Here is a 230686-nt window from a genome sequence, read left to right as displayed (position 1 = left end):
CTATAGCCATGGCCGAGCCAAGCCCTAATGGCTTGTTGATGCCCAACCAGTCTTTTTTATACACTGGTCGTGTTCATGCCTGTAGTCAACTGCCAGCCATGATGCATATTGCGCGTGAATTGTGTGGTGGGCAAATTTGTGTCACCCCTAGTGCAGCAGATTTTGCTAACCCTGATACCCAGCCTTGGTTAGAAAAATTCTATTCTGTTAATGAACGCTGGAGTTCAGGTGACCGCCGCCGGTTATTGGCGTTTGGTCGTGACTTACTTAATTCTGATTATGCAGGCCATAAGGTGACCTTCCAATTATTTGCACAGTCGCCACCTTTTGCCCATTTAAACACGGTTTACAATAATTTTGATTTCGAAGGTCCATTGAGTTTTGTTAAGAAAGCAGCGGGCTTGTCTGACCGAGTTATGGATTAACAAGGTTAACGGTTAATAGTAGGAGAATCCTATGCGTGATGAATTTTTAAGTGCCCTGAGTAATGCGGCGTCTTCCGTTGCTGTTGTTACCACCTCTGGCGATGCTGGTATGGCGGGATTAACCATTAGTTCATTTTGCTCTGTATCGGCAGACCCACCCACTCTTTTGGCTTGTGTACACAAACTAAGCCCCTTGGCAGAGACAATTAAGTCTAACGGGCGCTTTTGTTTAAACCTATTGAGCCAGCAGCAAGCACGGGAATCTGATATATTTGCTGGCCGAATTAAGCCTCAGGAGGGCGATAAGTTTAGCCTAGTGGATTGGATCAAGAGCGAATCAGGCCAGCCGATGATAAACCACAGCTTAGCTAGTTTTGATTGTGAAGTGAGCCAAATTATTGACGGTGCTAGCCACTGGGTAGTATTTGGTTTAGTTACCGACGTTCATGCCAATGGTGATTCAGATACAGACGCAAGCCTCGTTTACTGCAAGCAGGCCTACGCTGGTACCACACGTCTCAACTCATGTGCAGCGGCCTAAACTGCGACAATCATTCACTTAACCAAAAAACGAGAAATTAACCTATGGCACACCAACGAATTAGAAAGTTTAACACCGCCAAAATGTACCCAGGTAAAGGCATGGATAATGACCTGTGTATGGCAGTAAGAGCGGGTAATCGGGTTTTTTTGCGTGGCCAAACAGGTTTCGACTTAGACGGCAATATGGTGGGTATCGGTGATCCTGCTGCACAAGCGGAAATGGCTATGCAGTGTGTAAAAACACTGCTAGAAGAGTCTGGAGCCAAATTGGAACACATCTGTAAAACCACCATTTACATTACTGACCGTGCCTACCGTGAAGAAGTCTATACGGTTATTGGTCGTTGGCTAAAAGGTATCCATCCCTGTTCTACAGGGCTAATAGTACAAGGCTTAGCGAGGCCAGAAATGGTCATGGAAATTGACGTAGAAGCCATTATCCCTGAAGCAGACGCTTGACGATTGAATAAACCATGTGGAGTTGCAGACGATGTTAACAGCAGCACAAAAACAAACGTATTTAGACCAAGGATTCGTGTTAATCCCCCAAGCTATCAGTGCAAATAAGATTGCTGCCATGGCAGAAGAGTTACAAGGCTGGATAGAAGAAAGCCGTGACCACAACAAAAATTATGGTGCCACACTTAATGGAAAATCTAGGTTTGATCTTGAACCTGGCCACAGTAAACAACATCCCAAATTAAGACGTATCAATAATCCAGTGGACATATCCCAAGCCTATAGGGATGTGTTGTTTGAAGGCCCTGCAGTGGAAGCTGCTGTCGATGTGTTAGGGCCCAATGTTAAGTTTCATCACTGTAAACTCAATATCAAACTGCCGGGTATGGTGACACGGGTAGATTACCATCAAGACCACCCCTTTGATGTGCACACTAACGATGATCATGTCACGCTACTGGTCTTATTGGATGACATGACTGAAGCAAATGGGTGTTTAAGAATAGTGGCCGGGTCTCACTTATGGCCGCAATATAGCCATTACAAGGACGACCAATTTGTTGGTAAAGTAAATGAAGAAGCGCAGGCCATGTGTGAGGCCACGGCAACTAAATTAGAAGGTAAAGCGGGGGATATATGCCTAATGAACACCTGGTGCCTTCATGGTGGCACCTCAAATTTGTCACAAAACTCACGAAGGTTATTGATTTGTGACCTCACAGCAGCAGATAATTACCCACTGATGGAACCGCAAGTTCCTTCTGAACATACAGGGAGAATTATCGCAGGTAAGTCCAGCCGTATTGCACGATTTAGGTCTGGCGAAGTAGAAATGCCATACCATTATGAATCAGATTCATTTTTTGGAGCGCAAGGCCAAGATTCACCCTATTAATTAACAATGAGATTCAATTATGACATTTTCGATATCTGGGTTTTGTAAACGCACTGGCATGGTGGGTGTGGCCATCACTACTTCAAGTATCAGTGTGGCTAGCCGTTGCCCGTGGATTAGAGCGGGGGTAGGGGCTGCTGCCACCCAAAATATAACGGACCCAAGCTTGGGGAACCTAATGTTGGATGGTCTGGAGCAAGGGAAAACCCCTGATCAAGTTATTAGTGACTTGGTGAATGGGCGTGACTTTATTGAATATCGGCAATTAGCTTTGATTGATGCCAAAGGCCAAAGTGCCAGTTTTACTGGTAATCAAACCCTAGGCACTAACGCTGTAGTACAGGGTAATGATTGCATTGCGGCTGGTAATATACTCATTACCACTGCCGTACCCCAAGCCATGGCAGACACTTTTGCGCAACACAGTCAGTTGCACTTGGCACAGCGATTACTATTAGCGTTACAGGCTGGAGTGGATGCGGGGGGTGAAGAAGGTCCTGTGCATTCAGCGGGCCTTAAAGTTGCCCACATTCACCCTTGGCCATTGGTCGACCTGCGGGTTGATTGGGCGGATGATGGCCCTATTGCTCAGCTAATGGATCTGTGGAAAGCATACCAACCACAAATGATGGACTACAATTCTCGTGCTATAGATCCGAGTTCTGCGCCAAGTTATGGCGTTCCTGGGGATTTGTAACAATGTCCTTGAATGTCACGGCTCAGCAGATTTTGAAACAATTGGTGAGTTTTGATACTACCAGCTACAAGTCTAATTTAGCATTAGTAGAGTTTGTTCAAAATTACCTCAGAGACTATGGCATAAACAGCCAGCTAGTGCCTGATGCCAGTGGTAAAAAAGCTAATCTTTACGCCACCATAGGCGCTAATTCAGAACGGCCAGATAAAGGCGGTATTATGTTGTCTGGCCATACAGACGTGGTGCCAGTGGCTGGACAAGACTGGGTTACCGACCCGTTTACCTTAGTGGAACAAGATGGCAAATTGTTTGCCCGTGGCAGTGCCGATATGAAGGGCTTTATTGCCTTGGTATTAAGCCGTGTGCCAGCAATGCTTGCCCAACCGTTACAATTGCCTTTTCATTTGGCTTTTTCTTATGATGAAGAAATTGGTTGTGTTGGGGTACGAGGGTTACTTACTTTATTGGAACAGCTGCCGGTTCGTCCAGCTATGTGTATAGTAGGAGAACCCACCAGTATGCAGGTGGTGATCGGGCACAAAGGCAAAGCTAGTTATCGTGTGCAAGTGACCGGCCACGCTTGCCATTCAGGCCAAGCTCCTTTAGGCGTTAATGCGGTGGATTATGGGGCTCAGTTGGTGGTCTATATCAATAACATGGCTCAGCAGTCTGCTCTAAACGGACCTTTCGACTATGATTACAAGGTGCCTTACACCACCTTGCATACAGGCACTATACAGGGTGGTACTGCCCTCAATATAGTGCCTAACCATTGTGAATTTGAATTTGAAATTCGCTATCTAGCACAACAAGACCCTGCCCCTTTGGTACAGAAAATTGCTGATTATGCCAAGTTTGAGCTGGAGCCTAAGATGAAAAATGTGGCCTCTGAGTCCGGTATCAACATAGTACAAACTGCTAGCTATCCAGGGTTGTTAATAGAACCAGAAGCTGAGTTAGTGACCTATGTTAAGGGACTGCTTAACAATGACGCCCATAGCAAGGTGATTTTTGGCACGGAAGGTGGCTTGTTTCAACAACAGCTTGGTATTCCAACCTTAGTCTGTGGTCCTGGCAACATAGACCAAGCCCATAAAGCGAATGAGTACATTAGCCTAGAGCAGTTTACTTTGGGCGGTCAACTTTTAGACCGCCTCATTGCAGATATGGCTAATTAGCCGTATGTATCAAGTCACACAATACTAATTGTGGGCGGCTTAAACAGCTAGATACTCTTCACGTAAGGCTTGGTTTTCGAGTACTTCTTGGGCGGTGCCAGTAAATACTATTTCACCCGAATCAATAATAATAGCGTGGTCAGCTAACTTCAGTGCTGCCACAGCATTTTGTTCAACAATAATGGTTGTGATGCCCATTGATTTAACTTCCCGCAGCATACGTTCAATTTCTTGAACAATCACTGGTGCTAAACCTTCATAAGGCTCATCCAATAACAATAGCTTAACGTCACGAGCCAGAGCGCGTGCGAGGGCAAGCATTTGTTGTTCACCCCCCGACAGGGAAGACGCTTCTTGCTTACGCCTTTCCTCTAACTTTGGAAAATGGCTGTATATCTTTTCTAAAGTCCAGCCGATAGGCTCGGCTATTTGGGCTAATATGAGGTTCTCTTCTACGGTCACGCCTGGGATAATGCGACGATCTTCGCACACTATTTGAACGCCGGAACGAGCGGCTTCAAAAGCTTTCATCTCGTGCAATGCTTGGCCATTTAGCCAAATTTCACCGCTAGTTAGGCCTGGCTCACTGGCCCTTGCTATAGCACGCAGGGTCGAAGTTTTACCTGCACCATTGCGGCCCAGTAAAGCCACAATTTCACCTTCTGGAATATCAAAAGATACACCCTGTACCACGTAACTTTCACCATAAAAGGCGTTCAACTCGCGGCAAGAGAAGAAGGTCTGAGGCGCGTCTACTTTACTTTCATTCATAGTCTGCTTCCTTATGGCCTTATTAAACTTGAGCTTCGCCAAGATAGGCTTCAATAACTTTGGGATGACCTTTAATTTCATCAGGCGAGCCTTCAGCAATAATCTGTCCTTGCGCTAGTACAGAAATTTTCTCAGCTAAGGAAAATACCACATTCATATCATGTTCAACGATCACTTTGGTAATGCCATCATTCATACTTTTTAGTAATTCGATGGTTTTTTCAGTTTCATGACGCGCCATACCTGCTGTGGGTTCATCAAGCAACAATAAACGCGGTTTATTAGCCAGACAAATAGCCATTTCTAAGCGTCGTTTATCACCCCGCGATAGGCTACCAGCTAAGGAATGCATATGATTTTCTAAGCCCAGTTCACAAATTTGTTGCTCAGCAAACTCAATAAGAGGGCGCTGTCTACTGCGACCCTCAAACATATTTAGGTTAAAGGATCCGTCTCTGGCAGCAAATACTGGAATGGTGACGTTTTGTAATACGGTCATTTCTGGGAAAATTGCCGGTGTCTGAAACACTTTAGCAATGCCCAACTGGTTAATGTCGAAGGAGTTAACATTAAGTAACGGTTTACCATCGAACATCACTGAACCATCATCGGGCTTAAGCATGCCCGTTAACACGTTGAGTAAGGTCGATTTTCCAGCGCCGTTGGGCCCTATAAGGGCGTGGGTGGACCCTTTTTCGATTTTTAAATTAACGTTTTGTAAGGCTTTTAAACCACCAAAACTTAAGGACACTTGATGTATGTCTAATATGGCCATGGTTTAGTCTCCTATTCGCCGTCAATGGTCGTGAAAAAACGTTTCTTGAGGCGAGCTACAGCCTCCATAAAACCACCTGGCATAAAGATAACCACCACCATAAAGATGACACCAAGCACTAGCAGCCACTGCTCACCAAGACTAACGGATAAGACGTTTTCAAAGTACAGCATGAAACCTGCGCCTAACATGGGCCCAACCAAAGTACCTACGCCACCGATTACAGACATGATGACAATTTCCCCTGATTGGTGCCAACCAAGGAATTCGTGACCTACAAAGGGCTCATAAACCACCATTAAAGAACCTGCAACAGCGGCATACATAGCGCTCAATACAAAGGCCAATAGTTTGTATTTACGGGCGTTAATACCAGTGTATTCTAAACGGGTTTGATTGCACTTGATGGCTTTCATCATTAAGCCTACAGGCGAACGCTCAATGCGTTTGGCGAGGTAATACAGAAGAATTGCCATGAGTGCGCAAAAGTAAAATACAGTATCACCCTGCATTTTTAGATCGAACAGCATAGGCGTTGGCATGCCTGTTAAACCATTTTCACCCCCTGTCCATTTTTGCAACATGGACATGGCCATAGAATCAAACATCTCTGCAAACGCCAAGGTGAGAATAGAGAAATAGATACCTGTTCTCTTTAATGTGAGTAAACCAATAATTAAAGCCACCAACGTTGCTGCAGCGACCGCTACTATAATGGCTGGGATAATATTGTCGGAGAAGTTTTTTAACATTATGCCGGTTGTGTAGGCCGAAATACCGAAGAAGGCCGCATGTCCAAAAGATAAGTAGCCAGTAAAACCTAGCAAGATGTCAAAACCCACCACAAAGATACAGAAGATCATAATTTTTGTATCTAGGCCAGAGTAACCACCGATTAGAGGAAACCATAAGGGCATGGTTAGTGCCACCAAAGCGAACATCAACACGGCTTTATTGTGTTGCCAAAAGTTCTGTTGAGTGATCATTATTCAAATACTCCCTTGGCACCCAATAAGCCACGGGGGCGGACTAATAAAATGATAACAGTGATTAGGTAAATGATAATGGTATTAATATAGATGTAAGGCGCAGTAAAGCTTTGGGCCATGCCGATTAAAATACCCGCTAACACGGCTCCACCAAGGGAGCCCATACCGCCAATAACCACAATAAGAAAGGAAGGCACAAGGAGTTGCATGCCTACTTCTGGTGATACCTGAGTTACTGGGCCACCAAACACACCAGCAATACCGGCAATCATGGCCCCTAGACCAAATACAATCATAAAGCGGCGGTTGATGTTAACACCCATGAACTGCAGCATCTCAGCATCGCGCATACCAGCTCGTATTACTAAGCCGAAGCGGGTTAGATGTAAAAGAGCAAATACAGCTGCTACCGTGACAATAGACACCACAACTAAGATCAAGCGCCACTTGGGATAGACTACAAAACCTTCTAAGAAGGGCAGGTAATCATGCAGCATTATGATACCGTTACCCCAGCTAGGGATGGCAAAAGGAATATTATTCGCACCAAAAATCCATTTTAAAAGTTCCTGTAACACAATGGCTAAACCAAAGGTTACCAAGATTTGGTCGGTGTGAGGCCGGTTATAGAAGCGCTGGATTAAACCGCGCTCCAAAAGTATCCCTATGACAAATAGAATAGGGGGCACAAGAATCAGCGCTAGGCCAAAACCTAGGGCGTTGTTGATACTCACTGCTAGGTATATAGCAATAAGGTACAAAGCTCCATGGGCGAAGTTAACTACGCCCAAAGTGCCAAAAATAAGAGTGAGGCCCAGAGCAATGAGCACGTATATGGAACCCAGCTGTAAGCCAGTTAATAAAGATAGGGTAAAAGCGTTGAGCGTCATATCCATTTTGGAGATACTCCCATTGGTTGCTGTGGCAAAATCATGGTATTTTTTTTAGTATTATATGGGTAAATAAAAAACGGGCCAGCGTTAAACTTGGCCCGTGCAGTTCGCTACATACAGCTTATGCCGGTACGTATGGACCTAACTCACCACCAAAGATGGCTGGATCATAATCAACGGTCTTCGCAGCCACTTGATCAACGATCTGTAAATAGTCAAAGTCGCTGGTACGTGCAGAAGGTGATTTACCCTGCATAACCAAGATGTCTTTGATGCACTGGTGATCAGAACCACGGTACAAGGTTGGGCCGTTGCCAGCACCAGTGAATTCGAAGTCTTCAAGCGCTTTAATCACTTCTGGTGGGTAAAAAGTGCCGGCCATTTCGCATGCGTTGGCATATAAAAGGGTCTGCACATAACAAGTATGCGCTGCCTGTGAAGGTGGGAAGCCGTATTCATCACTAAAGGCCTTTACAAACACTTTAGAACCTTCATCTTCCAATGCCCAGTTCCAGCCCGAGGTACCTAATACACCATCGATGTTAGCTGAACCTGCGCCTTTAGCCATTAAACGGCTATATAGAGGCACTACGACTTCCAAGTTTTTACCATTCTTTTGCATGTCTCGCATGCCAAAGTTTACGGCGTTGGTTAAAGAGTTAACCATGTTGGCGCCGTAGTGGTTCAATATCAGAACGTCTGCATCTGAGTTCAGTACCTGAGATAGATACTGAGAGAAGTCAGTAGTCTTCAAAGGCGTCATGATGTTGCCTTCAGTTGACCAGCCTTCTTTCTCTGTGAATTCCTGCATAGACTCTTGCTGGGTGTGGCCCCAAGAGTAGTCAGCAGTTAAGTGGAAGGCGCGACGGTCTTTGCCGTATTCGTTGCTCAATACGGGAGATAGTGCTTTACCTGTCATGTGAGCGTTGAAGAAATGACGGAAACCATAACGTTGCTTGTCCTTACCCGTGGTGTCGTTTGAGTGAGTCAAACCACACATAAAGATAATACCTAGCTCGTTACAAAGGTACTGTTGGGCAATGGCGATGCCAGAAGAAGAACCACCAGTAACCATAATTACTTTGTCACGCTCAATCATACGACGGGCAGAAGTACGTGACGCATCGGCGTTAGTTTGAGTGTCGCCTGTTACGTAAGTAACTTTTTTACCCAAAATGCCGTTGCCGGTTAATTTGCTTGGTTTAAGGGTGTCGAGCATGCCACCACCGTTGTTCAAGTGTTTAACGGCTAGCTTATAGGCACGTAATTCATCAGCACCCTCATCAGCGTATGCACCTGTTTGAGGTACATTAAAACCTAATACTACTTCACTACCCTTAACTGGATAGTTGCCAATGGCTTCTTCTGCCCAAGCATTTTGGGTAAAAAACATTGGTGTAGCGGCGCTTACAGCACCAACTGATGTGGCTTTCAATACATCGCGGCGGGACCAACCAGCAGCAGTGTGATTTGTTTTTTCAGATTTTACATCTGTCATGGCAAACTCCAATTTATTGTTGTTAAACCGAGATGAGCACAACCAGCAATTCAACGCAGAGGTGCTTCTAGGTTGGGGACTAGTCTAGCGAGTTGGTGGCCATTGAAAATTAGACCTTAGTGAATGAAACTAAAGTCTTTAAAACTAAAGTCTTTAAAACTAATGTCTTTAAAACTAATGTCGTAAGGCTAAGGTCGAATAGAGTTAGCTAAGGTGCAGTGTCTATCAAAAATACAATCTAGGGCAAACAGCCTGTATACTGCCTGTGTTATTTTTTACTCTTGAGCCGCAGATAAGAGAAACGACCTATGAAGAGCGCCAACACCGAGCAGAAACCCATTAACATTGCTGTATTAACCGTGTCAGATACCCGTACCGTAGCAACTGATAAATCGGGCGCAACACTGATTGAACGGTTACAAGGTGCCGGGCACAGCTTAGCGCAGCACTCCATTGTTAAAGATGATGTATACCAAATACGTGCCGCCGTAAGTCTGTGGATTGCCGACAACAATGTACATGCTGTGTTGGTGACTGGTGGTACTGGTTTTACTGCTAGAGACACTACTCCCGATGCGTTATTACCCTTGTTTGATCAAGTGATTGAAGGCTTTGGTGAGTTATTTCGAAGCCTGTCTTATGCTGAAATTGGCACCTCCACTATTCAGTCTCGCACCGTCGCTGGCGTAGCTAATCGCACCGTGATTTTCAGTATGCCCGGTTCTACTGGTGCCTGTCGTACAGCCTGGGATGGCATTATTAAAGATCAGTTAGACAGCCAGCATAGGCCCTGTAATTTTGTGGAAATGGTGACGTTTAACTCTGCGTCCCGCCACCTGTCATAACGCCTCGTATGTTTACAAAAACGAGCCTTACCAGTGTACCTGCCGCGCAGCAACAAATTATGGCAACCGCAAAATGTGTTCTGACGTCGGAGTGTGTGTCGCTATTTCATTCCAGAGGACGGGTACTAAGTGGGCCTGTGGTTTCTACCGTGGCTGTGCCACCTGCGGACAATAGTGCTATGGATGGCTATGCCTTGCGAGTAGAGGACTTATACCTAAACGTCATTCCTGTAAGTCAACGGGTAGCTGCAGGGCAGGTGCCAAGTGCACTAAAACTCCATACTTGCGCGCGGATTTTTACCGGTGCGGAAGTTCCAAATAATGCCCAATTGGTCGTGATCCAAGAAGACGTTGAAATTGTGGAAGGTGGTATCTGTATACTGCCTAGGGCTTTAGAGCAGGGCCAAAAGTCAGGTCAGTTCATCCGTCTCAAAGGCCAAGATGTGGTGGCAGGGCAGGTGGTTTGTAAAACTGGCACTAAGTTAGAAGCACGGCATCTAGGTGTATTGGCATCCATGGGTATAGAACACGTAGACGTGTACCGACCTTTAAAAGTTGCCATCGCATCTACGGGAAGTGAATTAGTTAATCCTGGCCAAGACCTGCAAGCAGGTCAAATCTATAATTCAAACCGATTTTTGATGGCTGGTTTAGTGGATCAGTTGGGTATGGAATTAGTCGACATAGGCATTATCACAGACGAACGCTCAACTACAGAATCAGCCCTGGCCTTGGCAGCAGACCAGGCTGATATTATTATTACCAGTGGCGGCGTTTCCGAAGGTGAAGAAGACCATGTTAAAGGTGCAGTCGAAACTCTAGGCCAATTGGATGTATGGAAACTGGCTATTAAACCGGGGAAACCATTGGCATTTGGTCGCGTGAAACAAACCCCATTTTTTGGTTTGCCTGGCAATCCAGCTAGTGTTTTGGTGACCTTTATGGTGATAGCACGGCCGTTTTTATTGGCGCTTCAAGGCTGCACCAGTACACAAGGGCACAGCCTAAGCGCACGTTTGGTTAATCCACCCACAAGGCCAAGTATAAGGCAGGAATACCTCCGTGTTCGATTAGTTTCGAACGCACAATCAGGCTTAGCTGTAGAAGCCATGACCAATCAAAATTCTGGTGTACTTACTACTGCAATGACAGGTGACGGGTTAGCTGTAGTGAAAGCCAATACTTGTGGTAAAGACGCGCAAGAGGTTGAATTTTTGCCTTACGCTAGTTACGGCGTTTGAGGAAGATAATCATGGGACCAAACTGACCGGTGTAATTGTAATATCTGTACAAAAACCACTTGAGAGTCAGAGGCTTTTTGCCTATACTTCTCACCTCGCAATCGCTCGATTGTGATCGTTATGGTAGCCCTATTGGTCCCCACGCAACGATAAACCGTAAACCTGGTCAGGCCTGGAAGGGAGCAGCCACAGCGGTGGATTTGTGTGCCGAGGTGTGGCTGATAGGGGTACCACCATTCTCATGATTTATATCGCAATTTAGCTGATTTTAGGCACTTATTGAAGCAAGTGGACCACATGGTGGAACACATGGCTAATCCTTTAGCTTACAATTAGTCTTTACATTATCGCGTGTGGTTCTTTCGCATTCGCGTACCATACATCTTCAACCTCATTTCAGGCACACTTGGGGTCTTATGTTTACTGCAAACAAAATGCAGGGGGCAGGCGGTTATCAGGTACTCCAAATTAATTCAACAAACTGTTTAACTGTTATTAGCAGTCAACAAGAAGTTGAATGCTAATTAGGTTATCTAAGCCATTATTTAATACAGAACTGTTTACAAAGCATCTTGAAGATGGTTATAAACAAGCATATCAGCGTTATTTTTCAGGGGATAACCCAAAAGATATTTTTGTTTCAAAATAAAGACCAGTTTAATTGGTAATTTATTATTTTTGCTGAAGCTATGATGCTTTAATAAGGCATTCGAAACACCATATTTGGTGGCGTATTACATTTTATTTGACCAAGGAAGCAGCGCAAAATGGTGACCATTAATCAAAGTAATAATAAAATGGGTGCGCTTCACCTGATTGGCGAACTCGCCATGTCATTTGTTTTGGCAAGTATGGTAAAAGTCTTGCAACCAGATTTTTCTGTGTTTTTGATTTTGTTTTTTCGCTACCTATTTTGCCTCCCACTATTAGTCGCTTATGCAATTTATTCTAGGGGTCCTAAGTTCCTTAGTATTACTAATATTCCGGGCCTTGCATTAAGAACTGTGTTCGGTTTTTTGGGACTAACCACGTGGTTTTTAGCAATCACCAACATCGATATCAGCCTTGCTACAGCGCTAACACAGACCATGCCGATTTTTATAACGGGCTTCTCCGTTGTAATTGCTGGAGAACAAGTGGGCTTGAAGCGCTTAGTGTCAGTTTTAGTTGGCTTCTTGGGCGTTCTGGTTCTTATATTTCCAATAACACCAGCACTGAATCTCTGGGGTGTTCTATACGCTCTACTTGCCGCCGTGTTTTCAGCCCTTATGTTTGTGTACTTGCGAGTACTAGGCCGAACAGATCCTGCAGTTTCAACGTCTATTTGGTATAACTTCACCGGACTAATTCTTGCTGGGTTGTTAACCTACAGCCTAGACAGTTTTGAAGCCGTTACTAGTCTTTCAACTCCAGACTCCCTGTATCTCCTTATCGCTTTAGGTTTTTTGGCAAGTTTTCAGCAATATTTCCTTGCTCAGAGTCATATGTATGCCCAGGCTTCTATACTTGCCCCCTTGCACTTTCTTGCTATTCCTTTTGGGATAGGTGTGGGCATACTGCTATTTGATGAAATCATAACGCTAAAATTCTTAGCGGGTACGGCAATTATTATAGCCTCTACATATTATATTGTTCTGCGACAACAGGCTAACCAATAACCAGTATTATGCTGTTGGGGCATTACCTATGACAACTCAAAGCCTAGCTTATGTAAATGGTGAAATAGTGCCCATTAGTGAGGCTAAAATATCGCTATTAGATTGGGGTTTTTTACATTCTGATGCCACTTATGATGTGGCTCATGTGTGGGAAGGGCATTTTTTCCATTTGAACGAACATTTGGATCGTTACTATGCTGGCATGGAAAAGTTGCGCATGTCGATCCCCTATAATAAAGCCCAGCTGACGGCATTGTTATTGCAGCTTGTGGCGCAAAGTGGTTTGCGCCATGCCTATGTGGAAATGATTACTACCCGTGGCCAGCCTGAGCCCGGGTCTCGAGATCCGCGCACTTGTACTAATCAATTTTTTGCATTTGTAGTGCCCTTTGTGTGGATTAGTCAGCCAGACCAAGGCTTACACATAGCTATAAGTCAACAGCAACGTATACCTACCGAATCTGTTGATCCTACAATTAAAAACTACCATTGGTTAGACTTGGTAATGGGGCAGTTTGAAGCCTATGACCGAGGCGCGCAAACTGCCGCCGTGGTGGATGCCAATGGCAACATAAAAGAGGGGCCAGGGTTTAATATTTTTATTATTAAAGATAGCCAATTATTCACAACAGCAGAAGGCGTGCTGCTGGGCATTACCCGTCAAACTGCCATACAATTGGCTCAACAACTAGGCATGCAAGTAGTGTTTGGCGAAGTGTCTGCAGACGCTTTTCGAAATGCAGATGAAACCTTTGCTACGAGCACGGCTGGCGGCATCATGGCCATCACACAGGTAGATGATAATGTGATTGGAGATGGCCAAATAGGCCCCTTAACCCAGCAATTAAAAGACGCCTACTGGGCCATGCACAAACAACCCAATTATGCCACTGAAGTGGTTTATGAGTCAGAGCCTTAGTTCAAAAAGACATGTGCCTAGCACAGAAAAACTATGCATTAAAAAGCCGATATTCTAAACGCTGACATTGACATTACTGTGCCCGTGCCACTAGTAAAGAGCTTGATGTCAGTTGGTGCTGCAATCGCCCTGATATATTTAAGTTGGAAGTGGATAGGCGGCCGCTCGCTCTAGCTAGTTTTATTACTTGAACCGATGGAGAATCACACTGCTGTAATTGAAGTGGCTGGTGGCAGGTTAGTTGGTAGCTTTAATTGTGCGTGGCTCATATAATGTCTGTCTCTAGGTTGTCTTTTTAATGAGAGAGTGCACGCTGCATGTCATATCAGGTTTTAGCCCGTAAATGGCGGCCCCAAAATTTCCACACCATGGTGGGTCAAGAGCATGTTTTACGCGCCTTGGTTCATGCCTTAGACGAACAGCGTTTACATCATGCTTATTTGTTTGCGGGTACCCGTGGTGTTGGCAAAACAACCATTGCGCGAATATTGGCGAGATGCCTTAATTGTGAAGAAGGTGTCAGTTCCACACCCTGTGGCGTGTGTTCTAGTTGCGTTGAGATTACTGAAGGCCGCTTCGTTGATTTAATTGAAGTGGATGCGGCATCACGTACCAAAGTAGAAGATACCCGAGAACTGCTAGATAACGTTCAATACGCACCTACACGAGGTCGTTTTAAGGTTTATCTGATTGACGAAGTACACATGCTCTCTACCAGCAGTTTTAATGCGCTGCTTAAAACTTTGGAAGAACCACCACCACACGTAAAATTCCTATTAGCCACTACAGATCCACAAAAACTACCTATTACTGTACTTTCTAGGTGTTTACAATTTAATCTAAAGAACATGCCGGCCGAACAGGTGGCAGGACATTTGCGCAACGTTCTTACAAGCGAAACCATACCCTTTGCAGAAGCTTCATTGTGGCAGCTTGGCCGGGCAGCCAAAGGCAGCATGCGTGATGCCTTGAGCCTTACGGATCAGGCCATTGCCTTTTGTGGTGGCGACTTAACCGAAACTGCCGTTAACCAAATGTTGGGCAGTATTGATCAGGGTAAAGTTGTTGCCATTGTTAGCCAGTTACAACAGGGTAACGCTGGTGAATTGCTTAAGCTCATTGGAGAACTGGCAGAGCAGGGGCAAGATTTTGCTGTAGCCTTAGAAGATCTGCTGAGTTTGTTACATCAAGTGGCTATTTGTCAGGTATTGCCCGATGCGCCTGTTTCGGTCCAATTTGATAAAACTAAGGTGTTAGATTTAGCTCAAAATACCAGTCCTGCAGACCTACAGCTATTCTATCAAATGGGTATTATGGCCCGTAAAGACTTAGAGGCAGCGCCAGACTTGCAAGCTGGCTTTGAGATGGCCTTGTTGCGTATGCTCGCCTTTAGGCCGCAGCAACATGCTGGCCAAATGCGCACCACGGCGACTCCGTCTCAGGCACAAGTATTAATGGCGCCACCTGAAGCAGAGCCAGCGCTAGCAACAGTGTCACAAGAGGTACCACAAGACGCGCCGCAAAAAATACTAGACCCTGAAACTATAGTCGCGCCTGCCAATGAGTTGCCACCTTGGGAAGAAGTGTCTGCGCCGCTAGTGCAGCAACAAGCCCCAGAACAAGTACAGCAAGATGTGCCAGAAGAAGCACCTGAGATAGTAGCGGCTTCAAGCCCAGAAAAACCCTGTAACGATTGGACATTAGCCGACCTCAATGAAAATAACTGGACTCAGGTATTTAATGACCTTAATTTATCGGGCATGACTCACGCTATTGCAGCCAATATGGTGTTTGCTAAACGACAAGGCACACAATTACAATTCACCTTGGAGCAAGGCCAAAGCAGCATGCTTAATGTAACCCATCAGGGCCGTATTCGGCAGGCCTTGGAAGAAATGTTTGGTTGTGACCTGCAGTTGGCCATAGACATTGGACAAACTCAAACTGAAACGCCGTTTGCGAGCCGCCAAAGACAAGAAACAGAAAGCCAAGACCAAGCTATAGCATCATTACAAAATGATCCTAATGTAGCCAGTTTAACCACTGCTTTTAATGGCCAGCTAGACGCTAATAGTGTTTTGCCTGTTAACCCTACTAAAACTTAGACTAATTATAGAGAAAAAAATATGTTAAAAGGTGGCATGGGCAATATCATGAAACAAGCCCAAAAAATGCAAGAACAAATGCAACAAGCGCAGGCAGATTTAGCCAAAGCGGAGTTTACCGGTGCCGCTGGTGCTGGTTTAGTGCAGGTAGTAATGACAGGGCGTCATGATGTGAAGCGCGTCAAACTGGATGATTCACTGTTGTCGGAAGACAAAGAAATGTTAGAAGACTTACTGGCGGCTGCGGTCAATGATGCGGTCCGTAAAGTAGAGCAGGCTAGTCAGAATAACATGGCTGATATGACCGCCGGCATGGGTATGCCTGCCGGTTTTAAAATGCCGTTTTAAGTAAATTATAGGTTCAACGTTCATGTCATTTAGCCCCCTTATTGATGATCTTATTGAGTCTCTCCGATGCCTACCTGGCGTAGGCCGTAAGTCAGCCCAACGGATGGCGTTACACATATTAGAGCGTAACCGTGAAGGCGGTGCGGTGCTAGCGCATAGCTTGAACCTTGCGCTTGATAAAGTGGGCCGCTGTGATCAATGCAGAACCCATAGTGAAACACCTGTGTGCCGTATATGTAGACAGTTAGACCGTGACGCTAATACCTTGTGTATTGTAGAAACCCCAGCAGATGTATTGGCTATCGAACAGGGAGCAGGTTTTCGGGGGTTGTATTTTGTACTTATGGGCCACCTTTCACCCATGGATGGCATTGGGCCCAATGAGCTTGGGTTGGACGCGTTAATTTCGCGCCTTAGTGACGAACATGTAACGGAAGTTATTATCGCCACTAATCCCACTATAGAGGGCGACGCAACTGCCCATTTTATTCACCAATTAATTCGTCAGCAGCTAGAGACCCAGGCTATTAATGTCACTCGTATAGCCCATGGAGTTCCCATAGGCGGGGAACTAGAGTATGTCGATAGCGGCACTTTGGCCCACGCCTTTGCCGGACGTAAGAGTTACACCTAACTATGTCACTTGTTTACCAATATATTGATACCAATGAAGGCCTCAAACTTGCTTGCCAACAACTCATTCAAGCCCCGGCTATTGCAGTAGATACCGAGTTTGTAAGGGTAGATACCTTTTATCCTATCCCAGGCCTCTTGCAACTGGCCGCTGCTGGGGAAACCTTTTTAGTCGATCCGTTAACCATTGACGATTGGCAGCCGTTGCAAACGTTATTAACAGATCCAGACACCCTTAAAGTCATGCACGCCTGCAGTGAAGATTTAGAGCTGTTCCAACATTGGCTTGAATTGCGACCTACACCCATAGCAGATACACAAATTGCTGCCGCTTTTGTAGATATGGGGTTGTCGCCGGGTTATCAAAGTTTGGTATTAGATTTGTTGGGAGAAACTGTAGACAAGGGAGAGACACGCTCCGACTGGCTACAGCGCCCATTGCGAGATTCCCAATGTCACTATGCAGCAATGGACGTGGCCCACTTAATGCAGTGTTACGACATTTTAGCGCAACGCTTAAAAGACAAAGGCGTGTGGCAGTGGTTTTTGGAAGATATGCAGCGCTTGGCTCAGCCTAAAGTACCCATTGCCCCGGACATGGCCTATACCCAAATGAAGAACGCATGGCGTTTACAGGGCAACTCTGTAGGCCGCTTGCGCGCCTTAGCCGCTTGGCGAGAAAGCGTGGCTCGCAGTGAGAACAGGCCAAAGAATTTTGTGGTCAAAGACACCAGTTTAATTGAAATGGCGCGCACAAATCCTGCTGACCTAAATGAAATTGGCCAGTGCCAAGATGTGCGTCCAAGTAGTTTAAGGCGTTATGGAAAACAATGGCTATCTATTATGGCGGTATCATCAGAAGTGTTGCCAGGGGTGCAGCAGCCGTTGTCTAAAAATGAAAATAGAGACTACAAGCGGTTGCATAAAGTGGTTATAGACCAAGCCGAAAATGCAGCCATACAAGTGCAATTGATGGGCCGTAAAAAAGAACTGCTTGAGTTATTTGAAGGCTTGCGGAAAAAACAACCGTTTAGCTTACCCAGCAACTGGAAGGGGTGGAGAGAAGAGTTCCTTGCAGAACCTATTGCTAGCGAATATAAACATATCCAAGAGACACATTGATGAGCCAGAAACGTATTATTTGTTCTATTTACCGAAGCAAAAAGAAAGATGAAATGTATCTTTACGTGGATAAAACTAAAGCCCTAAGCCTAGTGCCAGAATCTTTGCTGTCTATGTTTGGGGAACCCGAGCACCGTATGGATATGCTGCTTACGGCTGACAAAAAGTTAGCCAAAGCCAATGCAGAAGATATATTGTCTAACATTGATGAGAAGGGTTACTATTTACAAATGCCTCCAGTGCGTGAAAAATACATGCTAGATATGTATAAAACGCCTGTTAACCCTACCTACTAATCACTACTGATAAGCTAGACCATATGACAGATTCAAAACAAACAGGGTTTTGGAAAACAACAGCACCCAAAGAGATGACGAGCCAGCAATGGGAATCCCTTTGTGATGGCTGTGGGCGTTGTTGTTTACAAAAATTAATCGATGACGACGTACCTTTGATGTATCACACCAGTGTGGCGTGCCGATATCTGGACCTTAAGTCTTGCCAGTGTAGCGTTTACGAAACCCGACAAGATAAAGTGTCGGACTGTACTTTGGTTACAGCTGATACCGTGGCAGATTACAACTGGTTACCCGAAACTTGTGGTTATAGACGAGTGTCTGCAGGTAAAGACTTACCTGATTGGCATCCATTAGTGACAGGTGATCCAAAGTCCACCGTAAAAGCCGGTATGACAGTGCGTAAATGGGCCATATCAGAGGACAAAGTGTCAGAGAGTCGTTGGGGTGAACACATCATTGAAATCCAACAACTTGGTGAATAAAGGGAGCTAGTGCCACTTAGTGCAGTACCCTTAGATTGTGTTAAAGTAAGTGGAATAAAAATAATAATTGGGTTTGAATCTATGTTCAAGTTTCATATTATACGCAGTATAAGTGCGGCACTTTTCATCATTGTTATGGCCGTCAGTCAACCCGCTCTGAGCCAAACACTATCTAACCAGATGGATATTCGAGTGTTGATCGATGTGTCTGGCAGTATGAAGAACACAGACCCAAATGACTTGCGTATTCCAGCTTTACAAGTATTAACTCAGTTGATACCCACAGGCAGTAAAGCGGGTATTTGGCAGTTTGCTGACAGTCCTACAGTTATCGTCCCACACGGTGTTGTTAATACCCAATGGCAGCAGCAAGCTGCTGTCGCAGCGCAACAAATTTCCTCCACTGGCCAATTTACTGATATTGGGGCAGCCCTTAAAGCAGCGTCATTTAACGCTCAAGACCAAGCACAAGGCAGGCAGTTACATGTAATATTGTTAACTGATGGTATGGTTGATGTGAGCAAAGATGTGGCCGAGAATAAACGTGCCCGCAGAGCACTACTAGAAACTATATTACAACAATACATCGATATGGGTGCCCGCGTGCACACCGTTGGTTTATCCCACAAGGCAGATGTGTCTACACTAGTCGCAATGGCCCAACGTACCGATGGGTTGTTTGAGGTGGCAGTTGATGCCGATCAGCTGCTAGATATATTCTTAAGGGCGCTGGACAATACGGTGATCACCCAACAAGTTCCAGTGCAGCAGCTTGAGCAATCCTTCCAGGTGCAGTTGGGCGTTGAATACATGACCATTGTAGTGGAGAAAAATGGCGATGAGCAGGTAGAGTTTAAGGATGGCAAGCAGCGTATTTTTGGACGACAACAAACCCTAGCTAACCAACAATGGCAATCTTCATCAACCCATGATGTGATTAGGGTTCAAAACCCCACGCCTGGTACCTGGACCTTAATCAGTGATACAGCCACCCTGAAACGTGTAAACGTGGTGGGCCAGTTACAAATTCTGCTGGAACAAAGTCATCAAAATATAAAAGTAGGCCAGCGCAGTTACATCGATGTTCAGCTTGCCAATGAACAAAGTGACCTGTTATCCGCAGAGCAGCTTCAAGGTTTTAATCTTAAGGTGGTCATGGACCAGGGTGGTAAAGAGGTGTTTAATCAGCAGCAAGCATTTGTAGCTGATACAAAAACCCGCATGAACTTACCCGCCCTCGATCAACCCGGTATGTATAACCTAACTATATCGGTAGTTAATGGCCAGCTAATTCGTACCATTAACCGTAGCCTTAGAGTGCATCCTATAGTAGCGATCCAACAAAACACCACCAGCGTTCCAGTTGCAGAAGAAGTGATTGTGGTTTCTGAAACTTCGTCTAACACGGCAAGCCAAACTGAGGAGCTGGTGGTAAGTAACGAGACCGCATCACTAGAACTACAGGCACTTATGGAAGAGCAGGCAACTGTCGTGGTAGCAGCCGAAATTGCCGAACCAGAGACTACCACTAGCCAGGTCGAAACGACTCAATCTAATTACTGGCGTTGGCTAATTGGTGGTGGGGCAGGCCTTGTGTTGTTGCTTTTATTGGTTATGTTACGTCGAACATATAAATCGCCTAAATAAATGCAAAATAATACTTGAGCATATGGGGTGGCTTCCAAGATAATGATGGTTAAATTTAGCTAATTAAGTCAGGCTCGGAGCCAACCCTATGTGTGAACTTTTAGGCATGAGTGCCAATGTGCCTACGGATATCTGTTTTAGCTTCACCGGGCTTATGCAACGGGGTGGTGGCAGTGGGCCCCATCGTGATGGTTGGGGTATTACCTTTTATGTCGGTAAAGGCTGCCGTTCTTTTCACGACCCACAGCCTAGTTCCAATTCTGAAGTTGCACGCTTGGTTCAACGTCATTCCATGAAGTCTCACATTGTTATTAGTCATATACGCCAAGCCAATGTGGGTAATACCTGTTTAGAGAATACTCACCCTTTCCAAAGAGAGCTCTGGGGCCAGCATTGGACCTTTGCTCATAATGGGCAACTGACCGATACCTCTAGTTTACCTCTAAGCCACTACTTACCCGTGGGAGATACGGATAGCGAACATGTGTTTTGTTGGTTGCTGGGTGAATTGCGTACGGCTTTTCCTAAACCGCCGTCAGACAGTTCTGTAGTGCGATATTTCTTGCAACAGCGTTGTCAGTTTTTAAAGACCTTAGGGGTGTTTAATATGCTGCTTTCTGACGGCGACCATCTTTATTGTTTCTGCTCAACTAAGCTAAGCTGGATTACCCGTAGAGCGCCATTTGGTGAAGCCTGCTTAAGCGACGCCGATGTTAACGTAGACTTTGGCCAAGAGACTACACCCAATGACATCGTTTCCGTTGTGGCGACAGAGCCTTTAACGGACAACGAGACATGGCATACCCTGCATCCTGGTAATATGTTGGTACTGCACAAAGGTGTGGCGTTAAGTTAGCTTTTGGTTTAATTTTTTGGTTTAACTTTTTTAACTCAGACGCTTAGAGAAATGACTTGAAAGTTTTACTGGTTTTCAAACACATGTTTGATTAGCATGGGTATTAATAACCATAACAATAATTAAAGGTCTATTATGATTCAAATCGCTGGTGTAGAACTTGGCCAATACCAATCTGTAACTGATGTTTTTTTAGAAGCCTGTGATAAACATGCACAAAAGCCCGCCTATAGCTGCATGGGGCAAACTTTGTCATTTGAAGATGTTGAGCGTCTAACCGCTAACTTTGCATCCTATTTGCAAAACCACACAGACCTTGAGGTTGGTGACCGTATAGCTATCCAGCTGCCTAACGTGTTGCAATTCCCTATTGCTATATTTGGCGCCATGCGCGCAGGCATGGTGGTGGTGAATACCAACCCGCTGTATACCGCCCGAGAAATGGAGCACCAATTTAATGACTCGGGTGCCAAGGCCTTACTCATTCTTGCCAACATGGCGCATCTTGCTGAACAAGTGGTGCCAAAAACAGGCATTAAACATGTCATAGTTACCGAATTGGCAGACATGCATCCGTTTGCAAAGCGTTTATTAATTAACACTGTGGTGAAACGTGTTAAAAAAATGGTGCCGGCCTATGCTTTACCCCAGGCCCTAAGTTTTCGTGACGCATTGGCACTTGGTGCTAAAAAAGCTCCAACAGCTGTTGCTTTAAGTCTAGACGATACGGCCGTATTACAATACACCGGGGGCACCACAGGGGTTTCTAAGGGCGCCCAGTTACTCCAAAAAAACCTTGTATCTAACATGATGCAGGTGCGTGAACTGATTGTGAACATTTTGGACACTGACACAGAAGTAGTAATAGCTCCATTACCCCTGTATCACATCTATGCCTTTACGGTGAGTTTAGTTATGTCAGATATGGGCCATGAACTTGTACTGATTCCTAACCCCCGTGATATTCCAGGTTTTGTTAAAGAGCTAAGTAGGCACAAGTTCACCTCCTTTATCGGTCTTAATACTTTATTTGTTGCTTTATGCAATAACAAAGACTTTACCGAGCTCGATTTTTCTCATCTAAAACATACTCTTTCTGGTGGTATGGCGCTAACAGAAGCAGCAGCAGCGACTTGGAAAAAAGTAACTGCCTGTGAAGTACAAGAAGCCTATGGGCTTACAGAAACCTCACCTGCAGTCTCATTTAACCCTTACCATGACATTCGTTTAGGTACTATTGGTAAAGCCCTGCCGGGCACTCAAGTGAAGGTGATTGGAACAGATGGCAGTGATCTAGGGTTTAATCAAGAAGGTGAACTCTGTGTCAAGGGCCCTCAGGTCATGGCGGGTTACTGGCAGCTTCCAGAGGCCACAGCAGCGGTTTTGGGAGCCGATGGTTGGTTTAAAACTGGCGACGTTGCTATTCTTGCTGAAGATGGTTTTATTCGATTAGTTGACCGTATGAAAGACATGATTATTGTGTCTGGTTTTAATGTGTACCCTAACGAAATTGATGATATTGCCAGTCAACACTCAGGCATTTTAGAATGTGCTGCCGTAGGTATTCCCAACGAAGTGAGTGGTGAAACGGTGAAGCTGTTTGTGGTTAAGTCTGACCCTGGTTTGACAGAAGCTGATGTGATCGCCCATTGTCGTGAAAACTTAACAGCATATAAAGTACCTAAAGAAGTTGAGTTTAAAGACGAGCTGCCTAAAACGAACGTAGGTAAGATCTTACGCCGTGCCTTAAGAGACTAGCAGAATCAGTGGTTTGCGGTTAGCTCTAGAGCGCAGACCACAGATCTATACCATGCTAAACTGCGCACTTTAAAATCATCCCCTTTTTATATGTCTTCTGCATTCTCTAATTGCATGGTCAAAGACCAAGCCGAACTCACACTATTGTTCCAGCGCATTGCCCAACGTCAAAAGCGTGGCCAGCCTTGCGACAAGTTATTGCAACAGCTAGAGACCAAAGCATTATCAAGCCAAACCACCTATCAAAAACGTAAACACGCCTTACCCACGTTAGATTACCCACCCCAACTCCCCGTAACTGGGCAACGGGAAAAGCTAGTCCAATTGATTCGTCAACACCAAGTGGTTGTTTTAGCGGGCGAAACTGGCTCCGGTAAAACCACCCAATTGCCTAAAATCTGCTTAGAAGCAGGGCGTGGTGTTGGTGGCATGATAGGTCATACCCAGCCGCGGCGTTTAGCGGCCAGAACCGTGGGCCAGCGTATCGCTGATGAATTAAACGTACCTCTGGGGCAGCAGGTCGGATTTCAGGTGCGTTTCACAGAACAAGTAAGCGACATTAGCCACATTAAGTTAATGACAGACGGCATCTTGTTAGCGGAAACACGCCAAGATCCTGATTTACTGCGTTACGACACCATTATTGTGGATGAAGCCCACGAGCGTAGTTTAAATATCGACTTTTTGTTGGGTTATCTAAAGCAGCTATTAGCCCGTCGAGATGACCTAAAGCTCATCATTACATCTGCCACTATCGACCTTGAACGGTTTAGCACTCACTTTAGTAACGCGCCAGTGGTTGAGGTGAGTGGACGAACATTCCCTGTAGATTTGTGGTACCGGCCTTTGTTTGCGTCTAAATCAGACCAAGATCAGGACGTACAAACGGGCATTCAGCATGCACTAGAAGAAATAGACCAGCATGAGCGCCAAAGTAAGCAGCACAACGGTGACGTGCTTATTTTCCTCCCGGGCGAACGAGACATAAGAGACATCGCTTTGTTCTTGCGCAAACAGGAGCAAAAGCATTGGCATATTTTGCCTCTTTACGGGCGGTTAAGTTTTAGTGAGCAACAAAAGGTGTTTCAACCGTCTGGTAAAACTGTGGGGCGGCGTATTGTCTTAGCCACCAACGTGGCAGAAACCTCTGTCACTGTGCCTGGCATTCGATATGTTATAGATCCTGGCACGGCTCGCATGAGTCGTTATAGTTATCGTTCTAAAGTGCAGCGCTTGCCTATCGAAGCTATTTCCCAAGCCAGTGCCAATCAACGTAAAGGACGCTGTGGTCGCCTCTCAGCTGGCATTTGTATTCGTCTATATGATGAAGCAGATTTTATTAGCCGGCCAGAGTTTACCGAAGCAGAAATTTTACGTACCAACCTGGCGTCGGTCATCCTGCAAATGCATGACTTAAAGCTGGGCCCGGTTGAAGAGTTCCCTTTTATTGATGCACCGGACAGCCGTTTTGTCAACGATGGCGTTAAATTATTACAAGAGTTAGGTGGTTTGGACCAAAGTCGTCGACTAACAACCTTAGGCAAACAGTTGGCAAGGTTGCCCGTTGATCCTCGCATTGGACGGATGGTGGTGGCGGCCAATGATTGGCATGCATTAAATGAAGTGTTGCTTATTGCCAGTGCACTTACCATTCAAGACCCAAGGGAAAGGCCACAAGACAAACAGCAAGCGGCAGATCAGCAGCATTTGCTGTGGCGCGAAAAAGATTCAGACTTTTTAAGTCTGGTAAACCTGTGGCAAGAATACGAACATCAGCGCCAACAACTTACTCAAAACCAATTGCGCAACTGGTGTAGCAAGCACTTTGTGTCATACCTGCGTATGCGTGAGTGGCGAGAGGTGCATCGACAGCTGTTGTTGATGTGTCAACAGATGGGTTTTAAAACCAATACCGAGCTGGCAAGCTACGAAGCCGTGCACAGGGCGTTGTTAACTGGCTTGTTGGGCCATATTGGCTGTAAGGATGAAGATGGTCAATTTGCTGGGCCCAGGCAACGTAAGTTCTTACTGTTTCCTGGATCTGCACTTGCCAAAAAACCACCCCCTTGGATTATGGCAGCTGAACTGGTAGAAACGTCACGTTTATTTGCTCGCTGCGTTGCCAAAATAGAACCCCAGTGGGTAGAGCAGAGTGCGGGTGGGTTGTTGAAATATAATTATAGCGAGCCGGCTTGGCATAAACGCCAAGGCCAAGTAATGGCGTTTGAACAAGTGAGCTTGTATGGCCTGGTATTGGCCAGTAAGCGCAGAGTGGGTTATGGAAAAATAGACCCAGAAGTGTGCCAACAACTTTTGGTTATGGAAGGTTTGGTGCAGAATAATCTGCTTACCAAAGGCAAGTTTTTGGCCCATAACCAAGCCTTAGTCGAAGGCGTTGAAGCACTAGAAGCCAAGTCTAGAAGACGCGATATTTTAGTGGATGATCAAGTTCTGTTTGATTTCTACAATGGAAAAATGGAAAGTGTTAAGGCACCTATCGTCAGTGCGGCCAGTTTTGAGTCTTGGCGTAAGCATCAAGAAAAGTCGCAGCCTGAGTATTTGTTCTTAGGCCAAGAAGACCTCATGCAGCATGGCGCCGAAGGCATTAACAACAACAGCTTCCCGGATCGCTTAGTCTGGAATGCCATGAGTTGGCCTTTAAGCTATCATTTTGAACCTAACCATGAGCAAGACGGTGTAACTATTGAAGTGCCTGCTAGCCAACTTAAGCGCCTGCCGCTTAAACGTTTGCAGTGGCTAGTGCCTGGTTTATTAAAAGACAAGTTGGCAGCCTTACTAAAAGGCCTACCAAAAGCCCAGCGAAAAGCCTTTGTGCCCGTGCCTCAATACGCTCAAGCGTTATTTGAGGCGCTATCGCCAGACGACGTAGATTTACCCGAGGCCATAGCAAAACATTTACAGCGTATGAGTGGTCGGCCGTTTGATGTGCAGCTGCTGCAGCAAGTGGATGTGGAAACGCATTTGTTAATGAATGTGCAGGTAATGGACGAAGCCGGCCAGCCTATTGCCCAGGGTCGAGACCCATTACGGTTACTAGGGGACTATGCCACCGGCACTACGATCAGCCAAAAATCCAGCGTGGTTCACTCAGTGTTAAAGCAGGGGCTCACTCAATGGGATTTTATGGCGCTGCCAGAAACCATGACCATAGAACAGGGCGCCATGAAACTTCCTGTTTGGCCTGCTATTAAAGACCAAGGTAAGTCAGTAGATATTGTATTTACAGATTCAGCGCAAGAAGCCGAAGCCACAACCCACGATGGCTTAGTGCGCCTTTATCGGCTTGCGGTGAATGAACAAACTAAACACCTAACCAGATCCTTAGCCGCCTTTGGCCAGGCAGAGCTTTTATATGGCGCCCTAGGTACAGCCCAAGAGCTACGAGAACAAATCTTTGACCAGGCGGCAGAGTTAGTGTTTTTGCCAAGTAGCTTAGCCGTCGCAGCCCGGCCTTCTAACGAGGCAGAGTTCAAAGCGTCATTAGAGCAGCGTGGTCACTATCCAGAGGCCGTGGAGCAGGTGCTAACGCTCAGCATAGCATTGCTTAAGCGTAACCATGCAATTAAAAAGTCCCTAAAAGGGCAGTTAAACCTAGCCTGGGCGAATGTGTATCAGGATGTAGGTGGGCAACTTGATCGTATTATGAACAAACAGTTCATAGCCCAAACCCAGTGGCAGTACTTAGAGCAGATGCCACGCTATCTAAAAGCCATAGAAGCAAGGCTAGAGCGATTCAAAAGCCAGTTGCCCAAAGAGAACGCAGCTGTGCAAGAACTCCGTGGCTGGCAGCAGAAGATTGACACAGCCAAGACCCAGTGCCTGTCCTATACGCCAGCGCACAAAGCGCTCAATGATTTTGCCTGGTCCATGGAGGAGTATCGGGTTTCTCTGTTTGCCCAGCAGCTTGGAACCCAAAAACCAATTTCTGCCAAACGTCTACAAAAGCAGTGGGATATGATGAATACTTGACCTCTTTAACAAGAAGCCACGATCCGTGCCCTGAGCCCATTGTAAAAATAATTTTCCCTTATTAAACAATAGGGCACTTACGGCTTGTTACCTACCCTTTTTTAATGGTAACATTGCTTCGCTTTATGAAATATTTGACTAATTGTTTGTTTTTTCAGGCAATTAAAAAAAGTATTACCGTGCATGGCCAAGCCAATAATTTTAATAAATATTAGTTTGGCGGTGTAAAGTAATTGTTTAACTAGCTAGTTAAATTTTATAATTATTATTGAAGGGGAATTTCAATGAACATGAACAAAACTCTAATCGCTCTTGCGATCGCCGCTGCGCTTCCAGTAGCTGCACAAGCTGACGCTACCTTATCTGGTTACGTTGTTAGTAAGTACAAAAGTGGTAACGATACTTTAGTTAACCGTATGGATACAGACTCTAGGTTGGTTATAGATTCTTCTGAAGTGTTGGCTAACGGTATGACAGCTACTGCTAATTTCCGTATCACGGCTGATGCCGCTGATGATACTGATAACTCAGGCACAGGTACTTTGTCTGGTGACTTCGGTACATTGACTATGGGTTCTATCGATGCTGATAATGCTTTCCAAGCTGGTGATGTTGGTGCGGTCGTGGGCAACACCACCGAAGCTACTGCTTCAACAGCTTCATCAGTATATGGTATTCACTTTGCAGGTTCTGTAGCAAATCTTTCTTTTGAAGCTCAGATAAATGCTGATACTGGCCCTACTGGTGCTGGTACTGCTGCTGCCGTAACGAACAGTTCTCAATTTGGTGTTTCTATGGATCTTGCTGAAGGCTTAACTGTTGGTTATGCTTATGCATCTGATTTAGCTGATGATGTCTCAACTGCGAGCCATTCTGGTATTCATGAAGGTCAAACTGCAGTTGGTGTTTCTTATACGATGGGTGATCTAGTTCTTACTGCTGGTAAGGTAAACTATAAAGCCGAATCTACTACTGCCAAAACAGACGCTGTTGTTTCCGCAACTTACACTGTAAATGCTGATGCGTTAACTATTGTTGCGCAAACTGATAACAGCCCATCAGGCGACTTTCAAGTTGACATTAGTTATGCTGTAAATGACGCTCTTACTGTTTCTTCTGAAGTAGATAAAGATAAAACCACCTCTATGACAGCGACTTACACAGATGGTGATATGACTACTATTGTATCTAGAACTGACGATGGTTCTACTGACGCGTCTGTTGGCTTAGATTATGGCAACGCTGCACTAACTATTGGTCGTGTTGGTGCTGTAACTGCAACTGCTGTTGGCCCAGCAGTTGCTGCTGCGCACAGTTACGTGTCTTACAAGGTTTCATTCTAATTTAATTAGAAGCTAACTTTTAGTCTAAAAGGCTCCTTAGGGAGTCTTTTTTTTGCCTTTTAAAAACTAACTCGAGTAAAATTAGTCAGTCATTTATACAGGATTACTTTTTGTCATGAAAAACGTGAATCAAACATTGCAGCAAGCCATTGCGCTACATCAGCAGGGCAATTTATCTGTTGCAGCTCAGTTGTATCAACAAATATTGGTTATTGATAACAAACAATCTGATGCCCATAACTTACTGGGTGCGGTATATGTGGCAACAAAAAAATATAAATTGGCAGAAAAGCATTTATTAAAAGCAACCAAGTATGCAAGCAACTATGCACCAGCCCATTATAATTTAGGCCAGGCTTACCTAGATCAACAAAAATATCACCTGGCACTAGCTGCTTTTTCTAAGGCGGTAAAGTTGCGGCCTGAATATGCGGATGCAGTGTTCTTGTTGGCTAATACTCGGGTTCGGTTGGGTTCTTTGGCAGAAGCTAAACTGGGTTATGAGCTGGTTATTAAGTTGGCGCCAAATAATTTTGAGGCACATAATAATCTTGGCAGTGCACTACAAGAACTGGGAAGCGTAGAGGAGTCTATAGCTCACCATCAGCGCGCCATAGCATTGACCCCTAATTTTGAATTAGGGTATATAAATTTAGCTCATGCGTTGGTTAAATTAGAGCGTAACCAAGAGGCGCTCGAAGTATACCAAGATTGCCTGAAGCACTGCTCTAGTGCAAAATTGTATCAAAACCTTGGCGTTACTTTACAGCAGCTCGGGCGCATGGGTGATGCGCAACAAGCCAACTTGCAGGCTATTCAATTAGATCCTGCAATGGGTACTGCTTATCGCCATCTTGCTGAAATTTCCAAAGTAGATAGCAATGATGGCATTGATATTAGCATGATTGTGAAAGCCGGCTTTGAAGTGCAGACTATGGATGAAAACTCCACCATGCACTTATTTTTTGCTTGGGCTAAGATAAATGACGAACAAAAAAATTACCCTGTTGCTTTTGCTGCTTATAAGCAAGGCAATGATATTAAAAGAAAAGAACATAAGTACAATAAAAGCACTAGTAATGAGTTATTTGGCCATATCACATCGAGCTATAATCAAAAATTTCTCTCGGAAGCATCTAATAGTGGTCTAAATGAAGATAAGCCTATCTTTATATTAGGTATGCCTCGATCAGGTACCACCTTGGTAGAGCAAATCATATCCAGCCATAGTGATGTCACTGGTGCTGGGGAACTTACCTATATGGCAGACCAAGCCAGTGCATTTAAAGGTGGCATTTTGGCCTTCCACAAACGTTTCCCGAGCATGAATGAAGGTCAGTGGCGAGAAGTAGCAGAGGCGTATTTAACAGGCCTCCATGGGTATGATGAGGGTAAGGCCCACATTACCGATAAAATGCCCCATAACTTTCTTAATATTGGCATGATTAGCAAGTTGTTGCCTAATGCCAAGATTATCCATTGCAAACGTAACCCGGTAGCAAATTGCTTATCTATTTATAAGGCTTACTTTGGTGGCAAGAATTCCCACCCTTACGCCTATAACTTAAAAGAGTTGGCCCATTACCACAATCTGTACGAAAACCTTATGGCACATTGGCGTCAGGCTTTGCCTGGGCGTCTTTACGAAGTCTCTTATGAGCAATTGACCTCTAACCAAGAACAAGAGAGCCGTCAATTGATTGAATACTGTGGTTTGGAGTGGCAGGATGCGTGTTTAGACTTTTATAAAACAGACCGTAAGGTGAAGACTGCCAGCGCCTTTCAGGTACGCCAACCCATGCATAACCAGTCTGTTGATTTGTGGAAGCGCTACGGTGATGCGTTACAGCCCTTGTTGGATGATTTGTACATTCCTGACGAGTATCTAAACTAGGCTGAGAAATGGTTATAGAATGGTTTGCCATTGCCATTGCCATTGCCATTGCCATTGCCAAGTCTGAAGGCCTGTGGCAGTCCATAGACCTCACTTTGGTTTTTCTTTTCTGTGCCCACGATGACAGTTTGAGCTAAACCTTAAGGCTTCTTTTTACCAAACGGCATGGTGCCGTCGCCCCATAGGCTGGCGGCATTGGTTTGGGCTTTGCGCTCTTGTGCTGCTTCTTTTTTGCTGAGCGTAGTAGTTTTCTTGGGTTTTGTTTTGGTGGTTTGTTTGGCTAAGCTTACTGTGTCTCGGTGCTCTTTGGCCTCGTGACCTTTAATCACTATGCGCTCTAGGGTCTTGCCTTGGGCTTTCTCTACGCTTAACAGTAATCCACGCTCGGTTATATTCACCAAATTAATTGCTTTGCCTTGTGCCCCTGCTCGACCTGTGCGGCCTGTGCGATGCAAATAGTCGTCTAGATTGCGAGCCATATCAAAGTTAATCACCAGCTCTACGCCCTCGATGTCTAACCCTCTGGCTGCTACTTCTGTGGCCACCAAGGTATTGAAGCTGTGCTGGCGGTATTGGCGCGTGATGTCGTTGCGTAAATCTTGTGGTAGTTCTCCGTGCAGGGCTACAGCATTGATGTTATGGCTTTTTAAAAAATTGGCAAGCTCTTCACTGAGTTTGCGACTGTTACAAAATATCAGGTGCTTCTTTGCAGGCTCATGGGCAAGCAACCATGCTAATACCCGTTTTTTGTGTTCTATTTCATCACACACCACAACCATTTGCTTAATGTTTGCTTGCACCTGTGTAGCATCATTAAGGCGGATATCTACTGGGTTGTTAAGTAACACTTGGGCCATTTCTTGAACTTTAGGGCTGTGTAAGGTGGCGGAATAAAACAACGTTTGCCTGTTAGGATTGCAGGCCGCGGCGATGGTTTCTACATCTTCACAAAAACCCAGTTCTAGCATGCGGTCGGCTTCGTCAATCACCAAAAGCTCTAAGTGTTTAGTGTCTGTTTGGTTTTTGCGCTGGTGCTCCATAAAACGTCCAGGTGTTGCAACCACTAAGTCAGGATTCTTACGTAATAGGGCCTGTTGGTAGTGGTAGTCTTCACCGCCCAGTATTAAAGCCGCTTGCAGCTTTGTGCCTTTGATAAGCTTGTTGGTAAGGCTGAGTACTTGATGAGCCAATTCCCGTGTTGGCACTAGGATTAAGCAGCGGGTACTAAAGCCTACAGCTTTGGTATTGAGTATTTGATTAAGGGCAGGGATGACATAGGCCAAGGTTTTGCCACTGCCCGTGTCGGCGCTCATTAATAGATCTTTGCCAGCCAGGGCAACGGGAAGCCCATGACACTGGGCATCAGTGGCTTGTTCAAAACCTTGTTGGGCTATGTTGATTTGTAAGCGAGGGTTGTAGGCTTGATCCGCAAAAGTAATGGCGGGTGCTGCTGGGGTGGCTGTAGTCACGGAGGCTCCTTAATTGAGGCGGCATTCTAGCACCTCTGACTTGTCATTACGAGGAACGACGTGAGGTGTTAGACCATAGGTTTGGATCTGAATATCTTCGCTGTGCTCGCTAAAAATGGCGCAGGGCAGCTAACAAGGACGGGGAGGGTTAGTGCTGGATAGATTTCCTCGTAACCACTAAGGTTGTGCTATAATATGCCACCGCTTTGAGCGGAGCTATAACTGATTAAAAGGTCCGCCAATGTCCAACCCCAATACTGCTTCTGATATGTCTTCATACTTGGCGCCAGAAAAACGTATCTTCGAATACCCTAAGTATTGGGCGGAGTGTTTTGGGGCGGCCCCGTTTTTACCCACTACCCGCGAAGAGATGGACCAACTGGGTTGGGATTCTTGTGACGTGATTGTGGTTACCGGCGATGCTTATGTAGATCATCCTAGCTTTGGTATGGCTATTATCGGCCGCTTGTTAGAGTCTCAAGGATTTCGCGTGGGTATCATTGCCCAACCAGATTGGAGCAGTGCAGAGGCTTTTAAGGTTTTGGGCAAGCCCAATTTATATTTTGGTGTAGCGGCTGGCAACATGGACTCCATGATTAACCGCTATACAGCAGATAGGCGCCTGCGCCATGACGATGCCTATACCCCCGGCAACGTTGGCGGAAAGCGGCCAGACCGTGCAACCTTACACTACACCCAGCGCTGCAAAGAGGCTTTTAAAGGTGTGCCGGTTATTATTGGTGGTATCGAAGCTAGCCTACGACGTATTGCCCACTATGACTATTGGTCAGAAAAAGTGCGCCGCTCTATGTTGATTGACTCAAAGGCTGATATGCTTATTTATGGCAACGCCGAACGGCCGTTAGTAGAAGTGACTCATCGTATTGCCAATGGTGAAACCCTCGAGCAGATGCAAGATATTCGTGGTACGGCCATTATGGTGAAGCAACCACTGGTAGGCTGGCGTGGTAAAGACTCAACCACACTCGATGCGCCAGGCGTGATCGACGCAATCACCAGCCCCTATATTGATACCACCACAACTAGCCAGTGTGAGGCGAGCAATGACGCCGAACTGGGTGTTGTGGCAGATAAGGATGCGGTGCAAACCTTGTCCATTAAACCAATGGCAGCTTACGAACCGGTTAAGGGCCAGCCTTGGTTTAAGACCTATGCCAAGTTGCCAAGTTATGACGTGGTAAAGTCAGACCCTATTATGTATGCCCACGCAAGCCGTGTAATGCACCACGAAACTAACCCGGGTAGTGCAAGGGCCTTGTATCAAGAACATGGAAATAAGGCCTTGTGGGTTAACCCTCCTGCCATGCCACTGGACACAGAGGAAATGGATTACGTGTTTGCTGCACCCTTTGCGCGCGTGCCTCACCCTATGTATGGCGATGAAAAAATTCCAGCCTATGACATGATTCGTTTCTCGGTCAATATTATGCGAGGCTGTTTTGGTGGCTGTAGCTTCTGCTCCATTACTGAGCACGAAGGCCGTATTATTCAAAACCGTTCCGAAGATTCTATTATTCGTGAAGTGGAAGACATGCGCGACAAAGTGCCTGGTTTTACTGGCGTGGTGTCTGATCTTGGTGGCCCCACAGCGAACATGTACCGTTTACACTGTAAAGACCCAAAAGTAGAGGCAACGTGCCGCTTACCTTCCTGTGTGCACCCTACAATATGTGACTACATGGGCACAGATCATAAGCCGCTTATCAATTTGTACCGTCGTGCCCGCGCTCTGCCTGGCATCAAAAAAGTATTAATTGCATCGGGTTTACGCTATGACTTAGCCATACGTGACCCTGAATATGTGAAAGAATTGGTGACTCATCATGTGGGTGGCTATTTAAAAATTGCCCCAGAGCACACTGAAGATGAGCCTTTACGGCACATGCTCAAACCTAACATGAGCAGCTATAACAAGTTTAAGCGCATGTTCGAGAAGTATTCTAAAGAAGCGGGCAAAGAACAGTACCTGATTCCATATTTTATTAGTGCCCACCCAGGCACTCGTGATGTAGATATGGTGAATTTAGCCATGTGGTTAAAAACCAATAAGTTCCGCCTAGATCAAGTGCAAAACTTCTATCCGTCGCCGATGTGTAATGCCACTACCATGTATTACACAGAGGTTAACCCCTTGAAAAAGGTGACTCGTGAAAGTGAGCGAGTGAGTATTCCAAGGGGTATTCGTCAGCGCCGCTTGCATAAGGCCATATTGCGTTATCACGACCCTAAAAACTGGGCACAAATACGTGAAGCCTTAATAGACATGGGCATGAGAAAGCTTATTGGTAAAGGCCCTCAATGTTTGGTGCCTGCAGAAAGTCATGCTGAAGCTAGCAGGTCTGCACCCAAGGCTGCTAAGGGTAAGCAGGGTTTGACCAAGCATACATCGCCTCGAGCACAGAAGATGAGACGTTCTAGATAGGCTGTAAGCTCGGCAAAAGGGGGGCAAAGTTCCGTTTGCTGGTCTATAGTGAGTACTTCTTTAATTATTAAGGAAGTACATATGCACCTCATTATTGGTAATCAAAACTATTCTTCTTGGTCCATGCGGCCCTGGGTGGCCATGACATATTTTGGTATCCCCTTTAAAGAAACCAAGCTTGAACTGGATACTGCCGCCTTTGTGGAGGAAATTAGCCAACACTCTAGCGCTGGAACAGTGCCGGTACTAATTACTGAAAACGGCACTGCCACAGATAGTTTATCCATTCTAGAAACCTTAGCAGACAGCTACCCAACTATGTGGCCCAGTGATCCTGCGCTTAAAATTATGGCCCGTAACGCAGTGTCGTATATGCACAGTGGGTTTTTTGCTTTGCGTGGTGAAATGTCGATGAATTGCCGTGCCAACCAACGGTTATTAGTGATTACACTGGCGTGTAGAAGTGATATCGATAAAGTTGAGGCCTTATGGGCTGAGTGTATGTCTACAGCGGCCAAGGCGGGCCAAAATCAAGGCTACTTATTGGGTGAATTTTCCATTGCCGATGCCTTTTTTGCCCCTGTTGTTGTGCGTTTACGTGGCTACAAGGTGGCTGTCAATGCTGCTACTCAGAGTTATATGGACACCATACTAGGTACCCCCGCGGTAATGGCTTGGATTGCCGCAGGTTTAGCAGAAACCACCATTTTGCAAGAAGATGAAGTGGGCTATGATTAACCGTAAACCCGCTTAGCTTCTTGGCGACGTCTGTGCAGCACAGGTTCGGTGTAACCACTGGGCTGAACTGTGCCTTCAAACACTAACTCACAGGCGGCCTGGAAGCCGACGCTAGAGTCAAAATCTGGCGCCATGTTGCGATAGGTTGGGTCGCCTGCATTTTGCTCGTCAACTAAAGCAGCCATGCGCTTTAAGCTGTCCATGACCATTTTTTTAGTTACAAAACCATGCTCTAACCAGTTAGCTAATGACTGTGAAGAAATTCGCAAGGTAGCCCGGTCTTCCATCAAACCTACCTGGTTAATATCGGCTACTTTAGAGCAACCAATACCGCTCTCTACCCAACGAATCACGTAACCCAATAAACCTTGACAGTTGTTATCTAGTTCACGGGTAATGTCGTCTGCACTTAAGCTGTGTTCACCTAATAAAGGAATGGCGAGTAAATCATCTTGTTCCACCTTTACCGTATAGGCTATATCGGTGAGTTCGTTTTGACGATCCTGCACCAAAACCTGATGATAATGTAAGGCGTGCAATACCGCTGCATTAGGCGATGGTACCCATGCAGTAGTGGCGCCAGACATGGGGTGTTCTAACTTGGTGGCCATCATTTCTGCCATACAATCTGGCTTGGCCCACATGCCTTTACCTATTTGAGCGCGACCTTGCAGGCCACAGGCTAAGCCAGTTTCAACATTGTTGTCTTCGTATGCAGCGATCCATGCCTGTTGTTTCATAATGCCTTTAGGCAACATGATGCCAGCCTGCATAGAGGTATGGATTTCATCACCAGTACGGTCTAAGAAGCCGGTATTAATAAACGCTACACGTTCACTAGCAGCAGCAATACAAGCTTTTAAGTTGATGCTGGTACGGCGCTCTTCATCCATAATGCCCACTTTTAGGGTGTTCTTCGGGAGATCTAGTAACTCTTCTATGCGGCTAAATAAGTCGCAAGTGAAGGTCACTTCTTCTGGACCGTGCATCTTGGGTTTTACGATATAAATACTGCCAGTGCGGCTGTTGCCTTTAACCGATGCGCCACGTATGTCGTGCAAGGCGCAGAGGCTAGTGATAAAGCCATCCATTATACCTTCCGGTGTTTCTGCACCTTGGCTATTCAAAATGGCATTATTGGTCATTAAGTGGCCAACATTACGTATGAACAATAAACTGCGGCCATGCAAACTGAAGTCGTTGCCTTTTGGGTCCAGGTAATGTCGATCACCGTTTAACTTGCGGGTGATGGTGTTGCCATTTTTTTGTAGTTCAATAGACAAGTCACCTTTCATAAGGCCTAACCAATTGCGATACACAATTACTTTGTCTTCTGCATCTACTGCCGTAACTGAGTCTTCACAGTCCATAATAGTAGACACGGCCGCTTCCATTACAATGTCTTTAATGCCAGCTAGGTCGCTAGAGCCAATAATATGTTGGCGGTCTACGTGAAGCTCAAGGTGAAGGTTGTTATGCTTTAGCAAGATGGTTTTAGGCGCAGCAGCATCGCCTTGGTAGCCAATAAATTGAGCTGAATCTGCCAGTAGGGCGAAGTGGCCATTTTCTAAGCTACACACCAATTGTCCATCGTTAATTGCATAGTTTATCACTTGGCTATGGCCAGCTTTAACTAGGGGTAGGTGTGTGTCAAGTAGTTGTTTCGCAAAAGAAATAACCTTTTCTCCACGTTTGGCATCGTACCCTTTTAAGACCTTTTCACTTGTTAACGCATCTGTGCCGTAAAGGGCATCGTACAGGCTGCCCCAGCGTGCATTGGCTGCGTTGAGGGCGTAACGAGCATTGTTGATAGGCACCACTAACTGAGGGCCAGCCACAGTGCTGATTTCGATATCCACATTACTGGTAGTCACTTGGACTTTTTCAGGAGCAGGTAACAGGTAACCGATATCCTGCAGCATGCTCTTATATTTGGAAGGGTCTGCCGAGGGATTGTTGCGGTGCCATTGGTCTAGCGTGGTTTGTAACTCTTCGCGCGTGTTTAGCAAATCTTGGTTGCGGCTTTGAAACTCATCAAGCAAGGTAGCCATGGCTTGCCAGACTTGATCGCTGCTGAGGTTTAAACCTGGCAGAATTTCTCGCTCAACCAAAGTATATAGCTGTGTATCAATAGACAGATTAGCGTTACCAATTCTGGCGTCTATGTGCGCGTTCATACCAAAGCTCCTATGATGCATAATAATGCCAAATATTTCCTATAGTGTACAAAATCATTATATAGGAAACAATAGGAATGACTGATAAGTCTTTAGTCGTATGGGAATATGTTGGTTATTTGGAATGGAAATAGTTGGTGTCTTCGTTGCGAGGACACTGGTATTTATTTTAACCCTGCTCATGACATTGCAAGGGCAGTGAAGCAACCCAAGCGTGCAGTTTATGGATTGCTGTGGGCCACAGGTTTTTGCAGTGGCACGAGAGTTTAAGCCTCGTCGATTTTTCGTGCTACTTCGGTGATGAGTCCACGAATCCAGCGGTGAGCAGGGTTATGCTGCAACAAAGGGCTCCAGGCCATGGTTAAGGTCATTTCAGGTATGGGGAAGGGCGGGTCTAACATGACTACGTCATCGTTATGCATGGTTTGTAAGGTGGCTTTGCGTGGTAGTGTCACAATAAGGTCTTTTTGGTTGGCCAATTGCACCGCTGCTTGGTAATGGCGAGTAAAGACGCGAATGTTACGTGTCTTGCCAAGCTCAGATAAAGCGTTATCTACCCAGCCTCGGCGCTGCACATCTTTAGGGTTCATACCGACTCCAGCACCCATGCCGGTCTTGTTTACCCATATATGGTGGGCCTTTAAGTAGCTATCTAAGGTGAAATTTTGGGCCATTGGGTTGTTACGATTCATCAGGCAGATAAACTGGTCTCGCCAGAGGATTTTTTGGTGAAAAGATTGTGGCATAGAATCGAAGCGGTTAATGACTAAATCTACCTTGCCTTGCTCTACATCGTAAAAATCCACATCAGACGGCGTCATAATGTCTAGGCTGACGCCTGGCGCTTCTTTACGTAAACGTTCTACCAAAGGAGGAATGAGAGTTGGTTCCGAATAATCGCTGGCCATAATACGAAATACGCGGGTAGAAGTAAGTGCATCAAATGCCGCTTGAGGCTGCACAGCCTTGTCGATGGTGGCCAATACTTCGCGGATAGTCGCTTGGAGACCAAGGGCTCGTTCCGTTGGCGTCATGCCGTCACTGGTGCGAATGAGTAAAGGGTCTTCAAACACTTCTCGCAAGCGTCTTAAACCATTACTCATGGCCGGTTGACTTAGGCCGAGTTGATTGGCAGCTTTTGTGACGTTGCGCTCTTTTAAAAGGGCGTCTAAATAAACCAATAAGTTAAGGTCAACGCGATCAATGCTCATGTTCAACTCCAGAAAGGTCAAGTCCACCAATAGGTGGATGCTCAGGGCGTTATTCATTTGCACAATACTAAAGTCTTATGCAATAGCTTGTGTAAATTATGCCATGGGAAACACAGGCTGTCGAGGCTTTTACTTTTATAGCGAATGTGTTTTATTTTGCTATTTGTTTTGTGAATAGTAGGCATAACTATTGATGGCTGTTATAACCCTTAAGACCGCTCTAAACTGGCCCCATTACTGAGAGGATACAGCCCCAATGTATTGACTCATTCTATAGTCTAATAATAGTCACACAAACCAAGGAAATGTCATGTCTCAATACCAAGACGATATTCACGCCGTTGCTAACCTTAAGGCTGCCCAGGGCAGCGCTTGGGATGCCATCAACCCAGAATCTGCAGCTCGTATGAAAGCTCAAAACCGCTTTCAATCTGGTCTAGATATCGCCCGTTATACAGCTGGCATTATGCGTGCAGACATGGATGCCTATGACCAAGACAGTTCCAAGTACACTCAATCCTTAGGCTGTTGGCATGGTTTTATCGGTCAGCAGAAGATGATTTCTATTAAGAAACATTTTGATAATACGGATCGTCGTTATTTGTACCTTTCTGGTTGGATGGTTGCGGCATTACGTTCAGATTTTGGTCCATTGCCAGACCAGTCTATGCATGAAAAAACATCTGTATCCGCTTTGATTGAAGAGCTATACACCTTCTTACGTCAAGCTGATGCCCGCGAATTGGGCGGTCTGTTCCGTGCTTTGGACACGGCTCGTGACAATAACGATACTGCTGAAGAAAAAAAAATCCAAGACAAAATTGATGGTTTTGTGACTCACGTGGTCCCTATCATCGCTGATATTGACGCAGGTTTTGGTAACGCAGAAGCAACTTATCTGCTAGCTAAGCGTATGATCGAAGCAGGTGCATGCTGTATTCAGTTAGAAAATCAAGTGTCTGATGAAAAACAATGTGGCCACCAAGACGGTAAAGTAACCGTGCCACACGAAGACTTCTTAGGTAAGATTCGTGCCGTACGTTATGCCTTCCTTGAGTTAGGGGTAGACGATGGTGTAATCGTTGCTCGGACAGACTCACTAGGTGCAGGCTTGACCAAGCAAATTGCTGTCACCAACACACCGGGTGATTTGGGTGATCAATATAACTCGTTCCTAGATTGCGATGAAGTTACAGCTGCAGACTTAAATAACGGCGACGTTGTGCTTAACCGAGACGGCACACTAGTGCGTCCTAAGCGCCTACCTTCTAACTTGTTCCAGTTCCGCCAGGGCACTGGTGAAGACCGTTGTGTGTTAGACAGCATTACGTCTTTGCAAAATGGAGCGGACCTTTTGTGGATAGAAACAGAAAAGCCTCATGTGTCGCAAATTGGTGGCATGGTAAACCGTATTCGTGAAGTGATTCCGAATGCTAAGTTGGTTTACAACAACTCTCCATCATTTAACTGGACTTTGAACTTCCGTCAGCAAATTTTTGACTCCATGGCTGCTGCAGGAGACGATGTTTCTGCTTACAAGCGCGCTGAACTAATGAGCGAATCTTATGATGGTTCTGCCTTGGCTATATCAGCTGATGAAAAGATTCGCACCTTCCAAGCTGATTCGGCTCGTGAAGCTGGGATCTTCCATCACTTAATTACCTTGCCTACATACCACACTGCAGCTTTGTCTACGGACAACTTGGCTAAAGAGTACTTTGGTGACCAAGGCATGTTGGGTTATGTAGCCGGTGTACAGCGTAAGGAAATCCGTCAAGGGATTGCCTGTGTTAAGCACCAAAACATGGCTGGTTCCGACATGGGTGATGATCACAAAGAGTACTTCTCTGGCGATGCAGCCCTTAAGGCTTCAGGTAAAGACAACACCATGAACCAGTTTGGTTAAGTCATACAACTACTTTTATAAGTAGTTAAAGTAAAGTCGAGGTAAATACCTCGGCTTTTTTTTTAACAGGGTCAGAGCCACTTGACGATCATGTGCTCTAGTCCTCTTGAAAAATAGCCTTGTTCACGGAAGAGTAACAAGGTACCCTTTTGTTTTTGCTGTCGTATTGTCCGGAGACCATCTGATGATGCAGGAACAAGGTCAAAGCTTAGATGAAGCTTTTGATGCCATTATTGATGCATGGTTAATAGAGCGACAGGCGTTATTAACTCAATTTGTAGCTCTGCCTCAATTAAGTGTCACAGATAACGTGATCCAGGAGCTACACAGTTTTTGTGAGGCGATGGTGGATTACAGTTCCCGTGGTCACTTTAATGTTTATGAGCAGTTATTAAAGCATATAGCCGAACACAATGGTCAACACGCAGACAATGCGCGTATCGTACTAGGTAAAATCCACGATACAACAGACAAAATTGTCATTTTTGATGATGAATATGGTGCTGTCGAAAAACTTTCTATTCAAGATGTTGGGCACTTTAGTGGCCGCTTGTCGCGTTTAGGTGAAGTGCTTACCGAGCGTTTTAATCATGAGGATGAACTCATGGGTTTGGTGCAAGAAACCTTATCTTAGTTAGCCACTTGCCTCAATTTAAAAGAGGGATTTTGTGACACAATTCAAACAAGTTGGTCTTATTGGAAGGCTTCACAGCCCTGCAGTAATCGAAACCTTACACCGGGTTATAACGTGCCTTAGTAGGTGCCAATGCAAAGTGTGGGTAGATGAACGCATTGCTGATTCTCTAAATAGTGATCAGCTCACTAGTGCCGCTTATGGTACTGGCGATCGTCATTTTTTGGGACAACGATGTGACCTAGTAATCGTGGTAGGGGGAGACGGCAGCATGCTCTCTGCTGCACGTATTATGGCTACCTATGGTGTAGCGGTAATTGGTATCAACCGTGGCAAATTGGGGTTTTTAACAGACATAGCACCAGACCAGGTGGAAGTTTCTCTTGAGGCTGTACTAGCTGGACGGTTTGAAACTAGCAATCGGTTTATGTTGTCTGCCCATGTCTTGCGTAATGGTCAGGAAATAGGCCGTGGTAGTGGTCTCAATGACATCGTATTACACCCTGGTAAATCGGCCCGAATGCTGGCTTATGATCTATCAATTGATGGCACTGCTGTTTATATTGATCGAGCTGATGGTTTGATTATAGCTACTCCCACAGGATCGACCGCCTACGCACTTTCAGCTGGAGGGCCAATTATGCACCCTGGCTTAGATGCAATTGCTCTGGTGCCCATGAACCCCCACAATCTAAGTAGTCGGCCCTTAGTGGTGGCGGCAGATGCAGAACTGGAGATTCTTATTGGTGAAGACAACAGTACACAACCGATTATTAGTTGTGATGGGCAAGTGCACATTGCCTGTGAACCCGGTGATAGGGTGCATATACAGCGCCATGAAGCACGACTCAAAGTGTTACATCCCTTAGGCCATCATTTTTACGACCGTTGCCGCAGTAAGTTAGGGTGGCATGCTCGTGCTAGTGAAGATGGCCAATGATTCTTCTGCAAAGGTTCCCCGCTAACGTAGATCTCACACCGATCACGCAAGCTCTGTGGCAACATAAGATGCCTCATCGTGTCCGTTTTGTAGAAAGTGAACAGCAATTGTGGCTACAAGATTCTGCGCAACACGGTGCTGCTCAGACGCTAATGCAGCAGGTGTTGCAGGGTAACGCTGGAGAAGAGCCTGCCCACTCCATTTTATCAGACCAAGTTAACTCGTCTTTTATGGGCGCTGCGTTACTCTCATTGGCTCATGCTAAGGCTTGGTTTAGGTTAACCCCTATAACGCTTTTGGTTTTTTTAGTTGCCGTATTGGTGGCGCTATTTTCTCAACTCGGTACCGACTTACAAGCAGTTGCCTGGTTAAGCTTCTTTCCTCTTGTGTTGGATACTCAAGCATACCTTGTCAACGGGTTTGAGCACTTATGGCAACAACCGTGGCGCTTAATTAGCCCAATGCTGTTGCATTTTGGTTGGTTGCATATGGTTTTTAATTTGTTGTGGTGGCTGGATTTGGGCCGGCGTATAGAACATCAATCAAAGCTGCTTTTAGTGGCTTTGTTATTGGTCACTAGCCTTGCGGCTAATGTAGCTCAAGCATGGCAAGAAGCGAGTTTGTTTGGTGGCCTATCAGGAGTTATTTACGGTTTGTTGGGCTATATATGGGTGATAGATCGTTATAATGCTCCACGATATCACCTACCACAAAGCATCCTCATATTCATGTTGTTATGGTTGCTGTTGGGTGTCAGTGGTTTGTTTTCAGCGCTTGGGTTTGGGGCCATGGCTAATATGGCTCACTTAGGTGGCCTAGTGGCGGGAGTTGTATGGGCTTTTTTGCACACCTTGTTATGGCGTATTCGATCTAACAATAGGTAAAAAAGAGTCGGTGGGTATGGTGATTTATGCTATTATTTTGCTCCAAGTTTTTATCTAAGAGGTGTGGCTGATGGAATATAATCAACTCATTGCCCAACTAACACCCGCAGTCTACCTGCGTTTGAAGACTGCTGTTGAGACTGGCAAATGGCCAGATGGTAGGGTGCTCAGTGAAGATCAAAAAGCCTCCTGTATGGAAGCTGTTTTGCGTTACCAATCTATGAAGCTTGATGCCAAACAGCACTCAGGGCATATGCCTGACAAGTGTGCGTCTAGCTCTGGCTCGACGCTTAAAAAAACCGACGAACAAGTCATTAAAATACACTAATTATGCAAACACCTCACGTGCTTACTGGGCACCTAGCTAAGCTGACTACCCACATTGATGCCGTGCCTCACGCCCAAGTGCAATATACTCTCACTGTGGGAGATCAAGAGTTGCACCTTAATCCGCTAATAGGCCAAACTATTCGGTTAGAACATTTGGGGCAGATTAACTGTAGTCATTGCGGTCGTAAAACGAAAAAGAGTTACAGCCAAGGTTATTGTTTCCCTTGTATGCAAAAATTACCCCAATGTGACCTGTGTATTATGAGCCCGGAGCGGTGTCATTTTGATGCTGGAACCTGCCGTGATGAAGCTTGGGGGAAAGCATTTTGTATGCAACCACATATTGTCTATTTGGCCAATTCTTCTGGCCTTAAGGTAGGTATCACTCGGATCAATCAAATGCCTACCCGTTGGCTCGATCAAGGTGCGTCCCAAGCTATGCCTATCATGCAGGTAGCTACCCGCAAATTGTCTGGAGATGTGGAGACCGTCCTTAAGCAATATGTAGCCGATAAAACCAATTGGAGAAAACTGCTACAAAGTGATGTGCAAGCCATTGACATGGCTCAAGCAGCAAATCTATTGTTGAATGAATCGGAAGATGATCTAGAAGCCTTGTTAGGTGGGCTAAGCCACCAAGATTATCAATGGTTAGATACGGCGGCCATCAGTATGCGCTACCCAGTATTAGAGTATCCAACCAAAATCAATTCCCATAATCTTGATAAAGAACCTGTATTAGAAGGCAAATTGATGGGTATTAAGGGCCAATACCTTATTTTTGATACCGCGGTGATTAACGTCCGCAAATACTCATCCTATTTGGTGCAATTCAGCTCATGACTAAAAACTCTCAAGTAATCTACTTAAAAGATTATCAGGTTCCAGCATTTATTATCGAAGCCACAGACCTAGATATTCGCATTGGTAATGAATACACCTCTGTTGTCGCCTGCCTAAAAATATGTCGTAATCCGGCGTCTAATCAATCTTCGTCAGAACTCGTATTGCAAGGCGGTAAAGACATTAAGCTGCAAGAAGTGATGATGGATGGACTTATTTTAGATGACTCACTCTACGACCTAGAGGATACTGTGCTATCTATCCATCAGTGTCCAGAAGCCTTTGAATTAACTACGGAATGCCTGATTCAGCCGCAGTTGAATACGAGCTTAGAGGGGTTGTACAAGTCTGGTGGTATGTATTGCACCCAGTGCGAAGCGGAGGGTTTTCGGAATATTACCTATTACCTAGACCGCCCAGATGCCTTGTCTGTATTCACTACTCGTATCAGTGCAGATAAAGCCAGCTATCCTATATTATTGGCTAATGGTAATCCTATGGGACAGGGTGACTTAGATAATGGCGGGCATTTTGCTGTGTGGCATGACCCATTCCCTAAACCGGCATATTTGTTTGCTATGGTAGCTGGCGATTTGGTGCGCCAAGACGAAGAATTTACTACCCGGTCTGGCCGCAAAGTGGATTTACAAATATTTGTAGAAGCTCATAACAGCCATAAGTGTGACCACGCACTGGCATCTCTTAAACGTTCTATGTTGTGGGACGAGCAGACTTATGGCCGAGAGTATGATCTAGACTTGTTCATGATTGTTGCGGTGGATGATTTCAACATGGGGGCCATGGAAAACAAAGGCCTCAATATTTTTAATTCTGATTGTGTATTAGCAGACCCAGCCACTAGCAGTGATGCGATGTTCGAGCGTATAGAGGGCATCGTGGCCCATGAATACTTCCATAACTGGTCTGGTAACCGTGTCACTTGTCGTGATTGGTTTCAGCTTAGTTTAAAGGAAGGCTTTACTGTTTACCGTGATGCGCAATATACAGCAGATACATACTCTGCCGCTGTAAAGCGTATTGATGACGTTACCCTATTGCGCACCCATCAGTTTGCGGAAGATGCTGGCCCAATGGCTCACCCAATACGGCCTGCATCCTATATTGAAATTAATAATTTCTATTCAGTGACTGTGTATGAGAAAGGTGCAGAAGTGGTAGGTATGATTCACACTTTACTTGGAGATGAACTATTCCGTAAGGGTAGCGATCTGTATTTTGATCGTCACGACGGCCAAGCCGTGACTACAGATGATTTTGTTGCTGCCATGAGTGACGCCAGTGGTATCGATTTGAGTCAATTCAAACACTGGTATAGTCAGGCTGGCACTCCTACCTTGGCCGTGACCGATATCTACGACGCTTCAAACAAAGAATATAGCCTTACTGTAGGACAAGCCACACCAGCAACAGCAGAGTGTCAGCAAAAGCTACCGTTCCATTTGCCGTTGCGTATGGCCTTGTTAGATACCAAGGGTAGGGAGATAGCTTTGCAGTTGCAGGGTTCTGAGTCTGTGCAAGGCAATAATTGTGTCCTAAACATTACTCAGGCACAGCAAACTTTCGTTTTTGAAGGCGTGGCAGAACACCCCGTACCATCGCTGTTGCGGGGCTTTTCTGCACCAGTTAAATTGGACTATGCCTATACTCAAGAGCAGTTGTTGTTTCTCGCTAGCAAAGACCAAGATGGTTTTTGCCGCTGGGAGGCGTGCCAACGTTTGTTGATTGAAGCGACGGAGCAGGCCATGTCCCAATCTGCTAGCTATCAACTGGCTGATGAATTGGTGACCATGTTACGTAGTAGTTTGGTGGATGAAACCTTAGACCCAGCGATGGTTGCCAAGCTTGTACAATTACCCAGTGAAGCTTATTTGGCGGAAACCCAAACCACTGTTGATGTGGATCTAATTCACGCAGGTCGTGAAGCCATGCGCCTTGCTATTGCTTCGGCTTTAGAAAGTGAACTGCTGGCCTGTTACCAGCGTTGTCATGATACTGGGCTGTTTAGCCAAACAGGCAAGGCCATAGGCCAGCGGGCCCTTAAGAATACCTGCCTGGCCTACCTCAATGCGTTAGCTAAAGATCAGTATCAAACCATGGCCCAAGATCAGTATGCGTTACAGGCCAATATGACAGATGTGGGGGCGGCCTTACATATTTTAATTGGCCAAGATAATTTAGACTTAGCCACGCCGTTGTTGGCAGAATTTTACCAGCGTTGGCAGGGTGATGCGCAGGTGGTTGCCCAGTGGTTTGCTATGCAAGCTGGAGCCAACTTAGCGGGTCGGTTGCCTCTCGTAAAAGCGCTGCTGCAACATACGGCGTTTGATATTCGCAACCCCAATAAGGTGCGTAGTGTGGTTGGCAGCTTTATCCGTAGTGCCATTAACTTCCATTCAGCTGATGGCAGTGGCTATGAATTTGTCGCGGATATGGTGTTACTTTTGGATCCTATCAACCCTATGATAGCTGCAAATCTAGCCAAACCCTTAGGCCGTTTTAAGCGCCACACACTTGGTCGTCAACAATTAATGCAGGCACAACTGCAACGTCTAAGCCAAGCTGAGCTTAGTAAAGATGTATTTGAAGTGGTCACTAAGGCTTTGGCAGTAAATTAACTAATCAAAATCAGTTTCCAAAGGTGGGTGTCTTATTTTACGTAAGTGCCTAACTTGGCTCTGCCACCATGTCTTAAAAAACATGGCCTATATATCCTTGGGAGAACGCAGGAGAGTATGAATGAAATTTGTAGGTGAAAAAGACTATGAACACGGTATGGAAGCTAAAGTAGGCGTACTAATAACAAACTTAGGAACACCTGACGCTCCAACTAAAAAAGCACTACGTCCGTATCTTAAAGAGTTTTTAAGCGACCCTAGGGTTATCGAAACTCCAAAGCTGATTTGGCAAATCATTTTAAACGGGATTATTCTCAATACTCGGCCAGCAAAAAGTGCCAAATCATATAAAACCGTATGGACAGACAATGGCAGCCCGCTTTATGACATTGCTAAGAAACAACAGGCAGAGCTTGCTAGAGCATTACCTAACCTAGTAGTCGGGCTAGCAATGCGTTATGGCAATCCAAGTATCGAAAGCCAACTTATTAACATGCGTGACCAAGGTGTACGTAAGATCTTAATTTTTCCGATGTATCCACAATACTGTGCTGCGACTACGGCAAGTACATTTGACAAGGTAGCAGAAGTGCTAGCAAAGTGGCGTTGGATTCCTGAAGTGCGATTTATTAACGAATATTATCAAGATGAGCTTTACGTTAAAGCCCTAGCAAACAGCATTAAGGCATTTCGTAAAGAGCACGGTAAGCCTGACTTAACATTGTTTAGCTATCACGGAATTCCTAAAGCGTACCTTGATAAAGGTGATCCGTATCATTGTTTCTGTCGTGCAACTACGCGCCTTGTAAAGGAGCATATGCAATTAAAAGAGGAAGACGTTATGACTACATTCCAGAGTCGTTTCGGTCCTGCTGAATGGTTGCAGCCCTACACAGACGAAGTGCTCAAAGGGTTACCTGGTAAAGGTGTTAAAAATGTTCATATTATTGCTCCAGCGTTTAGTGCGGATTGCCTAGAAACAATTGAAGAAATTGGTGAGGAGAATAGAGGCTATTTCATGGAGAATGGTGGTGAGAATTATAACTATATCCCATGTTTAAATGATAGTGAAGATCATATTAAACTCTTCACTAAACTCATTAAACAGCATACACAGGGATGGGATTATTGACCTATGCAGGCGTATATCATCGCCTTAGGGGGTGTGTCTTAGCCATAGTAATGCTAGCTTTGGGAGGCTAGTACGCGCTCCACGGTTGCAACAATAGTCTGTGTTTGGTGATCAATTTCCATATTCACCTGAGTGCCTATGCTGGCTTTGCCAAAACCTGTGGCACGTAATGTTTCTGGGATAAGGAACACGCAAAATTCAGACTCGGTGACCGCGCCTACAGTCAGGCTGCAACCATCAAGGCCGATAAAACCTTGGGGCAATACATGTTTTTTGTGGGCATGGGGTAAGGCAAACCAAATGCTTGTATTGTCGCCTTGGTATTCGATTCGGCTAATGGTCACTGCCACAGAAACATGCCCAGAAATGATATGGCCACCTATTTCATCACCATATTTTAATGAACGTTCTACGTTGACCCAATCGCCTTGTTGCAGCAGCCCTAAGTTGGTCAGCTTTAGAGTTTGGCCGATGACGTCAAAACTAAAATGGTTGCTATTTTGGGTGGTCACCGTTAGACAGGCACCATTGATAGCAATACTGGCACCAATGTCTACATTGAGACTAATGGCATTGGGAAGAGTAATAACAAAGCTGCGTTGGTTTTTACCTTCAGCAATGGATTTAATTTGGCCTTGGCCTTGGACGATACCAGTGAACATGATTTACCTGATAGTAACTAGAACGGCAATTAGAAAAGCTATAGCCCGCTATATTAGCCGAGCGAGAAGCGGCTGTGAAGTAGAGTTTAAGTTGTGAGCCGCATCATTTTGGCGCCTATGGAAGGTTTGGCCGACGATATTTTGCGTGATTGCCTCACTCGTATAGGGGGTATTGATCTATGTGTCACGGAATTTATTCGAGTAACTACTCAACTATTACCACCGAAAGTATTTAAGCGTTTGTGCCCAGAGCTCGCTAACGGCTGTAAAACACCTGCGGGTATACCCGTACGTATTCAATTGCTTGGTAGTGACCCTGCAGCGCTTGCCGCCAATGCTGTGCGGGCCTTAGAGCTGGGTTCTCCTGGTATAGATTTAAATTTTGGTTGCCCAGCAAAAACTGTTAATCGCAGCCAGGGTGGGGCGATATTGTTGCAAGAGCCTCAAAGGGTTGCCCATATTGTAGCTACGGTAAGGCAAGCGATTGGTGATGACGCTTGGTTAAGTGCCAAAATGCGTTTGGGATTTGCCACTAAAGACTTAGCTATAGAAAATGCGAAGGGAATTGAAGGTGCTGGCGCTAATGAGCTTACTGTTCATGCAAGAACCAAGGTAGAGGGCTACCGTCCGCCTGCCCATTGGCAGTGGATAGAAAAAATCCGTCGGCAGGTGTCTATTCCTGTCATTGCCAACGGTGAAGTGTGGACTCCAGAGGACTACACGACATGTCAACAGGTGAGCGGCTGTGATGATGTCATGATTGGCCGTGGGTTGGTATGGAAGCCAGATTTGGCGTTACAAATTTGTCATCTGCAAATAGGCCACCCGGCACAAGAATGGGATTGGAGTGCGTTAGTGCCTACTGTGCTCTATTTTATCGATTTGGTAGCGGCGCAAGTTGAAGTCAGGTTTCAACATGCACGCATAAAGCAATGGCTTAAGTTGTTGGGCCGTATTTACCCTCAAGCAGACGCTTGTTTTGAACAAGGAAAGCGCCTAAAAACGCTCAATGAGTTGCGCTCCTTGGTTACCCATAGCCGATGACGCCTAGTCGTTCATATGCATTTTTCTTATGTATGAAAATGTATCCTTTTGATGGCATACGGTATACTACTTATTGAATATGTATTTGTTGTTAAATTTATGAGGTGTGTCTTTGTATTCTGTTGTTCGTAGCATATTGTTCCAATTGTCGGCAGAAACTGCCCATGAGTTAACACTAGAAAGTCTGGCGGCAGGAGCGCGGTTAGGCTTGTTACCGGCGTTAGCCCCCAAAGTGCCTAATTTACCAGTGACTGTGATGGGTATCGAGTTTCCAAACCCCGTAGGGCTTGCCGCAGGTTTGGACAAAAATGGCAGCGCTATCGATGGCCTTGCTGCATTGGGTTTTGGTTTTTTGGAGGTGGGCACTACCACCCCAAAACCTCAAGCAGGAAGCCCCAAGCCTCGTCTATTTAGACTGCCTAAAGCTAACGCTATGATTAATCGTATGGGCTTTAATAACAAGGGTGTAGATCATTTAGTTGAAAACGTTAAAAAAGCTAAATTCAAGGGCGTACTAGGTATCAATATTGGGAAAAATTTCGATACGCCCATATCAGATGCCGCACTTGACTATGTCATTTGTATGCAAAAAGTCTATGCTCATGCGACCTATATAACTGTTAATATTTCTTCCCCAAATACCCAAGGTTTGCGCGATTTACAGTATGGTGAGTCGTTAAGACAGTTGCTAGCAGCTCTAAAGAGAGAGCAGGCATTGCTAACAAAGATTCATGGCCGATATGTACCCCTAGCTGTAAAAGTTTCGCCAGACATGGATGACGAGCAGCTACAGGACTTAGCCCGTTGTGTATTAGAACAAGAAATGGATGCAGTGATTGCCACTAATACTACCTTAAGCCGAGATGGTGTGGCTGATCTTGAATTTGCTAATGAAGCGGGTGGTTTGAGTGGTGCGCCAGTAAAAGAGAAATCAACGCAAACTATCGCTGATTTGTTCGCTATTCTAGGTGAACAAGTACCTATTATTGGCGTGGGTGGCATTGCTAGTGGCGATGATGCTGTAGAAAAGCTCGCTGCAGGCGCAAAGTTAGTGCAGGTATACAGCGGTTTAATCTATCAAGGTCCCGGTTTGGTTAAACAATGTGTGAACGCCTGCTGAAGTGTTATTAAATGTTAAAGCCAAAACCTAAAGAGAGAGCTATGAGCGAACAAAAATCAATCCTCCGCACGCTGTTAAGCTACGGTCAAAGCGTGCTTGCGGGTTTAGTAGGCATACAATCAAATCAGAAACGTGAAGAAGACCTTAATGAAGGTGGTTTAGAGCGGATGATCTATGTAGGCCTAGGTACCCTGGTAGTATTCGTAATCATTGTGGTTACTGCGGTCAATAGTGTCCTTCCCAGTTGATAACACGGGCAAATATTCAATATAATACCAAAATAATACTTGCTAAATACCCCCTTAATTGACGATAATCACCGCGGCTCAAATTAAGTCTTGTTTGGGCACTAATTAATATCCACGATCTAAAAGATCAATTGGAGGGTAGGTATGTTTTCTAGAGCTTGGCAACGCCTGAGTTCTGTAGTCTTGGGTTTGGTATCAGCTCCCGCCGCAATGGCAGATTGGGAACTGAACATGCCTCGAGGCATCACAGAAGTAAGTCAATCTATTTACGAACTACACATGCTTATTTTTTGGATTTGCGTATGGATTGGTGTCGTCGTTTTTGGCGTCATGTTTTACTCCATTTTCAAGCATCGAAAGTCCAAAGGTGCTGTTGCTTCTCAGTTTCACGAAAGCCTTGGTTTAGAATTATTATGGACTGCTGTGCCAACGGTCATCCTGATAGCTATGGCTGTGCCAGCTACAACTGTGTTGATACAAATGTATGACACTACAAATTCTGCCGTGGATATTAAGATTACCGGTCATCAATGGAAGTGGCAGTATGACTACCTTGGCGAAGATGTGGGCTTCTTTAGTAACCTATCCACTACAACAGACGAAATTTATAACCGTACTGAAAAAGGTGAAAACTACCTGCTTGAAGTTGATAAGCATGTTGTCGTACCTACGGGCCAAAAGCTACGCTTCCTCATTACCTCTAACGATGTGATTCATGCCTGGTGGGTACCAGAGATCGCAGTTAAAAAAGATGCGATTCCAGGTTACATCAACGAATCTTGGGCGTTGATCCCAGAAGGTCAGGAAGGTCTATATAGAGGTCAGTGTGCCGAACTTTGTGGTGTGCAACACGGTTTTATGCCCATTGTGCTAGAAGCAGTGACCGCAGACGAGTATCAAGCATGGTTGGACGATCAACGTGCCGGTAAAATCGCAGAAGCCGCCGCTGCACTAGGTGACTTTAGCTATGACGAACTCATGGTTGAGGGTGCTGAAGTATACGCTCGCAGTTGTGCGGGTTGTCATGGTACTGAAGGTCAGGGTATGGGTAGTGTGTTCCCAGCATTGGCGGGTAGCCCAATTGCTATTAACGATATGGCTGGTCACATCGATATTGTACTCAATGGTAAGGCTGGTACGGCTATGCAGTCATTTAGTGCTCAGCTTAGTGACGTTGAGATCGCCGCTGTTATTACCTATGAGCGAAATGCTTGGGGTAACGATACGGGCGAAACAGTGACTCCACAAATGATAATTGACGCGAAAAAATAGAAGGCTAAATTATGACAACTGCGACTGCTAGTCACGATGATCATGGCCATCACGGCCCTGCGAAGGGCATCATGCGATGGGTATTAACAACTAACCACAAAGACATCGGTACCTTGTACCTTTGGTTTGCCTTCACCATGCTTCTTACTGGTGGTGTTATGGCGCTTATTGTTCGCACTGAATTATTTCAGCCGGGTATGCAGCTTATAGAACCTGAGTTCTATAACCAAATGACTACCATGCACGGTTTAATTATGGTGTTCGGTGCTATTATGCCAGCCTTCGTTGGCCTTGCTAACTGGATGGTTCCACTCATGATTGGGGCGCCAGATATGGCTTTGCCACGCATGAATAACTGGAGCTTTTGGATATTGCCGTTTGCTTTTGGCATGCTGCTGTTCACGTTATTCACTGAAGCGGGTGCGCCAAACTTTGGTTGGACTTTTTATGCACCCCTGTCTACTACATACGCACCCAGTAGTGTGACCTACTTCATCTTTGGTGTGCACATGATGGGCATTTCCTCCATCATGGGAGCCATCAACATTATTGTTACTATCTTAAACCTTCGGGCGCCAGGCATGACTTTGATGAAAATGCCACTATTTGTGTGGACTTGGTTCATTACGGCTTATTTGCTCGTTGCGGTAATGCCTGTTTTGGCAGGCGTAGTAACCATGATGTTGATGGATATTCACTTTGGTACTAGCTTCTTTGATGCAGCTGGTGGTGGTGATCCTGTGTTGTTCCAGCACGTATTTTGGTTCTTCGGACACCCAGAAGTGTATATTATGATTTTGCCAGCCTTTGGTATTGTGTCGCAAATCATTCCTACCTTTGCTCGTAAGCCGCTGTTTGGTTACGCTTCAATGGTATATGCCACTTCGTCCATAGCCTTCTTGTCATTTATTGTATGGGCTCACCACATGTTTACTGTGGGTATGCCGCTGCAGACTGAACTCTTCTTTATGTACGCTACCATGTTGATAGCTATACCCACGGGAGTGAAAGTTTTTAACTGGGTGTCGACCATGTTTAGAGGCTCTATGACCTTCGAAACTCCCATGTTATTTGCCTTGGCCTTTGTGGTGCTATTTACCATTGGCGGTTTCTCCGGTTTAATGCTTGCTATTGCTCCTGCAGACTTCCAGTACCATGACACCTATTTCGTAGTGGCTCACTTCCACTATGTGCTAGTACCGGGTGCACTGTTTGGTATTATTGCAGGTGTTTATTACTGGCTACCTAAATGGACAGGCAATTACTACAATGAGAAGTTGGGTAAATTCCATTTTTGGATGTCCTTCATCGGCGTTAACGTGACCTTCTTCCCGATGCATTTTGTTGGTTTAGCAGGCATGCCGCGTCGTATCCCTGATTACGCGCTGCAGTTTGCGGACTTTAATGCAATTGCTACTGTTGGTGCCTTCATCTTTGGTTTCTCTCAGCTTATTTTCTTGTTCATATTGATCAAGACTATCCGCGGTGGCGAAAAAGCTACAGATCAAGTGTGGGAAGGTGCAGAAGGCTTGGAGTGGACTATTCCGTCACCAGCCCCCTATCACACTTTTGCTGAGGCACCTCACGTTAAGTAAGGTTAAATTTAAAGCTATATGAAATCTGATTCATCAAAGCCAGATAACCAATCTGGCATTAAGCCGAAAAACACGGCATTAAAGTTAGTACTAGCCGCTGTAGCTATGTTTGGTTTTGGTTTTGCTTTAGTACCTTTGTATGACGTATTTTGTGAGATTACCGGTATCAACGGCAAAACCGCAGGTCCGGTGGAAAGAGTTGAGCAGTGGGTTGATACAAGTCGCACTATAACGGTGCAGTTTATAACAACTAATAACGCGGGTATGCCCTGGGAATTTGAAGCTTTGCAAGAAGAAGTGGAAATGCATCCAGGCGCATGGACTCAGGTAGAGTTTTGGGCGCTAAACCCAACCACAGAAGACATGGTAGGGCAGGCGGTGCCAAGTGTATCTCCATCTGAGGTAGCCCAATACGTGCAAAAGACAGAATGTTTCTGTTTTGATCAGCAGAAGTTAAAGGCTGGGGAAGGGCGTAAGATGCCGCTCATTTTCTCCTTAGACCCAGAACTTCCGGCTCATGTTCGTAAGGTGACTATGTCTTATACGTTATTTGATGCAGGCGCTTTTGCTGAATAGCAACAGTGTATATATAATTTAAGTCGTATAATACGGCCCGATAACAAGTCTTCGACGAAGGAGCGATACATGACAACATCCAGTTATTACGTACCAGAGAGTAGTTACTTTCCAATTGTGGCAAGCTTTGGCCTCATAGGCATGGCTGCCGGTGCGGGTGGTATGATTAACCACATGAGTTCTGGTGGGGTAGGTTATGCCTTTCCTCATTTAGTCTTTTTAGTGGGCACTTTGTTACTAGCCTTCATACTCTTCAATTGGTTTAGTAAAGTAATCATAGAAAGTAGGGCTGGCATGTACAGCCCACAAATGGACATGTCTTACCGGTGGGGTATGGGTTGGTTCATATTTTCAGAAGTCATGTTCTTTGCTGCTTTCTTTGGTGTATTACTCTATGTACGCCAGTGGGCAGGCCCTTGGTTAGATGGCCAAGGTGATAAAGGGTCCTCACATATGTTGTGGCCTGATTTTGATTACGCTTGGCCTATGTTTAACAACCCAGCAGGTGCAGACCTTCCTGGCCCTAAAGCTGTGATCGACCCTTGGCATATTCCATTATTGAATACAGTGTTGTTGATGTCTTCTAGCGTAACCTTAACCATTGCTCATCATGCTCTTAGGGCAATGCACCGTGGTAAGACCATTTTTTGGTTAGCTGTTACGGTTATTTTAGGTGCCATCTTCGTCTATTATCAGGTGTTGGAGTACATTGAAGCCTATACTGAATTAGGCCTTACGTTAGACTCAGGCATTTATGGTTCTACCTTCTTTATGTTGACAGGCTTTCACGGTGTGCACGTAACCATTGGTGCGTTTATTCTGTTCATTATGTGGATCCGTATCTGCAAAGGACACTTTACACCAGATCAGCATTTTGGGTTTGAAGCCGCTGCTTGGTATTGGCACTTCGTAGATATGGTCTGGGTAGGCTTGTTCTTATTCGTCTATATCTTATAAGCTTTATTGTAATACCCATAAAGGCAGCTTAATGGCTGCCTTTTCTGTTTTTAGTGATGGTTTTTAGAATTAATGAATAGCAGCCCATGGCGAGCTAGTCACAAGTTGACCGCTCCAAAATCCGTAGGTAACTAGTAAAATCAGCAGTATAATTAAGGAAATACGGTACGTTAATGACGTTAATAACCGGGTTGATTTTGTACCGTCCTTCATTAAGAAAAAGAATCCACTTGCTAGGCTAATTAGGGCTAAGAGTAACACTATGACGATGACGATTTTGAACATATAAAGGGTCTCATTAAATACGTTAATTAGGTGTAGCTAAAATAATGATTAAACGAATGCAGCACTATTGGGCAATCTCGGTGTTCACGCTTTTCTTTTTGCCATTAACTATTAGCTTAGGATTTTGGCAACTAGATAGAGCCGATCAAAAGCAACAGCTGCAGGCAAGTTTGGCTTCCTTAGAGCAACCTATTACGCTTGCTCAAGGACAAGAGCTCCAGTTAGGTGCCCTAGAGAACTTCCAAAGAGTGACACTGAATAGTCGCTTTATCAAGCCCTTTATTTGGTTAAAAGATAATCAAGTTGTAAACGGTAAAGTGGGTTATGACGCCGTTGGCCTGATTGGGTTAGGCACTGATTTATTGCTTGTTAATCGTGGCTGGTTTGCGTCATATGGCCAAAGAAATCCCTTGCCTGCCACTGACTGGGTTGATGGTGAGGTGTCTCTGACAGGGCGCCTGGTTATGGTTCAAGCTAATCCTTACCAACTAGGCACAGATGTTTATACTGACCAATATCCGCAGCTCGTGCAGGCCATTTTGCCGCCTGAATTAGCTGTTCATTTAAAAGCTTCGTTACAAGGCACACTGTTGCCCTGGGTGCTTATGCTTGATCAACCAGGTGATGCAACCTTAACGCCACATTGGCGGGCTAGCACTATGACTGATGCAAAACATTTGGCTTATGCGTGGCAATGGTTTGGCCTTGCCTTAACCCTTATCATTTTATATATTTATCGCGTATTTTATTCACCCTTAGATGCTAAAAAGGTAGATTAATGAGTACTAAAAAGACTAACCGTTTGACCTTGTACGCTGTGTTTTGTGTTACTGCTGTGCCATTAGCTATCGCTATGGTGATGTACTTCAATCTATGGGGAGTGCCAGATGGGCGCACCAATTTTGGCCAGTTACTGCTACCACCTAATCAACTCAAACAAACTCAATTAGTTAACGAAAAAGCTGTACCTTGGTCTCAGGAAGATGCAGATAAGCGATGGCTGGTAATTTATTTAACGCCCCAAGAGTGTGATAAGGCGTGCAAAGAGGCGACCTATTTACTGCGTCAAATTAATGTTGCTCTGGGCAAAGAGGCGCACCGTGTTACGCGCTTTCTAGTGAATCAAAAGGGTGCATATAACGAGCAGTTAAAAAAAGACTATCCTGCGCTGATTCAGCTCACGAGCCAAGCAACAGAATTTTTTGCAATGGGTGAAGGTATTTATCTGGTCGATCCTTTAGGTAATATCATGATGTATTACGCTAAAGATTTTGTGGGCAAACAATTGTTAAAAGACCTTAAGAAATTACTCAAAAACTCAAATATAGGGTAACAAAGATTATGGATACTAGTACTGCTGCACCCAAGTGGAGTTTGTTGCTAACTTATATGTGCCTTGCTATTGTGGCCTGTGTCATCGTTTTAGGGTCTTGGACACGCTTGGCTGATGCTGGCTTAGGCTGTCCTGATTGGCCTGGCTGTTATGGCTCTCTTGTTGTGCCCCAAACCGCCCTAGAAATTGCTAACGCTGAAGCCTTATACCCAGAAGCTCCAGTAGAGATACAAAAAGGGTGGTTAGAGATGATCCACCGCTACTTTGCAACCATGCTAGGTTTTGTTATTTTGGTGTTAGCCGTCGGATCTTGGTCGCAACGAAGACGTTTGAATTATCCTTTTGTTTTGACCCAAGGTTTATTAGCTATGGTCATTCTGCAAGGTACTTTTGGTGCATGGACAGTGACCTGGAAGTTGTGGCCGCAAGTGGTTACATCGCACTTGATGGGTGGCTTTATTACTGCTAGCTTGCTTGCCGTTTTATTGATAAAACTGCATCGCATGGGGCAGCAGGTTAAATTGCTAGCGCTGACCAACTTAAGCCCAAGCAGGTTGCGTCTTTGGGCAATTGTGACTTTAATTTTAATTGCTAGCCAAGTTTTTCTTGGTGGCTGGATGAGTTCCAATTATGCTGCCTTAGCCTGTACTGATTTGCCAACTTGTAATGGTTCTTGGTGGCCCACAATGGACTTTTCGGAAGGTTTTAATGTAACTCAGTCCATTGGTCCAAATTATTTGGGTGGTTTGATGAATAGCGAAGCCCGTCAGGCTATTCATGTACTACATCGATATGGTGCGCTTATTTTAGGCCTATTTTTGCTTTTTATGAGCTATCGTCTTATCGCGCAAGAGGATCGTCGTTTACGTAAGTTTGGTTTAGGTTTTTTAGTGTTGTTTACAGTGCAGTTTTGTTTAGGCGTAGCTAATATTTATTACTTCCTACCCTTGCCAGTTGCTGTTGCACATAACTTTGGTGGCGCATCCTTGTTTGCACTTACTTTTAGTCTTATTTATATAGTTTTTTCAGACCGAGGTCGCCTCAATGAGCTTTGAAGCCACAGCAACGCCAGGTACTATTAACTGGCGTGATTATTATGAGATGTGTAAACCCAATGTGGTCTTACTCATGTTGCTGACGTCCTTAGTAGGCATGTTCATGGCAACTCCTGGTATGGTGCCATGGCCAGTATTAATTTGGGGTAACTTGGGTATCGCCATGACGGCTGGTTCTTCAGCCGCCATTAATCATGTCATTGATCGCCGCATTGACGGTCAAATGGGCCGTACCCATAACCGACCAGTAGCGAAGGGCAAAGTAAAACCAATCCATGCGCTTTTTTTTGCGGCTGTAATGGCAGTTATCGGCCTTGCTATATTGTATATATTGGTTAATCCGATGACCGCATGGCTAACCTTAGCGTCTTCAATCGGCTATGCCTTTATTTACACTGGCTACCTAAAGCGTGCCACGCCCCAGAACATTGTCATTGGCGGTCTTGCAGGGGCCATGCCGCCACTCTTGGGTTGGGTTGCAGTGACTGGGACTGTCGACCCCAATGCGCTGCTTTTAGTACTCATTATATATGCCTGGACGCCGCCTCATTTTTGGGCCTTGGCTATCCACAAGCGTGATGAATACGCTAAGGTTGAGATTCCGATGCTGCCTGTGACCCATGGTTTAGAGTTCACTGGCTTACAAATTCTCTTGTATACCGTGTTGATGATTATTTCTACCATGCTGCCTTATATTGTGGGTATGAGTGGATTTATCTACTTAGTAGGTGTGACCTTATTGAATATTCGGTTCCTATATTGGGCCCTGTGTTTGTATCGAGGAGCCTATGACAAGGCGGCCATGAAGACGTTTTGGTATTCTATTATTTACCTTATGCTATTGTTCGTGTTGTTGTTGGTAGATCACTATTTTCCTATCTAGTTGTGGCTGAATATAGGTCTCCCCTAAAACCCTCATTCATGTCATTTTTTATTGGCATTACTCAGATAGGTTGGAACTATGGTGTTAGCGTGTTTAACACTCAACTGTTGCTAATGGAAAAATCTTGAGCACTGTGGTAATGCATTTTCTGCATTGACACGGTGCACTTACCAAGTCCCTCCTTAATTTCTGCTGGAACCATTTTCCCCTCTGCATTGTCAATGGTGCTATACTGCGCGCCCTTTTGATTGCTGCAGTATTTACCTATGACCTACGCCTTTTTTGCCACCTGTCCCAAAGCCATGGAACCTATACTGGCAGATGAACTTGGCCCTTTGGGGGCGGAAGACATTAAGCTAACCCAAGGTGGTGTTTATTTTAATGGAGACTTAAAGGTAGGCTACAGCGCATGTTTGTGGAGCCGGTTGGCTAACCGCGTGCTACTGCTATTACACAGTGAAGCCGTTGATAGTGTTGACGAACTCTATGACGCCGTAAGTAAAGTTGAGTGGACTGAGCATTTTGACAGCGATCAAACCTTTTTAGTGGACTATGCTGGCCGTATGCGTGGCATCGACAACACTCACTTTGGTGCTCTTAAAGTAAAGGACGCCATAGTTGATCAATTTCGCAGTAAAGGTGAAATACGTCCCAACATAGCTAAACAAGAGCCTGATGTGCGGATCAACGTATTCATCACTAAAGGCCGTGTACGTATTAGCTTAGATTTGTCTGGTGAGAGCTTACATAAGCGTGGGTATCGTCGTGAAGGTGGTATGGCGCCGCTAAAAGAAAACCTAGCTGCAGCTCTTTTGATTCGTGCAGGCTGGCCGGCGATGGCTGCGGCTGGTAAGCCACTACTGGACCCTATGTGTGGTTCTGGCACCTTTTTAATTGAAGCGGCAATGATGGCGTCTGATACTGCGCCAGGCTTATTACGTTGGCGTTTTGGTTTGCAAATGTGGAAGCAGCACAATGTAGACTTGTGGCGTGAAGTTTGGGACGCTGCTGAGTTACGCAGAGAAGCGGGTGAAGCTGCTGCCACCAGCGAAATCCATGGTTACGATGGTCAACCAAAAGCAGTGTCTAAATGCCGTGAAAACTTAAAACAAGCAGGCATGACCGACCGCATCCGTGTGAGTCACAGAGAGCTCAAAGACCTAAAGCCACTAACACACAACGCTGAACAACAAACGGGTTTGGTGATTACTAATCCTCCATATGGGGAGCGATTAAGTGAAGTAGCAGACATCCAGTATTTGTATCAACATTTGGGAGAGCGTCTGAGCCAAGACTTTATTGGCTGGGAATTAGGCGTGTTTACCGGCAATACTGAATTAGGTAAGGCGGTGGGTTTACGTTCCCACAAGCAGTATTCTTTTTATAATGGTGCCATTAAAAGCCAGCTGTTAATGTACACTCTAGAAACCACTAACCGCTTCGCAGATCGACGCCAAGCCAGTGGTGAAATTCCATTACAAGCCCTCAGTGAAGGTGCCCAAATGTTTGCAAACCGCGTTGCGAAGAATCGCAAGCAGTTAAGCAAATGGGTAAAGCAGGAAAGCATTGAGTGTTACCGTTTATATGATGCTGATATGCCAGAGTATGCTGTAGCGATCGACATTTATGGTGATTGGCTGCATGTGCAGGAATATGCAGCGCCTAAGACTGTTGATGCCGAAAAAGCTCAGCGCCGTTTAGAAGAAGTGATGCTGGCATTGCCGCAAGCTATGCAAATTCCAGAGGAACGCATTGTATTAAAGCAGCGCCGCCAGCAAACGGGCAAGGATCAGTATCAAACCCATGATGAAAAAGGTGAATACATTCAGGTTCAAGAGGGTGGTTGTAAACTGCTAGTGAACCTTAACGATTATTTAGACACTGGATTGTTCTTAGATCACCGACCTGTCCGTCAAAAAATTCAATATCTAGCTCATGGTAAACGCTTCTTAAACCTATTTTGTTATACCGGCACCGCGACCATGCATGCGGTACACGGTGGGGCACATAAGTCATTGAGTGTAGACATGTCGGCTACCTATTTGTCTTGGGGTAAAAAGAACCTTGCTTTGAATGGTTTTAGCGACCAGGTACACCGTTTTGAACAGCACGACTGCATGGAATTCATCAAGAGCCACAAGGGTGAATATGACCTGATCTTCCTTGATCCTCCTACTTTTTCTAATTCTAAGAAGATGGTAGGTGTGTTAGATGTACAGCGTGACCATGCGTGGATGATTCATAAAGTAATGGACTTGTTAACAGAAGATGGCTTGTTAATATTCTCTACTAACTATCGCCGTTTTGAATTAGACGAAAAGGTACTGCAACACAATCATGTAGTTGACATCAGTGACGAGACCTTAGATAAAGACTTTAATCGCAATAAGAAGATTCATCGCTGTTGGGAAATCCGTAAGTACAAGCCTGAAGTGGCCATCACTTCAGAGTTTTATGACGCAGACTATGCAGAATCTAAACCTGTATCTAAACCTACAACCAAGGATCAGGCAGACTTTAATCCTTGGTTGAAAAAAGACTAATTCGTTTTAGTCTAACGACGTAGCGCCGATTTTATGAATACTTAGGTCGGCGCCGTTAAACTCTTCTTCTTCCGTGAGTCTTAGCCCAATAAACTTCTTCACACCACCATACACAATAAATCCACCGATTAAGGCAATGCTTAATCCGAGTAGGGTGCCAAGCAGCTGAGACATAAAGCTTACACCACCTAAACCACCAAAGGCCTCTAAACCAAAGATGCCTGCAGCGATACCCCCCCATACTCCACACAGTCCGTGTAGTGGCCACACCCCTAACACGTCATCAATCTTCCAGCGATTTTGGGTCATCATGAAAGTGTAAACAAAAAGGCCACCTGCAATCAGGCCTACGGCTAGAGCACCAATAGGGTGCATTAAATCGGAACCAGCACACACAGCCACTAAGCCAGCTAATGGTCCATTGTGGACAAACCCTGGGTCATTTTTACCAATGACCAATGCAGCAATAGTACCGCCAGCCATGGCCATTAGCGTGTTGACGGCCACTAAACCACTGATGCCATCTAGGGTTTGAGCTGACATCACGTTAAAACCAAACCAGCCAATCGTTAGAATCCATGATCCTAAGGCTAAAAAGGGAATGCTTGAAGGCGCAAATGCCACTAATTTCCCTTTACGATAACGTCCCTTGCGAGTGCCTAGGAGCAATACTGCTGCAAGTGCGAGCCAACCACCCATGCCATGCACTACTACGGAGCCTGCAAAGTCATGAAAGCCTGCGCCAAAGGTTTGTTCTAGCCATGATTGGAAGCCATAGTTGCCATTCCAGGCGATACCTTCGAATAAGGGATAGACAATACCTACGATTAACGCAGCGGCAACAAGCAATGGCCAAAAGCGCGCTCGTTCAGCAATACCTCCAGAAATTATGGCAGGAATAGCTGCAGCAAAGGTCATTAAGAAGAAAAATTTCACCAGCTGGTAGCCATTATTAGCGCTTAAAGCCTCGGCGCTGGTAAAAAAGTGTTGATCGTAGGCGATCCAGTAGCCTACAAAAAAATACGCAAGGCAGGAGAAACCAAAATCCGTCATAATTTTAACTAAGGCGTTAACTTGGTTTTTATGCCTAACTGTACCCACCTCTAAAAAGGCAAAACCAGCATGCATGGCAAGCACCATAATGGCTCCCATAAGAATGAACAGGGTATTAGAACTTTGCACCAAGGTGGCGACTGCGCTCATTGTGGATTCCACTACAACTCCTTAAATTTATCTTTGCACTGTTTTGAGGCGGTTTGAAAACGAACTGCTTATTAGTGGTGCAATATGCACTAATAGATTGCATTTGAGCCCCTATAATCCCGCTGTTAGTTATAAAGCAAAGAGTGTGCCAGCACATAAGTTCAGGCAAGAAAAAACCACCCTTGGGTGGTTTTTATCAATGCCAAAATTGTGGTGCTTTATTTAGCAGGGTAAGGGCGTTTAGTTTCACCAGTATATAATTGGCGGGGACGACCGATACGGTAAGGGCTATTAAGCATTTCATGCCAGTGAGAAATCCAACCTACCGTACGTGCTACGGCAAAAATGACCGTAAACATAGAGGTTGGAATGCCAATGGCTTTAAGGATGATGCCAGAGTAAAAATCCACATTTGGGTATAGCTTACGCTGGATAAAGTATTCGTCTTCTAGGGCGATTTGCTCTAAACGTTTAGCTATTTGCAATAGTGGATCATTCTCTACACCGAGTAAGGCTAATACTTCGTCGCATGTTTCACGCATTACCGTGGCGCGAGGGTCAAAATTCTTATACACACGGTGACCAAAGCCCATAAGGCGAAAAGGGTCGTTCTTGTCTTTAGCTCTGGCAACAAATGCATCAATATTAGAAACATCGCCAATTTCCTCAAGCATATCAAGTACGGCTTCATTGGCACCGCCATGGGCTGGGCCCCATAGGGCAGCAATACCCGAAGCAATACAAGCAAAGGGGTTGGCACCAGAGGAGCCAGCTAAACGCACTGTAGAAGTTGATGCATTTTGCTCATGATCTGCATGCAACAAGAAGATTTTATCCATGGCGCGAGATAAAACTGGGTCTATTTTACTTTCTGCAGTAGGTTTGCCAAACATCATGTGTAAGAAGTTTTCGGCGTAATTAAGGTCGTCACGTGGAAAAATAAATGGCTGGCCAATAGAGTATTTGAAACACATAGCTGCAAGGGTAGGCATTTTAGAGATTAAGCGGTGAATCGCTTTTTCTCGGTGATGAGGATTGTCGTTATCAAGTTGATCGTGATAGAACGCAGATAGTGCGCCTACTACACCACACATGATCGCCATTGGATGGGCGTCTCGGCGGAAACCATTGAAAAAATGCGTAAGCTGTTCATGCACCATGGTGTTATGGGTGATATGGTTTTCAAACTCATCCATCTGTTCGGTGGTTGGAAGTTCGCCGTGGATTAAAAGGTAACAGGTTTCTAGATAGGATGAGTTAGCAGCTAGATCTTCAATCGCATAACCACGGTGTAATAAAATGCCATTATCACCATCGATGTAGGTGATTTTAGATTCACATGAAGCCGTAGACACAAAGCCTGGGTCGTAGGTAAAAAGGCCTTTGCTCACTAATTGACGTACGTCAATAACATCGGGGCCAGTGCTGCCTGAGTATATCGGCAGTTCTATTGGGTCCATACCTTCTACGTGAAGAGTGGCTTTTCTTTCGGACATGTATTGGCTCCTAAAAATTGTGATGGGAGGGATGGCTTATAAAGCGGCAATATAACGTTAGTGCACCATTTAAAACAGCGGGCATAAGTCAGACACCTCCAAAAACTGGACCCTATCTTACCTTAGACTTACCCTCGAAAGGGCATAGAAAAGATTCGGCATATAGATTGTAGGTATAATTACAAGTGATATGGAGGGGGGTTGCTATAACGCTAGGTTTATATCATCCTCTTGTCGTGGGCGTTTGTAAAGAGCTCGTGTTAAGTCTAAGCCACGCGCTGGGTGCTTCTTGATGCATGTCTATGCAAAATAAAAGAACACATATACTACAAAAGTTGCGTTGTTTTCTGCTGTTCAAATCACTATACTTGCGACCTGCGTGACGCTTACAGCTAAGTGAGTGTCGATTTGGCGTAGTGTTCCAAGCCTTAATTCAACTCATTTTTTAGCCAAGAGTAGGTAACCGTGAGCGATAAAAGACCCGTTAATCTCGACCTAGGCACATTCAAGCACCCTTTAATTTCTGTGGTTTCTATCAGCCACCGCATTTCTGGCGTTATTTTGTTTGTGGGCCTGGTATTTTTATTTAATTTATTCGATACCTCATTAAAAAATGCGGCAGAATTCGCTTCTGCACAAACCTTACTACAAGAGAACTTTTTTGCCCAGTTTGTGACTTGGGGATTGTTGTCTGCCTTAGGATTTCACTTTAGCGCTGGTATGAAGCATCTCGTCATGGACTTAGGTCATGGTGAAGAGCTAGAAACAGCCAACAAAGCAGCAAAATTTGTTATTGGCTTAACGGTTATATTAGCCGTATTGGCAGGAGTTTGGATATGGTAACCACAGTTACAAGTTTTGGGCGTAGTGGGCTTTCTGATTGGCTAGTGCAGCGAGTGAGTGCATTAATATTAGCAGTCTATTCCGTATTTATGGTGGTTTACCTTTTGGTAAACCCTCAGTTAGATTTTGCTCAATGGCACGCCTTATTCAGTATGACCAGTATGCGTATCTTCAGTTTAATGGCACTTTTGTCTTTGGGTGCACATTGCTGGATTGGCCTCTGGTCTATTTCCACCGATTACCTTAAGCCGTTTACACTGCGTTTTGTATTCCAAATGGTAGTTGGTTTATTAATGTTCATTTACACCGTTTGGGGTGTTCAGTTGCTGTGGGGCCTATAAGTCATGTCAAACACCTTACGTAAAATGTCCTATGAAGCTATCGTCATTGGTGGCGGTGGTGCCGGAATGCGAGCTGCCCTGCAGCTCACGGAATCTGGTTTAAAGACCGCATGTATTACTAAAGTATTTCCTACCCGTTCTCATACGGTGTCGGCCCAAGGTGGCATTACCTGCGCCATTGCTAGTGATGATCCGAACGATGATTGGCGCTGGCACATGTATGATACCGTAAAAGGCTCCGACTATATTGGTGACCAAGACGCGATTGAATATATGTGCAGTGTGGGGCCGCAGGCGGTATTTGAATTGGACCACATGGGTCTACCTTTCTCCCGCACTGAAGAGGGGCGTATATATCAGCGTCCTTTTGGTGGTCAGTCTAAGAATTTTGGTGAGGGTGGTCAAGCTGCCCGGACTTGTGCAGCTGCAGATCGTACGGGGCATGCACTATTGCACGCTTTGTATCAAGGTAACTTAAAAGGTGGCACCACTTTTTTAAATGAATGGTTCGCTGTAGACATGGTGCAAAATGACGATGGCGCTGTTGTTGGCGTGGTTGCCATTTGTATTGAATCTGGAGAAACCGTTTATATCGAAGCTAAGGCAACTGTTTTGGCTACGGGTGGTGCAGGCCGCATTTATCAATCCACCACTAACGCATTAATTAACACGGGTGATGGTGTGGGTATGGGTTTGCGTATGGGTTTGCCTGTGCAAGATATGGAAATGTGGCAATTTCATCCTACTGGTATAGCTGGTGCTGGTACCCTGGTGACCGAAGGCTGTCGTGGCGAAGGTGGCTACCTTATTAACAAAGATGGCGAACGGTTTATGGAGCGCTATGCGCCTAATGCTAAAGACTTAGCTGGCCGTGATGTTGTGGCCCGGTCTATGGTATTGGAGATATTAGAAGGCCGTGGTTGTGGCGTAAATGGCGACCATGTGCTGCTGAAGCTCGATCACCTAGGCGAAGATGTATTGGAAAGTCGGTTGCCTGGTATTTGTGAGTTGTCTCGTACCTTTGCCCATGTAGATCCAGTGTTTGAACCAGTGCCTGTGGTGCCTACATGCCACTATATGATGGGTGGCTTACCCACTAATATTGGTGGCCAGGTGTTGTACCCAGAATCAGAATCAGAAACGCGTATAATTGAAGGTTTATATGCATGTGGTGAGGCCGCCTGTGTGTCAGTGCATGGAGCAAACCGTTTAGGTGGCAACTCACTGTTAGATCTCGTTGTTTTTGGTCGAGCAGCTGGTATTCAGATTGAAAAATCGATGCGAGAAGGTTATCGTGCTGAACCTGCAAACCAAGCTAATTTAGATGCAGCCATGGCACGCCTGAATGCATTAAATAATTCTGAATCAGGTGAAAGTATTCCTGAAGTTCGGGTAGAGCTTCAAAAGACTATGCAGCTATACTTTGGTGTGTTTCGTGAAGGCGAAAACATGCTCAAAGGACTAGAGCTTTTGCGTGAGCTTCGGGTAAAAATATCTAACCTTCATCTACAAGATAAAACCGGTGCATTTAATACCGATCGTATAGAAGCCCTAGAGTTACAAAACCTGTTTGAAGTAGCATTTGCTACCGCGTTTTCTGCTGAACAACGTAAGGAGAGTCGTGGTGCTCATGCGCGTAACGACTATACTGAACGTGACGACGAACACTGGCTAAAACACTCAGTGTATTACCCCACCGAAGAACGCCTTGGCAAGCGAGATGTGAACTTTTCACCCAAAACTGTGGATGCCTTCCCACCTAAAATTCGTACTTATTAAGGAGTAGTGTTATGTTAACAGTGAGTGTTTATCGCTACCATCCAGAACTCGATGCGAAGCCTTATATGCAAGACTTTCAGGTTGATACTGAAGGTAAAGATCTAATGGTATTAGATGTTTTGAATTTGTTGAAAATACGAGATCGGGGCCTCACTTATCGCCGATCATGCAGTGAAGGAGTATGTGGTTCTGATGGTATGAATATCAATGGCACTAATGGTTTAGCATGTATTACACCATTATCGTCGTGTGTGAAAAACAACAAGTTAACCTTGCGCCCGTTGCCTGCTTTACCAGTTATTCGTGACCTGGTCATTGATATGGATCAGTTCTATAAGCAGTATGAAAAAGTCAAGCCGTTCTTGTTGAACGATACTCCAGCCCCTGCTATCGAGCGTCTTCAGTCTCCTGAAGATCGTGAGAAGTTAGACGGACTATACGAATGTATTCTGTGTGCTTGTTGTTCAACGGCGTGTCCCTCATTTTGGTGGAACCCAGATAAATTTATTGGTCCAGCTGGCTTGCTTCAGGCCTATCGTTTCTTGGCTGATAGCCGCGATACGGGGACGGATCAACGCTTAGCTGATTTAGACGATCCGTTTAGTGTGTTTCGGTGCCATGGTATTATGAACTGTGTCACTGTCTGTCCTAAGGGTTTAAATCCAACCAAAGCTATTGGACATATTCGGAACATGTTGTTGACTAGAGCCACGTAAGTTTAACGGTGAATGAGTTCAAGGCCGTTATTTAAGGGTCTTGAACGCTAATTTGTTTAGTAAAATGTGACTATGTTGCTTAACCATGTGACGCATTACGGGTTATACTGGACGCGTTTGGTTAAGTCTAACCACAATCGGAAATCGGTGATACTGAATGCATGACAGCGTAATGGAGCAACAGAGGCGTGAGTCTCATTTCTCTGGCGGCAACTTTGCGTACATTGAAGAAATGTACGAAACCTATTTACGTGACCCCAATGCTGTTCCAGAGCAATGGCGGCAAGAGTTTGATCAACTGCCTCGAGTACCAGACTCCATTAGTGGGGATGTGCCTCACTCTACTATAAAAGAACACTTTGTCCTTCTAGGTAAAAATCAAAGCAAATCCCACCCCATACGAACTGCAACTCTAAGTAGTGACCATGAGCGTAAACAAGTTAGGGTGGTGCGTCTGATTAATGCATATCGTGTGCACGGTCATCAGATAGCCAGTTTAGACCCTTTAGAGCTTAAAGCTAAAGAAGTGGTGCAAGCCCTCGACTTACATTTCCACGAGTTATCTGCAGCTGATTTAGACACTGTGTTCCAAGTAGGCGCTTCCTACTTAGGCAAAGAAGAAATGCCTTTATCGGAAATTATTGCTGGCCTTGAAGAGACCTACTGCTCAACCGTGGGTTGTGAATATAGCCACATTGTTAATACTGATGAAAAGCTATGGATTAGACAGCGGGTGGAGTCAGTACGCAGCCATCCAGAACATACGCCAGAAAAACGTCAGCATATTTTTGAACGTTTAATCGCTGCTGAAGGTCTAGAGAAATACCTTGCTTCTCGCTTTTCTGGTGCCAAACGCTTTGGCCTTGAAGGTGGTGAAACTCTGATTCCAATGTTGGATAACATCATACAGCGCTCAGGTAGCAACAAAGCTAAAGAAATTGTCATAGGTATGGCCCACCGTGGTCGGCTAAATGTATTGATTAATATTTTTGGCAAAAATCCAGTCGATTTGTTTGAGGAGTTTGAAGGTAAGCAACCTTTGAATACTTCCGGTGATGTTAAGTACCATCAAGGTTTTTCCACCAATGTGAGCACTCCTGGTGGAGAAGTACACATGGCCTTGGCGTTTAATCCGTCTCACTTGGAAATTGCTAATCCAGTGGCAGAAGGCTCGGTACGAGCACGTCAAGATCGTCGCAATGACACTAAAGGCGATACCGTATTGCCAATTTGTTTACATGGGGACGCCGCTTTTGCAGGTCAGGGTGTAGTAATGGAAACGTTACAAATGTCCCAAACCCGTGCCTATAAAACTGGTGGTACGGTCCATATTGTAATCAATAATCAGGTTGGCTTTACTACCAGTAAAAAAGAAGACGCACGTACTACCCCTTACTGTACTGATGTTGCGAAATTCATCGACGCTCCAATTTTTCACGTCAATGGTGATGACCCAGATGCTGTGGCCTTCGTGTCGGAGCTAGCGTTAGATTATCGCAATGAATTTAAACGGGATGTTGTTATAGATCTTGTATGTTATCGCCGTCGCGGTCACAACGAAGCTGATGAACCGTCTGGTACACAACCATTGATGTATAACGCCATTAAAGCTAAAAAAACGGTGGCTACGTTGTATGGACAACAATTGGTAAACGAAGGCGTTATTACAGCGGCAGACATTACCTCTTATCAAAACGATTATCGTAAAGCCCTTGATAATGGTGAGCACGTTGCCAAATCACTTGTTACGACGCCTGACACAAGTTCGTTTGTGAATTGGAAACCCTACTTAGGTCACGAATGGACAGCGGCCGGCGATACACGAGTGGCCAGCGATGTATTAAAGGATTTAGGCCAACGTTTAGATCAGGTGCCACAAGGTTTTGTAGTACAGCGTCAGGTGAAAAAAATTCTTGATGACCGCTTAAAGATGGCATCTGGTGCAGCAGAAATTAATTGGGGTTTTGCCGAAGTGATGGCTTATGCCTCTCTGCTGGAGGAAGGTTATCCTATTCGTCTAACAGGACAAGATGTGGGCCGTGGTACTTTTTCCCATCGTCATGCTGTATTACATGATCAGAAGGGCAGCGGTGCTTACGTTCCTTTGCGAAATTTATCACCACAACAACCTGAATTTACTATTTTTGATTCTTTGTTGTCAGAAGAAGCAGTGCTAGCGTTTGAGTATGGGTATGCATCAACGTCACCAGAAGGTCTAGTGATCTGGGAAGCGCAGTTTGGCGATTTCGCTAATGGCGCTCAAGTGGTGGTTGATCAATTTATCACCAGTGGTGAACATAAGTGGGGCCGCATGTGCGGTTTAACGATGTTGCTACCCCATGGTTATGAGGGTCAAGGTCCAGAACATTCCTCTGCTCGTTTAGAGCGATACTTACAGATGTGCGCCGAGCACAACATCCAAGTCTGTGTACCTACCACGCCTGCGCAAATATTTCACTTGATCCGACGTCAGGTCATTCGGCCCATGCGTAAGCCATTGGTGGTAATGTCGCCCAAGAGCTTGTTACGTCACAAAATGGCTATTTCGAGCTTAGACGAGTTAGCTCAGGGAGAGTTTCAGGTCGTTATTGATGATGTAGATGATCACAAAAAAAGTGCAGTCAAACGTGTTGTACTGACTAGTGGTAAGGTGTACTACGATTTACTTGAGCAGCGTCGTCTGGGCCATTTAGACCATGTGGCTATAGTTCGTATTGAACAACTGTACCCGTTCCCTGAACAGCATTTAGCAGACGTATTAGACCAGTATCCTCATTTGGAAATTGTGGTTTGGTGTCAAGAAGAACCACAAAACCAAGGTGCTTGGTATTCTAGCCAGCATCACATGCGTAAAGTTATACAAATAGGGCGTCCTAAACTCAATTTGATTGTCGCTTCACGACCCGCCTCGGCGGCACCGGCATGTGGTTACATGTCTGTGCATCTAGAAGAGCAACGTTACTTAGTAGCCCAAGCACTGGGATTAGAATCATGAATGGGTTAATTGAGCAAACCCTACCAATCATTAGAGCGAAGAGATAAACCATGTCTATTGAAATTAAAGCCCCATCTTTTCCTGAGTCAGTCGCAGACGGCACTATTGCCACTTGGCACAAACAGCCAGGAGAGGTTTGCAAGCGTGATGATTTGATCGTTGATATTGAGACCGATAAGGTAGTGATGGAAGTGGTTGCACCGGCTGATGGTAGTTTGTCAGAAATTATTGTCGCTGAAGGAGGTACAGTGTTGAGTAATGAGGTTATTGCTCGTTTTACTGGAGCCGCAGAAGCAGCCCCTGTAGTTAATGAAACGCAAGCAGCTGATACCGATCAGATGGAAGTTAGCGGCCCTGCTGTTCGCAAGTTGCTACACGAAAATAATTTAGACGCGAATCAGGTTACTGGCACAGGTAAAGGTGGTCGCTTACTAAAAGAAGACGTGCTTAATTACTTGAAGAACCCAACACCGCTTACCTCAGCCCCGATTCTGGTAGTGGCGGCATCATCACCTGTAGTTAAAGAAACTGTGGCACCCTCCACTGGCCCTCAACATCGTACGTCTCGCCGCGTACCTATGACTCGCTTACGGTCGACCATTGCCAAACGTTTAGTGTCTGCTCAAAACGAAGCAGCTATGTTGACCACCTACAATGAAGTGGATATGTCGCCCATTATGGCGCTGCGTAATCAATATAAAGTTCAGTTTGAAAAAGCCCACAACGGTACGCGTTTAGGGTTTATGTCGTTCTTTGTTAAGGCCTCAGCAGAAGCTCTAAAACGCTATCCAGCGGTGAATGCGTCGTTAGACGGTAATGACATGGTATATCACGGTTATCAAGATGTGAGTGTTGCTGTGTCTACAGATCGTGGTTTGGTAGTGCCAGTATTACGTGATGTAGAAGCGATGACCTTAGCCGATATCGAAAAAGGTATTGTAGAGTTAGCGACGCAAGCCAAAGAAGGCAAGCTAACCTTGGAAGAAATGCAGGGTGGCACCTTCACCATAACAAATGGTGGTATTTTTGGCTCTTTGTTTTCCACGCCAATTTTGAATCCACCACAAACTGCCATCTTGGGTATGCATAAAATTCAAGATCGCCCAATAGCAGAAAATGGCCAAGTGGTCATTCGCCCAATGATGTATTTAGCCTTGTCATATGACCATCGGATGATTGACGGCAAGGAAGCAGTTCAGTTCTTAGTTACCATTAAGGAATTGCTGCAAGACCCAGCGCGAATATTGCTTGAGATATAAGCCCGCGTGTTAACCCAAGTCCGCGTTGTGATCCAACGTGAGCTGACAATCTGAGAAAATATTATGTCCCAAGAATTTGATTTGGTCGTCATCGGTGGCGGTCCTGGTGGTTATGTTGCGGCAATCCGTGGTGCGCAGCTTGGTTTAAAAACAGCCTGTGTAGAAAAGTGGACCAATGACAAAGGTGCTCCAGTATTAGGTGGAACTTGCTTGAATGTAGGTTGTATCCCTTCAAAAGCGTTATTGGACTCGACCCATAAATTCCATGACGCTAAACATGAATTTGAAGTTCACGGTATCAACACTGGTGCAGTATCTATGGATGTGGGCACTATGTTGGCTCGTAAAAACACCATTGTGAACAACCTTACCATGGGTGTGGCTGGTTTATTTAAAGCCAATGGAGTGACATTAATTCATGGCACTGGCCAACTACAAAAAGATCGTGTGGTCAAAGTGACTGCCGGCGATGGTAGTGAAAGTGAGCTGAAGGCTGGTAGTGTGATTTTGGCTGCTGGTTCGGTGGCTGCAAACATCCCACCAGCACCACTAACCGAAGATATCATTATCGATAACATTGGTGCACTAAACATTAGTGAAGTACCAAAACGCCTTGGCATTATTGGCGCAGGTGTGATTGGTTTGGAAATGGGCACAGTATGGCAACGCTTGGGTAGTGAAGTAGTCGTACTAGAAGCCATGGACACTTTTTTAAGCACAACTGATAAGGATTTATCCAAAGAAGCTGCTAAGTCTTTAAAGAAGCAGGGTATGGATATTCGTCTTGGAGCTCTAGTTACTGGCACAGAGGTTGTCAATAACGAAGTTAAAGTCGTCGTTAAAAAGGCCGATGGCGACTCTGAGACGCTAACCTTCGACAAGTTGATTGTTGCCGTAGGTCGTAAACCGTACACTGAGGGCCTGTTGGCAGCGGACTCAGGCGTAGGCCTTGATGAACGTGGTTTTGTTCATGTTAACCTGCGTTGTAAAACCGATGCTCCTGGGGTATATGCCATTGGTGACGTCGTTCGTGGTCCGATGTTGGCTCACAAAGCTTCTGAAGAAGGCATGATGGTTGCAGATATAATTGCCGGCAATAAGGCGTTGATTAATTACGACTGCATTCCCTGGGTGATTTATACCCATCCAGAAATTGCATGGGTTGGCAAAACAGAGCAACAATTAAAAGCAGAAGGCGTTGAAATTAAAGTGGGTAAATTCCCATTTGCAGCTTCAGGTCGCGCCATGGCCGCAAACGATACTCAAGGTTTTGTAAAGTTGATTGCTGATGCCAACACAGACCGTATTTTAGGTTGTCACATTTTCGGTGGTAACGCATCTGAGCTCATTGCTCAGGCCGTAATTGCAATGGAATTTGGCTCAAGCGCTGAAGACCTAGCTCTTACAGTATTTGCGCACCCGTCATTGAGTGAGGCAATACACGAAGCAGCTTTAGCCGTAGATGGCCATGCCATCCATATGGCCAACAGGAAAAAAAGAAAATAGGTATTTAGGTTAAATTTAAATAAACAGGCAATAGAATGAATCTCCATGAATATCAAGGCAAACAATTGTTTGCTCAGTACGGCTTGCCCGTATCTAGCGGTATTGCCGTAGATACAGCAGAAGAAGCCATGGCGGCACTGGATCAAGTTCCAGGTGATCGCTGGGTAATCAAAGCACAAGTTCACGCTGGTGGCCGCGGCAAAGCAGGTGGCGTAGAGGTGATTTCTTCTAAGCAAGAAGCTGCTGATTTTGCCAATAAGTGGCTAGGTAACCGCATGGTGACCTATCAGACAGATGCCGATGGCCAACCTGTTTCTAAGGTTTATATTGAACCTTGTACTGATATTGCACAAGAACTTTACCTTGGCGCTGTGGTTGATCGAAGTAGTCGGCGTATAGTGTTTATGGCTTCCACTGAGGGTGGTGTAGAAATTGAACAAGTAGCTGAAGAGACTCCAGAAAAGATTCTAAAGGCAGAAATTGATCCATTAACTGGCGCCCAGCCATACCAAGGTCGTGAATTGGCGTTTAAGTTAGGCCTTAAGGGTAAGCAAGTAAGTCAGTTTACTAAAATCTTTATTGGTTTGGCTCAATTGTTCCAAGATAAGGATTTAGCCTTGTTGGAAATCAATCCATTGGTGGTGACTGAGCAAGGTGATTTACACTGTTTGGATGCCAAGGTAGTGATCGACAGCAATGCTGTGTATCGACACAAAGACATTCAAGCCATGCACGACCCAAGTCAAGATGATGAGCGTGAAGCCTATGCCGCTTCTTGGGATTTAAACTATGTCGCTTTAGACGGTACCATAGGTTGTTTGGTTAACGGTGCTGGCTTGGCTATGGGAACCATGGATATTGTTGCATTGCATGGTGGTTTCCCGGCTAACTTCTTAGATGTTGGCGGCGGTGCAACTAAAGAACGTGTTACTGAAGCTTTTAAAATCATCTTGTCAGATGAGCGTGTTAAAGCTGTTTTGGTGAATATTTTTGGTGGTATTGTACGTTGTGATTTGATTGCTGAAGGCATCATTGGTGCCGTTAAAGAAGTAGGTGTAAGTGTACCAGTAGTAGTGCGCTTGGAAGGTAACAACGCCGAGCTAGGTAGTCAAAAGCTAGCCGAAAGCGGCCTTGATATTATTGCCGCCACCAGTCTAAGCGGTGCAGCACAACAAGTGGTTGCTGCAGCTGGAGGTGAAGCATGAGCATTTTAATTAACAAACACACCAAGGTTATTTGTCAGGGTTTTACTGGTAGTCAGGGCACTTTTCATTCTGAACAAGCTATCGAATATGGCACTAAAATGGTTGGTGGTGTAACACCAGGAAAAGGTGGCACAACTCACCTTGGTCTCCCTGTGTTTAATACGGTAAGCGAAGCTATTGAAGACACTGGTGCTGAGGCATCTGTCATATACGTACCAGCTGCTTTTTGTAAGGATTCCATTCTAGAAGCTGCTAACGCAGGCATTAAGTTTATTGTTGCCATCACTGAAGGTATTCCAACCTTAGATATGTTGGAATGTAAGGTAATTTGTGATCAACTTGGTGCTCGTTTAGTTGGCCCTAACTGCCCAGGCGTGATTACTCCAGGCGAATGTAAAATTGGCATCATGCCCGGGCACATTCACTTGCCGGGTAAGGTGGGCATTGTTTCTCGCTCTGGTACCTTGACGTATGAGGCCGTTAAACAAACAACGGATGCCGGCTTTGGTCAATCTACTTGTGTAGGCATTGGTGGTGACCCGATTCCTGGGACCAACTTTATTGACGTGCTTGAGTTATTCGAAAAAGACCCAGCAACAGAAGCTATCGTTATGATTGGTGAGATTGGTGGTACTGCAGAAGAAGAAGCTGCAGCTTATATTAAAGCGAACGTTACTAAACCAGTTGTGTCTTACATTGCTGGTGTTACTGCACCTGCTGGTAAACGTATGGGCCATGCTGGCGCCATCATTTCTGGTGGTAAAGGTACTGCGGATGAAAAGTTTGCTGCTTTAGAGGATGCCGGTGTCAAAACCGTTCGTTCTCTAGCCGACATTGGTCAAGCACTAAAAGAAGTAACTGGCTGGAACTAAGCTGTTGTTGGTGATGTCATTTAAAAGGCCACCCTAGGGTGGCCTTTTTGTGTGTTGAAGGAAGGTTTACTAAATACTTAGCCTTGCTTTTCCTTGAGCGCCAGCTCCTTGGCAACTTCCACTTTAGATTCTTCAAGCATAGCTTCTATTTGGCTCGCTTCAATACGGGTCATCAAAGGTTTGAATTTCTCGATACCGTGACTAACAAGGGGAGTGTTTAGCCCGGACCAAGAAAGGTCGTCATTGAGGAAGTTAGCCGCATTTTCGGTCATCATTGGTAAAACAGGCTTTAAATAGATCATCAGCATGCGGAACATGTTGAGGCCTGTTGAGCAGATGTCTTGGACCTGTTGTTCGGAACCTTCTTGTCTTGCTAATACCCATGGTTCTTTATCAGCGATGTATTGGTTGGCTTGATCGGCTAAGGCCATAATAGCCTTAATGGCTTTGCCAAATTCACGATTCTCATAATGTACGGCAATGGTATGCTGCTCACTGGCAAAGGCGTTTAGCAACTCGGGTTCGCTCACAGCGGTGCTTAGTTTGCCATTAAATTTCTTGCTAATAAAACCAGCACTGCGACTGGCAATATTCACTACCTTGCCAACTAGGTCAGAGTTAACTCGTTGCACAAAATCTTCTAGATTTAGATCTAAGTCATCAACTTTATTATTCAGTTTGGCCGCAAAATAGTAACGTAAGTACTCTGGATGCAAGTGACGTAAATAAGTGCCTGCTTTTATAAAGGTGCCACGGGATTTAGACATTTTCTGACCGTTCACAGTTAAGAAACCATGGGCGTAGACAGCCGTAGGAGTGCGGAACTCGGCAGCATACAACATGGCGGGCCAAAATAAGCCGTGGAAGTTGATGATGTCTTTACCAATAAAGTGGTACAACTCAGTGCTGGAATTCTTATTCCAGTAATAGTCAAAGTCTAGCCCTGCTGTACGATCACATAAGTTTTTAAAACTAGCCATATAACCAATAGGTGCATCTAGCCATACATAGAAGAACTTGTTCTCTTGGCCGGGAATTTCAAAACCAAAGTAGGGAGCGTCTCGGCTGATGTCCCATTCTTGTAATCCAGAATCTAGCCACTCGGCTAGTTTATTGGCAATTTCACTTTGTAGGCTGCCGCTACGGGTCCAATCCTTCAACAATTTTTCAAAGTCAGGGAGTTTAAAAAATAGGTGGGTGGAGTCCTTTTGAACAGGTATTGCTCCCGAAATGGCCGATTTAGGCTTAATTAAATCGGCGGGAGAGTAAGTGGCACCGCAAGCTTCACAGTTGTCACCATACTGATCTTCTGTTTTACACTTAGGGCAGGTACCCTTAATGAACCTGTCGGCCAAAAATAATTGCTTTTCTGGGTCAAAAGCTTGGGTGATAGTGCGCGAGGCAATATGGCCTTTGGCCTCACAGGCTTTATAGATGTATTCTGAAAATTCACGGTTTTCAGGTGAATGGGTAGAATAGAAGTTGTCAAAAGACACGTTAAAATTACTAAAATCTTGTTCGTGTTCGGCTTGTACATTAGCGATTAATTGCTCTGGGGTAATGCCTTCTTGTTCGGCACGCAACATAATGGCTGTGCCGTGGGCATCGTCAGCACACACATAATGGCAGGTGTTACCAATATGGCGCTGGAATCTTACCCAGATATCAGTTTGAATGTACTCCAGCATGTGGCCAATATGAATGGATCCGTTGGCATAAGGTAAGGCGCTTGTAACAAGTATTTCGCGAGTAGTTGTATTGGTCATGGGTTAGGTTCGAGTGTCTTAAGGGCGCTAAATGGAGCGCGAACTAGTGGATTTGATAATTCAGGCACCATTGTACAAAACATTGGCCTGTACGCCTATAGTTTCTCTACTAGGGAGTACAGGATTATGTATTTATGCCTGTTTGCCCTGCTATAATTCAGTCTGATATCAGTACCCAGTTTAAGGAGTAGGTCTTTGGTCCTCGAGCCTATACAACCGCAACAATACCATGCGCTCTTAGATGCCAAAAGTGCACAAATTCGATCTCGTTTTGACCGGTTAGGTAGTTTTACCTCGGACGTTGCCTTAGAAGTATTTCCATCGAAGCCAGAAAATTATCGTATGCGTGCAGAATTTCGTATGTGGCATGAGGGAGATGATCTGTTTTACGCTATGTTTCCGCCGGGTAATAAGTATCAGCCTATTCGTATCGATTTTTTTCCTCAAGCTAGTGAGCGTATTAATGCTCTTCTGCTGCCTTTGTTGGCAGGCATTAAGTCATCTTCTGTATTGAGTAAGAAGCTATTTCAAGTGGATTTTTTGAGCAGCCAACGTGGTGAAATTTTGGTTAGCCTGTTGTACCACAAACAACTAGGGGACGATTGGTTATCTCTGGCTGAGGCCTTGCGTATTGACCTTGGTATTAATATTATTGGCCGTGCGCGCAAACAAAAACATGTGCTGGGCATGGGTTATATTATGGAAACGCTGCACGTGCGAGGTTGCCAGTATCACTATCAGCAGGTAGAGAATGCATTTACTCAGCCTAATGCGGGCGTCAATGAACAAATGATCGCTTGGGCGTGCGAAAGTGTTGAGCGTTTTGGCCCCACAACTAAACCAGACTTACTGGAGTTATACTGCGGTAATGGCAACTTCACTGTACCTTTAGCGAAACAGTTTGGTAAAGTAATGGCCACCGAAATTGCTAAATCGTCGGTTAACTCAGCCCTCTTTAATCTAGCTGAAAATGATGTTTGTAACGTTACTATTGTGCGTCTGTCGAGTGAAGAGATGACTCAGGCCTTGGCGGGTGTTCGTCCCTTTAGACGCTTAGTCGATGTAGACTTAACCAGTTTTGATTTTGGTACTATTTTAGTAGACCCGCCAAGGGCTGGATTAGATCTAGACACTTTAGCATTAGTGCAGCAATTTGATCAGGTGGTTTACATCTCCTGTAACCCCGAAACACTGTTGGACAACTTACAAGTACTTAAACAAACCCACGACTTAAAACGCTGGGCTTTATTCGACCAATTTCCATACACCCACCACGCTGAATGTGGCGTGGTATTGCATAAACGTAATTTATAGGACATATAATGAGTGACACAAGACCAGAAGGCCTTCAAAAAATCAAACACATCGTTGCTGTAGCATCGGGTAAGGGTGGTGTAGGCAAATCTACCACTACGGTCAACGTAGCTTTAGCCATGGCGCAAGCGGGCTTTAAAGTTGGTGTATTAGATGCCGACATTTATGGTCCAAGCCAAGGTTTGATGCTGGGGATTGCAGAAGGTAGCCACCCAGAAACTATGGAAGAAAAGTGGTTTGTACCTATTCAAGCTCATGGTGTGAGTGTGATGTCTATGGCCTTTTTAGTGGATGCCAACTCGCCTATGGTGTGGCGTGGTCCAATGGCAGCGGGCGCACTGCAGCAGATGTTGTTACAAACGAATTGGGGTGAGTTGGACTACCTATTTGTCGATATGCCTCCTGGCACTGGTGATATACAATTAACCTTGTGCCAAAAGGCGCAAGTGTCTGGTGCAGTCATTGTCACTACGCCACAGGACTTAGCGTTGCTCGACGCCCGCAAGGGTATTGAAATGTTTAACAAGGTGAATGTGCCTGTGCTAGGTATTGTGGAAAATATGAGTACTCATGTATGTAGCCAATGTGACCACGAAGAAGCGATTTTTGGTGCTGGTGGGGGTGCTGCATTAGCTCAAGAGTATGGCACTGAATTGCTTGCCAGCTTACCCTTGAGTATGGCCATCAGGGTGCTCGTTGATAGCGGCACACCAACAGTGGTAGCAGAGCCGCAATCAGCTGCAGCACAAACCTACGTGCAGTTGGCCCATAGGCTTGTGCCAAAGCTTGATGGAACTAGCCAACCCATGCCTAGTATTAGTATAGATGAAGATTAAACACTATGCGTTTAAGTGATAAAGATATTATTGCTGCTTTAAATTGCGGCAAAATTGGCATCGAGCCACGGCCTGACGATAGTGTAATTACGGGCGTCAGTGTAGACCTGCGTTTAGGTAACAGCTTTCGCGTGTTTAAGGATCATGCTCGACCGTTTGTTGACGTCAGTGCCAGCCGCGAAGAAATTAATAGTACCCTCGAAGCTATTATGAGCGAAGAGATTGTCATTGAGAAAGGCGAAAGTTTTTTCCTGCACCCTGGCGAGTTGGCGTTAGCGGTGACATTGGAATCTATCACTATTCCTGATGACCATGTTGGCTGGTTAGATGGGCGCTCTTCATTGGCGCGCTTAGGGCTTATGGTGCACGTTACGGCGCACCGTATCGATCCTGGTTGGAGTGGTGCTATTGTGCTGGAGTGTTTTAACAGTGGCAAGCTGCCCTTGGCGTTAAAACCTAACATGACTATTGGTGCTATTAATTTCGAAACCTTGTCGAGCCCAGCCCTACGGCCTTACAACAAACGAGTAGACGCGAAATACAAACATCAACAAAGTGCAGTAGCTAGCCGTATTGACCAAGATAGTTAAGTAGAAGAATAAACAATGAATCAACTTTCCATCATGCAATGTGACCAAGTGCTAAAGTCTTTACGAGCGGGCGTGGTACCTGCTGATGATATCGACCTGATTCAGGTGGGAAGGGTGGGCGAACAAGCGACTTTAGCTAAAGATATCCTGCACATTGCAAAAGGCGGCTCTAGTGTGCGTTTTGTTACGGGTGACTACGGTAGTGGTAAGACCTTTATTGGTGAACTAACGCGCCAACATGGCATTAAGCAAGGTTTGGTAGTGGCTACTGCGGCCCTGTCGCCCGATAAACGCTTACAGGCAAAAACTGGCGAAACACGAAATCTTTATTCAGCCTTAGTGCGCTCTTTTAGTACCAAGGCAAGGCCCAACGGTACCGCTTTAGTTAACATTGTAGAGCGCTTTATCTTAACTACGTTACGGGAAGCCTATGTCAATAATGTAACTCCAGAAGCTCATGTTGCGCATCGCCTAAGGGATTTTGAAGAGCTGGCGGGGGGATTTGATTTTGTTAAAGTTATTCAGTGTTATTGTCAGGGCCTAGAAAATCAAGATGATGAATTAAAAAGTACTGCCTTGAGATGGTTAAGAGGTGAGTTTACTAACTTATCCGACGCAAAAACCGCTTTGGGAGTGCGGAGCATCATTGACTACCGTAACTTTTTTAGTGGTTTAAAAATGCTTTGCCAATTCGTCCGTATGGCTGGTTACCCTGGGTTACTTATCTGTTTAGATGAAATGGTGGCCTTGCATGAATTAAATCATAAACAGACGCGCATCAACAACTTCAATGAAATTCTCAATATAGTTAACGACTGCCTGCAAGGACAGGTTCACGGAATGGGGTTCGTATTTCTAGGCACATCTGAATTTGTTTATGATGATAAAAAGGGTCTGTACAGTATGCCGGCTCTCAAGAGCAGGCTGGCATTCAACCGTTTAGCGACCGACGGTCTGACAGACGTATCGGGTCCAGTCATAGAACTGCAGCCACTAAAAGAAGTGGAGATAGATGAGTTGTTGCACAAACTGCGCCATGTGCAGGCTTATGGCATAGCTAAGAATTACTTAATAGATGACATGGCGTTATGGCAGTTTATGCTTCAATGCCGTGCTACACATGGGCAACAGTATTTTCTTAATCCCCGTTTAGCGATTAAAACCTTATTGGATTTATTGGCCGTTATTGAACAGAACCCCAATGCCAAGGTTGCCGAACTGATCGCTGGGATCAGTTAAACCATTGGTCTAGTTGTGATAAATCATTGGTGTTTAACAGGCCGCTGGTTTGTTTTAGGCGTAATTGGTTTAACACTAAATCAAGCCGTGCATTGGCCAAGTTCCTTTGTGCGGAAAAAACTAGCTTTTCAGCATCCAGTATATCGCTGATGTCTCTTAAGCCTAACTCATACTCTTTATTTTTGCCTGCTAAAGAAGCTTGTACTGCAGTGCGTAATTGTGCCAGCGCTTGAATTTGTTGGCGACTAGTATCTAGGGCTTGATGCCAACGTCTAACTTCTTGTTGCGTTGCTCTTAGCAGGGCTTGGCCTTGCTGTTGACTGGCATGCCAGGCTTCTTTGGCTTCTCTAGTCTGGGCTGTGTTAAGGCCTCCATCATAAAAAGTTCCAGACAAGCCTATAGTTAACTTTTTGCTATCACCGGTGGTGGTAGTGTAACTCTGTGACATTGTAAGAGTTGCTTGAGGATACGTACCCACCTCTTTGGCTTGGTAGTTGTGGTATGCCTGTTGGCTGGCGAAACCATTGCTAGCAAGATCTAGATTATTATTTTGTGCCAACACAAACCAATTTTCTAGGGAGTCAGTTTGCACAAAGCTAGCTGCGTTAAAACTGCTTGCTAGAGCAGGCAACTGCTCTGGTAATGCTTGATTAGTTAAGTTTTCAAGATCAGCACGAGCTAAGCTTAAATTTTGCCGAACTTGCAATAAGGCCACCTGCAATTGTTGAAAGTTCGCTTGCACGTCTTGCAACTGAATATTACTGCTTATGCCCAGCTCTACCTGCTTTTGAGTTTGTTTTAAACGTTGCTCTATGGCGGTGACTTCGGCCATGCTTGAAGACAGTTGATGCTGTTGTTTTATCACTGCTATATAACGTTCAATAACAGAGAAAATAAGGCTTTGGTGAGTTTTTTCGAAGTTAATACGAGCTCCAGCAGCACTTTGTTCTGCCACTTTCATGCCATAGTATGCATCTAGTCTTAAGGGTAATGCTACTTGCACATTATAATTGTGCTTGTTAGATCCTGCATCCAGCGCCAGGTTTTGATTAAAGGCCCCACTAACCTGTGGCATCAGAGCACTCTTTGCTTGAGGGATGATTTGTAGTTTAGAGTCAAGCGTATGCTGGGCAGATAGGTAATTTGGATCGTTAGCCTGTGCGAACTGAAAAAGCTCTTGAAACTGGTTGGCATGGCTACCTATTGCAGTGGTGGCGGTTAAAATGAAGGCAGCAAGACGGTGTGAAGAGGCCAAGGTGGATCCTTTAATAACTGATTTATGGAAGGCAGTGTAACTAAATCCGTGACTAGGTGCTAATAGCTTTACCAAGCTTTGCAGAATGAGGCTATGAAAACTCTTATGGTTAATTATTGAGCCAGGTAAGTTGCTTCAGATCGAGTTGGTAACGCTTGCCATCGGCTTCTTTTTGTAAAATACGTACGATGGTGTAATCCAGTTCCGGTGCAAACCAAATCCATGTTTCTCGGTCAGTACTTTCGCCTCGATCACGCTTAATACGCACAGACATGTATTTGCCTAGTGGTGTTTCAATAAGGTCTTCGCCCTCAGCAATAAAAAGATAGGTTTTAAGATAACCACCATCGGCTACTTCATAGGCATAGGCTTGCCCATCAACTGCTGGAATTGCAGCTAAATCAAGTTGTAGGCGCAGTTGTACACTTTGTTTATCTAACGTGTGGGGCACAATATCCATAACCCAAGAAGAACCCTCTGCGGTGTTCTTAACTTTTTGGTTAGGCCAATCAAACGCCACTTCTACGTCGCGTGTTTTGTTTAAAACTTTACGTTGGTATCGGTAGTGGCTAGGTTGAATTTGATCACCGATGAGCCTAAATAAGCTGGATTCGGTGAGTGAGGCAATCATGGCGCTAGCTTCAGTAGTTAGGCGATAACTGCCGTCATCGTTCCTAATAAGGCTGCGTTCTGCTTTGCCAGAAAGGCTGATACCTAAATCCCATTGGCTAGTATAAATGGCTTGAAAAGGGCGTATTTGCGCCATGCTGCTGCTGCTCCATAGCAACAGTAAGGATAGGCCAGCTAAGCTAGAGAGGTTACATAATAATTGCTTCAAATGGGACATTGCACTTCCTTGCGGCATCAATATTAGACGCTCAATTTAGGATTGAAACTTCATTCCCTCTACAGGTAACCGGTGGCCATCCATTAATACTAAGTTGTTCTGTAGTTTTAAGCGACCCTCACAAAACCACTTTATAGCGATAGGGTAGATTACGTGCTCTTGTACCAAAACTCTAGCGGCTAATACTCTGGGCGAATCCAGATCTTCAACAGGAACCAATGCTTGTAAGACCATAGGACCGCCATCAAGTTCACTAGAAACGAAATGTACACTGGCACCATGCTGGTCCACTTCCGCTTCTATAGCGCGTTCGTGGGTGTTAGTCCCTTTAAACTGTGGCAACAATGAAGGGTGAATGTTAAGCATGCGGCCATGGAAGTGGTGTGTTAATTCTGGGGTAAAAATACGCATGAAACCGGCCAGAACCACAAGCTCGGGTTGTTTATCGTCAATGGCGTGCATTAACTCTCGATCAAACGCTTCGCGGCTGCCAAACTCAAGATGATTAATTACTTGAGTTGCAATGCCAGCCTTATTGGCCCGAGTTAGACCCATAGCTTCTGGTTTGTTGCTAATGACTAACTCGATAGTAGCGACAATAGTTCCAGCAGTAATGGCATCAATAAGTGCTTGTAGATTACTACCACTGCCAGAAATAAGTACCACAAGCCGTGGTATTTGTTGTAATGATTGTTGATGCATTAAAGTGTCCAGACGTTGAATTAACGCAATACAACAGCTTCTTCGGAGCCGCTGTTTTGTTTAATATGGCCAATAATCCAAGGGGCTTCACCTGCTTTAGTGAGTAAAGATAGTGTTTCAGCTTGGTCTTCTTCAGCCACCACGATCACCATGCCTACACCACAGTTAAAAGTGCGGTACATTTCGGTATCGGTAACATTGCCATTGCTTTGTAACCACTTGAATACGGCTGGCTGCTGCCAGGAGTTAGTGTCAATTACAGCAACACTATCTGCCGGTAATACCCGTGGGATATTTTCTAGCAAACCGCCACCAGTTATGTGGGATAAGGCTCTTATATCCACCTGCTTAAATAATTCTAATAAGGCTTTTACGTAAATGCGGGTAGGCTGCATTAGAGCTTCACCTAGGCTGGTGCCGCCAATGTCTTGTTGTAAATCTGCCTGGCTTACTTCAATAATTTTACGGATTAATGAGTAACCGTTAGAGTGTGGACCCGAAGCGGGTAACCCAATAAGCACATCTCCTGCAGCAACTTTGCTGCCATCTATAATTTTGCTCTTTTCTACAATACCGACACAGAAGCCAGCAAGATCATAATCTTCACCTTCGTACATACCTGGCATTTCAGCCGTTTCACCACCCACTAAAGAAGCACCTGCGAGCTCACAGCCTTCGCCGATTCCAGTTACTACACGTGTTGCGATCTCCACATCTAGCTTACCTGTGGCGTAATAGTCTAAAAAGAATAACGGTTCAGCACCGGCAACGATTAAATCGTTAACGCACATGGCTACTAGGTCAATACCGATGTGGTCATGACGGTTAAGCTCTAAGGCTAGCTTTAACTTTGTACCTACACCATCGGTGCCAGAGACAAGTACTGGTTCATCATAACCTTTAGGTAATTCAAATAATGCGCCAAAACCGCCTAGGCCTGCCATTACCTCTGGGCGACGGGTACGTTTAGCGACACCTTTTATTCGTTCAATAAGGGCGTTACCTGCATCAATATCGACACCAGCGTCTTTATAACTTAGGGAATTGGTAGGGGCTTCAGTGCTCATGGCAGGGGGGTGACCTTAGGCGATTAAATTAAACTAGGCACATTTTATCACTCTCCTGGCGTTTCATCACCCGCTTATAGAGGAAGTTTGGAGGTTTTTTATACTTTTCTTGCTAGCAGCACTGAAGCATATTGTCTATAGTTACGGTAGACATAGAAAATGACTTAATCTCATGGTTACCAAAGATATTGTATGGCGTTAATATTGCTTAAAATAGTGGCTAAGCCGCTACAAAAAATAATTTGTGTGTTGTTGTTGCTACTTGCTTCACCTGCGTTTAGTTTGACGGTAGATGGCCTTTATGGTGCCAAAGTGGTGATTGAAGACCAATCGTCTGCGCAGGTGTTAAGGGCGAAAAAAGTGGGTCTTGCTCGGGTGCTAGTTAAGGTCACGGGACAAACTCAGAGTCTTAATAATAATCGTGTACGTGCTGCGCTAGTGGAACCGGAGTCGTATTTACAGCGCTTTTCCTTTGCTACACAGTTGGAAAATGATCAATCGCAAGCGGTGATGGAATTGGCGTTTGACAGGTTGCAGATTAATCAGTTGATTCGTGATTCTGGCCTACCTATTTGGGGCGCAGATCGAGCAGCAGTATTAGTATGGTTAGTGGAAGACAAACAGGGTACAAGGCAGATTGTGAATGATGATGGCCACCCTATGGTGGCACAAATTATGTCTCAAGCAGAACAGCGTGGAATGCCTCTGTTATGGCCCTTGTTAGATTTAGAGGACCAAGTATCTATAAACGCTGGTGCCTTGTGGGGATTGTTTAGAGATGCTATTAAAAGTGCCTCTAATCGTTACCAAGCCGATGCCGTGCTAGTCGGTCGGATGTTCCAAGATAGCCAACAATTATGGCTGGTGGAATGGAGTTTTTGGTTGGATGAGGTTGAACAAAAATGGTCTTCTGAAGGCTCCGACTTGGCTGCATTGGTAGACCCTTTGCAAGACCGTTTGTCATCCAGTTTAGTGGAAAAATTTGCCTTAGCCAATAGTATTAAAAGCCAAACTGATGATGCTCGCCAAAGCGCCATATTGCGAGTAGATAAGGTGACTCAGCTTGAAGACTACGCTGAATTACTATCAATATTGCAAGCCATTGCTGGTATACAAAGGGTGCAGTTGCACAGTGCTTCTGGCTCTACTTTGGAATTTCAAATATTTGCTCCATCTCATCTTGCTCAAGTAAAATCGGTTGTTGATTTAAAGCGGCGATTACAGGCTGTGGATGGTACTGCAGCAGATCAAGGTATTGATCCTGATGACAGGCCTTTGTGGCATTATCAGTGGAATTAACATAAGGAAGGTTTCTAATGACGCAGTCTCAGTCATGGTTGTTTATTGTTGTAGGGCTTATCGTGGCAGGTTTATTGTATGTTCTTCAGCCGGTGATTACGCCTTTTTTAGTGGGTATCGGTATAGCCTACCTGGCAGATCCTTTTGCGGATCGTTTAGAAGCCAGAGGTTGGAGTAGAACCATGGCAACCGTTATCGTGTTTGTAGTGTTAACCTTGGTGCTGGTAGCCATGATTTTAGGCATTGTGCCTTTGTTAGTGAAACAAATTCAAACCCTGGTACAAATGCTACCTCATATTGAGATTTGGTATAACGCGACCTTGTTGCCATGGTTGCAGTCGACCCTAGGCTTAGATATTAAGAGTATGAAGTTAGATTTGGTCACCGAAGGACTTTCGGCTGAGTGGAAGCAGGCAGGTGGAGTAATTTCTAGAGTTGTTAAATATGCCACGCAATCGAGTATGAGTTTAATTGCCACCTTTGGTTCTATGGCTATGATACCAGTTGTCGCATTTTATATGCTAAGGGATTTTGATCTTCTTACTGCTCGGGTTAAAGCTTTACTACCCGTTAATGTTCAGCCCCGTGCTAGTGCATGGGCGCTTGAGAGTAATGACGTGTTGGCTGCGTTTATGAGAGGCCAGCTGTTGGTAATGTTGAGCTTAGGTGTTATATACGCTTTAGGGCTTAGTTTTGTGGGCTTAAATTACGCACTATTAATTGGTATTTTGGCTGGTTTGGCCAGTATCGTGCCTTATTTAGGTTTTGTTGTAGGTTTTGCTGCAGCGCTGATTATTGCCTTTTTTCAGTTTGACAGCTACCTGCCACTAGTCTTGGTGTTTGTAGTTTTTGCCGTGGGACAAATGGTAGAGAGTTTCGTTTTAACGCCCCTTCTTGTGGGTGATCGCATTGGCTTGCACCCGGTGGCCGTTATATTTGCAATTTTAGCTGGCGGCCAACTGTTTGGGTTTATGGGAATTTTGTTAGCTTTACCTATTGCTGCTGTGATTATGGTATTGTTGCGCCATCTTCATGCGGGCTATATAAACAGCCCATTGTATGGCCAGCAGGATAGTGAATGACGTCAAATGCTGTAAAAGATACGCCTCAGCAACTTGGTTCTAGCCAACTTACATTAGGTGTGACTTTAAATGCTCAGCAACAGCTGAGTAATTTTTGTTTTAATGGCGCACCTGCATTGGCTCAAACTGTCGATCAACTGCTGCTTAATGAACAGGCCGATAGCGTGTACGTGTTTGGTGCTCAAGGCGTGGGTAAAAGCCATTTACTACAAGGGTGTGTACTTCAAGCTCAAGAAATGGGCCAGGAAGCGGTATATATTAGCTGTAGTGAGCTAGTGAAAATACCTACCTATCAAGCTGATGAATGTTTGGTAGGCCTAGAAAAAAATGGTTTGATCTGTGTTGACGACATAGACTGTTTGCTTGCTGATAGTGACTGGGCTCATGCTTGGTTTCATGTCTATAACAAGTTAATGCAACAGGGTAGTCGCCTTGTTATGTCTGCTGTATCTAACCCAAGGGCGATAGACTGCCCACTTAACGATTTGCGTTCACGCTTGCAGTTAGCCAATGTTTTTCAACTGAGCGCTTTAGATGAGGTGGCTAGTGGTCAATTGTTACAGGCTAAAGCCAAACAAAAGGGTTTACAGCTAACCAACGAGCAAGTAGCCTATATTTTTTCACGCAGCCCTAGGGGGTTGGCAAACTTGTTGGCAGTTTTAGATTTGTTAGATTCAGCCTCATGGCACGAAAAGCGACGTATCACCATACCCTTTATTAAGCAGGTAATGGCGTGGTAACACAAACAAAGATTATAAGAGAACAAGGAAAAAGCACATGTTAGGGCGTCTTAAAATTGGCTTAATACTTAGTTTAGTATTGTTAACAGCATGTTCAAGCGTTCCCAATGGCGCGTCCATTGAGACTCAGTCAGATCCTAGGGATCCATTTCAAAACCTTAACCGTAAGGTCCATGCATTTAACAACGTGGTGGACAAAAAGCTTTTGATGCCTGTGGTTAATGTATACGCAAGCGTGACACCAGACAGTTTGGAAAAGGGCATAGGTAACTTTTTCTCTAACTTAAGTGAAGTGGGCAATTTTTTGAACCACACGTTACAGTTTAAGCCTTTAAAAGCTGCCAAAGATCTTGGCCGTTTGGTGATTAACACGACCCTAGGTTTGGGTGGCATTATTGATGTAGCGTCTGACCTAGGTATTTACCAAGAATCTGAAGATTTTGGTCAAACTTTGGGCTTCTGGGGCGTTAGCCCTGGCCCCTATGTTGTTTTGCCTTTCCTTGGCCCCAGTACGCTAAGGGATACGGGTGCCATAATAATTAATCCAAGTCCAAACCCAATAGACCGCTATAATCCAGCAGCTGACCGATTATATATATCTGCTTTACAAGTCGTAGACCTCAGGCGCCAGCTTGGTGATTTTGACTCGCTCGTTAGTGGAGACCCCTATATCTTCATTCGTGAGGCCTATTTACAACGTCGAGAACACTTAATAAAAGACGGTATTCCAAGTGATGATGACGGTTTTGATGATTTTTAATGCCTGAGACTAAGGTCCTACTTGTCAGCAGGCCTTAAAGAGCATATTGTTGCGATATTAGACCCCCATTAATGGGTCTGGAGTAAGTTTTACTATGGAACCTGACGTCAGTCAGATCCTGATCGTTGCTAGCGATCTCGACCTTAAACATAAAATTACCCAACATTATGCAGCACGTAGTTTCCACGTGACTGCCACTAACGATCCGCTGCACGCGTTGGACTTTCTTACTAATGCAGTGGTGAATTTGGTTCTCTTTCAATATCATCCAAACGAACCGACTTTAACAGCGTTATTGCAAGATATGCTGGAAAAGTGTGCCGAAGTTCCTCTTATCGTACTCACCCAAATCGATGCTGCAGAAAACATCACCAACATGCTGCGTTTGGGCGTAACTGATGTATTTAATTTGCCGCTAGATTCCATGCCTGAATTAGACCAGAGCGTATTGCGTCATGTGAAACGCTCTGCGTTATTTTATGAAAATTTACAGTACCGCCAAGAATTAGAAACTGTTTATCGGCAAGTGAATAAAAACCTTGCTGAATTGCAACAAGATCAGATTGCTGGACGCTTAATTCAACAACGTATGATGCCGCCTGAAGAGTGCAGTATTAACGGGTTGAGTATGCATCGGTACATGAAGTCCTCCCTCTATTTGAGTGGCGACTTTATCGACCATATTCGTTTGGATGAAGATTGTGTTTTGTTTTATCTGGCGGATGTGTCTGGCCATGGAGCATCTTCTGCATTCTTATCTGTTTTACTTAAGAACATTACCAATCGCCTTACTCGCGAATTTCTTGAATCTGATGCCAATAACGTGATTTCGCCGGCTGCAGTTGTGGCTCAAATAAACAGTGAATTACTTGATTTTGATATTGATAAACACATGACTGTATTCATGGGTATGTTGGACCGAAACAGTCACATTCTCACTTATTGTGTGGGTGGCCACCTACCCATGCCACTGCTATCACAAAATGATGAGGTACAATATCTACCTGGTTTAGGTAGTGGGTTACCTGTGGGGTTGTTTGACGATGCTGAGTACACGGACCTCACACAGCAACTAGAACCAGAGTTTAAGTTGTTGTTAAGCTCTGACGGCATTTTTGAAATACTGCCTTGTGATCAAATTGCAGACAAAGAAGAACAATTACGCAAAATTTTGCAACAAAGTAACAGTCGGTTAGAGGGCTTAGTAGACGCTTTAAATATCAATGACATTGATGCTGTTCCTGATGATATTGCTTTATTGAGTATTTGTGGAGAAGCCCATGCTTAAAGGGCGAATCATTGTAGCTGATCAGGATGGTACCCACGTGATCAAATTTTTGGGTGACGTCAGACTAACCCTTTGCCCAGCTTTGGATCAATACCTCGATAACATCTTTAATAGTCGCCACTTTAAGACTATTCTCATTGATTTAACAGAAACAGAAGGTATTGATTCCACAACTCTTGGCATGTTAGCTAAAATGTCCATCCGCATGAAGAAAAAAATGGGTTTTGTGCCCACTGTAGTGTCCATTAATGACAATGTAACCCGTGTGTTACTGAGTATGGGTTTTGATAAAGTGTTTGTATTGGTCAAACACTTAAATGAGCATGTAGAACCGATGCAAGAGTTGGTACAGGGTGACTTTTCTGACCTTACGGTGCAGCAAAAAGTACTAGAAGCCCACCGAACCTTGATGGGCATGAACCAAAAAAACCACCAAGAGTTTAAAAACTTGGTAGATGTACTAGAGTCTCATTGTGTGATTTAACCTAACCTAACCTAACAGAGCCTCTAACTTTTCTTGATCTCGGGTAAAATTACGAATACCTTCCGCTAACTTCTCAGTCGCCATGGCATCTTCATTATGCATCCAGCGGAAATCCCCTTGGTTAAGGCTCAACTTAGGTTGTGTTTCTAATACTTTTTTGCTGTCTAGTTGTTGAACCAGTTCATCCGTATCGTCCGCTAAGTCTTGCATTAGCGCAGGGCTAATAGTCAAACGATCACATCCGGCTAATTGCTCAATTTCTTGTGTGTTTCTGAAACTAGCGCCCATTACCACAGTTTTGTAACCGTGCTGCTTGTAGTAGTGGTAAATTTTACTTACTGAAATTACACCAGGATCTTCTGCAGGAGAAAAACCTTCCACCTTCATTGTGGCTTTGTGCCAATCCATAATGCGGCCTACAAATGGCGAGATTAGGTAAACACCTGCTTCTGCGCAGGCAATGGCTTGGGCAAAACTAAATAATAGCGTTAGGTTGCAGTTGATACCTTGCTCTTCAAGCTCCTTGCCTGCTTGAATGCCTTCCCATGTAGATGCAATCTTAATTAATACACGGTCTTTGCTCACACCTTGTTGATGGTATAGGCCAATAATCTTGAGCGCACGGGCAACGGTAGCATCTGTGTCGAAAGACAAACGAGAATCTACTTCTGTGGAAATGCGGCCAGGCACAGCGCTGAGGATTTCCTTACCAATGGCTACGGCTAGGTAATCACAGGTGTTATCCATCTGCACTTGGCTATCGCCACCTTGTGCAGCTGCCCATTGCTTAGCTTTCGTTAATAGGTGAGCATACTGAGGCATTTGTGCCGCTTTTAACACCAAAGATGGATTAGTGGTGGCATCTTGTGGCTGGTATTGTTTGATAGCTTCTAAATCGCCTGTATCAGCTACGACTGTGGTCATGGTTTTAAGTTGTTGCAGTTTGTTCATTGCTGATTTGTTGTCTCTGTTATTGGTGTTGGCACTGTTTGAATTAGGGTTAGCGCATCGTACATCACTTGTATGTTGGCGTTGCTGCCATGGATATTATCACTAATATGGCGCCGCAGGGCACGGGCACCAGGTATTCCTTGAAAAAGGCCCATAATATGCCCACTCATGTGGTGTAAGGAGGTGCCTTTTTCATGTTGTTGTTGCATATAGGCAAAGTAAGTAAGGGCTGCTTGGTGACGCTCTGGCATAGGCAGGTTGCAACCAAAGAACTGTTGGTCTACTTGGGTGAGTAGGGCGCTGTTGTGATTGGCAGCACGGCCTAACATAACGCCATCCACCTGAGTTAAGTGCTGATGACAATCGGCCAGGTTATTGATACCGCCATTGATGATGATTTCTAAATCAGGAAAGTCGGCTTTTAAACGATACACCTTGTCATATTGTAGCGGTGGAATCTCTCGATTTTGTTTAGGTGATAAACCCTTCAGAATGGCATTGCGGGCATGCACAATAAAGGTATCACAACCACTGCCGCTCACCTGCTCTACAAACTCAGCCAATACATCATAATTATCTATATCATCAATACCAATACGGTGTTTGATGGTAACGGGAATGGTTACCGCTTCAATCATAGCCTGCATACACTCTGTGACGAGTTTTGGGTGGCCCATGAGGCAAGCGCCTATCATGTTATTTTGCACCTTATCACTTGGGCAGCCTACGTTGAGGTTAATTTCATCGTAGCCATAGCTTTCGCCAATGCGTGCACACTGAGCCAATTGACCAACATTACTGCCACCTAACTGCAAAGCTAGTGGGTGCTCTTGGTCTGTATAACTCAATAGGTAGTCTTGGTCGCCATTAAGAATAGCTCCCGTTGTGATCATCTCTGTGTACAATAAGGCGTGTTGGCTTAATAAACGAGCTAAGTAGCGATAATGCCGGTCTGTTACGTCGATCATAGGTGCTACGCTAAAGCGGTGGTCTAGACGAGGCTTCAATTCATTCGATGGCATAGGCTTTGTGCTCATATTTAGTAGCCCCTATTACGATCTACTAGCCCACTTGGGGTTTTGCTATCAGCAATAGCCTGCAGGATGTTGCCAATTTTCTTTACACAAGGCGCATATTCAGATTGAGCGGAACTGTGGGGAGTCATCATCACTTTAGGGTGTTGCCAAAGTTTATGTTCTGCTGGCAGGGGCTCTTGCTCGAACACATCTAGCACTGCCCCACGCAAGTGGTTTTCATCAAGTAATTTTAGTAAATCATCCACTACCAAATGTTTGCCTCGGCCGGCATTAATCACTACTGCGCCCTTAGGTAGTTGACTCATGTTTTGGTGATTTAAAATGCCTTGGGTGTCTGGTGTAAGAGGAAGCAAACAGCAGAGCGCATCGGTACGTTTAAGAAAAGGCTTAAGCTCTTCAGCACCTGTATAACTTGTCACGCCGTCTAACTGCTTTTTGCTGCGACTCCAACCAGTGATATCAAAGCCAAAACTTTGAAGGTGTTGGGCCAGTTGAGCCCCGAGTTGCCCCAAACCTAATATACCTACACTAAAACTAGATGCCGACCTAAAGGGCTGAACTCGCCATTGCTTTTGGGGTTGCTGCTGTTGGTAAAGATCCATGTCGCGGAAATAGTGCAGCAAAAAATAGCTAAAATACTGGTTCATCTGGGCGGCCATACCACCGTCTTCAATACGGTAGATATCAATATGTTTAGGCACTGCAGGGTTATTTAGGATTGCATCCACACCGGCGCCCATATTAAACATGGTGTTTAAGTTAGGGAAGCGTTTGAAGAAGGCTTCTGTAGGTTTCCAAACAATGCCGTATTTCACTTGTTGTGGATCAGCAATGTGTTGCCAATCTTGCACATTTAGATGGGGAAACTGACGATTAAATTCTAGTAACCAGGGTTCTGTAGATTCATACGAGGTAAATAAAGCACAGGTTGTCATCAGCTCATCATCCATTTAATTAATACGAAGCTCACCAGACCCACCAAAATGGTTGTTAGCAAGTGTTGTCGCCAAAAGCCAACGCTTGCCGCTACTACCGCTGCCCAAAAATAAGGGTTAGCTAAACTTATGTCTAAGTATCCTTCTGGCATCAGAATAAGTGGTGCAATAATGGCACTTAGCACCACAGGTGGTACATAAGTTAAGGCCTGCTTAAACCACAGTGGAAAACGAATACGACCAGCCATGGCAAACATCACATAACGCACAGAAAATGTAACAAGGGCCATGCCTGCAATCATCATGGTTTCATTCATGGTTTGGTGCTCCCTGTTTTGGTATTCGTGGTTTTGGTACTCTCGGTATTAGTCGCCGTGCTCGCTACTTTTGCAGGTTTTATCCTGAGTTCAATTTGTTGGCTAGCGTAGCCGATACAAACACCAGATAGTGCAGCGATCACTAAACCGAGCTGATGGGGTAGGTCACGCAGGATCATAGCAAAGGTAGCAGCACTTATCACGGCTAACCACATGGGTTTATTACGTAGATAAGGAATGACAATACCTAAAAAAGTCACCGACATAGCAAAGTCTAAACCCCAGTTGGTCATGTCTGGAAACAGTTCACCCAAACCAATGCCCAGCCAAGTACATAACTGCCAGTTGCTATACATGGCCACAATAGATCCCAAAAAGAACCAATGGGCACGGGCTGTATCTGTGTGGCCTAAATAGCGGCCATTAACAACAGCAAACGATTCGTCTGTTAAACCAAAAGCCAGCAGGGCTCGCCACCCATGAGACAAGTGACTTATTTTATCCACCAAGGCTGTGGCATAGAGTAAATGACGTAAGTTCACCACCAATGTTGTGGCGATGATGATAATAGGGCCTACACCAGTAGCCAGCAATCCCAAAGCAATAAACTGCGATGAACCAGCGTATACAAATAACGACATGGCCATAGCGCCCCAGATGGACAAGCCGCTGGATTCTGCCAAAGTACCAAAGATAATGCCAAAAGGAATAGCGCCAATAATCATAGGGATAGTGGCTTTGGCACCCTGCAGGAACTCGCTACTGTTAGACGCTGATGTGACACTTGGTTGAGGGGTTAAGTTAGGTATAACGTTTGACATAGTGGTACTTAGTGGTACTTAGTGGCACTTAGGGTAGGGGATTGATGTCACTTAGACACTCCATTAGAGTGTGACTGCAACTAAAATAATCAATCAATATGTGGGTGATTATAGCCTTAATGGGGCCTAGAGTAGAGCAATTTTAACCTTAAAAAAGCTATTGTTTTGGATAGATAGGGCTGTCCTTTTGGCGCACCATATTATTTAATCTTTGGGGCCTATCAATTACCAAAAAATGGACTAGACTTACCTTCAATCATGCTTATAAATTCACGAGTGCTTAGGATGTCGTACACAGATATTATTCATTTTTGGTACACAGAAATACCACCACGCAACTGGTTTATTAAAGACCTGGCATTCGATACCATGCTCAAACGACGTTTCAGTGATATCCATCAAAAAGTGGCAGCAGGGGAGTTGGCTCATTGGAGGCAAGAGCCATTGGGCAAGTTAGCAGAGATTATTGTGTTAGATCAGTTCTCTCGGAATCTATTTAGAGATTCGCCTAAAGCCTTTGCATGCGATGAGCAAGCCCTTACGTTATGTCAAGCTGCCATTGCACAGAGTGCAGACTTGGCGTTACTACCAGAACAAAAGTGTTTTATGTACATGCCATTAATGCACAGTGAATCTACATTTACACACCAGCAGGCAGTCATACTATTCAATCAGCCCGGCTTAGAAAACAATTATGACTTTGAACTTAAGCACAAAGCCGTAATTGACCGCTTTGGCCGTTATCCACACCGTAATAACATTTTAGGCAGGCATTCAACACCTGAAGAACTTGAGTTTTTAAGTCAACCGGGATCTTCATTTTAGGGTGTGGTGGTGATGTGGTATATGCATACAGCATAGCCTGTTTATAAAATTAAGGAGCGCTAGGCGCTCTTTTTTACAACTGGGCTGGCAATTCAGAAATCAACACCTATACTTTTCAAAGGCTTAAGAGAACTGCACAGTTACATAAATAATTAGTTAGTTAGTTAGTTAGTTAGTTAGGTTCTAACGGTTCATCAACCACATAGAGATTTAAAAATGGATTATTTTGTAGGCGCATTAAAAAAATATGCTGATTTTACTGGCCGAGCTTTTAGAAAAGAATATTGGACGTTCGTACTTATTTATATGATGATCAATATTACCCTAGTTGTATTTGGTTTGGATGTAATTTCAGCGCTAGTCAGTCTTGTGCTGCTTGTTCCAAGCATTAGCATTACGACAAGAAGGCTGCATGATACAGGTCGCTCTGGGTGGTGGCAGTTGCTAGTTTTAATTCCTCTTATTGGCTTCATTATTTTAATCCTTTTCTTAGCTCAAGATAGCGGCGGAAGAAATATTTATGGAGTTAACCCTAAGGCAGAAATTTCGGCATAATCCTCATAAGGGCATCTTAACGAGGCAAAGCATTTTTGCTTTTATCTGAAGCTCCGGCGCGCCTATGTTGGCGGCGTTATTCAATAAAAACTCAACGTTTAGTTGAGAACAAAATAAAGGAAAATCAAATGGGAATTTTGGATAAGGCTAAAGAAATCAGCGGCAGAGTTAGTGAGTCGGTTACTAGTTTTAGTAGCGATGAGGTAATAGCAAATACAATAATTAAGGCAGTCGAAAAACAAGAAAAGGTCAATCTATTATTGCAGGATAAAGGGTCGAACTATCGAGTTAGTGACATAGAACTTGGAATGGGCATCCCCCCAACAATAACCTTTGGAGTTCGCCGTATAAACGAAGATACAATAGGCGATCCAATGGGGCATGCAGAAAGTGCAGAAATGGTAAAAAAGCGTGACGGCTAATGAATGACACAGTGCTGTTGTCGGCATCACTCGCTGCCAAGCCCGACGTTAGCTATGGTCTATCACAGGCTCTAACATCAGCATGGCCGGTATTTTTAATGAAGTGAACTTAGGGCCTGCCTTTTTGTAACTCGAATGGCGTATAACTATTCAATATCCCAAGGCTAGGATCGTTTTAGATATTGATGTTGTATGCTTATAGTATTACGTCAATGATTTTTGCTTCCAGCGTTTCTCACAGCTAAGGGGCGAAGTAGATTTTCCTCAAACTCGGCAGCAACCTTGGGGAGGGTTTCATAATTAGATATCAAGGATTTATATGCTCTACAATGACACTCAAGCAGTTGTTTCCACTCAGTGGTTAGATACCCACATTGAGGACGCTAATTTAAAACTCTTAGATGCGTCCTGGTATTTACCTAACATGCAGCGTAATGCCTATGCTGAATATAGTGCGTCACATATTCCGGGAGCACTATTTTTTGACATTGATAAAATCTGTGATGAGACGTCCGATTTGCCGCATATGGCCCCATCAATAAAGACATTTTCCGTTTGCTTGGGTGCAATGGGTATAAGTGATTCACATCAGGTGGTGGTCTATGACGGGGCTGGTCTTTTTTCGGCTGCGCGGGTCTGGTGGCTTTTTAAATTAATGGGCTTAGATAGTGTGTCTGTACTAGATGGCGGCCTACCAAAATGGAGGGCTGAGGGACGAAAGACAGACAATGGAATCATCCTGCCAGAGCGTTGTCACATCATTAAATGTAATCAACGACCGATGATGAAGGATGCCACCCAAGTTGCGGAAGCCTCAAAATCTAACGACCACGAAATTATAGATGCACGAGCACCTGGACGATTTTCAGGCATAGATCCAGAACCCCGCAAAGGACTGCGATCAGGGCATATACCAGGGTCAAAAAATTTGTTTTTTAAAACACTTTTGCACGATGACCATACTATGAAAAGTTCAGATGAACTGTGCGCCACTTTTCTAGCAGCCGGTGTTGATATCAGTAAACCAGTGATTACGAGTTGTGGATCAGGAATCACTGCAGCTATCTTAAACTTAGCATTGGCACAAACCGGAAAGAGAGACCATTTTCTATATGACGGCAGCTGGGCTGAATGGGGTATGAGTCATTCTCTGCCTGTTGAAACAGGATAGCTTGTTAAAGTGTTTTATAAAGGGGTAGTGCCCCCTTCATGTTATTAACCCCAAATGTTTTTGTTCTTTCTAGTCTCTGGTCCATGCTCTGCTTTGGTGGCTGAGGTATTGCTTGGTGCTCTGTCTTGAGAATGGTATTTAGGCTGGGGTGGTTTGTTTTTTCGGACATAATTCAAAATTGAAACAGGCACCACCTTTCTAACCGGAAAGCCGTCAACTTCTTTGCGGTTTATAACGTGGTTTAAACGACTTTCAATGGCACATAGATTTTTAAAATCACCCCAGGCTACAAAGGAGATAGCTTCGCCCGCTGCACCTGCACGGCCCGTTCGGCCAATTCGGTGAATGTATTCTTCTGGCTTAAATGGCATGTCATAGTTAACCACGCGGCTAAGCTCACCAATGTCTATGCCTCGTGCGGCAACGCCTGTGGCGACTAGATATTTTAGTTTGCCAGATTTAAAATCGGCCAGAATCTTCTCGCGAGATGCCTGGCTTTTATCACCATGGATGGCATCGGCTACGATATCACGCTTTGAAAGCTGGTCTACTAGTTTAGCAGCACCGTGTTTTTTCTCGATAAAAATAAGCGCCTGATCCCATTTTTGGTCGGTAATTAAATGACTAAGCAATGCAGACTTTCTGTCTTTATCTACGGTAATCAGCCACTGTTCAATATTGGGTGCGGTGGTTGTTTTTGGCGAAATAGACAATTCAACAGCTGTGCTGCTCATTGCACCATCAGAAAACCCATCGACTAGGGCAAGAACCTCGTCACTCATAGTGGCAGAAAACAATAGGTTCTGACGGGCTTCAGGTAAGCGCTCAATAATTTTGTTGATCTCAGCACCAAAACCCATATCCACCATTCTGTCTGCTTCATCTAATACCAGTACTTCAAGTTCATCAAAATACAGTGCACGCTGATGAGCCAAATCAAGTAACCTGCCAGGTGTGGCCACTAAAATATCAATGCCCTCGCTTAAGCGCTGCTTTTGTGGCTCCGTGTCAATGCCGCCATAAACAGCCATGGAGCTTAGGGTTAGGTGTTTACTATAGTCAGCAACATTGGCAGCTACCTGAACCGCTAATTCCCGTGTAGGGGTAAGGATAAGTGCGCGTATGCGTTTACCACGCAATTGACGCTGTTTGTTAAATATTTCTAATATCGGTAGCACAAACGCGGCGGTTTTGCCGGTACCAGTTTGAGCGGTGGCAATGAGGTCTTTGCCAGAAATAATGATGGCGATAGCTTGTTTCTGGATTGGGGTAGGGGTTGTATAACCTAAGTCTTCAATAGCTTGTACAATAGGTTTACACAATCCAAGGTTTAAAAATGGCATAGAGGCCCGGATAGGTCGTCGTAAAGAGAGTGAGGGCCATTATAGCAGTAAGGGTTTGGGTTGCGGTGCGTTGATTATTGCTAATACCCCCCCCAACCGCCCTATTTTGCTGTTATTTTTACTTCTACACGCACAAATGGTGATCATGGATATGATGAAATGGCCAATAGGATGGTTGAGCTAGCAGAACAACAACCTGGCTTTTTGGGGGTGGAAGCAGCAAGAGCGGATGTTGGTATAACGGTTTCCTACTGGGCAGATCTAGAGTCGATTAAACACTGGAAAGCGAACGCAGAGCACCTAGACGCTCAAAAATCCTGTCATAACTACTGGTATAAATGTTTTAAGGTGCTACTTTTCAAAAGTAGAATGGGATTACGGCATATAACAGGTTTTTTAAAAAGGCGTGTTATATGCCGCCTACCATAATGACAGACGCCAAAAATACGGTAAAAACAATACCATCTTAATATGGAGACACAATGTTAACTGCAATGCTCAAGTGAATTTGGCCACATCTGAAACAGTTAATATTGAGTTTCGATAAGTCACTGTTATCCTAGTTAGCTCCCTTAAAGCTGGCATTTTTGTTCATCTTCACTTATATTGTATACAATATTATGTACAATAAAAATGGAAGCTCAATGACCGACGCATATCCTAGAGATCTGATTGGCTATAATGGCCAACCACCCAAAGTAGAATGGCCCAATAAAGCCCGTCTGGCTTTGTCTTTTGTACTCAATTATGAAGAAGGTAGTGAACGCTGTGTATTGCATGGTGATAGCGAGTCTGAAGCGTTTTTATCTGAAATTATTGGTGTGCAGCCGTACCAGGGAGTGCGCCACCCTAGCATGGAATCTATTTACGAATACGGCAGCCGTGCAGGTGTATGGCGTATTTTAGATCTGTTCAAAAAACACGATATACCCCTTACCATTTTTGCTGTTGCTATGGCGGCTCAACGCCACCCGGCAGTAGTGCAAGAAATGCATTCACGTGGCCATGAAATTTGTAGCCATGGTTTACGCTGGATCGATTACCAATACATGGACCTTGAGCTAGAACGAAAGCACATGCTTGAGGCTATTAACATCCTCACCCAAGTTACTGGCGAACGTCCTTTAGGTTGGTACACAGGGCGCAATAGTCCCAATACCCGAGACCTAGTAATGGAAGAGGGTGGTTTTGCTTACGATTCTGATGATTATAGTGATGACCTGCCTTTTTGGAGCCGCGGTACCAGCGGTGAAGGTAAGCCTCATTTGGTAATTCCTTATACCTTAGACACTAATGACATGCGTTTTGCTACACCCCAAGGCTTCCATACCAGTGAACAGTTCTTCCAATATCTGAAAGATGCTTTTGATGTACTTTACGAAGAGGGTGCCACGGCACCTAAAATGTTATCTATTGGTATGCATTGTCGTTTGTTGGGCCGCCCAGCAAGGCTTAAGGGCATTCAACGCTTTTTAGAGTATGTGGGTCAGTTTGACGATGTTTGGTGTGCACGGCGCATTGATATCGCACGTCATTGGCAGCAGTATCATCCAGCGTCTGATAGTGCCGCTAAAATTAAAGTGTAAAACTAACATGAGATTATTATCCACCTGTACGCCTAGCCAAATGACTCGAAAGGACTTTGTTGAGCACTTTAAAGACCTTTATGAGCATTCGCCTTGGGTTGCTGAAGAGGTGTTTGATTTAGGGTTGCCTGCGAATTTAAATGATGCCGACGCACTTTTAGCGGTATTTCAACAGATTTTGTTGGGAGCGACTAAGCACCAACAGCTAGCGCTGATTTGTGCTCATCCAGATTTAGCTGGCAAAGCCGCTATTCGTGGCGACCTTACCGCTGCGTCTACTTCTGAACAGGCTGGTGCTGGTATTAGCGAATGCACTGCAGCAGAGTTTGCCCGTTTTACGCAATTAAATGAAGCGTATAAAACCAAGTTTGATTTTCCCTTTATTAAGGCCGTGAAAGGTAGTGATAGGCATCAAATTTTAGGGGCATTTGAAACACGTATTCATCACGTTGCAGACGTTGAATTTGCTCAAGCGCTAACTGAAATTAACAAAATCGCCAGCTTTCGCATGGCCGATATGTAATCTGTATTTATTAATAGGACACACCATGACTGACCAACAACGACCGAATAACCCCTACGCTCGTATGACTAATTTGGCCGACGCACGCATAGGTGCTGAGGCTATTCATTGTACAGATGATTTTTTCGCCGAAATGAGCCGTATGCTACAAAGCCACGATCCTGTGTGGAAAGAAGGGGTTTATGACGATAATGGCAAGTGGATGGATGGCTGGGAATCTCGCCGTAAGCGCCAACAAGGCCACGACCATTGCACCGTGCGTTTAGGTTTGCCGGGCCGTATCCGTGGTCTTAACATTGATACCAGCTTCTTTACCGGTAACTATGCACCTAGCGTGTCTCTGGAAGCGTGTTACATGGCAGAAGGTGACCCAACAGATGATACTAAGTGGCAACAAGTACTGCCTGCGTTAAACCTTCAAGGTGACAGCCACCATATTGAAGCCATTAACTGTGATGAAGTATTCAGCCATGTGCGCTTCCATATGTACCCGGACGGTGGTGTTGCCCGTTTGCGCATTTATGGTGAGGTGGTTAAAGATTGGGCAGAAGAAGCCAATAATTTAGTTGATCTTGCGGCCATGGGTAACGGAGGACGTGCGTTGCTGTGCAGCAATGAACACTTTGGCACTATGGATAATATTTTAGCCCCGGGCCGTGGCATTAACATGGGTGATGGCTGGGAAACCGCTCGCCGTCGTATTCCAGGCTTTGATTGGGTGATAATTGCTCTAGGTCACGCGGGTGCTGTGAGTGAAATTGAAGTCGACACCGCACACTTTAAGGGCAACTTTCCAGATTCTTGCTCTATTCAAGCAGCCTTTGTAGAAGGTGGTAGTGATGAACAAATGGCAGCCCAAAGCCTATACTGGCCTGAACTATTACCATCTCAAAAGCTAAGCATGCACCACATACATGGTTACACCAATGAGGTGGCGAAACTTGGCCCTGTAACCCACGTGCGTTTGAATATTTTCCCAGATGGTGGTGTTTCTCGACTGCGTATTAAAGGCCATATCGTAGCTGAAGGAAAAACATCCTAATGGCTGCGTCGATTATAATTGAGGCCTTAACAGCAGAAGCCTTTGCTGATTTTGGCGACGTGATAGAGGCCCATGAGGGCGATGGATTTGGCATTAACCAAGGTTATACTTGGCGTCACCATAAGTTGGCTACCGTTAAAACGGATCAACCTAAAGATGATGCGATTATTAGCATATTTAGCAGTAAAAGCAGGCCTGCACCTATTGCCATTACCATGATGGAGCGTCATCCATTAGGTAGCCAAGCTTTTATGCCGTTGACCGCAACGCCATTTTTAGTAGTGGTTGCCAAAGCAGGACCAGAACCAAAATTAGCCGATATTAGAGCCTTTGTATCTAATGGTAAGCAGGGCGTCAACTACAGTACTGGCGTATGGCACCACCCGTTATTGATCTTAGCCCCAGAACAAAACTTTTTGGTGGTAGATAGAGCAGGGGAAGGCAATAACCTCAATGAGGTAATGTTTAATGAAGACGAGTGTGGCCAGCTAGACGTGACTGATCTTATTAATGATTTAAGCCGCTTAAGCTAACAATAGTAATTAACAATAGAGAATAATTATGGAAGCTCATTTATTAGAGTGGTTGAACTTAACCATCCGTTGGGTGCATGTGATTGTGGGTATTGCTTGGATCGGTGCTTCTTTCTATTTTGTTTGGTTAGAGAATAACCTAGACCGCCAAGTGAAGAACCAAGAATTAGCCGGTGAGTTATGGGCCATTCATGGCGGTGGTATTTATCACCTGCAAAAGTACAAGTTAGCCCCAACCACCATGCCCAAACAGTTACATTGGTTTAAGTGGGAAGCCTACAGCACATGGATTTCTGGGGTGCTTCTTTTAATCACTGTGTATTATCTTAATGCTGCCACTTATTTGATTTTGCCAGGCTCTCCTGTAGCTCCTGCAGCAGGTGTAGCCATTGGGCTAGGTAGCTTGATGATTGGGTGGTTTGTTTACGATCTGTTGTGTAAGAGCTCATTGCGCCACCAGCCAATTTTGTTAGGGTTGGCATTGATGCTTTTCTTAGTTCTTTTATCGTGGGGCTTTAGCCAATTTATGACGGGACGTGCGGCTTACCTGCACGTAGGCGCTGTGATAGGTACCATGATGGTGGGTAACGTATTTTTTATAATTATGCCTGCTCAGAGAAACTTAGTAGGTGCCGTAGAAGCGGGCACTGAACCAGATCCAGCCTTGCCTAAGAACGGTTTGCTGCGTTCACGACATAATAACTATCTCACCTTGCCAGTAATCTTTATTATGATCAGTAGCCATTTCCCAAGTACTTATGGGCACGAGTGGAACTGGGTGATCTTGTTAGGCTTATCCCTTGTGAGTGTAGCTGTTCGTCATTACTTTAATACCCGCCATAATGGCCAGCAGTTTGTTTGGGCGTTGCCTGCAGCGGTATTAGCCTTATTGGTGATGGCTTATGTAACGGTACCGCATATTCCAGGTGCTAGTGCTAAAAGCACCGCCGGTGAAGGAACTGAAGTTGTTGCCAGTGTAACGCCAGAACAAGCTCACGCTATTGTGGCGACACATTGCGCTTCTTGCCACTCAGCTTCACCTTCCCATGCAGCTTTTTCTACAGCACCTGCGGGTTTGATGTTTGACTCAATTGAGCAAATTAAGCGCCATAAAGATCGTATTTATTTACAATCTGTAGCCAGTTATATCATGCCATTGGGCAACAGCACAGGCATGACTCAAGACGAGCGTGATCAGCTAGGTCGTTGGATTGCAGATGGTGCGAACATAAAATAAGGATTGATGTCATGGGATTTTTAACTACACATGTATTAGATACGGCCCAGGGTGTGCCTGGTAGTAACATGTCTGTAAGCCTTTATCGGATTTTGGATGACCAGCGCCAATTGTTAAGCCAGCAAATGACCAATAGCGATGGCCGCTGCGATGGGCCTTTGTTACAGGATGAATCTTTCTCCATAGGTCTATACGAACTTGAGTTTGGTGTTGAAGCTTATTTTAAGCAAGCTAATATTGTGCAGCCAAGCCCAGCATTTTTGAGTGAGGTTACTCTGCGCTTTGGCATTGCTGAAGCAGGCGAACATTACCATGTGCCATTGCTGGTTTCGCCATACAGTTATTCCACTTATCGAGGTAGTTAATCTAGTGTCTTTATCTTTGGCTAAGCAAGATGCTCCAATGGATGCCTACCGACAGTTGTTCGATGGCATTCTGTCCCAGCGCCTTGCGCCTGGTACTAAGCTTAATGAAGTGGAATTAACGTTGTTGTTTAATGTAAGCCGCACTCTTATTAGGCAAGCATTACAACGTTTGCAGCTGGAGCAAGTAGTAGAAATTCATAAGAATCGAGGTGCCTTTGTTGCCGCACCAACGCCTGATTTAGCTGAGCAAATTTTGTTAGCTCGGCACACCATTGAACTAGCCGTTGTGAGGTTGGCATGCCAGCGCTGTAAGTTGGCCGATGTGCAGCAATTGCAGCACATGATAGACCTAGAACAAAGTGCCATTGACCAAGGTGATATGGCCACGGCGTTGCGGCGTTCTGGAGAGTTTCACTTACAGCTAGCTATTGTAGCGGGTAACCAGCCTTTTGTTCATGCGTTACGCGGGTTAATTTCTCAGACATCCCTCATTATCACAATGTACAACCATGGTGGTGGTAATGCCTGTGCTAGGGATGAACATAGCCACTTGCTAGAAGCCGTAAGATTAGGTGACGAAGCACAAGGCCAGACGTTAATGGCCCACCATTTGGGCCACATAGCAGAAGGTTGTGATTTTACCCAAAGCCCTCAGGTGGCGAATTTAAAAGGGGCGTTTGCTCACCTTAGTTCCTAATAAAGTGCTATTTAGAAGGTTCCAGTTCTAACACATGGCCATAACGGGAGAGGGTTTGTTCGTTAATGGCATAAATAGAATCCAAAAGGTTCATGTGCATACTGCCTGGGCCTAAGGATTTGTTTGCGGCTAGTTCTGCCGCTACACCCATGGTTAGTAATGCCTGAACTGCAGCATCAAATGCATCATGGTCTACTGCCATAAAGCACGCCATAAATGCTGTAGTAGCGCACCCCATGGCTGAGATGCGGGTTTGCATTTCGTGGCCATTGGCGATCATGATGGTTTTTACACCATTGGTTACTAAATCTGTTTCGCCTGTTTGGGCCACTACACAGCCTTGTTGTAAGGCTAGTTCCTGAGCGGCCATAGGGCTGGATGAACCAGCCAGAGCCTTAATTTCCATAGCATTAGCGCGAATCACGTGGGGCCTAAAGTGCAACAGTTCCATGGCGTAGGCGCAGCGTTTCTTTGAGGCGTGGACCGAAACTGGGTCTAAAACCCAAGGTTTTGAATAATCATTGGCTGCTTGAATAGCGGGGCGGATGGCAGCCTTGCGGTTGCTATCAAGTGTGCCTATGTTCACTACAAGACTATTAGTAACCGATACCAATTCGGTAATTTCTTCTACCCCTATGGTGAAACATGAGCCAGCACCCACGGCTAATATGACGTCTGAGGAAATGTCTTGTGCCACCGTGCTAGTAATGCAGTGTACTCTTGACCGCTTGCGGCTCAATGCAGAAAGTGCTTCTGCCGCGCCTTTGGCGTAATGAGTGGTGAGCTGATTTTGGCGGGCACTCGTCGACAAGCTGTTGGGCATGGTGTTTCCTTGTTTGAAGTCGGGTATAGCAAAATTACAAACTATAGCTATTCTCGCACATGCGCTTTGGTCAGGAAACAGTAGGGTGGTTAAATTGTATGGGATAAATCATGCTTTTTTATCAAACTAAGGCTATGATTAATCTTTCATATTTATCTATAAGGGTTTGTTTATGACAATTGCTGATTTGGGCCAGAGTTTAACGGCACTGTTTTTTACTATGGTGGCCGTGCTAATCATCTTTAAAGGTATCCGCATGGTGCCCCAAGGATATAATTGGACCGTTGAACGGTTTGGTAAATACACCCGCACACTCAACCCAGGTTTACATTTATTAGTGCCCTTTATAGATGCTGTTGGTCAAAAGCTCAATATGATGGAGCAGGTGCTGGATGTAGACCCACAGGAAATCATTTCCTCAGATAATGCCCAAGTGATGACGGATGCAGTGTGTTTCTTTCAAATTCAGGATGCAGCCAAAGCAGCTTATGAAATAAACGATTTAGAACGAGCGATGCAAACCTTGGTAATGACCAATATCCGTGCTGTATTGGGGTCTATGGAACTTGACGAAATGTTGTCTAACCGCGAACGTATCAATGGCAATTTGTTGGCAAAGGTTGATGATGCTACGGACCCGTGGGGTGTGAAGGTTACCCGTATCGAAATTAAAGACATTGCGCCACCACAAGATTTGGTCACAGCCATGGCGCGGCAAATGAAGGCTGAACGGGAGAAACGTGCACAAATTTTGGAAGCAGAAGGCGAACGTGAAGCGGCAATTAAAATAGCCGAAGGCCAGAAACAGTCTGAAATCCTTAAAGCTGAAGGTCAGTTAGAAGCGGCTAAGCGCGAAGCTGAAGCTCGTGAACGATTAGCAGAAGCAGAAGCTAAAGCCACTCAAATGGTGTCCGAAGCGATTCAAAATGGTGATTCACGGGCGGTTAATTACTTTATTGCCCAGAAATACATTGATGCTTTAGGTAAACTAGCGGCATCTGATAACAACAAGGTGATGATGATTCCTCTAGAGGCCAGCAGTGTGATTGGCTCTGTTGCGGGCATCAGTGAACTTGTTAAAGAAATGAGTGATAAAACCTAATGATCGAATTTTTTGAAGCCATGCAGTTTTGGCACTGGATTATCTTAGCTATTGTGTTAATTGCTGGCGAAGCTCTAGGCGCTGCTGGTTTCTTATTAGGTGCGGTAATGGCAGCCTTGGAAGTAGCTCTCATTAGCTACATTTGGCCTGACTTATCATGGCAGAAACAAATATCCTTGTTTGCGTTATTGGGCCTGTTATGTTCGGTTTGGTTTTGGTATCGCTTCAGGGGCTTTAACCAAGAAACAGATTTACCTAAATTAAATGATCGCGCTTCTCAGTTGGTTGGTCGCGAGTTTGCTCTAACCAAAGATATGACAGGTGGCCAAGGCAAGATGCAGGTGGGAGACACCTTATGGCGTGTGGAATCTGAAACCAATTTATCAGCTGGTACTCAGGTTAAAGTGATAGGCAGCCGAGAAATGGTGTTGTTAATCGGTAAAGCAGGCGTATAAAAAGATTAATCCCTTTAGCCTAAAGGCCAGGCTTTGGACTGGTGATCAGGGCTATAAAAAACCGTGACTAATATCATTAAAGCCTATCATGGTTGGTCGAATTATCTGGTTGTCGATATGGTTGGGGTTAAGGTGACTGTAATGATATTGAAACCAAAAAAAGCTAATGTGATAGGGTCAAATATACAAGCCAATAGCAATAAGCGTAGGTAATATAATATCTGCTGTAGTGCATAGGTAAGTATCAGTCTGCCGAGGAATTAAACCGATTTGCTACTCGAATTCAAACGATAATAGGGTAGTGTTGCAGTTATTGAATTTGGTTAAGCGATCGTTTATAAAACCCCCAAGCTACCCAAATTTTTAAGGCTATTTTGTAAGCTGGGTATATGGGTTGCAAGCCAACCCTGTGATGTCTCGTCAGTACTTGCGGTGCTAGTCGTCTTATAGATTTAACAAATAACAAACATATCTAAATTTGATGGCTTGAGCCGCTGGCTTTACTACATTTGTTGGCTCTTTGTGGTTATATAGAGCCAATACAACGGTTATAATTCGCTGCCACACAACGCAGTGTCGTATCAAACTAAGTGGACTAACTCATAGTCGCTATCATGCACGATTGAAAATATTTTAGTTTGGCCATGCACAAAGGTCTGTTAATTGGTCGTATAGATTTTACAGTTTTAGCAATTATATGTCCCTTTGTTGGGAATTCATTTTTTGGGAGTAAGTAATGTTTAACAAGTCCGATCGTATCAGTGACTTTGACCCGGAACTTTGGGCCAGTATTCAAGCAGAAGAGCAGCGCCAAGAAGATCACGTGGAATTGATTGCTTCAGAAAACTACACTAGCACCCGCGTAATGGAAGCTCAAGGGTCTGGCCTAACCAACAAGTATGCTGAAGGTTATCCTCACAAGCGTTACTATGGTGGTTGTGAGCATGTAGATACGGCTGAGGTATTGGCTATAGAGCGAGCCAAGCTGTTGTTTGGTGCTGACTACGTTAATGTGCAGCCCCACTCTGGCTCACAAGCTAACGCTGCAGTATACCAAGCCTTGATTACACCAGGTGATACAATTCTGGGCATGAGTTTAGCTCACGGTGGTCACTTAACTCACGGTTCACATGTAAACTTCTCTGGCAAAAACTATAACGCAATCCAATATGGGCTGAATGAAGCAGGTACTTTGGACTATGATGAAATTCAACGTCTAGCTACTGAGCACCAGCCAAAAATGATCGTGGCAGGATTTTCTGCATACTCACAGGTGATGGACTGGAGTAAATTCCGTGATATCGCTGATAGCGTTGGTGCTTATCTTCTTGTTGATATGGCTCATGTTGCTGGTTTAGTGGCTACTGGTCATTATCCTAACCCAGTGCCGTATGCAGATGTTTGCACTACCACGACCCATAAGACCCTGCGTGGTCCACGAGGTGGTTTAATCGTTGCTAAGGCTAACCCAGAACTTGAGAAAAAGTTTAACTCGGCAGTGTTCCCAGGCCAGCAGGGTGGTCCTTTGATGCACGTTATCGCTGCTAAAGCGGTAGCCTTCAAAGAAGCGTTAGAGCCTTCATTTACTGAATACCAAGGCCAAGTATGTGTCAATGCTAAGGTAATGGCAGAGGTATTCCAGTCGCGCGGTTACAAGATCGTTTCGGGTGGCACGGAAAATCACCTGATGTTGGTTGACCTAATTGCTAAGGGTATTACTGGTAAGGCTGCCGATGCTGCGTTAGGTAACGCCCACATTACTGTAAACAAGAACTCTGTCCCTAACGACCCACAATCACCTTTTGTGACCTCTGGTATTCGTGTAGGTACGCCGGCAATCACCACCCGTGGTTTTGGTCCAGAAGAAGTGCGTAATCTTACAGGTTGGATGTGTGACGTGATGGATAACATTGAAGACGATGCAGTTAACACAGAAGTGCGTGGCAAAGTTTCTGCGCTTTGTGCACGCTTCCCAGTTTATAAATAAGCTATTGTAAGTAAATAAAAGGGCCTCATTTGAGGCCTTTTTTTGTGGATACCGTTTGGAATGTGTTAGATTTCTTTGCCCTTATGCATCTTTCTCTGACAGTTTATAGGCCTAATGTCTAAGCCTGTTTTTGGGATTGAAGCGAAGCAATGCAAAGCTGACTTAGTTATAATGTTTCACACGAAGTTAAATAGAGAGGTAATTCATGGTGGATTTCCAGCCCATTCTTAACCGGGCTTTGCAGCGCAAGGGTGGAGAGCGAGGGTTAGAGGTTCGGATTGCAGAACCCTTGTCCAAAGCAGTGTTTGCATCCCAAGCTGACCATCGGTTTTTATCCATGATGACCAAAGTGGTATTTCAGGCTGGATCTATATGGCGGGTCATAGAGAATAAATGGCCCAATTTTGAAACAGTTTTTTTTGGTTTTGATACGCAAAAGATAGTTCTTCTCAGCCCTGAGCAATTAGAAACATTTGGTCGTGACAAACGTATTGTACGTCATATGACGAAAATACTGACCGTACCGCAAAATGCTGCTTATATTAATGACCAAAGTCATCAATTTGGCAGTTATGCAGCCTTTTTGCAACAGTGGCCAGAAGATGATTTGGTGGGACTGTATCGGCATCTAAAGCTTGCTGGTTGCCGCTTGGGAGGTATGAGTGGACCTCGCATGTTGCGCCAAATGGGTCTGGATACATTTATGCTTAGTGCTGATGTGGTGACATGCTTACAAGGTGCAGGGCTAGACGTTGCCAATCAACCTTCAAATAAAAGCGACTTAACTAAGGTACAAGGTTGCTTTAACGATTGGCGTCAACAAACTGGGTTTTCCTTCAACCGTTTAAGCCGGATTTGTGCCAGTTCTGTAGGACAGAACTACGTTCCTGATACTCGTCATTAATAAGTGATAAGCAATAAAAAAGGTCTCAATTGAGGCCTTTTTTATTGGGTTACTTTGTCGCTTCGCTCCTCACAACAACTGCTATGTGTCTTTGTGGGCGAAGCAATCAAGCAGTTATGCAGTTGGCAAATCAACGTTGTTATGGCGGCAGGTAGCAACCATTGTGTTATACAGCAAACATGCAATAGTCATTGGGCCAACACCGCCTGGCACAGGGGTGATTGCGCCAGCTACTTTTTCTGCACTTTCAAAATGGACGTCACCCACTAGCTTGGTTTTGCCATCAGCGGTTTCAATACGATTGATGCCCACGTCAATTACAGTTGCACCTGGTTTGATCCAGTCACCTTTAACAAGCTCAGGAACACCTACAGCTGCAACAACGATGTCTGCTTCACGCACAACAGCTTCGATGTTCTTGGTGCGAGAGTGGGCAACGGTTACGGTACAGCTTTGCTGAAGCAAAAGGTTAAACATTGGCTTTCCAACGATGTTAGAACGGCCTACAACAACAGCGTTCATGCCTGTTAGATCACCATGGTAATCTTGCAGCATCATAAGGCTACCAAGAGGGGTGCATGGAATCATGCCTTCGCCACCAGTAGACAACATACCGACGTTAATTGGGTGAAACCCATCGACGTCTTTGGCGGGGTCAATAGCCTCAAGAACCTTAGCTGAGTCAATGTGCTTGGGTAATGGCAGTTGGACCAAAATGCCATTGATGGCCGGGTCGTTGTTCATGTCATTAATCAGATTAAGCAAAAACGCTTCCGATGTGGTGTCTTCTAGTTTGTGTTCAATAGATGTGATGCCACATTCCTTGGCTTGCTTGCCCTTGCTGCGCACGTAAACTTGGCTGGCAGGGTCTTCCCCTACTAGCACAACGGCTAAGCCGGGAACGATGTTGTGGTCTGCTTTCATAGAAGAAATTTGACCGGTCATTTTTTCACGTAGTTTAGCAGCGTACTGCTTGCCGTCGATAAGGTGTGCCATTATGGGATAGCTCATTTTAGTAATAGAAAACAGCCCAATTGGGAGCTGCTCGATAATAGACTTGCTAATTCGACGAGCATTTTATCTTAATTTCGATCAGCATGTTAGGTCATCTTGTTATTAGTGGGCGGTGATGATGTGAATGTGTTTGTTGCTTGACTTGAATATGATTCAGGCTGCATGGGTAAAACTCACGTAACGCAAGGGTTTGCTAGTGGTATGATAGATCCTTAGTGTCTAGTCTAAAGATGCATAATCGGTCGCGTTTCGATAATGCTTTGTCGTAGGCAAGTTAGCTCAAAATCACCATCCTAGATAATCTAGCGCCCTGATATTGCCATTCTTTGAAGCCTCAATGTAATGCCACTTTCCTGTAGGAGAAGAATCTATGTCCGATGACCAGTATGAAGAAGACCTCGATCTGAATAGTCTTAGTGACGAAGACCTTACGGTACAGATGCATGACGACCTCTATGATGGTATGGAAGATGAAATTGCAGAGGGTACAGAAATCTTGCTGGGTCGTGGTTGGATGCCAGACAGAGTGCTAAACGACGCCCTTGTGGGTGGGATGAACATTGTAGGTATTGATTTCCGTGATGGTATTTTGTTTGTGCCAGAAGTGCTAATGGCCGCCAATGCAATGAAAGCAGGCATGAAAATACTACGCCCGTTACTTGCTGAAACGGGAGCGCTGCCTGTAGGTAAAGCCGTTATTGGCACAGTTAAAGGCGATATCCACGATATTGGCAAGAACCTTGTTGCCATGATGTGGGAAGGTGCTGGCTTTGAAGTAATCGATCTTGGCATCAACTGCCCTGTAGACAAGTACTTAGCAGCTTTAGAAGAACATAAACCAGATATTCTTGGCATGTCTGCGCTACTGACCACTACTATGCCTTACATGAAAGTTGTTATCGACACCATGAAAGAACAGGGTATCCGTGACGATTTCATAGTTCTTGTTGGTGGTGCACCACTTAACGAAGAGTTTGGTGATGCTGTTGGTGCAGATGCGTATTGTCGCGATGCTGCAGTCGCTGTAGAAACAGCGAAGAAGTTCATTGCTGCAAAGCGTGCGGCTTAGCACGGCTTAGTTAAGGTATAGGGGAACCCATGCAACCTGCAAGTCTCCTCGTCATTACCTGTGGCGCCATTGCTCGAGAAGTGATGGCGGTTGCCAAGAGTAGTGGCTGGAAACATTTAAAAGTGACACAGATACCGGCTGAATTACATAATAGGCCAGACCAAATTCCTGCGGCTGTTGAAGAACGGTTGGCAGCCTATGCAGGGGATTACGACCACGTGTTTGCAGCTTTTGGTGATTGTGGCACTGGAGGCCAACTTGATAAGGTGTTGGATAGGTACAATATTCAACGTTTATCAGGTTCTCACTGTTATGAATTTTATAGTGGTAGTGAAAACTTTGCCGCCATGGCGGAGCAGGAAATAGGTTCCTTTTACCTAACTGACTACCTCGCCAAACATTTTGAGCAGCTCATTATGGAAGGTATGGGTTTAAATAAACACCCTAAACTTATTGAACTGATGTTTGCTCATTATACAAAATTAGTTTACCTAGTTCAGGAACCGGATAGGCAACTTGATCATTTTGCCGAAGCGGCTGCAGAAAAACTGGGTTTAAAGTATGAGCGAGTGGAAACAGGTTATGGCCAAATGGCCGAAGAACTGAGCGCTCATTACAGTAACTACACTGAACAGGTAATCAAATGGCAAAACTAACCATCGTTATGTGGCGCGACATTCCCGCCCAAGTCATTGTTAAACAAGGTCGTACTAGCGCCAAACGGCCACTAGAAGAACGTTTTGAAAAGGCTGTGGATAAAGCTGCCATGCGCTCTGGTCTTTATGGTAGTGATGGCTACTTGTCAGAGTGGCGTCGTGATACCACGACCTGTGGAGACGATTTGGAAGCTGTATTAGAAGCTACTGTGAAGCAGATACAGACTGACTATACAGATGAGCGCTTAGCTGTATTAGTTGCTGCTGGCGGTATTGCTGAATAATTGGCTGCCAAGCACGCTTTATTTCCTTTTTTGGAGAAGTACCCATGGCGCTAAATGCCGCTGCAGAAAAACAAGCTATTATCGACTTGATGCAAAAAACTACCGTAGAAGTCACTCCAGGGGGCGCTGCTAAAGTTGCTGACTTTAGAGACTTGTTACGGTTAGGCTGTACTGTATACGTTACCTTTTTGCCAGGTTCAGACTTTACAGACACCGTGGCTACGGTCCGTCGTCTTAAAGATGAAGGCTTTAACCCAGTACCACATTTTGCTGCTCGTTCTATACCTTCTGCCAAGTTCTTGGAAGAAAATCTTGCCTCACTACAAGGTGAAACAGGTGTCACTGAAGGTTTGTTGATTGGTGGAGGTGTAAACACACCGGTTGGAGAGTTTGGTTCATCGATAGAAGTACTTCAAACGGGTCTGTTTGAAAAGTACGGTATTTTGAAGATGGGTTTAGCAGGGCACCCAGAAGGTAGCCCCGACATCAGCCCAGATAATTGCGCTCTAGCTATTAAAGAAAAGAACGATTTTGCTAAACAAACGGACATGAGTTTATATCTAGCCACACAGTTTGTGTTTGAAGCAGAACCGATTTTTGTTTGGGAACGCAATATTCGTGCTGCTGGTAACGAATTACCTATTCACATTGGTGTGCCAGGCCTTGCAACCATTAAGACGCTTATGCGTCATGCGGCCCATTGTGGTGTGGGCGCATCTGTACGTTTCTTAACTCGTAATCCTATGAATATGGTGAAGTTAGGCCTTAAAGACTCATTCTTGGGCAAGTATGTTAATGCTCCTTCCTCAGAGCCAAGTGAGTTGATGCGCGATTTAGTCAAGGGTATTCATAACGACCCAGATTGTTTGATTGCCCAATGTCACTTGTACCCATTAGGTGGCTTAAAGAAATCTGCTGCTTGGATGTACCAAGTGCAAGATGGCTATTTTGAACTGAACGGCAAAAGTTTCACCGTTAACTCTTAATTTATTTTTTGGGCCAGATTACTGGTCTTTATTAGACACTAAAGCAGGAATTATACATGACTGATACTATTATCAGCTCCGCTACCAAAGAAGTTGTGATTGGTTTTGATCGTCCTTTTGCAGTAATTGGTGAACGTATTAACCCAACTGGCCGGAAGTTGTTGGCTGAAGAGATGAAGAATGGTGACTTTAGCCGTGTAGAAGCTGACGCTTTAGCACAGGTTGCTGCTGGCGCCACCATTTTGGACATTAACGCTGGTATTCCACTAGCAGACGAACCGGCTATTTTGGCCAAAACCATTCAATTGGTTCAGTCTTTGGTTGATGTGCCATTATGTATTGATTCATCCATTATTGAGGCTTTAGAAGCTGGTCTTGCGGTATACAAAGGTAAAGCCTTGTTGAACTCAGTAACGGGTGAAGACGAGTCTTTGGACCGGGTATTACCCTTAGTTAAGAAGTACGGTGCAGCAGTGGTTGCTATCTCAAACGATGAGACAGGTATTTCCCAAGACATCAATGTGCGTTTTGAAGTGGCTAAAAAAATTGTTCAGAGGGCAGCCGATTATGGCATTCCAGCATCAGATGTTGTGGTAGATCCATTGGTAATGCCAGTGGGTGCAATTAATACTTCTGGCCGTCAGGTGATGGAGCTGGTGCACCGACTGCGTAAAGAGCTTAAAGTGAATACGACCTGTGGTGCTTCTAATTTTAGCTTTGGTTTGCCTAACCGTAATGGCGTCAACTGTGCGTTTATTGCTTGCGCTGTTGCCTCAGGCATGACTTCTGCTATCATCAACCCTATGCACCCAGAAGTAATGCTAGGTGTACGTGGTGGTAACCTAATGATGGGCCACGATCCAGAGTGTAAAGATTGGATTAAAGCCTACCGTGATCCAAATGCAGTAGGTGTTGGCGCTCGCGGTGGCCGGGCTGGTGGCCGTCGTCGTAGCGCATAGGTTGGTATTGGTGCGTGATAGATAACTAAAGGGGCCTTAGGGGCCCTTTTTTGTGCAAAATTAAAACATTAATTATGTGGGGTTAATTTTTACCTAGCCCCGTCATAAAAATATTGAGATGGCCCTATGAGTCAAACTAATACCGATGATGCTTTAGTAGTATTTACTCCCTCTGGTAAGCGTGGACGTTTCCCTGTGGGTACGCCTTTGTTACAAGCGGCTCGTTATCTTAATGTTGATATAGACTCTGTGTGCGGTGCTAGGGGCATTTGTGGCCGTTGCCAAATCTTTGTAAGTGAAGGTGAATTTGCCAAGTTTGGAATTACCTCTAGTGCAGATAGCTTAGAACCCATTACAGCGCCAGAACTCAAGTTCGCCGAACGCCGAGAGCTTAAGCCTGGTCGTCGTTTAAGCTGCCACACCAAGGTGCTTAATGACATCGTAGTGGATGTGCCAGCAGAGAGCCAAGTGCATCACCAAATGGTGCGTAAAGACGCAGAGCACCACGATATTGATATCAACCCGCTAGTACGCCTGTACTACGTAGAAGTGCAAGAACCAGACATGCATGATCCGTCAGGTGACTTAAGGCGCTTGCTGAACGCTCTAGAAGCCGATTGGCAGTTGCTTAATCTGTCATATGATGTAGCGCTATTGGCTACTATACAACCCATTTTAAGGGCAGGAAAATGGGGTGTAACTGTTGCTGTACGCCAAGGTGAACAAATCGTTGCCCTTTGGCCTGGTCTAAAAGACACTATTTACGGAGTTGCTGTAGACGTGGGTTCCACTACTATTGCTGCTCATTTGTGTAACTTATCTAGTGGTGAAGTAGTGGCCAGTTCAGGAGTTATGAACCCACAGATTCGTTTTGGTGAAGACCTTATGAGTCGTGTGTCTTATGTGATGATGAACCCAGGCGGCGAAGTCGACATGACTAATGCCGTGCGAGAAGCTATTAATGGCTTAGTGACAGACCTTGTGAAGCAGGCTGAATGCGAAAAGACGGATTTATTAGAAATTACGTTTGTTGCTAACCCAATCATGCACCACCTATTATTGGGCATTAACCCAGTAGAACTTGGAGGCGCACCGTTTGCTTTAGCCACAGACATGGCTGTAAACACCTTGGCTCGTGATATAGACGTACAACTTAACCCACAGGCTCGTGCCTACTTGTTGCCGTGTATAGCTGGCCACGTAGGTGCAGACACCGCAGGTATGGTATTAGCAGAAGAGCCCTACAATCACGATGAAATGACCCTGTTGGTAGATGTGGGCACCAATGCTGAGATTGTATTGGGTAACCGCCATCGTCTGGTTGCCTGCTCAAGTCCAACGGGTCCAGCGTTTGAAGGTGCTCAAATTAGTTGTGGCCAACGTGCTGCCGCTGGTGCCATCGAACGTATTCGTATTGATCCGGTAACCTTGGAACCTCGTTTCCAGGTTATCAGCTGTGAATTGTGGTCTGATGAAGCAGGTTTTGACGAAGCTACAGCAAAAACAGGTATTACTGGCATTTGTGGTTCTGGTATTATTGAAGTTGTGGCAGAAATGTATTTATCTGGCGTTATCACCCAAGACGGCGTTGTAGATGGTAACCTAGCTGCCATTAATCCTCGCATTCAGCCAGACGGCCGCACCTTTTCATACGAAATTATGCCATCCACAGAAACTCGTGGTGCTGTTAAAATCATGCAAAATGACATCCGTGCTATACAGTTAGCTAAATCTGCGTTGTATGCTGGTGTGAAGTTGTTGATGCAATATCAGCAGATAAATAAGGTGGATCGTATTCGTTTCGCTGGCGCTTTTGGCAGCCACATTGATGTAAAGTACGCCATGGTTTTAGGTTTGATTCCAGATTGCGCTTTAGATGAAGTGTCTTCTGCAGGTAATGCAGCGGGCACCGGCGCTCGCATCGCTTTACTTAATGCAGAATCACGAGCAGAAATTGAACAAGTAGTGCGTAACATTGAAAAAATAGAAACTGCGGTAGAGCCAAACTTCCAACAGTTATTTATAGATGCCATGGCATTTCCTAATAAGGTAGATGCGTTTCCAGAGTTGGAAAAAGTAGTGACCTTGCCACCGATTAAGGAAGCTAAAGCTGAAACTGAAGGGGGTGAAAAGAAACGCCGCCGTCGTAAGGGATAACTAGAAGCATGCAAACTACCAATCGTGCACGTATGGGGGTGATGATAGGCATCGCCCTAAAGCTATTTAAGAGCGTTAAAGTTTTTAAGGCGGCTCTTGTGGCTATGGCGCTGTCTGGCTGGACCATTATGCTCAGCTTTGAATTTGCAGTGACCTTGTTGGCTATTTTAATGTTCCATGAATACGGTCATATTCGTGCCATGAAACGTTTTGGCATCCCCACAAAGGGCATTTACATCATTCCGTTTGTTGGTGGTGTTGCAGTAGGTGACAGCCCCAAAACTCATTGGCAGGAACTATATATTGCCATGATGGGGCCTGTTTTTGGCTTAGCCATGAGTGTGGCATTTTTTATAGGCTTCGTTATTACAGACAACCACTTTATAGGCCTAGTTGCCTCTGTCAGTGCGTTGGTTAATCTGGTCAACCTGTTGCCAATCTATCCGTTGGATGGTGGCCGCGTAGTGAAAGCCCTGGTTTATTCAGGTCGTAGTCGATTCATCTACGTAGGCTTGGTGGTGATTTCTGGGTTGCTGATTGGCTATAGTTTTACCCACGGATTCGCCCTAATTGGCTTCTTTGGCATTATGGGGTTGGTTGATTTGTTAGCCGACTGGAATAGCTTCGATCAGGACCCAAAGCTAAAACTCAACCTGTATGGCATTGTATTTAGCTTAATCTGGTATCTGCTCACAGCAGCAGCACTGATCGGCATGATGGTTTGGATCGCTGCCTTAGAGTTACCAGGCAGTGAGCTTGCCATAGCTATTCTTAACGCTTGAACTTTATTGGCTAGCTATTGATCTGGCAAGTCATTTGGGAGATTGGTGTTCATAGTGCCATCGAAATCTTCTCTAAAACCTTCTTCGGTACCATTAATCAATTGTTCTTTAACACTTTCTTCAGCGGCACGAACACTTTGACCAGGTGAGAAACGACGACGTTCTTCCCTTGGTGGAATGCCAAAAAAGTCTCGGTAACACTTAGAAAAGTGGGGTGCAGACACAAAACCACAAGCTAAAGACACATCAATGATAGATAGGTTGGTTTGTAATAAAAGCTGACGAGCGCGGTTAAGGCGCAATTCTAAATAATAACGCGATGGCACGCACTTTAGGTGCTTTTGGAACAAACGCTCTAGCTGGCGACGAGAGACGCCTACATACTGTGCCAAATCGTCCAAACTAATGGTTTCTTCTAAATTTGCCTCCATCAGTGCCACGGCTTCAATCAGCTTAGGCTGGCTATTACCTAGGTGCAAACGCAGTGGAATACGTTGTGTATCGTGGTGGTCACGTATACGTTCCATAATGAACATTTCAGAAACGGCGGCTGCCAGTTCTGGGCCATGATGGTGGCTAACAAACTGCAACATCATATCTAAAGAGGAATTACCACCAGAACAGGTAAAACGATCACGGTCGATGGCAAATAAATTAGATGACATCAATACGTTAGGAAACTCTTCGCGCATACTGGCTAGGTTCTCCCAGTGAATCGTAGATTTGTAGCCATCTAACAAACCAGCTGCGGCTAATAAGTAACTGCCTGTGCAGGTAGACCCAATCTTGACTTTAGCATTAGCTGCCTTACGTAAATACGCTAAGGTGCCTTTATCATAGGCCCGATCTATGTAGGTGCCACCACAAACGATTAGTGCTTCTAAGCCATTTAAGTTGAGGTCATTAATGTGGATGGTAGGTGTCACTTCAAAACCAACACTGGCTGTAACGGGAGCACCGTCCATTGAGACAACTTCCCATTCATATAAGTCTTGCTTGCTGATGTAGTTAGCTCCACGTAGGCTAGCGACTGCAGACGAGAAGGTCACCATAGAATAATTAGGGATTTGCAAAAAAGCGTAGCGAATAGGTTTTTTTTCGGACATGGCTGCCTCTTTATTATTTTAAATGGGCTAACGAAAAGCAATATAGTAAGACTATTATCCCTAATAGAATTCGTCGCATTCTAAACTACGTTTGCTCTGTTGGGAACAAAATAATCACCTGTTGGAGAATATTTTTAGAGCAAAGTAGCCAAGCATTATTTGTCGTGAATAACTAGCGAGTTAAAGGGGTTTGCAGCAACTCTATAAATGCCTCAGCAGCATTAGATAAGCTTCGTTGTTGGTGCCATACACACCCTAATTTTCTAACAACAGGTTTAGATAGTGTATCGATTACCTTTATCTTTGAATTTATCAATGTTTGGGGCAGAATGCTCCAGCCCATTCCAATGCTTACCATCATCCTAATGGTATCTAAATTGTTGGTTGACATGGCTACATTAAGAGCAAGGCTCTGGGCTGCAAAGTCTTGTTCTACAATACGCCGTGTAAAAGTGTTGGTTTTGCTCAATAGTGCAGGAAAACTGCTTAATTGAGATAAGTTAACAGAGGCCTGTCGACAAAGAGGATGCTCTGGCGCTGCCACAAATTGCATTGTATCTTGCCAAATGGCTTGCTGCTGCAACTGAGGGTGAGGTTCTGGGTTAAGAGTAATAATGCCTAGCTGCCATCGACCTTGTAACACACCTTCGTAAATAACCTCAGACTCAGCAAACTGAATATCAAGCTCCACTTGAGGGTAGAGTGCTATAAATTTACCTAGAGGCTCTGGTAAGCGGTGTAAGCTAATGTGATGGCTGGTGGCAATGCGCAGACGCCCACCTATGCGGCCAGATAAGTTAGTTAGCTCGTCCGCAGTATTTTCCATGGCTGCTAATATGGACTTGGCTTTGGGCAGTAAGTGCTGGCCAGCAACGGTTAAGGACACATTACGCCCAATACGATCAAATAAACGGGTTTTAAGCTGGCCTTCAAGTTTAACAATACGTTTACTTACAGCAGGTTGGGTGAGGAACAGTTCATCTGCAGCCCGTGAAAACGAACCCTGTTCAGCGACAGCCATAAAGGCCTTTAATGCGAGACTATCCATAGGTGAAGAATACCTATTCGTATCATCCATTGGAATAGCCAAATGGAATAGTAAAGTAAATAAATTGGAATTAGAGTTATTGATATGGGCTAGGTATAATAGTCCTCTACTTACCTACGTTGAGGATTAGAAATGGCTGCCAAAACTCTATATGACAAACTGTGGGACGCCCATCTTGTTAAACAGCAAGACGATGGTAGCTGTCTGATTTATATTGATCGCCATCTTCTGCATGAAGTGACTTCACCCCAGGCCTTTGAGGGCTTGCGTATTGCAGGCCGAAAACCATGGCGCATAGACACTAACTTGGCTACGCCAGATCATAACGTACCTACTACCTTTGACGAACGTGCTATTGGTGTGGAAGGCATTGAAGACCCTGTATCTAAAATTCAAGTAGTTACCTTGGATGATAACTGTGATGAGTTTGGTATTACTGAATTTAAAATGCAAGATGAGCGACAAGGTATTGTGCATGTAGTTGGCCCAGAGCAGGGTGCAACGTTACCAGGCATGACGGTTGTATGCGGCGATTCTCATACCGCCACACACGGTGCTCTGGGTGCATTAGCCCACGGTATTGGAACGTCAGAAGTAGAGCATGTATTGGCCACTCAGTGCCTTATTCAAAAAAAATCCCAGAACATGTTAGTACGTGTGGATGGTGATTTAGGTGAAGGCGTGACTTCTAAAGACGTGGTGTTAGCCATTATTGGTGTCATTGGTACCGCTGGCGGCACTGGCTACGCCATTGAGTTCGGTGGCAAGGTATTTGAAGGCATGTCTATGGAAGGCCGCATGACCGTGTGTAACATGGCTATTGAGGCTGGTGCACGGGTTGGTATGGTGGCGGTAGACCAGACCACCATTGATTACGTTGAAGGCCGCCCTTTTTCTCCAAAGGGTGCTAACTGGGATTTAGCTGTTGCTGCGTGGCAAGACTTACATTCTGATGCGGACGCAGAGTTTGATCATGTGGTGGTTTTAGATGGTGCAGGCATTGCGCCTCAAGTTACATGGGGTACCTCGCCAGAAATGGTGCTTCCCGTGTTTGCCAACGTACCTGACCCTGCTAAAGAAAAAGACGACGTTAAAGCCTCTGGCATTATTCGTGCCCTTGAGTATATGGGCCTAACCGCAGATCAGGCGATTACCGATATTCAGTTAGACCGAGTGTTTATTGGCTCATGTACTAATAGTCGTATTGAAGATTTGCGTGCAGCTGCTGCGGTAGTAGAAGGCCATCAAGTGGCTAAAACCTTAAAACAAGCTTTGGTTGTGCCTGGTTCTGGTTTGGTTAAGGCGCAAGCAGAGGCAGAGGGATTACACACCATTTTTACCAATGCGGGACTTGAATGGCGTGAGCCAGGCTGTTCTATGTGCTTAGCCATGAATGCTGACAAGTTGGGTGCTGGTGAACATTGTGCATCCACTTCTAACCGCAACTTTGAAGGCCGTCAAGGTTTTGGTGGGCGCACTCATTTAGTGAGCCCAGCCATGGCTGCAGCAGCTGCGATTGCTGGTCACTTTGTAGACGTACGCACCTTTAATTGATAACAGATAGCGGAGCAATATAAGATGCAAGCATTTACACAGTTAACAGGCATTACCGCACCTTTGGATAGAGCCAATGTTGACACTGACATGATTATTCCAAAACAGTTTTTAAAATCAATTAAGCGCTCTGGCTTTGGCCCTAATCTATTTGACGAGTTACGTTATTTAGATGAAGGTCAGCCAGATCAAGATGCAAGTAAAAGACCTATTAACCCAGACTTCGTATTGAACTTTCCACGCTACAAAGGAGCAAAGATACTCTTAGCAAAGGATAACTTTGGTTGCGGATCTAGTCGCGAACACGCGCCTTGGGCTTTGTTGGATTTTGGTATCTCTTGTGTCATTGCCCCAAGCTTTGCTGACATTTTTTATAACAACTGTTTTAAGAATGGCATGTTGCCAATTACCCTTTTAAGTGAACAGGTAGATCAGTTGTTTGAAGACACGCAAGCTAACAAAGGGTTTGAATTGACGGTAGATCTTGAAACAGGTGTGATCCGTGGTTCTAGTGCAGGCGATATTGCTTTTTCTATAGATAGTTTTAGACGGCATTGTTTGTTGAATGGTTTAGATGACATTGGTTTAACCTTGGAACAAACCAGCAGTATTAAGCGTTACGAACAAAAACGTCAGCAACAGGCCCCTTGGCTGTTTAACTAAGGCTGTCATTAATAAATAGACATTTTAAAAGGCAATAATAGTGACACACAATATCTTAGTTTTACCAGGTGATGGCATAGGCCCAGAAATTGTAACTGAAGCTGAAAAAGTGCTACAAGCCGCAGATGTTAAGTTTAATTTGGGTTTGAACATTACCAGCGCTTTGGTTGGTGGTAGTGCCATCGATGTAACGGGTGGTCCATTACCTGAGGCCACGCTAGATGCAGCTAAAGCAGCTGATGCTATTTTATTAGGGGCTGTTGGCGGCCCTAAGTGGGATGGCTTGGATATGGCCATTCGCCCCGAAAAAGGCTTGCTGGGTTTACGCTCTAACTTGAAGCTATTTGGTAACTTACGGCCAGCTATTTTATACCCACAGTTGGCGGATGCTTCTAGCTTAAAACCTGAAATTGTATCGGGTTTAGATATCCTTATTGTTCGCGAGCTAACGGGCGGTATTTATTTTGGTCAGCCACGTGGTATTCGTGTTTTAGACAACGGCGAGCGGCAAGGCTACAACACATACGTTTATGCAGAATCAGAGATTCGCCGTATCGGTAAGGTGGCTTTTGAAGCGGCTCGTGCCCGTGGCGGTAAATTGTGCTCCGTAGATAAAGCCAATGTATTGGAAGTAACCGTGCTTTGGCGTGAAATAATCGATGAGATGGCAACAGATTATCCAGATGTGGAGCTAAGTCATATGTATGTTGATAACGCTGCTATGCAGCTGGTACGCGCACCTAAGCAGTTTGATGTGATGGTTACGGGTAACATGTTTGGCGATATATTGTCTGATGCGGCAGCTATGCTTACGGGTTCTATTGGCATGTTGCCTTCTGCCTCTTTAGATGAGGCAGGTAAGGGTATGTATGAACCTTGCCATGGTTCAGCTCCAGATATTGCAGGTCAGGGCAAAGCGAATCCATTGGCGACCATCTTGTCGGCCGCTATGATGTTGCGTTACACCTTAAACGAAGGTGCGGCAGCAGATGCTATTGAGACCGCTGTTAGCGTGGTGTTAGATCAGGGGTTACGTACTGCCGACATAAGCGCCAACGGCATGCAAACAGTGGATACAAAAACCATGGGTGATGCGGTAGTTTCTGCGCTAGTTAACGGTTAATATAGCGGCTTATTAAGAAGCATTAATTTTAGTATTTTTAAGAGAAAAGGTTTAAAGAAATGAAGCGTGTAGGACTGGTAGGTTGGCGCGGCATGGTTGGATCAGTATTGATGCAACGTATGCTGGAAGAAAACGATTTGAAATTAATCGAACCTGTGTTTTTTACCACCTCTCAAGCTGGCCAAGCTGCGCCTGATTTCGGTGTACAAGCGCCAGTATTGCAAGATGCCCACGATATTGACACCCTTAAAACCATGGATATTATAATTTCATGCCAGGGTGGTGACTACACAGATCGCGTTTTTGGACCTTTGCGTAACGCCGGCTGGAAAGGCTACTGGATTGATGCTGCGTCTAGCTTGCGTATGCAAGATGATAGTGTGATTATTCTAGACCCTGTTAATCGTGGCGTCATTGATCAAGCATTGGCCCAAGGTAAAACCGATTTTATTGGTGGCAACTGCACAGTAAGTTTGATGATGATGGCCTTGGGCGGTTTGTTCGCTGGTGATCATATTGAGTGGCTGTCAGCCATGACCTATCAGTCAGCCTCTGGCGGCGGCGCTCGTCACATGCGTGAGCTGTTGAAGCAAATGGGTTACATTAGTGAGTCTGTGTCTAGTGAACTAACTGATCCTGCTTCAGCAATTTTAGAAATTGATCGCAAGGTGTCTTTAGCCATTAACGCTAGTGACAACGACGCTAGCCAGTTTGGTGTACCCTTGGCTGGTAGCTTGATTCCATGGATCGACTCTCAGCTAACCAACGGTCAAAGCCGTGAAGAGTGGAAGGCTCAAGCAGAGACTAACAAAATTCTCGGTCGCACCACTGATATTATTCCAGTAGATGGCTTATGCGTTCGCGTAGGCGCAATGCGTTGTCATAGCCAAGCTTTCACCATCAAAATGAAGCAGAATGTGCCGATGGATGAAATTGAAAATATGCTCGCCAATGCTAATGATTGGGTTAAAGTTGTACCTAATGATCGTGATGTTACTATGGCTGAACTTACTCCAGCTAAGATTACTGGTACCATGACTGTGCCAGTGGGTCGTTTACGGAAGCTCAACATGGGGCCAGAGTATTTGTCTGCCTTTACCGTAGGTGATCAACTTTTATGGGGTGCCGCTGAGCCTTTACGCCGTATGTTGCGAATTTTGCTAGAAGCATAAATATAGCAACCTGTTAAAAAAGGCGCTTAGGCGCCTTTTTTTGTGGGCCCAAGGCTGCGACAATAGCAGATCAAATGGTTGGAGTAGTAGTACACATGATATCTACAAAAAAGAAGCAGGCTTTATGTCTTCTTGGCTTCACAAGTATTTTCTTAAGCGCAAATGCTCAGGCCATTGCCTTAGGACAAATTCAAGTCAATTCGGCGCTGTTACAGCCACTCCAACTGCAAGTTGACTTGATTGAAATAGAAGGCGTTCTGCCAGGCTCGATGGCTGCTAGAATGGCAGGGCCAGCACAATTTCTGGCCGCAGGTTTACCTTATCTAGAATGGTACTCTGAACTAGATGTCAGCATTGTTGATAACGCGGGTAGCTATTTTGTACAGGTTCTGGGACAACAACCTGTCGAACAGTCGCAGCTTGATTTTATTTTTGAAGTGGATTATTTAGGTGGTCGGTTGTTAGCAGAATATGCTGTTATATTGCCTGCATTTTTGGCAACCCAGAAGCCTGACGAACAAACTAACGAGCAGCCTGCTCAAGAGCCACAGATTCTAGTAAAAGCCCTTGATGCAGAAAACGTGCTTGAGGAAACTATAGCTCAGTTGTCAGACTCTCAGAGTGAAATCACTATTGTACAACCTGAAGCAGTGGCTCCAGCCTGGGTAATTGTTAAACCGGGTCAAACCTTATGGCGTATTGCTGATAATAATACTCCCAAAAGCATTAGCCCTTGGCAAACATTGATTAGCCTATACAGGGCAAACCCTGCGGCATTCAAGGATGGTGATATTCGTCAAGTAATGGCTAACAGTCGGTTGCGTTTGCCTACGCCAGAAGAGCTTAGTGCGCGTACTGTCAAACAGGCAAAGGCTGCATATCAGGCTTTAGTTCCTACACTAGTAAAAGTAACACTGAAGAAGCAACCAAAAAAACAGCTTGCAGTAGTTAAACTTGAGCAGCAAATTTCACAAGGCGCTAAATTGCAGCAACAAGTACAAAATCAGCAGGATAAACTTAATGGTTTAGCAAGCCAGTCTGAAGTGCTGCAGGCCGAAGTGCAAGGCTTGCAAGCCGATAACAGTGCAGCACTATCGCAACAAGAGCAGCTTGCTAAAACTAGTAAAAATCTTGCCAAAGGTGTGGCCGTGCAAAAGCAGGATATTAAAAGTCTGCACGAAGAGAGAGCTCAGTTAGAAACCAATATGCTAACTTTAGATCAAAAGTTTGAATCTACCCAAGCTGATCTTAATCAAACGGAACAGGAGCTAGCGAGTGCTCAGCAGGCCCTAGTTACAACACAAGAGAATATAGACTTAGCTGCACAAAGCAAGGTGTTAAATGGCAAAGATGAGCAGATAGCACAGTGGTTAAGTATGGGGCCAATGTTAGCGTTTTTGTTGGTGCCTATTGTATTGGTATTGGGGCTTTTTTGGTGGATTATCAGGCGTGGCCGAAGGGTTTTGCCAGTACAGCAAACCCCACCAGAAATAGCTGATGAGGAACCAATTACCCTTGATCCTTTGGCAGATTACGACACTAAGCCAAGCGCCAAAGCAGCTGATTTGCAACAAGGTGCAAAAAAAATGCAAGGTGGCATGCCAGAGCGTAGTTTTATTGAAGAGTTATTGAGGCAGCAAGAGCAAGATGAAGCCCAATTAACAGGGCAGGGTTTCAACACAGAAATTCAGGATGACCAGGTGCACTTGTCGGCTGATGTAGAGGCCATGTTGACTGGACAAAGGCAAATGCACAATAAGGCTGATGAGCCTGTGGAATATTTGTCTCATGAAGAAGAAATGAATACCAAACTAGATCTGGCGCAAAGCTATCGCGATATGGGAGAGGTGCTGCAGGCCCAAGAAATATTACAAGAAGTGCTCGATCAAGGTAATGCCGAACACCAAGCACAAGCCAGTGCTTTATTGTCTAGCATTAACAAAGTCTAAGTTTATATGACCACACAAGTTAAAGCCGACGCATCTGAATTTTTGGCGTTGGGGCAACAGCGTATCGCTTTGGGTGTTGCGTATAACGGGCGAAATTATCATGGCTGGCAGCGACAGCCACATGGGCATATTACCGTGCAAGAAAAGCTTGAGGATGCCCTTAGCATGGTGGCTAACGAGCCTATCAAGGTGATGTGTGCAGGACGCACAGACGCTGGTGTTCACGCTAGTGCACAGGTGGTACATTTTGATACCTCGGCACAAAGGCCTCTGCGGGCGTGGACCCACGGGGGCAATATGAATTTACCAGATGATGTGGCTATCCAGTGGGCGCATCCGGTGGATGAAAAATTCCATGCGCGTTTTAGCGCCACGGCTCGCCGATATCGCTACGTCATCTTTAACCATCCCATGCGGCCTGCTCTGATGGATAAGGAAGTAAGTTGGAACTATCGCCCCTTGGATATCAGTAAAATGCAACAAGCTGCAGGCTATCTGTTGGGCACCCATGATTTTAGCTCGCTTCGTGCCGCATCTTGTCAGGCTAACAGCCCTATACGTACCATTCACCATTTAAATGTTATAGGCGCAGGTAATTATATTGTATTAGATGTGCGTGCAAATGCATTTTTGCATCATATGATTCGAAATCTTGCGGGTTTACTGATGAAAATTGGTGCCAGTGAAGCCCCACCAGAATGGGCGTTAGAAGTTTTAATGGCTCAGGACAGGCGGGTAAGTGCAGCAACGGCACCACCCTATGGTTTATACTTCGTGGATGCCGAATATGACGACGCTTTTGGTTTGCCACAACAACCTGTGGGGCCGCATTTTTTGGCCCCTTGGATGAATGCCTAAAAGAGTCTCTTAATAAACCCAGATAGTGCTTCACAAGGCTGATTTATCTGCTACCATTGGGCCTCAGCTCTTAGCACTTTATCGATAAATAACTGCGACTCATTGTGACTCAACCTCGGGTAAAAATATGTGGCCTTCGCCAAGCAGACGATGCGGTTTTTGCTGCTCAAGCTGGTGCGGATGCTATAGGGTTGGTGTTTTATCCGCCAAGTCCTAGGGCTGTCGATATTGCTATTGCAGTCGATATTGCACGTGCGTTGCCTCCTTTTGTATCCTGTGTAGGTTTGTTCGTAGATGCTACTGCTGCCGAAATAGATCAAATCCTTTCTCAAGTGCCACTTTCTGTATTACAGTTTCACGGTAAAGAATCAGCGCAGTTTTGTGAGCAATTCCAGCTACCCTGGATTAAAGCTGTGAGAATGCGTCCAGATATCAATTTACACCAGCAAAGACAGTGTTATAGCCGAGCTCAAGGATTGTTGTTAGATGCATATAAATCTGGTGTGCCGGGCGGTACAGGTGATCAATTTGATTGGCATCGTATTCCTACTGATATTGCTGTGGATGTGGTGTTGGCAGGTGGCATTCATATTGATAACGTACAACAGGCGATACAACAAGTTAAACCTTGGGCGATTGACGTCAGTGGTGGGGTTGAAAGCCACAAAGGTGTTAAAGATCGTGCTAAAATTGCTGCTTTTATGGGCCAAGCAAAACCCTATTTATCTTATTTACCTTCGTAATTATTAAACCATGTTGAAATAAAAGGAACCTCTAGTGATTGAAGCAGCAACATTGCCAGACGCGGACGGCCATTTTGGCCCCTATGGTGGACGTTTTGTATCGGAAACCTTATTTGCAGCCCTAGATGAACTTCGTGATACCTACGATCTATTGTGGCAAAGTCCTGCGTTTCAGGCTGAATTTGATTTAGACATGGCGCACTATGTAGGCCGACCATCGCCTCTTTATCATGCCAAACGCTTAACAGATACTTATGGTGGGGCGCAAATCTATCTTAAACGTGAAGACTTGAATCATACGGGTGCACACAAGATTAATAACACCATTGGCCAGGCACTATTGGCAAAGCATATGGGTAAGCCTCGTATTATTGCCGAAACAGGTGCGGGTCAACATGGTGTTGCCAGTGCTACTGTGGCTGCTCGTTTGGGTTTGGAGTGTGTGGTTTATATGGGTGTTGAAGACATTCGACGACAAGCACAAAATGTTTATCGGATGAAGCTTTTAGGCGCAACTGTTGTGGGTGTTACGTCTGGTACCCAAACATTAAAAGATGCCCTTAATGAGGCAATGCGTGATTGGGTAACCAATGTTGATAATACCTATTACATTATTGGCTCTGCTGCGGGCCCACATCCATACCCAAAAATAGTACGGGATTTTCAAAGCATCATGGGCCGTGAAGCGCGTCGCCAAAGCCTTGAACAAACGGGTAGGTTGCCTGATGCTGTTGTTGCCTGCGTAGGTGGAGGTTCAAATGCTATCGGTATGTTCCATCCGTTCCTTGAAGACAAGGAAGTACGCTTAATTGGTGTAGAAGCGGGTGGCAATGGTCTTGAATCAGGCCAGCATGCGGCTCCACTTTCAGCGGGTACTCCAGGGATTTTGCATGGTAATCGTACTTATTTAATGAGTGATGAAAACGGCCAGATTTTGCCTACTCATTCAGTTTCTGCTGGTTTGGATTACCCTGGAGTTGGTCCAGAACACTCATATCTCAAAGACACTGGCCGCGCTGAATATGTGATAGCGACAGATACTGAAGCCTTGGACTCTTTTCGTGAGCTATGCTTGTTAGAAGGGATTATCCCAGCCCTTGAATCAAGCCATGCAGTTGCTTATGCTTGTAAAATGGCTGCTCAAATGCGTCCGGACCAAACGGTTGTTGTTAACCTTTCTGGCCGTGGTGATAAAGACATGCAGACCGTCGCTGATATCGATGGCATTAAAGTTTAAGGAAATAGATCATGAGTCGTATTGCAGCTTGCTTTGACGCACTGAAGGCCCAAGGTCGTCAGGCCTTAATTCCCTATGTTACTGCTGGTGACCCAAACCCACAGGTGACTGTTGGGCTAATGCACCAAATGGTGTCTGTGGGTGCTGACATTATAGAACTAGGGATTCCATTTTCAGATCCCATGGCTGATGGCCCAGTAATTCAGTTGGCCTGTGAAAGGGCCTTGTCTCATAATACCTCGTTGGCTATGATTTTAGACATGGTGGCAGAGTTTAGACAACAAAATGACACCACGCCAGTGGTGTTAATGGGTTATTTAAACACTGTAGAAAAGATGGGCTACGAAACCTTTGTAGCGGCGGCTAAAAAGGTAGCTCTCGATGGTGTTCTACTTGTCGATTTACCACCAGAAGAAGGTGCAGAATTCACTCAGAATTTACATCAAGCAGGCTTAGACGCTATATTCCTCATTACTCCAACCTCCACAGAAGAGCGTATTAAGAAAATATGTGCCATTGGTAGTGGGTATTTGTACTATGTGTCATTAAAGGGTGTAACTGGCGGTGCTATGATTGACACAGATGACGTGGAAGAAAAGCTAGCCTTGGTTAAGCAGCATACGCAATTGCCTTTAGGTGTAGGTTTTGGCATCCGAGATGCAGATTCTGCTGCCCGCGTGGCACAAATAGCTGATGGCGTTGTGGTAGGTAGTGTGTTGGTTAGTGCTCTTGGAGATAATGCCAGCAATCCAGAAAAAGGCTGCGCTCAAGTAGTAGATACTCTATCAGCAATGCGTCAAGCTATGGACACAACTGCGTAATAAATTTAATACGTCAATGCCGTGACCAGAGATTGCGGTGGGAGAAGCTATGAGTAGCTGGTTAGATAAAATTGTACCTGCAGGTATTTTAACCAACCTAGGTAATAAAGACCGACGCAGCAACATTCCTGAAGGCGTATGGAAGAAGTGCCCTAAATGTGCGTCAGCTTTGTACAAACCAGAACTGGAAAAGAACCTAGAGGTGTGCACAAAATGTGAACACCACATGCGTGTGCCAGCCCGTGATCGCTTGACCATGTTCTTAGATGCTCACTCAGGTACTGAAATAGCGGCAGAAATAGAGCCTGTTGATAAGCTAAAATTTAAAGACGTAAAGAAGTATAAAGATCGTTTGTCTGCGGCTCAAAAAGCCACCGAAGAAAAAGACGCATTGGTGGCTATGAAAGGCAAATTGGTAGGTCTGGATGTGGTTGCTGTGGCCTTTGAATTTAATTTCTTGGGCGGGTCCATGGGTGCTGTTGTTGGCGAACGTTTTGTGCGAGCAGCAAATATCAGCATGGAGCAGGGTATTCCATTAGTGTGTTTCTCCGCTTCTGGCGGTGCGCGTATGCAGGAAGCCTTAACTTCTTTGTTCCAGATGGCTAAAACGAGTGCTGCAATAGAAAAGCTAAAGCAACAGGGTATTCCCTATGTCTCAGTGCTCACAGACCCTGTGTATGGTGGTGTCTCGGCTAGTTTAGCTATGCTAGGCGATGTAAACCTTGCGGAACCTGGGGCTCGTATGGGTTTTGCCGGGCCCCGTGTTATTGAGCAAACTGTACGTGAAACTTTGCCTGAAGGCTTTCAAAAGAGTGAGTTTCTGTTAGATCATGGAGCCATTGATATGATTGTTTCTCGTCATGACATGCGCGCTACAGTTGGTCGTTTGTTAAGTGCCATGACTCAAAATCCTGCGCCTGTTATCGAAGCTTAACTTCATATGTCGCAAACACTATCCTTTGACCAAGCTGGTGATTGGCTGACTTGGTTAGAACAGCAACACCCAAGCCATGAAATTGACATGGGTCTAAGGCGCATTCGCCGGGTGTCTAAGCGTCTGCTACGCGACGCACCTATCGCTAAACAAGTAATTACCGTAGCAGGCACTAATGGCAAGGGCTCTAGTGTTGCTTTTTTAACCTCCATTTTGGAGCAAACTGGATTGGCGTATGCCAGTCTAACGTCACCACATTTTGTGCGTTTTAATGAGCGTATTCAGTTACAGGGCGAGCCTGTAGATAATGCAGCTTTATGTGCTAGCTTTGAGCGTGTGAATAAAGCCCGTTATGATGCTGCGGGTGTGGCTACCGTGCTGACTTATTTTGAGTTTAATGCCCTGTTGGCTTTTGACCTTATGCAACGTGCCGATTTAGATGTTGCGGTGTTAGAAATTGGCTTAGGTGGCCGTTTAGATGCGGTGAATCTGATCGATGCTGATGTGGCGATTGTAACTAGTATTTCGGTGGATCATGTGGATTGGCTTGGCGACAATGTAGATGTTATTGGACGTGAAAAGGCAGGTATCTATCGAGCCAATAAACCCGCTATAGTTGGTGCTATGGATTGTCCAGCTTCCGTAGCTCAATATGCTCAGGAAATTAATGCTCAGTGCTTTAAAAATGGTGTTGATTTTAAAGTTGAAAACAACACCTTTAGTAATACATCAGGTTTATCCATCGATCTGCCTGAAACTGTGCTGCCACCAATGAATAGGGCAGCAGTAGTACAGGCGATTAACTGTTTAACCTTTGAGATCAAGGCTTCTGATATTGTCTGCGGATTAGGCAAGGCACGTCTAATGGGCCGCTTTCAAAGGCTTGAGTGGCAAGGAAAACAACTTATTTTAGACGTTGCCCATAATCCACAAGCAGCACAAAACCTGGCAACTACTTTAGCCAATGAAGCCTGTGTAGGTAAAACCATCGCCGTATTGGCTATGTTGGGTGACAAAGACTATCAACAAGTGATCGCTGCTTTAAGTGCAAGCTTTGATTACTGGATGTTAGCGAGCAGTGATGGCGCCCGTGGTTTGTCGAGCTTGGAGCTGGCAAGTCAAACGGCTAGACATGGTGTTGCTTCAGACCACGTAGCGACTCATGACACCCCGGTTCAAGCCTTTAATCAAGCCATAGAAATGGCGTCACAAACAGACAGAATAATTGTTTTTGGTTCATTTGTGACCGTAGGTGCAGTGCTGGCTTTAATCGAATCTTAGGCAGATTTATTTAAATGAAGGAACAAGATTAGTGGAGGCAACAGTGAAACATCGTATTGTAGGTAGTTTAATGCTGTTGAGTCTGGCCGTCATTATTTTACCATTTTGGTTGGATGGTGCAGGTCTAGAAGAATATCAATCTACCCAGCAGCAGCCCGCTATGCCAGAAAGCGGTGTGGTTAATGCCATGGAAAATGTTGATCCAAGTGATTCACAAGTCATTGAGTTAAGCCCAATTTTAGCTGTAGAAGAGTTACCGACTAATACTGCGCAGGCAGACAAAAAGGCACAGCTTGACCCAAATGATGACTTGCTGAATCAACAAGGCCTTCCTAATGGATGGGTAGTACAGCTAGGTAATTTTGGTAATCGCTCTAATGCGATCCGTTTAAGGGATAAGGTCATTAAAGCAGGTTTTGCCGCTTACATGGTACCTAATGAAGCGCTATTTAAGGTGCTTGTAGGGCCAGAGCTCAATAGGTCCAAAGCTGAAGTCTTGCAAAAACAGCTGAAAAATAAGTTTAAAATGGCTGGTATGGTCACCTTATATGAAGTAGAAAAGCCTTAAGGGGCTGCTCTACTAAAGTAGTTTAATCAGTTAGTTAATCAAGGTCATGTATGGAAAGCCTCAACGTTTTTGACTGGATACTAGTGGGCATTATTGCCACTTCCAGTGTGTTTGGACTACTACGTGGTTTTGTTAAGGAGCTGCTGTCGTTAGCGAGCTGGGTGGCGGCATTTTTTGTTGCACGTTTGTTTTCTTTTAAGCTTAGCAATTTCATGGTGGATTGGATCGATCAGCCTCAGTTTCGTGTGATTGCTGCATTTGCCATTTTGTTTGCTGTCACTTTAGTAGTAGGCGCGCTCATAAATAATGTTTTTTCTCGCTTAGTCTCGGCCACAGGTTTAAGCGGTACAGACCGTTTATTTGGTATGGTCTTTGGTGTTGTGCGGGGAGGTTTGTTAGTCATTATCATGGTTTCTTTACTGTCGCTAACACCAGTAAGTAATGACCAATGGTGGCAAAATTCTTTAATTATTCCTCACTTTATCTTGGTTGATGAGTGGTCCTATAAAATGTCTAGTAGTGCTTCTGGTCTATTGGATATGTTGCAATCAACGCTCTTGTAGCGTTGTAATGAGGGTTTCAGCATGTGTGGTATCGTTGGTATTGTTGCCAAGTCTTACGTTAATCAGGAAATCTATGATGCCCTGACTTTTTTGCAACACCGTGGTCAGGATGCGGCTGGGATAGTGACCTGCCAGGATGGCCGGTTCTTTTTACGTAAGGATAATGGCTTAGTACGAGACGTTTTTCGTACTCGTCATATGCGACGTTTAGTGGGTAACATGGGCATCGGCCATGTGCGGTATCCCACTGCGGGAAGTTCTAGTGCTGCAGAATCGCAGCCTTTCTACGTTAATTCACCTTATGGAATCGCTTTAGCGCATAACGGCAATTTAACCAATGCAGCGGAACTTGCTGAAAGCATTTTTAAAGCTGATTTACGCCACATTAATACTAATTCAGATTCTGAAGTTCTGCTAAACGTGTTTGCTCATGAACTGCAGCGTTTGGGCCAGTTAGTGCCAACTGAAGAAGATATTTTCTACGCTGTACGTCAGGTTCACCGCCGTTGTGTGGGAGGTTATGCCGTCATTGCTATGATTACGGACATTGGCATTGTGGGTATGCGGGATCCATTTGGTATTCGCCCATTATGTTATGGCAAGCGTGAATCCGAACACGGTGCTGAGTATATGGTAGCCTCTGAAAGTGTAGCCCTGGATGCTGCAGGTTATACTATGGTCCGTGACTTGGCCCCTGGAGAGTGTATATATATCACCGAAACTGGGCATGTGTTTACTCGCCAGTGTGCAGAAAATGCAGTTTTGTCACCTTGTTTATTCGAATTCGTCTATTTAGCCCGACCGGATTCTGTAATGGACGGTATCTCTGTCTATAAAGCACGCTTGAAAATGGGTGAGTACTTGGCTGATCAAATTTTACGAGATTGGCCAGATCACGATATTGACGTAGTGATCCCTATTCCTGATACTAGCCGCACTTCTGCCGTGGAACTTGCTAGTAAGCTTGGGGTGAAATTACGTGAAGGCTATATTAAAAACCGCTATATTGGCCGCACCTTCATAATGCCTGGACAAACGCAGCGACAAAAATCTGTGCGACAGAAACTAAACCCTATTGAGCTTGAGTTCCGTGGCAAAAATGTGTTGCTGGTTGATGACTCTATTGTTCGCGGCACTACTTCTACGCTTATTATAGAAATGGCGCGTGAAATGGGCGCTAAAAAGGTTTACTTTGCTTCTGCCGCGCCTGCTGTTCGCTTCCCCAATGTCTATGGTATTGACATGCCCTCTGTAGACGAACTAGTAGCATATGGCCGCACTGATGCAGAAGTAGGAGAGGTAATTGGTGCTGACCGTATGATTTATCAAGATCTTGCAGACTTGGTTCGTTCAACCCAGGGTGGCGGTAGTGATATTGCTAACTTTGATTGTTCTGTATTTGATGGTAATTATGTTACTGGAGATGTTGACGATGCTTATCTAGCTAATTTAGAAGCTGCCCGTAATGATCAGTCCATGCATAACGTGAATGTCATTGATGATGATGTTTCCCTAGCCACAAACATGCAAAGTAAGTTGTAACATGAAAAATAAAAACCTAAGCCAAAGACAGCAACGCCAAAAGGAGTACTTGAAAAAGACTGCGTTGAGCACTCAAGCGATTCGATCAGGCACTGTTTCTGGTTTAGAACAAGAACATAACGATGCGATCTATGCAACGTCTAGCTTCATTTATGGCAGTGCTGAGGAAGCTTGTGAATGTTTTAGCGGCCAAACTGAAGGTAATATTTATTCTCGTTTCACCAATCCAACAGTGCGTACTTTCGAGCAGCGTATAGCTCTCATGGAAGGTGGTGCAAGGGCCGTGGCTGCAAGTTCCGGTATGGCTGCGCTCACTAGTATCTTTTTGGGACACCTAAAACAAGGTGACCATATTGTCTCCTCATGCAGTATTTTTGGTTCTATTGTTGGTTTATTCGACAATGTTCTCACCAAGCTGGGTATTACTACCACCTACGTGAGTCCTGTGGATAGTCAAGCATGGCAAGACGCAATCCAACCTAACACCAAAGCGTTGTTTTTGGAGTCGCCTTCCAACCCTCTTGGAGAGGTGGGTGACATTGCGGCTTTAGCTACATTAGCTCATAGCCATAATGCGCTGCTAGTGGTGGATAATTGTTTTTGCACCCCAATTTTGCAAAACCCATTGGCATTAGGTGCAGATATTGTAATGCACTCTGCGACTAAATATATAGATGGGCAAGGTCGCTGTGTAGGCGGTGTAGCCATAGGCAGCGAAGAACATATGGAGCCAGTATTTGGCTTTTTACGCACCGTTGGCACCTGCATGAGCCCGTTTAACGCATGGGTGTTTATTAATGGCTTAGAAACCTTATCTTTGAGAATGCAAGCTCATTGTTCCAGTGCATTAAAGTTAGCACATTGGCTGCAGGAACAACCTCAGGTAGAGCGAGTGTATTACCCCGGTTTAGAAAGCCACCCACAGCACCAGTTAGCAAAACAACAACAACGATTGTTTGGTGCAGTTGTTTCTTTTGAAGTGAGAGGCGACAGGACCTCTGCTTGGCGCTGTATTGATGATACACAGTTGTTGTCGATTACTGGTAATTTTGGTGATGCAAAATCAACTATTACGCACCCTGCAACCACCACCCATAGCAGGATGACTGCTGCGGCGCGTGCTTTAGCTGGTATAAAGGACAATTTAATTCGTGTATCGGTGGGGCTAGAAGACTATGAAGATATCAAACAAGATTTGGCTCAGGCTTTGTCGAAATTATAGTATATTCGAAGTCAAAGATTGAAGTTCGATACGGTTTCGACCTTTCTTTTTAGCGCGGTATAACCCACGATCTGCTGAGTCCAATAACTCAACATGACTTATCTTAGTATGATTTGGGTAATAGGTGGATACGCCAATGCTCATGGTGACGATGTTAGCAGCGTCCGAAAAGATGTGGGGTATTGCAAGGACGTCCATCGCCGTGCGTAATTGCTCTGCAACAAGCATGGCGCCTACAGCAGGTGTGCCTGGTAAAATAATCGCAAATTCTTCGCCGCCGTATCGTGCCGGCAAATCGCCCGGCCTTTTTAAAGTATCGATGATGGTTTTACTGGTTTTCATTAAAGCATTATCGCCAGCCACATGACCGTAATTGTCATTAAACGCTTTAAAGTGATCAATATCACACAAAATTAATGACAAAGGCTCTTGAGTTCTGCTTGATCGAGACCATTCCAGCTTTAGTGCTTCGTCAAAATGACGGCGGTTATATAGCTGGGTTAAACCATCGATTGATGAAAGGTGTTTGAGGTGGGCACTAGCTTCTTCTAACTCCTTGCGCATATCCGCAATACGAGCCATAGCGCGTAGCTTAGCGTTTAGAACTCTTTGGGTGATGGGTTTAGGTAAATAATCATCGCCACCAGAATCAATGCCTTTTACAATAGCATCTTCAGTAACATCGGCACTTAAGAAGATGATAGGGATCCACGAATTGCCTTCTTGGCAACTTTCTCGAATATGTTGAGCACACTGGTAACCATCCATGTTGGGCATGTTGACGTCCAATAAAACCAGATCTGGTTTATGCTCCAAGAACTTCTGGATACCTTGCTCGCCATCGTTGGCAGTGATGACACTATGGCCGGCACTTTCTACAAACTTTTGTGTCACTTGCAAAGAAGCAACAGAGTCTTCCACCAACAACACTTTCATATATGAATCCAGAACCAAGGTACTACTCTTAGTCTAGACTAAAAAACTTAAAACTGGTTATTCATAAGCTAAAAAGCCCTTATTTTTGAAAATAAGGGCTTTTTATTGATCGAGATTTAACTGTTGTTAAGCAACTTCGACCGTTGGTATAACTTTATCGGCAGCAGAAGTGTAGTCTGCTAGTTGGTCAAAGTTAAGGTAGCGGTAAACTTCACCGGCCATCGTGTCTAGTTTGGTTGTATATTCAAAGTATTCACTAGGAGTGGGTAGTTTGCCGTTTATTCCCGCCACAGCAGCCAGTTCTGCCGATGCTAAAAATACATTTGCGCCTGTACCTAGGCGGTTAGGGAAGTTACGGGTAGATGTGGATACCACAGTACAGTCGTCTGCAACTCGTGCTTGATTACCCATACACAAGGAGCAACCTGGCATCTCAATGCGTGCACCGGCCTTACTAAAGATGTTGTAATAACCTTCTTCAGTTAGCTTAGCGGCATCCATTTTCGTAGGTGGTGCGATCCACATGCGCGTTGGAATAGGGCCAACCGCAGCGTCAAGTAATTTTCCAGCAGCACGAAAGTGGCCAATGTTGGTCATACAAGAACCGATAAATACTTCATCAATCTTTTGACCTGCAACGGAAGATAGAGAACGTGCATCGTCTGGATCATTAGGTGCACATAAAATAGGCTCAGTAATATTTGATACGTCAATTTCAAGCACTTCGGCGTACTCTGCGTCACTGTCTGATCGCATGAGTTGCGGATCAGCTAACCATGCTTCCATTGCCAAAATGCGTCGTGCTATGGTGCGTTTGTCGCCATAACCCTCACTAATCATCCATTTTAGCATGACCACGTTAGAGCGTAAGTATTCTGCTACTGAATCCTCACTTAATGTAATGCTGCAACCTGCTGCTGAGCGCTCGGCTGAGGCGTCGGATAGTTCAAAAGCCTGCTCTACGGTGAGGTCTTCTAAACCCTCAATTTCTAGAATGCGGCCAGAGAAAGCGTTGACCTTGCCTGCTTTTTCTACTGTAAGTAAGCCTTTTTCAATGGCGTAGTAAGGAATAGCATGGACTAAGTCGCGCAGTGTGATGCCTGGGTGACGTTCGCCGGTAAAGCGTACTAATACCGATTCAGGCATATCTAACGGCATAACGCCCGTAGCAGCGGCAAAGGCTACTAAGCCGGACCCTGCAGGAAAAGAAATGCCCAGAGGAAAGCGGGTGTGTGAATCGCCACCGGTACCTACGGTATCTGGCAGCAACATACGATTAAGCCAAGAGTGAATAATGCCGTCGCCTGGGCGCAAAGACACGCCACCGCGGTTCATGATGAAGTCGGGTAGGGTGTGTTGAGTTTGTACGTCAACTGGCTTAGGGTAAGCCGCCGTGTGACAAAATGATTGCATAGTTAAGTCTGCAGAGAAACCCAAACATGCGAGGTCTTTTAGTTCATCGCGGGTCATTGGTCCAGTGGTATCCTGCGAGCCTACAGTAGTCATTTTTGGCTCACAATAAGTGCCAGGGCGAATACCTACAGTGCCACAGGCCTTACCAACCATTTTTTGGGCTAAGGTGTAGCCTTTATTAGACTCAATGGGTGGCTTGGGCACTTGGAAAACATCTGTTGTTGCCATTCCTAAAGCAGTACGAGCACGTTCTGTAAGACCACGACCGATAATCAGTGGAATACGTCCGCCAGCTCTAACCTCATCTAAAATAATGTTGGTCTTTAGTTCAAAACGGCTGAGTTCTTCGCCAGTTTCATGGTTGCACACAACACCTTGATACGGGTAGATATCAATCACATCACCCATATGCATGCCAGACACGTCCATTTCTATGGGCAGTGCTCCAGCGTCTTCCATAGTATTGAAAAAGATAGGTGCAATTTTAGACCCAAAGCAAAAACCACCCGCTCTTTTATTGGGTACTGCTGGGATGTTATCACCAAAGAACCACAACACTGAGTTAGTTGCAGACTTACGCGAAGAACCAGTGCCCACAACATCTCCCACATAAACCACTGGGAAGCCTTTGGCTTTAATTGCTTCAATTTGTTTAAGAGGGCCGGTAGTACCATGATCATCAGGTTCAATGCCATCACGCTCCATTTTGAACATCGAGTTAGCATGTAGTGGAATGTCTGGGCGAGTAAAGGCGTCGGGTGCTGGGGATAGGTCATCGGTATTGGTTTCTCCGGTGACCTTAAATACTGTTAAGGTGATTTTTTCTTCTAGTTTGTCGCGGGAGGTAAACCATTCACCAGCAGCCCAAGATTGCATCACTTTCATGGCGTATGTATTGCCAGCCTTGGCTTTTTCGTCGACGTCATGGAAGGCATCAAACATCAATAATGTATGAGATAGTGCGGTAACGGCACTGGTTGCAAGTGCTTCGTTGTCTAAGCAGGAAATCAAAGCTTGAATGTTATAACCACCTAACATAGTGCCCAAAATCTCAGTCGCTTCAACAGGGGTCACTAGGCTAGACGTTACATCTCCAGTAGTGATAGCCGATAAAAAACTGGCCTTTACATAGGCTGCTTGATCAACGCCTGCAGGCACACGGTTGCGCAATAAGTCTACTAATGTAGTTTCTTCACCGGCAGGTGGATTTTTTAGTAGCTCAACAAGATCAGCGGTTTGTTCTGCACTGAGTGGCTCTGGTGGAATACCCTGGATGGCGCGTTCGGCAACATGGGTACGATAAGCTTCTAACATGGTATAGCCTCTAGTGGACCTGAACCTTCTGTGTCGATGGTTCAAGGTGGTCAATGGGAACATCAATAAGTGCAGTAAGGGTACCATAATGGCCCAATTATCTCTAGTTTTGAGGCTTGTTGATTAGTCTAATGATAATACATAACTAATTGATATTATTAGTAATAATTTCTATAGATACAGTGTATTTAGTAGTGTTTATCTTACTTGCTAAGTCGGTAGGTGGGTAATCCTAGACGCTGTTAGTCTGTGTGGGTACAATGCGACTCGTTTATATAATTAGTCTTAGGTCAAGTTTGTGCCACTATCGGAACTAAAGCAGTTTTTAGGATGTAGTACCCCCAAAGCCTGGGTAGAAAAAGCATTACAACAGCAAGACACCTTGCTGATCGATCACGCTCATTGCGAAAAGAAAGCCGCATCAACGGCCATGCAGTTAATGTTTCGTCACCCCACACGGGCAGACTTGTTAACTAAGATGTCGCGCTTAGCCAAAGAAGAACTGATCCACTTTGAGCAAGTGTGTCGTATCATGCGGGAGCGTGGTATCGTTTATGATCACCTCGATGCCTGTCGTTACGTGGGTGGATTACGGCAACTCGTACGTACCCATGAGCCAGCTAAGTTAATGGATACGTTGATTGTAGGTGCTTTTGTAGAAGCCCGATCTTGTGAACGGTTTGAGGCACTCATACCGCACTTAGATGAATCCTTGGCCAAGTTCTATTCCTCATTACTAAAATCCGAAGCAAGGCATTATCAAGACTACTTATCTTTAGCTAAAGACGTGGCTATGGAAACGGGTGCCACAGGATTAGAGGATTATCACCAACGTATTGCCTTAGTGCGAGATTTGGAGGTTCAACTTATTTCTGCAGAAGACCCAATGTTCCGCTTCCATAGCGGTTTGCCCACTAAAGTTGCTCTATTAGACACAAACAAGGACGTTACATATGAACAATAAAGTCATTCAGGCTAATTTATTAATGTTACTAGCTGCTGCCATATGGGGTTTTGCCTTCGTTGCCCAACGTGTAGGCATGGAGACCATGGGTCCCCACTGGTTTAATAGCTTACGCTTTTTCATAGGCGCAGTGGCTTTAATCCCTGTGGTAATCTGGATAGGAAGAAATAAAGTGCAAGCCTTAGAGCAAGAGCCTAAAGCTTCTACCAAAGCTCTAATGTTTGGCGGCGTTGCCGCAGGTTTACTATTATTTGTAGGTGCTACATTTCAGCAAGTGGGTTTGCAGTACACCACAGCAGGTAAGGCCGGTTTTATTACTGGTATGTATATCTTCTTTGTTCCTTTGATTGGACTTTTCTTCCGTATGAAAACGGGATTAGGTACATGGGTAGGTGCTGTTATCGCCCTTTGGGGATTGTACCTGCTAAGTATTAATGAAGACTTTACCCTAAGCAAAGGGGATACCTTACAACTGATATGTGCTGTAGCATTTGCCGGCCATGTGTTAATGATCGGTTATCTTGCATCACGCATGGATACAGTGAAGCTGTCTTTGATTCAATTTTTTGTAGCAGGTTTATTGGCTATGGTATTGGCTGTGTATTTTGAGCAACTATCTTGGGCAATGATTACTTCTACAGCTTTGCCATTATTGTTTGCAGGTGTTATGTCTACAGGCATTGCTTACACGTTACAAACCATAGCACAGCAACATGCTCACCCCTCTCACGCAGCTATCATTTTAAGTTCAGAAGGCGTGTTCGCTGTGATTGGTGGTTTTTTGTTACTTAATGAAGTGCTGCCAGCCCAAGGTTTATTGGGTTGTGGTCTAATTCTGACGGGTATGCTGATGTCTCAGCTAATGCCTCGCCTACGTTGGCCGAGCCGCACTAAAACTGTTTAACTGGAGTACAGGTCATATGCTTAGTAAGTTAACCCCAGTGTGTCCACCGCAGCTACTTAACCAAGCTCAAGCATTGCCAGCTATGATTACGGCTGTAGTTAATGCAGGTTCTGAACTAGCCTTAGAAAGTGCCAAATTGGCGTTTGAGGCAGGTATTATTATTCCTGTACTGGTTGGCGACATAGGCGCGATTATTACGGCAGCGCAAGCAATTGATTGGCCTATTGATAACTTTGACCTTATAGCCTGTGATGGCGAAGAAGACGCCGCTGCAAAAGCCGTACAATGCGTACATCAAGGTAATGCGCAGTTATTGATGAAAGGTAACTTGCATACAGATGTGCTGATTCGTGCTTTGTTAGATAAGCATCATGGATTAAGAACTGGCGAGCGCTTAAGTCATTTATTTCATATGTCTGTGCCAGGCAGTGATCGTGTGTTGTGTATTACCGACGCCGTAGTGAACGTATTACCCGACACTAAAACTCAGCTTAGTATTCTGCGCGGTGCAACGGATGTAATGCACGCTTTAGGTAATCCCAAACCAAAGATCGCCTTGCTTTCGGCTACAGAGATGGTGACTCAGGCCATGCCTTCAAGCTTTAATGCTAAGGAACTCTTAGGCGTTATGTTGGAGCATGATCATCAAAGGGCTCAGGTGTTTGGGCCATTAGCTTTTGACGGTGCAGTTTCCCCAGAAGCCGCTAGATTAAAGGGTATAAAAAATCCTGTAGCCGGGCATGCAGATGTATTGTTAGTGCCTAATATCGAAACAGGAAACGCTATATTTAAACAGATGGTGTACTTTAATGGTGCCACTGCAGCGGGTGTATTAATGGGAGCTAAGGTTCCTGTGATGCTTACTTCGCGGGCAGATCCGCCAGCAGCTAGGTTAGCTTCCGCAGCCCTTGCGGTAGTTTACGCTCATTATTTGAGTCAAAAATCTTAAAAGTTTCACGCTTATGTCGCTAACCTTTCGCTTATGGCTATAGAAGTATTTTTTGCAGTGTTGCTTGCAGCCGCTTTACATGCAGGCTGGAACTCATTGGTCAAAATAAACGCCGAACCTATTATTGCTATGGGTTTAATTATGGTGTGCATAAGTATTGTTGCTTTAGCTTTTATACCCTTTGTAGCGTTTCCTCCGGATCAAATGTGGCCCTGGTTGCTAGTCACTCTAGTATTACATTTTGGTTATAAAGTATTTCTGGTAAAAGCCTATGCCCAAGGTGATTTTGGTCAAGTGTATCCTATTGCAAGGGGTAGTGGTCCCCTGTGGGTTTTGCTAGCTAGCTTAGTTTTTTTGGGAGCAGAATTCACTCAAGTTCAGGTTATAGGGATATTATTAATTACTGGAGGTGTGGCGATTTTATCGCACTTTAAGCGAGGTAAGCCCCTAAGTGCGGGCTTTTATTACGCTTTGGTTACGGGGTTATGGATTGCCAGTTACACCATTGTGGATGGCTATGTTGTGAGCCAGATTGGTCACCTGCATAGTTTTGTGGTTTGGATGTTCTTTTTGGACGGTATAGTCGCTATTATTTGGGCATACCGTTACAACCCTAAGGTTTTTGTAGCAAGCTTAACTCAACATTGGTTTGTTGCTGTGGGTGGTGGTGCTATGTCTATGGCTTCTTACTGGATATGTTTATGGGCTATGACTCAGGTGCCCATTGCGATTGTTGCCGCCTTACGGGAAACCTCGGTGCTATTTGGAGCCTTACTGAGTACCTATATGTTTAAGGAATCTCTAGGACGTAGCCGATGGATTTCAGTAGCGTTTATTTGCTCTGGTTTGGTGTTAATAAAATTAGTTTAAGTTGGCTTAAACTAGCAGCATTTGGCCCATAATAAGAGCAAGCTTTTCAATGCCAGGCTCAATCAGTTTAGGGTTGATGGATGAATAACCTAAACGGAAGTAATTTAATGGTGCAACATCACCTAAAAAGTGAATATCACCCGCTTCAATTAAAATTCCATGTTCGGCAGCTTGTGCTTTTAATAATCTAGCATCAAGGCTTTCTGGACCTTTAACCCAATAACAAGAACCACCAAAAGTGGGTTGCTCCGCTAACCCTGGCATGTGTTTTTGTAGGGCTTCAGCCATAATTTTGTGGCGTTGTTGGTAGGCCTTTACCAAAGTTGCAGACAAGGAGTCGTAATAACCCCGTGCAATAAACAGTCCAATACTACGTTGGTTGTTGGCGGGTGGATGGCGCAGCATTAAACGCCGCAATGATCGTGCTTCGGCAATTAATTCTTTATTCGCAACAAGATAACCAATACGCAATCCTGGTGCTAGGGTCTTAGAAAAGCTGCCAATGTATATAACACGGCCGTGTTTATCTAAGCTCTTTAAGGCAGGTGAGGGTGACTGATGGAAATTAGCTTCACACTCATAGTCATCTTCGATGATCAAGAAGTCTTCTTGGCTGGCCATCTCAAGCAGTTTACGACGGCGGTCTAAGGGCATAGTCACTGTAGTAGGGTACTGATGGCTTGGAGTCACGTAAACACAGTCACATTCAGCAAGGCCTTGGTCAACAATGAGTCCCTCTTCATCTACGGGCAAAGCTTTAAGTTTGGAGGGATTAAGGCTAGAAATGTTGCGCATGTCCACATATCCAGGGTCTTCTAAGCCCATAGTGGTATCTTTATCAAGCAACAGCTTAGCCAGCATATACAGGCTGTGCTGACTGCCTATAGTAATTAAAATTTCTTCAGGGGCGGCCCAAACACCGCGGCGGGGAAGAATTCGTGTGTGAATTTGCTCAATAAGCATGGGGTCATCAGCCACAAAGTGATCTGCAGCCCAGCTACGAATGGCAGGAACACTAACGTTATCCCGGCAACATTCACGCCAATGGTTAGTGGGGAACAGGTCTGGATCAAACTGACCGTATATAAACGGATACTGGTAGTTCTGCCAATCTGCAGGTTTGGTGATGTTTTCTTGTTTAGTGGGATACAACTTAAAGCGGCCTTGCCAGTCTGGCTTAGTGCCCGAAGTGTGGCGTTCATCTGAAAGGGATTCTAGCTGTACGTTATGGTTTAAGATGTCTGGGTTAACAAAATAGCCGCTGCGTTCCCGCGCGATTAGGTAACCGTCATCTAATAAGTGTTCGTAGGCCAGCACTACGGTGTTGCGGGCCACGTTAAGTTGCTTGGCCAATTTTCGGCTAGAAGGCAAAGGTGAGTCTAATGGAATGTGGCGATCTAAAATAGCCTTAGCGATTTGCTGGCGCAGCTGCTGTTGCAGGCTGGCATTTAATCCAGCATCCAAGATGAACAGTGGGTGGCTCATGTGGCGGCTCTTTATACTTTTAGTTAGCGGTAATTCTAAAGTGTGTATAGGTAAAATACCTAATGATTTTTGTTAAAAACTGATTTGGGACGCCTTTGGTATCACCCGTTTCTTTTAACTGGATCTAGGATGTTGCTTAACTTTACCAGTAAGCTTTGTGGTAAATGGGCCAATGCCCAGATATAGTCGCTACTGCCCTAGTTTATATTGGGCCTTTTACAGTTGGAGTTTTAAACCATGAAATACGACGTAAATACCTACGATACAAAAGATGCCCTAGCAGATGACCGTAATCACGTATGGCACCATATTACTCAGCATAAATCCCTAGAAGAAAACGATCCGTTTATGATTGTTGAAGGCAAGGGCATGCGTGTAATTGACGCCAAAGGTAAAGAGTATCTTGATGGCGTTTCTGGTGCTGTATGGACTGTAAACGTTGGTTATGGACGTGAATCTATTGCTAACGCCGTACGTGACCAACTGATTAAACTTAACTATTTTGCCAACAGTGCAGGTACCTTACCAGGTGCTTTGTTTGCTAAACACTTGATCGACAAGATGCCAGGCATGAGCCGTGTTTATTATTCAAATTCTGGTTCTGAAGCAAACGAAAAAGCCTATAAAATTGTGCGTCAAATTGCAGCCAAAAAATATGGTGGCAAAAAGCACAAGATCCTTTATCGTGACCGTGATTACCATGGCACCACCATTACTGCCCTAAGCTCTACCGGCCAGCATGAACGTAAAAGCCAGTATGGCCCGTTTACCCCAGGATTTGTGGAGTTTCCCCATTGTTCTGCTTATCACTCTGAAAATGGTGGTGATGCCGACTATGGCATTCAAGCTGCACTGGCTATGGAAGAAGTGATCTTGCGTGAAGGTGCAGATACTGTAGGCGCCGTAGTCTTAGAGCCCATTACTGCTGGTGGTGGCGTTATCGTGCCGCCACAGGGCTACTTTGAAGAAATTCGTCGTATCTGTGATAAGTACGATGTGTTGTTACATATGGACGAAGTGGTGTGTGGTTTAGGCCGTACCGGCACTTGGTTTGGCTATCAGCACTTTAATATTATACCGGACATCGTCACTATGGCTAAAGGTGTTGCCAGTGGTTATGCAGCAATCTCTTGCACGGTAACAACTGAAGCGGTGTTTGATACTTTTAAGGCCGACTCCTCGGATCCAATGGATTACTTCCGTGATATTTCAACCTTTGGTGGTTGTACTGCTGGCCCTGCTGCTGCGTTGGAAAACATGCGCATCATCGAAGAAGAGAACCTATTACAAAATGCTGTGGTGATGGGAGACTACTTAAGCCAACGCTTAAATGAGCTTAAGGATAAACACCCAATTATTGGTGATGTTCGTGGCAAGGGACTATTCCAAGGCATCGAACTGGTAGAAGATCGTGACACCCGCGAGCCGGTTCATGAGAGCATTGCTATTGCTATTGCTGGAGACTGTATGGCAAATGGAGTTATTATTGGCCGCACTAACCGCAGCTTCACTAAGCACAACAACACCTTGTGCCTTAGCCCTGCGTTAATTACGACTCGATCTGAATTGGACGAGATAGTAGATGCTATTGATGCGGCAATCACTCGCGTTACGGCCTAGTTTTTGAATTGTGGCTCTAACTGAGTAAAAAAAGCCCAGACCTGCAATCTTTGGTTAGCATGTATGGGTTTTTTTTGCTTGCGTAATAGTCTTTTTATTAAACAGTGCAGTATGGTAATGTTTGTAACGACCTTTATGCGTTTTGTAATGGCGTTGTGTTTATATTAGAATAAGTAAATATAAACAGATGCTAATATTGAGCACATCAACTTCAGGAAACAACCAACCATGGACATTACCAAAGTAACTTCTACTTTTGCGGTAGCACCGCAAGTGACAGAAATCGATATGCCTGTGATTAAAGCACAGGGCATTACCACCATTATTAATAACCGCCCTGATGGAGAGGACGGGCATCCTTCAAGTAATTCACAACTGCAGGATGCTGCAGAGGCATTAGGTCTGAAGTATTACTTTATCCCATTTTTCGGTATGAACTTTCCGCTTCATGCTGTGGCAGAGATGGCTACCGCTCTCGAGCAATCCCCGGGTAAGGTCTTAGCCTTTTGCCGCACTGGGAATAGATCTATTAATGCCTGGGCTAAGGCTAACGAAGCGACTCAAACAGGTATAGATACCGTTAGTATAGTAGCCAACACCCATTTTAAGCTTGTTTAATTATACTATAGTCTTATATATCAAAAAGTTTAAAACATAGTGTCCAATATTCTATTAAAATGACTTTAATAGGTGTTATAGTGAAAATTCATAAAAAAATAAAAAATAAATTCAAATGAAATTGTATGTAAATGAAGACCACACTAAGTGGGCTGGCACTCAAGTCGATGCCCAGAAAGAGCTTGGCAAGTTTGAAGCTTGGAATGTGCCGACTGATAAGACAGGACTGTTAGAATTCTTAAACAACTTCGAGATCACGCCGTCAGTTACTGAAGATACTGACGAGGAAGATAATGCCACTGAGTACGCCGGCGAAGATATTTCAACCCTTGATAAGCACGCGCACCATAGGCAAGACTATTTTTCATGTGAACTGCTGGATGATAGGAACGATAGGCATCTAACCGAAGGGGAATCTGGATGGGATCGTCCCATTAAGGATGACGTATGACTGAATACTTCACTGATAACATAGTCCCATTTTTGTAGCTGTCGCAGTTTAAACAAGGCCTCATATCTCCTTTTTCCTTGGTAGTGATAACTCCAGTGTTTGTTAGTATTGCAAGTTAAACTGCCTCGCTTTTAATCCCCTTTTTATTTTTTTAAGGCTGCCGTTGTGGTCTTTTTTATGCATCACTTTTCTTGCTGTTGTTAGCCTAACTTTGAGTGCCGTTGACAGTGTGGCTCTATGGCCGAATAAAGGTTGGCTGTTGGAGAAAAGTATTGAATCCTATATGCTTATCACAAAGCCCCTTATAACTATTTGTTCCTATGTCACAAAGCCAAGACCTGCCCCAGTTTGAAGATCACTCGAAACAAGAACATCGTTATACCACCTGTTATATGTGCGCCTGTAGATGTGGCATTAAGGTTACCTTAGAAAACGAAAAAATTCGTTTTATTCAGGGTAATCAAGATCACCCTGTCAATAAAGGGGTTCTGTGTGCCAAGGGTAACTCTGCCATTATGAAGCAGCTTTCGCCTGCCAAATTAACCCAGCCTTTATTACGCAAGCCTGGTACAGAGCGTGGAGCAGGTGAGTTTGAACCTATTACATGGGATGCGGCTTTAGAATTGCTTACCGCTAGATTAGCTAACATTCGAGCTACAGATCCTAAAAAGTTAGCTTACTTTACTGGGCGAGACCAAATGCAGGCTCTTACAGGGCTTTGGGCTAGCCAATTTGGCACTATTAACTGGGCCGCCCACGGTGGTTTTTGTTCTGTGAATATGGCGGCTGCGGGGTTGTATACCATGGGCCACTCTTTCTGGGAATTTGGTGACCCCGATTGGGAACGTACTAAATACTTTATGATGTGGGGTGTGGCAGAAGATCACGCTTCCAACCCAATCAAGCTAGGACTAAAACGCATTAAAGAACGTGGTGCTAAGTTTGTTGCGGTGAATCCAGTACGCACTGGTTACCAGGCCATAGCCGACGAATGGATCGCCATCACACCGGGCACCGATGGCATGCTGGCCCTGTCCATGGTGCAAGTGCTGTTAAGGGAAGGATTAGTCGATGATGAATTCCTAATTCGCTACACCAATGGACCTCAGTTAGTCATAAATAACCCTGGCAAGCAGGGTGACGGTTTGTTGCTACGAGATGCCGAAGGCAACCCACAAGTGTGGGATCAGCACACCAATGGCATGCAATCGGCATTCAGTTCAGATGTAGCGCCTGCTTTATTAGGTGAGTATGAAGCGCCTTGTGGTACCCCTGTAAGGACAGCGTTTAGTATTCTAATGGAAAAGTACATGGCGCCAGAATACGCGCCAGAAGCAGCATCTAAGGTGTGTGGTGTTGATGCTGAAAGTATCGAACGCATTGCCTTAGAAATGGCCCACGTGGCGTTTAAAGAAACCATTACTATTGACACAGAATGGACTGATTGGGCAGGACGTAAACAAAGCCAGTTTATTGGCAGGCCAGTGTCCATGCATGCGATGCGAGGTATTTCAGCGCACTCCAACGGTTTCCAAACTTGTCGCGCAATTCATTTGTTACAGGTTGTTTTGGGGACCATAGACTGCCCAGGCGGACACTTGGCCAAACCACCTTTCCCTAAGCACATTGTGCCACCAATTAAACCCGCCAAAAGCAATGTGCCTAATACGCCTTTAGAATCGGCACCCCTAGGTTTTCCTACTCAGCCAGAAGACTTGGTGATCGATGAAAGTGGTAAACCGATGCGTATCGATAAGGCCTATTCTTGGGATGCACCTATTGCCAACCATGGGTTAATGCACATGGTCATAAGTAATGCCGTAGCAGGGGACCCGTATCCTATAGATACATTGATGTTGTTCATGGCCAATATGGCGTGGAACTCCAGCATGAATACAGCTCAGACCATGGACATGCTCAGGGCTAAAGACGAAAATGGAGATTACAAAATCCCCTTTATTGTCACCTGTGATGCCTTCCATTCAGAGACGGTTAACTTTTCTGATCTGGTATTGCCAGATACTACCTTCCTAGAGCGATATGACACTATATCTATGTTGGATCGGCCTATCTCAGAAGTAGATGCCGCTTGTGATTCAATTCGTCAACCCATTCTTGCTTTAGATCGTGATGTCCGAAGCTGGCAAGAAGTGATGGTGGACTTAGCTGGACGTCTAAAATTTCCAGCCTTTGTCAACGATGAAGGCCAACCTAAATTTGAAGGTTATGAAGACTTTATTGTTAATTTCGAACGTGCCCCTGGCATTGGTTTCTTGGCTGGGTGGCGTGGTAAAGATGGTGAAAAATCATTACGTGGAGAACCAAACCCTAACCAGTGGAAAGCCTACATAGATAACCAGTGTTTCTTTAAGTTTGAGCTTAAGCCTAATCAAAGGTATATGCGCCATGCCAACAGAGACTATATGGAATTGGCTAAGGAAGCTGGGTGGGTGGGAAGTACAGATCAAATCGTTATTGAACTCTATTCTGAAACCTTACAAAAATTCCGTTTGGCTGGACAAGGTTTATATGATGGCCCACAACCGACAGAAGAGCACCATAAAGAGCGCTTGAAAACCTATTTTGACCCGCTGCCGTTTTACTATCCGCCTTTAGAGCAAGAACGAACAGATGCGAAAGAGTATCCTTTTTATGCTGTCACTCAGCGGCCAATGTTTATGTACCATTCATGGGACTCACAGAACTCTTGGTTGCGTCAAATTATGTCTCAGAACTACCTGTACATGCACCGTAGTAAGGGTGAAGCACTAGGTATTAAAGACTTTGGCTGGGTTTGGGTAGAATCCCATAACGGTCGTATTCGTGCCCAAGTTAAGCTCATGGAAGGGGTTAACCCAGAAACAGTTTGGACTTGGAACGCTATAGCAAAACAGCAGGGCACCTGGGGTTTAAGTGACGACGCAAATGAGTCACAACAAGGCTTCTTGATGAACCATTTGATTAATGAGCTATTACCGGGCGAAGTGGAAGCTGGTGGCCATCGCATGACTAACTCAGATCCTATTACAGGCCAAGCTGCTTGGTATGATCTAAGGGTAAAGATTACCCCTGTAAGTGACGACGATAAAGATTTAACGGGGCAAAAACTTTCATGGCCACGTTTTGACAAGGTGAAACCATTGCCCAATTTTATCCCCGCAACCAAGATGAGCAGCTATAGTAGCCATCCTAATATAAATATTAGTCGCGGTTGGCGTGACATTTTTAGCCGAGGTGAAAAATGAAACTTGGCTTAGTAGTTGATTTAGACACCTGTGTGGGCTGCCATGCGTGTGCAACAGCTTGCAAACAGTGGAATACCTCTGGCACTATTGGTCCTTTAAGTGACGAACGGCCCTACGGTAAAGACCCAAGTGGTAGCTGGCTTAACCGCATCCATTCCTATGAAGTAGGAGACAGCCCCCACAGTAAAACTGTGAATATTCCTATGTCTTGTATGCACTGTGAGACGGCTGATTGTGTCACGGTTTGCCCTACAGGTGCTTCTTACAAACGTGAAGAAGACGGTATAGTGTTGATTGACCAAGATAAGTGCATGGGCTGTAACCTTTGTTCTTGGGCCTGCCCCTATGGTGCCCGTGAGTTAGATCCTGATTCTGGCACCATGAAAAAATGCACTCTGTGTGTCGATCGCATTTATGATGAGCAATTACCAGAGTCTGAACGTCAGCCCGCCTGTGTATTAACTTGCCCAACATCTTCTCGTGTGTTTGGAGATTTTGACGACCCAGATTCAGAGGTTTCAAAGTTGACCAGAGAACGTGCAGGCCAACAATTGATGCCAGAACTTGGTTATAACCCAGTAAATACTTATTTACCACCTAGAATTCCTAAGCAACAAGACAGTATTGTGGTGTCGCCTATGCAGGGTGTTAAGCAACTGGTCAATAGAATTATCAACCGTTAATTATCGCATCACTGTTAGGTATTTATTATGCATCCAGCTTTTTCAGTTCTTATTTTTACCGTCACATCTGGCGCTGGCTATGGATTATTAGCGTGGCTTGGAGCGGGGCAATTGCTCGGCTACACCCAAACCTATATGGAAGGTCAACAGGTCATCCTAGGCGTGATTGCTATGGTGCTTGTGAGTATTGGTTTGGTATCGTCTACTCTGCACTTGGCCAGCCCTAAAAATGCGTGGCGGTCGTTCAGCCGTTTTCGCACCTCGTGGTTATCCCGCGAAGCGGTGTTCGCTATTATACTTTACCCTGTTGCGGCCCTTTATGGTGCAGCTATATTTTGGCAATGGTCCAGTATTGACATGTTGGCTGGGCTTAGCATTATTTTGGCACTAATCACCTTGTTTACTACCAGTATGATCTACGCTAGCTTAAAAACTATCCGCCAGTGGAATACACCTATGGTCCCTGCTTTATTCATGGCTTATGCCCTAATTAGTGGTGGGTTGTTGTTTTTGGCCGTGAGCGGCTTTTTTGGTTCTTTAAAGCCTCAGTTACTTGCTGTTGTTATGGGTTTGATTGTTATTACCTTGGCGCTTAAATTGGTGTATTTTTTCTGGCAGGGCAAACCTCAAGGTGCCACCATTCAAACGGCAACAGGTTTTTCTCAAGCCAGTGTTCGGTTATTAGATGCAGGACACAGTGCACCAACGTTCTTAAACCGTGAATTTGGCTACCAAGTAGCGGCAGACCTACTTCTTCGCTTGCGTATAGTGATGACTTTAGTAACCTTTATATTGCCATTAGGCCTTGTTTATTGGGTTTTTGACGGTGCTGGTAGAGTAGAGCTACTAGCTTTAGCATGGTCAATCATGATGGCTGGTTTGTTATTGGAACGCTGGTTATTTTTTGCCGAAGCTAGGCATGTTGTGCGTCTGTATCAAGGAGAGCAACGTACTTAAATGGATAGCGTAAACCTAGACTGGTTTTACCTTCCACTATCTACCCTAGAACTTGTGTATGCCCTTGGTATCGTCTTTATCGCAGGCGTTGTTAGGGGTTTAGCGGGGTTTGGTTTTTCTGCCCTTTGTTTTTTTGCCTTAGCACCCATTTTTAGTGCTCAGGCCATTGTGCCCCTCATGTTTGTGATGGAGGTGTTGGCCAGTTTGCATCTATTACCTAAAGTGTGGCGTCAAATTCCATGGCGATGGGTGATGATACTCTGCTTAGGCACCATTGTTGGCACACCGTTAGGTGTGATCTCGTTGCAACATTGGCAATCGGATCTGGTGCGTGGTTTAGCTGGTGGTGGGGTATTGATTGCCTGTTTTGCTTTATGGCGCCAATGGCGTTTTAAGGCTGCTGAATCATTTGTTTGGCTGGTTATAGCTGGTTTGCTTGCTGGCTTTGTGAATGGCCTTGCAAGTATTGGTGGTTTGGTTGCAGCTGTGTATATGATGTCTTCAAATATGCGTCACGCAGCTATGCGTGCGGGGCTTATTTTGTTCTTCTTATTTACTGATTTGTACGGTTTGTCTTGGTTTCATGGACACAATCTTATGTCTCCTAATTTACCTAGCCTGCTGCTAGTGATGATGCCTATGATGCTGGCAGGTAACCACATTGGTTACCGATTATTCGATCGCATAAATACAGAGCTTATGCGTAAATTAACTCTAGGTATGTTAGCGAGTTTGGCCTCAATTGCAGTGTATTCTAGTTTCAGTTAAATGTTTATTATCTAGATCCAAAAAATGTTGACAAAAAGTTATGTCAATACTGAATAAAAACAGAGATCAAATAGATTCTCGAATGAGGTGCCACGCTTCACCCTGTGGCCAGCTTAAGTAATCAAAATGGCCGCCCCAGTCTCCTAAGACAACCCGCTCTCCTTGGTTTAGGTGGTGAACTTGTGGTCGATGAGTATGGCCATGAATAAGTAAGCTCACTTGATGTTGATCCATAACTTGGGTTACAGCATGGAGGTTAACATCCATAATCTCGTCAGACTTCATAGCTGTCATAGCTTGGCTTTGCTGTCGAAAGTCTGTGGCTTGCTGCATACGCAGTGCTGGAGACATAGCTAAAAACTCGCCTTGCCAGCTGGAGTTGCGGACGAGAGAGCGAAAATTCTGGTAACCGATGTCATCTGTACATAGTGTGTCGCCATGCATGAGCAACACGTCTTGGCCCTCAAAAGTAACTACTGTAGGATCAACTAGAAGTTGCACGCCAGTAGCCTGGCTAAACTCGTTCCCAATTAAGAAATCCCGATTGCCAGCCATAAAAAAGACTTGAGTGCCATTAGTGGTAAGTTGTTTAAAGCAGGCAATAACATCTGCATAAGTGATTATGCCAACATCATCGCCTATCCAAGCATCAAACAGGTCGCCTAATATATAAAGTTCGTCATCGGCGTTAATACGCTGTTGACAAAAATCAATCAATGCAAAACTATGCTCCGGTCTGGCCGGGTTCAAGTGTAAGTCGGCAATGAATAGGCGACGCATGGCTGCTAGTCTTCGATCATGGTTGCAGATTCGATAACTACGGGGTCTGATGGGACATCTTGGTGGCCAGACTTAGTAGTTGTGGGCACATTTTTAATTTCGTTAACGACATCCATGCCGTCAACTACTTTACCAAATACAGCGTAACCCCAACCTTGGGAGTTTTTACCCGAGTGGTTAAGAAAGGCATTGTCGCCAACGTTAATGAAGAACTGTGCAGAAGCTGAATGTGGGTCCATGGTACGAGCCATGGCCAATGTGCCTTCATCGTTAGTAAGGCCATTATCTGCTTCGTTTTCGATGTTGGCACGGGTTTCTTTTTGATCCATGCTCACGTCAAAACCGCCACCTTGTACCATAAAGCCATCAATAACGCGGTGAAAAATCACACCGTCGTAAAAGCCGTCGCGTACGTATTGTTCAAAGTTAGCAGCTGTAATAGGTGCTTTTTCATAGTTAAGTTCAATGGTGAAGTCACCAAAGTTTGTTTGCATTAATACATTTGACATGCGGCAGCCTTAGGAAGTGATTGTTAATAAAGAGGTGAGTATTATGAAGCCCGTAGCCTATGGATGCAATCGCTGGGACCTGTTTGACGTTGAAATACTAACGAATTTAGGTAGCAAGGCAGGCGGCAAAAGACATATAATTATTGGTTTTTCAGGGCAAGCCTCAAGGAGACCCATTCGTGGCAGAAAAAACCGTCGTACAGGCATCAAACTTTGTTCGTAATATCATCGCCAAAGATGTTAGAAAGGGCAACAATGATGGCCAAGTCGTGACTCGTTTTCCACCAGAACCTAATGGTTATTTGCACGTGGGCCACGCTACATCAATTTGTTTAAATTTTGGCATGGCACAAGAGTTTGAAGGCCATTGCAATCTGCGTTTTGACGACACCAACCCAGAAAAAGAAAGTGATGAATACATTCAGTCCATTAAACGAGACGTTAAGTGGTTAGGGTTTGAGTGGGGTAAAGAAGAGTGCTACGCATCCAACTATTTTGTTCAGTTGCACGGTCTTGCCGTTGAGCTAATCAACAAAGGTTTGGCTTATGTCTGTGACTTAAGCCCAGAGCAAGCACGGGAATATCGTGGCAATCTTACTAAGGTAGGTAAGGATAGTCCCCACCGCGAACGCAGCATTGAAGAGAACTTAGATCTCTTTGCCCGCATGCGAGCGGGTGAATTTGCTGATGGTGAACGGGTACTACGTGCCAAGATTGATAATGAATCACCTAACATGAACATGCGTGATCCGATCATCTATCGTATTCGTCATATCGAACACCATCAGACAGGTAATACCTGGTGTATTTATCCCATGTACGACTTTACTCATGGTTTGTCTGACGCATTAGAAGAAGTGACTCATTCTATCTGTACCTTGGAGTTTGAAGACCACAGGCCCTTATATGACTGGTTTATAGATCATGTCACCTTGCCCAGTGGTTTGCGTCGTCCAAGGCAGTATGAATTTGCGCGGTTAGAGCTTAACTACACCATTACCAGTAAACGCAAACTGAAACAGTTGGTAGACAGTAATACGGTTACAGCTTGGGACGACCCGCGCATGCCAACAATTTCAGGTATGCGCCGCCGTGGGTACACTCCAGAATCTTTACGAAATTTTTGTGTGGCAACACCCGTAGCGCGCAGCAAGGGCATTACAGATTTTGGTCGTTTAGAGTCAAGCGTGCGTGATGATTTGGATTCAACAGTATCCCGTGCCATGTGTGTGCTTCAGCCATTAAAAGTAACAATTTCTAACTGGGACCAAGACAAAACAGAAACATTGACAGTACCAAAACACCCCAAAGACGACACTATGGGCCAACGCCAACTTGTGATGTCTAAGCAGGTGTTTATCGACCAGGCTGATTTTGCCGAGCATCCAGAGGGTAAGTGGAAGCGCTTGGCGCCGGAACAGTCTGTGCGTTTGCGTGGGGGTTATATTATTACCTGTGAAGAATTGATCAGGGATGCAGATGGCGAAGTGGTTGAGTTAGTGTGTCGCTATGATAAAAATACCTTAGGTAAAAAGCCAGAAGGGTACAAAGTAAACGGCGTAGTGCATTGGGTGAGTGCCAGCCATCATTTATTGGTTGATGTACGTTTATACGACCGCTTATTCAACCATGCCAACCCAGATGGTGACAAAGATGTTGATTTTATGACCTATGTGAACCCAGATAACTTGCGCTTGGTTAAAGGTGCGATGGCCGAGCCATCCCTAGCATCTGCTAATGATGGGGAACGTTTCCAGTTTGAACGTGAGGGTTATTTTTGTGTTGATAAAGACTCTACAACAGATCGCTTAGTATTCAATCGTACGGTCACTTTGCGTGACTCTTGGGCCAAGAAAGGCTAACGGAAAAGTTAATTATGTTGCAGCTTCACAACACCTTAAGTAATAGCAAGGTCCCGTTTACGCCTATTGAAGAAGGTAAGATACGCCTGTACGTCTGCGGTATGACTGTGTATGACTACTGCCATATTGGTCATGCTCGCGTCATGGTGTCGTTTGACGTGATTACTCGTTACTTAAGGCATGCAGGGTACCAAGTTGAATACGTGCGTAATATTACCGATGTTGATGACAAAATTATTAAACGTGCAGCAGAAAATGGTGAGACTTGTGATCAGCTGACTAACCGCTTTATTGGCGCAATGCATGAAGATGAGCTTGCCCTTAACGTATTACCACCTAACCAAGAACCACGAGCGACGGCCCATATACCAGCCATTGTCGACATGATACAAACACTTATCGATAAAAACTACGCCTATGCTGCAAGCAATGGTGACGTTTATTATCGTGTTGATAAATTTGAAACCTACGGTGCACTAACCAACCGCAAGTTAGAGGATATGAGGGCTGGTGCACGGGTTGATATCAACGATGTTAAAGAAAACCCATTTGATTTTGTCTTGTGGAAAGCTGCAAAAGCTGGAGAAGTCTCTTGGGCTTCACCGTGGGGAGAAGGTCGCCCTGGTTGGCACATAGAATGTTCCGCCATGACTAAGTGTTGCTTAGGTAACCATTTTGATATTCATGGTGGTGGCCCAGACTTACCCTTCCCACACCATGAAAACGAGATAGCTCAATCTGAAGCTGCTAATGGTGAAACCTTTGTGAACTATTGGTTACATGCTGGCGCAGTTCGAGTTAATAAAGAAAAAATGTCCAAGTCATTGGGTAACTTTTTTACCATTCGTGAGGTGTTGGCTAAATTTCCAGCAGAAATCGTACGTTATTTGCTTACAGCTAGCCATTATCGTAGCCAGATCGATTACGCAGAGGATGCCCTAGTTGAAGCTCAAAGAGCCTTAGATCGCTTGTATACAGCGATGGATCAACTAGAGTTATCATATATCTCTCTTGAAGGCACTTATTTAGATCGTTTTAATGCTGCCATGGATGATGATTTTAATACCCGTGAAGCTATTTCGGTGTTGTTTGAGATGGCTCGAGAGGTAAATCGCCTTAAACGTGATGGTGACCCTCAAGCAGCAGTGTTAGCTAGCCAGATGCGTGGATTGGGTAACATTTTAGGCTTGTTGGAGTTAGATCCTCATGCCTACTTAAGAGGTGAGGCGGGTGAGGGCGATCTTGCTGATGCAGATATTGATGCATTAGTTGCGCAGCGTCATCAGGCCAAAATAGACCGAAATTTTGCCTTGTCCGACCAAATCCGTGATCAATTAAAAGATGCAGGTGTCGTATTAGAAGACAGTAAAGAAGGCACCGGCTGGAAGCGTGAAGTCTAGAATTGAAGTTTATTTTAACAGTTTGGTTTTATTGAGAAAAAAACCAGACAATATGCTTGACGAAACATGGTAGCGGCTATAATATACGCACCTCTTCATCAGCATGAGCCACTAGGCAGTAGCGTTGTAGAGGATGTCGGGGTATAGCGCAGCCTGGTAGCGCGCCTGCTTTGGGAGCAGGATGTCGGGAGTTCGAATCTCTCTACCCCGACCATTATTTACCGCAGTAACATGCGCCCTTAGCTCAGTTGGATAGAGCAACGGCTTTCTAAGCCGTGGGTCGAAGGTTCGAATCCTTCAGGGCGTACCAACGCCGCAAAGGTAAAAGCGGATAAATAGTAAATGTAGTGCCGTAGTGGTGGGCGTAGCTCAGTTGGTAGAGCCCCGGATTGTGATTCCGGTGGTCGTGGGTTCGAACCCCATCGTCCACCCCATTACATTAATAGTAAAACAGTACGAGTAACGCAGGCCAAACCTGAGTTAATTATGCGGACGTGGTGAAATTGGTAGACACGCTGGATTTAGGTTCCAGTGCCGCAAGGTGTGAGAGTTCGAGTCTCTCCGTCCGCACCATTTTAGACATTGCTAACATAGTAGATGTCACCTTCCAGCACTTATTGTGCACACTTAAAGTATTGAATTGTAAGCCTTTCATTCACTGACCGTGATTCACCTATGGTGTTCCATGGCCAATTTACTGGTGAGGTGCACTTCATTCTTACATACATTTCAAGCGACTATTTGATTACTCGCAACGGTATTTACTACTTTCAGAGACGTGTTCCTATGGATGTAAGAAGTCATTACAAGTCATACTCAATTCCTTTCAGCTTGAAAACTAGAACACGTAAGATTGCTCTAAGAGCTGCTTCAGTATTATCTTTTCAGCTAGATGAATACTGGATGACCTTACGGGTTAATCAACTGGCTTCTATTCACTGAAAAAGCTTCAAACTTCTTTTAATAACACCTCTACAGATGGCGCTAAGTTTAGAGATTATCTATTGAACAAAGGGCTATCTGCAGGCTTACTCCATGCCAAATACTTTAGCTAGATCAGGTCTTTGGGGTTTGGATCTAGAAAGGTCTAAGCCCGAGTGAATATGTTGCAGGTGTTCAAATACTAGTTTTTCAGCCACACTTGGTTCGCCCTTCTTAATAGCCGCTAGAATGCTTGCATGATCACCATCGGGGCAACTGGAATGTCCACTATCGCCAAACAGACCGACGATCAGTGAGGTCCTTGTGACTAATTCACGAATAATTCTAATGAGAACCGAATTTTCACTAATACTTGCTAGCTTGACATGAAACTCACCAGAGAGCCGAATAATGTGAGAGCGATCTGAGTCTGTCCGGGCTGCGTGCTCTAGCTCAATGTGCTCTTCAAGCTCACTAACATCAGGGCTCTGGGTTGCAATGCAGAGTCCATGAACTAGTTGTGGTTCTATGAGCATGCGTGATGTAAAAACATCGTTGGCTTCTTTAGGGCTGGGACAGGCAATGAAGGCGCCTCTATTAGATTCTAGGTCAACAATGCCTTGGCTCGCCAACAATAACAGCGCACGCCTCACTCGCATGCGCCCAACACCAAAAACTTCGCATAGCTTTGCTTCGCTGAGTTTGGTTTTTGGCGCTATACGCTGTTCCATAATAGCCGTATAAATACTGTCTACAACGATTTGCTCTTCAGGGCTCGAGGTATAAGCATCACCACTCATAGCGGTCGGTTGAGTCAATTTAGCCTCCCAAGTTTGCAGGAAAATACTTTGATCATAAATGAACACATTGTTACTTTAACCAACACCATTATACATGACAGACGTTTATATTGTTATAAATACATGTTAATAATTATTATCAGTAATAATTATTAACAATTTGACAATAATTGTTAACGATTGTAATGTGAGTTAAAGTTGGTGCTGATCAGTATTTGCATTTGACTCTCTTGGGCGCATTAGGTGCTTAAGGATTTTGAAAATATCAGGAGCATATAATGAAAAGAATAACGTTCTTAAAGGCCTCGCTAATGACAGCGGCCTTGGCTTTGACAGGTGTCAATTCACCTACTACCTTGGCGGCTAATACGGTGCTTAAAATTGGTTTTGTTGGCGTGACCAGCGGCCCTGCAGCGTCGTGGGGCATTTCCAACCAGCGTTCCATGGAAGCAGGTGCTGCTATCATTAATGATAACGGTGGTGTCAAAATTGGTAGCACAACCTACGACATTGAAATTGTTTCATTTGATGACCAAAAAGACCCTAAACGGGCTATTGCGGGCATGGAAAAAATGGCACAAGAGAATATCCATTATGTAGTCGGCCCCAATGTTGATGATGGTGCGGCAGCTGTTCGTCCTGTGGCTGAACAAAATGGCATTATCTATTTTCCATATGCATTCCCAAAATCACTTTATCAAAAGCCGGCCTCGAACGCGGTACTGGGTATGGTGGCGAACTATCAGTCTGGGCCTGCAATATACAAATTCTTAAAAGATAACAGAGGCGTTAATACCGTGGCATTTATTGCTGCTAACGAATCTGATCCCTTGACACAGCGAGAAAGTGGTGTTGCTGCTGCCGAAGCACTTGGGTTAAAAGTGATTTCAAAAACCGTGACTTATCAGGTCGATACAACAGACTTCGCGCCCGTTATTATCCCCATAGTGAAGCTTCAGCCTGATCTTTTGGTGTTGTCAGGAGTTGCCCCAGCCAATGCGCCGCAAATTATTCGCTCGGCACGAGAATTGGGCTTTCAGGGTTTGATCTCAACAGAGACAGGTCAGGATGCACAAGTGTTGCAAGAAGGCGCTGGTAGTCTTGCTAATGGCTTTATTTCTGTAGGTGGTGCTTCAACGCCTACCATTCGCACCAAAAATATGGAGGCCTTTATCGCTCGTTACACAGAAATGTTTGGGGAGTATAATGATGAGTCCAATACCAAGGTTTATGCTCTTGAATATATTGTAGAGACACTCAAAGCCAATCCGGCTGCAATCAACAATGTTGATGAGTTTAAGAAAACCATGGATACCTTCAGCGCACCCAATCAATATCTCAAGGGTGATCAAGTGCTTAGGTATGTTGGCATGTCTTCTTTTGGCCAACGCCGTCAGTTATCAATACCTCTCGTTGTTAACGTTTACAATGAAGGCAAGTTTGAAACCTTATTCATTGCCGAAGTAGATTAACTTCGATCCATTGAATTAATATCCTATCCCAGGGCTCAGCCCTGGGTGTCTAGCGAAAATATTGTTATGGAACAGGTTCTTGTTAATGGGCTGTATCTTGGGATGCAATACGCGTTAATTGCTCTAGGGTTAACCCTGGTCTTCGCTCTCATGAATGTACTCAATTTTGCCCACGGGCAGTTGTACGTTGTGGGAGGTTTTATCACCTATATTATTTATGGCAAATTAGGCTTGCCATTCTTTGTCGCGATCGTTGCCTCGGGAGTTACCCTAGGTTTGGTTGGCGCGGTGATTGAAAAATTTCTATTTAGACCCGTCATACGAAAATCGGTGCGGGAAGAAAGCACGATGTTACTCGCTGCGGCGATCGCATTCTTTTTAGACGCTATTATCCTATTACTGTTTGGTGAAAAACAGCGTGGGGTCCCCAAAATATTGGATGGTGTGATGAACTTAGATTTTGTTGTCATCATGCCCTATGACAGAATATTGATTGCTGCTCTAGCGGGCTCAAGTATTGTTGCATTTATACTTTTCATGCAGTATTCAAAGCCTGGTCGGGCGATGCGGGCGTTAGCTCAGGACAGAATTGCGGCACAACTAATGGGGGTTAATGTTGACCGCTATTCAATGGTTGGCTTTGCCCTAGGTGCAATGCTGGCAGGCGTTGCGGGTGGATTGCTAGTGTCTATTGTTGGGGTTAACTCGGGCATTGGTGGGCCGGTTTCGATTAAGGCATTTATGATGGTGATGATTGGTGGGGCAGGCGTCATTTCAGGAGCAATTGCGGGCGGCTTTATTTTGGGTATGCTTGAATCCATTGGCCTGACAGTATTAGTTGCTTATGGTGACCTGACTTATCTGGTAATTTTTGTCTCTTTGATGATTTTTCTGTCTATCCGGCCGCAAGGTTTGATGGGTAAACCATGGGGTTAGAGCAATGTTACTAACATCAAGATTCTTAGCAGTTGTGATCTTTTTCATTAGTGTTTTTGTGGTCGTGCCTTGGCTTATTGAGGTGTCAGGTCGGTGGGACTTTTACTACACCCTCACTTCTGTTGCTTTGCTTTCAATTGCTAGTGCAGGTGTTTGGCTAACATTTTATATTGGCCGCATTAATATTGGGCAAGGTGCATACGCCCTTGCTGGTGGTTATCTGTCTGCAGTATTGGTTACCCAGTATGAGGTTTCTTTCTGGCTAACGATCCCGTTAGCAGGCCTATTTTGTGCTGTTTTAAGTGTGCTGATTGGTTTGCCAATATTGCGCTTAAAGGGCGTCTATTTTGCCATGATTACCCTTGTGTTGACTGAGGTTGCCAAGTTGACGGCATTGGCGTTACCCATAACCAACGGTGCAAAGGGTATTGTATCAATACCGTTACCAGGTGAATTGTCTATTTTTGGGTTGACCATTATTCCAGATTTTTCCACCTTAGAAAATGTGAAGCTGGCATTCTATTACCTAGCGGCGACGCTTATGGTTATCTGCTTTGCGGGCATGTATCGCTTGGTTAATTCTCGCATGGGACACTTGTGTAGATCCCTGCAGCAAAACGAAGAATTGGCCTCATCCATTGGCGTTAACATTACCACCTTACGTATTACCGCTTATGCTATTTCATCGTTTCTTGGGGGTGTTGGCGGCTCGATTTTTGTAGCCATTTCGCAGTCTATTTATCCCACTAGCTTTCAGGTGGCAGATTCTATTAACTTTATGCTTAATGTGTTTGTTGGTGGGCTGGGCTATGTTTTTGGCCCCATGCTAGGCACAGTCGTCATTTATTTTGGCTGGGACTTACTGTTTCAAACGGGTAAGTTTCAATTGCTAATTTATTCGTCTATTTTGATTCTTCTTATGCTAACGGTTCCTAATGGTCTGTTAAGCCTTCGTTTGTTCAAATTGAACAAGGAGAAAAAATGAGTGCCTTACTGGAGGTCAACAATGTCACTAAAAAATTTGGTGGATTGACGGCTAATAAAGATATTTCATTCAGCGTACAAGAAAAAGAAATACTCTCTGTGATTGGCCCAAATGGGGCCGGGAAGTCGACACTTTTTAAGATGATTTCATCATTTTTACGCACCACGTCTGGAGAAGTGCTGTTTAAAGGCGAACGTATTTCTAACCTAGCACCTCATATTGTGGCCCGCAAAGGCGTGGTTCGTACCTTTCAAGAGACCACCATCTTTAAAAGTATGACCGTGCGTGAGAATGTGGTGATTGCCCATCATTTGCGCTCAAAAACCAACCTCTTAGGTTTCTATGTTGGGTCACGCAAAGCCCATGCAGATGAAGTCGAATTTCGGCGCTCAGCCGATGAAATACTCGAGTTTCTTAATCTAGATGAAATTTCAGGTGAACTGGCTAGTAATTTACCCCAAGGGCATTTGCGCGCACTGGGGATTGCCATTGGTTTAGCCACTGATCCTAAAATACTGCTATTGGATGAACCCTTTGCTGGCATGAATCATGATGAAACCATGCGTACCGTAGAACTCGTTAGTGGTGTGCGTGACCGTGGTGTGACTGTATTGTTGGTGGAACACGACATGCCCGCTGTAATGAAGATTTCAGACCGTATTGTGGTGCTTAATTTTGGCGAAAAAATTGCTGAGGGAACGCCACAACAGATACAGCAAAATGAACAAGTCATCGAAGCCTATTTAGGCAGCGAAGACGATGCAATTGGGCTTTAACAATGACTGCATTATTAAAATTTGAAAATGTTGAACTCTACTATGACCACGTTTACGCACTCAAAGGTGTGTCAATTAACATAGATGAGGGCGAAACTGTGGCCTTAATTGGAGCCAATGGTGCCGGTAAGTCCTCAATATTACGAGCTATAACAGGTTTGCAGGGGCTTAGAGAGGGTTCTATTGAGTATTTAGGTCAGCGCATTGACGGCATAAAACCAGATAAGATCGTAGAGATGGGCATTGCCATGGTACCTGAAGGCCGAAGGGTATTTCCCTTTATGTCAATTAAAGACAATTTAATGATGGGCGCATTTAGTCGTAAAGATAAGGTCGGTATTGCCCAGACACTTGAAATGGTCCTGGGCCGTTTCCCAAGGCTCAAAGAAAGGTACGCTCAAAGTGCAGGTACACTCAGTGGCGGTGAGCAGCAGATGTTGGTTATTGGTCGTGCACTTATGGCAAAACCTAGGCTACTTTTAATGGATGAGCCATCATTAGGGATTGCACCTAGATTGGTGCAGAACATAGCTCAATCAATTGTTGACATAAACCGTGATGAAAAAGTATCGGTGCTACTGGTAGAACAAAATTCACGTATGGCTTTGCGTATATCCCATCGTGCTTATGCCATGGCCACAGGTTCCGTGGCGCTTAGTGGTTTGTCTAAGGACTTACTAGAGGATGATCGTATTAAATCTCTCTATTTAGGTGGAGAAGTTTCGTGAACAAAAAAAATATTAGAATATTGTTAATTAATCCAAATACAACATCATCTATGACCGATAAGATTGGCGAAGCTGCTCGACAAGTGGCGGCCCCCGATGTCGATATTGTGGCCCGCAATCCTAAAACTGGTCCTGCCTCTATCCAAGGACCAGAAGATGGGCTTTCGGCATTGCCGGGGATGTTGGAAGAAGTGGTTAAAGGGCGTGATGATGGTTTTGACGCCATCATTTTGGCTTGCTTTGATGATACGGGTCTTGCAGAGGCGCGCAGACTGAGTGGTGTGCCCACCATTGGCATAGGGGAGGCTGCCTTTCATGCAGCAATGCTGCTGGGTGCTAAGTTTTCTGTGGTTACCACACTTGCCATATCTGTGCCCGTGATTGAAGAAAACCTTAGGGATTATGGGCTAGAGTCTGCCTGTCTTAAGGTAAGGGCTAGTGAAGTTGAGGTGTTGGACTTGGAAATTGATGGTAGCAGTGCCAGAGATAAAATCTCTAATGAAATGGCATGTTCCTTGCTTGAAGAACAACCGGGTGCTGTAGTGCTTGGCTGTGCGGGTATGGCAGATCTGGCTAAACAGTTATCGCAAATCCATAATGTCCCCGTGATTGATGGCGTGGCCTCTGCTGTAGGGCTTGCTTCTGGGCTGGTTAGGTTAAGGCGTTAAGTTGATACATCATGACCATCATTGATACCTATCTAAGTTAAGCTATGACCTATGGGTATCCCCATTGTTAGCTAATGACATTAGCTGATAGCCTCTTATCAGTAGTGTTGAAATTCTCTACTATTTTGACCACGAGGTTCTCCAGAGTCTCGTAGGTCAATCTTTTCTATCACCTCATCGGCGTAGCACCAGTTTCCCGCCGTATCACCTGTCCATTCTCTAGCATGTTAACGGCCATCAAAGACTCCCGTGACCCATCGGGAAACCTCATCACCGAGTGTTCCACCATAATATCGTCATTTTCGTAAATACAGCGTTGCATACGTTCATCAAAGCTGGGGTCTAACCAAAAGCGTGACATCCTCTCCATGAACTCAGCCTTTCTTACGCTGGCGCCAGTTGAATGGCTAATAAACTCACAATCACAATGATGCAAAGACATCAACGCCTCCATATCTTGGTCTTCATGAGCTTTCTTTATGCCTTTAAATATGCTCATAACGTACTCCTTATGTTAACGATAGTGCTTATTAGCCAGTATACATCTGGTGCTGGATGTTTCTATCAATTCATCAGCGAAGCGCCACTTTCCGTACGTATCACCTGTCCATTCTCAAGCATATTAACCGCAATCACAGACTCCCGTGACCCATCCTTAAACCTCATCACTGAGTGTACAACCAAAATGTCGTCGTTTTCATAGATACACCGGCGCATAAGTTCTTCATAGCCAGTGTTAGTTTGCATCCCTGAAACCATTTCACTGAATTGAGCCTTGTTCATGGTGGTGCCAGATTGGTGGCGAACAAACTCATAGTCTTCGTGAAATACGGACAGAAACGTCTCACTATCGTTTTCTTCAAGAGCTTTTTTAAGTACTTTATGCAGGCTCATAACAATTCCTCACTGGTGGTCTTCAATACAAGATGAGTTTACAGTGTACACAGCACACACATGCTAGCCAAGAGTAGCTCTAGCATCACATAATGTTGGAGGAGAGGGGCCCTAGACACTACAGAATGTGAGTTGATGTGGATGCCTACAGCGCCTCTCGCCTACTTCAGACTTTAGAGAGATAAAGTACATAGGCACCTACCCAGCTGAAGGGGGAGGAAATTATAGAACCATTCGCACTATTACCATCATGTCAAAGCTTAACAATAAAATAAATTACATGATGAAGTTCCCAATCTACAGTAATCACTACAACGCTCGTGGGCAATGTAAAAAACTGAACTAAATCAAGCTAAAAAGAATAGAGAAATTGCGGACGTAGACGAAATTGATCATGTATTAGCTAATGGCATTACCTTTCCTTAAAAAACCTCCTGAGACCCTTATGAAATAAGCATTTCATCAATTCTACTTATGGGTGTGTAAACCAAATGAACGACCACCTTTGTTCCTATATTTTCTTTTTTCTGCAGGATTTTTCATGAAATTTAAATAACAAAAATAATACTTTTTGTTATTTAAAGGAAGCTATGGTTGGCCTCCTTTTTGATTGATTAATATAGACTTGCACTAGATGCCATGTTCACATGGTGGATCACTTGTTAATGGTTTAGTAGGTTACCACCATCCTAATGTTCTACCATTGCCTGCAATAATAAGGACACAGGTTACGACATGTAACACAATCCAAAACGTTCTAAAAGCTAATGCTTTTGTTACATCTCTTTGAGCGATTGGCAAAAACTCTGGCTTGTCCTCGTCATCAAGTCCAATTGGCATCCCGACTGTCCTAGCCCATACTTTTAGAAATCTTCGTTGACCACTCATAACTGGATTTTCATTTATTAATTCTCAAACTATAAGTTAATATCAACTTATATAAAAGGTTTATCAAACCACACGAAGATGGCATAAATAGCAGATAATTAAAAGTATCACCTCAGTAATCGGTATACCCACTTTCCATGCAAATTTTAGACATTCCGGTGTCTTAAACTTAACCCATACATCATAACCATAATTGATACCTGTGTAAGTAACGTAAAGCTATGTAAGTAGTATTGTTAGATCAAATGATTACTGATAGTTTGTTGACAGTGGTAGACGACGTCAAGTCACTACTGCCTCGCTTTTGACCACGGGGTTCCCCATAATCCCGCTGGTCTCTTTTTTATCACGCCATTAGTCAAGCGTCACTTTTAGCCAGTATCACTTGTCCATTCTCTAACATATTAACCGCAATCACAGACTCCTGTGCCCCATCCTGAAATCTCATTACCGAGTGTATAACCAAAATATCGTCGTTTTCGTGGATACACCAGTAGATAACTTCTATAAAGCCCTTGACGGTAGTCATGTGTGAAATCATAACCCTAAGCGTAAGGATGTTTCTGGGTAGCTGCTAAATCACATTAACTAAGCAAACAGATCGCCAAGTTCGTGTTGTGGATGTACTGGAAATCGTTCTGGGGCATCAATCCATAGGCGCAGTAAATGGCGGCGATCTTGAGCGTTAGGCCAGTCCTGATAATCCGTTCGTGCGTGCAGCACGGAGCGGTTGTGGACAATGATGGTCTCGCCTTTTTGCAGTGTTGTACGCAAGGCTAATTCATCAGACCTTGAAAAATGATCAAATAAATCGAGTGCGGCGATCTGTGTTTCACTCAACTCTATTTGCTGGGTTTGTGCACTTAGCTCTATAAATGGTCGGTAGTATACACTGCTGACGCGACCGTTGTTTTCGCAAAAAACCGGTCGCTCGGTTTCATAAGGACCCGCCTCTGCAATACCATGTGAACCCTCCACACGCCAATGTGGAAACGGCTTATACAATTCTTCGAGAAGGGCTTGATCTGTGGTCGCAATATGATCGTGGATGCTGCGAACATTTACCAGATAGCTTTCCCCACCTGTCATCGCAGGTTGCAGGCAATGTAGCGCAATTAGCGTTGGTGGGTCAGAATGTGGTGTCAGTTCTCCAGTAGACCGATAACCGCGTTTATCTTCGGTTTCTACATCAGAAAAGTCGCGTACATCTTCCACGTGCTCGCCGCGTGACGATTGTGACACGATAGTGCCTAGATTCTGTCCCAGCATGGTTAGCCTTGCTGCAGTTGATTCCTTGTCATCAAGGCAAAAGTTGCGCAAAAAAGCAAATCCGTAGTGGTGTAGTGATTGGGTGGCCATATCGACAATGGTCTCCATATCTTCAAAACCGTTGATCCAGATAGAGTCGACTTCGCTCAGAAGTGAAGCGTCCCAGGCAAAGTGGTTAATTCTTTTCATTAAATTAGTCAACTCATTAAAAGTAGTATCAAGGTCGCTATGGTAGTCTTTACGGGGCCGATGAACCAACAAGTGTCTTGGTCCGCACAGATCAATCCAGAACTCTGATCACGATAGTTAATATGCAATCATACAGCTGGATTCTAATCTATTCCACTATGGCTTTCAGGCTAAATTAAGTTCAGGTAAGCAATTTAGAGGTTAGTTAGCAAAAGATGTTTATTCGGCAAGAGGTGCGCATGTGAACTGAATCTGTGGTGGTACGAACCCTCATTGATACACATGGCTATTACAGAACTTGAGCAACTTTGTAATACCGGCTGATGTTGGACACTGGATGACTTTATTTAAATGTAGTAAAGTCCTCGCCTTAGAATGCTGGAAGTAAATACTTTTGGATGGCTTGCTATGGAATTTAATTATTATGACTGACTTTTTAGATGTATTGATTGTTTTACTGGTGCTGATTTGGTTGTGGACAAGGTTTAAAAAATATAAGGCAGATAAACAGGACGATCACCAGCATGAGCATAACAATAAGCAGGATGAAGCTCTTGCTGTTGTGGTCGTGAAAGAAGACCTCAATAGTAAGCCGATTGTTGTTGAAGATGTGGATGGAGAAGTAGACTATTTACAGTTAGCGGCAGAGAAAGGACGTGAAGCGAAGTTAGCAATGCGCGAAAAGAACAATGTAGAGGCTTGGGAGTTAATTCAGCAACAAAAGCACTTTTATAGTCAGCTTACAGATCAGCAGAGCATCAGTATCAGTATCACCGAGATGATAGGGCTTGACTCGAACGTTAGTAAAGATCTAGCAAACATACTTAGACTAGAAAAAAAGCATAAAGACGCTCTTGTTCATATTATTTACTGGGTTGCGAATTCTAAATCTGTCACCAAAGACCAAGAAAGTAAATTACGGGCTTATTTCAATCGTGCTAAGTTGACGGGCCCAACGGTTGATGATGTTATGGACTATTGCTTAGCTGCTGGGATTAAAGAGTTTCATGTTATTCAAAATGATGTTGATAGCTGGGTTTAGTTGTTATTAGATCACCCAAATCTAGTCGTGACATGAACCTATTTGCACCTTATGAGACGATATTATCTCAGTATTAGAAACTATCACCAACAAAGGCTAACAGTTGCTCACATGGGTGCGCTGTGTTGAATGTGGAGGCCTTAGATGGCCTTGGGTAATATTACTTTAAACGGTATGCGCAAGTGTCTTGAGTCGCTGGTATAAGGGTTTGAACATTATTGGTTTAATCTCTGATTTAACCACTACAAACTGTTATTTGTCACATTATAAGAATGGCCATCATGACATTAGAAAACTTGTTTCCTCAATAAGACATATCTATAATCTTAAACATGAAAGCATTTGAATTTAGTGATTTAAAAACCCCAATTATACAAGCACCTATGGCTGGTGGGGTCAACACTCCTGAACTTGTAAGCACAGTGGCTAACTATGGAGGAGTAGGGAGCTTTGGGTTTGCTTACACAACACCTGAAAATATAGAAAAATCTTTATTCAGTACAAAAAAACTTACATCTGGGCATATAAACGCCAATTTTTTTGTTTTTAAAGACATTGACCTTCCAAATATGAAGATTCAACAAACATGTCTTGAGGCGTTAACTGTGTTGCCATTTGATGAGGTAGTTGAATTCACAATACCTGCCGCACCCTTTTTTCCATTACTAGATGAACAATTAGGCCCCGTATGGGAAAGTCGTCCTTCTATAGTAACTTTTCATCTGGGAATTCCTGCTTTTTCGATTATAGAAAAAGCGAAGTCACTAGGAATTAAAGTGGGGATTACAGCTACCAACGAGACTGAAGCGTTAGAAATTGTTAGGTCTGGAGCTGATTTTATTGTAGCCCAAGGTATTGAGGCGGGGGGACACAGGGGTGTATTCGACATAGGAAAATATGATTATCAACTCAAGCTTGATGACCTTTTGGTGCAACTAAAGAGAACAACTTCCTTACCTGTAGTTGCTGCAGGGGGGCTGATGAATGGGGCAGATATTAGGCGAGTAATGGCACTTGGCGCGAGCGCAGCTCAAATGGGTACTGCTTTTTTATGTTGTGCAGAGGCAGGAACCAGCGCCATTCATAGGAAATACTTGCTCAATAGTCATGATAGAGGAACAAAAATCACTAACGGTTTTTCAGGTAGGCCTGCTAGAGGAATAGATAATACTTTTATAAAAGTTATGGAAAATAAGCCGACTCTTCCATTTCCTGCCCAGAACTCTCTTACAGCTAACTTGAGAAAAACTTCAGAGGCAACTTCAAATGGTGAATTTGTAAGTCATTGGGCGGGCCAGAATTTTAAAAAAATAAGGTCCCTTTCCTGTTTGCAAGTTTTACAGGAACTAAAAACAGAGCTAGAGAGTGGGTAATTAAACTAACTGATTCCTTCAACAATTGTTAGACCCCTTTTATAAAGCCTTTTAACATTGTTTTAAGGCGCCGTCGGCTTTTCCTTCCACCTCATTTCAGATATCCACTAACAATGTTCAATATTGCTTGTATTGATTAGGGCCAGCACTTTAAAATTATTCTGTTCCTACAAAGCTGAAATTTTCAAATGCGCCAGCATCAAGTGCTTCTCGCATAAGTGCAGAGGTTGCTTTAGTCATTGGTAATACAGGGTTGCCGTGCACCCATACCAATCCTAATGTTTGTGAAACAGTAGGTGATTCAAGTAATTTCTGTTTGGTGTTTGGCAGATGAGCAAAGCGCTTGGGAACGATAGTGGCAAGGTCACCTGCCATTGCATGAAAAGCCAATTGAAAAATGGAATTTGACTCTAAAATAGGCTTACATCGCACACCTGCTTGTTCAAAAGCTTCGTCCATTATTTGCCTTTCCCGCATTGATTTAGACAGTAAGCAAAGCGGTAACTTGCAAGCATCAGACCAAGAAATAGTAGGACTATCATCTAGCCAATCGTTATCTGGAAGAAGCAAATACAATGGTTCTTCGTATAACTCCATGGTGACGAAAGGGTCTAGCGCAGGGTTGTCTAAGTCAGTGACTCCAATGTCTATTTCAAAGTTGGTTAAGCCCTGGAGTAATCGGTCGGTCCCTATGAACTGAATGTCCAATTGAACAGACGGATAACGTTTTTGAAAAAGTTGGCTCACAGTTGGAAATAAGGGGGAGCTAAATGGGGTCGCACCTATGCGCAAACGTCCGTTCAGATCACTCCTCATGATGCTAAGCTCTTCCACCATTGCCGATCTGTCAGCTAACAAGCGTTTAGCCCACGTAACTACGCGCTTTCCTTCTTCGGTGAAGCCTTCGAATTTTTGCTTGCGAAGAATTAATGGGATGCCTAGCTCTTTCTCTAGGCTTTTGATGGCGCTAGACAAGCTGGGCTGAGATACATGGCACTTTTCAGCCGCGCGGCCAAAGTGCTGTTCTTGCTCTAGCGCAACGAGATATTGGAATTGTCTTAGAAACACGTATAACCTCTTGATTTGTATATAAAGCTAGTTAAGCGTCATTGATAAAACTTAAGAAATCGTAATTAGTCGTTACAGAGTCTATCACTGACAGAGTACAAGGTGCCAATGTCCTGTGCTATAGTTTTAATTCAAACCATAAAACCCATTAGTATTATAACCTTCAATGATACCTCTTATGTTCTTACCGCCGTTGTTAACATCTGTCGTGTTCTTTGTTGGCATCCTGATTGGTAGTGTCGGGATTGGGGGTGTTTTATTGGTTCCTGCGCTTAAATTTCTGGGTGGTATTCCCTTACATTCAGCCATTCCTGCGTGCATGCTCAGTTACATGGTTACAGGATCAGTTGGGGCATTTATATACGCGCGCCACGGGACTATTAATTGGTCAATGGCAAAGAAAGTTTGCCTGGGGGCCCTCCCTGGTGCCTACATCGGAGCCTTTTTTCTGCCATACTTTCGAGCGGATATACTTGAGGTTTTCATCGCTACCTTAATACTGGCCTCTGGGGCCCACGCATTACTCCGCAAAACGGCAGTCCAACAATCTACTGAGGAAACTGAAAAAAACACGCCTCTATTAGCAATTGGGTTGGTTGCGGGAATTGGTTCGGCATTGAGTGGCACAGGGGGACCACTGCTATTAATTCCTATACTAATATGGTTTAAAGTGCCTGTATTAATTGCCATTGGTTTGTCTCAGGTGATTCAGATTCCTATTTCTGCATCAGCGACTTTAGGTAATTTTTTGCATGGCCATGTTGATATAAATCTTGCTTTTGTACTCGCGTTAACCATGGTGGGCGGCACTTTGGTAGGGGCCAAATTCGTGCACCATATGCCTGTGGATAGCCTAAAGAAATTAGTGGCGTGTCTACTAATTGGGGTGGAGTCATGATGCTAGTGCGTCTTCTAGGTTAAGTGCTTTAGAAAACATTGGCTGCTAATATTTTCATCAGAAGTCTAGTGCCCTCCTTATTGAAAGTGCCTACCTTTAGGCAAAAGCTATCACTCGATAAAAACTATCTGTTTGACTCTTTTTACGTGCATTGCCTATGATTGCTTCAAGTTAAAAGCACACTAATAAAGTGCCTTGTATAAAAATCAATTAATTAGCAGGAGAACTCCATGACAGACTTATCAGCACCGAGAAAGAAAATCACCATTAGAGGCCTACAAAAGAAAATGCAGGAAGGCGAAGGTATCGTGCAGATGGCCATCTATGATTATCGTAGCGCCGTAATTGCTGACCGTCTAGGTATTGATATTTTATGTGTCTCTGATACTGGAGGCATGGTTTTGTTTGGTCACGAGTCAACTGTAACTGTTAGTTTTGAAGAAGTGATGATGATGTCACAAGCGGTAGACCGTGGTAGTAAGTATGGTTTGCGCATGGTTGACATGCCATATTGGAGTTTTCACGTTTCTCCTGAGCAAGCGGTAGAGAACGCAGGTAAATTCGTATCTCGTGCTAATGCTGAGGTTATGAAGTGTGAGGGTAACCAACATCACGCTAAAAACATTGAAGCGATTGTTAAAGCAGGTATCCCTGTCCAAGGGCACATTGGAGTTACACCAATGCGTATGCCTCAGTTGGGCGGCTTCTTTGCGCAAGGCAAAACCTCTGACCGCGCCAAAGAATTAATAGATGATGCTCTGGCCATGGTTGACGCAGGTTGTTTTTCAATTATGTGTGAAGTAACCAGCCAAGAGGTTTGTGAATACTTAACTGAAATATTGGATGTTCCTGTAATTAGCTTAGGTGCAGGAAATAGGGCACATGGTGTGCATATTATTACATCTGACCTGTTCCACTTATACGAAGAGCACACTCCACGTCACTCCAAAATCTACACAGATCTTATTCCTATTATGGAAAACGTGTTTACCCAGTATCGTGATGAAGTTAAATCACGCGTCTACCCTGGTCCAGAGCACACGGTCTATATGAACGACCAAGAGGTCGCTAAGTTCGCCAAAGAAATGAAGTGGGAAACAAAACTAGCTGAGATAGATGCCGCTAAGTAGCAGACGCATCCAACCGAAAATACTTAACATATTGAGGAGACATATCATGTCATCAAGAACTCATGCACAATGGAATGCTGTTCCCGACTTGCAAAAAGGCGAGTGGGTCGATAGCAAAATTTACTCAGACGAAGAGATTTTCGAAGACGAACTAAGTAAAATATGGAGCAAGACTTGGATCCCAGTTTGTCATGAATCTGAGCTTAAAGAAGCCTATTCTTTTCGCACCATGACCATCGCGCGCGAGCCCGTTATCGTGGTTCGTGGGAAAGATATGGTTGTACGAGCGTTTTTAAACGTATGCCCCCATCGTGGCAACATGATCGAGCGACGTCCTGCTGGTAACTATAAGCGCGGAACGCCTTCCGGTACTCCTAAGACAATGACATGCATGTTCCATGCATGGAGTTTCGATATGAAAGGTAAGTGCGTCAACATCTCACGTAAAGAAGAAGGCTACCAAGATCGATTAAGTGAGTCTCAGGTTGGTTTACGTGAACTAAAGTGTGAAGTGTATTTTGGTGGCTTCGTTTGGGTCAGCCTCAATGATGACATTGGGATGACAGTTGAAGAATTTGCTGCCGGTTCACTTGATGTGCTAGCTCCTTCTCTAAACGAAGAACCATTGGAGGTATTTCACTATCACAAAGCGATCATCCCTTGTAACTACAAGCTATGGCATGACACCAACTGTGAGTTTTATCATGACTACCTGCATTATCATAATCGCATCACTGGTTTTAACGACGCTTACTTTGCACGCAAAAACAGTGGTTTTGACGGCGGTCATATCAACGTGGGTAGCTTTGAGGTGCAGTACGATAATTACGAAGGTTCGCATTCTCGGGAGGAGTTATCCTTCCCACATCTTCCACCTAACCATTGGTACATGATTGACATGTTTCCTGGTGTGAACTTCAACCTACGGGGCTCAGCCTTGCGCTGTGACTTAATGACACCACTGGGCCCAAATTCGGTAATGATTGAGTTTCGTGGCCTAGGTTTGGCCAGTGATTCTAAAAAAGATCGTCAAACACGTATCGACCATCATAACTCGATCTGGGGGCCATTCGGACGTAACTTGCACGAAGATTTATTAGCAGTAACGGGTCAGGGTGCTTCGATGCATCCCATGGCAGAGAGCCGTAAAATCCTCCATGGCCGTCATGAGAATGAAACCATTCACGACGAAAATGGCATGCGCCATTACTATGAGGAGTGGGGCAAATTATTAGACCGTTCTCCAAGTAATCCGGATGAGAAGTTCAAACCATATCCTGTGTTTAAGGAACAAGAGGCACAACGAGCTGCGGCTGCGGCGCAGTAAAGAACTCGCTGGAGCGTACTGGCAGGCCAATAATCATTAAGCCTGCTAGTTTTTTACAATTACAATAGGTTTTTGGAGGCCGTCATGGCTGTGAGTAACCACGAATTAAAAGAACAAATAAGAGAACTCATCTACAATACCTGCATTCACTTAGATGACCACCAATGGGAAGCTTGGCACGATAACTGCTCAGAGAACTTCAACTATGCCATTAGAGCGTTTAGTCCTGAAGTACAGACTGACATCAAGTATCACGGTGGTGATAAAGAGTACATGGAGTCGATTACCAGTATGCTAGCTAAGCATAATAGTGACCAGTCTCCACTCAGGCGCCATTGCACTGTATACAGAGTGGAAGTGGCCAAGGATGGCAAGTCGGCTACGGCAATTAGCTCACTTACGGTGCATCAGACGCAACTTGATGGTATAAATTCGCACGTTGATGCTGGAACAACGAGTGTTTTTTTAGTCGGTAGATATAACGACGTGTTTGTTATTGAAGGTGACAGTATAAAATTTGAAGATCGTGAAGTTCGCCTAGACACACGTCGCCTAGATAAAGGCACACACTGGCCAATCTAATATTTACTATAAGCAGGAAGTATAATTATGAGCTGGAAAACAGCTTGTCCCGCGAGTGACGTTAAGCAAGACAAACTAAAAGAATGCACCATCGATGGTATTGAAATTATTTTAGCTAATGTTGGTGATGGCTTTAGAGCATATCCGCCAGTGTGCCCGCATATGGAACAATATTTAGAAGGGTCAGGTATTTGCGCGAATAACGTAATGACTTGCGACCGACATTTATGGCAATGGGACATGAAAACTGGCGAACCGATGGGGCCTGCTGAAAAGCCTCTGCTCATCTACAAGACAAAAGAGGTAGATGGACAGATTATGGTCTTTATTGATGAAGAACTTGAATACGATTTTGATGACGATGACTAGTATTCAAACAGTTCATCACCTTTTCTAATACTAATCTGACGTAATTGTGAGCCCCGTTTACGATAGGGACTGTTGACCGGAGTTAAGCTATGTTGATCGAGATAGAAAAGAAGTCTCAAACCTATCAGTTTGAGGCCAATGCTGGGGAGAAGCTACTCTACGCTGGTTTGAGAGCTGGAGTGCCTTTGCCATTTGAATGCGCAACGGGAACCTGCGGTTCTTGCAAAGCACGAGTCGACCAAGGTGACGTTGACGAAGGTTGGCCAGAGGCCCCAGGCAAAGAACGTTTTAAAGCTGCCAAACGAGAAATACTGATGTGCCAATGCAGCGCACAGTCTGATTGTAGTTTAAGCGTGCCCACAAAGATTGCGGTATTTCGTGACGACGATATAAATCCAGACCATCATGTGGGGTTAATCACCCAGTACGATATGCTGACTTCAGATGTTCTGCGTTTTGAAGTTGAGCTACCCGCTGATCTTTCATTTCATGCTGGCCAATTTTTTGTTTTACAGGTCCCTGGAGTAAATGGGTTTAGAGCCTATTCAATGGTGAATTACTCAACTGGGACGAACACGCTTGAATTCATTATTAAGCAAAACCCAAGTGGTGCATTATCAAAATGGATGTTCGATTCAGATCGCTCTAACGAGCAGATAGACTTATTTGGTCCATTAGGCCGAGCTACATTCCATCCAGACGAATCTCATGATCTTTTTATGATTGCAGGTGGGTCTGGTATAGCAGGCTTAATGTCAATTCTGGAGCATGGACGACAGGTTAATCACTTTAAACACCACAACGTGGCCCTGTATTTCGGTGTTCGCACTCCCGCTGATTTTTTCTTTGCCGAAAGGTTAAGAGCAGTGAAGGCTCAATTTCCAGATAGAGTCTCTATTAACATCGCTTTCTCTAACGAGCCACCCACAAGTGAGCAACTCAGTGGTAATGATGGCCTTAATTACTTACAGGGTATGGTTCACGAGCATGCGTTGCCAGCCGTATTGGAAGGCGGTGGGAATACAATGCACTATCTAGCTGGTCCAGCCCCGATGGTAGACGCATTAATTAGGCCTCTAATCCTTGAATCTAAAGTTCCTGCAGACAAGATACGCTACGATAAATTTAACTAGACATAGCTCAGACTGTTTTTGTGTGTTTATACCAGCAAGCCGTTCCTGCGCTTGTTTAGTTGAATTAAGGACGGTTGCTGATTAGATGCTTGTCTGAATCGTCTATATTGGTAATTCTACTAGAATTAAGTATCTACTATGAACTATCCATTAGTGATATCTAAATAACCTTACAGTTTCTGGCAAATTCATATGCTAGTGTGAGATTAATATTTTCTTAAAAAAATTCAATATTAATTGGTACTATTTAAAAATATAAATCCAGTCTTAAAAACGGCAGAAATCAGGCTGTTTATCTATTAGCGAACCTATTGTATTTAATTCCGACTTTTATGATAGTCTTTATCAATCGCTTAATTGAATTGAATGTATTTACAAATAACAGCCAATGGTTTAAAAAATAGGAACGGTCTGGTGCGCTGCAGTTTTGTATCGGATTGATATTACTTTACAAATAGAAAAAAAATAAACTAATTTGGAGTGTGATCATGAGGAAACAGATTCGCAATATTCAACAGAAACTTACTACAGCCGCGCTGGTATTCGGTTTATCAGCAGGCGCAGTATCTACTGTTCATGCTGCAGAAATTGACTTCGGTAATGTGGGTGATCCCATTGACCTAGTAGTAGGTTATCAGCCTTATTACACCGAAGCATGGTCTGGTGTGGTAATGAAGGGAATGAAATTCTATGAGAAGTATTTGCCAGCAGGCTCAACAGTAGAATTCCAAATCGGTTTGGCGGGCGGTGTTATCGTAAACGCCATGCTAGCTGGTAAGCAACACATCGGATACATGGGTGACATGCCTGCGATCGTTGCAACTACCAAGGAACGCGTAGCAGATGTGCGCATCGTAGCAACAGCGGGCTTAGCCATGGACCAGTGTAATAACATGCTGGTTAGAACTGACGCTCCTGCGTTTGCAAACTCAGATGAAGCGATCCAATGGATGGACGGTAAAACCGTTGCTGTACCCAAAGGTGCTTGTACTGATAGGTTCGCTCTAGCTGTGTTTGAAAAGAAAAACATCAAGCCTGCAGAGTATCTGAACCAAAACATCGAAGTTATTACTAGTGGATTTCGTGCTGGAAAACTTGATGCAGCAGCAATCTGGGAGCCAACAGCTTCTCGTCTTGTTGAAGAAGGCTTAGCACGTAAGGTTGCCACGGGCGCGTCAGTAGACGAGAACGATGGTGGCTTCATCGATATGCGTGGTGATTTGATTGACCAGCGTCCTGATGTTGTAAAAGCGTGGTTGAACGCTGAGCTTGATGCTCAACTGTTTATGTCTGACCCAGCCAACAACATGGCTATTGTTAAGATGGCCGCTGCTCAAACTACAGGCTTTGATGAATATGTACTCTGGAAGGCAATGGTAGGTAGTACTCCAAAAGCCCAAGGCGGTACAGATGTTCGTAACGAGATGGCATTTGCTATTACGCCAAAAGCGCTAGCTTTGATTACTACGGCGACTACGTTTTTGCACTCAATCAAGACTATCAAGGTTGACACTCTCCGTGACAATGCAATCGAGACGAGCTTTACGGAAGACATTCTTAAAGAGCGTGGCCTAACTGCACCTGTTGGTAAAATGATGGCGCTTCCCGATTCAGCTTACCCTGGCTAAATCCTGCTCGATTAAGCAGTACATGCTAGGCCTAATGCTATGGGCTAATAGCTACCAACTTAGCCCCGCCATTTTTGGTGGGGCTAATTTTTAAACACAGATCTTCGATGTGCCCCCTAGATTCCCTAATGTTACTTACTGTATATTAATGGAACAGTAGCGCCTCGATTCGTAACTATCCCTGATAATAGACTCCTTAGGTCATTCAAGGATTAATCTTTTTATTTTGAGCTGGACACTATGAGTCAATCTAACGCGACGATGAACTTGACGATGTATCGTATTTCATCATGGTTAAAGAGTCCAAAGCCGTATTTAATGTTTATCGGTTTTGGTTTTGTTCTTTCATTTTGGTATTTTTCAGTAGAAGTATGGAAGCTCCCCCGCTTTCAAGACATGCCTGCACTAACAGAGGTTATCGAAGAGTGGTTTAGTAAGGACCCTTACTACGGCCTGTCTGTTTATACCCCCGAATACTATAAGCACATAGGTATTAGTCTTCGACGTATTGCCTATGCGTTTTTCCTAGCAACCGCCTTAGGAGTCCCTCTAGGACTATTTTTGGGCTGGTCACAAAAGCTAAGAGAATATATTTTCCCACTATTTGAACTGTTGCGCCCAATTCCAGTACTCGCATGGGTTCCATTAGCAATCATTATGTTTAGTGGCTCAGAGACTCCCGTTATCTTCCTCACCTTCCTGGCTTCATTTTTCGCCACAACCTTGAATACAATGTTGGGTGTAGAATCTATTGATGAGGAGTACAGCAGGGCAGCCTATTGCTTAGGTGCAAGCCGCTGGCAAACTTTCGTTCACGTTGTAGTCCCAGGCGCAATGCCTTTTATATTCACTGGACTGCAAATTTCTATCGGTGTGGCTTGGTTCTCACTGGTGGCAGGAGAAATGGTTTCTGGCCAATATGGCTTGGGCTATATAATAAATACCGCATACATAATGGTCCAATACTCACAAATCATCATTGGCATGATTACGTTGGGATTATTTGGCTACGTAACTAGTGCGTTAGTGCGTGTAGCGGGTGATTACATGATGCAATGGAGAGTGCGTGAACTTGCACTGGGTGGAGATTAATTAATGAGTACTTTAGAAAAAAACGATTCAATGCCGACCACGGGTGCGATTCGAATCGAAGATGTAGTTAAGGTTTATGATCCTGACGGAGCTGCAGTGATGGCGGTAGATCATTGCTCTATCGATATTCCTGCAGGTGAAATATGTATGATTGTTGGCCCATCAGGCTGTGGAAAAACAACTTTACTTAACACTATTGCTGGTTTTCATGGTTTAACTTCTGGGCATATATATTTAGATGGTGAAATTTTATGTGGCCCTGGTCAAGAAAAGGCGGAACCTGGTTCAGACCGGATCGTAGTTTTTCAAAATGGTGCACTATTCCCATGGAAAACGAACCTAGAAAACATTGCCTTTGGCCCAATGATGGAGGGCAAACTTAGTAAAGCTGAAATTTACGAGAAGGCTCGGAAAATGATGGTTGATGCTGGTTTGGAAGGAACAGAGGATGCATACCCAGGTGAGGTCTCATCCGGCCTAAGGCGCCGTGTAGAAATTGTTCGTGCCTTGATGAATGAGCCAAAGGTATTGTTGTTTGATGAGCCTTATAGAGCGCTAGATTCGTTGACCAAATCGGTTATGCACGAAGCGTTGTTAGAAATTTATTATAAGAATAAAGTTACTATCTTCTTCATCACCCATGATTTAGAAGAGGCCATTTTTCTTGGACATAGATTAATTATTATGTCTTCGCGTCCGTGCAAGCCAAAGAAGATTGTTGAAGTAGATATTCCACATCCGCGAGATTATAGCGTGCTCACAAGCCCACGCTTCCGTGAAATCATGAATGAAGCCAAAGGCGTGGTTAACGAAGAGGCTCGCAAGGCCTTTGAAGCTGGTGAGAAAGAAGGTTAAAACAATGAATATTAATAAAGTTTTAAGTAAGTTTTCAGCACGTGCTACCTTTCGAGGCGTGTTAGCTATTGTCATTTTTATTGCTATATGGGAATTCGGAGCGAGGTCTTTAGATCTAATTGGCTGGCGTGTGCCCTTTATAGGCTTAATACCACCACCTAGCAGTGTGTTAACAAGTTGGTCAAACTTAATTGTGGAGCCTAGTTACTGGCAGAGTTGGTATATGAGCTTTTTGCGAGTTTTTACTGGCTTTATAGTGGCAATGATTGTGGGCATTCCTCTTGGTTTGTATATGGCAATTAATAGAACATTTTATGGCATAGCTTTCCCATCGTTTGAGATTTTACGGCCAATTCCGCCGCTTGCTTGGGTGCCTGCGTCGATCATATTTTGGCCTACGCAAGAAATGTCGATTGCCTTTGTCACGTTTCTTGGCGCTTTCTATACGATAGTTATTAATGTATTGGGTGGTGCTAGGTCAATCAACCGTCAATATTTGCAGGCGGCTCAGTCTATGGGTGCCAGCCAGTGGGATATCTTTAGACGTATAGTCTTACCTGCAACGCTGCCCTCAATTGTTGTGGGTTCAGCTGTGGGAATGGGTATTACCTGGGAAGTGGTTGTGGCAGCAGAAATGATTTCTGGTGGAGGGTCAGGTGGTGGCGCAAGTGGTGGTCTTGGCTTCTTTATTTGGAGTTCCTATGTTGGTGGTTCTTACGAGCAAATTATTGTTGGCATGATCAGCATCGGCATCGCAGGTTATATTAGTAGCGAGTTATTAAGAAAACTAGGTGGGCGTTTTACCCCTTGGTTGAAAACACGTTAATCAGTTTAAAAAATTAATCGCAAACCTCATGTCAAATATTATTTAATCTTGAATTGAGATTCTGGAATTATGTATGTCAACAACTAAAAAAAGTAACGAAATTATTGCGACAAACGTCAGTAAGACGTTTGGTGCAGGCCCATATGCGAAGGAAGTTATCAAAGATTGCTCTTTTACCATTGAAAGTGGCAAGCTAACGGTAATGATTGGTCCTTCTGGCTGTGGCAAGAGTTCTTTAATACAGCTCATTGCTGGTTTTGATCAACCTACATCAGGTTCAATCACTATTGGTGGTAGGCCAATAGATGGGCCTGGAAAAGATCGCTTAGTGTTGTTTCAGGAATCGGCTTTATTCCCGTGGATGACAACCTGGGATAACGTCATGTACGGTCCACGTGCGCGTGGTGAAGACGCAGATGCGTCGGCGACTCAAGCTGAGTTTTTGCTTAAAAAAGTTGGACTCGAAGCCTTTAGGGATAAGTACCCAGCTCAGTTATCAGGTGGCATGCAACGCCGTGCTGAACTAGCTCGTGCAATGATTAACAAACCTGAAGTAATGATCTTGGACGAGCCTTTTCGTGGGCTAGACCATATGTCTAAAGAATTGATGTGGGAATATTATGCTGCTCTGTATGAAGAAGACCGTAATACTAACTTCTTTGTCACAACCGACATAGATGAGGCTATTTTTCTGGCGGATCGATTATTAATTATGACTAACCTGCCAACATCAACTCGATCAGTTATTGAAATTGACATCCCGCGCCCAAGAAATATTGAAGACATGGCAGACAATGAACGGGCTAATGAAATTAAAACTGAAGTAATGACCTTATTGCATGAAGAAGCGATGAAGTCGTTCTCTGGAGGCAGTAAGGCTGCAGCTGATTTCTTAGACGCTTACTCTAAACGAGCAGGATAATGAGAGGACACTGTAAGATGTCATTTAAACAGGCTATTAGTTTTTTTGTTCATGCTTGAACTGTTACTGCAGCGTTCAACTGTTGTCACGCTTGCAGTAATTGGGGGAGTTTTATCCCTAGCCGTCTCAGTGTTATCGGCGCGTGGGGTGCTGTCTGAGTCTGCCATTAAACATTTAAACAAAGTTGCCTACGTGTTTATGGGGCTTAGTATGATTTTGTTTATTGCAGCTGGACTAGCTGGACCTTTTGGGGCTTAAAATCCCTTTTTATTCACCCTACAGTTAAACCTCATACCACCAAATATGAGTAGACAGCTGAGCGCCTAACTAAATATGGGATTAATCAAGCTATTTCGTGCATAAAGTTTTCATAAATTTGTCTAGCGCAGCTCAGGCATTGGATCATATTTTCATCAGTATTTGCTTTAAGACTCAATAGAGCACCCTTGCCAAGGGTGTTTTCTAACGCTTCTGCATAAGCAGGGATCGCGCCCCAGTTGTCTACAGTATCTGGCTCTATTTCAACATGGTATTGCATAGACCAAGCATTAGACCCGATCCTCATAGCCTGAATAGAGCAAACATCTGACTTAGCTAAAATAATCGCATTTTCAGGAGCTTGTGCTACTCTGACTGAATGCCACTGAAGGCACTTCTGTCTATGGGATGTGCCTTTGAAAAGTGAATCTGCCTTTCCTTCAACAGTTAGTTCAACCTGCAGCATACCAATCTCAGGAGTTTTCTGGGGCCCACAAGTCCCTCCAAGTGCATCGGCAAGTAACTGGTGCCCAAGACATAGGCCTAAATATGGCTTCCCTAACACCTTAACCCAATGCCTAATGGCGGCTTTTTCAGCAACCAACCAAGGATTTTCCTCAATATCCCAGACATCCATTGGGCCACCCATAACCCAAAGTGCATCATACTTATCAAAGCTAGGGATTTTATCGCCACGGTGCAAATATACCGCATCCCATTCGATGCCATCTTCAGCTAAAAACTTCCTCAGAGAGCCTGGATGTTCACAATCAACATGCTGAAAGACAAGTACGCGCATGACTAAACTCCCTAAACAAATTTATTAAAACAATTGGCAAACATAGTAATACTAATTAATAACAATATGAAGTTCATAGTAACGAGGCTCAGTTTAGTATGTATGTCACAAGGATTACCCTGGGGCCTTATAAACTGAGGAACATCGACTAGGTTATGACGATATAGGGCAGGGGGCTAGACTAATAATGCCTACAAGCTCTTTGCTTTTTGAATCAGTTCATTTCTATCAGTGTTCTCACTAATATCCATTCCTCTCCTGCCAACAAGAGCCTCACGCAGTTCAGCTTCTGGCAACGCCTCAATTATGGCATCTGTCATGTTGAGAAAATTTAATTTCCGCTTAATTGCTGCATTAGTGGGACCAAATATACCATCATGTTTAAATCCAAAGTCCGTCGCATATTTCTCCATAAAATAGCAAAGGAAGGTGTTTATGCTTATCCGGACACGTTGATCACCAGCCATATATGCTTGCGATTCATCGAGGGTCTCGACCATAAGCTTCATCCAACGCTCTGCCCCTTTTGCATTCATAATCTCAAACGCATTATGCTGATGATGAAAATCCAACCTAAATTCTGCACCATGATATTTAAAACCACCACCCATCACGTCTAGCCACATTGAGGACTGGGTTTTTACATGGTGAGAAGTATCGCCAATGCGTGCAAAAATGGAACGAAACCACGTTTCGTCCTGATAAACCTTGTTATAAAAACCATGCACTATACTGACGATGCTATTTGGTCCCAAAACAGAATACAATTGCCAAAACTGGATAGGTTTCGAAAGGTTATTAGAAGCTGATAGAGAAACAATCTCTGCCATTCTGTGAGCTTCTGCTGGGAGGATTTTGCTCTCTATTGCTGCGTCAATGTATTTCCTTTGGATTTTTTCAGTCATATACCCGTGCGTTGGGTCGTAATTTGGATAGGACGTGTTAAGCATTGGCCAGTCTTTTTAAAAGAATATGTATGTTGTTTGATTTTGATACGTTTGAAGCGTTACTGCAATGATTGGTAATGTATTGGCAGCAGAACAATGCAAGTCAGTGTCTAGTTGATGAATCGTTTTTGTGACACTATGGCATGCGGATAACTTAGTGGAGAGGTACTATATACCAAGGTTACTCTTGCAGTTTTTGAGGTTTAGTGTGTATGTTTAACATGTTACCAGATTTTACTTTAACTAAGGTTCAAAAAAATAACCTATACACTTATCGTTTGTGGCGTTTGAGACAAGCCATGAAAAAGGCTGACGTGGGCCTTTGTATACTCAATAATCCCATCAGTTTGCGTTACGTCATCGATTTTGATGAATATCAACTGTTCCAAAGCCATATACCCTCGTGTTATCTGTATGTGCCAATTGATGGCCCGTTAGTCATGTTTGGCGCCACAGGCCGTAACTTCCCCCATGTTGAAGATTACCAGCGGCCCATTTTTGTGACTGTATTTGATGGTGGGTTTGATTTGGATCGACAAAGTAAGCTATTCACTGACCATGTTCAGGCCTTTATGAATGAGCATGGCTTAACAGGGATGCAGATTGGGTTGGATCGTTTTTCACCCATTACTAACCAAGCCATACTGGCCAAAGGTCTGTCTATTGTGGATGGGGAAGTGTTGGTAGAACAGGCTAAATTGATTAAGTGTGCAGAAGAGATCTTGTGCATGCAACGCAGTGTGGCCGTTGCCCAACATGGCATGAAACAAATGCAAGAAGCGTTACAACCTGGGGTAACGGAGAACCAGCTCTGGTCCATATTGCACCAGGTGAATATTGCCCACGGGGGTGGCTGGTTGGATGGCCGTATGTTGGCTTCTGGCGAACGTACTAATCCATGGTTACAAGAGGCCACTAATAAAGTAATTTGTGCGGGGGAGTTGGTTGCCTTTGATACAGATATGGTTGGCCCCAACGGCTACATTGCCGATATTTCTCGTACTTGGTTGTGTGGTGATGAGCCAGCAACGCGCCAGCAAAAATCAGCTTATCAACACGCGTATGATGAAATTCATTTTAATATCCACTTAATCAAACCTGGAGTGAGTTTTCAAGAGCTGTCTGAGGGTAGCTTTAACAGATCTGACAAGTATCGCAATCGACGCTATCCCACAGTTGTTCACGGTGTAGGACTCTGTGATGAATATCCGAAAATTTATTATCAAGAAGACTGGCATCGTGATGGTTACGATGGTGTAGTTCACGAAAATATGGTTTTGTGTTTAGAAAGCTTTTCTGGTGCAGAAGATGAGGTTGAAGGGGTAAAGCTAGAGACCCAAGTTAGAGTTACCGCCAAGGGTTGTGAGGTAATGTCAGACTATGCCTTTGAAGATAGGCTCCTTTAGTTCACTTATCAGGTCACGGTGATGTTGGTGTTACTGTGCACTTGGCGCAGAGCCATACGAGTTTGTGTGCCAACGACGCCTGGCAAGCGTAGTAATTTTTTGTAGTAAAGTTCTTCGTAATCCTTGGCGTCGGTATAAACTACTTTAAGCATGTAGTCATTATCTCCTGCCATTAAGTAACACTCCATAACTTGCTCAAGTTGAGCAACAGCAATTTCAAACTCTGCAAACACAGCTTCGCTTTGTCTATCTAAGCTAATAAAGATGAAGGCCGTGCCTTGTACTTGGAACAACTCTCGGTTCAATAAACCAACAAAACGATCAAACACACCCTTGTCCATCAGAAACTTAGTACGCCTCAAACACGCAGAAGGCGACAGATTAATTTGTTCTGCCAGCTCTACATTGCTTAAACGCGCATTGTTTTGTAGTGCATTAATGATTTTTTTATCAATCTGATCAAGTTCTATGTCTTCAGTAGAATTAAGTTGCATTATTTCCCTGTTTTGTGTAATTAAATTTAATTAATCGTGATAATTATCTCAATATAGCAAGATAATGCTTCAATAACAGCATTAAAATAACATTATATTCAATTGTCACATTTGTGGCGCTAACTAAGCTATCGTTAAATATGAGGGCAGTGCAATGTTGATTGGTGTACCTAAAGAGATCAAAAACCATGAGTATCGCGTAGGCATGACGCCAGCCAGTGTGCGAGAAGTGATTCACTCTGGTCATAGCGTAGTTGTTGAAACCTTGGCCGGCAGCGGCATTGGTTCTTGTGATGACGATTACATTGCGGCTGGTGCGGAAATTGTTTCCAGCGCCAAGGAAGTATTTGCCCGTGCTGAGTTGATTGTTAAGGTAAAGGAGCCTCAAACTGCAGAGCGCGCTATGTTGCGGCCGGAACAGTTGCTCTTCACTTACTTACACTTGGCTCCAGATGCACCACAAACGGCTGAGTTAGTAGCCTCCGGTGCAACTTGTATTGCATACGAAACCATTACCTCCGCCCAAGGTGGTTTGCCATTATTGGCACCTATGTCTGAAGTAGCTGGGCGCATGTCCATTCAAGCTGGTGCCCATGTACTGGAAAAAGCCCAAGGTGGCCGTGGCATGCTGCTTGGTGGTGTACCAGGCGTAGCACCAGCTAAGGTGGTTATTATTGGTGGTGGAGTAGTTGGTTCAAATGCAGCTCAAATGGCCCTAGGTGCTCGAGCCCAAGTTACGGTTTTAGATCGTTCTACGCAAGTTTTAGCACGTTTGGATAAAGAATTTAACGGTGCAGTTAAAACAGTCTACTCAACCCAGGATAGTCTCGAGGAGTATGTGCTAGATGCTGACCTTGTTATTGGTGGCGTATTGATTCCCGGTGCGACTGCGCCTAAGTTGGTCACAGAAGCCATGGTAAAAGCCATGAGGCCTGGTTCGGTGTTGGTAGATGTAGCGATTGATCAAGGTGGTTGTTTTGCAACATCCAAGGCCACTACCCATGAAGCCCCAACTTACGTTGTAGACGGAGTGGTACATTACTGTGTGGCCAACATGCCAGGTGGTGTTGCTATGACATCCACCTATGCGCTCAATAATGCCACTTTGCCGTATATTCTGAAGCTAGCTAATGTAGGCTGGAAGCAAGCCTTGAAGCAAGATATACACTTTCTTGCTGGGCTAAACGTTCATGCTGGTAAAGTCACTAATGAGCATGTTGCTAAGGCTTTGGGTTATGATTATGTTCCTCCAGAAACAGCTGTGGCCGATGTTGTCGCTCAATTAGTGGCCTAACTTATAGGGCCTGTTTAACGCCTTTATGGTGCTAAATACGAAGCGTCTCTTATAAAGAGGCGTTTTTTTTGGCAAAAATAACCTTCCTTTGATGCTTATGCCTTGACTATTAGTCATTAAATACGGAAAATTCGGTCTTTTAATTTCACCTATAATCGCCAAAATTTTGGTAATAGTCTGTAAAGGCGCTGAGTAGGTAAGACTTTAGTGGAGCCGGCCTGAGTATAGGCCCGTTCATTTGATAATTAATGAGGCATTTAAATGCAAGTTTCAGTTGAAGCGACTACAAGCATCGAACGACGATTAACCATAACAGTACCTGCTGAGCAAGTTGATAGTGCTGTAGAAAAAAAGGTCAACGAAACCGCTAAAACTATCCGTATTGATGGTTTCCGTCCGGGTAAAGTGCCTACTAAGGTCGTTAAAAAGCGTTATGGTGCTAGCATCCGTCAGGACGTATTGGGTGATGTAATCCAATCCAGCTTCTATGAAGCGATCCAGAAGGAAGACCTTAAGCCAGTAGGCATGCCCCACATTGAGCCTGAGGAAGACACAGGTGAAGGTGAATTTATCTATACTGCCATTGTTGAAGTGTATCCAAAAATCGTTTTGGTAGATGCTTCCGGCGTAAGTGTTGAGCGTATGACTTCTAGTATTGAAGGTGCTGACGTTGATACGATGATCGATGTTCTGTTGAGCCAACAAACCCAGTGGACTGAAGTTCTCCGTGCAGCTGCAGATACCGACCAGATTAATATCGACTTTGAAGGCTACCTAGATGGTGAAGCGTTTGATGGCGGCGCAGCCCAGGGTCACGACCTTGTGCTTGGTTCTAACAGTATGATTCCAGGATTTGAAGACGGTATTTTGGGCATGGAAGCTGGCCAAGACAAAGACATCACTGTAACCTTCCCAAAAGATTACAATGCTGCTGAACTGGCTGGTAAAGAAGCTCTTTTCACCATTAAGGTTAACACCGTTAGCGAAGCGACTAAGCCCGAATTAAACGACGATTTTTTTGCTCGTTTTAACCCAAAGGAAGAAGGCGAAGCCGGTTTCCGTGCAGAAATTAGCTCAAACATGAGCCGTGAGATGAACCAAGCACTTAAGTCCAAACTTAAAAATAACTTGTTAAACGCTTACCTTGAACTAAATGCTTTTGACGTACCAAAAGCATTGGTTACTGAAGAATTGGGACGCTTGAAGCAGCAAGCGCTGCAACAGTTTGGTGGTGGCAACGAAAAGCTAGACCCTAGCATGTTGCCAGACGAAATGTTCCAGGACCAAGCTGACAAGCGTGTTAAGATTGGCCTGTTAGCTGCTGAAATCATTCAACAGAATGAGTTTAAAGCTGATGAAGATAAAGTTAAGGCATTGGTACAAGAAATGGCTCAGGGCTACCAAGACCCACAAGAGTTCATTGACTACTACATGAACAACCCCGAGCAGCGCAGCCAGTTAGAAGGTGTTGTATTGGAAGATCAAGTTGTTGAGCATTTATTGGCTGCTGCTAGCATCACCGAAGTTGCTGTAGATTACAAAACAGCTGTTGAGCCAGAAGGCAAAGACGTAACGGGTGATGAAGAAGGGCCAAGCGAAGAAGTTTAATTCTTCTATCCGTCTGTTCTGGCCTTAATTGGGCTTGAACAGATCAGCGGTATGAGTTACTTTGTTGTAATTCATGCCGTTTTTTTTGCATATTAATTAATTAATTTGGTGTTTTAACTAGTCTAGGGCTTGGCATTTGTTAGATACGCCACTATATACTGATTCGTAACATTTTTTATGTATTGGAGTTGTAGCGACAATGAGTTTTTCTTTTCCTCCACAAATGGGGCAGTTAAGCCCTGAACTAAGCGCTTTAGTACCCATGGTTGTTGAACAAACTTCTCGTGGCGAGCGTTCTTACGACATTTATTCGCGCCTTCTTAAAGAGCGTGTTATTTTCCTAGTAGGCCAAGTGGAAGATCATATGGCCAACTTGGTGGTTGCTCAGCTTTTATTTTTAGAAGCAGAGAATCCAGACAAAGACATCCACTTATACATTAACTCACCTGGTGGCTCTGTGACTGCGGGGATGTCCATTTACGACACCATGCAGTTCATTAAACCTGATGTAAGCACTATGTGTATCGGCCAAGCCGCCAGTATGGGTGCCTTACTGTTAACTGGTGGTGCAGAGGGTAAGCGTTTTTGTTTGCCGAACTCGCGGATGATGATTCATCAGCCTTTGGGTGGTTATCAGGGTCAAGCCACGGACATTGAAATTCATACTAAAGAAATTCTAAATATTCGTGACAAGCTGAATCGTATTATGGCGTCACACACTGGTCAAAAACTAAACACTATCGCTGCTGATACTGACCGTGATAACTTCATGGAAGGTGCACAAGCAGTAGCCTATGGGCTTATTGATACGGTACTAGACAAGCGCCCAGCATAAATCCCATTAATGGGTGACTATACTGAAAGCTAAATAATGCGCAAAGTTAGTCGATAATAGATATAGAAAAGATTTAACACTAGCCTCACGAACTTCAGTGGGCTACAAACATTGGTAATTATATGAGCATTGACAAAGACGGATCTGGAGAAGGCGGCGGTAAGATACTTTACTGTTCCTTTTGTGGTAAAAGCCAAAACGATGTGCGCAAACTAATTGCTGGGCCGTCGGTTTTTATATGCGATGAATGTGTTGACTTGTGCAATGATATTATTCGTGAAGAAATTTTGGACCAAGAGCAACCAGAAGCCGAAGATCATTTGCCAACTCCTAAAGAAATTCGCGCGGCCTTAGAAGAGTATGTTATTGGCCAACCACGAGCAAAAATGGTGTTAGCTGTAGCTGTTTACAACCATTACAAGCGTTTGAACTATGTAGGTGGCAAAGACGACGTTGAGTTAGGCAAGAGTAATATTTTACTCATAGGCCCAACAGGTAGTGGTAAGACGCTATTAGCGGAAACCTTAGCTCGTTTGTTAAATGTGCCGTTTACTATTGCTGATGCAACAACACTAACTGAAGCTGGCTACGTGGGTGAAGACGTAGAAAATATCATTCAAAAGCTGCTGCAAAAATGTGATTATGATGTTGAGAAAGCCCAACGTGGCATCGTCTATATTGATGAAATTGATAAGATTTCTCGCAAGTCAGACAACCCTTCTATTACCCGTGATGTTTCGGGTGAGGGAGTACAGCAGGCCTTGTTAAAGCTTATTGAAGGCACCGTTGCTTCCGTACCGCCACAAGGTGGCCGTAAACATCCGCAACAAGAGTTCTTACAGGTCGATACTAGTAATATTCTATTTGTCTGTGGTGGTGCGTTTGCGGGCTTAGACCAAGTGATTCGTGATCGTACAGAAAAGAGCAGTATTGGTTTCTCAGCCACGGTTAAAAGCAAGGATGACAGTAAGAACGTAGGTCAGTTGTTACACTCTGTTGAAGCAGAGGATCTAGTGAAGTTTGGTTTGATCCCTGAATTTGTTGGTCGTCTCCCAATGATTGCCACATTAGAGGAGTTAGACGAAGAAACACTAGTTCAAATTTTGACGGAACCCAAAAACTCCTTAACCAAGCAGTATCATAAAATGTTTGAAATGGAAAACGTAGAAATTGAATTCCGTGATGAAGCGCTTAAGGCTGTGGCTCAAAAGGCTATGGAACGTAAGACTGGCGCACGTGGTTTACGCTCTATCCTTGAGTCTGTGCTTCTACCCACCATGTATGAGCTTCCCGACCAAGCCAACGCTGTTAAGGTTGTGGTTAACGAACAAAGTATTACTGGTGAGAGTGAACCATTGGTGGTGTTGGATAGCGTTGAGCTTCAACACGCTGCGTCAGACGAGTAATACTTGCTAGTGTGGTGAACTAAAACCATCTGCGGGTGGTTTTTTTGGTCTCATTTTAGTTCAAGGCTTGTATTCCTGACCCTTGTCCGCATCTAATAAAGCACACTAAACATTCGCAATCCATCGCGAAGTTAGCCTATAGGATCTTTTATGACTCAGACTCTTCCTCTTATTCCATTGCGTGATGTTGTGGTTTACCCACATATGGTGATTCCTCTTTTTGTAGGACGCCAGAATTCCATTGATGCATTAGAGTATGCCATGGCCGCCGATAAGGCGATTGTCGTTGTTGCCCAAAAAAGTGCCACTGTAGATGAACCTCAAATCACAGATTTGTTTGAAGTGGGTACATCTGCGCGCATTTTGCAGCTGCTTAAACTGCCTGATGGCACGGTGAAAGTTTTGGTTGAAGGTGAGCAACGTGTTGCTATAGAAGAAGTAGATGAGACCTCAGGCTTCTTTAGTGCCAAGGTTCACACGATAGATGATGCTGAGCCGCCAGAAGGAGAACGCAAAGCCTTAACTCATACCCTAATGTCCCAATTTGAACAGTATGTGAAGCTGAGTAAAAAAATATCTAACGATGTCATGTCTTCTATCACCAATATTGAAGACCCTAGTCGCTTAGCTGACACCATTGCCTCACAAATGAATTTGAAACTTGAAGAGAAGCAAGCTTTATTAGAAATGGGTGACCTTACTCAGCGTCTTGAGCACCTGATGGGGCAAATGGAAGGTGAGATTGATTTAGTTAAGGTAGAGAAGCGTATTCGTGGCCGGGTCAAGAAACAGATGGAAAAGAGCCAGCGCGAGTACTACCTGAATGAGCAAATTAAAGCCATTCACAAAGAACTTGGCGATATTGATGAAGCCGCTCCTAACGATTTAGAAGAGCTGCAGAACAAGATTAATGCGGCTGGTATGTCAAAGGAAGCAAAAGACAAAACTCAAGCAGAGCTCAACAAGCTTAAAATGATGCCACCAATGTCTGCAGAAGCCACTGTGGTGCGTAGTTACATTGATTGGATGGTCACTATCCCTTGGAAGAAGAAAAGCCGCCTCAAGCATGATTTGGCAAAGGCCTCATTGGTGTTGGAAGAAGATCATTATGGTTTGTCTGAAGTAAAAGAGCGTATCCTTGAATATTTAGCCGTACAACAGCGTGTTAAAAAAGTAAAAGGCTCAATTCTTTGTTTGGTTGGTCCTCCAGGTGTGGGTAAAACGTCCTTAGGAAAATCCATTGCCCGTGCAACTGGTCGTCAATATGTACGTATGGCATTAGGTGGTGTGAGAGACGAGGCTGAGATTCGTGGCCATCGTCGTACCTATATTGGTTCTTTACCAGGCAAGCTAGTTCAAAAAATGTCTAAGGTAGGGGTCTCAAATCCATTATTCTTATTGGATGAAGTCGACAAAATGGGTATGGATAGCCGGGGTGACCCAGCCTCTGCACTCTTGGAAGTGCTAGATCCAGAACAAAATAACAGCTTTAACGACCATTATTTAGAAGTGGATTACGATCTATCTAGTGTGATGTTTGTATGTACTGCTAACACTATGAATATCCCAGGGCCCTTACGAGACCGCATGGAAGTGATTCGTATTCCAGGATACACAGAAGATGAAAAATCAAGTATTGCTAAGCGCTATCTACTGCCTAAACAACTCGCTGCTAATGGCTTGTCACCTTCAGAACTGGCATTAAAGGATGATGCTATTGTTGATCTGGTGCGTTATTACACACGCGAAGCAGGGGTGCGTAGCTTGGAACGAGAGATTGCCAAAATTTGCCGAAAAGTTGTTAAAGAACACCTAATGGCAGGTTATAAAACAGCCACAGATAGCCCCGCACAACAGGTGGATTCTAGTAATTTAGAAGCCTATTCTGGAGTGCGTAAACATAGCTTTGGTCAAGCAGATGTAGATGACCGTGTGGGCCACGTTAATGGTTTGGCATGGACGTCAGTAGGTGGTGATATTCTGACCATTGAGTCTGCCGTTGTGCCAGGTAAGGGACGTTTAGTGAAAACTGGATCGCTTGGTGATGTTATGCAGGAATCTATCCAGGCGGCTTTAACGGTAGTTCGTGGTCGCGCATCAGGGTTGGGAATAAAGACAGACTTCCATGAAAAATCTGATATACATATTCATGTGCCAGAGGGCGCTACACCCAAAGATGGTCCAAGTGCAGGTGTTGGCATGTGTACTGCCTTGGTTTCAGTTCTCACGGGCATTCCTGTGCGGGCAGATGTAGCTATGACTGGAGAGATTACCTTGCGAGGGCAGGTGCTGCCTATTGGTGGATTAAAAGAAAAATTGTTGGCTGCTCACCGGGGTGGCATTAAAACAATTATAATTCCAGAAGAGAATGAAAGGGACTTAAAAGAGATTCCTGATAATATAAAAGCAGACTTATCCATAAAGCCTGTTAAATGGATAGACGAAGTGCTAGATTTAGCATTGCAATTTTCACCTACTCCAATCGTAGTGAATGAAGGTGAATTGAGTGTTGACAATCTCAAAGAAGCCTCAACTATCGATACTATTAGTAGACATTAGTTATTTCATTGAATTAATTCAAAGCCGTGCTTGACAAGACTTTGAACAAGTTGGTATAAATTGATCTTCGGTTTTTTAGAGCTGAATATAATACGCCATAACAAAAAAAGATCTGCTGGAGCAGATCATCTATTTTACACATAAGGGGATTAACGTGAATAAATCTGAACTGATTGAAGCCATCTCAGCGGAAGCTGATCTTTCAAAGGCCGGTGCTGGTCGTGCTCTAGACGCAGTCATTAGTGCGGTCACTGGCGCTCTTAAAGATGGTGAATCTGTTTCTTTAGTGGGTTTTGGTACCTTTTCTGTAAAGGCTCGCGCAGCTCGTACAGGTCGTAACCCACAAACTGGTGCTGCAATTCAAATTGCTGCTGCTAACATTCCTAGCTTCAAAGCTGGTAAAGCGCTAAAAGACGCAGTCAATTAAGACTGAGTCGTGTGCTATATGGGCTGATATACTTTGTGTTATTTAAAGTCGCCCTTTAGTTTCGAAAAAACGCATTCCTTTGGATGCGTTTTTTGTTTGTAGAATCCTAATAAGCAGCCTTCAAGGCTGTAGAAGCCAAACACAATGCTACAAAATATTCGTGACAATTCAAAAGGTATCGTCGCCAAAATTCTGGTAAGTCTTATTGCCTTTACCTTTGTAATTTGGGGAGCTGACGCACTATGGACTATTTCAGCGGACAATAGTGCGCCTGCAGAAGTAAACGGTGAAGAGATCAGTTTGCAAGAGTTGCTGCAATCTTCAGAGTTCCAACGTCGACAAATTCTAGCGAGCAATCCAGATATTGATCCTGTGACGCTCGACCAACAGGCTATTCAAGCTGCAGCGCTGCAGCGACTTATTGCTGACACGGTAATGCTTCAATACACACAGAATAATGACTTGGTTCTATCCGATGCAGCTGTTGATCAAATAATTACCCAATCAAAAGACTTTCAGGTTGATGGCGAGTTTAATAGAGAACTATTTGAATCATTGTTGCGAAACTTTGGTTTAACTCCCACAACATACCGTCAACAACTTAAGCGTGACAATCTTATGGGTCAGGTTCAGCAAGCGATTGCTAGTACAGCGTTTACGTTGGACCATGATGCTGACTTGGTGGCTCGTCTTGATGGGCAAACTCGTAATATTGCTGTATTGACCATGCCATTGGCATTAGAAATGCTAAGTGTTTCTATGGATGCAGAAGAGATTGATGCCTATTATTTAGACAACAAGCAAAGGTTTATGACGCCAGAGAAATTGAGTATTAATTTTGTTACGTTAAATAAGAGTGACTTTTATGATCAGGTAGAAGTGACTGACGAAGACCTTAAAAAAGAGTACCTAGACTGGCAACAAGCGGCGTCAGAGAAGTCAGAAACTGAAGCTTCGCACATGTTGTTTTTGGTTAATGATTCTCAGACTGAAGAACAAGCATTAGATTTAGCAAAAATCGCACACACACAGCTTGAACAAGGCCAAGACTTTGCCAGCGTAGCTCAACAGCACTCACAGGACGATAGTACTTCGTCTGACGGTGGCTATATTGGGTTGTTGGCAAAAGGTGAGTTTGGTGAAGCCTTCGACACCGTATTGTTTGACTTGCAGTCGGGCACTTATAGTGCACCTGTCGTCACAGAGTTTGGCGTACAAATCGTTTATGCTCACGCACAAGATGCTGCAGATCAACCAACCTTCGAGCAACAAAAGCAAGCTCTTAGCTTGGCCTTAAAGCAGTCTGGGGCAGAAAGCCTATTCGTTGCTGCGAGTGAAGAAATGGCTGATATTGCCTTCTCCTCACCAGATTTGTTAGAAGTGGCTGACGCATTAGGCCTTAGTGTGGAAACCAGTTCATTATTTGGTCGCCAAGGTGGTGATGGCATAGCTAGCAATGACCGTGTGGTTAACGCTGCTTTTGCTGATGACGTGTTGTTACAAGGTAACAACTCTAGCGTGCTTGAACTTGCATCGGATAAATTGGTGGTGATTCGGGTGAGCCAACACAATGAACCTGCGCAACAGCCTATTGGAGATGTGAAGGTAGATATTACTAAGCTACTTGTGGCTCAGAAAGCCGCTACAGCGTTGGAAAAAAAGGCTAACGCTTATGTCGAAGAGCTAAACAATGGCGCCGTAATGAGCTCTGTTGCAGCTACAGAAGGGCTAAGTTGGCAACAGTTTGATGAAGTGGTTCGAGGTTCAACCTTGGTGAATAGTTTGCTAGTTCAATCTGCATTTCGTTTGCCTCGCACAGAGACTGGTGTCAGTTATGGAATTGCCCCTAGCTACAGTGGTGACGTCAGTATCATACAGTTACAAAGTGTGACTGATGCAGATCCTGAAGAACAAACACAAATACAGCGTCTAGCCTTGATGACAGCGTTAACTCGCCTACAAGGGCAGGGTGATATGAAGTTACTTGAGAGTTCGTTGAGTGGCCAGGCTGTGATAGAAACTTTTTAAACATCTAATGGCTTAAAAAGAATCCACAAAAAAGGCAGCTTAGGCTGCCTTTTTTGTTTTCTTAAACAAATGTCTACATGTCTTTAACGGCGTAAATACCGTCTACGTTGCGGAAGTATCCTTGGTAGTCCATACCAAAGCCATAAACGAAACGATCTTCTACATCTAGGCCAATAAAATCTGGCACGTAATCTACTTTGCGGTCATGAACTTTATTTAATAAGGCTGCAGCATAAACCTTTTTGGCCCCTGCTTCTTTCAAATATTCGCAAATGGCCGCAAGAGTATGGCCTTCGTCATAGATGTCATCCACCACTAGAACCGTGCGGCCATTAATGTCTATGCTAGGACGAGCCAGCCATGAGAGGTTAGTGCCAACAGTTTTTTTACCATAGCGTGTCGCATGAAGATAATCTGTTTCTAGAGGGAATTGTAACTTTAGCAAAAGTTGCGCCATGGGAATCATGCCACCATTTAACACACACAGCACTAAAGGCATTTCTTTAGACAAGGTTGCAGTAATTTCTGCTGCCATAGTATCAATGCTCGCAGCTATGGTTTCACCACTGACTAATAAATCGGCCTGCTCGTGAACCGATACAGCTTCTGCGTATGTGATTGTCATATTTATGCCTTGCAAAAGTGAATTATTATAACTCAAAAAAATGATTGGTAGAATATTGATTTAGACTAAAAGATGAGCAGTCAGAGCTACTGAAGTTAAGGTAGAATAGGGCATCAACCATTAATGTAGTTAACTTAGATTATGAATACAGACATTAATCACATTCTTGTAAACGGTGCTCAGATTGCTTTTAATAAAATGCGGCGCGCGCAGTCATTTAACGCCCGTTTGTATTATTATGCTGAGATTGGTGTTTATTTAGAAGTATCCTTGTCGCATGGCGCAGGTATTACCGCTGAAAGCCATGATCAAATTGATGAAATTTATAAGCAGGCTACGCATTTTCATATGAGTGAAAACAAACGGTCACGGCTCGTTAGCTAACTAATTATGCCTCAAGTTAATGACAAACTCTTCAATATCGACGAATACCTTAAGCAATTACCACTGCGCCCAGGTGTTTATAGAATGTTCGATGTCGACGGAGAGGTAATTTATGTTGGCAAAGCAGTCAGTCTTAAAAATCGCGTTACTAGCTACTTCAGAGGCAAGAGTCATAATACTAAGACCCAGTTGATGGTGTCTAAAGTGGTCTCTATTGAAGTCACTTTAACCCACAGTGAAAGTGAAGCATTACTATTAGAAAATACCCTAATAAAGCGTCTAAAACCGCCATATAACATCTCCCTTAGAGATGATAAATCCTATCCATACGTCTATATCTCTGATCAACACGACTATCCTGCAATGCAATACATACGTGGTGGAAAGAAGCGTAAGGGACGTTATTTCGGTCCCTATACCAGCGCTGGAGCAGTCAGAGAAAGCCTTAACCTTATGCAGCGTATTTTTCGTATACGTCAATGTGAAGACACCTTTTTTGCCAACCGCAAACGTCCTTGTTTACAGTTTCAAATTGGCCGGTGCAGTGGGCCTTGTACTGGCGAAATCAGCCAACAAGACTATGCCGCTGACCTCCGCCACGCTACCTTATACCTTGAAGGGAAAAACCAACAGTTATTAGATGAAGTTAGCCAGCAAATGAATGTCGCAGCTGAGCAGCTTATGTTTGAGTCTGCAGCCCATCTTAGGGACCAGATAGGTTTTTTACGACAAGTGCAGGAACAGCAACATGTGGTATCAAAGCGCGGTAATTTGGATGTATTTGCTGCCGCTAGTTCGCAGGCTGGTTTGTGTATTCATCAACTTATGGTTCGCTCAGGCCGGGTGATAGGTAGCAAGAACTTTTATCCAAAAATGGGTTTGGAAGAGGAGAGGCCAGAGGTTCTCACAGCCTTTTTGGGTCAATACTATTTATCAGGCCAGTATCGAGATGTACCTGATGAAGTGCTTGTGAGTGATGCTCAAGAGGCTCAACAAACTATTGCATTAACCATTGCACAGCAGGTTGATCATGGATTTAAGGTCATCAGCAGTGTGAGGGGGCCGCGAGCACAATGGCTTCGACTCGCTCAGACCAATGCTGACCAGGCGTTACTCAGTTTTGTGGCAAATAAACAGACACAAATTTCTCGTTTTGCAGCGTTACAAGAAGCACTCGATTTACCACAAATGCCAGAGCGTCTAGAGTGCTTTGATATCAGTCACTCCAGTGGCGAAGCAACGGTTGCTTCTTGCGTGGTTTTCGATCAAGGAGGCCCGAAAAAATCGGACTATAGGACCTTTAATATTGAAGGTATTACTGCAGGTGATGATTACGCAGCGATGTCTCAAGCCATTACCCGACGTTATACACGGTTGAAGGAGAATCAAGGTGTGATGCCAGACTTGCTCATTGTTGATGGTGGCAAGGGGCAAATTACCCAAGCTATACAGGTATTATCAGAACTGCAACTACAAGACCTTTATGTTTTAGGTGTGGCAAAAGGTGACACCCGAAAAGCTGGATTTGAGCGCCTATTTAATGGCTGGACAGGTGAAGAAATCGCCTTGCCAGACGATTCATCGGCGCTACATTTGTTGCAACATATTAGAGATGAAAGCCATAGATTTGCTATAACTGGTCATCGAGCACGAAGAAACAAGAAACGCACTCAGTCAAGTCTTCAGCAGATAGATGGCGTTGGGCCAAAACGACGTCAAGCCCTATTGACTCATTTCGGTGGCATGCAAGATTTAACCAAAGCTAGTATTGATGAACTGGCCAAAGTGAAGGGAATTAGCGCAGATATGGCCGATACCATTTATCGTTCTTTACGGGGTGAAGAAGGATAGGCTAAAATGATGTTTTATACACCTCTATAATACCAAACGATTGATTATGTTAAACATTCCTAATTTGCTAACGCTATTTCGGCTGGCATTAATCCCATTTATTTTAATAGCCTACTATTGGCCTTCAGAAAGCCGATTTTTGTGGGCGTCTGGGTTATTTATGCTTGCCGCTGCTACAGACTGGTTAGATGGTTTTTTAGCTAGAAAGCTCAATCAAACTACGTCCTTTGGTGCATTCTTGGATCCCGTAGCAGATAAAGTCACAGTAGCGGTAGCCTTGGTGGTGTTGGTTGAGGCTTATTCTGAGTTATGGTTAACATTGCCTGCAATTATTATTATTAGTCGCGAAATTGTCATATCTGCTTTGCGAGAATGGATGGCAGAAACGGGTAAGAGTGCTCATGTTGCCGTGTCTTATATTGGCAAGGTTAAAACCACTATGCAAATGGGTTCTATCGTTTTCTTATTAGCAACACCTCCCGGTACCCTTATTTCTACCCTTGGCTTGATTATGCTATATGGGGCTGCAGTACTTACTATTTGGTCTATGATGCTATATTTATCAGCCGCATGGTCTCAGTTGAAAAAGGCAATGTAACCATTATGGCTAAGCCAAATCCAAATCTAATCTCTGTATTATTAGTCGATGACCACGAAATTGTTCGTCTGGGCTTTAGGAGATTAATTGAGACTACCCATGATATTAAGGTAGTAGCAGAGGCCAGTAGTGGTGAGGAAGCCTATCAGTTGGTGTACGATCTAAAGCCAGATATCACTATTATGGATATTAATATGCCTGGTATTGGTGGTTTAGAGGCAATAGTGCGTATATGTAGACGCAACCCTAAAGCCAGAATTATTGCCCTGACAGTGCATGAAACTGAACCTTTTCCTACTCGTGTTTTAGGCGCAGGTGCACAAGGATACTTAAGCAAACGCTGCGTACCACAGGAGCTTATCCTAGCCATTCGCAAAGTTCATATGGGTGGCACTTTTATTACCACTCAGGTTATTCATGAAATGAATAAAACTCCTGGCACCGAAGAGGATGCAATTAGTCGATTAACAGCAAGGGAATTTCAGGTGTTTTCTATGCTAGCTGAAGGGCGCACAGCCATGGAAATAGGTGAAGATATGAACTTAAGTCACAAAACAATCCATAGCCATCGAGCCAATGTTATGAAAAAGCTTAAGCTTGAATCTAGTGCCAATATTGTTCAGTTTGCGATGTTGCAGGGCATTGTTTAGGGTTAAACCTGTGCCTACGAAGTGTGTGTTGTCCTGCGCACGGGTCTACGACTCACTGCAATGCCAAATAGAATGGCAACTAATGCGATCATGTCATGCCAAACCACCAACTCTCCTAGCACTAGGGCGCCTGTAAAATACGCTACTATGGGTATTAGATAGTTGATATTGGACAAAAAAGTAGGCCCAGCACGACGAATGAGCACAAAGAAAATAATAACGCCTACACCGGTAGGAAAAATGCCAAGCCATACAATGGTAAGTAAAGCTAAATTCGACACTAGGTGCCAATCTATGTCCAATACTGAGGGCCAGAGCATTAAACTGGTCAATGCCGCACACATAGTAACCCCTGTGCCAACCACCGCAGAACTGTAGGTAGGCAAGCGGCGGGCTATAATGCTATTTGTAGCATACAGAATAGCTGCAGATAGCACCAATAAGCACCCGATAAAACTGTTTTGAGAGCCCAATATTGACGGGCCTAAAATGAGTGTGATGCCGGCAATGCCAAATACAAAACCCAACAATTTATTGCGGTTAAGGTTTTCGCCAGTAATAAAAAAGTGGGCCAAAATTAACGTCATCAACGGCATAATTGCCATCAGTAATCCTGCCATACCCGATGTAACGAGAACTTGGCCTTTGGCAATAAACCAAAAAGGTAATACATTGCCAAGAAGGCCCAAGACCATAAAGTGTACCCAAGCTATAGGTTTTCTTGGAAGACGTTTGCGTCGGGCTAGCATAAAGGCTATTAGCAAAATGGTGGCTATCGATAGCCGCAATACCACCACTTGATCGGGTTCAAACGATCGCAGGCTCACGTTTATAGCTAGAAAAGACGTTCCCCATAAAACCACTAGGGTTAGCAGTAATGCCCAATTAATAAGCTGTTCTCGTTGTTGCGGCACTAGACGTTATTCTCTGAACTGCTTGAGGGTAGGTCTTTTACTGTTTTAAGTTGGTTAAGTAGTTGCTTACGGGTGTTGTCGTTTAGCATTATTTCTGCAACTTTTTCTGCTGTGGTTTCATCGATACCTGCAGTTTCGACTAGGTCGGCTATGAAGTAAAGGACGTCAGTACGGTTATCTAAATCCTTTGCTAATTTAATGTCCATGAATTCTCCGATTACTGTGCCTGATTTATTAATGACTTGATGTACTGTGCGAATTGTCATGATATGTCCATAATGTTAGCTACTGTATGTGCGTACAGTATAGGGCCCGTAACGGGGAATAACTAGCCAATATTGAAGATGTTTTTTATAAGCTAAAGGGGGGTCTAAACATTATTTAACATAATATACATTATGCGAAGTTAAATATGGATTATAAATGAGCCTGTCGGTATACTTAGCCACACTAACCTTCTGTTATTTTTGAACCAAATATTGTGGCTAAATCTATTCCAAGCAACGCAGCTGACAATACATCCTGTCCTGTGCCCAGGCGCCTTAAGCAAGCACGGATTAAGCGTGGCCTCTCACAGCGCAGTTTAGGAATTACTGCTGGCATTGATGTAGCATCGGCTAGTGCCCGCATGAATCAGTATGAACGTGGCAAGCATGTACCAGATTATGAAACCTTGTGCCAGTTGGCATTAGTGCTGGATGTTCCTGTGCCGTATTTTTATGCCAACGATAACGAAGCTGAATTGTTGCTACACATGTCATTATTAACTAATGAACAACAAGGTTTAGTGCGTGGCTTGGTGAAGCGTATCAATTTTAACCCATAAAAAACCAGCTCAATGTTGCCATGGGCTGGTATTGACGAGCTAATAAGTTTTTCTCAAACGACTTAAATTGTTACGTTTTCAGCCAAAACCATGGTTAAAGCTGTGGCCAAGTACACTAAATTATTGATTTAAAAATATATTAATGGGTTTAATTAACACTGTACCGATGGATGTACTGGCCATTTGAGAGCGTAAAGAAGGCATCCAAGCCAGCATGTTGTACTGGGGCGACATCCTCGGCTGCGCAAAGGTTTTGCTGGGATACGTAAGACTCATGCTCGCTACCATCCGTCAAAAGGTGGTAAAAAGGCTGCTTTTTTTCGATCGGTGGCTGACCCATACTAGCCATAGCCTTGCAGGCTTCTTGATACCATTGTTCATCGAGTGAGTACTCAAAATCAACATCAAACACAACACCACGGAAGCCATAATGCTTATGTTGCACTACTTGGCCAATGTTAAACTGTGCTTGAGGTACTTGCATTAATATACATACTCATTACTAAAACGAACCAACATTATACGCCTTTTAATTAGGCTCCACAAAGTGCTTTGTAGTTATAAAGTGAACAGGCATACATGTAACCATCATGCAACAACTGGTATTTGGCCTCGTTATTTAACAATAAGTTGCTGTATGTGCTGATATTTACAAAATATTGTGTAAATATCCTAGCTTCTTCAGCTAGTTAGACTACAATAATCAATATTGTTTAAATGAGGATAACACCTATGCAAGACCAAATTCAGTTTTCTAGCAGTGCTAAGGAATCTGCTTTAGCAACCAATAAAGTACTGCGCAATACCTATGCCCTACTTTCCATGACGCTTATTTTTAGTGCGGTTACCGCAACTATGGCTATTGCAAGTAATGCAGCGCCGGTTAACTGGATCATTCAGTTGGTGGTATTGTTTGGCACATTGTTTGCTTTGCACAAATTTAAAAATTCGGTCTGGTCTATACCCCTAGTGTTCTTTTTTACTGGTTTCCTAGGTTATACCGCTGGTCCTATCGTTAATTTTTACTTAGGCATGGCTAACGGTGGTGACATCGTCACTACAGCCCTTGCTATGACGGGCATTACCTTTTTGGGTTTGTCTGCTTATGCTATTTCTAGCCGTAAAGACTTCAGCTTTATGGGTGGCTTTTTGATGATTGGTTTGATCCTTGTGGTCATTGCCTCAGTGGCGAATATCTTCTTCGCTATTCCAGCATTGTCCTTAGCCATAAGCGCTGTGGGTGTATTGGTATTCTCTGGTTTCATTTTGTATGACACTAGCCGTATGGTTAACGGTGGTGAAACTAATTACGTGATGATGACCGTAAGCTTGTACCTTAATATCTACAACCTATTTTTGATGTTGTTACATCTTACGGGCGCCTTTAGTGGCGACGATTAATCTTGGTTAGCAAGCTAACTGTTCACGGAGCCCCGCCTTTTGGCGGGGTTTTTGTATATGTCTGATTTAAATGCTGTCATATCCCCTTCTATAATCCCTACTTCTTTAACCTATGTTATCGTTGTACGTTGTGGTCCTGATCAACAAAGCCAGGCACTGTCTGCTTTCCGCTTTACTGAGGAACTATTACTACAGGGGCATCAGGTACTTAGAGTATTTTTCTATCAGCAGGGTGTTCATTTAGCCTCAGGATTAAGAGTAATGCCTCAGGATGAGCTTAACTTAACGACTCTTTGGCAGCAGTTAAGTCTAGACTATGGCTTAGAACTTGCTGTGTGTATTGCGGCTGCTTTGCAGTCTGGAATTGTTGATCAGCAAGAGTCGAGTCGTTATGAGCTTGCAGGCGCCAGCTTAGCATCCCAATTCACCTTGGTAGGCCTTGGCCAGCTTGCGGCTGCCAGTGCAGAGTGTAACCGATTAGTGAGTTTTGGAGGTTAATTAATGTCTTGCTTAATGACTCTAAGTCACGCACCGTATGGCTCGCAATGCGCTAAGGAATCCTTAGATGCAGCTTTAATATTGGCCGCTTTTGAGCAGCAGCCAGCTATATTATTTGTTGATGAAGGCGTATTACAACTGCTTCCAACAAGTCAATCACCTGCTTCACACAAGCATATTGGCAAAATTATTAGCGCCCTAGAAATATATGACATCAATGACCTTTGGGTAGAGCAAGAATCGTTAGATCGGTTTGGGCTAGTTGCAGATGAACTCAGCCAAACTGTCAATGTCATTGCGCGTTCAAAGGTAGCTAGGTTATGTGCGCAATACGATCAACATTTGGTGTTTTAATTATGGCTATACTTCATATCATTGCAAAACACCTCGATGCTGATGCGCTCACTACATTAGTAGAGCGAAGTGACGCTGATGATGGCTATGTTTTCATGGATGATGGTGTTTACGTGCAACTTAATAAAGTATTACTAGCCTTTGGTTCTAGAAAAGTTTTTGTCTTAGAGGCTCATGCAGACGAACGTGGACTCACAAAGGTTAACGCTGACCGTGTGAAGCTTATTAACATGGCAGACTTGGTTTATTTAACGACTTCCTATGCGTCTTCTATGAGTTGGTGATATGCAGTTAGAAACGGACAAAGATGGCTACTTAAGGCATTTAAGTGATTGGAACCCTGATGCAGCCAAATGGCTGGCACACAGCGTAAATGTAACCTTAGAAGCTGAACATTGGGAAGTGATCAATGCCCTGCGTGGGTTTTACGCCGATACGGGTATTTCTCCAGCAATGCGTATATTGGTTAAAATTGTAAAACAAAAAGTAAGTTTGGAAAAAGGCAACAGTATTCATTTGTTAACCTTATTTCCAGGCAGCCCAGCAAAATTAGCAGCCAAAATTGCAGGCCTACCTCGACCTACAAATTGCCTCTAAAACGCTTTATTAACCTTGCCTAGAGTCAATACTGAGATCAACTCGCTGGTGCAAGCACAGTAACTCCACCCATATAGGGTGCTAGCACTTCAGGTACCACGATACTGCCGTCTTCTTGTTGGTAGTTTTCTAGGATAGCTAACAACGTGCGCCCTACTGCTAAACCAGAACCGTTGAGGGTATGCAATAGCTCTGGTTTACCTGTTTCAGGGTTGCGCCATCTAGCCTGCATGCGGCGGGCTTGGAAGTCTCCCATGTTGGAACAAGACGAAATTTCTCGGTATTTATCTTGGCCTGGCAGCCATACTTCAAGGTCGTATGTTTTAATGGCTGAGAAACCTAAGTCGCCACCACACAAGATAACTTTACGGTAGGCCAAACCTAAGCTCTTTAATATGCCTTCAGCATGCCCTGTGAGTTCTTCTAATGCGGCTGTTGAGTCAGTTGGCTTGACCATTTGCACCATTTCTACTTTTTCAAATTGATGCTGACGTACTAGGCCTCGTGTATCTCGGCCATGGCTGCCGGCTTCGCTACGGAAACATGGTGTATGGCAGGTAAAACGTAACGGTAATTGACTTGCATCTATGATCTCATCACGCACTAAGTTAGTTACAGGAACCTCAGCTGTAGGAATAAGGTACAAGTCTCGTTCACCAGGCACTTTAAATAAGTCTTCTTCAAACTTAGGCAGTTGACCCGTGCCGCGCAACGAATCAGCATTGACTAGATAAGGGACGTAAACCTCTTCATAGCCATGGTCATGAATATGGCTGTTAAGCATGAATTGAATTAGGGCGCGGTGTAGGCGCGCAAGTTGGCCCTTAAGGACCATGAAACGAGCACCGGTAACTTTAATAGCTGCACCAAAATCTAAACCTTCTAGCGCTTCACCCAAATCGACGTGGTCTTTTACGGTAAACTTGAATATTGGCTTTTCGCCCCACACCAAGACCTCTTGATTGTCTTCTTCATCGGCACCTGCTGGGACACTGTCGTGAGGAATGTTGGGTATTTCCATCAACATAGCACTTAGTTCATCTTGCACCAGCTTCAATTGAGCTTTTTTATCGTCTAGTTGCGTACCAAATGCGCTCACCTCAGCCATAATCGCTGTTGTATCTTGGCCTTGAGCTTTAAGTTTACCTATTTGTTTAGACTTCGAATTACGTTCGCTTTGTAAGTTTTCCGTATCAATCTGCAGTTGTTTGCGGGATTCTTCTAAGCCATTTAGCTTTGTTACATCAAGCTTAAAACCCTTCTTTAATAGCTTATCAGCCACTTCTTGTGGTTTATTACGAACCAATTTTTGGTCTAACATGGAGTATTCCTAGGGTAAAAAGATCTTAAGTATTGGAAAAAAAATTATAGCCATCGGCCAATGTACATGCCGATAAATGCGCCTACTAGGCCTACAAGGACATTTGCAAAAATATTGCCTAAGGCCATAAGCCATTCACCTTGCTCAATAAGACGAACGCTGTCTAACGAAAAAGTAGAAAAAGTGGTGAAGGCACCAAGCAAACCTATGATTAAAAATGGCCGCCACACTTCGGGCAGTAGGCCTTTCTCTACGATAAGCACATAAACTAGGCCTAAGCACAGTGAACCGATGGAGTTGGCAACAAATATAGCCAATGGAAAACGTCCACTGTAGATAGGCGCTAACCATTGCTGTAGTCCAAATCGGCTCAACGCGCCAATAGCGCCGCCACAGGCGATAGCGATTAACTGGCCCACGGTTGGACTCTCCCCACTTTTATATGGCGTTATTATAGCTTAGATGGGCGGTTATTTATAACGCTGTTGGTCACTATTTTGGTTCAGTAGTGTTAGTTTTTCTAACTTCTCACCGATTTTTCCTTCAATACCTCGGTCACTGGGGTGGTATAGAATATGGTGTGCTAATGCTTCTGGCATGTAGCTTTCGCCAGCAGAAAAAGCCATCGGTTCTAGGTGAGCATATCGATAGTCAGTTCCGTGGCCCATGGATTCAGCTAGGTTAGTAGGCGCATTTCGCAGGTGGTTGGGCACATCATAGCTAGGCTCTTCTCTTGCCAGTTTCATGGCCGCTTTGAAGGCCTTGTCAACAGCATTGCTCTTAGCCGCACAAGCACAATAAACCGCTGCATGAGCAATAGCCCTATTGCCTTCTGCTGGGCCTACTCTTTCAAACACCTGCCAAGCATTTACTGCCACTTGTAATGCCCTTGGATCAGCGTTGCCAATATCTTCTGACGCAATAGCTAACAGGCGTCGGGCAATATAAAGAGGATCACAACCCGCGTCAATCATTCGAGCTAACCAATATAATGCACCACTTGGATCAGAACCACGGACAGACTTATGGAAGGCAGAAATTTGATCATAAAAGATATCTCCACCTTTATCAAAACGTTTGGGGCTAGTTTGTAGCACCTGTTCCAATACTCCGTTATCTATAATCAAGCGGTCATTTATTATTTCGGCAAGGTCAGTGGCAATTTCTAGCAAATTGAGTAATCGGCGGGCATCGCCATCTGCTGCTTGCAGTAAAAGTTTCCGTTGAGGGTCTTGAATGTCAATGTTGAGCTTGCCTAGGCCACGCTCTTCATCGGTCACCGCTTGCTGCAGCAACGAAGCAAGTTCAGCTTCGGACAAGGATTTTAAAACATAAACCCTAGAACGAGACATCAATGAATTATTGAGTTCAAAAGCAGGGTTTTCTGTGGTGGCGCCCACAAAAATAAAGGTACCGTCTTCGATGTAAGGTAAGAACGCATCTTGTTGAGATTTGTTAAATCGGTGCACTTCATCAACGAATAATACGCTGTCTCGACCAGACTGGGCGCGTATCTGCTGTGCTTCTTGTACAGTGGCGCGGATGTCCTTAACGCCTGACATAACAGCCGATAAAGTCATAAAGTGAGCATCGCTCACCTGGCTCATTAGCCGCGCTAACGTGGTTTTTCCTACCCCTGGAGGACCCCATAGAATCATACTGTGAAGTAAACCTTGAGTTAACGCTCTGCCCAAGCTTTTGCCCTCTCCTAAAAGGTGAGATTGGCCCGCGTATTGCTCCAAGGTCTGGGGCCGCATGCGATTAGCTAGTGGTTGGTAGCCTTTGGAATCTTGGGCGAACAGGTCGTTTATCAAAGCTGGTCCATCTCTATTACATCAGTACCTTCTGGAATCACAAACTCAAATAAACCCTCTTTAAGTTGAGGGTTAAACACCATATTACTAAAGGTAAGACTGGTCTTTTGCTGCATAGCATCTTCAAGCTGCATTTCAAGTAATTGGTTGTTTTTAAAGTTTAGCCTTAGGGTTTGATATAGACTTTCTGGGTCCCTAGGTGTGAGGCGATAGAACACTAGTCCATTGTCCCCACGGTTCATTACCACATTAAACTCAGCTTCTATGTCCGTACTATTGCCACTCAGTAATAATGCTGGGGTGCTGGTTGCGCGCTGGTCTAGGGTCTGAATGGTTACCTGCTCTAGGTCTTCATCATAAATCCAGAGACGTTTGCCGTTGCTGACAAGAAGTTGGGAAAATGGATCTGCCGTTTGCCACCAAAATTGATTAGGTTGACTCAATACCATATGGCCATGGGTCTCTTGCAACCGGCTACCACTGGCATCCAACATATACTGTACAAAATCTGCTTCGATATTTGTTTGACGACCAAGCTGTTGGCCTAGTGATTGGGCTGCGGTCTGCGCCAAGCTGGCTCCAGCCAGAGTGACACTCAACAGAAATACAGCTAAACGCATTATAAATCCTTCTTATAGAGATAATTAATCGCGAGGTGGAGGTGGTGCAAGGACTTCCCTGCTACCATTATGAGCTGGAGCAGAAATCACCCCTGCAGCCTCCATAGCTTCAATCATACGGGCCGCACGGTTGTAGCCAATTTTGAACTTGCGTTGTACAGACGAAATAGAAGCTCTGCGAGTTTCGGTAATGAATGCTACAGCTTCATCGTATAAACGATCTTTGTCTTCTTCAAAAGCACCTTCCGAAGACGCTAACCCGAAACCAGCCTCTTGATCATAATTGCCTTCTACAATGGCTTCGATAAACTGAGGAGCACCCCGCTGCTTCCAAGCTTCGACGACCCTATGAACTTCATCATCACTGACAAAAGCGCCATGAACACGTTCTGGTGTGCTTTTCCCTGGTGGCAAATAAAGCATATCACCGTGGCCTAATAGACTTTCTGCACCGCCTTGGTCAAGTATAGTACGAGAATCAATTTTTGAGCTAACTTGAAAGGCAATTCGAGTGGGTACGTTGGCTTTAATGAGGCCTGTAATGACATCTACGGAGGGACGTTGGGTTGCCAATATAAGGTGAATACCAGCAGCTCTGGCCTTTTGAGCAATACGGGCAATGAGTTCCTCTACCTTTTTACCTACCACCATAATCATATCAGCAAACTCATCGACTACGACCACAATATAGGGCAGCTGGTCTAAGTAAGGCCGATCATCCATGTTTTCGCCATTGGCTTCATTGGGTACCCATATAGGGTCTAAAATAGGCGCTCCAGCTGTAATCTTGGTATTAAAGCCAGCAAGATTGCGAACCCCTTGGGAAGCCATTAAACGATAGCGTCGTTCCATTTCAGCAACGCACCAGCGCAGGCCGCCAGCTGCCTCTTTCATGTCTGTAATTACCGGCGCTAGTAGATGTGGGATACCATCATAGATCGACAGCTCCAGCATCTTTGGATCAACTAACAACATTCGCACTTGATCTGGTGTCGATTTGAGTAATATGCTCATAATCATGGCGTTAACACCGACAGATTTACCAGAACCCGTAGTACCAGCCACCAATAAGTGCGGCATCTTTGCTAGATCTACCACTACCGGTTTGCCAGCAATATCATTTCCTAAAGTCAGGGTCAATGGGCTTATGGAAGACAAGTAAGGCTTACTACCGATTACTTCGCTAATACGAACCATTTCTCGGTGTTGGTTAGGAATTTCAATACCGATGACGGATTTACCAGCGATGACTTCAACCACACGCACACTCATGACAGCCATTGATCGTGCCAAGTCTTTTGATAGATTGCTTATTTTGCTTACCTTAGTACCGGGCGCAGGGCGTATTTCAATACGAGTAATTACAGGTCCTGGGTTAACTTCAACCACCTCTGCAATTACACCAAAATCCAGTAGCTTTGCTTCTAGAAGCTGGCTTAGGCGAGTCAATTCTTCTGAGGTAATGACTGGATTAATACTAACACTTGGTGGGTCCAGTAAGCTTACTGGAGGCAAATCTTTGTGTTTGGTGACTTTGCTGTTCTGTTCCGCTTGAGAAGAACCTGTGTCCTGTTTATGGATTTCGGATAAAGGCACTATTTTAACTTCTTTAGGGGCGGTTACAGGTGATGGTATAGACTTTGCTTGATTTGCTGCAGAGGCCTTGCTTTTAGTATGAGGGGTGTCGAGTGCAGCAACAAGATCCTCAGCATTAATATCAACAGTATGGCTAGTTAGGCTAGTGGCGTGAACGTGGTTGGTCGTGTTTTGAGTGGATTCAACCATATCTGTAACATTTTTTTTACCTGCTTTATGGGGACGATTAGATGACCAAAGGTTAATAAAAGAGTGCCACACATTGCTAATGAGGCGAACTAAGGTCGAGCGCCGTGGCGCTTTAAAGCTTGAGTTAGCATAGGCATTTTGAGCTATCTTTGCTTCACGTATTTTTTTGAGTGCTTGTACATGGTTGTTGCCACCAAACAAACTTTGACATAAATGTTGACACCAATAAATGCTGTGCCGGCCTATAGTCTCTGTGATAATCCCCCAGCGTAATTGCCAAAATTGGCTGATAGCAAGCATTAAGGTGGTGAGCACCAAAATATTGGTGCCCGTCATGCCTAAAGCCTGATTCAGTGGTAATCCTAGAGTCAGTCCTAATAAGCCTCCACTGCTCTGTGGGTAGGTTAAGTTGGTATTGGTTATGTGAATGGATGCATAGACACAAGCCGCAATGATTAAAGCGCTAAGGGTGAGTATTTTAAACCAAACATTGTTTTCCCGATCTTGTTCTGCATGACGGGAGTGGCCAAGAAAGCGTGTAACTTCATACTGTATAAGCAAAATTGGTATGAGGTAGGCGATTAACCCTATTGCCCAAAAAAACAAATCTGCCAATACGGCTCCAAAAGTGCCACCAGCATTATGGATATTAGACACATCAAAGGCCTGTGTAGAGGTTGGATCGCTGGCATCAAAGGTAGCCAGCACTACTAATAGGTAGACGCTAAAGGCCATTAATGCAAGGTGATATCCATGCCAGCTCAATCTCTGTATCCAGTTTGACGTACTATTACTGCTGAGTTTTGACGATGTATGTGGGTTGTTTGTGGCCACTAATGTTTTCCTTGTCCGTGTGTCTAATTGAGTAAACTTAACCTATGATACGCAATCCTGATAATTGAACCAAGCTTAATGATTACCTAGTTAAAACGCCATAGAGTTACATTCTGTTACCGGCATATGTAAATAATTTCAATTGGCGCGTTTTCAATGAGCCTTAGGCGTAATATACTTAACCTCACTTTAAGCTATGGCACTATATTATGACGACAGCAACAGCCCATACGACTGAACGCTCTAACCGTATATTGACCTTTTTGTTAGGCCATACTCGCTTTGCAATTAATATCTCAAGTATATTGTCTATCACTGACGATTTTGGCAAGATTGAGGCGTCTAAAAACCACCAGCACTCTTTCTTGGGTTATTTGTATTACCGCAATAAACCGGTAAATACTTATGAGTGCTCTACCCTTTTGGGCCGTGATTCAAACCGCACTGACTTAGAGGCAACCATTGATAGTTTAAACGAAGGTGAAGAATCTCATGTTGCTTGGTTGAACGAATTAGAACAAAGTATTACTAACGATATCGTGTTTAAAGATCAACGTGACCCTGAGTTGTGTGAGTTTGGCCACTGGTTGCAGCATAAGCAAAATACTGCAGATGATGCCACTAAGACGCTGCTGGCACGTTTTGAAGAACCCCATACTGAATTTCATAACCAGGCTGATACCTTGTTAGAGCTAGCCTCAAGCGCCGGTACGGAAGAAGCTCTAAAGCAACTTTCAGTTGCTAAAAGGGGGCGTATCAGTGAATTAATGCGGTTGTTTAGCTACACTAAATCCCAGCTACAGTCAGCAGTTCATCCGGTGGTGCTTTACATGACACGTGACGGTGTGACCCCCTGGTTCGCTTTGGTACTAGACAGCATGGATGACATCGTTTCTTACGAAGATCACCAGTTCACGCAAATGCGTGATCCTGATGATTTATCCGCAGAGGCATACCCAGACCCTATTTATGGTTATGTTCACAACTCGGAAACTGACGAAAAAGATAGCCTTGTGTTATCTGCTACTCGCCTAGCTTACTTGATAGAACATTAACCACTTAGTAGGTTGTTAACTTATGCCGGTTTATCAGCTAGATGTGGATGATTGTTGGTTTCCACCAGTCTCTGAAGCCCTTGACGATCCTCAAGGGTTATTAGCAGTAGGCGGTGACTTATCTGTGCCTAGATTGTTATACGCCTATCAACAAGGCATTTTTCCTTGGTTTTCTGAACAAGATCCTATTCTTTGGTGGGCCCCAAGTCCTCGTATGGTGGTTGCTCCGGACCAGGTTCATGTATCTAGAAGCATGGCTAAGTTTATCCGTAAGACAGCGCTTGTAGTAACCTTCGATCATGCTTTTGAGCGCGTGGTACATGCCTGTGGTTCTGCCCCACGAACAGACAAGTGCTCCACAGAAAGCTGGATTACTGCAGACATGCAATGCGCTTATACTCAATTATATCGAGGTGGCTATGCTCATAGTGTCGAGGTATGGGATGGTGGTGAGTTAGTGGGCGGATTGTACGGTGTGGCTCTAGGATGTGTGTTCTTTGGTGAATCAATGTTTAGTCGAACAGATAATGCATCTAAACTAGCCTTTATTCACCTTGCTCAGCATTTGTCACAATGGGGTTTCGTACTTATAGATTGCCAAATGTTTACCTCACACTTGGCCAGCCTCGGCGCCACAGAGATACCAATGCCAGAATTTCAAATAAGCCTAGAGAAGAATCTATCTTATGGAGTGGATAGTAGATGGGGTCTGGTGGTAAAGTCGTGTTAAACGCCCTCGCCTACACTGACTAAAGTGGTGACTTTTCATTTCTTCATCGATTGATATTAATACTTTGGTATTTTATCCAACACCAGAGCATAGTTGCAGTTACCTAGATAATCGGCAAGCAAAGTCGATATTTTTGAGTCCAGACCAGCCTTTGGACGAATCGACCTATATGCAACTTACAGACATGGGTTTCAGGCGCAGTGGTGAACACATATACCGGCCTTGGTGCGAAGGTTGTGGTGAATGTAAGTCAGTCCGCGTACCCGTTGCTGGATTTAATGTGAGTAAAAGCCAGAAACGGGTGCTTACTCGTAATAAAGACCTTCAAGTCAGCTTTGAACTGCCTTCCTGTGCGGATGAAATTTACAATTTGTACGCAAACTATATCATTCAGCGTCACAGCGATGGTGATATGTATCCACCATCGCTGGAACAGTTTGAAAATTTCCTATGTCAGGCTCCTCCAACGAGCCAAACGCGTTTCGTATGTTTTAGGTTAGAACAAAAGTTGTTGGCGGTTGCCGTAGTTGATCTACTACCTAAAGGCGTGTCAGCCATTTATACCTTCTTTGATCCTGCTTATGAAATACGAAGCCTAGGGCGTCTTGCAGTGCTTTGGCAGATACGCTGGGCTCAATCCCAAGCAATGGACTTTGTTTACCTTGGTTATTGGATAAAGGACTGCCAAAAAATGGCCTACAAAGCTGAATATCAACCTTTGCAGGTGTTTGAAGACTTAATTTGGCAGACGTTAACGGTGTCCTAGGCATATGTTGGTCTTTTACTCGCTTTTTACACCCCATTGCGGCATAATCTTGCGCACTGTAAATAGCATAAATTTTGTAATAACCCTTGAGGCTTTAATGGCTAAAGAAGACCAGATTGAAATGGAAGGTACCATTATTGATACCTTACCTAACACAATGTTCCGCGTTGAATTGGAAAACGGCCACGTGGTCATCGCCCATATCTCTGGAAAGATGCGCAAACACTATATTCGCATTTTGACTGGTGACAAGGTTAAAGTAGAATTAACGCCATACGATCTAACTAAGGGTCGTATTACCTACCGCGCTCGTTAATCTAACCGTTAACTTGATTGGTTTAGGAAAAAAAGAGCACCTTAAGGTGCTCTTTTTGGTTTAAGCTGGATCTAACAGCTTAATTTTGCGCTTGCTGGGTTTACTCTTTAAGGTGATTTTATCTTGTTTTAAATCCACTAATAGCTTACCACCAGCAGCTGCAAGATCTCCAAACAGCAGTAGCTCTGCCATTGGTTTTTTCAACTCTTGTTGGATAAGGCGTGCCATAGGTCTGGCGCCCATTTCCCGGTCATAACCCTTCTCTGCGAGCCACATACGAGCGTCTTCACTCACCTGCAGGTGTACTTGTTTATCCTCCAGTTGTACTTGTAACTCCACCAGAAACTTATCAACAACACCCAAAATAACGTCTTCTGATAAAGCACCGAATTGAATGATGTCATCAAGGCGGTTACGAAACTCTGGGCTAAATAAACGCTTGATAGCTCCCATTCCGTCGGAACTATGATCCTGTTTAGTAAAACCAATAGAGCTGCGGCTCATTTGTTCAGCACCCGCATTGGTAGTCATAACTAAAATAACATTACGGAAGTCAGTTTTGCGGCCGTTGTTATCCGTCAAAGTGCCATTATCCATCACTTGAAGTAATATATTAAAGACTTCTGGGTGAGCTTTTTCCACCTCATCCAATAACAGCACGCAGTGTGGGGTTTGTGTTATAGCTTCAGTCAGTAGACCACCTTGGTCAAAGCCTACATAGCCTGGAGGGGCACCAATTAAGCGAGACACCGTGTGGCGCTCCATGTATTCCGACATATCAAAACGTACAAGCTCAATACCCATAACGCGCGCTAACTGTTGGGTTACTTCGGTTTTACCTACCCCTGTAGGGCCAGAAAACAAAAAACTACCTACGGGTTTATGGGGTGCATTAAGCCCTGCCCTTGCTAATTTAATAGCATTAGCTAAAGTATCGATGGCTGTATCTTGGCCAAACACCACTAGCTTAAGATTTTGTTCAAGGGAATGTAACTGCTCCCGATCTGTTGCTGATATGCTTTTCGGCGGTATGCGGGCTATTTTAGCCACCACAGCCTCAATTTCAGTCACATCAATAAACGACTTACGTTCTGCTTTCGGGAATAGCTGCTGGTACGCACCGGCCTCATCAATTACATCTATGGCCTTGTCGGGCATCTTTTTATCAGTAATGTAGCGATCAGCAAGTTCCGCAGCGGCATCTATTGCAGCAGGTGTATATTCAAGTTGGTGGTGGCTTTCATAACGGGAAATGAGGCCTCGCAAAATGGCTTGAGTGTCAGCAATGTTAGGTTCATCCACATCAATTTTTTGAAATCGACGGGCCAGAGCGTGGTCTTTTTCAAAAATACCACGAAATTCTGTGAAGGTTGTCGAGCCAATACAGCGTAACTTACCTGAGCTCAGCACTGGTTTTAATAGGTTGGATGCATCCATCGACCCGCCTGATGCAGCACCTGCACCAATGATGGTGTGGATTTCATCAATAAAAAGGATCGCGTTGGGCGTTTTTTCAATATCAGCCAACAAACCTTTTAGGCGTTTTTCAAAATCGCCACGGTACTTGGTGCCCGCTAACAAGGAACCCATATCAAGTGAGTATACTGTTGACGAAGCAATCACCTGAGGCACATTACCTTGCTCAATTTGATAGGCTAACCCTTCAGCAATGGCTGTTTTACCAACACCGGCGTCGCCAACTAATAGAGGGTTGTTTTTTCGGCGACGAGATAATACTTGCACTAGTCGTTCTAGCTCTTTGCCACGGCCTATCAGCGGGTCAATATGGCCGTTACGAGCTTCAGCGTTCAAATCCGTAGTGTATTTAACTAGATGACTCGCTTCTTCACCTTCGCCTTCTATGGCTTTTTCCGCACCTTCCATTTCTGTTCTACTGACACCATGGGATAAATAATTGACGATGTCTACCCTCTCAACGTCTAACAAATCAAGTAAATATGCTGACTGACTTTCAGTTTCACTAAAAATGGCGACCAGCACATTGGCTCCAGTTACCTCGCCTTTGCCGGAAGATTGTACGTGGAATACCGCCCGTTGTAATACCCTCTGAAAACCAAGAGTGGGCTGTACTTCATAATTGTCATGGGACTCGGCTACCGAAGGAGTGGTGTCATTAATGAACTTTTCGAGGGGCAGGCGTAAGTCATCCAGTACAACACCACAGGCTTGAAGTACTTCTATACTGGATGGATTATTGAGCAATGACAGCAGTAAATGTTCTACAGTCATAAACTCATGCCGCTTCCAGCTGGAGTGTTTATAGGCTTCGCTTAAGCTTCGTTCTAAATCGTTGTCTAACATTATCTCTTTCCTCTAAGAAGCTGATTCAACTTCACATAGTAATGGGTGTTTGTGTTGACGAGAAAATTGGTTTACCTGCATAGCTTTGGTTTCGGCCACGTCTTTAGTATAGGTACCACATACACCTTTGCCCTGCGTATGAACCGCCAACATAATTTGTGTTGCTTGTTCTTCGTTATGGTTAAAGAAACGTGCCAAAACTTCAATGACAAATTCCATAGGTGTGTAATCATCATTTAACAATACAGCTTGGTATAACGACGGTTGGGCCACCTTAGGGCGAGTTTGCTCAATAACCTGCAAATCGTGGTTGTCATCTGGCGTATTTTGGTCGTCCTGACTCATCAACGTAGGATTGTCGCTTGGATTGTCAGCATAACAGCGGTGGCGAGTAGAAAGGATGGGCATTAGTACACTCTGGATTTAAATATTGTTTTCATCATAACGTTACTATTGGGCCTATGTCTGCATTTTTCCAGAGCAGAATTAAAAACTACTGCTAATATTATTACAGAGTCATTGGAAGAGCTGTTGGTCAAGTATTACGGGGCCTTCTTTTTAAGTTAAGCAATGCAGAGGGTAAATGGTATGCAAGCAGGCAAGGTGAAATGGTTTAATAACGTAAAGGGTTATGGCTTTATCGTTCCAAACGACAATGAAAGTCAGGATTTATTCGCCCATTATTCTGCCATTCAAAGTGATGGGTATAGAACTTTAAGAGCGGGGCAAGATGTTGATTTTGAACTTACAGATGGCCCCAATGGGCCGCAAGCATCAAATATTATACTAAAGTCAAGTTTAGAACCACCCCAATAACTTCAATAGATGTGTGGCCCCAAAAAAAACCAGCCTGGGCTGGTCTTTTTTTTGAACAACCCTAGAACTACATGTTTGCAATAATAGCGTCACCAAATTCAGAGCAAGACAGTAAAGTAGCATCGTCCATTTGACGTTCAAAGTCATAAGTTACAGTTTTGGCATTAATCGCACCCTCGGTGCCAGAGACAATCAAGTCCGCCGCTTCAAGCCAGCCTAAATGACGTAACATCATCTCGGCCGATAAAATAATAGAACCAGGGTTTACCTTGTTTTGGCCTGCATACTTAGGAGCAGTACCATGGGTAGCTTCAAAAATGGCAATATCATCACTGAGATTAGCTCCTGGGGCTATGCCAATGCCACCTACCTCTGCTGCTAGGGCATCGGATAAGTAGTCACCATTCAAGTTCAATGTAGCGATGACGTCATATTCTTCCGGACGTAAAAGAATTTGTTGTAGCATGGCGTCGGCAATAACGTCTTTGATGATAATGTTTTTACCGGTATTTGGATTGGTCATTTCGCACCAAGGTCCTGCGCCTATAGTTGTTGCGCCAAATTCTTGCTGGGCAATTTCATAACCCCATTCTTTAAAGGCACCTTCAGTAAACTTCATGATGTTGCCCTTGTGAACCAAGGTTAAAGAATCACGATCATTATCAATAGTGTACTGGATAGCTTTACGAACTAATCGTTTAGTTCCCTCTTCTGATACAGGTTTGATGCCAATGCCACACATTTGGTCAAAACGAATTTTGGTGACACCCATTTCTTCTTGTAAAAACTTAATAACTTTGTCAGCTTCGGCAGAACCAGCCTGCCACTCAACGCCGGCATAAATGTCTTCTGAATTTTCGCGGAAGATAATCATGTCTACGTTTTCTGGCTTTAGCACTGGGCTAGGTACACCGGTAAACCAGCGCACAGGGCGTTGACACACATACAGGTCTAATTCTTGGCGCAGAGCTACATTTAAAGAGCGTATGCCACCACCTACGGGTGTGGTTAAAGGGCCTTTAATGCCTACTTTAAATTCTTTAAACGCAGCTAATGTTTCTTCCGGCATCCAAGTGTCTGCATCGTAGGTTACGGTCGCTTTTTCACCAGCGTATACTTCCATCCAATGAATTTTTTTGCTGCCATTGAAGGCTTTCTCTATGGCGGCGTCTACCACCTTAAGCATTACTGGTGAAACGTCAAAACCGATGCCATCGCCTTCAATATAAGGGATAATAGGGTCGTTAGGCACGTTGAGAGAAAGGTCGGCGTTAACAGTGATCTTAGAGCCTTGCTCTGGGACGATGATGTTTTGATATGTCATGAGTTCTCCGAATGCATAAAAAATAATCTTGAAGCGTAGATAAGCGACCTAAAAAGTCGTTTTTGTAGTCGGGGCCAATTATAGCTTGAATGCCCCGGCAGGCCCAAGGAATCATGTAGTTATTTTACAAAATTCTAACAATTCATAGAACCAATAAGGAATTTGTTACGTGCCTAATATCCTCTTTTTTAATAAACCTTTCCAGGTGCTAAGTCAGTTTAACGACGATCAAGGCCGGGAAACTTTAGCGGCTTACATCGATATGCCAAAATTTTATGCCGCTGGACGACTAGACTATGATTCAGAAGGCCTTATGGTATTGACCAATGACGGGCAATTACAACAGCAGATAGCAAACCCAAAACATAAGTTAGAAAAAACCTATTGGGTTCAAGTTGAAGGTCGAGTAGATGAACATCAGTTAAAATGCTTACGAGCTGGGCCGGTGCTCAAGGATGGCCCTACTAAACCTGCCAAAGTAAGGCTGTTAGGCGCTGAAACAAAAAACCTATGGCCACGTGTTCCCCCAATCAGAGAGCGAGTTTCTATACCAACTCAATGGTTAGAAATTCGTATTAGTGAAGGCCGAAATCGGCAAGTAAGACGTATGACGGCCGCTATAAACTTACCCACTTTGAGGCTAGTCCGAGTAGCAATTGGTAACTGGAAGTTAAAAGGCCTCAATGTTGGCGAATGGCGCTTGGAACAAACCGAAGGTCCACAGCATAAATAACCTGCTTACCAACGTTTGTCGGCTTGCTGATCGGACTCTTTACCTTTAACCCATTGTTTGCCGTTTTCGGTAAATTCTGCTTTCCAAAACGGCGCATCTTGTTTTAGGTAGTCCATCACGAACTCGCATGCACAAAAGGCATCACTGCGATGACGTGATGTTACACCCACAAGCACGATTTGCTCATGACGTAGTAACTTACCCACCCTATGGACCACATGAATGCCTTCTATAGCCCAGCGCTGATGTGCTTTATCCACTATTTGTTGTAAACAGGCTTCGGTCATGCCCGGGTAATGCTCGAGTTGCATGGCCTCTACTTTGGCATCGTCCAAATCACGCACTAAACCCACAAACAATACTGCAGCACCCGTACCGGCTGGGTTTATTTTGAGCAACATTTGGTAATGCTGGCTAATATCAAAGTCTGCTTCTTGCACAAGGATGAGATCATTGGTTTTCATGCAGGTAAAAATCCTTGGAATCTTTCCATAAGCCTAGGCGTGAGGACTTGGTTCGGTTAAAATTACGTCTGTTATCTATTCTGTTTATCGCTTGAATTAAATCTATGAGTGAATCCTCCTCTACACGCGTTATTGTCGGTATGTCCGGCGGTGTTGACTCTTCTGTTTCTGCTTTGCTGCTAATGCAACAAGGATACCACGTTGAAGGCCTGTTCATGAAGAACTGGGACGAAGATGATAGCACAGAGTATTGCACTGCTAAGCAAGACTTAGCCGATGCTCAAGCGGTCTGCGAAAAACTAGGTATCCACTTACACGCTGCAAACTTTGCCGCAGAATATTGGGATAACGTGTTTGAACATTTTTTAGCTGAATATAAAGTGGGGCGCACGCCTAATCCAGATATTCTATGTAACCGTGAAATTAAATTTAGAGCTTTTTTAGACTACGCCAAAACCCTTGGTGCAGATTATATTGCTACGGGGCACTATGTTCAGCGTCAAGGTGAGGGCCTTCGGTGTCAGTTGGTTAAAGGCCTAGATGGCAATAAAGACCAAAGTTACTTTTTGCATGCCGTAGGCGCTTTAGAAATGAGCCAAACCTTGTTCCCTATTGGTGCTATGGAAAAACCAATAGTGCGCTCTATAGCCGAAGCTCATGGCTTGGCTAACCACGATAAAAAAGACAGCACAGGTATCTGTTTTATTGGCGAACGTCGATTCAAAGACTTTCTACAACAATATTTGCCTGCTCAACCGGGCAAGATTGAAACCGTCGATGGTGATGTCATCGGCGATCATCAAGGGCTAATGTATCACACCATTGGTCAACGCCAAGGTTTAGGCATTGGTGGCTTAGCCAATTATAATGAATCTGCCTGGTACGTAGTGGATAAAAATTTAGACCGCAACCGGTTAATCGTCGCCCAAGGCAAAAATCACCCACGCTTATTTAAACCCTCCCTTACCTGTCAGCAGTTGATGTGGGTCGATGGCAAGGGCCCTGACTTAATGCAAGGTGTCTCTGTAGAGTTGATGGCTAAAATACGCTACCGCCAAGCAGATCAAACGTGTACCTTAACAGTCTTGCCTAATGGGAAAATAAATGTGGTATTTATAGAACCACAAAGAGCCGTCACACCAGGCCAATCTATTGTGTTTTATGATGGTGATGTATGTCTTGGAGGAGCAGTCATTGATTAGTCGCTTAAACCTCAACCAAGAACGCGTGTTGGCCTTAGCTGCTGTAGTTCAAGCCGCAGCACTAGTTCACCAAGTCGCAAGTACTGGACAAGCCGACGAAAGCGCTAGCCGCTGTAGTCTTGCATCGCTTTTTGTCACTAACCCAGACAGTAGTGAAGATGTATTTGGCGGTGCTGAAGCAATTAACAATTTACGCTTAGGTTTAGTAACCTTAAAATCTATTATATCTCAAGATCAAATCACAGGAGCCCAAGAAATTACCCGTTATGTGCTGGGGTTGGCTCACTTGCAAGGCAAGCTGCGTAAACGCCCGGAAATGCTTAACGACATTAGTAAACAATTAAGTCATAGCCAAAGACAAGTTGATCTGTATGAATTGGTGCACCCTAATGTGTTCGCCAGTGTTGCTGAAACCTACTCTTCTACTTTGAGCAGTTTTCATTTTCGTATCCAAGTTACCGGTAATCCCACTTACCTTCAGCAACCCATGAACACCAATCGTGTGCGCAGCTACCTTCTTGCCGGCATTCGTGCAACCACATTGTGGCGCCAAGTTGGTGGTCGTAAGTGGCAGTTAGTATTGTTTAAAAATTCCTACCAGCGTGAATTAGACGCGTTGCTTAGTCAACTTAGTCATTAACCTAAACCTAACCTAGGACTCCGTTATGGATTTATCGTCAATTTCAGCCCTTTCTCCAGTAGATGGTCGATATGGCAGCAAGACTGCCTCACTTCGTCCCTATTTTAGTGAATTTGGTCTTATTTATAACAGGGTGTTGGTTGAAGTGCGCTGGTTACAACGTCTTGCTGATCATCCACAGATCGGTGAAGTTGCCCCTTTAAGTGATAAGGCTAATGCCCTTCTCGAGCGCTTAATTAATGACTTCGATGAATCGGCAGCCCAGCGCGTTAAAGACATAGAAAGCACCACTAATCATGATGTAAAAGCCGTAGAGTACTACATTAAAGAACAGTTCAAAGATAACGCAGAACTACACGCTATTAATGAATACGTCCATTTTGCTTGCACTTCCGAAGACATCAACAATTTGGCCCATGGCTTAATGCTTAAGCAAGGTCTAGAGCAAGTGATGGTGCCGGAAATGACTGAGGTATTGGCGCAAATTAAGTACTTAGCCCACAGTCACCAAAATCAACCTATGTTGTCTCGCACCCACGGCCAAACTGCTTCTCCATCCACTATGGGTAAAGAAATGGCCAACGTTGCCGCACGTCTTGAGCGCCAACTGAAGCAGATTCAGCAGATGGAGTTCTTAGGCAAGATTAATGGTGCTGTAGGTAACTATAATGCTCATTATACGGCTTACCCAGAGATCGATTGGCAAGCCAACGCCCAGACGTTTGTAGAAAGCTTAGGCTTAACTTGGAACCCTTACACAACGCAAATTGAACCCCACGACTACATTGCCGAATTGTTTGATGCCATTGCGCGTTTTAACACCATCTTATTGGATTTTGACCGTGATATTTGGGGTTATATTTCCCTTGGATTCTTTAAGCAAAGAACTATATCGGGAGAAATTGGTTCATCTACTATGCCCCATAAGGTTAACCCCATTGATTTTGAAAACTCAGAAGGTAACTTGGGTATTGCTAACGCTCTGCTACAACACTTAGCCAGCAAACTACCTATTTCTCGTTGGCAGCGTGACCTCACAGATTCCACTGTGTTACGTAATTTAGGTGTAGGCCTTGCCCACAGCCTGATTGCTTATCAGTCTACTTTAAAAGGTATTAGTAAATTACAGCTTAATGCCCAACGTTTGGATGCCGATCTAGATAACGCGTGGGAGGTGCTCGCTGAGCCCATTCAAACGGTAATGCGTCGTTATGCCATTGAAGAGCCATATGAAAAGCTAAAAACCCTCACCCGTGGTAAAACCATTAACGCAGCCATTATGGCTGAGTTTATTGACAGCCTAGATTTGCCACAGTCTGTAAAAGACGAGCTTAAAACCTTAACTCCGGCTAACTATATTGGTAACGCTATTGCCCAAGCAGCAGCGATCTAATGACGATGGCACCATTGACCCATTTGGGTGATTTGACCGTAGCCGAATTTATTGCAGATTACTGGCAGCAAAAGCCAGTGTGTATCCGTAACGGTATTGCCTTTGAAGATGCGCTCATCGCCATGGACGAGTTAGCAGGGTTAGCTCTAGAGCCAGAGGTAGAGTCGCGTTTAATTGAAAACAAAGGTGACATAAAAGATTGGCAAGTTACCCACGGCCCGTTAAAAGAAGTTGATTTTAATAAAGAACGAGATTTTCCTTGGACCTTGCTGGTGCAGGGTGTCGATTGCTTTGTGCCCCAAGTACATGATTTTTTGGCTAAATTTAGATTTTTACCCAGTTGGCGTTTAGATGACATAATGATTAGTTACGCCACAAATGGTGCTGGCGTTGGTGCCCATTACGATCGTTATGATGTTTTTTTGATTCAAGGGGAAGGCCAGCGCCAATGGCAAATTGGCCAAACCTGCAGCGAAAACTCAGCGTTAATGGCCCATGATCAACTCTGTTTGTTACAAGACTTTGAGTGGCACGAAGAATTCATTCTTAACCCAGGCGATATGTTGTATATCCCGCCTCTTGTGGCCCATCAGGGTGTAGCAGTTTCCGATGCTTGCGTAACCTATTCTGTAGGATTTCGTTCGCCTTCCCATGGCGATGTACTCACCACCTTTGCCGACGAGCGTAGCATCGACATTAGTGCCGACCTGCGTCTAAAAGACCAAGGCTTTACGCCTAACAGTGGCGAAATAAGCGCTGCAGATGTTGAGGGTTTGATGCAGTTAATGCGAGACCAAATTACCCCAGAAAATGTTGCTCAGTGGTTTGGTAAGCACAGCACAGAAGCCAAGTACCCCGCTTTAGATATGGCTGAAGACGCTATGGACCTAGCAGAGTTAGAAAGCATCATTAACGATGCATACGGCGTATTGAGGGTGTCAGAAGGGGTGCGCTTGGCTTATACATGGCAAGGTGACGGTGGTTTAACCCTATTTGTACAAGGTGAGGCGTTGCCATGCCCACCGGAAGCTACAGCTTTTGTTGAAGCGATTGCAAACCAGTGGTTGCTAGAAGTGGATGAAATGGCACCTGTAATAGTCAATGATGCAGCCAAAGCTATGCTATTGATCCTCCACAACCAAGGTTACCTATACTTCGCTGACGAATAGTATTTTATAGTTTTTTGTGCTTGCCCTATGGCTCATCTAGTAACAAGGGGTGTGGTGCCACCAAAACACCGTTGTTGTCGGCATAGATAAAGTGCCCGGGAACAAAGGTCACCCCACCGAAATGCACTTCTTGATTAATTTCTCCTAAACCACGTTTTTCAGTCTTCATTGGATGTGCTGCTAGAGCTTGTATCCCGAGATTAATACTACCAATGGCATTTACGTCTCGTATACAGCCATAAATCACTATGCCTTCCCAGCCATTGGCTGAGGCTTTCTCGGCTAACATATCGCCCAGTAACGCACGTTTTAGTGAACCACCACCATCAACCACTAAAACCTTTCCAGTACCATCTTGGCCTGCTAGCTCTCGTACTTTAGAGTTATCTTCATGGCATTTAAGGGTCACAATTTCACCGCTAAAGCGTTCTTTAGCACCAAAGCTCTTAAACATGGGTACTACCACCTGTACAAGGTCTTCAAACTGATCGCATAATTCGGGTAATAAATCTTGCATAAAAAAGTAATCCTAAGGCTACGCTAAACTATAGCTTAATCGTAAGTCTAACCAACTTGAGGCAAGTAATCATCCTTAAGCCGGTAACTTTTATCAAGGCCAGTTATAGGGCAATTAAAAGCTAAATAGGTAGAAACTAGGCATAGATTAACGCTAGATTCATCTACATCTGGCCCATATAATCGGTCCCCAATAATGGGGAAACCCGCGCCACTCAAGTGTTTACGTATTTGGTGTTTACGACCAGTTTCAATTTCTATGCATACTAAGGACTTATTAGTATTTGACTCGTATGCCAATAAACTCGCTTTACTAAGAGCATTTTTTTCGTCAATGGCCGTGTCTAGTATTAATTCTTTTGGGAACGAGCCTGATACCAATGCAGTGTATTTTTTGTTAATCGCTCTCCTTTCGAATAAACCACTAAGAGCAGAAGCTGCAGATTTTGTATGGGCAATCAGCATTAACCCCTGTGCTGCACGATCTAAACGGTTAACGATGAATGCAGGCCTCTGAGGGGGATGGTTTTGTTCTACCCAGCGGTTAATGGTGCAATGATCGCCCCACTTTGAACCCTGGCTCAACATGCCGTAAGGTTTATACCAAACGCTGTAGTCGCCTTCGTCAGCGATTAAAACGGCAGCGTCTACCTGCAACCCTAAAATCTGTGCATCGTAATAAAGGTGCAACTGTTGACCAATTTTAAGGATTTTATCTACCCGTCTTAGGCGTTTGTGGCTGCTGTCAGCATCACTTATCCAAACGGCACCTTTCTTCATTGCCTGTTTTATCTGTTGTTTAGACAAGCTACTCTGCTGCTTTAGCAGCTCAGCAGCAGGTATCGAAGGGTCAATGACCTGAGCGTGAAACTCAGGCATTGGGTATTCTAACCCAGCCTTCCATCAATATTCTTGCACTGCGGCTCATGATGGCCTTAGTGGCCTGCCACTTACCAGCATCTTGGTGGGCTTCAGCACCTACGGTTAAGGTGCCTGAGGGATGGCCAAAGGTAACCTCCGTGCGCTCACCTCCACCAGCAGCAATGTTGACTAAGGTGTTAGGGATGGCAGCTGCCGTACCAATAGCCACGGCAGCGGTGCCCATCATCGCATGGTGTAACTGGCCCATGGACATGGCCCTCACGAGTAAATCGATATTTTCAGCACTAACGATACTGCCACTTGATGAAATATAGCTCTTAGCGGGGGCTACAAATGCGATTTTTGGGGTATGTTGGCGGGTTTTGGCATCTTCAATATGGCTAAATAAACCCATGCGTACGCCACCATAGGCGCGTATGGTCTCTAGCTTGGTTAACGCCGCTTGGTCCGTATTAATGTCAGTTTGTAGCTCTGTGCCTATATATCCTAGATCTTGCGCCCTTAAAAAAATGGTAGGTATACCTGCATTTATCATGGTGACATCAAAAGTGCCAATATTGGGCACTTCCAACTGATCTATCAAGTTACCCGTGGGAAACATATCTGCGTCTGCAGCAGAGGGATTAATAAACTCTAGCTTGATCTCAGCGGCCGCAAAGGTTACACCGTCCAACTGGAAATCACCCGTTTCTTGCACTTGTCCGTTAACCATAGGAATATGAGCAATGATGGTTTTTTTGATATTGGCTTGCCATATTCTAACTACCGCCATGCCATCGCTAGGAATACGGCTAGGGTCTACCAAACCAGAACTAATAGCAAAAGCCCCTACTGCAGAAGACAGGTTACCGCAGTTGCCGCTCCAATCCACACAAGCCTTATCAATAGACACTTGACCGAACAAATAATCTACGTCGTGATCTGGCTGGGTGCATGGGCTTAAGATAACGGTTTTACTGGTGCTGGATGTTGCACCACCCATGCCATCAATCTGTTTGCCGTATATATCGGGGCTGCCAATCACTCGCATTAATAACGCGTCCCTAGCTGCACCAGGTACTTGGGCTGTTGCGGGCAAATCCAATAGGTTAAAAAATACACCTTTACTGGTACCGCCACGCATATAGGTGGCTGGGATTTTTATTTGCGGTTGAAAGCTCATGTTAAGTCCTAAGTAGCATTGGTTGATTCAAGAAAATCTTGGGTGAAGCGTTGCAAGATACCACCCGCAGCATAAACTAAAGTTTCTTCTGCTGTATCTAAGCGACAGGTAACGGTAATGCTATCAGAGCTACCATCCACACGATTAACTACCAAAGTTAGGTCACAACCAGGGCTTGGGTCACCCATCACATCAAAGGTTTCTGTGCCGTTTAACTTGTGGCTTTTTCGGTCTTCTAACGCTTTGAATTCTAAAGGTAAAATACCCATACCTACAAGGTTAGTACGATGAATACGTTCAAATCCTTGCGCTACTATCACTTCTACACCTGCCAAGCGTACGCCTTTAGCCGCCCAGTCTCTGGATGAACCTTGGCCGTAATCTGCACCAGCAACAATAATTAGTGGTTGAGCACGCTCCATATAAGTTTCAATGGTTTCCCACATACGCAGGATCTGGCCTTCGGGTTCTAGTCTGGCAAGTGATCCTTGCTGGATATTTCCCGCATCATCACGACACATTTCGTTAAGCAGCTTAGGGTTAGCAAAAGTGGCTCTTTGTGCAGTTAAATGGTCACCTCTATGGGTGGCATACGAGTTGTAATCTTCCTCTGGTAGTCCCATTTTGGTTAAATACTCACCTGCCGCGCTGTTGGGAAGAATGGCATTGGAAGGCGATAAGTGATCGGTGGTTATATTGTCGCCTAGTATGGCTAAGGGCCGCATGCCTTTTAAGGTGCGTTCACCTGCCAAAGCACCTTCCCAATAGGGAGGCCTACGTATATAGGTAGTATTAGGGCGCCAATCATATAAAGGGCTTTGAGCTTCTTCTATTTTACCTAGATCAAACATTGGAATATAAATTTGTTTAAACTGCTCAGGTTTAACACATTTGGCAACGATAGCGTCTATTTCGTCATCTTCAGGCCAAATATCCTTAAGGCGAATGTCATTACCCTGTTGGTCTTTACCCATTACATCTTGTTCAATATCAAAACGCATAGAACCAGCAATAGCGTAGGCAGCCACCAACGGTGGTGATGCTAAGAAAGCTTGTTTGGCATAGGGATGAATGCGACCATCAAAGTTACGGTTGCCCGATAATACGGCTGTGGAATACAGGTCGCGGTCTATGACTTCCTTTTGAATTTTAGGATCTAAGGCCCCGCTCATACCGTTGCAAGTGGTGCACGCATAGCCAACAATACCAAAACCAAGTTGTTCCATTTCTGTTAACAGGCCTGCTTCTTCTAAATAGAGCTTGGCCACTTTAGAGCCGGGAGCAAAGGAGGACTTAACCCAAGGCTTACGCTTTAAACCTAAGCGGTTAGCATTTCGGGCTAATAAACCCGCGGCGATCACATTGCGTGGGTTACTGGTATTGGTACAGCTAGTAATAGCGGCGATAATCACTGCGCCATCGGGCATTAACCCATCAGCCTCAGCATTATTGTAGGCTTTGGCAATGCCTCGTTCAGCCAAGGCTGAGGTTGGTAACCGCAGATGAGGGCTTGATGGCCCAGCCATGGTACGGCCTACACTAGACAAGTCAAAGGTTAGTACTCGTTCGTACTGGGCATCCACCATGTCTTCGGCCCATAAACCGTTGATTTTGGCATAGGTTTCAACCAAAGCCACTTGCTCTGGTTCGCGTCCGGTAATGTTAAGGTAATCAATGGTTTGCTGGTCGATATAAAATAGCGCCGCAGAGGCTCCATATTCCGGAGTCATATTAGAAATGGTTGCGCGATCACCAATGGTTAAACCATTGGCACCCTCACCAAAGAATTCAAGATAAGACGACACAACCTTTTGTGCCCGCAAAAACTCAGTAAGCGCCAGCACCATGTCTGTGGCAGTAATACCAGGTTGCCGTTTGCCGGTGAGCTCTACACCGATAATGTTTGGCAACCGCATCATAGAGGCGCGGCCTAGCATTACGTTTTCTGCTTCTAACCCACCTACTCCAACAGCAATTACGCCTAAGGCATCAATGTGTGGCGTATGGCTGTCGGTACCGATACAAGTGTCTGGATAGGCCAGCCCATCGCGGTTCTGAATAACTGGAGACATTTTTTCCAAATTGATCTGATGCATAATGCCGTTGCCGGCTGGGATCACATCAACGTTTTTAAACGCTGTTTTGGTCCATTCAATAAAATGGAAGCGGTCATCGTTGCGTCGGTCTTCAATAGCACGGTTTTTTTCAAACGCGTCAACGTCAAAACCGGCATGCTCTACAGCCAAAGAGTGGTCAATAATCAGCTGTGTCGGCACTACGGGGTTCACTTTGGAAGGATCACCGCCTTGCTCTGCGATGGCATCCCTCAATCCAGCTAAATCCACCAAAGCAGTTTGCCCTAAAATATCATGGCACACCACTCGTGCTGGATACCAAGGAAAGTCTAAGTCTTGCTTACGTTCAATCAATTGCTTAAGGGACGCAGTTAACATGGAAGGCTCACAGCGACGTACCAGCTGTTCCGCTAAGATCTTGGAGGTATAAGGTAACTTGGCGTAGGCACCCTTGCTAATGTCGTCAATGGCGGCTGGGGTATCGAAATAATCTAGCCCAGTATCCACCAAGGCCCTGCGGTAGTTGGTGTTCATCATTATTAACCCCTTTGCGCTATATCGACCCACTGGGCAGTTTCAGGGCCTGTGTAGTCTGCACTTGGGCGAATGATACGATTGTTAGTGCGTTGTTCCATTACATGGGCTGCCCAGCCCGTTAGCCGTGACATAACGAAAATTGGGGTAAATAACTTAGTGGGAATGCCCATAAAATTATAGGTAGAGGCGTGGAAGAAATCAGCATTACAAAATAGCTTCTTTTCGCGCCACATCACTTCTTCACAACGAACAGACACTGGGTATAAATGAGTGTCACCGATAGATTCGGCCAGTTTTTCTGACCAGCCTTTAATGATGACATTACGCGGGTCGGACTCACGGTAAATAGCATGGCCAAAACCCATAA

The 230686-nt window shown here is 44.5% G+C and carries 222 protein-coding genes, 4 tRNA genes, 1 other RNA gene and 2 pseudogenes (2 of these 229 only partly in view); 169 read left to right on the top strand and 60 right to left on the bottom strand.

Features of this window, described 5'->3' with window-relative positions; genetic code table 11:
- The 6 genes in view from ABXT70_RS08115 to argE are tightly spaced (at most 44 nt apart) and all read left to right on the top strand, a layout consistent with a single transcriptional unit that may run on beyond the window.
- Window positions 1-425: the end of a 4-hydroxyphenylacetate 3-hydroxylase family protein gene (locus tag ABXT70_RS08115; RefSeq protein WP_443639988.1), read on the top strand. Its footprint begins 1027 nt before the window's first position; 425 of the gene's 1452 nt are visible here — the last part of the coding sequence; its start codon lies off the left edge, out of view; it ends in the stop codon at window positions 423-425.
- A gap of 31 nt (window positions 426-456) precedes the next feature.
- Complete coding sequence (locus ABXT70_RS08110; RefSeq protein WP_443639987.1) at window positions 457-966, top strand: flavin reductase family protein; 510 nt, start codon at window positions 457-459, stop codon at window positions 964-966.
- A 44-nt stretch (window positions 967-1010) separates the two neighbouring features.
- Window positions 1011-1427 carry a Rid family hydrolase gene (locus tag ABXT70_RS08105; protein WP_443639986.1) on the top strand — a complete coding sequence of 139 codons (417 nt, stop codon included), beginning with the start codon at window positions 1011-1013 and terminating at the stop codon, window positions 1425-1427.
- A gap of 31 nt (window positions 1428-1458) precedes the next feature.
- On the top strand, window positions 1459-2322 hold the full coding sequence (locus tag ABXT70_RS08100) for a phytanoyl-CoA dioxygenase family protein (protein WP_443639985.1): 864 nt from the start codon (window positions 1459-1461) through the stop codon (window positions 2320-2322).
- Between the two features lie 19 nt (window positions 2323-2341).
- Window positions 2342-3019 carry a DUF1028 domain-containing protein gene (locus tag ABXT70_RS08095; protein WP_443639984.1) on the top strand — a complete coding sequence of 226 codons (678 nt, stop codon included), beginning with the start codon at window positions 2342-2344 and terminating at the stop codon, window positions 3017-3019.
- A gap of 2 nt (window positions 3020-3021) precedes the next feature.
- The gene (gene argE, locus ABXT70_RS08090) at window positions 3022-4197 is read left to right on the top strand and encodes an acetylornithine deacetylase (protein ID WP_443639983.1); all 1176 of its coding nucleotides are present in this window, start codon (window positions 3022-3024) and stop codon (window positions 4195-4197) included.
- 39 nt (window positions 4198-4236) lie between these two features.
- On the opposite strand, the gene ABXT70_RS08085 is transcribed toward argE, so the two are convergent.
- The 6 genes and pseudogenes from ABXT70_RS08085 to ABXT70_RS08060 all read right to left on the bottom strand — a co-directional run bounded on the left by ABXT70_RS08085 (window position 4237) and on the right by ABXT70_RS08060 (window position 9123).
- Complete coding sequence (locus tag ABXT70_RS08085; RefSeq protein ID WP_443639982.1) at window positions 4237-4968, bottom strand: ABC transporter ATP-binding protein; 732 nt, start codon at window positions 4966-4968, stop codon at window positions 4237-4239.
- Between the two features lie 22 nt (window positions 4969-4990).
- Window positions 4991-5125 (bottom strand): hypothetical protein, encoded by a 135-nt coding sequence (locus tag ABXT70_RS08080; RefSeq protein WP_443632087.1) that lies wholly within the window; start codon window positions 5123-5125, stop codon window positions 4991-4993.
- Window positions 5126-5224: 99 nt separating this feature from the next.
- A pseudogene (locus tag ABXT70_RS08075) lies at window positions 5225-5743 on the bottom strand (ABC transporter ATP-binding protein); the annotation flags it as partial.
- An 11-nt stretch (window positions 5744-5754) separates the two neighbouring features.
- Complete coding sequence (locus tag ABXT70_RS08070; protein ID WP_443639981.1) at window positions 5755-6729, bottom strand: branched-chain amino acid ABC transporter permease; 975 nt, start codon at window positions 6727-6729, stop codon at window positions 5755-5757.
- A complete protein-coding gene (locus ABXT70_RS08065) occupies window positions 6729-7628 on the bottom strand; it encodes a branched-chain amino acid ABC transporter permease (RefSeq protein WP_443639980.1) in 900 nt (299 codons plus the stop codon). Before ABXT70_RS08065 ends, ABXT70_RS08070 begins: the two co-directional genes overlap by 1 nt.
- A 118-nt stretch (window positions 7629-7746) precedes the next feature.
- On the bottom strand, window positions 7747-9123 hold the full coding sequence (locus ABXT70_RS08060; RefSeq protein WP_443639979.1) for an ABC transporter substrate-binding protein: 1377 nt from the start codon (window positions 9121-9123) through the stop codon (window positions 7747-7749).
- A gap of 308 nt (window positions 9124-9431) precedes the next feature.
- Between ABXT70_RS08060 and moaB the strand changes: the two genes are divergently transcribed.
- The 18 genes from moaB (at window position 9432) to ABXT70_RS07970 (ending at window position 30400) form a co-directional block, all read left to right on the top strand.
- A complete protein-coding gene (gene moaB / locus ABXT70_RS08055) occupies window positions 9432-9968 on the top strand; it encodes a molybdenum cofactor biosynthesis protein B (protein WP_443639978.1) in 537 nt (178 codons plus the stop codon).
- Between the two features lie 8 nt (window positions 9969-9976).
- On the top strand, window positions 9977-11209 hold the full coding sequence (locus ABXT70_RS08050; protein ID WP_443639977.1) for a molybdopterin molybdotransferase MoeA: 1233 nt from the start codon (window positions 9977-9979) through the stop codon (window positions 11207-11209).
- 130 nt (window positions 11210-11339) lie between these two features.
- Window positions 11340-11436: signal recognition particle sRNA small type (gene ffs / locus ABXT70_RS08045), an RNA gene on the top strand.
- Window positions 11437-11976: 540 nt separating this feature from the next.
- On the top strand, window positions 11977-12867 hold the full coding sequence (locus ABXT70_RS08040; RefSeq protein ID WP_443639976.1) for a DMT family transporter: 891 nt from the start codon (window positions 11977-11979) through the stop codon (window positions 12865-12867).
- Between the two features lie 28 nt (window positions 12868-12895).
- Window positions 12896-13786 carry an aminotransferase class IV gene (locus tag ABXT70_RS08035; protein WP_443639975.1) on the top strand — a complete coding sequence of 297 codons (891 nt, stop codon included), beginning with the start codon at window positions 12896-12898 and terminating at the stop codon, window positions 13784-13786.
- Between the two features lie 317 nt (window positions 13787-14103).
- Window positions 14104-15891, top strand: a complete 1788-nt coding sequence (dnaX, locus tag ABXT70_RS08030) for a DNA polymerase III subunit gamma/tau (RefSeq protein ID WP_443639974.1) — start codon at window positions 14104-14106, stop codon at window positions 15889-15891.
- Between the two features lie 21 nt (window positions 15892-15912).
- On the top strand, window positions 15913-16239 hold the full coding sequence (locus ABXT70_RS08025) for a YbaB/EbfC family nucleoid-associated protein (RefSeq protein ID WP_443639973.1): 327 nt from the start codon (window positions 15913-15915) through the stop codon (window positions 16237-16239).
- Between the two features lie 22 nt (window positions 16240-16261).
- On the top strand, window positions 16262-16873 hold the full coding sequence (gene recR, locus ABXT70_RS08020) for a recombination mediator RecR (protein ID WP_443639972.1): 612 nt from the start codon (window positions 16262-16264) through the stop codon (window positions 16871-16873).
- A gap of 2 nt (window positions 16874-16875) precedes the next feature.
- Window positions 16876-17994, top strand: coding sequence for a ribonuclease D (gene rnd / locus ABXT70_RS08015; protein WP_443639971.1), 1119 nt, complete (start codon window positions 16876-16878; stop codon window positions 17992-17994).
- Window positions 17994-18290, top strand: a complete 297-nt coding sequence (locus tag ABXT70_RS08010; RefSeq protein WP_443639970.1) for a YcgL domain-containing protein — start codon at window positions 17994-17996, stop codon at window positions 18288-18290. Before rnd ends, ABXT70_RS08010 begins: the two co-directional genes overlap by 1 nt.
- 23 nt (window positions 18291-18313) lie before the next feature.
- A complete protein-coding gene (locus ABXT70_RS08005) occupies window positions 18314-18775 on the top strand; it encodes a YcgN family cysteine cluster protein (RefSeq protein WP_443639969.1) in 462 nt (153 codons plus the stop codon).
- Between the two features lie 81 nt (window positions 18776-18856).
- Window positions 18857-20422: a VWA domain-containing protein gene (locus tag ABXT70_RS08000; protein WP_443639968.1), complete on the top strand. Its 1566-nt coding sequence runs from the start codon at window positions 18857-18859 to the stop codon at window positions 20420-20422.
- 88 nt (window positions 20423-20510) lie between these two features.
- Window positions 20511-21278: a class II glutamine amidotransferase gene (locus ABXT70_RS07995; RefSeq protein WP_443639967.1), complete on the top strand. Its 768-nt coding sequence runs from the start codon at window positions 20511-20513 to the stop codon at window positions 21276-21278.
- A 135-nt stretch (window positions 21279-21413) separates the two neighbouring features.
- Window positions 21414-23036, top strand: a complete 1623-nt coding sequence (locus ABXT70_RS07990; protein ID WP_443639966.1) for an AMP-binding protein — start codon at window positions 21414-21416, stop codon at window positions 23034-23036.
- 90 nt (window positions 23037-23126) lie between these two features.
- Window positions 23127-27026 (top strand): ATP-dependent RNA helicase HrpA, encoded by a 3900-nt coding sequence (gene hrpA, locus ABXT70_RS07985; protein ID WP_443639965.1) that lies wholly within the window; start codon window positions 23127-23129, stop codon window positions 27024-27026.
- A 284-nt stretch (window positions 27027-27310) separates the two neighbouring features.
- Complete coding sequence (locus tag ABXT70_RS07980) at window positions 27311-28369, top strand: porin (protein WP_443639964.1); 1059 nt, start codon at window positions 27311-27313, stop codon at window positions 28367-28369.
- A 115-nt stretch (window positions 28370-28484) separates the two neighbouring features.
- Window positions 28485-30263, top strand: a complete 1779-nt coding sequence (locus tag ABXT70_RS07975; protein WP_443639963.1) for a tetratricopeptide repeat-containing sulfotransferase family protein — start codon at window positions 28485-28487, stop codon at window positions 30261-30263.
- 8 nt (window positions 30264-30271) lie between these two features.
- Window positions 30272-30400 (top strand): hypothetical protein, encoded by a 129-nt coding sequence (locus tag ABXT70_RS07970; protein WP_443639962.1) that lies wholly within the window; start codon window positions 30272-30274, stop codon window positions 30398-30400.
- Between the two features lie 3 nt (window positions 30401-30403).
- On the opposite strand, the gene ABXT70_RS07965 is transcribed toward ABXT70_RS07970, so the two are convergent.
- Window positions 30404-31732: a DEAD/DEAH box helicase gene (locus ABXT70_RS07965; RefSeq protein ID WP_443639961.1), complete on the bottom strand. Its 1329-nt coding sequence runs from the start codon at window positions 31730-31732 to the stop codon at window positions 30404-30406.
- Between the two features lie 241 nt (window positions 31733-31973).
- Here ABXT70_RS07965 and ABXT70_RS07960 point away from each other — a divergent pair, with 241 nt between their 5' ends.
- Together ABXT70_RS07960 and ABXT70_RS07955 are read left to right on the top strand one after the other, a co-directional pair.
- Window positions 31974-34175, top strand: a complete 2202-nt coding sequence (locus tag ABXT70_RS07960) for a YgiQ family radical SAM protein (RefSeq protein ID WP_443639960.1) — start codon at window positions 31974-31976, stop codon at window positions 34173-34175.
- A gap of 81 nt (window positions 34176-34256) precedes the next feature.
- Complete coding sequence (locus tag ABXT70_RS07955; protein ID WP_443639959.1) at window positions 34257-34913, top strand: glutathione S-transferase family protein; 657 nt, start codon at window positions 34257-34259, stop codon at window positions 34911-34913.
- Here ABXT70_RS07955 and ABXT70_RS07950 read toward each other — a convergent pair.
- Both ABXT70_RS07950 and ABXT70_RS07945 read right to left on the bottom strand, forming a co-directional pair.
- Complete coding sequence (locus ABXT70_RS07950) at window positions 34910-37090, bottom strand: malate synthase G (protein WP_443639958.1); 2181 nt, start codon at window positions 37088-37090, stop codon at window positions 34910-34912. The two genes, ABXT70_RS07955 and ABXT70_RS07950, sit on opposite strands and share 4 nt — an antisense overlap.
- A gap of 266 nt (window positions 37091-37356) precedes the next feature.
- Entirely contained in the window at window positions 37357-38301 is a 945-nt protein-coding gene (locus ABXT70_RS07945; protein WP_443639957.1) for a LysR family transcriptional regulator, read from the bottom strand.
- A gap of 310 nt (window positions 38302-38611) precedes the next feature.
- Here ABXT70_RS07945 and ABXT70_RS07940 point away from each other — a divergent pair, with 310 nt between their 5' ends.
- The 8 genes from ABXT70_RS07940 (at window position 38612) to hemH (ending at window position 47606) form a co-directional block, all read left to right on the top strand.
- Window positions 38612-40207 (top strand): isocitrate lyase, encoded by a 1596-nt coding sequence (locus ABXT70_RS07940; RefSeq protein WP_443639956.1) that lies wholly within the window; start codon window positions 38612-38614, stop codon window positions 40205-40207.
- Between the two features lie 184 nt (window positions 40208-40391).
- Window positions 40392-40841, top strand: coding sequence for an Rsd/AlgQ family anti-sigma factor (locus ABXT70_RS07935; RefSeq protein WP_443639955.1), 450 nt, complete (start codon window positions 40392-40394; stop codon window positions 40839-40841).
- A gap of 34 nt (window positions 40842-40875) precedes the next feature.
- Window positions 40876-41781, top strand: a complete 906-nt coding sequence (locus tag ABXT70_RS07930; RefSeq protein WP_443639954.1) for an NAD(+) kinase — start codon at window positions 40876-40878, stop codon at window positions 41779-41781.
- Entirely contained in the window at window positions 41778-42665 is an 888-nt protein-coding gene (locus ABXT70_RS07925; protein WP_443639953.1) for a rhomboid family intramembrane serine protease, read from the top strand. Before ABXT70_RS07930 ends, ABXT70_RS07925 begins: the two co-directional genes overlap by 4 nt.
- A 70-nt stretch (window positions 42666-42735) precedes the next feature.
- The gene (locus ABXT70_RS07920; RefSeq protein ID WP_443639952.1) at window positions 42736-42993 is read left to right on the top strand and encodes a YeaC family protein; all 258 of its coding nucleotides are present in this window, start codon (window positions 42736-42738) and stop codon (window positions 42991-42993) included.
- Window positions 42994-42995: 2 nt separating this feature from the next.
- Window positions 42996-43838 (top strand): DUF2797 domain-containing protein, encoded by an 843-nt coding sequence (locus ABXT70_RS07915; RefSeq protein WP_443639951.1) that lies wholly within the window; start codon window positions 42996-42998, stop codon window positions 43836-43838.
- Window positions 43835-46474, top strand: a complete 2640-nt coding sequence (pepN, locus tag ABXT70_RS07910) for an aminopeptidase N (protein ID WP_443639950.1) — start codon at window positions 43835-43837, stop codon at window positions 46472-46474. Before ABXT70_RS07915 ends, pepN begins: the two co-directional genes overlap by 4 nt.
- A 121-nt stretch (window positions 46475-46595) precedes the next feature.
- On the top strand, window positions 46596-47606 hold the full coding sequence (gene hemH, locus ABXT70_RS07905) for a ferrochelatase (protein ID WP_443639949.1): 1011 nt from the start codon (window positions 46596-46598) through the stop codon (window positions 47604-47606).
- A gap of 53 nt (window positions 47607-47659) precedes the next feature.
- Here hemH and ABXT70_RS07900 read toward each other — a convergent pair whose 3' ends face one another.
- Window positions 47660-48268: a riboflavin synthase subunit alpha gene (locus ABXT70_RS07900; protein ID WP_443639948.1), complete on the bottom strand. Its 609-nt coding sequence runs from the start codon at window positions 48266-48268 to the stop codon at window positions 47660-47662.
- Between the two features lie 93 nt (window positions 48269-48361).
- Here ABXT70_RS07900 and ABXT70_RS07895 point away from each other — a divergent pair, with 93 nt between their 5' ends.
- The 7 genes from ABXT70_RS07895 to ABXT70_RS07865 all read left to right on the top strand — a co-directional run bounded on the left by ABXT70_RS07895 (window position 48362) and on the right by ABXT70_RS07865 (window position 55080).
- Window positions 48362-49312, top strand: a complete 951-nt coding sequence (locus ABXT70_RS07895; RefSeq protein ID WP_443639947.1) for a tRNA dihydrouridine synthase — start codon at window positions 48362-48364, stop codon at window positions 49310-49312.
- Between the two features lie 106 nt (window positions 49313-49418).
- Window positions 49419-50432 (top strand): quinone-dependent dihydroorotate dehydrogenase, encoded by a 1014-nt coding sequence (locus ABXT70_RS07890; protein ID WP_443639946.1) that lies wholly within the window; start codon window positions 49419-49421, stop codon window positions 50430-50432.
- 41 nt (window positions 50433-50473) lie between these two features.
- A complete protein-coding gene (locus tag ABXT70_RS07885) occupies window positions 50474-50680 on the top strand; it encodes a DUF2970 domain-containing protein (RefSeq protein WP_443639945.1) in 207 nt (68 codons plus the stop codon).
- 144 nt (window positions 50681-50824) lie between these two features.
- Window positions 50825-51952 (top strand): cytochrome c oxidase subunit II, encoded by a 1128-nt coding sequence (gene coxB, locus ABXT70_RS07880; RefSeq protein ID WP_443639944.1) that lies wholly within the window; start codon window positions 50825-50827, stop codon window positions 51950-51952.
- A gap of 11 nt (window positions 51953-51963) precedes the next feature.
- Complete coding sequence (gene ctaD / locus ABXT70_RS07875) at window positions 51964-53547, top strand: cytochrome c oxidase subunit I (protein WP_443639943.1); 1584 nt, start codon at window positions 51964-51966, stop codon at window positions 53545-53547.
- Between the two features lie 18 nt (window positions 53548-53565).
- A complete protein-coding gene (locus tag ABXT70_RS07870; RefSeq protein WP_443639942.1) occupies window positions 53566-54123 on the top strand; it encodes a cytochrome c oxidase assembly protein in 558 nt (185 codons plus the stop codon).
- Between the two features lie 69 nt (window positions 54124-54192).
- Window positions 54193-55080: a cytochrome c oxidase subunit 3 gene (locus ABXT70_RS07865; protein WP_443639941.1), complete on the top strand. Its 888-nt coding sequence runs from the start codon at window positions 54193-54195 to the stop codon at window positions 55078-55080.
- A gap of 69 nt (window positions 55081-55149) precedes the next feature.
- Here ABXT70_RS07865 and ABXT70_RS07860 read toward each other — a convergent pair whose 3' ends face one another.
- A complete protein-coding gene (locus ABXT70_RS07860) occupies window positions 55150-55365 on the bottom strand; it encodes a twin transmembrane helix small protein (protein WP_443639940.1) in 216 nt (71 codons plus the stop codon).
- Between the two features lie 44 nt (window positions 55366-55409).
- Here ABXT70_RS07860 and ABXT70_RS07855 point away from each other — a divergent pair, with 44 nt between their 5' ends.
- The 5 genes from ABXT70_RS07855 to rlmKL all read left to right on the top strand — a co-directional run bounded on the left by ABXT70_RS07855 (window position 55410) and on the right by rlmKL (window position 61179).
- A complete protein-coding gene (locus ABXT70_RS07855; RefSeq protein ID WP_443639939.1) occupies window positions 55410-56144 on the top strand; it encodes an SURF1 family protein in 735 nt (244 codons plus the stop codon).
- Window positions 56144-56698, top strand: a complete 555-nt coding sequence (locus ABXT70_RS07850) for a hypothetical protein (RefSeq protein ID WP_443639938.1) — start codon at window positions 56144-56146, stop codon at window positions 56696-56698. The genes ABXT70_RS07855 and ABXT70_RS07850 overlap by 1 nt, the downstream gene beginning before the upstream one ends.
- 8 nt (window positions 56699-56706) lie before the next feature.
- Window positions 56707-57753 (top strand): COX15/CtaA family protein, encoded by a 1047-nt coding sequence (locus tag ABXT70_RS07845; RefSeq protein WP_443639937.1) that lies wholly within the window; start codon window positions 56707-56709, stop codon window positions 57751-57753.
- Window positions 57743-58636 carry a heme o synthase gene (cyoE, locus tag ABXT70_RS07840; protein ID WP_443639936.1) on the top strand — a complete coding sequence of 298 codons (894 nt, stop codon included), beginning with the start codon at window positions 57743-57745 and terminating at the stop codon, window positions 58634-58636. Before ABXT70_RS07845 ends, cyoE begins: the two co-directional genes overlap by 11 nt.
- Window positions 58637-58902: 266 nt before the next feature.
- Window positions 58903-61179: a bifunctional 23S rRNA (guanine(2069)-N(7))-methyltransferase RlmK/23S rRNA (guanine(2445)-N(2))-methyltransferase RlmL gene (rlmKL, locus tag ABXT70_RS07835; RefSeq protein WP_443639935.1), complete on the top strand. Its 2277-nt coding sequence runs from the start codon at window positions 58903-58905 to the stop codon at window positions 61177-61179.
- A gap of 6 nt (window positions 61180-61185) precedes the next feature.
- On the opposite strand, the gene ABXT70_RS07830 is transcribed toward rlmKL, so the two are convergent.
- Together ABXT70_RS07830 and gltA are read right to left on the bottom strand one after the other, a co-directional pair.
- Window positions 61186-62394 (bottom strand): ammonium transporter, encoded by a 1209-nt coding sequence (locus tag ABXT70_RS07830; protein ID WP_443639934.1) that lies wholly within the window; start codon window positions 62392-62394, stop codon window positions 61186-61188.
- 206 nt (window positions 62395-62600) lie between these two features.
- The gene (gene gltA, locus ABXT70_RS07825; protein WP_443639933.1) at window positions 62601-63878 is read right to left on the bottom strand and encodes a citrate synthase; all 1278 of its coding nucleotides are present in this window, start codon (window positions 63876-63878) and stop codon (window positions 62601-62603) included.
- Window positions 63879-64343: 465 nt separating this feature from the next.
- On the opposite strand from gltA, the gene sdhC reads away from it, so the two are divergent.
- The 9 genes from sdhC (at window position 64344) to sucD (ending at window position 75394) form a co-directional block, all read left to right on the top strand.
- Window positions 64344-64721, top strand: a complete 378-nt coding sequence (gene sdhC / locus ABXT70_RS07820) for a succinate dehydrogenase, cytochrome b556 subunit (RefSeq protein ID WP_443639932.1) — start codon at window positions 64344-64346, stop codon at window positions 64719-64721.
- The gene (sdhD, locus tag ABXT70_RS07815) at window positions 64715-65062 is read left to right on the top strand and encodes a succinate dehydrogenase, hydrophobic membrane anchor protein (RefSeq protein WP_443639931.1); all 348 of its coding nucleotides are present in this window, start codon (window positions 64715-64717) and stop codon (window positions 65060-65062) included. The genes sdhC and sdhD overlap by 7 nt, the downstream gene beginning before the upstream one ends.
- Window positions 65063-65065: 3 nt before the next feature.
- Window positions 65066-66841 carry a succinate dehydrogenase flavoprotein subunit gene (gene sdhA / locus ABXT70_RS07810; protein WP_443639930.1) on the top strand — a complete coding sequence of 592 codons (1776 nt, stop codon included), beginning with the start codon at window positions 65066-65068 and terminating at the stop codon, window positions 66839-66841.
- An 11-nt stretch (window positions 66842-66852) separates the two neighbouring features.
- Window positions 66853-67557, top strand: coding sequence for a succinate dehydrogenase iron-sulfur subunit (locus tag ABXT70_RS07805; RefSeq protein ID WP_443639929.1), 705 nt, complete (start codon window positions 66853-66855; stop codon window positions 67555-67557).
- Window positions 67558-67714: 157 nt separating this feature from the next.
- A complete protein-coding gene (locus ABXT70_RS07800; protein ID WP_443639928.1) occupies window positions 67715-70552 on the top strand; it encodes a 2-oxoglutarate dehydrogenase E1 component in 2838 nt (945 codons plus the stop codon).
- A gap of 50 nt (window positions 70553-70602) precedes the next feature.
- The gene (gene odhB / locus ABXT70_RS07795; RefSeq protein WP_443639927.1) at window positions 70603-71811 is read left to right on the top strand and encodes a 2-oxoglutarate dehydrogenase complex dihydrolipoyllysine-residue succinyltransferase; all 1209 of its coding nucleotides are present in this window, start codon (window positions 70603-70605) and stop codon (window positions 71809-71811) included.
- A 63-nt stretch (window positions 71812-71874) separates the two neighbouring features.
- On the top strand, window positions 71875-73317 hold the full coding sequence (lpdA, locus tag ABXT70_RS07790) for a dihydrolipoyl dehydrogenase (RefSeq protein WP_443639926.1): 1443 nt from the start codon (window positions 71875-71877) through the stop codon (window positions 73315-73317).
- A 35-nt stretch (window positions 73318-73352) separates the two neighbouring features.
- On the top strand, window positions 73353-74522 hold the full coding sequence (gene sucC / locus ABXT70_RS07785; protein ID WP_443639925.1) for an ADP-forming succinate--CoA ligase subunit beta: 1170 nt from the start codon (window positions 73353-73355) through the stop codon (window positions 74520-74522).
- Window positions 74519-75394, top strand: a complete 876-nt coding sequence (gene sucD, locus ABXT70_RS07780) for a succinate--CoA ligase subunit alpha (protein ID WP_443639924.1) — start codon at window positions 74519-74521, stop codon at window positions 75392-75394. Before sucC ends, sucD begins: the two co-directional genes overlap by 4 nt.
- A gap of 89 nt (window positions 75395-75483) precedes the next feature.
- Here sucD and metG read toward each other — a convergent pair.
- Window positions 75484-77160 (bottom strand): annotated as a pseudogene (gene metG / locus ABXT70_RS07775) (methionine--tRNA ligase); the annotation flags it as partial.
- Between the two features lie 195 nt (window positions 77161-77355).
- On the opposite strand from metG, the gene trmA reads away from it, so the two are divergent.
- The 4 genes from trmA to ABXT70_RS07755 are packed head-to-tail and all read left to right on the top strand — an operon-like array spanning window position 77356 to window position 81139.
- Window positions 77356-78474, top strand: a complete 1119-nt coding sequence (gene trmA / locus ABXT70_RS07770; RefSeq protein ID WP_443639923.1) for a tRNA (uridine(54)-C5)-methyltransferase TrmA — start codon at window positions 77356-77358, stop codon at window positions 78472-78474.
- 8 nt (window positions 78475-78482) lie between these two features.
- Window positions 78483-79310 carry an iron-sulfur cluster carrier protein ApbC gene (apbC, locus tag ABXT70_RS07765; RefSeq protein WP_443639922.1) on the top strand — a complete coding sequence of 276 codons (828 nt, stop codon included), beginning with the start codon at window positions 78483-78485 and terminating at the stop codon, window positions 79308-79310.
- Window positions 79311-79315: 5 nt separating this feature from the next.
- Window positions 79316-79900 (top strand): dCTP deaminase, encoded by a 585-nt coding sequence (gene dcd / locus ABXT70_RS07760; protein ID WP_443639921.1) that lies wholly within the window; start codon window positions 79316-79318, stop codon window positions 79898-79900.
- Between the two features lie 15 nt (window positions 79901-79915).
- On the top strand, window positions 79916-81139 hold the full coding sequence (locus ABXT70_RS07755; protein WP_443639920.1) for an ATP-binding protein: 1224 nt from the start codon (window positions 79916-79918) through the stop codon (window positions 81137-81139).
- Here the strand turns inward: ABXT70_RS07755 and ABXT70_RS07750 are convergent.
- From ABXT70_RS07750 to purM, 4 genes are all read right to left on the bottom strand, one after another.
- The gene (locus tag ABXT70_RS07750) at window positions 81132-82394 is read right to left on the bottom strand and encodes a TolC family protein (protein ID WP_443639919.1); all 1263 of its coding nucleotides are present in this window, start codon (window positions 82392-82394) and stop codon (window positions 81132-81134) included. The genes ABXT70_RS07755 and ABXT70_RS07750 overlap by 8 nt on opposite strands.
- Before the next feature lie 109 nt (window positions 82395-82503).
- Window positions 82504-83241, bottom strand: a complete 738-nt coding sequence (locus ABXT70_RS07745) for a DUF3108 domain-containing protein (RefSeq protein WP_443639918.1) — start codon at window positions 83239-83241, stop codon at window positions 82504-82506.
- Window positions 83242-83277: 36 nt separating this feature from the next.
- Window positions 83278-83943 (bottom strand): phosphoribosylglycinamide formyltransferase, encoded by a 666-nt coding sequence (gene purN / locus ABXT70_RS07740; RefSeq protein ID WP_443639917.1) that lies wholly within the window; start codon window positions 83941-83943, stop codon window positions 83278-83280.
- Between the two features lie 20 nt (window positions 83944-83963).
- A complete protein-coding gene (purM, locus tag ABXT70_RS07735; RefSeq protein WP_443639916.1) occupies window positions 83964-85010 on the bottom strand; it encodes a phosphoribosylformylglycinamidine cyclo-ligase in 1047 nt (348 codons plus the stop codon).
- A 192-nt stretch (window positions 85011-85202) separates the two neighbouring features.
- Here purM and ABXT70_RS07730 point away from each other — a divergent pair, with 192 nt between their 5' ends.
- From ABXT70_RS07730 to ABXT70_RS07705, 6 genes are all read left to right on the top strand, one after another.
- Window positions 85203-86309 (top strand): DUF2066 domain-containing protein, encoded by a 1107-nt coding sequence (locus tag ABXT70_RS07730; RefSeq protein ID WP_443639915.1) that lies wholly within the window; start codon window positions 85203-85205, stop codon window positions 86307-86309.
- Between the two features lie 17 nt (window positions 86310-86326).
- Entirely contained in the window at window positions 86327-87391 is a 1065-nt protein-coding gene (locus ABXT70_RS07725; protein WP_443639914.1) for an AI-2E family transporter, read from the top strand.
- Window positions 87388-88131 (top strand): DnaA regulatory inactivator Hda, encoded by a 744-nt coding sequence (gene hda / locus ABXT70_RS07720; RefSeq protein ID WP_443639913.1) that lies wholly within the window; start codon window positions 87388-87390, stop codon window positions 88129-88131. Before ABXT70_RS07725 ends, hda begins: the two co-directional genes overlap by 4 nt.
- A gap of 37 nt (window positions 88132-88168) precedes the next feature.
- Window positions 88169-88891, top strand: a complete 723-nt coding sequence (locus ABXT70_RS07715) for an MlaA family lipoprotein (protein ID WP_443639912.1) — start codon at window positions 88169-88171, stop codon at window positions 88889-88891.
- Window positions 88892-88985: 94 nt separating this feature from the next.
- Window positions 88986-90179 (top strand): PP2C family protein-serine/threonine phosphatase, encoded by a 1194-nt coding sequence (locus ABXT70_RS07710; protein WP_443639911.1) that lies wholly within the window; start codon window positions 88986-88988, stop codon window positions 90177-90179.
- Window positions 90172-90663, top strand: coding sequence for an STAS domain-containing protein (locus tag ABXT70_RS07705; RefSeq protein ID WP_443639910.1), 492 nt, complete (start codon window positions 90172-90174; stop codon window positions 90661-90663). Before ABXT70_RS07710 ends, ABXT70_RS07705 begins: the two co-directional genes overlap by 8 nt.
- A gap of 6 nt (window positions 90664-90669) precedes the next feature.
- Here ABXT70_RS07705 and tal read toward each other — a convergent pair whose 3' ends face one another.
- Genes tal through ABXT70_RS07680 form a run of 5 tightly spaced genes read right to left on the bottom strand, consistent with a single transcriptional unit; the run spans window position 90670 to window position 94724 of the window.
- The gene (gene tal / locus ABXT70_RS07700) at window positions 90670-91614 is read right to left on the bottom strand and encodes a transaldolase (protein WP_443639909.1); all 945 of its coding nucleotides are present in this window, start codon (window positions 91612-91614) and stop codon (window positions 90670-90672) included.
- On the bottom strand, window positions 91611-92651 hold the full coding sequence (gene dusA / locus ABXT70_RS07695) for a tRNA dihydrouridine(20/20a) synthase DusA (RefSeq protein ID WP_443639908.1): 1041 nt from the start codon (window positions 92649-92651) through the stop codon (window positions 91611-91613). The genes tal and dusA overlap by 4 nt, the downstream gene beginning before the upstream one ends.
- 2 nt (window positions 92652-92653) lie before the next feature.
- Window positions 92654-93586 (bottom strand): 2-hydroxyacid dehydrogenase, encoded by a 933-nt coding sequence (locus ABXT70_RS07690; protein WP_443639907.1) that lies wholly within the window; start codon window positions 93584-93586, stop codon window positions 92654-92656.
- Window positions 93586-93903 (bottom strand): AzlD domain-containing protein, encoded by a 318-nt coding sequence (locus ABXT70_RS07685; RefSeq protein WP_443639906.1) that lies wholly within the window; start codon window positions 93901-93903, stop codon window positions 93586-93588. Before ABXT70_RS07685 ends, ABXT70_RS07690 begins: the two co-directional genes overlap by 1 nt.
- The gene (locus tag ABXT70_RS07680) at window positions 93900-94724 is read right to left on the bottom strand and encodes an AzlC family ABC transporter permease (protein ID WP_443639905.1); all 825 of its coding nucleotides are present in this window, start codon (window positions 94722-94724) and stop codon (window positions 93900-93902) included. Before ABXT70_RS07680 ends, ABXT70_RS07685 begins: the two co-directional genes overlap by 4 nt.
- Window positions 94725-95009: 285 nt before the next feature.
- Between ABXT70_RS07680 and ABXT70_RS07675 the strand changes: the two genes are divergently transcribed.
- From ABXT70_RS07675 to sseA, 4 genes are all read left to right on the top strand, one after another.
- Complete coding sequence (locus ABXT70_RS07675; RefSeq protein WP_443639904.1) at window positions 95010-95549, top strand: DUF924 family protein; 540 nt, start codon at window positions 95010-95012, stop codon at window positions 95547-95549.
- Window positions 95550-95765: 216 nt separating this feature from the next.
- Window positions 95766-96104: a DUF805 domain-containing protein gene (locus ABXT70_RS07670; protein WP_443639903.1), complete on the top strand. Its 339-nt coding sequence runs from the start codon at window positions 95766-95768 to the stop codon at window positions 96102-96104.
- A 35-nt stretch (window positions 96105-96139) separates the two neighbouring features.
- A complete protein-coding gene (locus ABXT70_RS07665; protein ID WP_443639902.1) occupies window positions 96140-96526 on the top strand; it encodes a hypothetical protein in 387 nt (128 codons plus the stop codon).
- A 319-nt stretch (window positions 96527-96845) separates the two neighbouring features.
- The gene (gene sseA / locus ABXT70_RS07660) at window positions 96846-97697 is read left to right on the top strand and encodes a 3-mercaptopyruvate sulfurtransferase (protein ID WP_443639901.1); all 852 of its coding nucleotides are present in this window, start codon (window positions 96846-96848) and stop codon (window positions 97695-97697) included.
- 44 nt (window positions 97698-97741) lie between these two features.
- On the opposite strand, the gene ABXT70_RS07655 is transcribed toward sseA, so the two are convergent.
- Window positions 97742-99040, bottom strand: a complete 1299-nt coding sequence (locus tag ABXT70_RS07655; protein WP_443639900.1) for a DEAD/DEAH box helicase — start codon at window positions 99038-99040, stop codon at window positions 97742-97744.
- 159 nt (window positions 99041-99199) lie between these two features.
- On the opposite strand from ABXT70_RS07655, the gene ABXT70_RS07650 reads away from it, so the two are divergent.
- From ABXT70_RS07650 to ABXT70_RS07615, 8 genes are all read left to right on the top strand, one after another.
- On the top strand, window positions 99200-99469 hold the full coding sequence (locus tag ABXT70_RS07650; protein WP_443639899.1) for an antibiotic biosynthesis monooxygenase family protein: 270 nt from the start codon (window positions 99200-99202) through the stop codon (window positions 99467-99469).
- A gap of 215 nt (window positions 99470-99684) precedes the next feature.
- Window positions 99685-100626, top strand: a complete 942-nt coding sequence (puuE, locus tag ABXT70_RS07645; protein ID WP_443639898.1) for an allantoinase PuuE — start codon at window positions 99685-99687, stop codon at window positions 100624-100626.
- Between the two features lie 7 nt (window positions 100627-100633).
- Window positions 100634-101149 carry a 2-oxo-4-hydroxy-4-carboxy-5-ureidoimidazoline decarboxylase gene (gene uraD / locus ABXT70_RS07640; protein ID WP_443639897.1) on the top strand — a complete coding sequence of 172 codons (516 nt, stop codon included), beginning with the start codon at window positions 100634-100636 and terminating at the stop codon, window positions 101147-101149.
- A 25-nt stretch (window positions 101150-101174) separates the two neighbouring features.
- Window positions 101175-102191 (top strand): allantoicase, encoded by a 1017-nt coding sequence (gene alc / locus ABXT70_RS07635; protein ID WP_443639896.1) that lies wholly within the window; start codon window positions 101175-101177, stop codon window positions 102189-102191.
- Complete coding sequence (locus ABXT70_RS07630) at window positions 102191-102724, top strand: ureidoglycolate lyase (RefSeq protein WP_443639895.1); 534 nt, start codon at window positions 102191-102193, stop codon at window positions 102722-102724. The genes alc and ABXT70_RS07630 overlap by 1 nt, the downstream gene beginning before the upstream one ends.
- A gap of 28 nt (window positions 102725-102752) precedes the next feature.
- Window positions 102753-103961 (top strand): urate hydroxylase PuuD, encoded by a 1209-nt coding sequence (locus ABXT70_RS07625; RefSeq protein WP_443639894.1) that lies wholly within the window; start codon window positions 102753-102755, stop codon window positions 103959-103961.
- 11 nt (window positions 103962-103972) lie between these two features.
- Window positions 103973-104326: a hydroxyisourate hydrolase gene (gene uraH, locus ABXT70_RS07620; RefSeq protein WP_443639893.1), complete on the top strand. Its 354-nt coding sequence runs from the start codon at window positions 103973-103975 to the stop codon at window positions 104324-104326.
- A gap of 4 nt (window positions 104327-104330) precedes the next feature.
- Window positions 104331-105023 (top strand): GntR family transcriptional regulator, encoded by a 693-nt coding sequence (locus ABXT70_RS07615; protein WP_443639892.1) that lies wholly within the window; start codon window positions 104331-104333, stop codon window positions 105021-105023.
- Between the two features lie 7 nt (window positions 105024-105030).
- Here ABXT70_RS07615 and ABXT70_RS07610 read toward each other — a convergent pair whose 3' ends face one another.
- A complete protein-coding gene (locus ABXT70_RS07610) occupies window positions 105031-105846 on the bottom strand; it encodes a hydroxyethylthiazole kinase (protein WP_443639891.1) in 816 nt (271 codons plus the stop codon).
- 172 nt (window positions 105847-106018) lie between these two features.
- On the opposite strand from ABXT70_RS07610, the gene ABXT70_RS07605 reads away from it, so the two are divergent.
- From ABXT70_RS07605 to ABXT70_RS07590, 4 genes are all read left to right on the top strand, one after another.
- Window positions 106019-106948, top strand: coding sequence for an SPFH domain-containing protein (locus ABXT70_RS07605; RefSeq protein ID WP_443639890.1), 930 nt, complete (start codon window positions 106019-106021; stop codon window positions 106946-106948).
- Entirely contained in the window at window positions 106948-107403 is a 456-nt protein-coding gene (locus tag ABXT70_RS07600; protein WP_443639889.1) for an NfeD family protein, read from the top strand. The genes ABXT70_RS07605 and ABXT70_RS07600 overlap by 1 nt, the downstream gene beginning before the upstream one ends.
- Before the next feature lie 736 nt (window positions 107404-108139).
- A complete protein-coding gene (gene glyA, locus ABXT70_RS07595; protein WP_443639888.1) occupies window positions 108140-109390 on the top strand; it encodes a serine hydroxymethyltransferase in 1251 nt (416 codons plus the stop codon).
- Window positions 109391-109595: 205 nt separating this feature from the next.
- Entirely contained in the window at window positions 109596-110294 is a 699-nt protein-coding gene (locus ABXT70_RS07590) for a DNA-3-methyladenine glycosylase I (protein WP_443639887.1), read from the top strand.
- A 114-nt stretch (window positions 110295-110408) separates the two neighbouring features.
- Here the strand turns inward: ABXT70_RS07590 and folD are convergent, their stop codons facing one another.
- Window positions 110409-111290: a bifunctional methylenetetrahydrofolate dehydrogenase/methenyltetrahydrofolate cyclohydrolase FolD gene (gene folD / locus ABXT70_RS07585; RefSeq protein ID WP_443639886.1), complete on the bottom strand. Its 882-nt coding sequence runs from the start codon at window positions 111288-111290 to the stop codon at window positions 110409-110411.
- Between the two features lie 388 nt (window positions 111291-111678).
- Between folD and ABXT70_RS07580 the strand changes: the two genes are divergently transcribed.
- The 7 genes from ABXT70_RS07580 to ABXT70_RS07550 all read left to right on the top strand — a co-directional run bounded on the left by ABXT70_RS07580 (window position 111679) and on the right by ABXT70_RS07550 (window position 118201).
- On the top strand, window positions 111679-112377 hold the full coding sequence (locus tag ABXT70_RS07580) for a corrinoid protein (RefSeq protein ID WP_443639885.1): 699 nt from the start codon (window positions 111679-111681) through the stop codon (window positions 112375-112377).
- Window positions 112378-112406: 29 nt separating this feature from the next.
- Window positions 112407-113033, top strand: coding sequence for a DUF1638 domain-containing protein (locus ABXT70_RS07575; RefSeq protein ID WP_443639884.1), 627 nt, complete (start codon window positions 112407-112409; stop codon window positions 113031-113033).
- Window positions 113021-113317: a virulence factor gene (locus ABXT70_RS07570; RefSeq protein ID WP_443639883.1), complete on the top strand. Its 297-nt coding sequence runs from the start codon at window positions 113021-113023 to the stop codon at window positions 113315-113317. The genes ABXT70_RS07575 and ABXT70_RS07570 overlap by 13 nt, the downstream gene beginning before the upstream one ends.
- A 44-nt stretch (window positions 113318-113361) precedes the next feature.
- Window positions 113362-114303, top strand: a complete 942-nt coding sequence (locus tag ABXT70_RS07565; protein ID WP_443639882.1) for a hypothetical protein — start codon at window positions 113362-113364, stop codon at window positions 114301-114303.
- A 56-nt stretch (window positions 114304-114359) separates the two neighbouring features.
- Window positions 114360-115262 (top strand): dihydropteroate synthase, encoded by a 903-nt coding sequence (locus ABXT70_RS07560; RefSeq protein ID WP_443639881.1) that lies wholly within the window; start codon window positions 114360-114362, stop codon window positions 115260-115262.
- A 126-nt stretch (window positions 115263-115388) separates the two neighbouring features.
- On the top strand, window positions 115389-117419 hold the full coding sequence (locus ABXT70_RS07555; protein ID WP_443639880.1) for an ASKHA domain-containing protein: 2031 nt from the start codon (window positions 115389-115391) through the stop codon (window positions 117417-117419).
- An 8-nt stretch (window positions 117420-117427) separates the two neighbouring features.
- Complete coding sequence (locus ABXT70_RS07550; protein ID WP_443639879.1) at window positions 117428-118201, top strand: site-2 protease family protein; 774 nt, start codon at window positions 117428-117430, stop codon at window positions 118199-118201.
- Between the two features lie 14 nt (window positions 118202-118215).
- On the opposite strand, the gene ABXT70_RS07545 is transcribed toward ABXT70_RS07550, so the two are convergent.
- On the bottom strand, window positions 118216-119307 hold the full coding sequence (locus ABXT70_RS07545) for a GlxA family transcriptional regulator (RefSeq protein ID WP_443639878.1): 1092 nt from the start codon (window positions 119305-119307) through the stop codon (window positions 118216-118218).
- 172 nt (window positions 119308-119479) lie between these two features.
- Window positions 119480-120385, bottom strand: coding sequence for a LysR family transcriptional regulator (locus ABXT70_RS07540; protein WP_443639877.1), 906 nt, complete (start codon window positions 120383-120385; stop codon window positions 119480-119482).
- A gap of 102 nt (window positions 120386-120487) precedes the next feature.
- On the opposite strand from ABXT70_RS07540, the gene leuC reads away from it, so the two are divergent.
- The 15 genes from leuC to ABXT70_RS07465 all read left to right on the top strand — a co-directional run bounded on the left by leuC (window position 120488) and on the right by ABXT70_RS07465 (window position 136585).
- Window positions 120488-121909: a 3-isopropylmalate dehydratase large subunit gene (gene leuC, locus ABXT70_RS07535; protein ID WP_443639876.1), complete on the top strand. Its 1422-nt coding sequence runs from the start codon at window positions 120488-120490 to the stop codon at window positions 121907-121909.
- Window positions 121910-121933: 24 nt separating this feature from the next.
- Entirely contained in the window at window positions 121934-122572 is a 639-nt protein-coding gene (gene leuD / locus ABXT70_RS07530) for a 3-isopropylmalate dehydratase small subunit (protein ID WP_443639875.1), read from the top strand.
- 40 nt (window positions 122573-122612) lie between these two features.
- On the top strand, window positions 122613-123695 hold the full coding sequence (gene leuB, locus ABXT70_RS07525) for a 3-isopropylmalate dehydrogenase (RefSeq protein WP_443639874.1): 1083 nt from the start codon (window positions 122613-122615) through the stop codon (window positions 123693-123695).
- Window positions 123696-123754: 59 nt separating this feature from the next.
- Window positions 123755-124867, top strand: coding sequence for an aspartate-semialdehyde dehydrogenase (asd, locus tag ABXT70_RS07520; protein ID WP_443639873.1), 1113 nt, complete (start codon window positions 123755-123757; stop codon window positions 124865-124867).
- Between the two features lie 95 nt (window positions 124868-124962).
- Window positions 124963-126816 carry a FimV/HubP family polar landmark protein gene (locus tag ABXT70_RS07515; protein ID WP_443639872.1) on the top strand — a complete coding sequence of 618 codons (1854 nt, stop codon included), beginning with the start codon at window positions 124963-124965 and terminating at the stop codon, window positions 126814-126816.
- 6 nt (window positions 126817-126822) lie between these two features.
- Entirely contained in the window at window positions 126823-127674 is an 852-nt protein-coding gene (truA, locus tag ABXT70_RS07510; RefSeq protein WP_443639871.1) for a tRNA pseudouridine(38-40) synthase TruA, read from the top strand.
- Window positions 127675-127778: 104 nt separating this feature from the next.
- On the top strand, window positions 127779-128417 hold the full coding sequence (locus ABXT70_RS07505; RefSeq protein ID WP_443639870.1) for a phosphoribosylanthranilate isomerase: 639 nt from the start codon (window positions 127779-127781) through the stop codon (window positions 128415-128417).
- Window positions 128418-128451: 34 nt separating this feature from the next.
- Window positions 128452-129654: a tryptophan synthase subunit beta gene (gene trpB, locus ABXT70_RS07500; protein WP_443639869.1), complete on the top strand. Its 1203-nt coding sequence runs from the start codon at window positions 128452-128454 to the stop codon at window positions 129652-129654.
- Between the two features lie 11 nt (window positions 129655-129665).
- Window positions 129666-130475 (top strand): tryptophan synthase subunit alpha, encoded by an 810-nt coding sequence (trpA, locus tag ABXT70_RS07495; RefSeq protein ID WP_443639868.1) that lies wholly within the window; start codon window positions 129666-129668, stop codon window positions 130473-130475.
- A 49-nt stretch (window positions 130476-130524) separates the two neighbouring features.
- A complete protein-coding gene (accD, locus tag ABXT70_RS07490) occupies window positions 130525-131409 on the top strand; it encodes an acetyl-CoA carboxylase, carboxyltransferase subunit beta (protein WP_443639867.1) in 885 nt (294 codons plus the stop codon).
- A gap of 6 nt (window positions 131410-131415) precedes the next feature.
- Window positions 131416-132690: a bifunctional folylpolyglutamate synthase/dihydrofolate synthase gene (locus ABXT70_RS07485; protein ID WP_443639866.1), complete on the top strand. Its 1275-nt coding sequence runs from the start codon at window positions 131416-131418 to the stop codon at window positions 132688-132690.
- Window positions 132691-132733: 43 nt separating this feature from the next.
- Entirely contained in the window at window positions 132734-133258 is a 525-nt protein-coding gene (locus ABXT70_RS07480; RefSeq protein ID WP_443639865.1) for an SPOR domain-containing protein, read from the top strand.
- Window positions 133259-133308: 50 nt separating this feature from the next.
- Entirely contained in the window at window positions 133309-133821 is a 513-nt protein-coding gene (locus ABXT70_RS07475) for a CvpA family protein (RefSeq protein WP_443639864.1), read from the top strand.
- Window positions 133822-133842: 21 nt separating this feature from the next.
- Window positions 133843-135363 (top strand): amidophosphoribosyltransferase, encoded by a 1521-nt coding sequence (gene purF / locus ABXT70_RS07470; protein ID WP_443639863.1) that lies wholly within the window; start codon window positions 133843-133845, stop codon window positions 135361-135363.
- Between the two features lies 1 nt (window position 135364).
- Entirely contained in the window at window positions 135365-136585 is a 1221-nt protein-coding gene (locus tag ABXT70_RS07465; RefSeq protein WP_443639862.1) for an O-succinylhomoserine sulfhydrylase, read from the top strand.
- On the opposite strand, the gene ABXT70_RS07460 is transcribed toward ABXT70_RS07465, so the two are convergent.
- A complete protein-coding gene (locus ABXT70_RS07460; RefSeq protein WP_443639861.1) occupies window positions 136580-137521 on the bottom strand; it encodes a GGDEF domain-containing response regulator in 942 nt (313 codons plus the stop codon). The two genes, ABXT70_RS07465 and ABXT70_RS07460, sit on opposite strands and share 6 nt — an antisense overlap.
- Before the next feature lie 126 nt (window positions 137522-137647).
- Window positions 137648-140248 carry a bifunctional aconitate hydratase 2/2-methylisocitrate dehydratase gene (gene acnB, locus ABXT70_RS07455; protein WP_443639860.1) on the bottom strand — a complete coding sequence of 867 codons (2601 nt, stop codon included), beginning with the start codon at window positions 140246-140248 and terminating at the stop codon, window positions 137648-137650.
- 298 nt (window positions 140249-140546) lie between these two features.
- On the opposite strand from acnB, the gene ABXT70_RS07450 reads away from it, so the two are divergent.
- Genes ABXT70_RS07450 through ABXT70_RS07435 form a run of 4 tightly spaced genes read left to right on the top strand, consistent with a single transcriptional unit; the run spans window position 140547 to window position 143935 of the window.
- Window positions 140547-141212, top strand: a complete 666-nt coding sequence (locus ABXT70_RS07450) for a tRNA-(ms[2]io[6]A)-hydroxylase (RefSeq protein ID WP_443639859.1) — start codon at window positions 140547-140549, stop codon at window positions 141210-141212.
- Entirely contained in the window at window positions 141202-142116 is a 915-nt protein-coding gene (locus tag ABXT70_RS07445) for a DMT family transporter (RefSeq protein ID WP_443639858.1), read from the top strand. Before ABXT70_RS07450 ends, ABXT70_RS07445 begins: the two co-directional genes overlap by 11 nt.
- 16 nt (window positions 142117-142132) lie before the next feature.
- Window positions 142133-143065 (top strand): bifunctional enoyl-CoA hydratase/phosphate acetyltransferase, encoded by a 933-nt coding sequence (locus ABXT70_RS07440; protein ID WP_443639857.1) that lies wholly within the window; start codon window positions 142133-142135, stop codon window positions 143063-143065.
- A 33-nt stretch (window positions 143066-143098) separates the two neighbouring features.
- Entirely contained in the window at window positions 143099-143935 is an 837-nt protein-coding gene (locus ABXT70_RS07435) for an EamA family transporter (RefSeq protein WP_443639856.1), read from the top strand.
- Between the two features lie 6 nt (window positions 143936-143941).
- Here ABXT70_RS07435 and pdxR read toward each other — a convergent pair whose 3' ends face one another.
- On the bottom strand, window positions 143942-145420 hold the full coding sequence (gene pdxR, locus ABXT70_RS07430; RefSeq protein ID WP_443639855.1) for a MocR-like pyridoxine biosynthesis transcription factor PdxR: 1479 nt from the start codon (window positions 145418-145420) through the stop codon (window positions 143942-143944).
- 237 nt (window positions 145421-145657) lie between these two features.
- On the opposite strand from pdxR, the gene ABXT70_RS07425 reads away from it, so the two are divergent.
- The 7 genes from ABXT70_RS07425 (at window position 145658) to ABXT70_RS07395 (ending at window position 153762) form a co-directional block, all read left to right on the top strand.
- A complete protein-coding gene (locus ABXT70_RS07425) occupies window positions 145658-147040 on the top strand; it encodes an aminotransferase family protein (RefSeq protein WP_443639854.1) in 1383 nt (460 codons plus the stop codon).
- A 228-nt stretch (window positions 147041-147268) separates the two neighbouring features.
- Window positions 147269-147658: a TIGR01244 family sulfur transferase gene (locus ABXT70_RS07420; protein ID WP_443639853.1), complete on the top strand. Its 390-nt coding sequence runs from the start codon at window positions 147269-147271 to the stop codon at window positions 147656-147658.
- A gap of 115 nt (window positions 147659-147773) precedes the next feature.
- Complete coding sequence (locus ABXT70_RS07415; RefSeq protein ID WP_443639852.1) at window positions 147774-148109, top strand: hypothetical protein; 336 nt, start codon at window positions 147774-147776, stop codon at window positions 148107-148109.
- Window positions 148110-148429: 320 nt separating this feature from the next.
- Window positions 148430-151354: a molybdopterin oxidoreductase family protein gene (locus ABXT70_RS07410; RefSeq protein ID WP_443639851.1), complete on the top strand. Its 2925-nt coding sequence runs from the start codon at window positions 148430-148432 to the stop codon at window positions 151352-151354.
- A complete protein-coding gene (locus ABXT70_RS07405) occupies window positions 151351-152037 on the top strand; it encodes a 4Fe-4S dicluster domain-containing protein (RefSeq protein ID WP_443639850.1) in 687 nt (228 codons plus the stop codon). The genes ABXT70_RS07410 and ABXT70_RS07405 overlap by 4 nt, the downstream gene beginning before the upstream one ends.
- Window positions 152038-152064: 27 nt before the next feature.
- A complete protein-coding gene (locus ABXT70_RS07400; protein ID WP_443639849.1) occupies window positions 152065-152994 on the top strand; it encodes a dimethyl sulfoxide reductase anchor subunit family protein in 930 nt (309 codons plus the stop codon).
- The gene (locus ABXT70_RS07395) at window positions 152995-153762 is read left to right on the top strand and encodes a sulfite exporter TauE/SafE family protein (protein ID WP_443639848.1); all 768 of its coding nucleotides are present in this window, start codon (window positions 152995-152997) and stop codon (window positions 153760-153762) included.
- A 66-nt stretch (window positions 153763-153828) separates the two neighbouring features.
- Here ABXT70_RS07395 and ABXT70_RS07390 read toward each other — a convergent pair whose 3' ends face one another.
- Both ABXT70_RS07390 and ABXT70_RS07385 read right to left on the bottom strand, forming a co-directional pair.
- A complete protein-coding gene (locus tag ABXT70_RS07390; RefSeq protein WP_443639847.1) occupies window positions 153829-154542 on the bottom strand; it encodes a UDP-2,3-diacylglucosamine diphosphatase in 714 nt (237 codons plus the stop codon).
- A 5-nt stretch (window positions 154543-154547) separates the two neighbouring features.
- Entirely contained in the window at window positions 154548-155051 is a 504-nt protein-coding gene (locus tag ABXT70_RS07385) for a peptidylprolyl isomerase (protein WP_443639846.1), read from the bottom strand.
- A gap of 179 nt (window positions 155052-155230) precedes the next feature.
- Here ABXT70_RS07385 and ABXT70_RS07380 point away from each other — a divergent pair, with 179 nt between their 5' ends.
- The 7 genes from ABXT70_RS07380 (at window position 155231) to ABXT70_RS07350 (ending at window position 159255) form a co-directional block, all read left to right on the top strand.
- Entirely contained in the window at window positions 155231-156913 is a 1683-nt protein-coding gene (locus ABXT70_RS07380; RefSeq protein ID WP_443639845.1) for a glutamine--tRNA ligase/YqeY domain fusion protein, read from the top strand.
- 14 nt (window positions 156914-156927) lie between these two features.
- Complete coding sequence (gene cysS, locus ABXT70_RS07375) at window positions 156928-158313, top strand: cysteine--tRNA ligase (protein WP_443639844.1); 1386 nt, start codon at window positions 156928-156930, stop codon at window positions 158311-158313.
- Window positions 158314-158450: 137 nt separating this feature from the next.
- Window positions 158451-158527: transfer RNA gene (locus ABXT70_RS07370), tRNA-Pro, on the top strand.
- A gap of 19 nt (window positions 158528-158546) precedes the next feature.
- A tRNA-Arg gene (locus tag ABXT70_RS07365) sits at window positions 158547-158623 on the top strand.
- Window positions 158624-158671: 48 nt separating this feature from the next.
- A tRNA-His gene (locus ABXT70_RS07360) sits at window positions 158672-158747 on the top strand.
- A gap of 54 nt (window positions 158748-158801) precedes the next feature.
- Window positions 158802-158886: transfer RNA gene (locus tag ABXT70_RS07355), tRNA-Leu, on the top strand.
- Window positions 158887-158988: 102 nt separating this feature from the next.
- Complete coding sequence (locus ABXT70_RS07350; RefSeq protein WP_443639843.1) at window positions 158989-159255, top strand: DUF6538 domain-containing protein; 267 nt, start codon at window positions 158989-158991, stop codon at window positions 159253-159255.
- 86 nt (window positions 159256-159341) lie between these two features.
- Here ABXT70_RS07350 and ABXT70_RS07345 read toward each other — a convergent pair whose 3' ends face one another.
- On the bottom strand, window positions 159342-160052 hold the full coding sequence (locus ABXT70_RS07345; protein WP_443639842.1) for a GntR family transcriptional regulator: 711 nt from the start codon (window positions 160050-160052) through the stop codon (window positions 159342-159344).
- Between the two features lie 260 nt (window positions 160053-160312).
- On the opposite strand from ABXT70_RS07345, the gene ABXT70_RS07340 reads away from it, so the two are divergent.
- From ABXT70_RS07340 to ABXT70_RS07315, 6 genes are all read left to right on the top strand, one after another.
- Window positions 160313-161506, top strand: coding sequence for an ABC transporter substrate-binding protein (locus ABXT70_RS07340; protein WP_443639841.1), 1194 nt, complete (start codon window positions 160313-160315; stop codon window positions 161504-161506).
- Window positions 161507-161572: 66 nt separating this feature from the next.
- A complete protein-coding gene (locus ABXT70_RS07335; RefSeq protein WP_443639840.1) occupies window positions 161573-162442 on the top strand; it encodes a branched-chain amino acid ABC transporter permease in 870 nt (289 codons plus the stop codon).
- Window positions 162443-162446: 4 nt separating this feature from the next.
- Window positions 162447-163427 (top strand): branched-chain amino acid ABC transporter permease, encoded by a 981-nt coding sequence (locus ABXT70_RS07330; protein WP_443639839.1) that lies wholly within the window; start codon window positions 162447-162449, stop codon window positions 163425-163427.
- Window positions 163424-164203 carry an ABC transporter ATP-binding protein gene (locus ABXT70_RS07325; protein WP_443639838.1) on the top strand — a complete coding sequence of 260 codons (780 nt, stop codon included), beginning with the start codon at window positions 163424-163426 and terminating at the stop codon, window positions 164201-164203. Before ABXT70_RS07330 ends, ABXT70_RS07325 begins: the two co-directional genes overlap by 4 nt.
- 2 nt (window positions 164204-164205) lie before the next feature.
- Entirely contained in the window at window positions 164206-164931 is a 726-nt protein-coding gene (locus tag ABXT70_RS07320) for an ABC transporter ATP-binding protein (protein ID WP_443639837.1), read from the top strand.
- A complete protein-coding gene (locus ABXT70_RS07315; RefSeq protein ID WP_443639836.1) occupies window positions 164928-165599 on the top strand; it encodes an aspartate/glutamate racemase family protein in 672 nt (223 codons plus the stop codon). The genes ABXT70_RS07320 and ABXT70_RS07315 overlap by 4 nt, the downstream gene beginning before the upstream one ends.
- A 169-nt stretch (window positions 165600-165768) precedes the next feature.
- Here the strand turns inward: ABXT70_RS07315 and ABXT70_RS07310 are convergent, their stop codons facing one another.
- The 4 genes from ABXT70_RS07310 to ABXT70_RS07295 all read right to left on the bottom strand — a co-directional run bounded on the left by ABXT70_RS07310 (window position 165769) and on the right by ABXT70_RS07295 (window position 168740).
- The gene (locus tag ABXT70_RS07310) at window positions 165769-166098 is read right to left on the bottom strand and encodes a hypothetical protein (protein ID WP_443639835.1); all 330 of its coding nucleotides are present in this window, start codon (window positions 166096-166098) and stop codon (window positions 165769-165771) included.
- Window positions 166099-166163: 65 nt separating this feature from the next.
- Window positions 166164-166493 (bottom strand): nuclear transport factor 2 family protein, encoded by a 330-nt coding sequence (locus ABXT70_RS07305; protein WP_443639834.1) that lies wholly within the window; start codon window positions 166491-166493, stop codon window positions 166164-166166.
- Window positions 166494-167739: 1246 nt separating this feature from the next.
- On the bottom strand, window positions 167740-167910 hold the full coding sequence (locus tag ABXT70_RS07300; RefSeq protein WP_443639833.1) for a hypothetical protein: 171 nt from the start codon (window positions 167908-167910) through the stop codon (window positions 167740-167742).
- Window positions 167911-167969: 59 nt separating this feature from the next.
- Complete coding sequence (locus tag ABXT70_RS07295) at window positions 167970-168740, bottom strand: TauD/TfdA family dioxygenase (RefSeq protein WP_443642499.1); 771 nt, start codon at window positions 168738-168740, stop codon at window positions 167970-167972.
- A gap of 523 nt (window positions 168741-169263) precedes the next feature.
- On the opposite strand from ABXT70_RS07295, the gene ABXT70_RS07290 reads away from it, so the two are divergent.
- Window positions 169264-169881 (top strand): hypothetical protein, encoded by a 618-nt coding sequence (locus tag ABXT70_RS07290; protein WP_443639832.1) that lies wholly within the window; start codon window positions 169264-169266, stop codon window positions 169879-169881.
- Window positions 169882-170213: 332 nt separating this feature from the next.
- Window positions 170214-171254: an NAD(P)H-dependent flavin oxidoreductase gene (locus ABXT70_RS07285; protein WP_443639831.1), complete on the top strand. Its 1041-nt coding sequence runs from the start codon at window positions 170214-170216 to the stop codon at window positions 171252-171254.
- A 156-nt stretch (window positions 171255-171410) separates the two neighbouring features.
- Here ABXT70_RS07285 and ABXT70_RS07280 read toward each other — a convergent pair whose 3' ends face one another.
- Complete coding sequence (locus ABXT70_RS07280; RefSeq protein WP_443639830.1) at window positions 171411-172322, bottom strand: LysR family transcriptional regulator; 912 nt, start codon at window positions 172320-172322, stop codon at window positions 171411-171413.
- 166 nt (window positions 172323-172488) lie between these two features.
- Between ABXT70_RS07280 and ABXT70_RS07275 the strand changes: the two genes are divergently transcribed.
- The 12 genes from ABXT70_RS07275 (at window position 172489) to ABXT70_RS07220 (ending at window position 183342) form a co-directional block, all read left to right on the top strand.
- The gene (locus ABXT70_RS07275; RefSeq protein WP_443639829.1) at window positions 172489-173220 is read left to right on the top strand and encodes a sulfite exporter TauE/SafE family protein; all 732 of its coding nucleotides are present in this window, start codon (window positions 172489-172491) and stop codon (window positions 173218-173220) included.
- 230 nt (window positions 173221-173450) lie between these two features.
- Window positions 173451-174350: a 3-methyl-2-oxobutanoate hydroxymethyltransferase gene (gene panB / locus ABXT70_RS07270; protein ID WP_443639828.1), complete on the top strand. Its 900-nt coding sequence runs from the start codon at window positions 173451-173453 to the stop codon at window positions 174348-174350.
- Between the two features lie 46 nt (window positions 174351-174396).
- Window positions 174397-175677: an aromatic ring-hydroxylating oxygenase subunit alpha gene (locus tag ABXT70_RS07265; RefSeq protein WP_443639827.1), complete on the top strand. Its 1281-nt coding sequence runs from the start codon at window positions 174397-174399 to the stop codon at window positions 175675-175677.
- A gap of 84 nt (window positions 175678-175761) precedes the next feature.
- A complete protein-coding gene (locus ABXT70_RS07260) occupies window positions 175762-176259 on the top strand; it encodes a nuclear transport factor 2 family protein (protein ID WP_443639826.1) in 498 nt (165 codons plus the stop codon).
- Between the two features lie 27 nt (window positions 176260-176286).
- Window positions 176287-176628 (top strand): Rieske 2Fe-2S domain-containing protein, encoded by a 342-nt coding sequence (locus ABXT70_RS07255; RefSeq protein WP_443639825.1) that lies wholly within the window; start codon window positions 176287-176289, stop codon window positions 176626-176628.
- A gap of 89 nt (window positions 176629-176717) precedes the next feature.
- Window positions 176718-177761: a 2Fe-2S iron-sulfur cluster binding domain-containing protein gene (locus ABXT70_RS07250; protein WP_443639824.1), complete on the top strand. Its 1044-nt coding sequence runs from the start codon at window positions 176718-176720 to the stop codon at window positions 177759-177761.
- A gap of 488 nt (window positions 177762-178249) precedes the next feature.
- Window positions 178250-179389: an ABC transporter substrate-binding protein gene (locus ABXT70_RS07245; protein WP_443639823.1), complete on the top strand. Its 1140-nt coding sequence runs from the start codon at window positions 178250-178252 to the stop codon at window positions 179387-179389.
- 240 nt (window positions 179390-179629) lie between these two features.
- Window positions 179630-180481: an ABC transporter permease gene (locus ABXT70_RS07240; protein ID WP_443639822.1), complete on the top strand. Its 852-nt coding sequence runs from the start codon at window positions 179630-179632 to the stop codon at window positions 180479-180481.
- Window positions 180482-180484: 3 nt separating this feature from the next.
- Window positions 180485-181336 carry an ABC transporter ATP-binding protein gene (locus ABXT70_RS07235; protein WP_443639821.1) on the top strand — a complete coding sequence of 284 codons (852 nt, stop codon included), beginning with the start codon at window positions 180485-180487 and terminating at the stop codon, window positions 181334-181336.
- Window positions 181337-181340: 4 nt separating this feature from the next.
- Window positions 181341-182162, top strand: a complete 822-nt coding sequence (locus tag ABXT70_RS07230; RefSeq protein ID WP_443639820.1) for an ABC transporter permease — start codon at window positions 181341-181343, stop codon at window positions 182160-182162.
- A gap of 73 nt (window positions 182163-182235) precedes the next feature.
- Window positions 182236-183084 (top strand): ABC transporter ATP-binding protein, encoded by an 849-nt coding sequence (locus ABXT70_RS07225; protein ID WP_443639819.1) that lies wholly within the window; start codon window positions 182236-182238, stop codon window positions 183082-183084.
- 51 nt (window positions 183085-183135) lie between these two features.
- Entirely contained in the window at window positions 183136-183342 is a 207-nt protein-coding gene (locus ABXT70_RS07220) for a hypothetical protein (protein ID WP_443639818.1), read from the top strand.
- Window positions 183343-183427: 85 nt separating this feature from the next.
- Here ABXT70_RS07220 and ABXT70_RS07215 read toward each other — a convergent pair whose 3' ends face one another.
- Entirely contained in the window at window positions 183428-184141 is a 714-nt protein-coding gene (locus ABXT70_RS07215; RefSeq protein ID WP_443639817.1) for a type 1 glutamine amidotransferase, read from the bottom strand.
- A 191-nt stretch (window positions 184142-184332) separates the two neighbouring features.
- Window positions 184333-185046, bottom strand: coding sequence for a globin domain-containing protein (locus tag ABXT70_RS07210; protein WP_443639816.1), 714 nt, complete (start codon window positions 185044-185046; stop codon window positions 184333-184335).
- 254 nt (window positions 185047-185300) lie between these two features.
- On the opposite strand from ABXT70_RS07210, the gene ABXT70_RS07205 reads away from it, so the two are divergent.
- The gene (locus ABXT70_RS07205) at window positions 185301-186494 is read left to right on the top strand and encodes a M24 family metallopeptidase (RefSeq protein WP_443639815.1); all 1194 of its coding nucleotides are present in this window, start codon (window positions 185301-185303) and stop codon (window positions 186492-186494) included.
- 8 nt (window positions 186495-186502) lie between these two features.
- Here the strand turns inward: ABXT70_RS07205 and ABXT70_RS07200 are convergent, their stop codons facing one another.
- Entirely contained in the window at window positions 186503-186988 is a 486-nt protein-coding gene (locus tag ABXT70_RS07200; protein WP_443639814.1) for an Lrp/AsnC family transcriptional regulator, read from the bottom strand.
- Window positions 186989-187142: 154 nt separating this feature from the next.
- Here ABXT70_RS07200 and ald point away from each other — a divergent pair, with 154 nt between their 5' ends.
- The 7 genes from ald to ABXT70_RS07165 all read left to right on the top strand — a co-directional run bounded on the left by ald (window position 187143) and on the right by ABXT70_RS07165 (window position 197145).
- Window positions 187143-188282 (top strand): alanine dehydrogenase, encoded by a 1140-nt coding sequence (gene ald, locus ABXT70_RS07195; protein ID WP_443639813.1) that lies wholly within the window; start codon window positions 187143-187145, stop codon window positions 188280-188282.
- A gap of 261 nt (window positions 188283-188543) precedes the next feature.
- Window positions 188544-189890 (top strand): trigger factor, encoded by a 1347-nt coding sequence (gene tig, locus ABXT70_RS07190; RefSeq protein WP_443639812.1) that lies wholly within the window; start codon window positions 188544-188546, stop codon window positions 189888-189890.
- A gap of 223 nt (window positions 189891-190113) precedes the next feature.
- Window positions 190114-190725 carry an ATP-dependent Clp endopeptidase proteolytic subunit ClpP gene (gene clpP / locus ABXT70_RS07185; RefSeq protein ID WP_443642498.1) on the top strand — a complete coding sequence of 204 codons (612 nt, stop codon included), beginning with the start codon at window positions 190114-190116 and terminating at the stop codon, window positions 190723-190725.
- A gap of 122 nt (window positions 190726-190847) precedes the next feature.
- Window positions 190848-192131 (top strand): ATP-dependent Clp protease ATP-binding subunit ClpX, encoded by a 1284-nt coding sequence (gene clpX, locus ABXT70_RS07180; protein ID WP_443639811.1) that lies wholly within the window; start codon window positions 190848-190850, stop codon window positions 192129-192131.
- A 150-nt stretch (window positions 192132-192281) separates the two neighbouring features.
- Window positions 192282-194690, top strand: coding sequence for an endopeptidase La (gene lon / locus ABXT70_RS07175; RefSeq protein WP_443639810.1), 2409 nt, complete (start codon window positions 192282-192284; stop codon window positions 194688-194690).
- Between the two features lie 154 nt (window positions 194691-194844).
- Window positions 194845-195117: an HU family DNA-binding protein gene (locus tag ABXT70_RS07170; protein WP_443639809.1), complete on the top strand. Its 273-nt coding sequence runs from the start codon at window positions 194845-194847 to the stop codon at window positions 195115-195117.
- Between the two features lie 144 nt (window positions 195118-195261).
- On the top strand, window positions 195262-197145 hold the full coding sequence (locus ABXT70_RS07165) for a SurA N-terminal domain-containing protein (RefSeq protein ID WP_443639808.1): 1884 nt from the start codon (window positions 195262-195264) through the stop codon (window positions 197143-197145).
- 73 nt (window positions 197146-197218) lie between these two features.
- Here ABXT70_RS07165 and ABXT70_RS07160 read toward each other — a convergent pair whose 3' ends face one another.
- On the bottom strand, window positions 197219-197770 hold the full coding sequence (locus ABXT70_RS07160; protein WP_443639807.1) for a hypoxanthine-guanine phosphoribosyltransferase: 552 nt from the start codon (window positions 197768-197770) through the stop codon (window positions 197219-197221).
- 141 nt (window positions 197771-197911) lie between these two features.
- Here ABXT70_RS07160 and ABXT70_RS07155 point away from each other — a divergent pair, with 141 nt between their 5' ends.
- The 4 genes from ABXT70_RS07155 to ABXT70_RS07140 are packed head-to-tail and all read left to right on the top strand — an operon-like array spanning window position 197912 to window position 201253.
- The gene (locus ABXT70_RS07155; RefSeq protein ID WP_443639806.1) at window positions 197912-198154 is read left to right on the top strand and encodes an excinuclease ABC subunit C; all 243 of its coding nucleotides are present in this window, start codon (window positions 197912-197914) and stop codon (window positions 198152-198154) included.
- A 6-nt stretch (window positions 198155-198160) separates the two neighbouring features.
- The gene (gene uvrC, locus ABXT70_RS07150) at window positions 198161-200005 is read left to right on the top strand and encodes an excinuclease ABC subunit UvrC (RefSeq protein WP_443639805.1); all 1845 of its coding nucleotides are present in this window, start codon (window positions 198161-198163) and stop codon (window positions 200003-200005) included.
- 46 nt (window positions 200006-200051) lie between these two features.
- Entirely contained in the window at window positions 200052-200603 is a 552-nt protein-coding gene (gene pgsA, locus ABXT70_RS07145) for a CDP-diacylglycerol--glycerol-3-phosphate 3-phosphatidyltransferase (protein WP_443639804.1), read from the top strand.
- A 5-nt stretch (window positions 200604-200608) separates the two neighbouring features.
- On the top strand, window positions 200609-201253 hold the full coding sequence (locus ABXT70_RS07140) for a response regulator (protein WP_443639803.1): 645 nt from the start codon (window positions 200609-200611) through the stop codon (window positions 201251-201253).
- A 14-nt stretch (window positions 201254-201267) separates the two neighbouring features.
- Here ABXT70_RS07140 and ABXT70_RS07135 read toward each other — a convergent pair whose 3' ends face one another.
- Window positions 201268-202167, bottom strand: a complete 900-nt coding sequence (locus ABXT70_RS07135) for a DMT family transporter (RefSeq protein WP_443639802.1) — start codon at window positions 202165-202167, stop codon at window positions 201268-201270.
- Window positions 202167-202433: a hypothetical protein gene (locus tag ABXT70_RS07130; RefSeq protein ID WP_443639801.1), complete on the bottom strand. Its 267-nt coding sequence runs from the start codon at window positions 202431-202433 to the stop codon at window positions 202167-202169. Before ABXT70_RS07130 ends, ABXT70_RS07135 begins: the two co-directional genes overlap by 1 nt.
- Window positions 202434-202648: 215 nt before the next feature.
- On the opposite strand from ABXT70_RS07130, the gene ABXT70_RS07125 reads away from it, so the two are divergent.
- Window positions 202649-202993 (top strand): helix-turn-helix domain-containing protein, encoded by a 345-nt coding sequence (locus tag ABXT70_RS07125; protein WP_443639800.1) that lies wholly within the window; start codon window positions 202649-202651, stop codon window positions 202991-202993.
- 148 nt (window positions 202994-203141) lie between these two features.
- Here the strand turns inward: ABXT70_RS07125 and hspQ are convergent, their stop codons facing one another.
- Window positions 203142-203477, bottom strand: a complete 336-nt coding sequence (hspQ, locus tag ABXT70_RS07120) for a heat shock protein HspQ (RefSeq protein ID WP_443639799.1) — start codon at window positions 203475-203477, stop codon at window positions 203142-203144.
- 248 nt (window positions 203478-203725) lie between these two features.
- Here hspQ and ABXT70_RS07115 point away from each other — a divergent pair, with 248 nt between their 5' ends.
- Genes ABXT70_RS07115 through ABXT70_RS07095 form a run of 5 tightly spaced genes read left to right on the top strand, consistent with a single transcriptional unit; the run spans window position 203726 to window position 205843 of the window.
- Entirely contained in the window at window positions 203726-204394 is a 669-nt protein-coding gene (locus tag ABXT70_RS07115; RefSeq protein WP_443639798.1) for a Bax inhibitor-1/YccA family protein, read from the top strand.
- A gap of 57 nt (window positions 204395-204451) precedes the next feature.
- The gene (gene tusD, locus ABXT70_RS07110) at window positions 204452-204892 is read left to right on the top strand and encodes a sulfurtransferase complex subunit TusD (protein ID WP_443639797.1); all 441 of its coding nucleotides are present in this window, start codon (window positions 204452-204454) and stop codon (window positions 204890-204892) included.
- 3 nt (window positions 204893-204895) lie between these two features.
- Window positions 204896-205246 (top strand): sulfurtransferase complex subunit TusC, encoded by a 351-nt coding sequence (gene tusC / locus ABXT70_RS07105; RefSeq protein ID WP_443639796.1) that lies wholly within the window; start codon window positions 204896-204898, stop codon window positions 205244-205246.
- Window positions 205247-205248: 2 nt separating this feature from the next.
- Window positions 205249-205530 carry a DsrH/TusB family sulfur relay protein gene (locus tag ABXT70_RS07100; RefSeq protein WP_443639795.1) on the top strand — a complete coding sequence of 94 codons (282 nt, stop codon included), beginning with the start codon at window positions 205249-205251 and terminating at the stop codon, window positions 205528-205530.
- A gap of 1 nt (window position 205531) precedes the next feature.
- A complete protein-coding gene (locus ABXT70_RS07095; RefSeq protein ID WP_443639794.1) occupies window positions 205532-205843 on the top strand; it encodes a TusE/DsrC/DsvC family sulfur relay protein in 312 nt (103 codons plus the stop codon).
- 37 nt (window positions 205844-205880) lie between these two features.
- Here ABXT70_RS07095 and serS read toward each other — a convergent pair whose 3' ends face one another.
- From serS to ABXT70_RS07070, 5 genes are read right to left on the bottom strand one after another with little or no spacing between them, the layout of a single operon-like run.
- A complete protein-coding gene (serS, locus tag ABXT70_RS07090) occupies window positions 205881-207164 on the bottom strand; it encodes a serine--tRNA ligase (protein WP_443639793.1) in 1284 nt (427 codons plus the stop codon).
- A 44-nt stretch (window positions 207165-207208) separates the two neighbouring features.
- Window positions 207209-207583: a fluoride efflux transporter CrcB gene (gene crcB, locus ABXT70_RS07085; RefSeq protein ID WP_443639792.1), complete on the bottom strand. Its 375-nt coding sequence runs from the start codon at window positions 207581-207583 to the stop codon at window positions 207209-207211.
- Between the two features lie 51 nt (window positions 207584-207634).
- Complete coding sequence (locus ABXT70_RS07080) at window positions 207635-208975, bottom strand: replication-associated recombination protein A (protein WP_443642497.1); 1341 nt, start codon at window positions 208973-208975, stop codon at window positions 207635-207637.
- The gene (gene lolA / locus ABXT70_RS07075) at window positions 208975-209598 is read right to left on the bottom strand and encodes an outer membrane lipoprotein chaperone LolA (protein WP_443639791.1); all 624 of its coding nucleotides are present in this window, start codon (window positions 209596-209598) and stop codon (window positions 208975-208977) included. The genes ABXT70_RS07080 and lolA overlap by 1 nt, the downstream gene beginning before the upstream one ends.
- A gap of 24 nt (window positions 209599-209622) precedes the next feature.
- The gene (locus ABXT70_RS07070; RefSeq protein ID WP_443639790.1) at window positions 209623-212217 is read right to left on the bottom strand and encodes a DNA translocase FtsK; all 2595 of its coding nucleotides are present in this window, start codon (window positions 212215-212217) and stop codon (window positions 209623-209625) included.
- Window positions 212218-212426: 209 nt separating this feature from the next.
- Between ABXT70_RS07070 and ABXT70_RS07065 the strand changes: the two genes are divergently transcribed.
- The 4 genes from ABXT70_RS07065 (at window position 212427) to infA (ending at window position 215084) form a co-directional block, all read left to right on the top strand.
- Window positions 212427-213272, top strand: a complete 846-nt coding sequence (locus ABXT70_RS07065) for a CZB domain-containing protein (RefSeq protein WP_443639789.1) — start codon at window positions 212427-212429, stop codon at window positions 213270-213272.
- Between the two features lie 22 nt (window positions 213273-213294).
- Window positions 213295-214002, top strand: coding sequence for a leucyl/phenylalanyl-tRNA--protein transferase (gene aat / locus ABXT70_RS07060; RefSeq protein ID WP_443639788.1), 708 nt, complete (start codon window positions 213295-213297; stop codon window positions 214000-214002).
- A 64-nt stretch (window positions 214003-214066) separates the two neighbouring features.
- A complete protein-coding gene (locus tag ABXT70_RS07055) occupies window positions 214067-214768 on the top strand; it encodes an arginyltransferase (protein ID WP_443639787.1) in 702 nt (233 codons plus the stop codon).
- Between the two features lie 97 nt (window positions 214769-214865).
- Entirely contained in the window at window positions 214866-215084 is a 219-nt protein-coding gene (infA, locus tag ABXT70_RS07050; protein WP_046481896.1) for a translation initiation factor IF-1, read from the top strand.
- A 60-nt stretch (window positions 215085-215144) separates the two neighbouring features.
- Here the strand turns inward: infA and clpA are convergent, their stop codons facing one another.
- Together clpA and clpS are read right to left on the bottom strand one after the other, a co-directional pair.
- Complete coding sequence (gene clpA, locus ABXT70_RS07045) at window positions 215145-217406, bottom strand: ATP-dependent Clp protease ATP-binding subunit ClpA (RefSeq protein WP_443642465.1); 2262 nt, start codon at window positions 217404-217406, stop codon at window positions 215145-215147.
- Window positions 217407-217418: 12 nt separating this feature from the next.
- The gene (clpS, locus tag ABXT70_RS07040; RefSeq protein WP_443642496.1) at window positions 217419-217751 is read right to left on the bottom strand and encodes an ATP-dependent Clp protease adapter ClpS; all 333 of its coding nucleotides are present in this window, start codon (window positions 217749-217751) and stop codon (window positions 217419-217421) included.
- Window positions 217752-217994: 243 nt separating this feature from the next.
- Here clpS and ABXT70_RS07035 point away from each other — a divergent pair, with 243 nt between their 5' ends.
- On the top strand, window positions 217995-218222 hold the full coding sequence (locus ABXT70_RS07035; RefSeq protein ID WP_443642464.1) for a cold-shock protein: 228 nt from the start codon (window positions 217995-217997) through the stop codon (window positions 218220-218222).
- Window positions 218223-218289: 67 nt separating this feature from the next.
- On the opposite strand, the gene icd is transcribed toward ABXT70_RS07035, so the two are convergent.
- Window positions 218290-219546 (bottom strand): NADP-dependent isocitrate dehydrogenase, encoded by a 1257-nt coding sequence (gene icd / locus ABXT70_RS07030; RefSeq protein ID WP_443642463.1) that lies wholly within the window; start codon window positions 219544-219546, stop codon window positions 218290-218292.
- 169 nt (window positions 219547-219715) lie between these two features.
- Between icd and ABXT70_RS07025 the strand changes: the two genes are divergently transcribed.
- Entirely contained in the window at window positions 219716-220279 is a 564-nt protein-coding gene (locus ABXT70_RS07025; RefSeq protein WP_443642462.1) for a pseudouridine synthase, read from the top strand.
- Between the two features lie 5 nt (window positions 220280-220284).
- Here the strand turns inward: ABXT70_RS07025 and ABXT70_RS07020 are convergent, their stop codons facing one another.
- Complete coding sequence (locus ABXT70_RS07020; protein ID WP_443642461.1) at window positions 220285-220743, bottom strand: molybdenum cofactor biosynthesis protein MoaE; 459 nt, start codon at window positions 220741-220743, stop codon at window positions 220285-220287.
- Between the two features lie 104 nt (window positions 220744-220847).
- Between ABXT70_RS07020 and mnmA the strand changes: the two genes are divergently transcribed.
- Genes mnmA through ABXT70_RS07000 form a run of 4 tightly spaced genes read left to right on the top strand, consistent with a single transcriptional unit; the run spans window position 220848 to window position 225147 of the window.
- Entirely contained in the window at window positions 220848-221945 is a 1098-nt protein-coding gene (mnmA, locus tag ABXT70_RS07015; protein WP_443642460.1) for a tRNA 2-thiouridine(34) synthase MnmA, read from the top strand.
- Window positions 221938-222585: a high frequency lysogenization protein HflD gene (gene hflD, locus ABXT70_RS07010; RefSeq protein WP_443642459.1), complete on the top strand. Its 648-nt coding sequence runs from the start codon at window positions 221938-221940 to the stop codon at window positions 222583-222585. The genes mnmA and hflD overlap by 8 nt, the downstream gene beginning before the upstream one ends.
- A 25-nt stretch (window positions 222586-222610) precedes the next feature.
- Window positions 222611-223978, top strand: a complete 1368-nt coding sequence (gene purB / locus ABXT70_RS07005; protein WP_443642458.1) for an adenylosuccinate lyase — start codon at window positions 222611-222613, stop codon at window positions 223976-223978.
- Window positions 223978-225147: a JmjC domain-containing protein gene (locus ABXT70_RS07000; RefSeq protein ID WP_443642457.1), complete on the top strand. Its 1170-nt coding sequence runs from the start codon at window positions 223978-223980 to the stop codon at window positions 225145-225147. Before purB ends, ABXT70_RS07000 begins: the two co-directional genes overlap by 1 nt.
- Before the next feature lie 25 nt (window positions 225148-225172).
- Here the strand turns inward: ABXT70_RS07000 and rraA are convergent, their stop codons facing one another.
- The 5 genes in view from rraA to prpC are tightly spaced (at most 47 nt apart) and all read right to left on the bottom strand, a layout consistent with a single transcriptional unit that may run on beyond the window.
- Window positions 225173-225664 carry a ribonuclease E activity regulator RraA gene (rraA, locus tag ABXT70_RS06995; RefSeq protein WP_443642456.1) on the bottom strand — a complete coding sequence of 164 codons (492 nt, stop codon included), beginning with the start codon at window positions 225662-225664 and terminating at the stop codon, window positions 225173-225175.
- 47 nt (window positions 225665-225711) lie between these two features.
- Window positions 225712-226542: a pseudouridine synthase family protein gene (locus ABXT70_RS06990; protein WP_443642455.1), complete on the bottom strand. Its 831-nt coding sequence runs from the start codon at window positions 226540-226542 to the stop codon at window positions 225712-225714.
- On the bottom strand, window positions 226535-227707 hold the full coding sequence (prpF, locus tag ABXT70_RS06985) for a 2-methylaconitate cis-trans isomerase PrpF (protein WP_443642454.1): 1173 nt from the start codon (window positions 227705-227707) through the stop codon (window positions 226535-226537). Before prpF ends, ABXT70_RS06990 begins: the two co-directional genes overlap by 8 nt.
- Before the next feature lie 8 nt (window positions 227708-227715).
- Window positions 227716-230316 carry a Fe/S-dependent 2-methylisocitrate dehydratase AcnD gene (acnD, locus tag ABXT70_RS06980; protein ID WP_443642495.1) on the bottom strand — a complete coding sequence of 867 codons (2601 nt, stop codon included), beginning with the start codon at window positions 230314-230316 and terminating at the stop codon, window positions 227716-227718.
- 5 nt (window positions 230317-230321) lie between these two features.
- Window positions 230322-230686 carry the 3' end of a bifunctional 2-methylcitrate synthase/citrate synthase gene (gene prpC / locus ABXT70_RS06975; RefSeq protein ID WP_443642453.1) on the bottom strand. Its footprint extends 763 nt past the window's final position, so 365 of the gene's 1128 nt are visible here — the last part of the coding sequence; the start codon falls outside the window, past its right edge; the stop codon is at window positions 230322-230324.

The sequence above is a fragment of the Candidatus Njordibacter sp. Uisw_039 genome (assembly GCF_047730075.1).
Lineage (GTDB): Bacteria > Pseudomonadota > Gammaproteobacteria > Pseudomonadales > Balneatricaceae > Njordibacter.
The sequence above is the reverse complement of the archived record's forward strand: the minus strand, read 5'-3'. Positions and strand labels throughout refer to the sequence as shown.

What these genes read in the sequence shown, in the direction of transcription:
- tig (WP_443639812.1), top strand. Translation starts at nt 188,544, where the DNA reads ATGCAAGTTTCAGTTGAAGCGACTACAAGCATCGAACGACGATTAACC.
- ABXT70_RS07325 (WP_443639838.1), top strand. Translation starts at nt 163,424, where the DNA reads ATGAGTGCCTTACTGGAGGTCAACAATGTCACTAAAAAATTTGGTGGA.
- ABXT70_RS07725 (WP_443639914.1), top strand. Translation starts at nt 86,327, where the DNA reads ATGACGCAGTCTCAGTCATGGTTGTTTATTGTTGTAGGGCTTATCGTG.
- rlmKL (WP_443639935.1), top strand. Translation starts at nt 58,903, where the DNA reads ATGACCTACGCCTTTTTTGCCACCTGTCCCAAAGCCATGGAACCTATA.
- ABXT70_RS07975 (WP_443639963.1), top strand. Translation starts at nt 28,485, where the DNA reads ATGAAAAACGTGAATCAAACATTGCAGCAAGCCATTGCGCTACATCAG.
- ABXT70_RS07920 (WP_443639952.1), top strand. Translation starts at nt 42,736, where the DNA reads ATGGAATATAATCAACTCATTGCCCAACTAACACCCGCAGTCTACCTG.
- ABXT70_RS07250 (WP_443639824.1), top strand. Translation starts at nt 176,718, where the DNA reads ATGTTGATCGAGATAGAAAAGAAGTCTCAAACCTATCAGTTTGAGGCC.
- ABXT70_RS07860 (WP_443639940.1), bottom strand. Translation starts at nt 55,365, where the DNA reads ATGTTCAAAATCGTCATCGTCATAGTGTTACTCTTAGCCCTAATTAGC.
- tusC (WP_443639796.1), top strand. Translation starts at nt 204,896, where the DNA reads ATGTCTTGCTTAATGACTCTAAGTCACGCACCGTATGGCTCGCAATGC.
- ABXT70_RS07285 (WP_443639831.1), top strand. Translation starts at nt 170,214, where the DNA reads ATGAAAGCATTTGAATTTAGTGATTTAAAAACCCCAATTATACAAGCA.
- ABXT70_RS07865 (WP_443639941.1), top strand. Translation starts at nt 54,193, where the DNA reads ATGACAACATCCAGTTATTACGTACCAGAGAGTAGTTACTTTCCAATT.
- ABXT70_RS07575 (WP_443639884.1), top strand. Translation starts at nt 112,407, where the DNA reads ATGCAACCTGCAAGTCTCCTCGTCATTACCTGTGGCGCCATTGCTCGA.
- ABXT70_RS07590 (WP_443639887.1), top strand. Translation starts at nt 109,596, where the DNA reads ATGGTGGATTTCCAGCCCATTCTTAACCGGGCTTTGCAGCGCAAGGGT.
- ABXT70_RS07385 (WP_443639846.1), bottom strand. Translation starts at nt 155,051, where the DNA reads ATGTCAAATGTATTAATGCAAACAAACTTTGGTGACTTCACCATTGAA.
- cyoE (WP_443639936.1), top strand. Translation starts at nt 57,743, where the DNA reads ATGAGCTTTGAAGCCACAGCAACGCCAGGTACTATTAACTGGCGTGAT.
- clpX (WP_443639811.1), top strand. Translation starts at nt 190,848, where the DNA reads ATGAGCATTGACAAAGACGGATCTGGAGAAGGCGGCGGTAAGATACTT.
- ABXT70_RS07310 (WP_443639835.1), bottom strand. Translation starts at nt 166,098, where the DNA reads ATGAGCATATTTAAAGGCATAAAGAAAGCTCATGAAGACCAAGATATG.
- ABXT70_RS07745 (WP_443639918.1), bottom strand. Translation starts at nt 83,241, where the DNA reads ATGTCCCATTTGAAGCAATTATTATGTAACCTCTCTAGCTTAGCTGGC.
- ABXT70_RS08035 (WP_443639975.1), top strand. Translation starts at nt 12,896, where the DNA reads ATGACAACTCAAAGCCTAGCTTATGTAAATGGTGAAATAGTGCCCATT.
- ABXT70_RS07690 (WP_443639907.1), bottom strand. Translation starts at nt 93,586, where the DNA reads ATGACAACCTGTGCTTTATTTACCTCGTATGAATCTACAGAACCCTGG.
- trpA (WP_443639868.1), top strand. Translation starts at nt 129,666, where the DNA reads ATGAGTCGTATTGCAGCTTGCTTTGACGCACTGAAGGCCCAAGGTCGT.
- ABXT70_RS07935 (WP_443639955.1), top strand. Translation starts at nt 40,392, where the DNA reads ATGATGCAGGAACAAGGTCAAAGCTTAGATGAAGCTTTTGATGCCATT.
- ABXT70_RS07605 (WP_443639890.1), top strand. Translation starts at nt 106,019, where the DNA reads ATGACAATTGCTGATTTGGGCCAGAGTTTAACGGCACTGTTTTTTACT.
- alc (WP_443639896.1), top strand. Translation starts at nt 101,175, where the DNA reads ATGACTGACCAACAACGACCGAATAACCCCTACGCTCGTATGACTAAT.
- ABXT70_RS07065 (WP_443639789.1), top strand. Translation starts at nt 212,427, where the DNA reads ATGACGACAGCAACAGCCCATACGACTGAACGCTCTAACCGTATATTG.
- ABXT70_RS07900 (WP_443639948.1), bottom strand. Translation starts at nt 48,268, where the DNA reads ATGTTCACTGGTATCGTCCAAGGCCAAGGCCAAATTAAATCCATTGCT.
- acnB (WP_443639860.1), bottom strand. Translation starts at nt 140,248, where the DNA reads ATGTTAGAAGCTTATCGTACCCATGTTGCCGAACGCGCCATCCAGGGT.
- sdhA (WP_443639930.1), top strand. Translation starts at nt 65,066, where the DNA reads ATGTCAAACACCTTACGTAAAATGTCCTATGAAGCTATCGTCATTGGT.
- ABXT70_RS07555 (WP_443639880.1), top strand. Translation starts at nt 115,389, where the DNA reads ATGAGTCAAACTAATACCGATGATGCTTTAGTAGTATTTACTCCCTCT.
- ABXT70_RS07710 (WP_443639911.1), top strand. Translation starts at nt 88,986, where the DNA reads ATGGAACCTGACGTCAGTCAGATCCTGATCGTTGCTAGCGATCTCGAC.
- ABXT70_RS07670 (WP_443639903.1), top strand. Translation starts at nt 95,766, where the DNA reads ATGGATTATTTTGTAGGCGCATTAAAAAAATATGCTGATTTTACTGGC.
- ABXT70_RS07210 (WP_443639816.1), bottom strand. Translation starts at nt 185,046, where the DNA reads ATGACTGAAAAAATCCAAAGGAAATACATTGACGCAGCAATAGAGAGC.
- ABXT70_RS08065 (WP_443639980.1), bottom strand. Translation starts at nt 7,628, where the DNA reads ATGGATATGACGCTCAACGCTTTTACCCTATCTTTATTAACTGGCTTA.
- ABXT70_RS07095 (WP_443639794.1), top strand. Translation starts at nt 205,532, where the DNA reads ATGCAGTTAGAAACGGACAAAGATGGCTACTTAAGGCATTTAAGTGAT.
- ABXT70_RS08095 (WP_443639984.1), top strand. Translation starts at nt 2,342, where the DNA reads ATGACATTTTCGATATCTGGGTTTTGTAAACGCACTGGCATGGTGGGT.
- ABXT70_RS07255 (WP_443639825.1), top strand. Translation starts at nt 176,287, where the DNA reads ATGAGCTGGAAAACAGCTTGTCCCGCGAGTGACGTTAAGCAAGACAAA.
- purB (WP_443642458.1), top strand. Translation starts at nt 222,611, where the DNA reads ATGGATTTATCGTCAATTTCAGCCCTTTCTCCAGTAGATGGTCGATAT.
- ABXT70_RS07225 (WP_443639819.1), top strand. Translation starts at nt 182,236, where the DNA reads ATGTCAACAACTAAAAAAAGTAACGAAATTATTGCGACAAACGTCAGT.
- folD (WP_443639886.1), bottom strand. Translation starts at nt 111,290, where the DNA reads ATGGCACACCTTATCGACGGCAAGCAGTACGCTGCTAAACTACGTGAA.
- ABXT70_RS07805 (WP_443639929.1), top strand. Translation starts at nt 66,853, where the DNA reads ATGTTAACAGTGAGTGTTTATCGCTACCATCCAGAACTCGATGCGAAG.
- puuE (WP_443639898.1), top strand. Translation starts at nt 99,685, where the DNA reads ATGACCGACGCATATCCTAGAGATCTGATTGGCTATAATGGCCAACCA.
- sucD (WP_443639924.1), top strand. Translation starts at nt 74,519, where the DNA reads ATGAGCATTTTAATTAACAAACACACCAAGGTTATTTGTCAGGGTTTT.
- cysS (WP_443639844.1), top strand. Translation starts at nt 156,928, where the DNA reads ATGTTGCAGCTTCACAACACCTTAAGTAATAGCAAGGTCCCGTTTACG.
- ABXT70_RS07570 (WP_443639883.1), top strand. Translation starts at nt 113,021, where the DNA reads ATGGCAAAACTAACCATCGTTATGTGGCGCGACATTCCCGCCCAAGTC.
- ABXT70_RS07610 (WP_443639891.1), bottom strand. Translation starts at nt 105,846, where the DNA reads ATGCCCAACAGCTTGTCGACGAGTGCCCGCCAAAATCAGCTCACCACT.
- ABXT70_RS07915 (WP_443639951.1), top strand. Translation starts at nt 42,996, where the DNA reads ATGCAAACACCTCACGTGCTTACTGGGCACCTAGCTAAGCTGACTACC.
- ABXT70_RS07425 (WP_443639854.1), top strand. Translation starts at nt 145,658, where the DNA reads ATGAAATACGACGTAAATACCTACGATACAAAAGATGCCCTAGCAGAT.
- ABXT70_RS07275 (WP_443639829.1), top strand. Translation starts at nt 172,489, where the DNA reads ATGATACCTCTTATGTTCTTACCGCCGTTGTTAACATCTGTCGTGTTC.
- ABXT70_RS07950 (WP_443639958.1), bottom strand. Translation starts at nt 37,090, where the DNA reads ATGAACGCGCACATAGACGCCAGAATTGGTAACGCTAATCTGTCTATT.
- ABXT70_RS07245 (WP_443639823.1), top strand. Translation starts at nt 178,250, where the DNA reads ATGAGGAAACAGATTCGCAATATTCAACAGAAACTTACTACAGCCGCG.
- glyA (WP_443639888.1), top strand. Translation starts at nt 108,140, where the DNA reads ATGTTTAACAAGTCCGATCGTATCAGTGACTTTGACCCGGAACTTTGG.
- tal (WP_443639909.1), bottom strand. Translation starts at nt 91,614, where the DNA reads ATGAACAAACTGCAACAACTTAAAACCATGACCACAGTCGTAGCTGAT.
- ABXT70_RS07545 (WP_443639878.1), bottom strand. Translation starts at nt 119,307, where the DNA reads ATGTCCGAAAAAAAACCTATTCGCTACGCTTTTTTGCAAATCCCTAAT.
- ABXT70_RS07300 (WP_443639833.1), bottom strand. Translation starts at nt 167,910, where the DNA reads ATGACTACCGTCAAGGGCTTTATAGAAGTTATCTACTGGTGTATCCAC.
- ABXT70_RS07885 (WP_443639945.1), top strand. Translation starts at nt 50,474, where the DNA reads ATGAGCGAACAAAAATCAATCCTCCGCACGCTGTTAAGCTACGGTCAA.
- moaB (WP_443639978.1), top strand. Translation starts at nt 9,432, where the DNA reads ATGAAGAGCGCCAACACCGAGCAGAAACCCATTAACATTGCTGTATTA.
- ABXT70_RS07435 (WP_443639856.1), top strand. Translation starts at nt 143,099, where the DNA reads ATGGCTATAGAAGTATTTTTTGCAGTGTTGCTTGCAGCCGCTTTACAT.
- ABXT70_RS07415 (WP_443639852.1), top strand. Translation starts at nt 147,774, where the DNA reads ATGAAATTGTATGTAAATGAAGACCACACTAAGTGGGCTGGCACTCAA.
- ABXT70_RS07540 (WP_443639877.1), bottom strand. Translation starts at nt 120,385, where the DNA reads ATGGATGATACGAATAGGTATTCTTCACCTATGGATAGTCTCGCATTA.
- ABXT70_RS07600 (WP_443639889.1), top strand. Translation starts at nt 106,948, where the DNA reads ATGATCGAATTTTTTGAAGCCATGCAGTTTTGGCACTGGATTATCTTA.
- sseA (WP_443639901.1), top strand. Translation starts at nt 96,846, where the DNA reads ATGCTCTACAATGACACTCAAGCAGTTGTTTCCACTCAGTGGTTAGAT.
- ABXT70_RS08085 (WP_443639982.1), bottom strand. Translation starts at nt 4,968, where the DNA reads ATGAATGAAAGTAAAGTAGACGCGCCTCAGACCTTCTTCTCTTGCCGC.
- ABXT70_RS07855 (WP_443639939.1), top strand. Translation starts at nt 55,410, where the DNA reads ATGATTAAACGAATGCAGCACTATTGGGCAATCTCGGTGTTCACGCTT.
- coxB (WP_443639944.1), top strand. Translation starts at nt 50,825, where the DNA reads ATGTTTTCTAGAGCTTGGCAACGCCTGAGTTCTGTAGTCTTGGGTTTG.
- ABXT70_RS08050 (WP_443639977.1), top strand. Translation starts at nt 9,977, where the DNA reads ATGTTTACAAAAACGAGCCTTACCAGTGTACCTGCCGCGCAGCAACAA.
- pgsA (WP_443639804.1), top strand. Translation starts at nt 200,052, where the DNA reads ATGTTAAACATTCCTAATTTGCTAACGCTATTTCGGCTGGCATTAATC.
- ABXT70_RS07485 (WP_443639866.1), top strand. Translation starts at nt 131,416, where the DNA reads ATGTCGCAAACACTATCCTTTGACCAAGCTGGTGATTGGCTGACTTGG.
- ABXT70_RS07565 (WP_443639882.1), top strand. Translation starts at nt 113,362, where the DNA reads ATGGCGCTAAATGCCGCTGCAGAAAAACAAGCTATTATCGACTTGATG.
- aat (WP_443639788.1), top strand. Translation starts at nt 213,295, where the DNA reads ATGCCGGTTTATCAGCTAGATGTGGATGATTGTTGGTTTCCACCAGTC.
- ABXT70_RS07715 (WP_443639912.1), top strand. Translation starts at nt 88,169, where the DNA reads ATGTTAGGGCGTCTTAAAATTGGCTTAATACTTAGTTTAGTATTGTTA.
- purM (WP_443639916.1), bottom strand. Translation starts at nt 85,010, where the DNA reads ATGAGCACTGAAGCCCCTACCAATTCCCTAAGTTATAAAGACGCTGGT.
- ABXT70_RS07580 (WP_443639885.1), top strand. Translation starts at nt 111,679, where the DNA reads ATGTCCGATGACCAGTATGAAGAAGACCTCGATCTGAATAGTCTTAGT.
- ABXT70_RS07705 (WP_443639910.1), top strand. Translation starts at nt 90,172, where the DNA reads ATGCTTAAAGGGCGAATCATTGTAGCTGATCAGGATGGTACCCACGTG.
- ABXT70_RS07335 (WP_443639840.1), top strand. Translation starts at nt 161,573, where the DNA reads ATGGAACAGGTTCTTGTTAATGGGCTGTATCTTGGGATGCAATACGCG.
- ABXT70_RS07680 (WP_443639905.1), bottom strand. Translation starts at nt 94,724, where the DNA reads ATGTCAAACGTTATACCTAACTTAACCCCTCAACCAAGTGTCACATCA.
- clpA (WP_443642465.1), bottom strand. Translation starts at nt 217,406, where the DNA reads ATGTTAGACAACGATTTAGAACGAAGCTTAAGCGAAGCCTATAAACAC.
- ABXT70_RS07295 (WP_443642499.1), bottom strand. Translation starts at nt 168,740, where the DNA reads ATGGCCACCCAATCACTACACCACTACGGATTTGCTTTTTTGCGCAAC.
- clpP (WP_443642498.1), top strand. Translation starts at nt 190,114, where the DNA reads ATGGGGCAGTTAAGCCCTGAACTAAGCGCTTTAGTACCCATGGTTGTT.
- lpdA (WP_443639926.1), top strand. Translation starts at nt 71,875, where the DNA reads ATGTCCCAAGAATTTGATTTGGTCGTCATCGGTGGCGGTCCTGGTGGT.
- mnmA (WP_443642460.1), top strand. Translation starts at nt 220,848, where the DNA reads ATGAGTGAATCCTCCTCTACACGCGTTATTGTCGGTATGTCCGGCGGT.
- ABXT70_RS07320 (WP_443639837.1), top strand. Translation starts at nt 164,206, where the DNA reads ATGACTGCATTATTAAAATTTGAAAATGTTGAACTCTACTATGACCAC.
- gltA (WP_443639933.1), bottom strand. Translation starts at nt 63,878, where the DNA reads ATGTCCGAAAGAAAAGCCACTCTTCACGTAGAAGGTATGGACCCAATA.
- ABXT70_RS07515 (WP_443639872.1), top strand. Translation starts at nt 124,963, where the DNA reads ATGATATCTACAAAAAAGAAGCAGGCTTTATGTCTTCTTGGCTTCACA.
- ABXT70_RS07655 (WP_443639900.1), bottom strand. Translation starts at nt 99,040, where the DNA reads ATGCCATTTTTAAACCTTGGATTGTGTAAACCTATTGTACAAGCTATT.
- ABXT70_RS07980 (WP_443639964.1), top strand. Translation starts at nt 27,311, where the DNA reads ATGAACATGAACAAAACTCTAATCGCTCTTGCGATCGCCGCTGCGCTT.
- purN (WP_443639917.1), bottom strand. Translation starts at nt 83,943, where the DNA reads ATGCATCAACAATCATTACAACAAATACCACGGCTTGTGGTACTTATT.
- ABXT70_RS07925 (WP_443639953.1), top strand. Translation starts at nt 41,778, where the DNA reads ATGATTCTTCTGCAAAGGTTCCCCGCTAACGTAGATCTCACACCGATC.
- ABXT70_RS08060 (WP_443639979.1), bottom strand. Translation starts at nt 9,123, where the DNA reads ATGACAGATGTAAAATCTGAAAAAACAAATCACACTGCTGCTGGTTGG.
- ctaD (WP_443639943.1), top strand. Translation starts at nt 51,964, where the DNA reads ATGACAACTGCGACTGCTAGTCACGATGATCATGGCCATCACGGCCCT.
- ABXT70_RS08070 (WP_443639981.1), bottom strand. Translation starts at nt 6,729, where the DNA reads ATGATCACTCAACAGAACTTTTGGCAACACAATAAAGCCGTGTTGATG.
- ABXT70_RS07675 (WP_443639904.1), top strand. Translation starts at nt 95,010, where the DNA reads ATGTCGTACACAGATATTATTCATTTTTGGTACACAGAAATACCACCA.
- uvrC (WP_443639805.1), top strand. Translation starts at nt 198,161, where the DNA reads ATGCCTCAAGTTAATGACAAACTCTTCAATATCGACGAATACCTTAAG.
- asd (WP_443639873.1), top strand. Translation starts at nt 123,755, where the DNA reads ATGAAGCGTGTAGGACTGGTAGGTTGGCGCGGCATGGTTGGATCAGTA.
- uraH (WP_443639893.1), top strand. Translation starts at nt 103,973, where the DNA reads ATGGGATTTTTAACTACACATGTATTAGATACGGCCCAGGGTGTGCCT.
- ABXT70_RS07420 (WP_443639853.1), top strand. Translation starts at nt 147,269, where the DNA reads ATGGACATTACCAAAGTAACTTCTACTTTTGCGGTAGCACCGCAAGTG.
- ABXT70_RS08100 (WP_443639985.1), top strand. Translation starts at nt 1,459, where the DNA reads ATGTTAACAGCAGCACAAAAACAAACGTATTTAGACCAAGGATTCGTG.
- ABXT70_RS07730 (WP_443639915.1), top strand. Translation starts at nt 85,203, where the DNA reads ATGGCGTTAATATTGCTTAAAATAGTGGCTAAGCCGCTACAAAAAATA.
- clpS (WP_443642496.1), bottom strand. Translation starts at nt 217,751, where the DNA reads ATGAGTCAGGACGACCAAAATACGCCAGATGACAACCACGATTTGCAG.
- ABXT70_RS08000 (WP_443639968.1), top strand. Translation starts at nt 18,857, where the DNA reads ATGTTCAAGTTTCATATTATACGCAGTATAAGTGCGGCACTTTTCATC.
- ABXT70_RS07990 (WP_443639966.1), top strand. Translation starts at nt 21,414, where the DNA reads ATGATTCAAATCGCTGGTGTAGAACTTGGCCAATACCAATCTGTAACT.
- lon (WP_443639810.1), top strand. Translation starts at nt 192,282, where the DNA reads ATGACTCAGACTCTTCCTCTTATTCCATTGCGTGATGTTGTGGTTTAC.
- ABXT70_RS07465 (WP_443639862.1), top strand. Translation starts at nt 135,365, where the DNA reads ATGAAAAATAAAAACCTAAGCCAAAGACAGCAACGCCAAAAGGAGTAC.
- pdxR (WP_443639855.1), bottom strand. Translation starts at nt 145,420, where the DNA reads ATGAGCCACCCACTGTTCATCTTGGATGCTGGATTAAATGCCAGCCTG.
- ABXT70_RS07035 (WP_443642464.1), top strand. Translation starts at nt 217,995, where the DNA reads ATGCAAGCAGGCAAGGTGAAATGGTTTAATAACGTAAAGGGTTATGGC.
- ABXT70_RS08105 (WP_443639986.1), top strand. Translation starts at nt 1,011, where the DNA reads ATGGCACACCAACGAATTAGAAAGTTTAACACCGCCAAAATGTACCCA.
- uraD (WP_443639897.1), top strand. Translation starts at nt 100,634, where the DNA reads ATGAGATTATTATCCACCTGTACGCCTAGCCAAATGACTCGAAAGGAC.
- rraA (WP_443642456.1), bottom strand. Translation starts at nt 225,664, where the DNA reads ATGCAAGATTTATTACCCGAATTATGCGATCAGTTTGAAGACCTTGTA.
- ABXT70_RS07020 (WP_443642461.1), bottom strand. Translation starts at nt 220,743, where the DNA reads ATGAAAACCAATGATCTCATCCTTGTGCAAGAAGCAGACTTTGATATT.
- ABXT70_RS08080 (WP_443632087.1), bottom strand. Translation starts at nt 5,125, where the DNA reads ATGAATGTGGTATTTTCCTTAGCTGAGAAAATTTCTGTACTAGCGCAA.
- lolA (WP_443639791.1), bottom strand. Translation starts at nt 209,598, where the DNA reads ATGCGTTTAGCTGTATTTCTGTTGAGTGTCACTCTGGCTGGAGCCAGC.
- ABXT70_RS07340 (WP_443639841.1), top strand. Translation starts at nt 160,313, where the DNA reads ATGAAAAGAATAACGTTCTTAAAGGCCTCGCTAATGACAGCGGCCTTG.
- ABXT70_RS07140 (WP_443639803.1), top strand. Translation starts at nt 200,609, where the DNA reads ATGGCTAAGCCAAATCCAAATCTAATCTCTGTATTATTAGTCGATGAC.
- ABXT70_RS07200 (WP_443639814.1), bottom strand. Translation starts at nt 186,988, where the DNA reads ATGCAACTTAATTCTACTGAAGACATAGAACTTGATCAGATTGATAAA.
- sucC (WP_443639925.1), top strand. Translation starts at nt 73,353, where the DNA reads ATGAATCTCCATGAATATCAAGGCAAACAATTGTTTGCTCAGTACGGC.
- recR (WP_443639972.1), top strand. Translation starts at nt 16,262, where the DNA reads ATGTCATTTAGCCCCCTTATTGATGATCTTATTGAGTCTCTCCGATGC.
- ABXT70_RS07460 (WP_443639861.1), bottom strand. Translation starts at nt 137,521, where the DNA reads ATGAAAGTGTTGTTGGTGGAAGACTCTGTTGCTTCTTTGCAAGTGACA.
- ABXT70_RS07940 (WP_443639956.1), top strand. Translation starts at nt 38,612, where the DNA reads ATGTCTCAATACCAAGACGATATTCACGCCGTTGCTAACCTTAAGGCT.
- ABXT70_RS07215 (WP_443639817.1), bottom strand. Translation starts at nt 184,141, where the DNA reads ATGCGCGTACTTGTCTTTCAGCATGTTGATTGTGAACATCCAGGCTCT.
- ABXT70_RS07220 (WP_443639818.1), top strand. Translation starts at nt 183,136, where the DNA reads ATGCTTGAACTGTTACTGCAGCGTTCAACTGTTGTCACGCTTGCAGTA.
- ABXT70_RS07755 (WP_443639920.1), top strand. Translation starts at nt 79,916, where the DNA reads ATGAATCAACTTTCCATCATGCAATGTGACCAAGTGCTAAAGTCTTTA.
- ABXT70_RS07850 (WP_443639938.1), top strand. Translation starts at nt 56,144, where the DNA reads ATGAGTACTAAAAAGACTAACCGTTTGACCTTGTACGCTGTGTTTTGT.
- sdhD (WP_443639931.1), top strand. Translation starts at nt 64,715, where the DNA reads ATGGTAACCACAGTTACAAGTTTTGGGCGTAGTGGGCTTTCTGATTGG.
- ABXT70_RS07960 (WP_443639960.1), top strand. Translation starts at nt 31,974, where the DNA reads ATGTCCAACCCCAATACTGCTTCTGATATGTCTTCATACTTGGCGCCA.
- prpF (WP_443642454.1), bottom strand. Translation starts at nt 227,707, where the DNA reads ATGAGCTTTCAACCGCAAATAAAAATCCCAGCCACCTATATGCGTGGC.
- leuD (WP_443639875.1), top strand. Translation starts at nt 121,934, where the DNA reads ATGCAAGCATTTACACAGTTAACAGGCATTACCGCACCTTTGGATAGA.
- dnaX (WP_443639974.1), top strand. Translation starts at nt 14,104, where the DNA reads ATGTCATATCAGGTTTTAGCCCGTAAATGGCGGCCCCAAAATTTCCAC.
- ABXT70_RS08005 (WP_443639969.1), top strand. Translation starts at nt 18,314, where the DNA reads ATGACAGATTCAAAACAAACAGGGTTTTGGAAAACAACAGCACCCAAA.
- ABXT70_RS07115 (WP_443639798.1), top strand. Translation starts at nt 203,726, where the DNA reads ATGCAAGACCAAATTCAGTTTTCTAGCAGTGCTAAGGAATCTGCTTTA.
- ABXT70_RS07205 (WP_443639815.1), top strand. Translation starts at nt 185,301, where the DNA reads ATGTTTAACATGTTACCAGATTTTACTTTAACTAAGGTTCAAAAAAAT.
- ABXT70_RS08025 (WP_443639973.1), top strand. Translation starts at nt 15,913, where the DNA reads ATGTTAAAAGGTGGCATGGGCAATATCATGAAACAAGCCCAAAAAATG.
- ABXT70_RS07260 (WP_443639826.1), top strand. Translation starts at nt 175,762, where the DNA reads ATGGCTGTGAGTAACCACGAATTAAAAGAACAAATAAGAGAACTCATC.
- ABXT70_RS07955 (WP_443639959.1), top strand. Translation starts at nt 34,257, where the DNA reads ATGCACCTCATTATTGGTAATCAAAACTATTCTTCTTGGTCCATGCGG.
- ABXT70_RS08010 (WP_443639970.1), top strand. Translation starts at nt 17,994, where the DNA reads ATGAGCCAGAAACGTATTATTTGTTCTATTTACCGAAGCAAAAAGAAA.
- ABXT70_RS07630 (WP_443639895.1), top strand. Translation starts at nt 102,191, where the DNA reads ATGGCTGCGTCGATTATAATTGAGGCCTTAACAGCAGAAGCCTTTGCT.
- ABXT70_RS07405 (WP_443639850.1), top strand. Translation starts at nt 151,351, where the DNA reads ATGAAACTTGGCTTAGTAGTTGATTTAGACACCTGTGTGGGCTGCCAT.
- hspQ (WP_443639799.1), bottom strand. Translation starts at nt 203,477, where the DNA reads ATGCAAGTACCTCAAGCACAGTTTAACATTGGCCAAGTAGTGCAACAT.
- hemH (WP_443639949.1), top strand. Translation starts at nt 46,596, where the DNA reads ATGAAATTTGTAGGTGAAAAAGACTATGAACACGGTATGGAAGCTAAA.
- leuC (WP_443639876.1), top strand. Translation starts at nt 120,488, where the DNA reads ATGGCTGCCAAAACTCTATATGACAAACTGTGGGACGCCCATCTTGTT.
- panB (WP_443639828.1), top strand. Translation starts at nt 173,451, where the DNA reads ATGACAGACTTATCAGCACCGAGAAAGAAAATCACCATTAGAGGCCTA.
- pepN (WP_443639950.1), top strand. Translation starts at nt 43,835, where the DNA reads ATGACTAAAAACTCTCAAGTAATCTACTTAAAAGATTATCAGGTTCCA.
- ABXT70_RS07390 (WP_443639847.1), bottom strand. Translation starts at nt 154,542, where the DNA reads ATGCGTCGCCTATTCATTGCCGACTTACACTTGAACCCGGCCAGACCG.
- ABXT70_RS07870 (WP_443639942.1), top strand. Translation starts at nt 53,566, where the DNA reads ATGAAATCTGATTCATCAAAGCCAGATAACCAATCTGGCATTAAGCCG.
- acnD (WP_443642495.1), bottom strand. Translation starts at nt 230,316, where the DNA reads ATGAACACCAACTACCGCAGGGCCTTGGTGGATACTGGGCTAGATTAT.
- ABXT70_RS07350 (WP_443639843.1), top strand. Translation starts at nt 158,989, where the DNA reads ATGGTGTTCCATGGCCAATTTACTGGTGAGGTGCACTTCATTCTTACA.
- ABXT70_RS07475 (WP_443639864.1), top strand. Translation starts at nt 133,309, where the DNA reads ATGGAAAGCCTCAACGTTTTTGACTGGATACTAGTGGGCATTATTGCC.
- ABXT70_RS08040 (WP_443639976.1), top strand. Translation starts at nt 11,977, where the DNA reads ATGGTGACCATTAATCAAAGTAATAATAAAATGGGTGCGCTTCACCTG.
- ABXT70_RS07995 (WP_443639967.1), top strand. Translation starts at nt 20,511, where the DNA reads ATGTGTGAACTTTTAGGCATGAGTGCCAATGTGCCTACGGATATCTGT.
- ABXT70_RS07160 (WP_443639807.1), bottom strand. Translation starts at nt 197,770, where the DNA reads ATGACAATCACATACGCAGAAGCTGTATCGGTTCACGAGCAGGCCGAT.
- ABXT70_RS06990 (WP_443642455.1), bottom strand. Translation starts at nt 226,542, where the DNA reads ATGCCTGAGTTTCACGCTCAGGTCATTGACCCTTCGATACCTGCTGCT.
- accD (WP_443639867.1), top strand. Translation starts at nt 130,525, where the DNA reads ATGAGTAGCTGGTTAGATAAAATTGTACCTGCAGGTATTTTAACCAAC.
- odhB (WP_443639927.1), top strand. Translation starts at nt 70,603, where the DNA reads ATGTCTATTGAAATTAAAGCCCCATCTTTTCCTGAGTCAGTCGCAGAC.
- dusA (WP_443639908.1), bottom strand. Translation starts at nt 92,651, where the DNA reads ATGAGCACAAAGCCTATGCCATCGAATGAATTGAAGCCTCGTCTAGAC.
- apbC (WP_443639922.1), top strand. Translation starts at nt 78,483, where the DNA reads ATGAGTGACACAAGACCAGAAGGCCTTCAAAAAATCAAACACATCGTT.
- serS (WP_443639793.1), bottom strand. Translation starts at nt 207,164, where the DNA reads ATGTTAGACCAAAAATTGGTTCGTAATAAACCACAAGAAGTGGCTGAT.
- truA (WP_443639871.1), top strand. Translation starts at nt 126,823, where the DNA reads ATGACCACACAAGTTAAAGCCGACGCATCTGAATTTTTGGCGTTGGGG.
- ABXT70_RS07970 (WP_443639962.1), top strand. Translation starts at nt 30,272, where the DNA reads ATGGTTATAGAATGGTTTGCCATTGCCATTGCCATTGCCATTGCCATT.
- hda (WP_443639913.1), top strand. Translation starts at nt 87,388, where the DNA reads ATGACGTCAAATGCTGTAAAAGATACGCCTCAGCAACTTGGTTCTAGC.
- ABXT70_RS07290 (WP_443639832.1), top strand. Translation starts at nt 169,264, where the DNA reads ATGACTGACTTTTTAGATGTATTGATTGTTTTACTGGTGCTGATTTGG.
- ABXT70_RS07235 (WP_443639821.1), top strand. Translation starts at nt 180,485, where the DNA reads ATGAGTACTTTAGAAAAAAACGATTCAATGCCGACCACGGGTGCGATT.
- ABXT70_RS07240 (WP_443639822.1), top strand. Translation starts at nt 179,630, where the DNA reads ATGAGTCAATCTAACGCGACGATGAACTTGACGATGTATCGTATTTCA.
- ABXT70_RS07165 (WP_443639808.1), top strand. Translation starts at nt 195,262, where the DNA reads ATGCTACAAAATATTCGTGACAATTCAAAAGGTATCGTCGCCAAAATT.
- ABXT70_RS07000 (WP_443642457.1), top strand. Translation starts at nt 223,978, where the DNA reads ATGACGATGGCACCATTGACCCATTTGGGTGATTTGACCGTAGCCGAA.
- ald (WP_443639813.1), top strand. Translation starts at nt 187,143, where the DNA reads ATGTTGATTGGTGTACCTAAAGAGATCAAAAACCATGAGTATCGCGTA.
- ABXT70_RS07410 (WP_443639851.1), top strand. Translation starts at nt 148,430, where the DNA reads ATGTCACAAAGCCAAGACCTGCCCCAGTTTGAAGATCACTCGAAACAA.
- ABXT70_RS07560 (WP_443639881.1), top strand. Translation starts at nt 114,360, where the DNA reads ATGACTGATACTATTATCAGCTCCGCTACCAAAGAAGTTGTGATTGGT.
- infA (WP_046481896.1), top strand. Translation starts at nt 214,866, where the DNA reads ATGGCTAAAGAAGACCAGATTGAAATGGAAGGTACCATTATTGATACC.
- ABXT70_RS08110 (WP_443639987.1), top strand. Translation starts at nt 457, where the DNA reads ATGCGTGATGAATTTTTAAGTGCCCTGAGTAATGCGGCGTCTTCCGTT.
- ABXT70_RS07155 (WP_443639806.1), top strand. Translation starts at nt 197,912, where the DNA reads ATGAATACAGACATTAATCACATTCTTGTAAACGGTGCTCAGATTGCT.
- tusD (WP_443639797.1), top strand. Translation starts at nt 204,452, where the DNA reads ATGTCTGATTTAAATGCTGTCATATCCCCTTCTATAATCCCTACTTCT.
- ABXT70_RS07305 (WP_443639834.1), bottom strand. Translation starts at nt 166,493, where the DNA reads ATGAGCCTGCATAAAGTACTTAAAAAAGCTCTTGAAGAAAACGATAGT.
- dcd (WP_443639921.1), top strand. Translation starts at nt 79,316, where the DNA reads ATGCGTTTAAGTGATAAAGATATTATTGCTGCTTTAAATTGCGGCAAA.
- ABXT70_RS07230 (WP_443639820.1), top strand. Translation starts at nt 181,341, where the DNA reads ATGAATATTAATAAAGTTTTAAGTAAGTTTTCAGCACGTGCTACCTTT.
- ABXT70_RS07130 (WP_443639801.1), bottom strand. Translation starts at nt 202,433, where the DNA reads ATGACAATTCGCACAGTACATCAAGTCATTAATAAATCAGGCACAGTA.
- ABXT70_RS07330 (WP_443639839.1), top strand. Translation starts at nt 162,447, where the DNA reads ATGTTACTAACATCAAGATTCTTAGCAGTTGTGATCTTTTTCATTAGT.
- ABXT70_RS07445 (WP_443639858.1), top strand. Translation starts at nt 141,202, where the DNA reads ATGAACAATAAAGTCATTCAGGCTAATTTATTAATGTTACTAGCTGCT.
- icd (WP_443642463.1), bottom strand. Translation starts at nt 219,546, where the DNA reads ATGACATATCAAAACATCATCGTCCCAGAGCAAGGCTCTAAGATCACT.
- hrpA (WP_443639965.1), top strand. Translation starts at nt 23,127, where the DNA reads ATGTCTTCTGCATTCTCTAATTGCATGGTCAAAGACCAAGCCGAACTC.
- ABXT70_RS07650 (WP_443639899.1), top strand. Translation starts at nt 99,200, where the DNA reads ATGGCCAATAGGATGGTTGAGCTAGCAGAACAACAACCTGGCTTTTTG.
- ABXT70_RS07265 (WP_443639827.1), top strand. Translation starts at nt 174,397, where the DNA reads ATGTCATCAAGAACTCATGCACAATGGAATGCTGTTCCCGACTTGCAA.
- ABXT70_RS07100 (WP_443639795.1), top strand. Translation starts at nt 205,249, where the DNA reads ATGGCTATACTTCATATCATTGCAAAACACCTCGATGCTGATGCGCTC.
- ABXT70_RS07685 (WP_443639906.1), bottom strand. Translation starts at nt 93,903, where the DNA reads ATGAATGAAACCATGATGATTGCAGGCATGGCCCTTGTTACATTTTCT.
- rnd (WP_443639971.1), top strand. Translation starts at nt 16,876, where the DNA reads ATGTCACTTGTTTACCAATATATTGATACCAATGAAGGCCTCAAACTT.
- ABXT70_RS07550 (WP_443639879.1), top strand. Translation starts at nt 117,428, where the DNA reads ATGCAAACTACCAATCGTGCACGTATGGGGGTGATGATAGGCATCGCC.
- ABXT70_RS07945 (WP_443639957.1), bottom strand. Translation starts at nt 38,301, where the DNA reads ATGAGCATTGATCGCGTTGACCTTAACTTATTGGTTTATTTAGACGCC.
- purF (WP_443639863.1), top strand. Translation starts at nt 133,843, where the DNA reads ATGTGTGGTATCGTTGGTATTGTTGCCAAGTCTTACGTTAATCAGGAA.
- argE (WP_443639983.1), top strand. Translation starts at nt 3,022, where the DNA reads ATGTCCTTGAATGTCACGGCTCAGCAGATTTTGAAACAATTGGTGAGT.
- ABXT70_RS07625 (WP_443639894.1), top strand. Translation starts at nt 102,753, where the DNA reads ATGGAAGCTCATTTATTAGAGTGGTTGAACTTAACCATCCGTTGGGTG.
- ABXT70_RS07800 (WP_443639928.1), top strand. Translation starts at nt 67,715, where the DNA reads ATGCATGACAGCGTAATGGAGCAACAGAGGCGTGAGTCTCATTTCTCT.
- ABXT70_RS07440 (WP_443639857.1), top strand. Translation starts at nt 142,133, where the DNA reads ATGCTTAGTAAGTTAACCCCAGTGTGTCCACCGCAGCTACTTAACCAA.
- ABXT70_RS07400 (WP_443639849.1), top strand. Translation starts at nt 152,065, where the DNA reads ATGCATCCAGCTTTTTCAGTTCTTATTTTTACCGTCACATCTGGCGCT.
- ABXT70_RS07845 (WP_443639937.1), top strand. Translation starts at nt 56,707, where the DNA reads ATGGATACTAGTACTGCTGCACCCAAGTGGAGTTTGTTGCTAACTTAT.
- ABXT70_RS07395 (WP_443639848.1), top strand. Translation starts at nt 152,995, where the DNA reads ATGGATAGCGTAAACCTAGACTGGTTTTACCTTCCACTATCTACCCTA.